This is a genomic window from Gilliamella sp. B14448G11, from assembly GCF_016101765.1.
Taxonomy (GTDB): Bacteria; Pseudomonadota; Gammaproteobacteria; order Enterobacterales; family Orbaceae; genus Gilliamella; species Gilliamella apicola_N.
In genome coordinates, this window is record NZ_JACFPX010000002.1 from 57,672 (window position 1) to 288,357 (window position 230,686).

Below are 230,686 nucleotides of genomic sequence, written 5' to 3' on the forward strand. Positions count from 1 at the left end.
GGATGGCTAACACTTTACCTGTCTTAGCAATTTGGCGCATCCCTTCCCACAATGCATAATCATTTACATTAGCAAAATCACCGTCAAGATTTGGATCGCCACAGGTCGCCATAAAACATTTAAAGGCTGCAACCCCTTGTGCCATTTGTTCGGCAATACCATTATTGGTTAAATTATAAGGAACCAAGCCACCATAAGAAGCAACATCGACATAAAGTTTTCCGTCTCCAGCAGCATATTTTTGACGAAGTGTTTCACCGCTCGTTGTGGCAGGAAGTTGATTAAGTGGCATTTCAACAAAGGTGGTAACCCCCCCTTTTGCACATGCTTTGGTTCCTGTGACATAGCCTTCCCATTCATGACGAACGCCACCAGGTTCACTAATATGCACATGAACATCGACCATACCAGGACTAACAATTAAACCTTGAGCATCAATAGTTTGATCGGCTTGCCCCAAATCAGGACCAACAGCTGCAATTTTGCCGTTTTTTATGGCAATGTCGGTATGTGTTTCACCAGATTCGAGAATGACTATTCCATTTTTTATGATTAAATCGTATTGCATAACAGTTTTCCCTAATTAAATAACAATAAATCAGAAACAGTACAATTAATACAATTATGAAAGATTAATAAGAATATGAATGCAATTAACATGCCAATGAATCAAGTATTAAGCATCACGATTACGGCTTGATAATTCCAATGAGTGATGCACTAAAATGATCCAACGACGGGGGAGCAATATTATTCTTTGCTACATTTTTGGAAATTAGAATAAGATTGGATATTAGAATAGATAAAAGTCATCAAAAACTTTTGATATGTGCGGATTAAATTAATCGCCTTACATATAACATAGCGATTTGATTATAGACTATCTCAATGTAAGGCTTAATAAATAAATTATTCAGCAACAACCGTAAAACGTTGTTTAACATGTTTAGCATTTTCAGCTTCATCAACCATAGCGATAGCATAATCAGCATAGCTAATTTGGCTCTTACCTTGGCTGTTAACCATAAACTGCTCACCACCAGCGGTATAATGACCTGTTCTTGCACCATCAGCAACAAATTCAATCGCTGGGCTTAAGTATGTCCAGTTAACATTGTCACATTTTTTAAGTTCATCTAACGCTTTTGCCATATTCGTTGCTAACGGTTTAAACTCTTCAGGGAATTCTGGAGTATCAACTAAACGAACCGAAAGTTCTGGATTGACATATAAACTACCTGCGCCACCAACAACTAATAATCGGTTAGGTTTACCACTTAAAATATCAGTAAGATGTTTTAAGCTCGTTTGATGTAAAGGTAGTGATTCAGGTGTCCAAGTAGCAAAAGCATCGACAATAACATCAAAAGGTTTTAAATCATCATAAGTTAAATCAAACAGATCTTTAACCAACACATCAGCTTTAGGATCAACTTTAGCATCGGCTTTACGGACAATTGCAGTGACTGCATGACCACGGCTAAGCGCTTCTTTAACGATTAATGAACCTGATTTACCATTTGCACCAATTACAGCTATTTTCATTATTTACTCCTGTCATATTATTTAAGCTAGTATTCAATTTGATTCTAATATTGTCTTATAAACAAAAAAGTCTTTTGCTTAGTGAATGTTTTTAGATTAATATTCAAAGTATCTATTGTAAAGTAGGTACCACTGTGTAACATAGTATCCATTAAGATACTATTATTGAATTTAAAGGAATTATTAGTAATGTCATTAAATGAAAAATTACCACCTTGCCCTGTTGAAACGACATTAATGTTAATGGGTGACAAATGGAAAGTCCTAATTGTTCGAGATTTACTGACTGGCACAAAACGCTTTGGTGAGTTAAAAAAATCACTAAACGGTATATCACAAAAAGTCCTCACTTCACATTTACGCATTATGGAAAAAAATGGCTTAATCACCCGCAAAGTGTATCCTCAAGTGCCACCTAAAGTGGAATATACCTTAACTGAGGTTGGACAGAGCCTAAAGCAAGTACATGATGCGATGTTAGATTGGGGAAGTGTCTATAAATTAAAATATAGTGCGAGAACTAGCATAGCTTAATCTAAATTAGAAAAGGGTATATTTGCCCTTTTTTAAATAAATATGATTATCTATCCAATATTTGGCACCCAAAATAAAACTGATTTGGATTTGGATTTAGCTCTGGCATTAGATTTTTATCACGACCAATAATTATCGTATTTGCAAAAGGGTCTTCTATCGTTGGCAATGCGGTTTCTTTATAATACTCACCAATTAAGGTGTCTTTTAAATTATTTGGAATAATTTTGGTATTGATAGACTTGGCAAATTCATCCATATTACCTTTAACTATAGCTAAAAAGAGTGAGCCACTACCTCCCCAATATTTAATTCATGACTTTGACTGGTTGTGTAAAGTAATACTCTAAATAAATAAGCCCATCTTCATCTAAATTTTTGACAGTGAAATTATGCCGTTTTAGCTTTTGTACTATCTGTATCTCTGGCTCTCTACCATTAATAGCATCGGCTAAAGATAATCAAGTATTTTCAAATTGAGATTCTATGGTGTGATCTTTTTCCATAGCTAACACTGATGTCGATAAATTCAAGGTAAACAGCATGCTAGCTACAAATAAAAATGGCCATTGCATTTTTTACTTTTAATAACCTAAATAACATTTATCAATAATGATTTATTGAGCAAATCTAATTTTTTAAATGATATCTATCAAGAGAATAATTAATTTTAGTATGAAAAATTCTAATGTAATAATTAAATATATTGTTAAAAACCACATTGAGTGCTTTAATTAAAAATGATATACAACAATATATTATTTTTGTTTTCTGTATGAGGGATGAAGTCGTTTTTGCAAACACTTAATAGACATCAATATCGCTATTTTCTTCAATCTATATTACTATGATTTAATTGATTTTCGTATAATGATGTGATTATGAATGAGTTTTCTAACCATTTAACCATTAAAGATATTGCCAAATTGAGTGGCGTGAGCAAGTCAACTGTTTCACGGGTTATTAATCATGATCCTATGGTTAAAGAGACCACCCGTAATAAAGTAATGGCCATCGTTGAGCAGTATCAATTTACGCCATCTAAGTCGGCAAGAGCAATGCGAGGTTATGGAAACAAAGTGATAGGCATTGTTGTTACTCGCCTTGATTCAATGTCAGAAAATCAAGCTGTCCGCACAATGTTACCTATCTTATACCAGTCTGGCTACGATCCTATTATCATTGAAAGTCAATTCAGCGTTGATAAAGTTGAAGAACATTTAACCATGTTAAAAGAGAAGCAAGCAGATGGCGTAATTATTTTTGCTTTTACCGGGCTTGAACCTTCACTATTATCATTCTGGAAAAGTAAAAGTGTCATAATGGCAAGATCGTATCCTGATTTTACCTGTGTTTGCTATGATGATATTGGAGCAGTCACAACGTTACTTGAATATTTACACCAATCAAAGCACCATCAAAAAATCGGTTTTATTGGTATTGAGCAACATGACCAAACAACCGGTGCACTACGTTATCAAGCTTATATGGATTATTGCCAGCAAAATCAAATCAACCCAAATGCCTATTTAGGCAATTTAAGTTATCGTTCTGGCTATGAACTCGCACAATCAATTTTATCACACGCCCCCACAGCCATAATTTGTGCCACTGATGCCATCGCATTGGGCTTGAACAAATATTTACACCAGAATCGATTAGAACATATTACTGTGGCGAGCATTGGCAATAGTGAGCTACTTAATTTTCTTTTTCCTAATACGCTGACGGTTGAGCTTGGTTTTGATAAAGCGGGCACCTATGCAGCTAAAGAATTACTCTGTATGTTACAAAATAGCGCCTTAGCTAAAACCATAACCGTGCCATCCAGATTAATTTTTCAAGAATAAAATAATCCGTTAAAATTCTTTAAGTTAAATAAAAATTTGTGAGTTCAATCACAAATAGGGAACGTTCCCATTTATTATTAATCAAATTCAATTTATGCTTAATAAATATTAAAAAATAGCCAAACTATTGATAGAGCAAAAGCTAATGTTCTAATAACAAGGAGACTTTTATGGCTAAAGATTCAAAAAACCTAACCGAAGCGATAACAAAACTTATCGATTTAATAGGAGGAAAAGAGAATGTTGCCAGTGTTACCCACTGTTTAACACGATTACGGTTTGCTTTGGTCGATCCCAAAGCAGCGAATGTGGATGCCATTGAAGAACTCCCTTTTGTGAAAGGTTGTTTTAACAATGCTGGGCAATTTCAAGTCATTATTGGTACCAACGTTGATAGCTATTACAAATCGTTAATTCAGCAATTAAATTTAGATGAGGCAAGCAAAGAAGAAACAAAAGCAGCAGCTAAAAAGAATATGTCTTTCTTTGAAAGATTTATTTCTAATCTTGCTGAGATATTTGTACCACTATTACCAGCGCTAATTGCTGGCGGTTTATTGCTTGGATTGCGTAACATTATTGGTGAAATGCCAACCATTGATGATAAGCCTCTTATTCAAACTTATGCTTGGTTAGTGCCTATCTATAATATTCTTTGGCTACCTTGTGAAGCTATTTTCCACTTCTTACCGGTAGCAATTTGCTGGTCTACGGTGAAAAAAATGGGTGGATCACCTATTTTAGGAATTGTATTAGGCATCACATTAGTTTCACCACAACTGATGAATGCTTATGATCTTGGTAGCAAAATACCTGAAGTCTGGGATTTTGGTTGGTTTAGCATTGAAAAGGTTGGTTATCAAGCGCAAGTGATCCCCTCTATTTTTGCTGGTTTAGCATTAGGCTGGATTGAAACCCGTTTACGCAAAATCGTACCTGATTATTTGACGTTAGTGATTGTGCCAATTGTTGCATTATTGCTTTCTGTCTTTTTAGCTCACTTCTTGTTAGGTCCTTTCGGTCGTATGTTAGGTAATGGTATTGCCTACATCGTTAAATATTTAATGACGGGTGATTATGCTTTCATTGGATCGGCTATTTTTGGATTCTTCTATTCACCACTCGTGATTACAGGCATTCATCATACCACTTTAGCTATCGATATACAGATGACTGAAAGTATAGGTGGAACACCGATTTGGCCGATTATCGCCTTATCCAATATTGCTCAAGCATCTGCTGTCGTGGGTATTATTTTAGTGAGTAAAAAACATAACGAACGGGAAGTTTCAGTTCCAGCGGCGATTTCCGCTTATTTAGGGGTAACTGAACCGGCAATGTATGGTATTAACTTACGCTATAAATTCCCGATGTTATGTGCCATGATTGGCGCGGCTTTGTCTGGATTGATTTGTGGTTTATTCGGGGTGTTATCTAATGGTATCGGTGTCGGTGGCTTACCGGGTATTTTATCAATAAAACCGATATATTGGTCAATTTATGCCTTAGCAATGCTTGTAGCGATTGTCGTGCCAATCTTGTTAACGGCAACCGTTTATAAAATAAAACTCAAAAAAGGTACATTAGATATTCGGTAATTATCCATTAAACGTTAACCGTTCTTACAACAGAACGGTTAAAAAAAATCTTAAATTAACCATGAAGAGCAGACAATGAATAAAATTGATATCCCTTGGTGGCAAAACGGCACCATTTACCAAATCTATCCAAAAAGCTTTCAAGCCAGCCAAGACAGTTCTACAGGCGATCTGTTAGGTATCATCAGCCGATTAGATTATCTAAAAAAACTCGGCATTAGCGCAATTTGGTTAACGCCAATTTACCCATCACCACAAATTGATAATGGCTATGATGTTGCCGATTATTACGATATTGATCCAGCTTATGGCTCAATGGCGGATTTTGAGTTATTAGTCAAACAGGCGCATGAGCGCGGGATCCGCATTATGATGGATATGGTGTTTAACCATACCTCGACCGAGCATCCATGGTTTAAATCAGCCTTAGATAAATCCAGCCCTTATCGCTCATTTTATATCTGGAAAGATGCTAAAGCTGACGGCAGTGAACCCAATAACTGGCGCTCCAAATTTGGCGGTAAAGCGTGGCAATGGCATGAACAATCAGGGCAGTATTATTTACACTTATTTGCCAAAGAGCAGGCTGACCTTAATTGGGAAAATCCTCAAGTTCGCTTTGAAATTAAAAAAGTGTGTCAGTTTTGGTCAGATAAAGGCGTGGATGCTTTAAGGCTAGATGTGATTAATTTAGTCTCCAAACAGCAAGATTTTGCCGATGATAAAAACGGAGATGGTCGCTGCTTCTACACAGATGGGCCTAAAATTCACGAATTCTTACAAGAAATGAGCCGTGATGCCTTTCAACCTAATGACCTTAAAACCGTGGGTGAAATGTCTTCTACCACGTTAGAAAACTGCTTAAAATATGCCTCGTTAGACGGAAAAGAGCTAACCATGACATTTAATTTTCACCATTTAAAAGTCGATTATCCAAATGGTTATAAATGGGGATTGGCCAAACCTAATTTGCTCGAGTTAAAAAATATTATGGGCGAGTGGCAAAAAGGGATGCATGATAAAGCTTGGAATGCCATTTTCTGGTGTAATCACGACCAACCGCGAATTGTGTCGCGTTTAGGCAATGAAAGCCAATATCACAGAGAATCTGCCAAAATGCTTGCCATGTTGCTATATGGATTACAAGGTACGCCGTATCTTTATCAAGGTGAAGAGATCGGCATGACCAATCCGCATTTTAATAATATTGATCAATATCGTGATGTTGAAAGTCTAAATATCTACCACGAAAAAATAGCCGAAGGTATGGATGAAGCAGAAATTTTAGCAATATTAGCGAGCAAATCACGCGACAACAGCCGAACGCCAATGCAGTGGGATAATAGCTTAAATGCCGGTTTCACTAAGGGTCAACCATGGATTGAAGTGGCAAGTAATTATCAACAAATCAATGTCAAAGCCGCACTTGAAGATCCCGATTCTATCTTTTATTGCTACCAAGCATTAATTAAATTGCGCCAAGAACACCCTATATTCATTTTTGGTGATTACCAAGATTTGACCGCAAATATTACCGATTATTGGTGCTATGTGCGTAGTTGGAATAATCAGAAATTATTGGTGATAGTGAATTTGACCGATAAACAGGTTAAATGGCCATTGCCAAAAGAGTTACTGACACTTAAATGGCAACCACTGTTAAGTAATTATGCAAATAAAACCACAGTTGCATCTGAAATAACATTAAGACCTTATGAAGCGATGTATCTATTAAAAAAGGAATGATTAACCAATCATCCAATTTTTAACAATAGAGAGTTATAAAAGCGTGATCGACAAAAGATCACGCTTTTTAATATCATTATTTTGCCAACATCCAACTGATAAAAATCAGTTCACATCTTTACCCACACTGTAAACACTCTAAAAAGTAAAATTTAGAATAGAATTCACAATGAAACGGTATAGACTCCTGAATATTTTTTACAAGCAGTATGAATCATTAACTCTATTTAAGCTAAAATGCTATCCGTCGGTTTTAACCTCTAACCATGTTTGACGGTAACGTTGGCGACGCTTGACTTGGCAGTAATTTGCCAATGCCGCAAATCCTTGATGCGCCATTAGCCAAATAAAGTAGAGTTGCCACTTAGCTGCAGTATCAACACTAATACCTAACTTCTGATGAATCGTTTTGCAAGATTCACCTTCCATCAATAGATCAATGCAAGGCAACCACAAATGACAATGAGATAACTTATTAAGATGATGTGCTTTTAATGGATTAAACGTACGTCGACATGATCGACACCGAAAATTAAGGCGGTGACCGATACGAACGGTGTTCATCGATGTACAATGGGCACAAGGCATAACAGAGGTATTAAGTAGATCCGTGATCCATGACTTAAAGGCCTGAGCTTGTCGGATCACACCTTTAGGTACAGTCTTTTCAAGATTAAGTATTGTTTGATAAAGGGATGGTTCATGTAATGCGAGCAATTGCCTAATCACATTATTTCGCCTAAGTACAACTCGGGGCGAAAGACCAAGCTCATTGGCAATTAAACTATGAGGCTGAGCAATTAACGTCCATGGTGCAATGTCAATAAACAATGAAAAAGGCTTAAGGCGTTGGCATAACGGACTACTTGCAATTAATTCTGGTAACTGCCTCAAAAATCGATTAGCGACAGAATGCTGCTTAACAGGTAAAATTTCTCGATACATCGTTACCTCCTTATAACGGTACTAAGTCCTGTATAGATTTTATAAATAATAAAATCTAAAAAATGAACAGTTGGTGTTTTTTATACTAATATTTATGGGCTAATTTACCATTATCAAGCGATGGAATTAAATTAGAACCGTTTAACCAGTTTTTTCAAATAACAATTATTATGAAAATAACCTGATTATATGAAATAGACACTTAATTATTAGTAAAGCTAACTTACTTATTTTATTAATAAATTTTCACAAATTTAAGATTGTTTTTTTAAATCTGTTTCATATAATTATAATAAAACTGTTCAAATAAGCAACAAAGGCGTAGTAATGAGTAAGCAAATAGCGATTATTGGTGATATGACCACCACTGGAGGCAGAATTATTTCAGGCTCCGAGGACAGTTTTAATGGAAATCAAAGTATAGCTTGCATTGGCGATTATGCTTCACTCGCCAGCAAGCCATTAATATTGAACAACGAGTAATTAATGGAGATTATGAAACTCTTGTGTATGGTTTCTACTGTGCATGGGCTGTTTCATCGGTATTAAATGAATATGGATTAGACAAGCATTATTTATTTCCTAGCTCTTTAGAAGATGCGGTTAAAGAAATTGAAGAAAAAAAAGGATTATCCAATGAAAACCATTAATCTATTTATCATAGTGTTGTTTAATTTTATCGGAGGATTACTGAGTTACTCGTGGTGTTATCGATTATTTATCAGAAAATACAGCACGCCAGAATTATATTATTTAGTATTTTATGGTGTATGTTATTTCTGCCTTATTCTTATTTCAATCTGGATATTAAATAAAATAAAAAAACCTTTTGGATTGATAAGCATCGGCGTAATTATTGGGATTGTCGTTACTTTTATCTCATGGATGGTTACACCTTTTGTTTTAGGTAATTATCAAGGATCGGCTATAAATATTGAGGCTTTTTTTGGATATTTGCTTATAACTTCACTTATGACCCTCAATTTTATTATCTATCCAGTAATTTTATTAGGTTGTCATTACTCGTTTTTATGGATTGAAAAAACAGTTAAAAAGACTTAAGAGAAAAATTAATCAATGAAAACCATTAATCTATCTATTATAGTGTTGTTTAATTTTATCGGAGGATTACTGAGTTACCAGTGGTGTTATCGATTATTTATTAGAAAATACAGCACGCCTGAATCGCTGTATTTAATATTTTATGGAGTGTGTTACTTCAGTTTTATACTTATTGCATTTTATATATTAAATAAAGTTAATCGGCCTGTTATATTATTGGTTTCAGGTGTTCTCATCGCTGTCTTAATTAGTTTTATTTCATGGATTGTTAATCCATTCATTTTATTTGTTAATGCGGATCAATATTTAGAATTCGATCTCTATGATTTATTTATGTCATCACTTATGACCCTGAATTTTATTATCTATCCAGTAACTTTATTGTGTTGCCATTACTCGTTTTTATGGATTGAAAAAATGGCTAAAAATAGAAACGTTTAGATTTGCTATAAATAACATTGAGCTAAATTTAAATGGAAACAAGGTAATGATTGATATAATCAATCATTAACCTATTATTTTTATCATGATTATCGAGGATAGACTCCTCCATATAATTTATCCTTTCACACACACCACTTGTCGTAGTTGATGCATAATTTCAACCAGTTCACTTTGAGCGGTCATCACCGCATCAATATCTTTATAGGCCATTGGGATTTCGTCGATCACATCAGCATCTTTCCGACATTCAACGTGCGCAGTGGCTTTCATTTGGTCTTCAATAGTGAACATTCTTTTGGCTGCAGATCGGCTCATCACTCGCCCTGCCCCATGAGAACAAGAGCAAAAACTCTCTTCATTCCCTAGTCCGCGAACAATGTAGCTTTTCGCCCCCATCGATCCAGGAATAATCCCTAATTCCCCTTTACGGGCTGATACAGCCCCTTTACGCGTCACAAACACATTTTGCCCAAAATGATGCTCTTTTTGCACATAGTTATGATGACAATTTACAGATTGAATATAACTGGTAAACTCAATATTTAACGTATTTCTAATCGCCATAATAGTGTTATGCATCATAATTTCACGATTTAAACGAGCAAACTCTTGCGCCCAATTTACCGCCATAAGATAATCATCAAAATGTTCAGTCCCTTCAACAAAGTAAGCTAAATCATTATTTGGTAAATATTTATCAATAAAATAAGTCTCCATATCTTTTTTGGCTAATTTAATAAAAAATTCACCGATAGCATTACCGACCCCACGTGAACCACTATGTAACATAATCCACACTTGTTGATTTTCATCTAAACACACTTCAATAAAGTGATTACCGGTTCCTAGTGTTCCTAAATGACAGTAATTATTTGTTTTTAAGAAACACGGATATTTTTCGGTTAATTTCTCAAATCCCGGTAAAAGTTGTTGCCAATATTGATCGACAATTGCTGGCGCATCTTGCCAACTTCCCTGATCTTGACCCATATTTTTAGGCGTTGAACCATGTGGCACGTTTTTTTCAATCGCTAAACGTAAAGGCGCGAGATCATCAGGTAAATCAGACGCAGTTAGTGATGTTTGCACAGCCATCATTCCACAACCAATATCCACCCCAACTGCTGCTGGAATAATAGCGCCCAGAGTAGGAATAACACTCCCAATTGTTGATCCTTTACCCACATGGACATCAGGCATAACGGCAATGTGTTTAAATATAAATGGCAATTGTGCTGTTTTTAGTAATTGTTCTTTGGCTTCTTGCTCGACTGGCACGCCTTTAGTCCACATTTTTACTGGTCTTGAATTTTCATTTTTTATTACTTCATATTGAATCATTTTTATCTTCCTTTTAAATCTGGGTAAAATGCATTGCGCCAGTGGTAATATCTTTATATTGCTTAGATTGCACTAAAGAATGTAACCGTTTATCCGTTCGTTTATGACCAAAATTCTATTGCTACATTGCGCTATGAGCTCTTTAGTGCTGCTATCTTTTATCACCACAAAGTGACTTAATTATTAAATTTAAACCATCTCAACATATCTGAATATGCTTGCTTAGGTATGATTAATATTGCGAAAAGCGTGCCAATAAATGAAAAACCATAACAATTATTTTTTAATTATCTGTTTTTAAACAAAATAAATAATTTTTTTAAATAAAGATAAAAATTATCATAGTATTTTTAATACACATTTTTTATAATTTTATATATCGATTTATAAAAATATATAAAACCATGAAAAAGAATGTCGTATTTGGATTTTTAGGGAATGTATTAGATCAACGTGGTAAAGGAAAACGGCGTTGGAAGAATTGGCGACCGACTATTGATTTATGTCATCAACCGGATATGCCAGTTACTCGATTAGAACTGCTCTATTATCCGAACGATTATGATCTACTTTGTACAATCGTTAAAGATATTAAGATTTTATCGCCTCATATTGAAGTAAACCCCATTGAGGTAAACATTAATGATCCATGGGATTTTGAACAAGTTTATACATTCCTTTTTGATATTTCGAAAAACTACACATTTAATTCAGAACAAGAAGAGTATTATTTGCATATTACAACAGGTACCCATGTTGCGCAGATTTGTTGGTTTTTACTGGCAGAATCCCGCTATTTTCCGGCTAAATTATTACAAATGTCTCCTCCGAAAAAAGAGCCACTGACCGAAAATAATGAAATTGATAAAGACGATCTGATTGCGCTTACCCCTTGCGGGATAATGAGTATTATTGATTTAAATTTAAATCGTTACGATAAAATCCTAACCCGTTTTCAGCAATATGCTCAGCAAGCGACCGAGCTGTTAAAATCGGGCATCGCAACTCGTAACCGACAATTTAATCAGCTTATTGCCGAAATCGAACAAGTGGCGAGCCGTTCTCATGCGCCTATTTTATTATGTGGACCAACGGGCGCGGGTAAATCATTTTTGGCAAAACAGATTTATTTACTCAAACAAACCAATCATCAGGTCAAAGGACAATTTGTTGAAATCAATTGCGCCACGCTACGCGGTGATAGTGCAATGTCAACCTTGTTTGGTCATGTTAAAGGCGCCTTTACGGGAGCCAATCTTGCTCGCACTGGATTACTTAAAAATGCCGATGGTGGCTTACTGTTTTTAGATGAAATTGGCGAGCTGGGACTTGATGAGCAAGCGATGTTATTAAAAGCCATTGAAGAAAAACAATTTTACCCGTTTGGTAGCGACAAACCGATACACAGTGATTTTCAATTAATCGCCGGTACCAATAAAGATCTTAAATCAGCCATTGCCAATGGTGAATTTCGTGAAGATCTGTTTGCTCGAATCAATTTGTGGAGTTATCAACTGCCGGGCTTAGTAGATAGAAAAGAGGATATTGAACCCAATATTGATTTTGAATTGGCGCGCTATGCCAAAGAATATGGCATTATGCCACGCTTTAATCAACAGTCACGCCAAGCTTATCTTAAATTCGCTACCTCACCACAAGCCTTATGGCAAGGTAACTTTCGTGAATTAAACAGCTCAATTATTCGCATGGCAACCTTAGCACCGCAAGCGAACATTACCACTGAACAGGTCGAACAAGAAATTAAACGCCTAAGTCAAAATTGGACTTCTGCACAAAATAGTTATGATGACCTGATACCTAATGAAATTGATGAATTTGACCGTTATCAACTGGAAAAAGTGATCGAAATCTGCCAAAAAAGTAGTAGTTTATCAGAAGCAGGTCGACAATTATTTGCCATATCCCGAACCAAAAAACAACGCAGTAACGATGCTGATCGCTTAAAAAAATATTTAGCTAAATTTGGTCTGAGTTGGGAAAGAATACACAGTAAGAACGGATGATCTAATAAAAAATAATTTATCCGTTTACATTTTAATAAACTTTGGTCTAGAATACGCCCACTTTCCTGAATAGTGCTGCTGCAGGAAACAGTAATTATCTTCTCAAATTGAGAGGACGGTATTTTATTGTTTTCTAGGTGGCTATTATGTCTACATTTACCCGTTTACAAAAACGTTTATCCCGATGTGGGATTGAAACTCATTTTAATAATGATATCTATACATTTAATAAACAAGATATTACAGCACAAGTACTGTTACCCAATCCGTTACCTTTAGAAGAAAAAGCGGTTGAGCAGTTACTTGATTTTGCATCGGTAACAATGCCCAATAGTGACGGCAAAGTTTGCGCTGCAAGGGCTACACCGGACTTTCATCCCGGTGCGATTGCGCCTGTTGGAAGTATCGTTGCCACTACCCCTAATTTAATTATTCCTGCAGCGATAGGCACGGATATTAATTGTGGTATGCGCCTGTTTACGACAGGTTTAAGCCTTAATGAGGTGACTGAACAAAAATCAAAACTCATTGAGCAATTAAAACAGGTGTTATTGCATGATGAGCGCGATGTACCGGTTACACCCACATCTTTTCAAGCGCTCTTTGATGAAGGCCTTACCGCTTGGTTAGAAGCTTTACCGCAACAAGGTTTATGGAATAGTGTCAATTTTGATCGGCTAACGCATGAGATTAGTAAAATTTCTGGCAATGATCTACTTTCAGCCGATAGCCAGTATGCTCCCGAAGCCTTTTTTGAAAAACGAGCAATTATTCGTCCGTCAAGTTTAGGTACAGTAGGTTCAGGTAACCATTTTGTTGAATTACAAATTGTTGATGAAATTATTGATCGCCATGTCGCTTATCAATTAGGTTTAAAGAAAGATGCTATTGTGGTTATGATCCATACTGGATCACGTGATGTCGGTTTTTATATTGGCAAGCGTTGGCAAGATAAAGCCAAAGCATTATGGCCTGCTGATCAAAAATATCCTAAATCAGGTTTATTTGCTTTGACTGACAATCATGCTCAAGAGTATTTGCAAGCGATGGGTGTTGCTGCTCGTTATGCTTGGATAAATCGCATTGTGATCACAGAGCTGGTGCGTAAAACCTTTAACACACTCTTTAAGCAGGATGCGAGTCAATTATTGGTCGATATATCACACAATGTCATTTTTCCTGAAAATGGTATGAATATTCATCGTAAAGGCGCAACACCCGCACATTTAGGTGAAATCGCTTTAATACCCGGATCTATGGGGGATTATTCTTATGTTGCAATCGGAAAAGGTCATCCTGATTGGTTATGGTCTTGCTCGCATGGTGCTGGACGAGCAGAAAAAAGGCAGACGATGCGCAGTAAGAAATTGGCTTCAGATAACTCTTTATTGCCATGGCAATGCGTAACTTTAAAACAAGAGCGACTATTTGAAGAAGCGCCTGCTGCATATAAACCTATTACCCCCGTCATTCAAGCGCAAGAAAACGCTGGTTTGATTCAAACCGCCGTTAAACTTAAACCTTGGATAACGTTTAAAGTATGATATAAAAAAGATTTCAGTTTCTTTAAAAAATTGGGATCTCTATAGAGCATAAATAAAGATAATGGCTGATGTCATTATCTTTATTATTTTAGTTCTAGCATTTCTGATTTGATCTACTATTTTAATCAATCATTAATAACCCGCAGCCAAACCATCACCACGAGGATCGGTTGCCCCCATTAATCGATGATTATCGGCATCCATTAAGATTGCACCGGCATGCCCCATGGTATCGGTATAATCCTCAACGACTTTCACATTATGTCCACGCGATTTAAGAGTATCAATAATATTCTTAGCGACTCGCCCTTCTATTTTAAGATCATTGGATGATGCTCCCCAAGTTCGCCCATGTAACCATCTTGGTGCATTAATGGCATCTTGAGGAGACAAATTAAAATCGACAATTCGCGTGACGATGGCCGCTTGAGTTTGTGGTTGCCCTTCTCCTCCCATAGTGCCATAAACCAGATACGGTGCACCCTCTTTAAATAACATGGCTGGATTTAAGGTATGAAAGGTTCGTTTATTCGGCTCTAAACGATTAATATGATTAGGATCGAGTGAAAAAAAGCTCCCTCTGTTTTGCAGTAAAATTCCGGTATCTTTGGCGACAATTCCTGAACCAAAATCATGATAAATACTCTGAATGATAGAAACCGCATTCCCTTGTGCATCAACAACGCCAAACCAAACCGTATCCCCTTTTGGATCTAATGGTTTAATATCGATACGTGCAGTTTGCATATCAATTTGTTTAGCTTGCTCTTGGCCATGCTGAGAGGATAATAAGAACTCAAGCGGGATAGGGTTAAAATCAGGATCCGTCAAATAGTTATCACGATCGGCAAACGCTTGCTTGGTCGCCTCAATGATTAAATGATAATAATCAGCACTGCCTTCGCCTAATGATTTAACATCAAAATTATTTAATATATTAAGAATCTCTAAAGAAGCCATCCCTTGTGTATTAGGAGGCAAATTATAAGCCGTATACTGCCGATAGTTAACATGAATAGGAGAAACCCATGTTGCTTTATGGTTAGCAAAATCCTCTAAGGTCAACACTCCGCCATGACGCTTTAAATCATCAACAATTTTGTGAGCAATATTGCCACGATAAAATACCGTTGCACCGTCATTGGCAATAGACTTTAATGAAGTTGCTAAATCAGGTTGTTTGAGAATTTCGCCGATTTGATAGACTTCACCATCGTTTTTTAAAAATACTTTTTTAAACTCATCAAAACGCTTAAGATCGCGAAACTCTTTATCCTTAGTATCAATATTGACTGTAGACCAATAATTCAAACTCGGTGAAACGGCAAATCCATGTTCAGCATAATTGATTGCTGAATCAAACAACTTATTCCACGGTAAAGAGTTATTCATACTTTTTGATGCATATTGATAAGCTTCATCCCAACCAGAAACCACGCCAGGGACGGTATTAGCAGCCAAATAACCACGCGACGGAATTTTATCTAACCCTTGTTGCTTATAAAATGCAATCGTCGCCAGACTACCCGATCGCCCGCTGGCGTTTAATCCCTTAATTTCTTTGGTTTTTGAATTATAAATTATCCAAAAATTATCACCGCCAATAGTATTCATTTGTGGATAAACAACCGCTAATGTCGATGCAACCGCAATAGCAGCATCAACCGCATTACCACCTTGATGTAACACATCCAGACCTGCTTGAGTTGCTAAATAATTTGGCGAAGTCACCATAACATTAGTTGTGATCGGATTAAGACATCGAGAAGGCGTCTCACAATATTTACCTGTTTCTGAAAAAGGCAACGGTTCCGCCTGACACAAGCCACTCACGAGCAACATACCTAATAACAGCTTAACTTTATATTTCTTTTCCATTTTAACCATTCCTCATCTATTAATGATAACTAAGGAATGCATTTTTTATGCCAAAAATGATAAACCCAAAATTATTTAAAAAATTACCATGACATATCAATTCATCACCAAAGACGTGAGATCTATCTTCAAGGACAATAAATATTAATTAACTTAATTAAAACAGTCCAATAACACGGAGATTATTAAAAAAATCACAATGAAATGATATAGACTCCTGAATAATTTTTACATGAAATTTCAGGGTACAGCAGAATTTAGTGGAAAATTGAAAATAAAAATCATTTATTGATAATTTTATTGCTGGAATATTAGAAAATATAGTGTTCTAAAATTAATTTATCTAATATTTTATAATTTGTGTTAATTTACTAAAAAAATCATAAAGGTGTGTATTTTACTTTATCACTGTGTAGATTAATAATTTTTATTTAGATCATTCTAAGATTAGAGTATATTTAAGTATACATAAAACTAAGTAAAAATATTTCATAAAATATGTTTATAAACAAAGTAAAAATTAATAATTATAGAAATTTTAGGAATTTTGAGGCCATTTTAAAAAAAATAACTGTAGTAATTGGTGAAAATTGTACAGGTAAGTCTAATTTCTTTTCTGCTTTATCTCTCCCATTAGCGAATAATAGTATTGATTATAACCAAAAAAAACTAAATATATCTGATATTAACAGAGAAAGTATAGTAGAGTTTTTTAATTCAGTTCTTGATAAAGAACCTGAATCTCATCAAATAACGAAGATACCAAAAGTATCAGTCATGCTTCAGTTTGTAGATCCCAAAGACAGTTATGAGAAAGCTATTTTATCAAATTGGCTGATAAAAGATGATAACGAGGATTGTTTTCAAATTCGGTATGATTTTAAACCTAAAGATGATAAAGAATTCCTAAGAGCAGTACATAGTTTATTAAAAGATACAGATAGGAAAAATATAAATTGGTTTACTTTACCTTTAGAATTTTATGATTATCAAATAGTATCAGTAAATAATGAAAGGATTATAAGTTTTAGTGACCTGAAAAATATACAAATTAATCATATTAATGCTGAACGAGATGATTTCTCCGATAAAAATACTATGAAATCAAATAGTATTCTTACTAAATTATTAATCAATAATTTAAATGAAGAAGAAAAAAAACTAATTAATAAAGCATATATAAGTTTTTTTTCTGAAATTGAAAGTACTAAAACATTTGAAAAAATTATTCAACTTGATGAAAATTTTGAAAATATTAAGAACTATTTAAAGCAATTAGAATGTATTCCAAATCTTCCTAATTTAAAAAATATTTTATCAAATATAACATTGAAATATGGAGAAGAATTTCTATATCAAAAAGGTTTAGGTCAAAGAAATTTGATTTATATTTTTATTTTATTTGCTTATTATAAAATAAATCAATCTACTTTTAATTTGTGCTGTATTGAAGAACCAGAAGCCCATTTAAGTGTTAACAATCTTAGGCTTGTTACTGATTTTATTTATAAAAGTGCTGAGAATAATAGCAATTCAAAATTACAAACAATCCTATCTACGCATAATCCAGTTTTAATTAATAAGTTAAAGTTATCAAATGTATTGACTCTTACTGGTGAAAAAGCGATTAATTTATCAAATTCACCTCAAGAGTTATTGAATTATCTAAGAAAGCGTCCAAATTTTGATATTCTTAAATTACTTTTTGCAGATAAGGTTATATTAGTTGAAGGAGTAACTGAAGAAATGTTAATTAATACTTTTTTGACTGCTAAATATTCTCAGTTGAATAATATAGAAGTAATTGCAATCAATCAAAAAGGATTTAAAACTTTTTTGGATATGTGGTTACAACTTAACCATAAAAATAACAGTAAAAAAATTGGTGTTATAAGAGATTTTGATAATCAGCCAAATGCTAAGGAAGAACATCAAAAATATGATACAAATCATGAAAATATTATAGTAAGGACAACACAAAAATATACATTAGAAGATGATTTTGTTGCCACAGATAATAATCTTAACGTATTAAACAAATTTTTTAATAAAAATTTCAATCAGGAAGAAATGTCTGACTTTCTTAAATCAAAAAAAGCAAATTACATACTTGAAATTTGTGATGCTTTACTTCGAGAAAAAGATCAAATAAATCTAAGTTTACCATCTCATATTGACGAAGTAATAAAGGAAATATTATGTTAGAAATTCAAATAGCAGGAGCTGGAGCAGGGAAGACATATAATTTAGCAAAAAATATAATTAACTATCAGAATGATATAAAAGATCATAAAATTATTTATGCTTTAACCTATACAAATGCAGCAGCTGAAAAAATTAATTATGCGATACTAAAAGATCTAGGCTACATTCCAAATAATATAGTTATTGAAACTATTCATAGTTTTTTATTAAATGAGATAATTTATCCATTTTCTCTTTATATTTTAAACCATTATTATAATAATTGTTCGACTATTCCATTAAGTAGAGTGGTTAATTTTAGAGCGCAAACAATTAAAAAATTAGAATCAAAAAATGTTATTCATTCTGAAAAAGTATATCAAATTTCCAAACAAATTATTGATGAAAATAACCATAAAAATAACAGCTCAACAAAGAAAGCTAATGTTAAATATATTCACTCTCTGTTAGCAGCAAAGATCGCAAAAATTTTTATTGATGAAGTACAAGATCTTGATGATGACGCTCTAAAAGTATTCAAAATTATTGCTCAAAAATGTTCTGATGTATATATGATAGGCGATCCCAAACAGGCTATTAAGTATAGTGATGCTTTAAATAATTTTATTTCTGACCTTAATGAAGAAAATTATGTAAAATTTCACCCAGTAAATAATGTAACAATGAGAGTTCCTTCTGAAATATTAAATATTTCTAATCGTTTTTGTTATTCAGATCAAAAACAAATTTCTAATAATAAAAATAAGGGAACATTGAAATATTTAGAATCAAATCATCCGCAATTTAATGAAATTATTAGCAAATATATAAAGAACCATATAGTCTGTATTGATAAAAAACAAGGAAAATATTCAACAAGTAAAAATATAGAGAGATCATTTCCTGATTTTGTTGCTGAAAAAATCAAAGCTCAACCAACTAATTTAAATAAAGACTTATTAGTAAAAGCTGCTTATATTGATTTTTTAGAAAATATATATCAAGGGGATATAAAAAGTGTTATTCGAAACTTAACAAATAAATATCATTTTCAATTAGAAACAAGAGAATATGCAGAATTTGCAAAACTAATATCTCAATTTCAAGAAATTCCTAGGAATATATTTAATATATCAAGTATAGACTCCATAAAAGGACTAGATTCTGACTCATGTGTTATCATTCTTTCTCCAAATATTTATAATTATCTGATACAAAAAAACTTATCCGAAGAAAAAAGATTTAATAAAGAATGGAAAAAAGTTTATGTAGCCTTAACTAGAGCTAAAAGAGAATTAGTAATTGTTTTGGATCACAATTTATTTAAATCTAAACCACTTGAAAAAGTGAGAGCTGAACTTGAAAATTTAGGTTTTATTCCTTATTAACTTTACAATTCAACAATAAAATCATATATATTATTTTTCCCTATTAGTAATTATGGTGAAATAAAAATAATACAATTACCTATAAGGGTTTTAAATCAACAAACAAGCACCATTATCATATTATTTATAAAAATAATTCTTTTTATCAATTCTCAACCAGTAAAAATAAACACCCTCCCCCAACGTTACTGATACACCAATATAAAAAACACAAAAATAACTATCGGTGTATTTGTTTCCAGTAAGAATAGAGAAAGAGTTATTTCTGCAATCATACCGATATATTGAAAGAGTCTTAATAATACAACAATGACTGATTCTAATATTGATTCATTACTATCTACATAAATACACTTTGCAATAGCCCACCACCGATACCACAAAGTAAGAAACTTGTTTATTTATGGATTTAGATTAATTAGTCATAAGATTATTAATAATAGTTAACAAAAAAAGTGGATGTTTGTTCAAACGTATTCTTAAAAAACTTTAATTTTAAACTGTATTAACAATTTAAAATGAAACGGTATAGACTCCTGAATAATTTTTACAAGAATGTAGATTAAAAGATAGATATTTAATGTATGTAATTAGAATCTTATTCTTTTCATCTTAAATAAAGAGTTATCCTGATATTAGTATAATTTTAAACTATTCTTGAAAATGATCATTGTTAAAGCAATCTATTGAGGTTATCTCATTACTTTTGTCTTCAGACATTAACGCCCGTTTAAGTTCTGATGGTCTTAATCCAAAACTTGATAAGCAAGTTCGGCTGAAATGTGCAACGTCGGCAAACCCCTTATCATTAGCCAATGTTGTTAGGTTTGATTTTGACTCAAGACTATTAGTGGCATCTCGTAGCCTTTTCCATAAAAGATAACCCCGAAAATTAATACCTAACTTAGCGCGAAATATGTGTAAAAAATGACTTTCGGAAAGATTAACTTTTGCAGCCAGTTCTTTTGAAGAAATAAGTTTAATCGGTAGTGTGGAAATTATCGATGTTGCCTTAACAATTCGATTATCTTGTTGATAACGACAATCCGTTTTAGAGCCGTGCAACAAATTAGCAATATGCTGAATATCGAATAAGCACTTATTTTTGACAGAATGAATAAAATATTGTGCAAGAATTAAAGATTGTTTTTTAGATATCAGATAAACAGGGTTAACTTTAGTAAAGTCAGATAATAAATTAAAAAATGGTGCTTCAGGCTCAACTAAAAAATTGAGAACGCAAGTTTTGTTGGTATTCAATTTATGAGGAATATTAGATCGAATAATAAAACCAAATCCATGATGATTTTCATCATCGGTTTCAAGGGTGATTAGAATATCATGTAATGATATGGTCAATTGTAAAGAAGGATGGCTATGTTTATCAGTTACGATGTTATAAAAGAAATACAAATTTGCTGTACTTTGCTCATATAATTTAATCAATGAATTATCAGGTAACAAATTAAATACTCCCTTAAATAACTTGACTTAAATACTGTTTATAAAAAATTCACTCATTGTAAATTTGACGTATATTTATCAATATTTTGTATAAATTACCAACACAATACCAGAAAAAATCGTTTAAGTTAATTTAATTATTTTTAATTGATGAACTCACAAACCACACAAGCCTGATTAAACATACAAAGATGATACCGTATAACCAAATGCTCGTTGTAATAACTGAGGTTGAATAACTAGCGTATCAATATGCAGTATAAAGGCTAAACTAATGCAAATTGAAAAAACATTATAAATAATATAGAAGTGCAGAGATAATTACGGGATATATCTCAATTTTAGGAGGATTTAGATTTTTAAATGTGAAAAAAGTATTACAAAATATGAAACAAAAATTGCTTTAAATAAGTTATATCGTGACTATAACCTAAATGCTGGAAAAACGAGTTATATCGATATCTATTTAAGAGTAATCTTTAATCATGTCATACTTAAAGCAATTTCCCTTGTCACCTTACCTTCACCAGCACAGAACTCGCAATCATTAGAGGTTATTCCGCCACATTTTCCGCAAGTAAAAATTTCAAATTCAGATAGTTCTATTTTTTGATTCTCAGGAGTGCTCCCCATATTATGGCATATAGGGCAATCTTGAAAGTTTAAACGTCCAATACCATTACAAAGTTGGCATGTCGTTAATGTTGGGATATCTTCAAGAGAATTAACATACGATAACGTTTTAGATTGAACTTCATCAATAATAGAAATTTTTCTATCAAAAAAACTAAAAATTGCTTTTTCTATTTCAATAAAAGATTCTGTCACAATATCTTTTGTTATCCGTAATAAATTAACATGCTCTTTAATTAATATTTGAATATCTCTTTTTCTATCAGAAAGTAGTCTATCTGGCGTGAAATGAGAAGGATGTCCATCATATTCAATTCCCAATGAGTCTATAAATATTTCCTTATTATTAATAATTCGGTGAATCGTTAATACAAAATCAATAGACCAATCTTGACTTTTAGGATTTATATTTTCAACTTTATAGTGAGGCCTTATATAAACAGCATGACCTTTATAAAAAGTTTTAAACCTAATATCATTCCTAGTGTTTCCTTTTTCCTCAACTAAGCTTATATAGTCAAAAATCGTCATTATACGAACTAAAAAATACACTTCTTCAAATGAAGCTTTCTTCGTTTTTTTTAAGTTAATTACCGCTTCTGTACATCGTCCAGGAATTTTTTTCATAAAAGTATTAAGATACTTTTGTTCATTATTACTCAAATAGTGTTTAGTCATAAATATCAATCTAAAATTTAATTTATATTGATAATGAAATATACGCCGAAAAATTTTAGTTATAAAATGTTAAAAAATCAACAACATAAATTGTAGTAAATAACATATAGAAATTAATTATTAATTTCATCTTCTATTGCCATTAAATTTTCGTAAGCTGATTGATTTCTGTTATTTATTTTATTATCAATATAAACGCTAAGTTTTCAGAAAAATTGTAGTGAAGTATCTTATATCACCTATTTCAAGGACAAGGTCATTTTCTATTTGTTTTAATTCAAATTGTTGAAAATGATCCATGATATCTCGCATTTTATTTAATTAACGGATAAATGGTATATAGGTGTTTTTATTAATATCAACATACAATCCTAAGCTTTCAATCTGTTTTTTAATTTATAGATAGCTTGTTGAACGCTGGGTTGTTCAAGTAGTGGAGTTTCTATAAGCAATGCATTGTTAATGCCAATTTATTCTTAACAATATCTAAATCATTTGTTGTTGCAATGGCAACGTCTTACCGTGCATGGTCAATTTCTTCTTGTGAAATCATTTTGTGTGACCAACGACCTTCTCTACGTTGCAAATCTTGTTTTAGCTAAACAATTGTTTGTATAGCTAAAATTATTTCCCGCATCAACAGATTCCAAGTTAGCAATCACATCATTTTACAGAAAAATTTCCAATACCAAATAAATACACATGTTAAAAATAGTAATTTCTTTTGACGTATTGATTGATACAAAATCAAATCAAAGTCCACAGTATAAAACGGAAAAATAAGAAAGTCTTGTATAAACTAGCTGAATTAGTGCTGAATATTCTATTTAGTTAATAATATTTAAATGAGCAAAATTTATTAAAATTGGATCGAGGCTTGATAAGACAAATAATTGAATAATAAACAATAAAATCAAATATAAAAATTTTTTGTTTTAAATTATGTTAACGATTTAAGATGAAACGGTATAGACTCCTGAATAATTTTTACAAAAATTAGAGAAATCCATCCACTTTAAATATAAGAAAAACATAGTACCCAAAAATCATACTATTTTTATTAATAGATAAATTTCTAATCAAAGAAAATAAAAGTATTAGACATTGTTTTGTAGATGATGACAGGATATATGACTTATATATTAATAAAAAAGTATATTATTGCATTATTGCTTTATGCTATTTTAAAGGATAGGAATTGAATCACTAAAATTGTTATTAGCTTAATCAATTAGATGACTTTTCCAATCAAACCTTTAAACAATTAGTGTTACAGCGGATTAATGTTTTACCAAAAGAAGATAAATTAATATGGGGCATCATAAAGAACTTATTGATGTAATACTAGGAATAGTAAATAGCTTTAACAGCCGAAATAATGATTTACAGGGATACTGGGCATTAGGTGTATTATATCGATTTGCAAAATATAACAATATTCAATCATTAAAATTTGATTTATTAAATCAGATTATTGAACCTGAAAAAGCAAGTTTTCATCAAATTATATCTGAGTACCATTCAAAACTTACCCACTTGTTAAATAAGAAAAAAATGAATTTAAATTGTTTGCAAAGTGCAATAATTACAATTGATTTTGGTCTTTATACAACGCATCACAAAAAGATTAAATATCCTATTGGTGATCCTTATGTGATTATAGGTAGACTAATTGATGATCGAGGAAAGATATTTGAATCAATAACATACGGAAAATGTAGGTCACATAATCCAACACAAGAACAACAAAGTGGGCGAATTGATCAATAATAGATTAGAGTTTATGTTATTGATTCCCTTAACACATAGATCTAATAAAGCTGGTCAACCCAAATTATCGGCTTAATTAACTACAGCTAAATGTTATTAAAATATGCTAAATAATTTTCCGATTTTATAAAACGATAAGATAATTATCAAACTGACTAAGCATAACAAACACTATTGAAGATACTTAAATTCAAAGCATTTAAAATTAAAAAACCAGATTTATTTTACCTTTTGCAATTCACTCGTACTACAGATAAGTTTGGCTTTTATGGCTTGGTTTTTATCATTTGAATAATCCGCCCAGCAGCTTTTCATCGATGAATCGATTTTTTTGACCAATTGGACTTCATTACCATTATAGCTGCAACTAACGTAGCTACCACCTTCATCATAGACCGAGTTGACTTGCCAAGTGATATCATGTTTTTTGTCATCTATAATTCCAATTTCAGGCTTTAACTGAAATAATTTAACCGGTTCATCAGAATAAACACCAAGACTACTGAGCGCAAGGCTACGATCTTTTTTATCCGAAACTTGCCAGCCCTCAGGAATATTTTCAAGCTCAGAATGATCAAATTTGATGTTGACTTTAGCTGGGCAATCAATTTCGTAGCCATTGGCGGTATTGACCGCTCCTAACTAAGTGATTGCAATTAAACTTATACTGACTATTTTGCCTTTCATATTATCAACCCTTCTTAAATCATAATTAATATATTTTTTAATTTTCAATTAATTATATTGATGACTTAAATATAATTTTAATTGGAAGTTGTTTTTTATAACATTATTGCACGGTACTGTAAATCGGGCTGTTTAATCCACTCTTGAGCATCAATGATTGCCAGTTCTCGTGCATCTTTTTGTTTTGTCACAGCTAATACATGATTTGCAGCGTTAGCGGCCAATTCAAAGGCGTCTAGTTGTGATTTGCCATTAACTAAATGGGCAGTGAACAAACTGCAAATTAAATCCCCAACGCCTAATGGACGATAAGGAAAATCATATAATGGTCTGGCAAGATGATAGTTTTGCGATGGTGTAGCTAAAATCATTTCAAACAATTCTGTAGTTTTGCCTGCATGAACTAAGTTTTTGACTAATACGGCTTGGATAGGTTTGTTTTGTAGCTTTTTGATTGCCATTTGTACATCTTCAAACGTCTTAATTTCGATATTCGACAATAATTGCAATTCTAATAAATTGGGTGTGATATAGTCTGCGTGTTTGATAGCCTGCTTAGTAAAAAAATCAATTATATTTTGCGGTAGCGAACTGCCTTTATTAATGTCTCCTCCCATTACGGGATCGCACACATAGATGGCATTTGGGTTATAGTATTTTATTTTTTTTACCGCTTCGAGGATCTCTTCACCCTGTTCGGCAAGGCCGATATATCCTGATATGATGGCATCAATTGAGTTTAGAACGCCGATTTTTTCTAAACTGTTTACTATTCGAGTAATTTGCTGAGCACCCAGTACAATACCATCATAATCAGGATAAACTGTATTACTCGATAGTTGCACTGTGTGGATGGGCATGACTTCAACGCCTTGTAATTGCATGGCTAATGTAGCAACTTTGTTACCCGCATAACCATACACGACATTAGATTGAATTGATAAAACGGTTTTCATAGATAGTTGCCTTTTACTCATCATAATAGTGATATTTGCTTAAAAGATAGATGCTTATAATCGATAGCAATGCTAAACAACAATAAAATAAGGCGAGTGGTAACCAATAAGTCTTGTAGGTATAAATAATGTATGCCCCTATCATTGGGATTAGACTACCAAATATGGCAGCACAACCTTGATAGCTCATCGATAGACCAGTATAGCGAATTCTGGCAGGAAAAATTCGGCTTAAATAACCTGCTATCACACCATAAAAGCCACTGTAGCAAATCACATTTAACGAAATACCAATAATAAAGCTAACTTTAGTTCCTGATTGAATAATCGGGAATAACAAAAAGACTGATGCCATGGCCAAAATGGCTGAAACAATTAAAAAGCGCGTTGCCGAAAACTTTTCTGAAAAATAAGAGATAAACGGCTGAGCAATAAAGTGCACGACTGCTATCCAAAATAACGCATCAACGATAGTCTTTTTTTCAACGCCGAGAGCCATAGTTGTATAACCAATCATTAGCGTATTAGAAAATATGCCACTAAATGACAGCACATTGGCACAAATGGCTAATACCAATATTGGAGTTGCTTGTTTAAACACATCAATAATTGGCGCGGATTCTTTTTCTTTTAGGCTTGCTTGTTTTTTGCATGATTCGATAAATACCGGTGATTCCGTTAAGGTAACCCTAGCGATAAGACCAACAATTAACAAAATAAAACTGGCTAAAAAAGGAATGCGCCAATAGCCATTATTAATTAGCTGATCAATCGGTAAACCAATAATATAAGAAAAAACCAATAATGCTAAAATATTACCCGCAGGGCTACCCCACTGGGCAAACGATGAAAAAAAGTTTTTTAGCCCTTTTGGCGCATGTTCATTCGCCATTAATACGGCTCCGCCCCATTCACCCCCAACAGCAACACCTTGTAAAATTCGTAATGCAACTAACAGTATCGGCGCAATGATTCCCGCTTCTTGATAAGACGGTAATAAACCAACGCACGTTGTCGCAATTCCCATTAACAGTAAAGTAATAATTAACGATTTTTTGCGCCCTAAACGATCACCAATATGACCAAAAAGAATTGCACCTAAAGGGCGTGATAAAAAACCAACTGCAAAGGTGGCAAATGTCCCTAAAACTTGCACAAATTGATTATCAGACGGAAAAAAAAGCTGACCAAAAATTAATACTGATGCTAACGCATAGATATAAAAATCATACCACTCAATTGTGGTACCAATAAAAGCAGCAAAAGCGACTTTTTTAGCAGATGAATTGGGCATAAACAGACCTTGGATAAGTCAATGACTAAAGATAAGTAGGTAATGACAAAGAAACTAACACAAAACCATCAATATCACAATTTGTTATCAGATAAAGGAGAAAACTTATCTAAAAAAGAGAGGTATTAAGACGTAATATAAATCTTATAAAAATATTTCGGTAAAACAGTAATATTTTATATTTTACGATTCCAAATACAAAAGGGTATTAAACTTTATTAATTACAACTTTTAGGCTAGTTATTAATAGCAATGGCTATGTTTTATTAATTAAAAATTAGCTCATTACTATTAATTTACTTGTTCATTATATTTGTTCAATAATAAATTCTTCTAAAGGTGGATATTCTATAATAACACCATCTAACGCCTTATTGTTACTTCGGATAAGTTGGTTTTTTTCCAATAATTCAATAGCTGGTTTAAATAATATATCTTCAATATTCTTGGAATTGATTTTCATAAGCTCAACACTATAAGTCCAACAATTGTTAGGAAGCTCATCGTAAAGAAGAGATAAGACACATTTATTTTCATCATCAATAAAAATAAATTTACCATGATCTTCTTCAAAATATTCACTTTCACTTACTGGGTATCTAAAATATGAATCTCGATGTACCATACTTTCCCAAAAAATAATATGAATTAATGGAAAAGGCTTTTCACTTATTGATTTATCAAAAACCGTTTCGCCACTAAAACATAATTGAAAGTTCAAATAGCCATAAGGTTCTGTTCCTGTTTTGGCATTTATCTTTGAAATCGGAACACTTAAGCTAGTCCACTCACAAAACCAACCGTTGTTAGACTTTTTTGTTGTGTATTTTGTCGAATCTATTTTGTATTGCTTAGCATTTTTGTCAAAATAGGCTTTGATTTTATCTGAAATAGTACTTTTTAACACCTCGACTTCTTCAGTGAATTTTTTGTACTCATTTAATGCATTCGTAATTGCTATACCTTGTGTGCGCGTAATATTATTTTCCATTGTTGACCACTCCAATTAAATGTTAGATGAAGATACATCAGTTCCAATATTTCGAAAATGATAATTAATTTTTAAGTCAGGATCTATTTTGAGGTTTAGATTGGTGAAAGCGTTAAATGTTGTGAGATCTAAACAATCCAAAAAGCTGATTAAATCATCCCCAATATTTCGAAAATGATAATTAATTTTTAAGTCAGAATTTATTTTGAGGTTTAGATGAGTGAAAGAATTAAATGCTCTAAAATCTAAACAATCCAAAAAGCTGATTAAATCATCTAAATAATACTGTAATTTTTGATTATTACTTTGATCCTTAATTTCTTTTATTTTATGTAAAAAATTTAACCACGTTAAACTTTTCCAATTCTTATTTTTACTGGCTTTAATAGCATTAAACGTATCGACATAATTAGCTAAATAGATTAAATAAGATGTTCCACCCTCTTGTGGCGATTTAAAAAACTGCCACTCTCTTTCAATTTGATCTTCTGAAAAAGAATAAGTGCCCCATTTTAACTCAAATATATAAGTTTCCTTTTTGTCATTCACGTCGAAATTGAACACAATATCAGGTTCAGTTCTTCTACGCTCATTATTAAAAGTATCTATTTTAGATGGCCAAAAATCAATATTAGCTTTTATCTGTAAATTGCTATCATCAATTAAATTAGTTTTAATGCCAGCGATAGATGTAATGAAAAAATAAATTTCTTTAGCTTCAAAATAACGTAGTGGACCAAATATTGTGGAGGTAATGATGTCTTCTCGAGGTATTCTAATATTATTTTGCTCTTTTAAAAGATAATGGCATTTTTTCTTAATAACTGCATGTAACACTTTCCAACTCCTTAATATTATCAAACTATCAATAATAGTCTTTCCTTAAATTAATTAGTAACACCGTTAGATAAATTAATGTTAAATATCAGAGTATTAATAATATCAATTTTAATTAAAACGATTATACATTGTATTATGTAGAATAATAATATTAAAAGATTGATTTGTTTAATTTAGATTTATATAAATGATTTTACGGGGGAACTTGAGCTAGGGTTGATCTAACTGTATCCATGACTAATAATGACTTTAGAGGAATCAATGCATCTTAACTGTTTACATTTTTTAATAACGTTATTTCATTAAGATAACTACCTTATTTAGATGGCAATTTATGAATATATCCTGTTTTAAAATCACCTATCCATATCGATAAAGCTAATATAGCAAAAGCAACTTTTTAGTAAAAAAATTAGATCTCAACCTTACGTAACTAAATGATATATATTATTTGGTATTGCGTATTAGTCTATTAATATGAATCCCCAAATAGACCACCTCATCATCGGATATTGAGCTATGATAAGTTTGATCGATGTATTGTTTTGCTTTCTCTGCAATATGCATTGCATAAGGATAAAGCGAGGATATTTGTTCATAAAGATCGTTATTATCTTCTTGTAATTGATTATTGGCATAAAATCGTTCTACAAAAAATTTAATATGGGTAATAAAACGGGTATAGTGAATTGATGAGGTATCTATTGGCACGCCAACGGAATATTTCACCAATTTCACTATTGAATTTATCATTTTGGCATATTGAAACGTATTAAGATTTTGTGTGGTCGTGGTTTGAGCGTTAATGAGATGAAATGCAATATTACTCGCTTCTTCTTCAGGAAAAGTGAGATTATATCTTGCGTTGAGTAACTCAATAGCTTGCTTGGCGATATTAAACTCTTGCGGATAATAATTTTTTATTTCCCAATATAATTTATTGGGTATAAACAGACCTTTTTTAACTCGTTCAACCGCAAAGTAAATATGATCTGTCAGTGTTAAATAAATATTATTATTCAGTTTTCTGTTTAAGTTGTTTTCAGCTAATGTGATTATTTTTCTTGTTAGTAGTAAAAAAAGCAAGACCTAGATAAACAGTAAAATGCAGCTATGCATATACAATTTATTTAAGTCCTGCCTGCTTTACCAGTCACATGCCTGTTTAATTAGCATACAAACATACAATAGATACTGAGTCAATTTTGATTTAGAAGAATTGTGAACTAGATCTCAATCACCATTACAGAATAATTGTTAAGTTAACTAATTGTTTTAATGTATTAAGATATGAAGTAAATAAATTCTAAAAGAATCAATTATGAAGTTAAAAATAAAGGACAGAATATTCAAAATAGAATCTGTCCATTTTACGTTTTGATTGGAGTAGAGGATCTTGGTTATTTAGATATTAATATACTGGTTTGGGTAGAGGATATTCAACACCATTATAATGTAATGTGTATTTTCTTTTTGGTGATTTAGTTATCTGTTCAACACATTCCCCTTCGCTATTTTTTTTACCAATTTCTTTTTGTTCATTATATGAAACAATCAGATCTTTATAATTATTGGTCGTATTGTTTCCTAATAATAAAACAGCATTACGGCTATTGTATTCACCGTCACAATCATTCCATTCACCACTAAAGTTTTTTAACACCAACTTATTAACAACACGATTCAATTTTTCCTTTTGTTGCACATAAAGATTAATTACTTGTTGAGAAATGGGAACATAAGGAGAACCATTTGCAGAATTGGCACGAACACCAAAAGCTCGAGATTCATTATTAAGTTGATAACGAGCCGTATCGATTTCAAAATTATTTAATTCAATAGCATCACTAACAAACGCATTCTGTTGCCAATTATGAGCAATTAATTCACCACTTTGCGTATCCACAAGCAACACATCAAGATCATAAAAAATTGTCCCTTCGATCTCATGAGGAAACGGTAAAACCACAATTGTTTTACTTTCATCAGCAGGCCAGATCTTACAAATTGCCTTATCACTCTCGCGAGAAGAATGGTATTTTTCAAGTAAATAATCAATCCATTTTTCACAGTCAGCACTACTCACCATAGGAAAGCTAAGCGTGATAAGTAGTAGTAATTTTTGGGTGTTTTTCATTGAAACCTTACTTAATTTTATTTATATCATTATTATTTATAATATATTTCGTTCTAATTCTTGATGCTAATTTTAGAATAAATATTTAAGTAAAACCTAACTATACTTATTTTTAACCTCTTTCATCCAACGAGGTAATTCATCTGTTAGTTTCAAATTATGAATAAATAAGTTATCTTTGGTTTCACTTTCTATTTGCGTGATATTTACACTTTTGATTAATTCTTCAAGATAAGGAATAATCTGTGGTTGTGATAAATCAAAATTATTCATTGATTTTTGTAATAATTGCGTATCAAGCCCCCATTTTTTAGCAAATTCACATACCAGAATCATGATTTTATCTGCTTTCCAATTATTAAATGCTTCATCAAAATGAGTTTGATTAGAAAGATTACCTGTTATTAGTTCATTATCAACAAACTCTTTTAGTATTTCTGCTTGCTGATTTTCCCCCATATTACTCAACTCTTGAATTTGTTCATAAATAATACGTAAAGTTTCATTATCAACTTTTTGAATGCCAGATGCATTAGATACTTTTTCTCCAATTAAGTTCAATATATGTGCAGCATCAATTATTTGTGTTCTTGCTAATTTAGTTTTACCAATTAAAGCAGGCACAACAATTGGAGCTATTGGTTTATCTGATTTTTCGGCTAAGTTTCTATATGCACCAACATAATTTAACCAAGTATTTTCTGTCATACCAAAAGCAATATCATCCCATTTAAATTCATAATATTGTTGAACGGTATTAAGTTGATCAGAAGCAATTTTGAAAGCCACTAAAAATGCATTTAACTTTTTACTATCTCGCAATAAACTCTGCCAATCGGTTGGATTGGGTAATGTCAACGAGAGCTCTGCAAAATCATTTGCCAATTTCTCTACCGCAACTTGATAAGTGTCCACAATAGCTTTGCTAGTTTTACCGCCACTGCCATATAATTCTAATGCTCGGTTAACTATCTCTTCAGTAATTCTTGGTAACTGAAAATTGATAATTGTGCCAAATTCTTTACTTGAGTTAAATACACGATTAGTACGTGAATAAGCTTGAATTAATCCTTGTAGTTCTAATGCTCGATCTACATAGAGGGTATTTAATCGTTTTGAGTCGTAACCGGTTAATAGCTGATCTGCCACAATCACTAAATCAATATTTTTAGCATTGCGACCACTTCCTCCCAAAGTTGCTCTCTCGACAATGTCTTCAAAATAAGCTTTTTCACCATGTTTTTTATCGCCAGCAATAAACTTAATTTCGGTAAATTTTGCATAATCCGCAAACATGGTTTTAATTACTTCGGGATCAACATTATCTGGATCATTTTCATTACCAAAGCTAAATGTCATTGCTATATTGATTTTTTGCTGATTATCTTTCAGCTGTTTTTTAAATTCATTATAGTAAGCAATCACTCGTTCTTTATAGGCAACAGTTAAAATAGCATTAAATTGCTGTTGTTGTGATTGAGTTTGCCAATTAGCAATAATTTCTTCAACAACGCGAGGAATATGAGTTTCATCATAATATGCCAAAATATCTTTTTTTACCGCTTGCTTTTCGACTTCTAACTCGCTCCAGCTTTGTACCAAGCGATCAATATCTCGGTCAGACATATCTGGTTTTTCTATTTTTATCCTTTCAATAAGTTTTTCACGGAGATCATCATAACTTTTAAATTCCCCAGTATTAATATAATCGACATGGAAACCGAGCACATTACCATCAGCAATAGCTTCATCTATAGTATATTGATGAAGTTTTGGTCCAAATAATTTTTCAGTGGTATTAATCAATTCACTTTTTTCATTAATTTTGCCTTTGATTTTATTTTCATCAAATAGAGGCGTACCAGTGAAGCCAAAAAATAATCCATTACTTTTAAAGTAACTTATTATATTACCCATCATTTGCCCCATTGTGGTTCGATGGGCTTCGTCGACAATAAAAATTATTTTTTTATTAGTAAGAGTATTATCTTTAGATTCTTCTAGCTCTTTAATTAAACTATTTAATTTAAATGTGGTGGTTACTACAATACCGTTCTTGGCTGATTTAAGATGTTTATGTAATTGGGCGGTATATTTGGTATCATCAACCGAAACGGGTTCATAAGCGGCATAAGCTTTAAAATTGGCACTTGTGCGACTGTCTAATTCACGTCGATCAACTAAAAAAACCACTTTATCAAATCCTGCTCGGGTAGATAAAAATAGTGCCGTTTTAAAACTAGTAATGGTTTTACCAGAGCCAGTAGTATGCCAAACAAATCCGCCATGAGGTTTTTTTTCAGGATTATCTGCCCCAAATGCAGCTTTTTCAACAGCTTGTAAAGCACATACTTGATAAGGTCGCATTAACATATGTCGACGGTTTTCTTCTTCTTTTGCTTCATCAATCACCAAATAATCACCGACCATTTGATGCGCCATTGGAATCACTAAAAATTTTTTCGCTATCTGTTGCCAATGGTTAATGGGTTTATTAAACTCATCCGCCCAATGGAAAACAAACTTCGGATTGAAATCTGCAATAGTTTTTGGTGTTGCAAAATAGCGTGTTTCGATCTCGGATGTGATAACCATCATCTGCGAAAAAGCCATAAAGTTATTGCAATATTCACCATCGCGATAATAACGCTTAAATTGTTCAAATGCTTCGTCTAAATTTTTGTCCGAACGTTTTTGTTCAATATTGATAAGTGGTAATCCATTAATTAATAAAACTATATCAAAACGGTTACCGTTTGGGGTTTGTACTTCGCGGGCAATGTGATAACTAGAATCTCCACCACGTACTTCTGCTTTTTTAAAAATAGTTAAGGTTATTTGTTTGCGTGTAATGTTAGGATGATCGTCGCGGTAGATGCCATCAATTTTACCTTTTGACTCTTCCATGGCTAAAATTTTGGCAGCTTCATAGCTATTATTAATTTGTTGTACTTTTGCCATTACTTGCTTGAATTCATTATCACTTAATTCAATACCTTCAAGCTGGTCAGCATTAAGACGATTAAGTTCTTGGCGCCAATGATTAATTAAATCATCAACTGTAACTTTGTGTTTATTACCATCTAAATAGTCAGGTGCATGCCATTTATTTTTTTCTAGTTCTCTAACAAATTTTTCTTGGAAGACTTTTTCTGACGCGTCTTTACTCACCTGACTCATAACCTAACTCCTTTTATACAAACATTTCATTTAAATAAGCTTGTTTTATATTGTTTAATTTTTCTAATTTACGTTGTTCTAAGGCGATCTTTTGGTCTAACTTCACAAAAAAAGAACTGACTTTATTTTGTTCCTGTAGTGTAGGTTGCTTTAATCTATAATTAGTCAACATAGGTAAACGTAAAGAATCTACTGTTGCTTTTACTGTATATTTTAGAGCATGTTCTTTAAAATCTTTTTGCATTAAATAATAAATAAACTTGCCATCAATATTATTTGAAAAGTTAGATATTTTATATACACGTTGATGGTAATCAAATTTACCATTAATATAGTGGAAAATTTCTCCTAGACGCCCTTCGCCTGGAATTAGTATTGCCTCACCATCAAATAAATATCTATTACTTCTTTCAATATTTTCTGATCTAACAAAAAATGGATATTTACCATATGCTACTGAATCTTGTGCATCACTTTCACCGGTTTTAATTTGGGATATCAGTCCTAAAAAGGTGCTACTCCAGATTTTATCAAAGTTTTTAAATCGTAGTTTAGGCTTTGATTCACCATCACAAGGAAACACGGTTACCACCAATTCTTGCATCATGGCTTGTAGCTCATCTTCAAGTTGCTTTATTTCATCATCAATTGAAGTTAAGGTATCTTGATAACGTTCGTTTAACATTTGTAAGATTTTTAATTCAGCTTTTATCGGTTTTTCAATAAGTTCACTCAATAATGTGGTTGTATTGGCAAACCATTTTTTATACATTAGGGAATCGATTTCTTGATCGGTTAAGTTTATAATCCGTTCTTGTATTTCATCTTTTAGTGCTAATTCATCTGCTTTTACTTTTTTGTTTAAAGAGGCTTTTTCACTGATCAATTTATCGACTTTTTTAAGTAACTTATATTGCTCACTGTTTTTTGGCGTATTTTTTAGCTCTTCTTTTAGCTTTTTATTATCGAATGCATCAAGTGGTTCATCGTCATCATTTTTTTTCAATGATTCATAAAGCGCTTCGTACTCGGCGCTATCTTCTTCCTTACTGGCTTCAATTAGTTCGTTAAGCTCACCTTCAAACATTTGAATTTGATTTTTATTGTGTTCAATTTTTGCTAATTCTTCGGCATAAAGTTCAGAGGCAATTAATTCATTTGGAACAATGCTACCAATAAAACCATCTTGTACTTCACGTTTTTTATCTCCGCTGCCTTTAGTTACCATATTAGGTAGTCGGCTACGACCGGCGGTGTAAAAATCACTTAAAGCTATAATTTCGCTATCATGAAGTAGTGAATTCTGCCAGATTTCGGCAATAATCTGGTAACCATCATAAATATCAATATTATTAAAACTTGTTAATAAAATTTTAATTTCTGCTAACATCTCTTCCATTAAATCATGAATTTTATCTTGATCATTGATAGCAATAATTTGAGGCCAATATTTATCAATGTAAGCTTGTGCTTGCTGGGCTAATTTAGCTGATAGATTGACTAACCGCGAATCATTTAAAATCTTGTCTGTTAATTCAGAAATTTCACAATTTAATTTAACATAGTTAGGTCGTAATGGTTGTAAGGCTGCCTGTAATAAATCGGGGGTTATAGACTGTATCACTGTTAAATTATCAATATTATGTTGTGGAATACCACCGAGCAAATGGCCATCAACATCATGAGCAATTTCATTATCAATCGCTTCGATATAACGAGGAATATTGAGATTATATTCATTTTCAATAATCTCTTGGCGGTCCGCTAAATGGCTATAACCTTTTTCTTCACTACGATTTACATAGGTATCAACAATTTTGGCAATATCTTTTTCTTGAAGAACATTTTGCTTACCAACTTTAATAAATTGGTTTGATGCATCAATAATTAAAATCGGTTCACCTAGTTGCCGATTTTTCTTTAATACCAATATAACAACAGGGATACCCGTATTGGTGAATAAGTTGCTTGGTAGACCAATAACAGTATCAATATAATTTTTCTCAAGTAGTCGTTTGCGGATTTCCCCTTCTGCTGCACCTCGGAATAGAACACCGTGCGGCAATACAATGGTCATTGTACCTGTTTGCCCAAGGTGGAATAGTCCATGTAATAAAAAAGCAAAATCACCTTTTGAATCAGGGGGTAATACACCGGCCACAACGAAACGTGGATCACTTACTTTCAGTCCCGCTCGATTCCAATTTTTGGCAGAGTAGGGAGGGTTCATTACCACGGCATCAAATAGTACGCCTTCATTTGGGCGAGATGGATCTTCTGGCCAGTCATGGGATAATGTATCACCATTTTTGATGGTCATTTTATTTGGTTTAACTTCATGCAGTAATAAATTCATACGAGCAAGATTATAGGTAGCTGTATTTTTTTCTTGACCATAATAGGTGAGTGCTTCTTGTACTTCTCTAGTTAAATGTTTTTTTACTGTTAGTAGTAGAGAACCAGAACCAACGGTTGGATCATAAATAGAGCGAATATTAGATGTTTTAGCTGCTATTTGTGCCATAATTTCGCTAACTTGGCGAGGCGTATAGAACTCGCCAGCTTTTTTGCCTGACTCCATAGCAAACTGACCAATTAGATATTCGTATGCATCCCCGAGTACGTCACCTTTCTGTAATGCGATCATATCTAGATCAGCAAATAATAAAATCAGGGCTTTAATATTTTTGCTTCGTTCATTTAAATTGCTACCCAGTGCTGTATCAGTAAGATCTAATGTGGAGCCAGAAAATAGGTTTTTAAAATCATCTGCATCTGGTGATGTGGAAATTGAACGTTCGAAATAGTTTAAACTGTCGATTACTTTTTGGACTTCAAAATCACCATTATTAATATCTTTTATCCATTTTTGGTAAAGATATTGTGGTAATACATAATAACCAAGTAGTTTTTGGAAAGATGCTTCAAGTAGATCGCCGTTACTTCTCATTGCATCTTCAAAAGCAGTAATTAAATCTGATTCACTTATTTCATCTTTGGTATACATGCCTTTGAATGTGGCTAATGTTTTATCACTTAAAAACTTATAAAACATCAAACCTAACATATAATCTTTATATCGACTAGCATCCATTGATCCACGAAGTTCATTGGCACCATCCCATAATCTATTTTTTATCTCTTCCGACGTTATCACTGCTTACTACCTCTTCAATCGATTTTTGGCATTAAAAATTAATAAATAATTGTTGCCATAACGTTATGTTATATTTTTAGCTATGTTAAGTTATAAAGCATTGTTAATAATCAGTTACTTAATGAAAGGTTTTTCAATTTTAGTGTTATAAAAAGTAATTTATGTTTTTTAATAATTTTAGAATTTATAATAAAGATTTATTCTGCATAAATCATACTTAACCTTATTTTGGTACTTACATCGGTTCTCTTATAAAATAAGATCATCCATAACATCTTTAGTTGAAAAATATGAAGTTTTCCGTTGTGTAATCAAGAAAACTATTCAATCATTTCTAATTCTTCTGTGCTGCAAATAAGTTTAAATTGTGGATATCCAAATTCATTTTTAGATTCGATACTCCAACAGCTTTCCATGGAAGGGTCGATTTTTTTTATTAAGTAGATTCCAGAATAAGAGCAACTAACATAACTATCTTTCTTATCATAGATCGAACCAAGCGTCCATTTGGATTCATATCTATTGCCGTTAATGATTCCTGGCTCTGGCTTTAAAATACCTAAATAAATAGGTTTATCATAATAAACGCCCATACTATCAAGAAAATGAATGAGGTTTTTTTTGTAAGACATTTCCCATCCATCTGGTATATCTTTAATTTCTGGTTGATTGTATTTAACTTCAATTTCAGACGGGCAAACAATTTCATATGCACTGGCAGTGCTAATCATACTTAAACAAATGGAAGCGATGATACATGCGATATTCTTTTTCATTTTCTTATTCCTTATCGTACATCTGTAATATTATTTTATATACTAAACAATTATGCCTTTACTTTATGCGAAATCAAGTATGATATGTTAATTATGGTCTAATAAGTTATTTATAATTTGATGTTTTTAGAATATTGAATAGAGAACATTGAAGCTGATAACTATTTGATTATATTGATTATGTTTTGCAGGCAACCGAGTGATTTGTTTTTTTACTCTATTTTTTTATTATGGGAGTGTTAGAGGGGATTAGTTGTAGTTAATTTTAGATGTTTTTCATTGGTGGTGTTCCTAAATTTTATCCGGTTAATAAACTGTTAAAACGTATTATCTTTTCTATAAAATATTACTTTGAAGCAATTCTGCATAATCATCAAGCACCGCATCCGTCATTCGATCTAAATGTTTTTGTTTACTGAGTTCTTTCAAATTACTATAAGAAATATAGCTACAACTTTCAGATAAAGGACCTTTTTCTAAAAGAGAAAATACTGGCCTTTGAATTTCTTGAAATACTTTTTCTTGTCGATTATCCGGCGCAACAATATGCAAATTAATATTCATATTCGGTTGAAGAGCAAGCAAATCGGCCATTCGTAATAAACCTGAATAAACGGATGTTGTATGTTCAACTTCAAATGCACGAACAATTGAGCGTCCTTTTAACCAAATAACATCAATTTGCTCAATCGTACTTAATGTTGTTTCATCGTAATTAAGAGGCAATCTATCTAACATAGCATCTGTTCCCGTTTCCCATTTTTTGAGAACTCTACTACGATCAGCTTTCGGTAACCAAACTTTAAGTCCCATACGAGCACCCATTTCGGCAAGTAAAGCTTGCATTTTTATAGATTCACGAACATCTTGATTTGGTTGATTGTCCTCTAAACTATCATCATTTTCAGGAACAGAAACTTCTATAATTTTGTCAGTACGATTAACCGTATGAATTTTTAATTTCTTTTGCTCGGTTTCATTTAAAGGGTAAGAGGTGGAATTATTAAATTGCTTTAACAAAATAGTTTTTAGTAATTTACCATCTTTTTCATTAAATTTATTTAAACTATTACGCAGCAAACCTGTCCAAGCACTACTATTTTTATCGTGTGATTTTGTAAAAGAGAGATTTTGCCAAATATCATCAATATGAATAGGGATTGTAGTTGATAATGGTAACCAAATTTTAATTCGAACATGAAAACGTACTATATAAGGATCATCTTTATCTAAAAAGACAGGTGAGCTATCTTGATATGGACCATCAGCAATTTCAAGTAACCCACACCATCGAGATAAACGAGTAATATAACAAATTAAAATATCTCCAGGTTTGAGTTTCTTTGCTAAACCTTCTTGCCGAATTCGAAAACCTGCTATAGTTTTATCTGAATTGGTAAAAGCTTGGTACGTTTCTGGTGAAAATATATTGGTATAGTAAGCCATAACTTCGATCCTATCATATCCCTATTCAAATATTATAATATAACACCAACATTCAAACTATCACTATGTCATTCTGGCTTCAGTATAGTTATTTCACAATACAATTCAGCGGCAATACGTCTGGACATGGTGACTATCATCCCTTTGCCGCTATTTGCATCGGCTTTTAGGCGTTAATTCAAAGTGTTGAACAATGTCAGCAGCAATAGCTTTGATTCGCTCTTTACTACCAATAAGACCTTCTATCCTTACCCATTTAGAACGTTCTTTTTGTGTTTCCAGTAATTGCTCGTCGCTAAATTCATCATCAAATTCTTTAATTAATTGTCGACTATCTTCACTTACGGCAATTTGTGCTAAACGACTTTCATAGAATATTCTTACTGTGGCGCAATCTTCTACAGCTTGTGAAATATCGTAGATATCAACATAATTTGCAAAAACTGCTGGCGTGTTAACATCGACCTTTTCAATAGATGTTCCAGTAAAACCTAAATAGATTGCATTAGGTAACTCATTTCGCATATATTTGGCAAAACCATAAACAGTCCACTTACCGATTATATTTTTTATCATCTTTGACATTGATTTCTTTAGAAGTAAAACCATATTGCTAAAAGTATGCTTTATCGGCAATAACAATGATATATTAATCATTCATAGTTCATTTAAATCTTTTTCCATTTTCTGCAAATATGAAACAATCGGTAAATCAGCCTGCGCCCAATCTAGATCGTTTAATTCATTACTATCTAACCAACAAATCTTATTATGTTCTAAACATATTGGATCATTATCAATTAACTGACAAAGAAAAGCGTTGATTTTAACTGTGCCAAAATCATAATTATGTTCTGTTGTTAATAAATATTTTTTGATCGAGATATTACAACCTAATTCTTCTTTTATTTCACGAATGAGAGCATCTTCTAATTGTTCGCCAGATTCAACTTTTCCACCAGGAAATTCCCATTTATACGCTAAATATTTAGTGTGACCTCGTTGAGTACAAAGAATTTTATTGTTTTTAATAATTACTGCAGCAACAACATTAATAATTTTATTCATTCTTTAAAGCGATTTCTCGCCCTCTTAAATTTGCAATTTTTTTCAATTTATTTATATCATCTATATCTTTAACAATATGCATTTTTCGATGGCAATTAGGACATAGTGCTACTGTATTATCAATTGCATCCTCACCACCTTCAGACAACCAAATAATATGATGGCATTCTAAGTAAGGAATTTTGTCTTTTGTTGTAAATGGTGCCGGATTTTCACAAAGATCACATTTACCGTTAGCTTTACGTTTAATAAATTCTGCTAGTTCAGGACTTCTTATATATTGAGGGGTAAGAACTTCTCGCTTTCCAGGCCTTTTATTTTGATTAATAACTTTATTTAACAATTTATCAATCTTATATTTATGAACCTGATGTTCTTTAGCTTTCGTATAATTAGATAATACTGTTATAGGTAATTTGTTTTCGACAAGCTTGAGTGGAAATATCCATACATTACGTAAAGTTTGATTTACATCTAATTGCTGTGTTTGATAAGGCTCAGCAGCTTTCGTTAGACGACCTAAATAGGTATATTCTTTATCTTTAAATACTTCAAAATAATGTACACTAACATCATTTGATTCAATTTCATTTAGTGTTTTATTTTGCATAAAGTCTAAGCTTTGATCTCCTTTTTGTCCCATTCCAGTATAGTGGAGTATGTCTCCATTCCAACTATCAGAGTATACCGATTCAATATGATTAGTAATAAGAACTAATGTGTTTGTTTTATTAGATTTTCTCATTCCTCCTTGAGGACTACATTTAAATATTTCACATAATTGTTTATTATTTAGGATAACGCCAGGCGTTAGATTTTTTATTTTGTCCATTAGTGTTCTTTCCCTTAGTCCCTAAACACTTCTCTAACATGCCATTCAATAAATCTGTCATGTAAATAATCGCTTTTCATTCGAGGTAGTAAGATGTTTTTGCCGTCGAAATCCCAAAAGAGTTTTTCAACTATGTGGTTTCCATTTACCCCACTTGATACTTTGATTTTTAGATTACAATCAAGCCCGATAGCGCCCATATCGAAAGCGGAATGATGTAATGAACAAAGTGCTAAACCATTATTTACAATGCATGGTCCGCCGTGTTGTTTCCATTTTACGTGAGCAGCTTCAAGGCCGATTGATACTGAGTCATGCCTTAAATCGTAACCGCAGATGGCACATTGATAGTTGTATGCACGTAATACGATTTGTCTGAATTTAGGATCTCGGTATTTATTGGATTCCATTAAATTAAACCCAAATCGATTAATTAAGTTTTCTTGCACACTTTCAGTAAAATGCTGACTTAAAATTTGTCCTGCTAATTGATCAATAATGGTAGGGTTTGTTTTTATCAGTTTATACGTTTGTTCATCAAAACCACCGAGTACTTGGTGTGAAGCAAGGGTTTTACTTGTTGGTTCTTTACTTGGCAAAATTGGATTAGTGCAATTTTCAAAATTAATCAGTTGCCAAAAACCGTCATTTTTCAAACGCCAAAAAGGCATATTGGGATAATAGTGTTTACGTTGAGGACCAAACTGAGCGAGTAAATCATGTAAAGGTTCTTTAATTTCTTTTTCATAATCAAACAAGCGAGCATGGCCTTGCTTATATTGTGCTAATACATAAAGTAATAATAAAGGTTTATGTGGAGCTCGCTGATCGCCTTTTTTCCAGATGGTGATATCGGTAATTTTTTGTTGTAATTGTTTAATATCCATTAATACTCAAAATAAACGTAATAAGTAGAAAAATATTACAAATATTGTATTGTTTTTGTGATCTGCCTCACAAAATTCTGAGTTAGTATGTAAAAATGAATCAATATTTGATAGTTAGATCTAAAAATTATTTTTATCCATTACAAACCTAAACCAATTTATGAATATGCGTAAATCGCATAATGGTATGTAAAATTGATATTTCCTTATTTGTCGATAATCGTTTTTAATTAAGATTAATAAAAATTAGATAGGTAAGGAAACATTATGGCTTTGATCCCTCCTCACGCCAGTGACCAGTTACAACCGCTTCTTGTTAAAGACGATGATCGATTGGCATTACAGCATTATGCAAAAAATCTTCCCGCAATTACGCTATCAAGTCGTGAAGCTGGGGATTTAGTGATGTTAGGAATTGGTGGTTTTACACCGCTGTATGGTTTTATGCGGGAAGAAGATTGGCGCAGTGTTTGCGATAATATGCATTTAGCAAATGGTGTTTTTTGGCCAATTCCTATCACAGTATCCGTGACCGATGCTCAAGCTGATACTTTAAAATTGGGTGATGATATTGCCCTTAAAACACCCGATGGGCAGATAATTGGTATTTTAAATGTTGATAGTATTTATCGACCAGATAAGCAATTTGAAGCGATGCAGGTGTTTACAACAACCGATCAAAATCATCCTGGCGTTGCGATGCTTATGGCTCAGCCACCTGTTAATTTAGGTGGTAAAGTGCGTGTTTTCCATGATAATGGTTTTAAAAAACAATTTGGTCAATATGCATTAACACCACAAGAGACACGAGAACGTTTTAATCAATTAGGTTGGCATAAAATCGCGGCTTTTCAAACTCGTAACCCGATGCATCGTTCACATGAATATTTAGTCAAAACAGTATTAGAGCTTTTTGATGGGGTACTTATCCACTCTCTATTTGGTAATTTGAAAGCAGGTGATGTACCGGCAAATATTCGTCTTAAAGCTATTAATACGCTAATTTATAATTACTTTGTTCCTGATTCTGTTGTTCATTCTGGGTATCCTTTAGATATGCGTTACGCTGGTCCCAAAGAAGCGTTACTGCATGCTCTTTTTAGACAAAACTATGGTTGTAGCCATCTTATTGTCGGTCGCGATCATGCCGGTGTCGGTAATTATTATTCGCCGTTTGCTGCACAAGATATTTTTACCCAATTACGAGATGAAGATTTACTCATTAAACCAATCAAAATTGACTGGACATTTTATTGCCATAAATGTGCAGGTATGGCATCAAGCAAAACTTGCCCACATGACAGTGATGAGCGTGTTCTTATTTCAGGTACCGAGGTAAGACGGCGTTTGCAAACAAAAGAGCCCATACCTGAAACATTTAGTCGACCTGAAGTTGTTGCTGAATTATATCAATGGGCAAACCAGTAATATGCAAAATAAATAATTACTCATCGATAAGTTGATAAGGGGGAAAACCATGCTAGATTTATCCAAAGTGAACCAGAAATTACAAAATCAGTCACCGTTAACCATTATTGAGTGGGCATTAAAGAAGCAACAAGATATTCCAGTCAAAAGTATTATTAGTACCCATTTTGGACCATATGAAGCTGTGTTACTTCATCTTGTTACCCAAGTTGACCCAAATATTCAGGTTGTTTGGGTTGATAATGGTTATGCAACAAATGCGACCTATCGTGTTGCCAATAAAATTACAAAGCAACTTAATCTTAATCTACATATTTTTGTACCGCAACGAACGACAGCTTATTTAAATGTGCGATACGGTGGTTTACCTGAATTAGATACGCCAGAGCATACCGAGTTTACCCAAATTGTCAAAATTGAGCCGTTTAATCGTGCTTTAGCCACACTCAAACCAACGCTGTGGTTTACTGCGCTACGTCGTGAACAATCTGCCTTAAGACAGGAGTTAAATATTGTGACAAAAGCGGGAGATAATTTATTTAAGATTGCCCCACTCCTCGACTGGACAAGTCAAGATATGCAGAACTACATCGAAAAACTTAATTTACCTAATGAGATGGATTATGTCGATCCGACTAAAGGACCACAAGGCAGAGAGTGTGGCTTACATAAAATAACTTTCTGATTTTAGAAATAGATACACATTGGACTTTGCTGATAATCGTTGAGTAAAACAATATTATTAGGATTTAACAGAACATTTTAAGGTTGCTAGGCACTAGCAATTTACCGATAGCTCAAAAGCTATCAGATAAGGGAATCACATGAGCACACAACATTTTCCTTTTAATTGTGATGAATTAAAGAAAATTATTGAAAAATCCAGCGATAAACAGCTTGCTTGGTTGTCTGGATATTTATGGGGAATTGCGGAAAAAAGTTCAAACGAACAAGCGTTACCGAATATCACAACTACCACCAACGTAACGCAAGCTGAGCAAGCGAAAAAAGTTACGATTTTATCAGCATCACAAACAGGTAATGCTCGTCGAGTTGCAAATGAGTTAACTCAAGATATTGAGCGTTTAGGTATTGAAGTGACTCATCTGCCTGCTGGCGAATACAAAGCCAAAAAACTGAGTCAGGAAGAAATTTTAATCTTAATTACTTCAACACAAGGCGAGGGCGAACCACCAGAAGAAGCACTACCACTCTATAAATATCTTTTTGCTGCCAAAGCCCCTAAATTGGCAAATCTACAATTTGCGGTAATGGGTTTAGGTGACTCTTCTTATCCAAAATTCTGTCAAGCTGCTAAAGATTTTGATCAACGATTAGCTGAATTAGATGCTCAGCGTATGTTATTACGCGTTGATGCTGATACGGATTTTCAAACTGTAAGTACCAATTGGCGACAAGCTGTAATTGATAAACTTAGCAGTCTACAACAATCGACTTCAAAATCACTAACAGAAAATAATACTTCAAGCAGTGTCGTTGTTAACAGTAGCCTTTATCACCGCGATAATCCCTTTATTGCACCTGTTAATGTCAATCAAAAAATTACTTCTCGCGATTCGGATCGCGATATCCGTCATATTGAATTCGACCTTACTGGTTCTGATATTAGCTATCAACCGGGCGATGCGTTAGGGGTCTGGTATCAAAATAGCGATGAGCTTGTCGATGAAATTCTTAATATTACCCAGCTTACCGGTGATGAGCTGGTCGAACACAATGGTCAACAAATTACTTTAAAAACAGCTCTGATTGAGCATGTTGAATTGACTCAAAATACACCTGTCATTATTGAGAAATATGCTCAAGCAATTCAAAATCCTGAACTGCTTACCTTAAGCAAAGACAGAGAAACTTTGATTGAAATGAGTCAAACATTACCACTGGTTAATATGCTTAATCGTTATCGAGGCAACCTTACCGCACAAACATTAGTTGGATTGCTTCGACCTCTTACACCTCGTTTTTACTCCATTGCATCAGCGCAAGATGAAGTTGGAGACGAAGTTCATCTTACCGTAAATGTGGTGCGTTATCAGATCGAAGGTAAAACCCGTACTGGCGGTGCATCAAACTTTTTAGCCAATCAAATTGCTGACCAAGATCAGGTCAAAATTTTTGTTGAATATAATGATAACTTTAGATTACCTAATGATACCAATACGCCAATCATCATGATTGCTGCCGGTACTGGCATTGCACCATTTAGAGCTTTTTTACAACAACGTAGTGCTCAATGCGCTACGGGTAAAAATTGGTTATTTTTTGGCAACCCGCATTTTATTTCTGATTTTCTGTATCAAGTGGAGTGGCAAAATTATGTTAAAGAAGGTTTGTTAACGAATATCGATCTTGCGTGGTCACGAGATCAAGCCGAGAAAATATATGTACAAGATAAATTAATTGCTCAAGGCAGTGAGATTTGGCAATGGTTACAACAAGGTGCCTATATCTATGTTTGTGGGGATGCGAAGCGCATGGCAAAAGCAGTTGATTTAGCATTACAACAAATTCTGATGACTCAAGCACAATACAGTCAAGAGCTGGCCATCAACTATCTGGATGAGTTAAGAAGTCAAAAACGCTATCAACGAGATGTTTATTAATACCTAACAACTAATTTTAATTTATTGAGTGATGTAATATGAGCAATGATAAACCTAAAACAGTTACCCTAACTCAAGTGGTAAATTTAACACCTCCGCAAAATGATGTCTCAGATCTACCATTATCAGATTCTGAACGATTTAAACGAGAGAGTAATTATTTGCGCGGCACCATCGTTGACGATTTGAATAATGGTTTAACGGGTGGCTTTAATAGTGATAATTCTCAGCTCATCCGCTTACATGGCATGTATCAGCAAGATGATAGAGATATTCGTAAGGAACGCCAAGAACAAAAACTTGAGCCATTGATCAACATGATGCTACGCTGCCGCCTACCAGGTGGCATTATCACCCCCAAACAGTGGTTAACGATTGATAAATTTGCCACCGAGGCAACAAAGTATGGCAGTATTCGGCTGACTACCCGACAAACATTTCAGTTTCATGGACTGTTTAAACGCAGCCTTAAATCAGCTCATCAACTATTACATAATATAGGACTTGATTCGATTGCCACCGCTGGCGATGTTAATCGTAATGTCTTATGTACTTCAAATCCAGTAGAATCAAAAGTTCATCAACAAGCTTACTACTGGGCAAGCAAAATTTCAGAACATCTTTTACCAAAAACCCATGCTTATATTGAAATCTGGCTAGATGGTGAAAAACTACCTACACCCGACAGTGAACCTATTTTAAGTTCAACTTATTTACCGCGTAAATTTAAAACTACGGTGGTTATTCCGCCGATTAATGATGTTGATGTTCATGCCAATGATCTTAGTTTTGTCGCTATCGCCGAAAAAGGTGAATTGATAGGTTTTAATGTGTTAGTTGGCGGTGGTTTGGCAATGACTCATGGAGATAAAACAACCTATCCTCGCAAAGCAGATGATTTTGGTTTTATTCCAGTAGAAAAAGTGCTGACTTTTGCAGAAGCCGTTGTTACCACACAGCGCGATTGGGGCAATCGTCATAATCGCAAAAATGCCAAAACCAAATATACACTTGAGCGAGTCGGTGTGGAAAACTTTAAAAAAGAGGTGGAACTACGCGCAGGCAGTACCTTTTTGACCAGTAAACCTTATAAATTCACTCAAAGAGGTGATCAATTTGGTTGGTATAAAGGTATTGATGATAACTGGCATTTAACACTGTTTATTGAAAATGGACGATTGCTTGATTATCCAAACAAACCATTAAAAACGGGTGTTGCTGAGATTGCTAAAATTCATCAAGGTGATTTACGCATTACCGCTAATCAAAATCTGATTATTGCTAATGTGCCGGAACAACAAAAAGAAGCCATTGAAAAAATTGCCAGAGAGTATGGACTGCTTGACGATACAGTCACATTACAACGTAAGTATTCCATGGCATGTGTTTCTTACCCAACTTGTCCTCTTGCTATGGCCGAAGCCGAACGTTTTTTGCCGACGTTTGTCACTCAAATCGAGCAGATGTTAACTCAGCATCACTTATCCGATGATTATATTATTTTACGAGTGACAGGTTGTCCTAATGGGTGTGCAAGAGCGATGTTGGCCGAAGTAGGCATGGTGGGTAAGGCGCCCGGTCGCTATAATTTATATCTTGGTGGTAATCGAGAAGGGACACGAATTCCACGTTTATATAAAGAAAACGTAAGTGTTGATGAAATTTTATTAGCGCTTGAACCATTAATTGAAGCTTGGTCAATTCATCGCAATAAAGACGAAGGTTTTGGCGATTTTGTTATCCGTCATGAAATTGTCAAACCAGTAATAAATTCAGCAATTGATTTTTATCAGGTCGTTAATTAAAGATCATCTACAGGTTTGTAGAACCTTATGACGTGCTTATTTGCTGATAAAAAACATATATAGCAATAAGGCATATGGTTATTACTTAATCATATTTGTCTTTTTTATATGTTCTTTTATACTTAAGTGAGTTATTAAACTATCTAATTTTATCAATAAAATTAATAACAAACATAATTAATAAATTAGATAACCTGCCTATAACCAGTTTGATAACAGTGTTTATGCTGGGTGGCGATCCGTTGTTTTAAATAATTCACTTTTTAGTACATGTTATTAATTATATACAGCAAATTATTTTAAATTAATGCAATACAATTATATCGATGGGAATAAAGTAATTTTTTCTTGGAAGATCGCTATCATGAACATACAACAATTAAGAATTATTCGAGAAGCAGCGCGTTGTAATTATAATCTAACCGAAGTAGCAAATACTTTATACACCTCCCAATCTGGAGTAAGTCGACATATTAAAGAGTTAGAAGAAGAACTCAATATTGATCTTTTTATCCGCCAAGGAAAACGCCTAATTAACATGACTGAACCAGGATTAGAACTGGTTGTGATTGCAGAACGAATTTTAAATGAAATTAATAATATACACCGTTTATCGACCATTTTTTCAAATGCGGATGAAGGATCTTTAGTAATCGCAACAACCCACTCACAAGCTCGTTATATCCTCCCTAACATTATAAAATCATTTAGAGTACTTTTCCCGAAAGTCCATATTATTATCAATCAAGGCTCATCAAGTGAGATTATTGCCCAGCTTCTTTCTGGCGAGGCTGATATTGGTATTGATAATGAAAGAGTTGATAACAGCTCTCTTGCTACCTACCCTTTTTATCGTTGGCATTATTCGATTGTAACACCGAAAGATCATCCTTTAACCAAAGCCGACAAAGTAACATTAGATATGTTGCAACCCTTACCCATAATTACTTATCGACAAGGGATCTTTCCTCGCAAAAGCATCGATAAAGCATTTTCAGCGATAGGATTGGCACCTAATATATCATTGAACGTTCAAGAGCCTGATGTTATAAAAACCTACGTTGAATTAGGTTTAGGAATTGGTATTTTAGGCAATAAAATGTATAACCCTGAATATGATGTAAACTTGGTTCAACTTGATGCAAAACATCTGTTTGAATCACATGTTACTTGGCTTGGCTTAAAGCGTCATAAATTACAACGTAATTATATTTGGCGTTTTATTCAATTATGCAATCAGGAGCTTTCATTGGAAGATATTAAAAATCATGCTCTGTTTGATCAGACTCATTCCAAAATGCCTGATTATCAAATTTAATTTATATGAATAAAACGATACGCATTAAATCATAAACTCAAACAATTCATCTTGTACAAAGATATTTACAAGTATCGGTTGCCAATAGATATTGTCGCCCAATTCAACTTGCTGTTGTTCATATTGACGATAACTTACCGAAACATCAATATGCTTTGGTTGTCCTGCTACCGCAATTTCTAAAAAAACCGTTGGCCCAGCGGTGTGGATGCGCACGACTTGTCCTTGGATATCATTCTTTCTGGCCGTTTTAGCAATACTGATTTCATGAGGTCGAACATAAGCGATAGCTGACTGATCAGCCCAGTTCCCTTGCTCTTTCATATCTTTTCGGAAATCACCAATAATTAAGGTATTATTTTCAATGTAACCATGTAATAGATTGACGTCCCCTAAAAAATGCGCAACAAATGCTGTTTTTGGTTGTTTATAGACTTCTGCTGGTGTGCCTATTTGCTCTATTTGACCTTGGTTCATTAAAATTATTTTATCGGCAACTTCTAACGCCTCTTCTTGATCATGCGTAACAAAGAGACTAGTGACATTCAGTTCATGATGAAAATCACGCAACCAGCGTCTTAAATCTTTACGAACTTTGGCATCTAAGGCACTAAAAGGTTCATCAAGCAACAAAACATTAGGTTTTGATGCCAACGCTCGTGCTAAAGCAACTCGCTGTCGTTGTCCTCCAGATAGCTGGTCAGGATAACGTTTAGCAAAATTTTCTAGCTGAACTAATCCAAGTAACTGATTAACCCGCTCATTAATCGCGGTTTTGCTCAGTCGTATTGATCTTGGTTTCATTTTCAATCCAAATGCCACATTTTCTGCCACATTCATATGGCGAAAAAGTGCGTAATTTTGGAACACAAATCCAATATCTCGTTGTTTAGCGCTCAGCGGTGTTACATCAGTATCGGCAAAATAGATTTTACCTGAGCTAGCTGTTTCTAAACCCGCTATAATGCGTAGTAATGTGGTTTTGCCACAACCTGAAGGACCTAAGAGTGCAACTAATTGGCCTTGTTTTATACTAAAGTTAATATTTTTTAAGGCATCGAAGTTTTTAAAACTTTTATTAATATTCTGTAGTGTAATACCCATAGCTACCCCTTAGTGACCTATATAAAGTTCATTAACTAAGCGTCGTTCAATCCATTGACGAATCAATAGTAAAGTAAGCGACATAATTAATAGCAAAATCGCAACACTAAATGCGGCAACAATATTGTATTCATTGTATAAAATCTCTACATGTAAGGGTAACGTATTGGTGTAACCACGAATATGTCCAGAAACAACAGATACCGCGCCAAACTCACCGAGTGAGCGAGCAGTGCAAAGAACAACACCATGCATCAATGCCCATTTGATATTTGGTAATGTGATATGGAAAAAAATTTGCCAACCATTTGCGCCAAGAACACTGGCGGCCTCTTCTTCATGGGCTCCTTGCGCCATCATTATTGGAATCAATTCCCTTGCGACAAAAGGAACAGAAACAAAAATGGTTGCTAAGATAATACCGGGAATGGCATAAATTATTTGGATATTCCATGCCTGTAAAAAGGGATAAAATGCACTTTGTGCACCAAATAGCAATACATAGATTAAACCCGCAACAATGGGAGAGATAGAGAACGGTAAATCAATTAAGGTCATTAATATCTGTTTACCTTTAAACTGATATTTAGTGATGACCCAAACAGCACACACACCAAATATGACATTTAAAGGCACCGCCACTCCAACAGCAATAAGTGTCAATTTAAAAGCCGCTAAGGTATCTGATTCAGTGATCACCTGCCAAAAAGCCGTTATCCCATTGGCAAGCCCCTGTGCCAACACTATCAAGAGCGGTAAAAATAACAAAATTAAAAACAATAATATCGCTAGTAGTATTAAGAATAACTGCACACTGGTCAGTGCTTGTTTTTTATCGGTTATTGGGTTTGTTGGCAATATTGGCATAAATTTACCTATAGTCAGTTATTTTTATTAATATTACGGTTAAGTCTTCGCTGTAATGTGTTCATTAAAAATAATAGTATAAAAGCGATCAATAACATGGTTATGCCTATGGCGGCAGCAGCATCATAAGCATATTGATCAAGCTTCGAGACAATCAATAACGGCAAGATTTCTGTTTTAAATGGAATATTTCCAGCAATAAAGACTACCGAACCATACTCACCAATAGCACGAGCAAAAGCGAGCGTAAATCCAGTTAGCCAAGCAGGTAAAATAGCGGGTAAAATAATATGCATAAAAATTTGCCTTGGTGATGCGCCAAGCAGACTGGCAGCCTCTTCCTGTTCGCGTGGCAAGTCAGCCATTACAGGTTGTAAAGTGCGGACAACAAACGGCAGCGTGACAAATAAGAGTGCTAAGGTAATACCAATTGGCGTATAAGCGATCTTAAAACTAAACCAATAGCCAATAGGGCCGTTTTGAGCATAAATTGCGGTTAAAGCAATACCCGCTACCGCAGTTGGCAAAGCAAATGGGATATCGATACAGATATCCATTATTTTGCGTCCTGAAAAACGATAACGTACCAGCACCCAAGCTAACAATAAACCAATAAAACTGTTTAAACCCGCACTTATCAATGCGGTACTTAATGAAAGCATTAGCGCTAATAAAAATTGTTTACTGATTAATAACTTTTCCCATTCATGAAAAGATAATTTAGTTGAATAGATGAACAAGCCTAATAGCGGAATAAGAACAATCAAACTAAGAAAGGTTAAAGTATAACCCAACGTTAAGTTAAATCCGGGTATATTCCGTTGTTGTTTAAAGCTTGCCACTTTCATAACTTATACCTTTAGAACTTATACTTTTAGAATTTGCACCTTTATAAGGTAGGGTTAAGTGATAGCAACACATAACCATAATAAGCAATGCCTAGTTTATCTCAGCATAAATTGCATCAAAGATTGCACCATCACTAAAAAAGGCTTTTTGTACTTTCTGCCAACCACCAAAAAAATCATTAACGGTTACTAATTTAATTTCAGGAAACTGCTTAGCATATTGTTTAAGGATTTCAGGATTTACCGGTCGATAGAAATGCTGAGCAATAATATGTTGTGCAGGTTCACTATATAAGTACTCTAAATAGGCTTGCGCTTGCTTACGTGTACCTTTGCTGTCTACTACTTTATCCACTAAGGCGACGGTTGGCTCAGCTAAAATCGATAATGACGGCATGATGATTTCTAACTGATCACCACCTTGCTCTTTTAACGCTAAATAAGCTTCATTTTCCCAAGCAATCAATACATCACCTAAACCTCGCTGCACAAAACTAATGGTTGCCCCTCTAGCGCCAGTGTCTAATACCGGTACATGTTGATATAATTTAGTTACAAATGTTCGTGCTTGTTCATCATTACCGTAAGTACTTCGAGCATAAGCCCAAGCAGCTAAAAAATTCCAACGCGCCCCGCCTGATGTTTTGGGATTGGGTGTTATTACTTCAATATCATCTTTAATTAAATCACTCCAATCATGAATCTGTTTTGGGTTACCTTTGCGGACTAGAAATACAATCGTTGAATTATAAGGCGCACTATTATTTGGCAATCGACTTTGCCATTCAGGTGATATATTAGTCTGATAACGATTTAACGCATCAATATCACTCGCTAAAGCAAGAGTCACAACATCCGCTTGCAAACCATCAATCACTGAACGCGCTTGCTTACCAGAGCCTCCGTGCGAATTTTTTATAGTCAGCGTTTCACCTGTCTGCTGTTGCCAGTACTCAATAAAGGTCTGATTATAGGTTTTATAAAACTCACGAGTTGGATCATAAGAGACATTAAGCAATTCAACACTATAGGCTTGCCTCATAAAAGTACATATTGCGAATAAAATTAAGCTAATACTTAACCAATATTGTTTGCGAACGATAGGTGATTTTTTCACTTGATACCTCATACTATTAAAGACATTAGCTTTTTTAATAGGAATACTAAGATTAGACCAAATTATCGAAAGATGCGAAAACGATTATTTTGCATTAGGTTATAACAAAAATAGATATACTAAGTAAGAAGATTTAAATTTAGGGTTGGGTCTTATTCAAGATTATATAATATGTGGATTTTATGGATGAGTGGTTTTATCTTTGCATTACATCAATAATTTATTTTAATAAAAGAAACCACGGATGGAATTTACTGATGGCTAAAAATTAGTTGTGTTTGTTTTTTTAACATTTTAAGTAAGAATGGTAGTTTTAATACAGAAAGCCCATTAAAATGTAATCCCCCCAACGATGGCATAACCTCTTTTATCCTCAGTTATTTTAATAGCTTTATTTATATGTTTCTTTTTTTGAACTATACAAAATAATGTCATAACTATTAATTTTATTTTAAAAAATTATATTAAAATGTGATCGATATCGCTTAAGATCAGGCTCAATACCACCATATTTTGTTTTTGGTAAGAAAGTATTATTACCATCTAAATCGCAATACAGTCAGTCAATTATTTGATTACTATTTTCTCCATTTAAAGTAATGTTTATACCCCAATTTAAATTCTGCCATTATCTGTCCACTTTGATATCAATATTATTTTTTCCTAGGGTTGTTCGTAAGGGAAAGATTTGCCGACTAAGTCATACTCCTGCTCTATTTTGGCAAGCTCTTCAAGTGATTCAGCTCGTGAGGCTTTATCAATACCCTCTGGCCAGTTAAACTCAGGCGCAAAGCAGTTAAATAATCGACCCAGCCAAAAGCGCCGCCTGATTTTGCCTTTGTAATTCATCCCCTCCATACCATTCATATAACACAGTAACCAGCGCCATTCGCTTTTATGAACGTAATTGGCATTATCCCATAAGCTAAAGTAATCTATCAGGGTATCGGTTTGTCGGTCGATCACTGCCGCAAAAATCTCCTGCTGAAAAAAGAAGCCGTGACGCGAAACCATTCCGTCAATTGATTGCCAGTCATAGATTTTTATAACAGGTTTATAAAGCTTTCTTATTTCCCTTAAAGGAAAATAATAAAGTCGTTTACTTAACATTGGCTCGTACACATAAACTTTGCCGGTTTTACGGTTAAAACGTACCGGGTAGTCGGCTGGCCAAATAATGACTTTTGTTAGTTGTGATAAGAATAACCAGAATGTGAGTAGAGAAAGAATAATCAATCCTAAAGAACATGAAATACCACTATATATACGATAAGGATTAATATTTTGAAATAACGATAGTCCAGAATAAAAAATTAATCCCCCTCCCACACATCCAACTAACTTTACTACCATATCTAAAGTACGATCAAATTGGTCATCAGTGCGTCCTATTTCGATAAGCGTATCATTGCCAAAACGAAGATTGGTTAAGTCATCGTCTTTATCTATTGGTTTAAATTTTGCTAAGTCTTTCGGATAATATTTATACCCTAATTTAAATTCTGCCATTATCTGTCCACTTTGATATCAATATTATTTTTTCCTAGGGTTGTTCGTAAGGGTAATGTTTGCCGACTAAATCATACTCCTGCTCTATTTTGGCAAGCTCTTCAAGTGATTCAGCTCGTGAAGCTTTATCAATACCCTCTGGCCAGTTAAATTCAGGCGTAAAGCAGTTAAATAATCGACCCAGCCAAAAGCGCCCCCTGATTTTGCCTTTATAATTCATCCCCTCCATACCATTCATATAACACAGTAACCAGCGCCATTCGCTTTTATGGACGTAATTGGCATTAAACCATAAACTAAAGTAATCTATCAGGGTATCGGTTTGTCGGTCGATCACTGCCGCAAAAATCTCCTGCTGAAAGAAGCCGTGACGTGAAACCATTCAGTCAATTGATTGCCAGTCATAAACTTTTATAACGGGTTTATAAAGCTTTCTTATTTCCCTTAAAGGAAAATAATAAAGTCGTTTACTTAACATTGGCTCGTACACATAGACTTTGCCGGTTTTACGGTTAAAACGTACCGGATATTCGGTAGGCCAAATAATGACTTTTGCCAATTGCATTAAACATAGAAATAATGCAAGCAAAGAAAATAGAATAAATCCTAATGAAAATGCTAATCCACTATATATATGATAAGGATTAATATCGAGAAAAAGCTGTATTCCAATATAAAGGGCTAAAATAAACACTCCACATCCACTTAGTTTTACAATCATCTCTAAGGTACGACCAAATTGGTCATCAGTGCGTCCTATTTCGATAAGCGTATTATTGCCAAAACGAAGATTGGTTAAGTCATCGTCTTTATCTACTGGTTTAAATTTTGCTAAGTCTTTAGGATAATGTTTATACCCCAATTTAAATTCTGCCATTATTTGTCCACTTTGATATCAATATTATTTTTTCCTAGGGTTGTTCGTAAGGATAAGATTTGCCGACTAAATCATACTCCTGCTCTATTTTGGCAAGCTCTTCAAGGGATTCAGCTCGTGAGGCTTTATCAATACCCTCTGGCCAGTTAAATTCAGGCGCAAAGCAGTTAAATAATCGACCCAGCCAAAAGCGTCCCCTGATTTTGCCTTTATAATTCATCCCCTCCATACCATTCATATAACACAATAACCAGCGCCATTCGCTTTTATGGACGTAATTGGCATTATCCCATAAACTAAAGTAATCTATCAGGGTATCGGTTTGTCGGTCGATCACTGCCGCAAAAATCTCCTGCCGCAAAAAGAAGCCATTACGCGTTACCATTCCGTCAATTGATTGCCAGTCATAAACTTTTATAACGGGTTTATAAAGCTTTCTTATCTCCCTTAAGGGAAAATAATAAAGTCGTTTACTTAACATTGGCTCAAACACATAGACTTTGCCGGTTTTACGGTTAAAACGTACCGGGTAGTCGGCTGGCCAAATAATAACTTTTGCTAATTGCATTAGAAATAAAAATAATGCAAACAAAGAAACAATAATCAATCCTAAAGGAAAGGCTCCATAACCATATATAGAATAAAGTCTAATATCGAGAAAAAGCTGTATTCCAATATAAAGGGCGAAAAGAAATGCCCCACATCCACTTAGCTTTTCAATCATCTCTAAAGTACGACCAAATTGGTCATCAGTGCGTCCTATTTCAATAAAAGTATTATTGCCAAAACGAAGATTGGTTAAGTCATCGTCTTTATCTACTGGTTTAAATTTTGCTAAGTCTTTAGGATAATGTTTATACCCTAATTTAAATTCTGCCATTATTTGTCCACTTTGATATCAATATAATTTTTTCCTAGGGTTGTTCGTAAGGGTAAGGTTTGCCGACTAAATCATACTCCTGCTCTATTTTGGCAAGCTCTTCAAGTGATTCTGCCCGTGAGGCTTTATCAATACCCTCTGGCCAGTTAAATTCAGGCGCAAAGCAGTTAAATAATCGCCCCAGCCAAAAACGCCCCCTGATTTTGCCTTTGTAATTCATACCTTCCATACCATTCATATAACACAATAACCAGCGCCATTCGCTTTTATGAACGTAATTGGCATTATCCCATAAGCTAAAGTAATCCATCAGGGTATCGGTTTGTCGGTCGATCACTGCCGCAAAAATCTCCTGCTGCAAAAAAAAGCCGTTACGCGTTACCATTCCTTCAATTGATTGCCAGTCATAGACTTTTATAACCGGTTTATAAAGCTTTCTTATTTCCCTTAAAGGAAAATAATAAAGGCGTTTACTTAACATTGGCTCGTACACATAAACTTTGCCGGTTTTACGGTTAAAACGTACCGGGTAGTCGGCAGGCCAAATAATGACTTTTGCTAATTGCATTAGACATAAAAATAATGCAAGCAAGGAAAATAGAATAAATCCTAATGAAAATGCTAATCCACTATATATATAATAAGGATTAATATCGAGAAAAAGCTGTATTCCAACATAAATGGCGAAAAGAAATGCCCCACATCCAGTTAGTTTTACAATCATCTCTAAAGTACGATTAATTTGACCAAGAGTGCGTCCTATTTCAATAAGGGTATCATTACCAAAACGAAGATTGGTTAAGTCATCGTCTTTATCTACTGGTTTAAATTTTGCTAAGTCTTTAGGATAATGTTTATACCCCAATTTAAATTCTGCCATTATTTGTTCCTACTCAAATGTAATGTAATCTTCTAATTCAATGGTGAATGGTTCTTCGCTGCCATTTTGCTCTTCAATAAAACCTAGCACACTTATTTTTGTATCGATATTATCATCAGCCACATAGACCACTGGACAGATGATTAATGAGCCTTGTTCATCAAGCTTATAGGTCACCAGCTGATTTTCTGCTGATAATTGATTTGCTTGGTTTGTAAAATCAACTTTCATCTCTAACGTTGAGAGCGAGCCAGCAGAGCTATCACGAGAGGTCGTTGATTTAAAAGTCGTTCCTGTCAAGTTATGACCAATTAGCTCGTTTTGACTGCTCTCTTTTTTTTCAACAACCAATGATCCATAATAGCGAATACTGTCCGGTTTATAATTAGGTAAAATTACATTCAGATAAATATCCTGTTTATCACCATAATCCAGAATAAAACTTTTTTGCGATTTTTTGGTTAGAAAAAGTTCGTAACCACGAGAAGCACCATAAAAGCCATGAATCAGCTTTTTAACACCGTCTTCGGTTAAAGGATAAGGAGATAAATTGCCCGTTAGCTGATTTAAACCAAAATAGCAGCGGTCAAACCAACGCTCCATAGACGTTAATGAGGTCAGTTCGCTCATAAACGCACAAAATATCGATAATACAATACAGACAACCGATAATGCGATACCAATACCAGAGCTACCAAAAAACATTGATATAGCTAAAAAAGCTCCAGATGCAGCTTGCCATGTTCCAGAAACTTTAAAACCTGCATTTATTTTGTTCAAACCAAAATACATTTCTTTTATTCCTTCAGCAGCCCCCCATAATCTTGCTATTACTGTCAGTTGTCGGGTGATACCAATTAATACTTTCATTACGGTTTTTTCGGATAGTGCCACAGCTTTATTAGTAACGCTTATCATTATTTTACTTTTAAAGTTACCTGACATCTTTGCAAGCTTATCGACCGAGTTAGTAATAAAAGTTATGGTATTAATCGAGATAGATACGCTAGCAAATATAAGTCCTGCCATTGCTTCACTCCGCTGTTCTTCTGTTAAATTAGTTTTTTGCAGAGTTTTATTATTATCTAGCAATAATTTTGCTTGCCATGCTAATAAAAGGAATTCAAATAGAATTGAGGTGCTACTTGCTGCATAAGCCACCCGTAATTTAGGATTGGAAGGATGATTAACCGGCGTATTACTTAGATGGGGTGAAGGTTCGTTAGCGGTAATAGAGGGTACGCTTTCTTTAATCACATTTCCCATCTCTTGGGCGCCTTCGGTCATAGTATTAGCATGAATTGAAATATCAATATGGTTATTGGTGATTTTATTTATTAGTGTTTTTACGGATGCAAATTGATTTTTTGTGGTATCTGAGGCATATCTTTGCAGGTAGGCTTTTAATTCATTAATACCCTCTTGTGTTCCTCGACCTTTAAATGTTGCGGTTATCAGTCCATCTTTACTGTCAATAATCTCAAAACCACTAAAATTAGAACCATGTTTGGTTTTGAGCTGAGCCTCAAGTTGATTATATCGATCTTCCGGTAAGGTTAGACGAAACTCATCGGTAATTAAATCAGGATTTACTGTTTTTGAGTCAGTATTATTTATGACAACATTATTATCAATTACCGTTGCCAGCTTATTCACATCATTGACAGCACGATTGCCTCTATTAGTCCGTTTCACATAATCTTCAATATTTTTAAAACCATCATCATCACAAAATATTGTTAAGGTGATAGTGGTTTTTTTGGTGTCTTCAATGGTGGTTTGCGAAGTAATTGAAACATTTTTATTACTCTCCAAAGCACTTATTTTGCCAGTGTTGATATTAAATGTAATAGTTCTACTTTTAGCATTCGTGTGCCCTGCTTCTGATAACGCTTTTTTTACACCTTGTGCATTAGTGATTTTTTCTAATTGTTTACCAGAACTCTCAGGTTGAATTGCCTGTGATTGTGCTAAAGCCATAATCGGATTAATAAGGCAATGTTCAATTAAAAAATTGTTGAGCTCGTTGCCTTTATCCGCTAGTGATTTGATATCACCCTCTTTCCAAAAAGAAGGATTTTTTCCTGCAATGACTTTATGAAAATAAGTCTCATCACTGGATAGGAGTTCATCCCATAATCCCATATCATAATAACTGTTACCTTGCGTTCTAAATATCTGAATTGAATCATTTAATATATCATTATGGATATCTTGGTTATCATAATTGAACTCCTGCTCCCAAAATTTAACAGTATTAAAACTGGATATTTTTTGCTCAGGAAAGGTTATCTCTTCCTTATTTTCAAATTGATGTTTTCTACCCGAAAAAAAATCAGAGGCAGACAACTTATCGCAAAATAACCAGCGACAATAAAGGGTGTAATCTCGACCATTATTCTTTTTAATTTTCTCATACTGTTTTACTTTATCAGCAAAGCGATTGTACTCTTCAAGTTTTAATTGATTATTAAACTTTGCCCAATATTGGTCGAAATCATAATGTGCTTTTTCTGCTTGGGATAAGTCGTAGCGCAAATTACCTGTTTCATCGACGATTTCCGGCGAGCCACCATATTGCCATTTATCACTACTAAAAAGATTTTCTAAACTAGAGACAAAAACGGTACCAGCTGTACTATTTTCATCAAAATATTTTCTCATAGCAATTTTATATTGCTCAATTAAGTCATAATTTAATTTTTTATATTGACCCTCTGGGGTGTGAAGTTCATGATACTCATAAGGAATATCGCTTTTATCATCAATTTTATTATGTAATTTAGCATCCCCTGTATAATTGACTTCGGCTAAGCGTTGAAAATTTAAGTCCTCAACCATACCTAGGGGATCTTCTAAAATAACCGCCCCAACTGGTTTTTTATATTGAGACTTTCGGGCATTGATAAAATTAATAAAAGGATCACGTTGTTGACTCTTATCTTGATAATTCGGTAAATAACTCAATTTATCAGTCATATAGGGTATAAATTCTAAAATTTTACCAAAAATATGTTGGCCAGCTAAATCTATGCCTCTTGGGTGGTTATCTGGCGCTTGAATAAATGAAGTTAAATCAATTTTAGTAAACCGAGCTAAATTTTGGCTATTTTTATAATAATCAAGAGTTTGTTTATTCCAAGGGTAACGGCTATAGGCAATCCATAAAAAAGGTTTGTCGCTTAATTCGTCATTGCTAATATCAACCGAGATAAATGAAGCTGGGACATAATGATTGTCAGCTAGACATCGTGTTGGAAAGGGATCCTTGTTATCGATTTCAAGATCTTCTGGTGCTTTTTCCCTTAATATACCGCCCTCTAAAACTTCATAATACCGAATATAGTCTTTTTTATTATCGGTTCCTGCAAGGACATAAATATAGCCTTCTCGTAACACTCTTAATACTTCATTATGATCTTGTAACGGTTCTTGTGGCTCTCGGTCATCAAGAGAGTATTGTGATGAATCGAAGAATGAAAAGAGCTGCGAATATGGTGAAGACCAAACCTTATTTACCGCAGACTTTCTTAAGAGTAAAATCGGATATCCTTCCCTTACACATGCATGCCCATTGTCTGTTAATGATACAATTGCCGATAAGCTAGAAGTATCAACGTGTTGTGTATTTTCACTAACCATAGTTTTTCCTATCCAAATCTATCTATCGAGTAATATTAATTATTATTTTGATTTATACTTGCTTTAATATCATTTTCCAATTGTTCTAAACGTTTCTTTAATGAACCTGGTGCTAAAATCGCTGATAAAATATGCGGTGAAATCGTTTCGATAGTAATTAAATCAACCTGATAAATCAGGCAATACAGTGCATAAACTAATCTATCTTCAAGGTTGGTAAATCCAATATTTTTTGCATCAAGCAGTTTTTTAGCGGATAAAAATAACGCATTAGGTGGCAATGTTTGAATATTATCTTGCCACATTTTGACCAACCCAAAAGTGGCTTTGGGTTCATTTTGATACTGTAATGCATTTTGTAAAAATATCTGACTGGATAAGAGAAAGTCTTTCGTCAGTAAATTATCGGCTGCTTTAATTTGAATTAATTGGCCATAATAATTCATATAAGTATAGCGATGAATAAAATTAAATAATCCTGATAATAAACTTTCAACCGAGAGGCTTTCTTTTAATAATTGCAATCGAATATGTTCATAGAAAGGTAAGAAAGTAGGCTGTTTAGGCGAGAGTAAACGACCTAGCTGTAGACCTAAATCAATCATCTTTTCGGCTAAATTCTGTATATCAAGTTCACTACTTATCCACGCACAAATGTAATGTTTGTAATGGGAGCGCTCTTTTTCGATTCGAGTTATCGTTAAATCCAATAATTCAGGCTCTAATACTTCGCCCGGTTTCGCCAGCAATATAAGATGGGGACAAATAGTAGGTTCATAGGATAAATCAGGGCGTAAGATAACTTTAAGCTCATCGCTAGAAAAGACATCTTTAATATTTTCCAGCGCGAGTGGCTCAACAATTTTAACTGGTTTTAATGGGTCTACAAGTAAATAACGGTAACAGTTAGCTTGATCTTCGTTTAAAGCATTTGATAATTGATGTACTAACAAAACTAAAACCTCAACAAACAAATCAATAACAATTATTTATGTGGTTTAGTTTATCTGTTTGACTATTATAATGCAAAGAACATTATCAACTTTACTGATAATAAAGATGTCTTCAAAAACGTGTTGTTGTCTTTCTAATTTAAGTATGAAGCACCTGACATACGCATTGTAAATGAATAAATAATAAACTCATATATAACCAGAATTATATTATTAATCATTGCGTCATAGTTTAGACACTTTTATCCTAATCTGGATTGATTTCAGTTGAAGCCAGTTGATAAAAAATAGGAAAAGTAATTCTAATAATTGCTTTGGACATAAAAAACCAGCTTTGGGCTGGTGTATTTTTTGGAATTGGTGTGGGAATGCAGAATTGAAAAGATAGTTCTAAATATTGTAATTATTAGGATTAGATAGTTAAGTTGAGTAATTTATCTTTAATTAGATCTATAATAGGATTAAGTATCATTATTAAAGTAATCATAGTTATTATATTTGCTATTTTATTTATAAAAATGACTATTAAAAATTTTCACTTGAAATAAGCTTAAGATATTTTAATTCAAATATTTAAAAAATAACTGTATGTTTATACATGTAATGTGATATATTTACTTTAGCTTAATAATATACGTAAAATTTTTACGTAAAAATATATTTACGTATTAAAATAACGTATTATAGAAATCAAACTTTTTTAAATTAAGTAAAATGACTATGAATAATCCTCTTGACTCTAATTATTGCTATTCATTCCCTGCTGTGCGCGGAATACAAGCTGGTAGGTTTTACTATATTGCCACATGTCCTCTACGAATTATTCCAAAAATATTTAGTTTCGATGAAGATGAAGTTCCTCCTGAACTAAGAGCACAAAGAAAGTTAAATAAATCCCGTATTCCTGAAATGGTTAGATATTTATTGGATAACCCTAAAGATTATGTATTCTCTGCATTAACTGCATCAATTGCTGTTGATATAGAATTTACAGAATATTCTGGTTCACCAAATTTGGGAGTGTTGCGAGTGCCAATGGATGCTCAAATTTTAATTAATGATGGTCAGCACCGACGAAAAGCAATCGAAGAGGCTATAAGGGAAAAACCAGAACTTGGACAAGATAATATTCCTGTTTTATTTTTTGTAGATGAAGGATTAGAAAAAAGCCAGCAGATGTTTGCCGATTTAAATAAATACGCAGTAAAACCAAGTCCATCATTAGCAACGCTTTATGATCACCGTGATCAAGCATCAGACCTTGCTCGGAGCTTAGCCTCCGAAACAAAACCATTCATTGGTTTAACTGAAATGGAAAGATCCAGTATTTCAACACTATCTAATAAATTATTTACACTAAGTAGTATTAAACAAGCTACACGAGCTCTTTTAGCCAAAGGCCCAAAAGATAGTTATTCTGATAAAGAAAAAAAATTAGCGATTGAATATTGGTATCAGGTATATCTTAATATGCCTGATTGGAAAATGGCAATAGAAAAAGAAGTGTCTGCTTCACAGCTCCGTCAAGAATTTATTCATTCTCATGGTGTTGGACTTCAAGCTTTAGGAATGCTTGGGCAATGTTTATTACAGAATAACACTTTAAATTGGAAGGAAGAATTGACAAAATTAAAATTAATTAATTGGCGTAAAACAAATCCAGAATGGATTCGTAGAACGATGTCACATGGAAAATTGAGTAAATCGACATCTTCAATTCAATTAACCACAAACTTTTTAAAAATAACGTTTAAATTACCTCTTACTGAAGAGGAAAAAAAACTAGAGCAACAAGTGAATTAGCAATGACAAATTTAAAGCAATGTTATGATTTAGATGATTATAAAGATTTTATTAATCAAGAAATATTCTCTGGTCGAGTTTTAGCTGAATATGTAGCAGAAGTTCAGAGAATTTATTGCTCAGATAAACGACCTTGGGTTATAGGTTATAGTGGGGGAAAAGATTCTTCAGCAGTCGTTACGCTTGTCTATTTAGCTTTATTAGGTTTAGAGCCTAAATACAGAACTAAATCAGTTTTTGTTGTTTCATCTGATACGTTAGTAGAAACACCTGTTGTTGTTGATTTAATTAGCCGAACATTGGGACAGATTGAGAAAGGAGCCAAAAGAGATAATTTACCTTTAACGTCTCATGCAGTAGTGCCTAAAACGCACGAAACATTCTGGGTAAATCTTTTAGGAAAAGGTTATCCTGCACCAACAAGAAGCTTCCGTTGGTGCACAGAAAGAATGAAAATTAATCCTGTAAGTGATTTTATTAAAGATAAAATTAGTCAATTTGATGAGGTTATTGTTGTTCTTGGTTCTCGTAGTAGTGAAAGTGCTTCTCGAGCACAGGTTATAGCCAAACATAAGATCGATGGTTCTCGTTTAGCAAGACATACGACCTTAGCAAATGCTTTTATTTATACACCTATTGATACGTGGGATGTAGAAGATGTTTGGAAACTATTAAGAGGTGCGTTTAAATATACTCCTGATGATATTGATGAATGGGAAACTCCATGGGGGGGTAATAATCGTCCTCTTTGGACTCTGTATATGGACTCGTCAGATCAGGGGGAATGTCCTTTAGTCATTGATGAAAGCACACCATCTTGTGGTAATTCTCGTTTTGGTTGTTGGACATGTACAGTTGTGAAAAAAGATAGAGCCATGGAGAGTTTAATCAAAAATGGTGAAGAATGGATGTCTCCGTTACTAGAATTTCGTGATCTTTTATCAGAAACTACAGAGCCAGAAAAGAAAGATATTTATCGAAATTATAAACGACGAACAGGTAAAGTGAGCTATCAATATGCAAAAGAAGGCGAAGATATTGCTATCGCTAGAAAAATTGTGCCTGGTCCTTATTGGTTAGATTATAGAAAAAAGTGGTTAAAACAGCTTTTAGAAATAGAGTTGAAATTCAACCAAGAAGGTCACAAAATTCAGTTAATTACAGAACCTGAATTACATGCAATTCGGCAAGAGTGGTTAAGAGATCCTAATGAACCAGATTGGAGTGATTCTTTACCTAAAATTTATAAAGAAGTGTATGGAAAAGATTTAAATTGGATTATTGATGATCAATCTCATTTTGATCAATCGGATGCGCAACTTTTACAACAGCTTGCCCCAAAATATGATATTGAAGCTGAAATGGTCATGAAATTGATAGAACTTGAAGTAAGTTTAGAAGGTATTAGTCGTCGACAAGGTATTTTTAATAAAATTGAAAATATCCTGAAACAAGATTGGGGTAAAAACCTAGCAGAAATTGAAAAAAAACAAGCTGAATTACAAAAACGCCACGAAAAAGACATACATCAAGAAGAGATAGCCAGCATTGAAAATGAGCTAAAGAATTTACATAGCGAATTTATAAAAATAGATAGTTCAATTTCATTATTGGGGAAAGGTCATTAGTATGATTATTAAAAAATTAGTTTTACGAAACTTTCGAGTTTTTCAAGGTATACATGAAATTGAATTATACCCTAATAATAATAAACCAATAATTTTATTTGGAGGTTTAAATGGCTCTGGGAAAACATCTATTCTTACAGCAATACAATTAGCACTTTATGGAAAAATGGCTTTTGATAGTGTTTTAACTAGACAGAATTATATTGACCAACTTTCAAGCCTTATTTATAAAAACTCAGAAACCAATGAATCAGAAAAATTTGCCTCTATTGAACTAACCTTTACTTATAATCAAGCTGGGTACACATCGGATTTTACTGTTACGCGTAGCTGGTCATTGGGGCATCAAGATGAATTATTCCTATCACAAAATGGTAAACTATTAAAAGAATTGAATTATGAACAATGTCAGGGATTTCTCAATGAGTTAATCCCTAATGGAGTGGCGGATCTTTTCTTTTTTGATGGTGAGAAAATTGCTTCCTTAGCCGAAGATGAGTCTGGAAAAATTTTACAAACAGCTGTTCGACGATTATTTGGATTGGATCTAATAGAAAAATTACGAAATGATTTAATTATTTATTTAAAACGGCATACAACCAATACACTAGATATAAAATATCAAGAAATATTAAATCAATTAGAACAGGAAAAAAATACCTACCTAAAAGAAGCTGAGCATTTGAGAACATCTGCCCATGCAATTTATGTGCAAATATTGGGGATTACAGAAAATATTCAAAAAAAAGAACGGTTATTTTCAGCTGAAGGAGGAGCTTTTGCCCTAACTAAATCACAAGAAAAAGAAAAGGTAAATACACTTGTCAAAGAAAAAGAGACTCTAGAAAGAGTAATTCGCCAAGAATTTGATAATTCTTTCCCTTTATCATTAGCCCCTAAAGCATTAACTAGTTTATTTAAACAATTACAACAAGAAGTAGAATTGAAGCGAACTCGGAGTTTCATTACTGAACTAAACCAATTTTTAAGCAAATTACAGGCGGATATGTCTTTTCGCTCAACAACGACGGCTAAAATAGCTAGTGAAGCAATTAAAGATCAATTAGAAAATTATTTAGCCGATAAACCTTCTGGTGAAATATTACTTGATATTTCCGAGCGTGAATTGGGTCATTACCAAAAAATGATTCAAATTGATGCTGAAAAATCAAAAAAGAGCTTTCAAGAATTACTGACTAAATTGAACATGGTTGAAAATGATTTAGAACAAGCTTCATTAAATATTCAACGAGCACCAGAAGATGAGCAATGGCTGGAGCTTTTCTCTCAAATCAGGCAGTTAGATCATGAGAGAATTAATAAAATTAATGAACACAATTATCTTATTGAAGAAGCAAAAAAAATGTTAGCTTTAGCATTGGATAAAGCGAAACAAATCCAGAAACTTCATGATCAAGTACGTTTGCAATATAATTCCAATAATTCAATACAGTATGCAAAAAATAGTCTTGATCTTTTAGATGAATATACAGTCTTACTTACGCAGTCTAGAATTAAAGTATTGGAATCAAAATTCTTAACGGCATATAAACGTTTAAATCGTAAAGAACATGATCACTTAACAGTTAAGGTGAATCCAAACACTTTTGATATTGAACTTATTGACAATAAAGGTCAATTTATAAATCGTAAATCTTTATCGGCAGGTGAAAAACAGATTTATGCTATTGCTATTCTTGAAGCACTAGGTAAAACATCAGGTCGTCAACTACCTGTTATTATTGACACTCCTCTTGGACGATTAGATTCTAAACATCGCGATAAGCTAGTTAAATACTATTTCCCATTAGCAAGCGAACAAGTCATTATTTTATCAACAGATACTGAGATTGATGAAAATTATTTCTTTGATTACTTGAAGAATGATATTTCTCATAGTTATCAGATACACTTCAATAATGAATCTTATTCTTCAGAAATAACCAAGGGTTATTTTTGGAAAGAATTAAATAAAAATAAAGAGGTATACTAATGTTACCAAATAGAATGCAACTTACACGTCAAACGGAAGAGCAATTAAAACGTTTAAAAACAATGACGGGGATTACACCAAATATTTCTGCTCGTTTAGCTTTTTACCGTTCTATTGAATCTGGATTTCGTTATCAAATTGATGAACGAAAACTAGATGGTTTGTTAGTACTTGAAAAATCTGTTTGGCTTGGAGAATTAGAAGGTATTACTGAATTACTACTCAAATTCACTTATCCAGAACTAAATAGTAAAGAAATGATGAAAGCATGGGCTGCTCATGTTGAGGATGGTGTAGCTGCTTTGAGAAATCATAAGAATTTAATAAGTTTTTCAACATCTCTTTAATTATTATTAATATAAATTAGGGTGTTGTGTAGAACTAGATTTAGTCATTGATCTAGCAAAAAAATAATATACTTTTTTGGAAATTAAATGCTAATGATATGGCGTATTTAGCTTCAATTTTTGGCAGCACCGTTTCTTTCTTTTACTTTAATTTTCACATTTACCAAATATGGAAAAGATAGAAAAAACTTAATATAGGTACTTTCAATCAGGTGATCTTTAAATCATGTTAATAATTAGCATTTTTAATTCGCTATTTACCTAAATCATAGTCTTTTAACACTTTATCAATAAAAAGGTTTTATATAATTCAAACTATTTTTCCTTTAGGGGTTCCCATTATGAGCACAGTATGGTCTGAATCAATTATAAAAGTTTTGTATTCGGCTAGTTGACTATCCAATGATTTATATCAATCATAGCATAAAATTCAGTTTTACTATTTGTTATGAATACTAAAATTTCCATTTAAATAAGGTAATGCGGAATTATTTGGGGTAAATTTAATTCAGAATTGTATCTGTTTCTTTTTACTTTTTAGCAAAAAATTCATGGTCTATATCTGTTTGAATACGTTGAATTGAAAATGGTATTTCTTCAATTACACAATCAATAAATTTAATGTATCACCAACTGTAAGCAGCTTATAATATCACAAATACAATTATTAATTGATGTATATTGATAAAGATATATTATAATTTATTTTTAAATCGTCTATTACCTAAATTTCGACTCTTACATATGTCTAAAATGATGTTTTCAATATCCCTGTTTTGGCATTAGATGAATTATATGGTCGTTTAATTTAGCTATTCAAACCTTCCACGCAATTTTTTTGATAATTTTGCAACCATTTACAAAGAGTTAATATTTAATGTCACAGCAACAACTCACCAAACTAAAATCATTTATTTTTTCATAAAATTTTATCTTTGTTAGTTTTTGTTGAATTTTTCGTTTCATAATCTAATTATCAATTGATAACGGGTTATATAAACCCGATACTATATACCTAATTTAAACAAGATATAGCTTTTGTTTGAATAAAGTTTAAGTAATATCAAAAACTGAAGATATCCAAGATATACTTTTCGATAAGTTTAGTCCTTAAATTGTAACTATTTATTTCCCACTTGGTAAAATGATTACTTAAATAAATATTCATTTTATAACTTGAATTCTCATAAATATTTCTCTTGTTTGGAAAAGATTTGTTGCCTAGATATGAATTATTATCTCGAGATAATAAGGTCAAATTTCCTAATTTATTTTTTTCTTTTTCCAATAAATCATCTTTATCTTTATCCAGTGGCTTTTGGGGGTAAATATGTTCGATACTTATTTGTGAAAAATCAAAAGTCTTAGATTTATCTATACACTTATGCTTTACTTTTTCTCCTTTTTCTTCTCGTTTTTCAATCCAATTCCAATTTTCTTCTAATTTAATTAATAAATACTTAATAATTTTATTACCATTTTCTATTTCTTTTTCTTCATATTCTTTATATTCCAATTCCATAATGTTATTAATAAAATCACTATCTTTTGTTCCCTCCAGTAATTTATTTAGTTCCTTTCTCAAAAATTTGACTTGATAAGTTTTAGGATTACTATTAATTTTAGCAATTTGTTCATGGTATATTTTTACTGCAGGTTCAAATCTACAACGACAAATAGTTTTGTATCTAAAAAAGAATTTCTCTAAACAATCAAGAATTTCAATAAACTTTCCTTCATCTAATAATTGATGAGCGACTAATAATAATGGTAAGCAATCAGTATGTAATAACCTAATGATTAAATTTTTTAATTTATTTTTATCCCATTGGCTAGCCTGACTTCTTGGATAAGGCCAAAGACCTAACTCTAAATTTTTAAGAGTAATAATACTTTCATGTAAATGTTTTATTCGATTATATAATTCACTACTAGAGATATTTTCAAAAAAAGCAATGTTAAATTTTTCATATAAATTTATTCTTCTTACTTTTTTATATTCATGTGCAGAATAATAATATAAGAAGTAGCTTTCAAGATCCTTTGTGGAATCTTTAGTTATTAGATCCCAAATCTTTGCTGTTTTTTCTTGCAATTCAAACTCCCTACTATCAGCCCCATTAAATAGTCCTAATGAATTAGCTCTTAATAGATCAATTGCAGATAATGCCCTTCCTCTATCATTAAGTATTTGAAAAAGTTTATAAGCTTGGGCGTTATTGTTAGTAGTGATTTTTAATATAAAACAGCAACTATTAAAAATACCTTCTAAATTTTGTAAATAACTAATTTTTTCTACTAGGTCTTTTTTTCTAAGATTATTTTTAATCTTACGCAAGATAGTATCTCTTGCGTTCAAAAGTAATCGATTTGATTCAATATCAGTCCCTGATGATTCTTCGAATATAATCAATTTTTTAAAATAGTTATTATCTTTATTACTTAAAGATAACTTGTCATGCTTAATTTCTTTTAAACTTTTATACTCAGCATAATAAATATATTTATTTTCAAGTGATGAAATAGATCTTCGTATTGATTCTTGCGTTTCTTGTTCATTTAATTCTTCACAATAGTCTTTTAACAATTTAATCACTATCGACATGAATAATACGAAGGTTGAAATTCGTTGCTGACCATCAACCAATATATTAATTTTTTTAGTTATACCCACTTCTTCGAATGCTTTCTCTATACAGACAATACTACCAAAAAAATGTTCAGCACTCTTTTGTTGAGATATATCATCGAGACATGTGAAAATATCATCACAAAATTCAATTACTTGCTCTCTTTCCCATGAATAACCTCGTTGGTATATAGGAACTTCAAAAAGTATAGGTGATCCAAACAAGCTACCGACTTCAGTGTAATTAGAATCAATGGTTTTTTTTGTGGACATTTATTACTCCAATTGGCATTTCTTAGTTATTAATACTTTTCTTCATAAGAATTATCATCATAATGACATTCTGATTCTAAACTTAAAACATCTTGAAAATTAACATTAAAATCTTTACAGTTAGGCACAAATTCTTTATATGACTCTGGAATATTAATTATTCCATTATCATTTTCAAACGGTATAGACCAACGTTCTATCGCAAAGTGAATCATATCTAATTCTCTTTTTAAAATATTACTTTCCTTCCATGTCGAACCATCGGTATAATTTTTGATTTCTTTCTCTGAATTTGTAGCATTTTTGTAGTTGAACGAATAAGAACCATTAGGATCATCTAATTTTAATTTTATGGGTTTTCTGCCCAATTCTTGATTACCTTTGGTTATAACTAAATTACCCAAACGATGAACATATTGCTCAGCCTTTAATCCATCAGGCCAATGACTTTCCCACCAACCAGCATCTCTATGTGATTGTGGTAAAATATGCTCTATTGATTCCTTTTTATCTTCATCTGCCCTTGCCCAAGGAATCGGCGTAACAGATCGAGAGGACAGGCCAATTTCTAATTCATATAAAAAGTAATATACTAAATTGATACCAGATTTATAATTTAATTCACCCGATAGTAATTTAGAAACTGAATCAGGAAGATTTGCACTTTCATTTAGTAAATAACCGATTTGAGAAATAATATAAGTAGTGCTTTTGTTGTTTTTCAGAATTTGATTAGCTAACTCTAAAATCGCTTTTGAATTTTTATCTACTCTATATCGGAGCAAACCGTGCATTCTAAACGTATATATTTCACAAGCACGACAAATATTTTCAAAATCATTTTTGCTTAATGTATTAGCATATAATAGATAAGCAGTTGTAATAATCTTTCTTGTAATACCTTGTAAGCCTATATTATCTAAGCGATCTAACCAAACACCAGCTTCCTTTGAACATAATTGTCCGTAAAATTTCTCTTTATATTTAGAATTAATAAAACCAAAAGCCTCCGAATAATTAACCCAATGTTCTATAAAACCTTTGAAACTGATTTCCTTTTGTGTGTTCTCTCCTTCTAAAAGGATCCGATATTCATTCACAAAATTGTTATGAGCTTCATTTGTTGGAATGCTATAACCATGATAAATAGAGAATAACTCTGAAATGAAAGAGTTTTCATTATTTCTTGAACTAACGCCAAACTTTTCCAAGTTAGATATAGCACGAAACCAATTCTCATCAGGAGATAAATGGATATTCCGTTTTTCGCAAATTAAGATGCAAAAGTTTTTTATTTTATCAAATTCAGATAAAGGTAATCCTCTTGAATTTATAGCATCAAATGTTAAGTATCTATCAATACTGGCGTCAGCAAGATCGACACTAATGATTTGAATTTGATGGCATACTTTATTTCTTAATTTTATTAATTCTTCTCTTGTTTGAATTGAATCTACTATTTCAGCTATTTGATTTTTTGCATTTTCTAAACAACGCATCGGAGAAATTTTTTCTGCAGGAAGTGAGGGATAACCTAATAAATAGTGGCTAAAACATTCATTTAAAATTCTATTTTCATTTTCAATTCTTAGCTTTTCCGAGCCGTCGCTATAAATAATTAAACTTTTTAATTTTTCTGATTCAACGGTTTCTCGTTGATCTAATTCAAGGAATCTTCTCCTTAATTCATTAATTATTAATAGAAAAGTAGTTAATCTTTGCTGACCATCTTCTAATATATAACGAAATGTGGGCATGTGAGTTATTTCGTCAGAAAAGGCACCATCTTTGGAATTTATTTTTGTATATATTACCGTACCTAAATAATGAGCTTTATTTCCCATTAATTCCAGATCACTAAAAAGATCTTGTATTTCCTTTTTCGTCCAGCTATAGCCTCTCTGGTTTTTGGGAATTTTGTATACTCTTCCACTAAACATAGTTTCTAAACTATTCATCTATTAACCTCTTCCATTACCACTTTTCATTTGCCCACAAATATAAATAGCATCAAATTAGTGTTTTATTTGATCCTCTATTTTTATATTATATCGGTTAACAAAAAAAATACAGTTTGAATACATAATATTATTAAAATAATATTAATAATAATCTTTACTATTATCGATGATAAAATAAAAAATCATTTATAAATTATTCAAATAAAACTCTAAGCGAGCTTTATTTGGATATAAACTAAAACATCTAAGTCATTTTTCTTTGTCAAAACAAAATACTTTTTTGGGACGAATTTCCATCATAATTGTTACTAAATCTTTCATCTATATGATTCAAATAATTACTAGATTAGGTGATATACCTTTCTATGCGTTGGCGGTGAAATAGTTTCCTTGAGCAGAACAAATGTGTATCGGAAGTATCCATTCCAAGGTTACGTTTATCGGTGTGATTAGTAGCAATAGTTGGATATTAATCATTCAAGAGCATTGAGGAGCGATAATGGTCATTAGCCTATTATTTGGTTTATAACTTATATTTTTACTAAAAGAAGATAAATATAATAATGAATTGTTGCATTAGTCTTATAAATGCTCGGTAATAACGGATTTGGTCAGTTATTTTCGACAACCAAAATCAAAATTTTGGATTTGTTTGCAGATGAGTAGTTTTCATTTAATTGGTGCTATCTGGTTATATCTTAAACTCATACTCATCGATTTAGGCGTAGAGGCACAAAACGTAGCTTGGATTGTTAGTGACAGAGTAGAATAATTAGGTCTTTTTCGGTTTTTTAAGTGGAAAAGCTTGCTTAATATTTAGGTATAGATAACTCTATTCCTGCTTATTTATTTTATACATTATTGATACTTATTACTTTAACATTAATGAGGTTAGTTAAGCTAAATATAATATGGATTATTGCTAATATTTTCTTAGTTGCTATAGCAATCAAAGGGGAAATGTCTTCTCTTATGTTTAGCTTAATAATGTATTTTGCTCGATATAAGCATCGAGCTTCAGATTATAGCTTGCAATTAAGCCTTTTTGTTATGACTTGTCTGACTAGTCCTATTTTTGCCGAAATAATACTTGATGCAGACGGCGCTTTCTTTTTGTGTATTGTTGATATCTATTTATAAATTAATATTCAGAGCTCACATTAAATATATGATACAAAAATACGCATCTGGATTAATTTAGTTTGTCACTTTACAGATTGTTATATTCAACCATACGCTTGATTTATCTTGTAATTATTTAATATTTTTTAATAGTTGAAATAAAAAATGAGCAATTCTCTATAAATTATTGTAAATAAAAACTCTAAAGTCATTTTATGAATACACGTCATTATTGAACTGAATGTATTCTTTTTTCTCTTGATTTAGGGTGATTTTAGTTGAACTAGGGAAAGTAGTGAAATAAGTTTAAAGAATTATCTAAAAAACCTTAGACATAAAAAAACCAGCTTTAAGCTGGTGTCTTTTTTCGGAATTGGTACCCGTACCCGAAATCGAAATAAAATTCTAATTTATTGATATTAAATAACTTTAATTCAAATAAAAACTATTTGTATCCACTTTTATATCCATAAGTCAACTTGCTTGAGTTTAAATATTTTTAACGGCTAAACATACAAATGAATCACTATCTTTTCAAAGTGTTATTATATAAATAAAAGTATTAAATCAATTAATGTCTAAAATAATATAATAAGTAAAAAACTCTAATTTTGAAATGATTTAATATTTCTATCCTGCTCTAGCGAGCTAGGATAAAAATATTAAATTAATTAGATTAGATAGTTAGAAGAAATATTTAAATCTTACGTGCGCACCATAACGATTATCAGAGCCACCACCTTGATTCTCATCACGAGATAAATGCGACCAGTATGTACCTCCTAGATAGATATTAAAGTTATCCATATCCATTACATTGGGAATCAAATATGATACATTAACAGTATGAATCTTATATTTATATTTATATTTATATTTATCTTTACCTAAACTATCTGCACTGTCTAAATTATCGGTTGAAGTCGTTGGTTTGTATTGTTTAATATCATTCGCTGCAAAAATATAACCTAAACCAATTCGTTGCCATACTGCATTAACGCCTGCTGAAAAATCTTTTTCTTGATTAGCATCAAGGTAAGCTGTGCTCACGTTAATTACTAGATTATCTGGTGATTGATTCCAATTGCCCGCGGTATTAAAACTCATTGTTGCTCCATAGCCCCATCTAAACCGATGAGTACGCGACCATTAATGTCCCAACGTTTATCACGATTAGCATTACTATCTGCCGTTGTTTTTAATGAAGTTAAACTATGTTTTTTACTTGCTGCATCGATATTGAATTCGACATCACCATATAATTTCAAATCACCTTGGCTAGTTTGCTACTCAATTTGTGCAAACGTAGGAAAACTGGATAAACAGCATAAAGCGACAAATAGTTTATAATATTCCATTACTCGATCTCCGATTAAAGTATTATGTAATCACATAAATAAACTACAATTTTTTTAAATTACGATTAAATATAATGTGTGTACATTTAAAAAATAATGTTGATTTAAGAAAGTAATTTTTTGGCCAGTAAAAAATTACCAATTGTTGCACTACCATTATTTTCTATAGATGGTGTTTTTATATATTCATCCAAATTTTCAATTGTAATATAATTATTCATGAGCAGTTTAAAGTGTGCTTTAACTCTACCTAGCATATGATCTTGATACATTACACCACCACCAAGAATAATCATTTTAGGTCGTATTATTAATGTTGCATTGAAAATTGCTTGAGCTATATAAAAAGCTTGCACATCCCATACATATGAATCACTGGTTATATTTTCACCCTTAATACCTGTTCTAGCTTCAATACTTGGTCCTGATGCCAATCCCTCTAAGCAATCATGGTGAAATGGGCAAACTCCATTAAAATCCTGATCTAACAGATGTTTTTTTACCATTTGATGTCCCATTTCTAGGTGCCCTACGCCACCTATAAATTGGCCATTTTGAATAACACTACCCCCAACTCCCGTCCCTATTGTGTAATAAATCAAATTATCACATGAATTTAAATACATTTCTCCGTAAGCACTTGAATTAACATCTGTTGTAAAAAATACAGGAATATCTAATTCTTTTTGAATAGGAGAAACTAAATCAACATTAGACCATCCTTGTTTAGGTGTATTTAAAATATATCCGTATTTATCACTATTCTTATTATTATCAATAGGACCGAAACTGCCGATTGCAATTGATGAAACTCTACTCACACTGAAAAAGTGATTAACTTGTTTAATTGTTTGTTCATATGTTGTGGTTGGGATAACTTCACTCGTAATTATCTCATTTTTCTCATTTCCTACTGCGCAGAGGAATTTCGTTCCACCAGCCTCAATACTACCAAATAAATTCATTTTTGAACCTCTTCAAAATAAATTCAATATCATAAATAAACTTATTATGATTCATATTATTTTAGATAATATATCTATAAATAATTTAGCCAACATCATCCGTGTTGGCTAAATTTTATTCGCTTTATTAATTAGTTAATTCATTTTCAAATTCGATATAAATCGTAACAAACTTAGCGTGCTCAATACCTTTAATATCAATACTATTATTAAATATATCTATATTATCTAAGCAATGTTCTTGAAGATTAACTTTTTCAGCTAGTTTAATTTTATGCTTAAACTTAATTGTTGAATGACTAATCTGTTTATATTTACCATTATAAAACCTTAAAATATAACCCGGTCTCTCTTCAGCTTTCTTTATAACACTTAAAATTAAATCTCCGCTGGTTTCCAGCATACTAAAAGTAACAGGAAGTGTTTTATCTACATCTGATAATGTAAATATTAATCTTGAGTTTAAAAAATCTGCTATTTGGTAAACTTGAACTGGTGATAATATCTGTTTTGCTAATTCCGCAACATTTGAAGAGTTAAATGATTCAGAATAATAAAAAACCGAAAACGAATATGTCATATATTTATGGCATTGGGCATTAGGAGTTTTAATAGTTGTTTCACCAGAAGCTCGTCCTGGTCTGTACATTAAATTCTCTTTTCCCATAAAACCATATGTTCTAAATATAGTTAATCGGATAATACTGTAATTATCGCCAATGATTTCATATTCTCGAACACCTTTGGGTACGACTGCAACCCCTTTATTTTCATCAGATAAAGTTACAAAAGTTTGACAAGTTTCGATTGCTATAGGTTGCTCACTCCAAGAGTTTTTATTTTGCTCCCATAAGCTCATTTCTTTTTCAAATAGAACCGGTCTTTTTATTACGCCAAATTGATGATCTGCCGTTGAAAATTTAGATGCAATACTTGTATCAAAAGATACACATACTCGATGGCTATCAACTAATGTATTATCTACTTGTAATGAAAAATCAATTACAGGAGAATCTTTTTTAATGGTTAAATTTAATGTGATTGGTAATAAAGTTGTACATTTTCTTTGTGATCTTTCTTGTAGATTTTTAGGTACTAACATTTCAAAATCTATACAAACCATACTAACGATATCTGATTCTTTTATCGTTATCGTAGGTGAAAAATCTGTAGAATAAACAACTAAATCGTTAACCGGAGGTGAATAATTAAAAGAATCCCCATCATCACCATTATCTTCTATAATAGCTTGATTTTTATAGGTTACATTTGATTTTTTATCTAATATGTCTAAAGAACCATTCTTATTAACAGTAATTGTATAGTAAGTATTTTCAATTACATTAGTAGATTTTTGTTTGATTTTTTTATGTGTACTGCCATTCAAATCTAGCGTTAGTTGGTTATAACCTAAGCCAGGTAGATTAGATGATTCTAACGCAATTTTTGCTTTATATACTTTCTCAGGAATATATATTTTTTTACTTGGGTTAAGAATATTTCCTTGATTAAGAACATATTGTGTCTGATCTACTAATTCTAAAATTGTATAGGGAATCTCCATACCTTGCTGATCTAATATTCTAAAATCTTCTTGTGGTAAATAAACATCTGCTTCAATAATTCCACTTCTAGATTTATTAAAAGTATTAAATACAGTTAGAGTGATTTCTTTACCAGAAAAATTATCAATTCTCATCGATATATTTCTCATTGTAAGCTCTATCAAATTCTCCGAAATATCCCTAATTTGTTTGTAGCGCATATAAATATCTTCATTAGCAGAATCAGATACACACGAACCTATCGAATCATGCGCAGCATTTTCAAACATCAATTTCCATATTTCACGAACTGTTTCTACTGGATATTCGAAACCTAATGACATAGAAATACTTAAAATAGGTTCCATTATATTAACAAGATAGTTTTGAGTTTGTGTATTTAACTGTTTTAAATCTGATCTCGAAGAAAAAATAGTTTTATGAATTCTCATTAATTTTCCATTAATTAACTCACCACTAATTTCTTCTAAGTCCGGGTTTTCTTTTTTTATAGCATTTATATAGTTTTCTATAGTAGATATTTCTAATTCAAACTCATCTTTATATAATTCATTCATTCTAGCTATTAATTCTAATAGATTTTCTCTTGGTGGAGCTTGATCAAATCCATTAGGGAAAAAAACATGATTAGTTGAACTTCTTGCCCATGTTTTTCTAAAAGGATCTTGTTTCAAATAAGTTGCTAGTTCTTGCGAATCCTCAGGAATAGCTCCGCCAATGTAATAACCACTAGGAATTTGGAATACATTTACAATTGAACCATCTTCTCCTTTCCATCTATATTCTGTTTTTTTGACTTCATCATCACTAACTCCGCGCCAAAACATTGTATCTTTAATGCCGAATTCTAAGTAAATTTGAGGCATGCTTGATGATTGACCAAATGAATCTGGAACATAACCAACTGGCATATATCCACCAAATTCACTACAAATTCTTATACCATATTGCATATTTCTGATAATACTTTCACCAGATATCACTAACTGATCTGTTTGAGTATACCAAGGACCTATAATTAACTTACCTTTTTTTACTAGTGATTCTATTCTATGTTTATCTTGCGGTCTCCATTTGAGATAATCATCTAAAAGAGATGCTTGACCATCTAATAAAAATGAATCATATCCATTTTCATCTTCTAATAATTCAATGACTCTTTTAAAATCATGCATCAAATATACTTTAGAGCGACTAGTTGTGAAATACCACTCTCTATCCCAATGAGTATGCGGAACTACATGTACTTTTTTCATTATCTTGGCCTATTTAATTTAAATTAAGTTTAATTTTCAATGCTGATCTCAATATCATCAATATCTATTAATTCTTGCTCATCATCTCTTTTAAAGTTAACAAACAATGGCGCAAAAAAACCGATGAAAGCAGCACCAACAAATAGACCTACTAAATATGCCCAGCCATTTCCGACAGTAAAGAAACCATAAACACCGCCAACAGGTGGCATCTTATCAAACATCCCTAATAAAACACCTAAACCAGATGCTATAGATCCACCAATAATATTAATTGGTACTAACTTTAATGGCTGTACTAAAGTAAATGGTATTGCACCTTCGGTAATACCAATAAATCCCATCACAAAATTATTCCGGCCTGCATCTAATAATTCATCATTAAATTTTTTCTTATGGAATAACGTTGCAAAAGCATATCCCATAGGAACAGCACAAATAGCAATATTAACCATGATTGCTGGCATATAAATCTGTTCAATTAATAACACATTTCCTGCCATCCATGCAGCTTTATTAATTGGGCCACCTAAATCAGAAGCGATCATTCCCCCAAGAATAATAGCTAATAATAATTGGCTGACATCATTCGCTATCATACTTCTGATCCAATTAACTAATCCTGTGTTAATTAAAGCTAGTGGTTCAGATAAAACAGCTCCCATAATGATAGCTACAGATAAAGTAGCAATTAAAGGTAGAATAACCAGTGGCATTACGCCTGAAAATGATGCTGGTAGATGAATTTTATTTTTTGCCCATTTAACTAAATAGCCAGCTAAAAATCCAGCAATCACCGCACCTAAAAATCCAGCATTAGTTGAACTAGCAACAGCTCCACCAATAAATCCAGCGCCAATTGCAGCCTTATCACCAATAGAATATGCAATAAAACCAGCTAATACTGTATTTATTAATGCTATACCTACCCAACCCACTTGTTCTATCAAATAAAGAGAGTGCTCAAAACCAGAACTATCTTTAAAAATATCTAGACTAGTAATACCCATAGATAATGCTATCATTTTGGGAATAGCAATTACTAAAGAAGATCCGATAATTAATGGTAGAACAAAACTAATGCCACTCATCAAATGTCCTTTCAACTCAAACATTATTTTTTTCATATTAATTTTCTCTTATTTAGTTATTTTCTACTTTCTATGATATTCACACATTTTTTTAAAACTGCTTCAGGAGCCTTAATACAAGTGGCAATACTAACTTTTAATTGAGGCTTATCTTTAAATCTATCCATATCTATTACTTTTTGATCTGTTGCTAATAAAACAAAATCAGCTTCATCAACTTCAGCTTGTGAAATTTTATTAACTTGCCCTAAAGATCCTTGTTGCTCAATTTTTACATCATAACCTAATTTTTTACCTGCATTCTCTAATGCTTTAGCAGCCATAGGTGTGTGCGCAAGTCCTGCTGGGCAGGCTGAAATACCAACAATTTTCATACTAATACCCCTCTTGTCATTTCCTTACTGATTAGTGATATAATTTTATTTATATCTGTTGAAGCTTTTATTTCATTTTTAAAATCATCTTCCATTAAAGCAGTAGCTAGTTTACTTATCATCATAATATGGGTAGTGCCAGCCTCATTTTTAGGTACGAATAAAGCAAAAACATATTGAACATTACTCTCATCAAATGTTTCCCATTCTATTGGTTTAGCTAATTTTGCAAAAAATACAGTTGGAGTAATGACAGAGTCATCTTTTGCATGAGGAATTGCAAACCCATCAATCAATCCTGTCGATGATTCTTTTTCTCTATCGATAAATGCTTCCATAGTTTTTTTAATATCATTGACGTAATTATGCTTAAAAGCATTACTTGATAAAAAATCAAATAACTCATCTCTACTTTCTACGTTTAAATTTAAAAAAATATTATTTTCTGAAAGATTCATTACTTTAGTACCTTTAATTAAATAAAATGGATTAATTAATATAATAAGAGATGTTATAAAAAAGCATATCCATACATTTTCATTTTATTTTGGAAAATTAATGTACTATCTTTTTTTCTAGAAGTAATATCATATTGGTAGTGATTTTTTAAATGAGGCCTCTTATTACTATGAGTAAATTTTCGTACCAACGGTTAGATGATTTATTTGATTTTTTTTTACTTAAAAAAGAGCCCATATTAATTAAAGATATTGCGTCCACAATTAATGTGTCTGAACGAACTATTCGCACGGACATTTCCAACCTAAATGATTATTTAATTGATAAAAATGCCAAAATAAAATTAATAAGGCAAAAAGGTTATATCTTAGATTGTGAAGATGAAAAAAAAATCATCGACTGGTGGGGTAATTTTAATAAAACTGAAGGCTATAGTTTATTAGGCTCTTTAAAAGAACGTCAGAATTATTTATTCGCTTTATTATTGAATGAGCAAAAATATTATTCCGTTTATGAATTAATGGAACATTTATGTATAAGCAAAAATACATTATATATGTACTTGAAAAATATACGTAAAACATTATCAAACTATAATTTAAAACTAATTAATAATACAAATACTGGATTTAAAGTTATTGGCACAGAATACGATAAACGAAAAGCTATATTAGATTTATTTTTGATTAACGATTTACAATCTTATTTGGTTGGATTCACGGACTTAGAAAAGTTGTTTTTGACAAATATTGATTTAGATTTATTAAAAACATTAGAATCAAAACACTTATATTCTCTACAATTATTAGACTCTGATTTTTATCATAAAAATATAATATCGACTATTGCATTGGCGATAGCTAGAGTAAAAGAAGGATTAACAATTAATGAAATATCCATTGAAGTTCCAAAGTTAATGGATCATGCATTAGATGCAATATATTTATTTCTTAAGGAAATAGAAAACTCATTCTCAATCACATTACCCATTAATGAAATCAACTATTTTATTCTAACTTTATCCATTAATGTACCTAGATTAATCAAAAACCCTAAAAATCACCCATCTGAATCGTCGATCATCGTTGATGAATTATTAACATCAATATATGAGACATCTAATCTTAATTGGACTAAAGATAAGATCTTATTTGAAGATTTAGTTAACCATATTGAGAATTTTATTAAAATTAGTTCAATAGATAAAGAAAGAAAAAATCCAATACTCAGTACAATAATAAATTCTTTCCCATTTGCCTATAGTTTAAGTTTAACCCATCTAGGCGTAATTGGTAAAAAATACAATATCTTTTTTTCTGAAGATGAAGTCGGATATATAGCACTACACATAGCTGGCGCTATTGAAAGACATAAAGCAAAAACTCAACAGCTTAATGTGATTATCGTCTGTGGTGGTGGCTTTGCGATGAGTAAAATTATAGAATCAAAAATAAATAAAAAATTCCCAAATAAATTTAATATAAAAAAAACATACTCCTATGCTGAATTTCAATTATCAAAGATAAGTGACATAGATCTAACAATTACCACACTTCCATTTACTCAAGAAAATACTCCCACTATTTACATTGATATGTCAAATATAGATAAAGCAATTGATGATTTAAAATATTATCTAACCGATGATCAAATTAATAATAACGTTATGCAACTTTTTAATCCTGAAAATTTTTATTACTTTGACACTGATAAATTATCTAAAAAAGACTTATTAGTAAAAATGGCAGTTGATCTAGAAAAACAAAATATTGTCTCAGCGGATTTTGTGTCTAGTGTGTTAGAAAGAGAGAGCTTACAGACAACATTGATTAATGATGTCATTGCTATACCTCATTCTATGACAATGATTGCAAACAGATCAAGAGTATCAGTAGCTATATTTCCGAATGGGATACAATGGGAGAAAGATAAAAAATGTAATTTTATATTTTTACTTGCAATATCGAAAACTGATAATGAAATTACAGATAATTTATATGATCTAATATTAAATTTAATTGATGATAAAGCCATGACAAAACAATTATTAAAAGCTTATACATTCCATGAATTTAAAAATTTACTAAGTATTTTATAGGTTAATTATAATTCATTGTAAATGGACTTTATTGTAACCATCAACATTTTATTACGATGGGTAAACACGTTGGACTAGATGAAAATCTGGTCAGAGAAATGTTTATTGAGTTTAAATCGCTCATGCCTAGTGTTATTTCTCAGATCAAATCTCAATTACCAAACCATAACCCTTTACATATCAGTGATGCAATTTTTAATGGTCTTGCAAAACAAGCTGAAAAGATCCCTGATTTTTAAAAGAAGTTTTCTATATTAAGAGATACTTTATTTTATCTATTCCCGTATACGGTATAGATAATAAATTTTAACCTATTGTTATAAAATAATTTATCATGACTCAATAAGATATTTGTATCTGGGTTTGTATCCGATTTTGCACTTGATATAGAGTAATCTCAGCTGACATCGGTTAACAAAGAAAACTCTTTGAAAAAGCTTTAGACATAAAAAAACAGCTTTAAGCTGGTGTCTTTTTTTGGAATTGGTGCCCGGACGCGGAATCGAAGATACTGCTTAAAACATTGGTATTATTGGGTTGGAGGAATTGAGGTTGGGGAATGTATCCGTGTTTGTATCCGTAGTGGGGATAGGGAATATTTAAGTTTTATTTTTTATTGAGTTTGTTAATTGAACTTAAAATTAATACTTAGATTATCTAGGAAAATTTATTTTATGTAATTATAAAAAATTTCTTCATTCTATGAACATAGGATTGTAATATGTTATTCTAATATGAATTTTGTTTATAAACAGAGAAAGAGTTTTCTTGTTGATGTGAGTACTGACATAATGAATTGAAGGTGTTTTTTTAGAACCGATTCAATTTTTCGACAGTCAAAATCCTTTCATAATTTTCATATTCGTTTAAATAAAAACTACGATAAAATTATCAGAATATACAATAAAAGGCTATCTTTTAATAAAATTAACAAACGATATATTGTCGATTACATAACAGCTATCTTGATTATAAAAAATATTCCTAATATTGATGCAGTAATTATAATCTCATTAATTTTTTTAGTTTTCTATATTTTAGATAAATTAGATTATTATTTATTTCAAAATTTATGACAAGTAAAAAAATAATGGAAGAACAGTTAGAATATATAACATATAAAAACCGCATTAAGCATTAAATAATATAATAATAATTGAATTTAGAAACACGAAACAAATGGCATGCTTTTCTACTTGGTTTATGTACTAACAATGGGATAATTATAACTGGTTTGCCCACCAATCACATGTTGTTCATACATATCAATAATCATACACAGATATAACCAACCTTCACTGGTTTAAATATAAGTGATATCGGTTACGCAAGCAATATTAGTTCTGTTTGGCTTGCATTGTCTGGTTAACCGAATTATGTTGAGTCTTTATAACAGTTTTATACTTGATGAGGTTATGTGCTGCTTTATTTAGTTACTTCCGAAATACTTGGATTACTATTCTTTTTGAAACTTGATACAGACATCGTGCACTAAGCTTAGGAGCACCTAAAGCACCTAAACGAGCTTTATGCAATCAATATCGCTTTTTAATATATTTGTTGAGCTAGTATGATCTATTTAGCTAAGTATAATTTGCCTACTTCCTTGGTAAGAATTATTATTCTGTTGAAGGCTGGGTTTTTATCAAATCAAATATTGGTTTAAATAAGCTAATATATAATTACCCAGCTAAAAACTGGGATTATTTATTATTACGATTTATTATTAAACAATTAGCAACGAGGAAAACATTGTAATTATTCAAATTCTATATCTTCATTCAATATTTGATGAATATCCATTTTAACATCAATATTAAGTTTATTGACAAACCAGCCATTTAATTCACAATTTCTAATAAATTCTTCAATTCGGTTTATGCCATTAATCTCTTTTAGTGTAACAACTACACCAAAGCGAATGTACTCACCATCTTTAGGATCTAAACGGTTATTTGTTTTAATTTCCATTCCCCAATTTTTATTGTTTTTGTATGATATTTTAGGTTTATTATTTTCTTTGGGCACTTCAGCAATATATTTTACATTATCCCATTTTCTAAAATTATTTCTGGCCTCTGATTCGAACAGGTAGCTTTTATCGTCTGTATCTCGGTTTTGTGTATCGCCATTGATCTCGTAAATTTTACCTTTATCATTCATTCTGCCAAAATGGAGGTTTAATTCTGTATTGGTATAATCAACACCTTGTGTTCGATTGCACTTAGGGAAATAGCACATTGTTGCTCGTGCAATATAGGGATATTTGTCATTTACTATTGGTACTGGAAAACGATAATTGTAAGTATTCCATTTTTCACTTACGTCAGAAATTAAAAATTTAATTTCATCTTCATTTGTTTTGATAATGTCATCAATTTTGATAGGAACAATACCGTGTCCATATAAGGAGATTTCATGTGGTGTCGGGTTACGATTCCAACCTTTTGCTGCATCAATAATGAGCGCTTTGGCTATCTCTCTCTTGAGTTGTAAAATATTAATAAGGTAGGCGAGTTTACGAGCAATCCAAGGAGCAGCATAAGATGTTCCTGCGACTTCGGCCCCACCTAGTGGCTCACAAACATGAATAAATTGTTCACGGCTCCCGCCATAATAACTAACATCGGGTTTAGCGAAAAAGGAGAGCGCAATTCCTTTTCGGGTATAGCTCGCTGATATTCTTTCCCGAGTAACAGAATTAACCACTATGCTATTAATCGAATCAGCAGGAGATCCGATTTTATTAATATTGTTGTTAGGTTTATTGGTGCCTGCTATAACAAAAATCACATCATTTTCATATTGAATTTGGTCTAATATTGCCGCTTCTGCTGAAATAAAGTTATCATTGATCTCTTGATTACTACCTAATGAAAGATTCCATACTTTAATATCTTTGTTTTTAGCAACGATTTCTTTAATTTGCTTAATAATAGTAAATGAAGAAAATTGTGATTTGGTGGCAACTCCAAAATGTCTCACTTTAAATCGACCACATCCGTCATCTAACCATGGATTGAGAGCTGGCCCATCAACAATAATTGAGGATACCGCTGTTCCATGCTTATAATCCTCATTATTCCTATGAATATTAGGATCTACCATATCGTAATATTCAACCCAATTTTGAAAGTAAACGGAACTAGCAAATAATGTATCTATAACGCCAATAGTCGGTTCTATCGTTGGTTCTGGAAGTCTAGTTATATTTTTTTGATGTAGTTGAATAAATTCTTCAGGCGATAGCTGTGATAAATCTGCTGTTGCCATTGAAACAAGATAAGGTGCTTTTTTGAGTAAAATGTCTAATTGATTTTCATCTAGAAATACCGTGTGATTATCTAAAATCCGACTGGATAAAATAGAGATCCCTAATTTGTTGAGAAGTTCCTTTGTGTCTGTTTTTGTATCGTAGAGTGTAACAAGGCTTTGCGTTATCTGTTCTGATGCCTCTTCTATGTCAAAATCATCAATATAAGATATATCTGCAATCACTTGTTTGAAAAGAGATTTACTGATTTTATATTTTTCGTATGTGATACTGTCTATTGTTTTTTTATGTTCAAAAATAGCTTTATTAATTACTCCTTGTAGTTCTTCGTTTAGAACTTCTCCTGTTTTGCTTAGTAATTTAATACTTTTTTCTAAATCTTGAATAGTTAAAAAATAGGTAATAATATGTTTGGTTTTATTTTTATTAAATTTAGCTCCAACAATAGCAAAATTGGATTTTTTCCCTTGAAATAATCCTGCAATTCGATTACTTTTAGCTACGATTTTATTATAGTGCACACTAATCAGAATACCATCAAATGGTGTTGTTTCATGTACCCAAAAATCTCTGATTTGTTCAATTTTATTTTTTAATCTACATATATGGCTGTAAGTAACCTGAATGTGACCATTCATGCTTATTCCTTGAAAGCTTTTTAATTTTGGAGATTGCCCAAATTGATTTCCATGTAATTCCAAAACATTATTCACCATTACTTATTTTCCTCATTGAGCTTTCTTGCCACAGAACTTTTAGCTTCACCTGTAAGCTTTTCAATTTCTCTTACAGTAAATCCTTGTTCATACAATTGTTCAAGTGATGTTTGTTCAATATTTCCATTGATACTATTATATAGTCGCCTTAAATATTCATAGCTGTTATTTTCATCACTAAATGCTATAGCTGTTTTGATGATATTTTTTAGTTCACCTGCAGAAGGAAGCTTATTTGTAATATTCAGTATTTTTTTAAATAAACGTGCATCTCTTCCAATATGTTTAAAATTTTTGGCAAAGTCAGATAAGTAGTATTCTGCAACTTCAATTAAATCATCTTTGCTATATCGATTAAAGTTAATGATAGCATCAAAGCGTCGAGACAGTGCTTTATCGAAGTTCTTATATAAGTTAGTAGTTGCTATAATGACAATTTCTTTATTTAAATCTGTTAATCGATCCAATTCTCTTAAAATAGCCGAAGTTACTCGACCCATTTCACGAACATCATTGCTATTTATGCGATCTAGAGCAATAACATCAATTTCATCAAATAAAATAATAGTTTTTTCTGGATAAGGAATATTATTAATTTCAATAAATAAATTAGTAATATTTTTATTCGTTTGTCCCAATTTACTATCAATTAAATTATCAAAATCGACATAATAAAGAGTTCTATTTAATAGTCTGGCTATTTGTTTTGTTGCTTCAGTTTTACCAGTACCAGGGAGACCTTCAAATAAAAATTTATTAATGCCAACTCGATGGTTAATAGCATTAATAATACCTTTAATATCATTTGTAACTTCTATCGGTAAATGTAATGGTTCAACCGTTTTGAGATTAATTAATTTTAACAGTTTACTTTCAAAATCATTTGCTTGTGGTACATAAAGATTGGTGGCAGCAATTAGCCCCATAATATATTCAGCAAGTTGATGATCATTGATATTATCAAAGTAACGCGCAATCTCTATCGCTTCGTTTCTAAAGGAATTCTCATTTTTTTCCACATGATATTTGATCAAATTTAATACATTTTTCTTTTTCACTGCGACCATCCCCAAGATTTTTAATTTGGCTGTGTTTAGTATACCAAAAAAATAGGACAAAAAATAAAATATTGGGACAATTTTGTGAAATATAATTGTAGCTTCTAAAACTTTATTCTTTATCAATGTATTATAATGGATGTTTGGTTGAATATATATTAGAACCTGTATTGAGATATTTTTTATCTTTCAAACCCACTAATTAAGCAAATAGTAACAAACAGGATTAACTAATATTTAATTATCTTACTCTATCAATTCATGAATACTTGAATTCCCTTCTACACTTGTTGCTTTTTATCTGAATAAGTTACATAAAGGATAGCCTGAAAACAGTACAAGATACCTAAGTATGTAACTCATTTATCAAAGCTATATTTGGTGGGTTCATGGGGAAAAATACTGAAATTCAGCTCTGATCTATCTGAAAAATTTCTTCAAGTTTCTTCACTAATTCTTTGTGTTTAGTCATTGTTATCTCTTGTAATTTTATTACTTTCCACTTAAAAGTATTGTTTTGCTCTATTACCAAAGTAAATTAGTTATCGATTTACCAATTTTTGAGTAAGAGCAAAATTGGCCAATATATTCACCCTTGTAGAAATACTTTTTAGATCATGAGATGTTGGTTGCCGCGACATAACTAAGACCATATAAAAAGTGAGTGATTCTAACAGATTACGTTTTTTATAATAAAAACTGTAACATAATTTTATTGTGTTCAGTATTAACACAAAATTTAAATTTTATTCATTTGATTTTAAAAATAAAAATACATATACATATAACATCCCAATATAGCTTGTTTTATCTTATTGGAATATAACTAATTACTCAGAATAAATTTGTTAAAACACAATACTCTTCAGGAATACTTTTACCATCGTAATCGGAACTAAAAGTTTCACCTGTATAATAGATGTAATTACCAGAATAAAATGTGCCACTTTGTTCAAATGCAATATCATGGCCATATCGTTCATAATCAAAGTAGTTACTTAAATTTCCTAATTCTTAACTATAACAGCCACTTTCTGCAATCCAATAAAAACCTAAATCATATTCATCAGAAATATTGGACAAGGATTGAAAGCAATCTAAGTTATCAGATAAACTAATTAAGTCAGTAATAAAATTAACATAGTCTCCAACATCAATAACTGCTTCATAGATTTCTGTTTCAGCATTACTCAATTCTTCAAGCTTTTATGTCTAATAATTTTATTCTTTAAAGGAAATAAAAACCAAAATAAATTATGGTTTACTTTATTATCAGGCTGATAATACATGGACTTTGAATATTAATTTATAGTACGAGTTAAAAATATTGTCCAAAAATCCATGTGGTTAAATCTATTTTTTAGTTAATTTGCAATAATTTAGTTAAGTAAAAAAATAACATGATAGGTTTATTTGAAAAGGCTTTAGACATAAAAAAACCAGCTTTAAGCTGGTGTCTTTTTTGGAATTGGTGCCCGGACGCGGAATCGAACCACGGACACGGGGATTTTCAATCCCCTGCTCTACCGACTGAGCTATCCGGGCAACAATGGAGCTGTATTAAACACGATTCTCGATTATCCGTCAATCCCTTTTATAAGATATTTTTAAAAATACATACTGATTGGTTGAAATTTAACTAATTGCCACTATATTAATAGTTTAGTTAGAATAATATCACTCTATATTTAGAGGAATTTTTATATGCGAGTTTTTGGTTTTATTATTTTTTTTATTTATGCTTATTTTGAAGTAAGTTTTTTTATAACAGTTGCTGATTCAATTGGTGTTTTTCTTGCTTTGATTGGGATTATTGCCACTTCAATTATTGGGCTTTCATTAATAAAAAAACAAGGTTTAAGAAATCTAAGTATTATGCAACAAAAAATTGCTAATCAACAAAGTCCTAAAGATGAAATTATTAAGAGCGTATCTTTATTATTTGCCGGGTTTTTATTACTTATTCCAGGTTTTTTAACTGACATTCTTGGCGCTATTATGTTAATTCCGCGGGTTCAAGAATATATTGTTCGCTTTATTATTGGGAAATTACCCTCTAAATTTTATTCATTTTATTCTAACAGCAATACACAAATGAATGATGTTATTGAAGGGAAATTTGAACGTAAAAATGATGAATAAATAATCAATTGGATTTTTTTTTATTTTATTCTCTTGAAGAATTTAAAATAATCCCCATGTATTGTGCACTATATAATACATATCATATTTTTATGATTTATTGTTAATAATTATTTAAGTAAAAATTAGTGCTAGGAGATAACTAATGAAAATTCGTCCATTGCATGATCGTGTGATCATTAAACGCAAAGAAGTAGAATCAAAATCAGCTGGCGGTATTGTTTTAACTGGTTCAGCTGCTGGTAAATCAACACGTGGTGAAGTTTTAGCTGTTGGTAATGGTCGCATTTTGGAAAATGGTCAAGTTCAGCCATTAGATGTTAAAGTTGGTGATATCGTAATTTTCAATGAAGGATATGGCGTTAAAACAGAAAAAATCGATAACGAAGAAGTGCTTATCCTATCAGAAACCGATATTTTAGCCATTGTTGAAGCATAACTGGCAAATAATTTAACTTATATACAGAATTTAGGAGAAATACGAAGATGGCAGCTAAAGATGTAAAATTTGGAAATGACGCTCGTGCTAAAATGCTCAAAGGTGTGAATGTATTAGCTGATGCAGTTAAAGTAACTTTAGGTCCAAAAGGACGTAATGTTGTATTAGATAAATCATTTGGTGCCCCAACTATTACTAAAGATGGTGTTTCAGTTGCTCGTGAAATCGAATTAGAAGATAAATTCGAAAACATGGGTGCACAAATGGTTAAAGAAGTCGCTTCAAAAGCAAATGATGCAGCGGGTGACGGTACAACAACAGCAACAGTACTTGCTCAAGCTATCGTTAATGAAGGTTTGAAAGCTGTTGCTGCGGGCATGAATCCAATGGATTTAAAACGTGGTATTGATAAAGCTGTGGTTGCTGCAGTTGAAGAGCTTAAAAAATTATCTTCACCATGTGCTGATTCTAAAGCGATTGCGCAAGTTGGAACTATTTCAGCAAACTCTGATGAAACGGTTGGTACTTTAATTGCTCAAGCAATGGAAAGAGTAGGTAAAGAAGGTGTTATCACTGTTGAAGATGGTACTGGTTTACAAGACGAGCTTGATGTTGTTGAAGGTATGCAGTTTGATCGTGGTTATTTATCACCATATTTCATCAATAAACCAGAAACAGCTACTGTTGAATTAGACAGCCCATATATTTTATTAGCTGATAAAAAAATCTCTAACATCCGTGAATTATTACCAGTATTAGAAGCGGTTGCTAAAGCAGGTAAATCACTATTAATTATCGCTGAAGATGTTGAAGGCGAAGCATTAGCGACTTTAGTTGTGAATACTATGCGTGGTATTGTTAAAGTTGCCGCGGTTAAAGCGCCTGGTTTTGGTGATCGTCGTAAAGCAATGTTACAAGATATTGCTATCTTAACTTCAGGTACAGTTATTTCAGAAGAAATCGGTTTAGAACTTGAAAAAGCAACGCTTGAAGATTTAGGTCAAGCAAAACGCGTTGTAATCAACAAAGATAATACAACTATTATCGATGGCGTTGGTGAAGAATCGTTAATTAATGCACGTGTTGAACAAATTCGTAAACAAATTGAAGAATCAACTTCTGACTACGATAAAGAAAAACTTCAAGAACGTGTTGCTAAATTAGCTGGTGGTGTTGCAGTAATTAAAGTTGGTGCAGCAACTGAAGTTGAAATGAAAGAGAAAAAAGCACGTGTAGAAGATGCATTACATGCGACTCGTGCAGCCGTTGAAGAAGGTGTTGTTGCGGGTGGTGGTGTTGCATTAGTTAGAGCTGCTTCTGCGATTTTAGATCTTAAAGGTGCAAACGAAGATCAAAACGTTGGTATTAAAGTAGCTCTTCGCGCGATGGAAGCACCATTACGTCAAATCGTTACTAACTGTGGTGAAGAAGCTTCTGTTGTTGTTAATGCTGTTAAAGGTGGTAAAGGTAACTATGGCTACAATGCATCAACTGAAGAGTATGGTGATATGATTGCCATGGGTATTTTAGATCCAACTAAAGTAACTCGTAGCGCATTACAATATGCTGCATCAGTAGCAGGTCTTATGATCACAACTGAATGTATGGTTACTGATTTACCTAAAGATGATAAAGCTGATTTAGGTGCTGCTGGTGGTATGGGCGGCATGGGAGGAATGGGCGGAATGATGTAATTTCCCCCTATTATTTATCCAATAAAAAACCACTCCAATATGTGAGTGGTTTTTTTATATCTAAAGCAGTTTTTATAAAATATTGGAATTAGGTTGTTAAATGCTGATAAAGCGTGATTACACCGATTGCGATCAGCACTAATCCTCCTAATATCTCAGCTTTTTTTCCTACAACACACCCTATTTTCTTACCTAATAACAGACCTGTTGTCACCATCACACAAGTTGCCAGCCCAATCATTGACGCAGTAAAATAGATATTAACATTTGCCATTGCTAAACCTACCCCAACGGCAAATGCATCAATGCTCGTTGATATAGCGGTAAAGATTAACATGAAAAAGGATTTTCTATTTGATGATATAGGTTCTTCTTGACCGTCTTCATCTGATGATTTTAGGCTGCTATAAATCATGTTAATACCTAAAAACAACATGATAGCAAACACTACCCAATGATCCCATTTTTCGATATATTGCAAGGCAATATAACCAATTAACCAACCAAGTAGTGGAGTCATCGCCTCAATAATGCCAAATAAGACACCAATTTTTAACGCACCTAAAAATGGGGTGGATTTTAGAGATATACCACGACACAAAGCGACAGCAAAGGCATCGCTCGACATTGCCAGCGCTAATAACATAATAGTCAATAAACTCATGACACTTACTCTTGCTTCTAAAATATTTATTTTAATTTTTATGATTTATTTTTTTGATACTAAAAATAGATAGTTTGCGATATTTTGATCACCTTTATTTTCATAAATTTCAGCTGTTTTTATTACACTACTTCGACGACTAGAATCATATTCAAAAAGTTGTTTGAACATAAGATCTGCTATTTTTTTATCTCCATTTTGGATAGCGCAATAACCATATTGTTCATAGGCATCAGCTTTCCAACGGTGTCTGTCTAGCTCAAGGCTTTGTTCAAATTGTTTTTGAGCTTCTTGATAACGATCTCTACCACACAGAAAAGAGCCGTAATGAACACGATATAAACCGTTACCTGGCTGCATTAGTGTGATACGTTTGTAAATCATTTCAGCTTCATCATATTCGCCAACATGTTGATCAAACATTGCCATTGCTAACATCACTTGTGGATTGTTAGGCGAATATTGAGACGCTAATTTTAGATTATAATGTGCAGCTTTAACATTTTCTTCCGATTCGTTCGCTTTAGCTAAATAGCCTAGTCCTAATCGCATTCTTGCTAATGCCGCGGTCTCTGGGTCAAACTCTTCTCTGTTACTAGTTTGACAACCTGCTAACATTAGCATGGCAAAACAGCTTAATACTATTAGCGATTTTTTCATTTATCCTTCCTTTTTATATTAGAAGATTATGCTGTTTTCTGAACAAGATTTTGCTTTTTATAAAGGGTTCGTTTCGTGCGATCAACTACTTCACCAGCAAGTTGCCCGCAAGCTGCATCAATATCATCTCCGCGTGTTTTACGAACAATTACTGTGAAACCATAACCCATTAATGTTTTCATAAATCTATCAATTCTTGTATTTGAACAACGAGAATAAGGTGCTCCAGGGAATGGATTCCATGGAATTAAATTGATTTTACTTGGCACATTTTTCAAGAACTTCGCCAGTTCATGGGCATGCTCAACACTATCATTAATTTGATTCAGTAAAACATATTCAATAGTTACTTTACCGTGATTGGCATTTGATGTTGAAAGGTAACGTAAAATTGAATCACGTAGCATTGCCATATTATATTTTTGGTTGATTGGCATAATTTCACTGCGGATCTCATCATTGGGAGCATGAAGTGAAATCGCTAATGCAACATCAATCATTCCTGCCAATTTATCTAAAGCGGGTACTACACCAGAGGTTGAAAGTGTTACTCGTCTTTTTGATAAACCATAGCCAAAATCATCTAACATAATTTCCATTGCAGGCGCTACGTTAGATAAATTTAATAAAGGTTCGCCCATCCCCATCATAACAACATTAGTGATAGGTCTGTCAGCTAATTTACCTGTGACACCAATAGCATTGGATGCTCGCCAAACTTGGCCAATAATTTCAGAAACGGTTAAATTGCGATTAAAACCTTGTTGAGCGGTTGAACAGAATTTACATTCCAGCGCACAGCCCACCTGTGATGAAACACATAATGTAGCACGGTCTCGCTCAGGAATATACACAGATTCAATCATCTGATTATTTCCCACATCTAACGCCCATTTAATGGTACCATCAGATGAACGCTGTTCAATAGCAATTTTAGGCGCTTTAATTTCAGCCAAGGTTTTTAACTGTTCACGTAGTTTTTTATTAATATCAGTCATTTGATCGAAGTCATCGATACCAAAATGGTAGATCCATTTCATAACTTGATCGGCTCTAAAGGGTTTTTCCCCAAGCGATATAAAAAAATCACGCAATTGCTGACGCGTAAAATTAAGTAGATTTATTTTTTCTTGTGTTGAATTAACATTGATTGTATTTGCAGCATCTGAATTAGTTACAGACGTGCTGGATGTAGCTGGTTTTAACATAAGGCCTCGTTTTTACACATTATGGCTATTTCAATTTTTAGGGAAAGGATTATACTGGTTTTCACATTATCTGGCTAATAGAATATTATAGAAACTCAAAATGATAATAAAAACAGTAAAATTAAAAGTAATTCTCAATTTTGCATTGATATCAACTCTATTTTTATACTCGACAATTACTATGGCACATTCAATTCCATTAAGTAAACTTACAGGTCAATTTGACGAAAAAAAAGACAGTGATTTTATAGCATTAGATTTGACAGTGTTACCTGTTAATAAAAAAGGAATGTATCTACAAAAAGAGCCAACAGAACAACTGATCAAAGCTTATAATGATTTTAAAAAGATACATCCAGATATTCCTTTTATTGTAGTCAGTGCAACTCGTAATTACACTTATCAAAATGGCATTTGGCAACGCAAATGGGATGCATTGTTGCAAAAAATGGATGATCCACAAAACATTGCTGCGGAAATTTTAAAATTTTCATCCATGCCTGGCACGTCAAGGCATCATTGGGGAACAGACATTGATATTACTAGCTTGTCATCTGAATTTTTTAAGCAAGATAAAAAAGGCATTATTCTTTATAAATGGTTACAAGAAAATATGCCTAAGTATGGTTTTTGTCAGGCTTTTAACGAAGGTCGTAAAGGTGGATATCTTCCTGAAGAGTGGCATTGGTCATACAAACCTATTGCCAGTCAATATATTGCGAAGTATAAAGCGATATTAGACAGTGATCCTAATAAAGTTATACAAACCCTGAACTTTACAGGGCATGATAAAATTAAATTAACAGAATTAGTTAAAGAGTATGTATTATCTGTTAATAGTGATTGTTACTAGGTGCAAGTGTTTGATATTTACGCCAATAAGGTAAATATATAGTAACAACAAGTCCACCACCTTCTCGATTTGCTGCCTTAATAGTACCGTTGTGCATAACAACGGTCTTTCGAGCAATCGCTAATCCCAGTCCATAACCTTTGCCAAGTTGTGGTGACTGAATACGGACAAATGGTTCAAAAATGCTGGATAATTTATTCCATTCAACACCCGGTCCGCGATCTTTAACTTCTATTTGTAAGTATTTGTTGGTTTCTTTTAATGAGACCTCAATAGCCTGCCCTGCTTCAGAAAAACGAATCGCATTACGAATAATGTTTTCAATTGCACGACGTATCTGTTCCGAATTGCCTTTGACAATCGAATGATTAATTGTTGAAGGGATAAAATGTACATCAATCTGTTGGTGATTTGCTTCATAATTAGCATCACTGATCACCACACTTAATAAATCTTTCAAGTCAAAATATTCTTCATCATTACGATTGTTCATTTCAGAACGAGAATATTTTAATATTTCGCCAATTAGCTGATCTAATCGTTCAGATTCCAGTTCTATTCTTGCTAAACAAGTATCGATATTTTGTTTATTTTGCTGGGCAAGCCCAATAGCTAACTGTAAACGTGCCAATGGTGTTCTAAGTTCGTGTGATACGTCATGCAGCAATGATTGACGATCTGAGATCAAGATATTGAGTTGTTCAACCATCATATCAAAATCTTTACCCACTTCACTTATTTCATCATGCCGATATTCTAGCTTATCAAACAATCGAACCGAAAGATTACCTTGTGATACTTGAAAAAAGGCCTGCCTTAATAATCGCATTGGTTTAGTTAAATTCCAAGCTAAAGTAAGACTTAACGTAAGCCCAACAAAAATTCCCGCTAGTGTAATAGGCATCGGCATATTAAACAGTATATTTTGGAACTGAGTATTTATTTCTTCTTTTTTAAACGAAACAGAATACAGTGTTCCATCAGGGGCAACGGCTGAACGTTGGTACATATAATTCGGAGATTCTAATTCATCGTTTAGAATATTAACTTGATCATTTTGAGGAGAGACCAATTTTATTGACAACAATATACGCTCACGTTCGGGTAAATGTGCAATAAAATTAAGCGTATCTTCTTCACCTGCTACATGCAATAATTGCGCAATCATATCGACTTTAGTCGGCATATGATTGAGAATTTTTTTATTTTTTCCTTCTACATAGACAGAAAATGCAATCCATGTCAATTGAAAGGTAAGAAAAAACATCACACAAAATACAACAAGTATTTTCCAAAATAATCGACGATTCATAGCAAACCTATTGTTATTAACGAATGCGGTAACCTACAGCTCTAATGGTTTCAATTGTCACGTCATTTTGGGCAACTTGAAATAATTTCTGACGAATATTACTAATATGTACATCAACACTACGATCATAAAGTTCTCGAGCGCGGCCAAGTCCAACTTCAGATAATTCTTCTTTAGTCACAACACGTTCGCTATTTTTTACCAATAAGACTAATAAATTGAATTCGGTCGATGTTAAGTCAATAACCTGCCCATTCCATGTACATAACCGTTGTGGTAAATCTAATGTTAAACCATTAAAATGGTATTTTTTATCATCCACCAATTCAACTGGTCGTTCATCAAAACGGCGTAGAACTGCACGTAATCGGGCTAATAATTCACGAGGATAACATGGTTTAGGGATGTAATCATCAGCACCTAATTCTAAACCTAACACACGATCGATATTGTCACCTTTAGCGGTTAACATAATAACGGGCATATTACAGTGTTGACGTATACTTTTAAGAACGTCAATACCATTAATATCTGGTAACATTACATCTAGAATTGCAGCACGATATTTTCCCGATAATGCTTCATCAATAGCATCTTTACCCAAATAAACACTTTTAATATTAAAACCTTCATTGGTTAGATATTCACTAAGCATTTGTGATAATTCGACATCATCATCAATTAACAAAATATTTATCATACATAGCCATTATTATTTAATTTTATAGTAATTACATTATTACAATAATAAAAAAAAGTCAGGTAATTTTACTAAAATATTACATATTTTGAACAATTCCTGATTATTTAATTCACGGTTTAACCAAATAAAAAGTTTAGATTAACATTAAATTGCAACATATTTAATTATTTACTTTGCAATCTTAACATTAAAATTTAAACTAAATATTATGGTTATCTTTTATTAAATGTTTCACCATCTAGCACTATTTATTATAGGCACTAATATGGAGATAAAAAATGGAACAACAAGTAGTGTGGCAAGAGTTAATTCAATTGGTGAAACATGAAGTTTTACCTGCATTAGGCTGTACAGAGCCTATATCTCTTGCTTTAGCGTCAGCTGTTGCGACTAAATATATTGATAAAAATAGTATCAGCCACATTGATGCTTATGTCTCACCAAACTTAATGAAAAATGGTATGGCAGTTACTGTTCCAGGGACCGGGATGGTGGGATTACCAATTGCAGCAGCGATTGGCGCAATAGGCGGTGATGCCGAAGCAGGTCTTGAAGTACTAAAAAAAATTACACCGAAACAAATTAACCAAGCTAAAGATCTACTTAAAGAACAAAAAGTGAATGTACAAATTGCTAATAATAATACGGCAATTTATTCTGAAGCCAATATTTATGCTAAAGACGATCATGTTAGAGTATGTATTGAAAGCTCACACACCAACATAATATTAATAGAAAAAAATGGTGAAGTAATTTTCAAAGCAGATAATAAAACACAAAAGGAGTCTAAAAAAGAATCAGTCATAACTCGTATGTCAGTTAAACAGATATATGAGTTTGCAACACAATCTAATTTTGATGATATCAAATTTATTTTACATTCTGCTGAATTAAACGATGCATTATCTCAAGAAGGATTAAGGCGAGAATATGGCTTAAGTATTGCGGCTACCCTACATGAACAAACAAAAACTGGTTTGTTAGCTGATGATCTATTATCTAAAATAATTATTCGCACAACAGCAGCATCAGATGCCAGAATGGGTGGTGCAACTTTACCTGCGATGAGTAATTCAGGTTCGGGCAATCAAGGTATTACCGCAACGATGCCTGTGGTCGTAGTTGCCGATCACTTAAAATCAACAACAGAGCAACTAGCTAGAGCACTCATTTTATCTCATACTATTGCAATTTATATACATAGTAAATTTCCGCCATTATCAGCACTTTGTGCTGCATCCACAGCCGCAATGGGATCTGCGGCGGGTATGGCATGGTTACTTGGTGAAGGCCAATATGAACCTGTTGATATGGCTATTTGTAGTATGATTGGTGATTTATCGGGCATTATTTGTGATGGGGCTTCAAACAGCTGCGCTATGAAAGTATCAACTTCGGTCTCTTCGAGTTTTAAAGCTGTTTTAATGGCATTAAATCGTATTCGAGTGACTGGTAAAGAAGGTATAGTTGGTGATAGCGTTGAAATTTCAATTAATAATCTTGGAGCCATTGTTAGCAATAGTATGAAAGCAACTGACACGCAAATTATTGATATTATGTCACATAAAGCTTAAAAATATCATCTAATGGTAAAATATTGAGCTTTTAACGCTTTTAATATAAGCAATCAGCACATTTTTGAAAAAATATGCTGGACAATGTTATTTTTTATGCGTAATATTTCGTCCTACTTCTATGGTGGCTATAGCTCAGTTGGTAGAGCCCTGGATTGTGATTCCAGTTGTCGTGGGTTCGAATCCCATTAGCCACCCCATTTTATAGAGCAGAAATCTAACGGCGAGTAGCGCAGCTTGGTAGCGCAACTGGTTTGGGACCAGTGGGTCGGAGGTTCGAATCCTCTCTCGCCGACCAATTTTAAATAAAAGAAAAAGAGCTTACTCATTGAGTGGGCTTTTTTATTATCTGCATTTTGAGAGGATGAGAACCGACTGGAGGTTCGAGCCGAGCGTAGCGAGACAACGTTGCTTTAGCAACGACCCGTAGGGCGAGCATGAAATGCGAGTAATCCTCTCTCGCCGACCAATTTTAAATAAAATAGCCTACTCAATTAGTGGGCTTTTTTATTATCTGCATTTTGAGAGGGTGAGAATACCCTGCCATATTTAGGGCTCTTTAAGCACAATATCGTCCGGCCAAAAACTCAGAATACGTTTTACTTTTACAAATATCTCACCTAGAATAAAAAAAGCACAGTAATAGCCATGCTTTTCAGCCTTCATAACATAAGTTGAATATACAGTTATGCCATTATAAGTTAAAATCACACTTTATCATTAGTGTCTCTATTACACAGAACCATACGAACCAGTTGTTGCTTATCCACTTTACCAATTTTCGTAAGTGGAAATTGTGCAATATATTCAACCCGATCTGGCCATTTGTATCGTGCAATACCTTGCAATTTAAAATGTTGATGCAGCTCTGCCAAAGTTAATCTTTGATCAGCGATTAACATCGCGCAGCTTTGCTCTCCCAATATGTCATCAGGAAGAGCCAGTAATGCGGCATCATGAACATGAGGAACCTTGCATAAGATATCTTCAATTTCCGCTGTAGCAATTTTTTCACCAGCACGATTGATTTGCTCTTTTATTCGTCCCTCTACCACCAGATAGCCCTGTGGTGTTAATCGGACTAAATCACCGGAACAGTAATAACCATCATCGGTAAAACTATGCAGTGTATGCTCTGGCGCCTGATAATACTGTCTAATGGTATAAGGACCTCTGACTAACAATTCTCCAATTTCTCCCATTGCTACATTTTGTCCTTGAGGATCAACGATCTTAATTTCATCATGTATAGATAAGGGATAACCTTGTGATTGATAAATCACCTCATCAGTATCATCAAGCGATGTGAGGCAAACTAAGCCTTCCGCCATACCAAACACCTGCTGTAATTTACAATTAAATGCTCGTGGAATTTGCTCTGCAACTAAGGGATTTAGCCTTGCTCCACCAATCTGAAGGACTGAAAGTGAAGTAAAATGATGGGGGTGGTAATTAAGCTCAGTTAACCAAAAACTAACAATGGCAGGAACTAAGGATGTGATAGTTACTCGATGTTTTTCAATCTGATCAAAACAGAGCACGCTATCCGGCGTTTCTGCCAATACGACACAACCACCAACAGAAAGCGTCCCTAATATCCCCGGACAACCTAATGTAAAATTATGTGAAGCCGGTAATACGGCAAGATACACACTGTCTTCATTTAACCGGCATACTGTTGCAGCGGTCATCGAAAAATAAGCATAATCAGTATGTGTTCGGGGAATTAATTTTGGCGCTCCCGTCGTGCCACCTGATAATAATAAAAATGCGATATCGCGATAGTTAGGTGCTGAATAAGCCGTAGCGGATATGGGCTCTGCGATCGAATCTAAACTGTTCCCAGAAGGCAATACTCTATCAATAATGAGAAATTGAATAGATTGATGTTTCTCCGCTAAATCCTGCGCCATTTTGGCATGATTAAATCCCATAAATGTTTTGGTTGTAATAATGCCTTGAGGTTGTCCCTGTTGACATATTGACTCTAAATCATGTTGTCGATGTGCCATAGTTGTTAAAATAGGAATCACGCCAAGGCGAAATAAGGCGAAGCAAATTACAATAAAGGTTCTGTTATTAGGTAGTTGAACTAAAACACGATCTCCTTTGCGAAGACCTAAGTGATATAAATGACTTACATAGTTATCTACATTCTGATTAAACTCATGATAAGTTAACACCCCTTGTTTATCGATTATAGCTTTATTGTGACTAAACCGAGTGGCCCATTGTCTTAACCGGTCGCCAAAATTATAGGGTTGCCAATATCCTAATTCTTCATATTTTTGTTCTCTTGCCTCTTGATTGTTCATAAATGATCCTCTTTTCATGTTTTAAATAACATTTAAGTAAAAATGATAATCACTATCTGTCAGTGTTTTATCAAAATTGTTCTAATAATTTCATTCAGTTTTGACTTCCGAGTATTACCAATAGCAACGATCTACCCTATAAGGAGGGACTCATGAAACAAAAAAACTCATTTTTAACGATCCTATTGCCGACACATTACTCATACCATTGTTTATGAGGGCTGAAGAAAGCCAAAGATCAGACCGTTTATTCGAAGACAAAGATGCTAAAAATGTTATTAAGCAGCTTCCTTTTGATTTTTCTCCTTTCAAAAATAAAAGAATTAGCCAAACGGATACGGCTATTCGGGTCAGTTTATTCGACAACATTGCCCGTCAATGTCTCAATCAGGCAGAAAACCCGGTCTTAGTTCATCTTGGTTGCGGCCTAGATAATCGATTTAACAGAACCGATACAGGTAATGGAATACACATTAAAATTGATTTGCCAGAAGTTATCGAATGGCGGAATCAACTATATTCTTCACAAAATGAGCGTAATATTTCATTTTCTGGCTCAATACTAGAGACAGATTGGATATATAAACTCCTTGAAAAATACCCCGATCACGCATTTTCATTTTTTATTGAAGGTGTCCTTATCTATTTTCCAGAAACACAAGTTAAACAGTTTTTTAATAATCTAATGTCTCACTTTAGCAATGTGTTGGTCTGTTTTGACAGTTGTACTAACTGGATTGTTAAACATTGTGACCAACACGACACTGTTCGCATGATGAGAGCTAACTTTAAATGGGGCATCGATAATCCCAAACTATTGGAGAGTTGGAGTCCTCGCTTAAAGCACATTAAAACAATCTCATTATTAAAACAGCATCCCAAAAGATGGGGATTTCGCTCTGTATTTCGTCTATTTCCTCCTGTTGCCAAAGGTTGCAATATTTTGATTTATCAGATTACTGATTAATTTATTGTTAATTGTGCAAACAGAAAATTTTGTATAACGGCTAAAAATTGCTGCGGTCTCAGAGTGACGTGGAAATGATCTCCAGAGACCACAATATGTTCTTTGACACCACCTAACCATGATTTCCAAGCCAGAATATCGTCAAGGGACACTTCTTTATCTTGATCTGCATGAATAAGTAATGTAGGAGTCATGATTTTAAACGCATTTGCCTGCTGTCGTTGGTACAGTTCCGTGGCCATAAAATCCGCTCTTAACATTGGCATAAACAGAGCAAGTAAGTCTTTATCTTGTAAAACTTCTGGGCTCCCCCCACCAATTTCCATTAATTGCTGAACAAATTGCTCATCATTAAGATGGGTTAAATGACGTAATCCAGTTAAGTGAGGGGCATGACATCCCGACAAAATGAGTGCTGAAACTGTTACACCTTGTTGTTCCAGTACTCGGCATGTTTCAAATGCGACCTGAGAGCCCATACTATGCCCACCAAGTATTATCTTTTTTTGTGACCATTCGGTAGATTGAATCGTCTCAGCTAATTCATTAGCTAATGATGCGATATCCGTTTTATACGCCTCTTTCATTCGCAAATCATGTCCAGGATAAAGATAACAATACATATTCATCCATTTATTTTCGATGTTGTTCCATGAGTGAAATACATGGCTGACAGCACCAGCAAAAGGGCAAAAAATAAAGATATAATCATTGTGTTCAAAAATAGGCTGTAGAGGATATAGATTATTCTTTTTCATAAGCCCTCCTGTTGTAGAAGCTGGTTACTGACTCGTTTTGGTGCAACGCCAGTGATACTTTTTTCTCGTCCCACTGCCTGTAATATTCGTTGCCATAGTTCAGCCACTTTCAATTGATGTTCTGGTTGTAAATCAACAGGTATTTTTTCTCCGGTGATAACAGAGCGTAGTGATTGCAACACATAAATAATTCCTTGCACTCCCTCTTGCTCAAAAGTATCACGCCAATTTTGCGGTGCAGTAATCAATACCTGAGAAATGGGTTCGTTAATATCAATTTCGTCACGACGCTGTGATAGGCTTTTCTCATTATTGTGTTCAAAATAAAATGTCGGTTGCCAAGTTATTGCTCCATAACTGGATTCCAAACACAATGTTCCGTCCGGCCAAACAATAATTTGTTTATGCATGATAAAACTATGGAGATCCGGTTGCTGTTGATCCAGAGTACTTTGCAGAAAAATAATGGCGGTCTCACTTTGCCACTTGAGTAATACCATATTGAAGTTTTGATCAGTAGAGGGTAAAACACTGACATGAATATCTATTGCTCGACTAGATAATAAAAAAAGCGCTAAAGAAGAGTAAAGTAATTGACGACTAGTATACATATGATAGAGAACAGGGGAGCGTTGCAATAACTGTTCACGAAGGAGGCGCACATTCTGTATCCAACACTGCCCAGCAGCCGTATAGGGATAAAAGCTATTAACCCAATAATGAACACCTTGTTGTAATGCTAAATGCTGTAGAGCAGAAATATCATCGGGATGAACGGGATGCTCTTGTATAACATGACATCCTCGCTGCAAAAAGTGTTTAGCTAAGTGAGTCCCTGCACCGCCAACCACAGTAGAACGAACAATAATACAGACAATATCAATATCCGCTGGTACTTGCTTAATATCGGTATACAGAGGTACAGCAAAATCATGTGCTAAATGCTGTGAACTTACACTTCCGGTTGATAGAATACCGGCCAGAGTCAAACCTTCCTGATGTTCAAAAAAAGCATTTAAATAGACTTCACCGAATCGACTCCCTACAATCAAAACTTTCATATATTTTCCTTATTCGTTAAATATTGGTTTATTTTATTGGCGATCAGTGAACAAACAGGAGCATCATTAATCCATTCCCAGTGATCAGAATCAAACTGACAACAATCAGCTTCTTTCAGCCAGCCTTGCCACTCTTCATCGAGAGAGTGCCATTGTACAGGTCGATATTTTGCTTCGAACAATAAACAGTTAATCTCTGTTATCGGTTGAATAAGTGAGTAATCAGATAAAAATGAAAGTAGTCGTTCGGCTTTAAGTTTTTGAGTGTGATTAGTCTCAGCGATATTATCAGCAAGCTCGACCAGCAAGTCATCCATAGGACGATCGGCGAAATCAATACGACAAACTGGATCAATCAATATTAACGTAACATCCTCTCCAGACTGACTTAACAGTGTCGCGGCATGTGCAGCTAAGAATGTCCCATAAGACCAGCCAATAAGATGATAAGGACCTGCTGGTCTAAACTGCCTGATTACCCTCACATAATGCCCAACTAAATCTGGTAAAGAACAGATGCCTTCTTCCATGAAATCATAATTGAGTCCATAAGCAGGAACATTATTTAGCATTTTCAATAGCGGTAGATAAACACTGCAATCACCATCAGATACGGGAAAGACAAACAAAGGAGTATGCTGTGATGAAGTTATTGTCAATGGAACTAAATGCGATAATTCAGCTTTTGGCGAGGTTATTCCCTTGCAAAAATTTTGTAATACAGGGTTTTCAAAAAGCTTTTGTAGGCTAACACCTCGATAACCCATTTTATGTAGACGAGAGACCATTCGTGTTGCAATTAAACTATCTCCTCCCGACTGGAAAAAGTGACTATTAAGAGTAATGCCATCACCTAAAAAAGTTTTCCAACATTGCCAAACAGCATCAATAACTGATTGATCCGCTAATATTTCAGTAGTAGGGAGACTTTGGTTCAATAAAGATGTTTGTAATTTTGGCTTTTCCAGTAAATGCTCGGTTTGTTGCCAATCTATAGATATTTGAGCCAACTCAGGAGATATCTGTAAAAGATGGTTAGCCAACAGTTGTGGATCGGTTCTCACCATTAATGTTGGTGTTGCAATAAATAGATGTTGCCGTAAAGTTGTTTGATCATTAGGCCATTGTATTAAGGTGGTAAACCCGGCTTCACTCAGCACTTCATGCCATCTATTCGTATCTAACATCGGTTTATCATCAAATAGACGAAAATCGCGGTAGCCATTCAGACTCTCGATAAAACTGATCGTTGCAGCTTGTAATGCGCTATGACGTTCAGTGGCTTCGATCAAAAGCAATTTCCCCGTAGGTGAAAGAAGCCTGCGCAAACGAATAAGTGACTGAACAATATGATTGGCATCATGTAATACATTAGTTGCGACAATAAGATCATAACCTGATGCATGATGTTGCTGAAAATCAACTGGTAAATTAATATCTAATAACCCAGTACTGAAACAAGCGTAATGGGAAAATTGTTCTTTTGCCCGCGATAAAAATAGAGGCGATACATCTGTAAAACGATATTCGGCTAGGGAGTCAGATAACTCTGGTAATAAATATTCAGTCGTTGATCCAGTACCGGCACCGACTTCAAGTATTCTAAAGTCAGAACGCCCTTGAGATAACTGTTTTGCCAGATGTAGCGCTTGTTGATGCAGGCTGAACATCATTGGATTATCACGATAAAGAGCCTGAGTGATGCGTTCATCTTCAGTAAAGAGCAGCGAAAGCGCATTACATCTGCCGGTTAATAGCTCGGTGTGATGCTGAACACTAGTATCTAAATAGTAGTCAAGAATGTGACACCATTCAAAATGCGGTTTGATTAATTGGGTTTTGCTGTGAACAAACGCATTTAGCGCGGTATAAACGTGATCTTGTAGTTTTAACCAACCTCTTTCACACAGTAAGTTCAACCACTGTTTAAGCGCTATTTTAGCACTGTCTACCACTTGTAATTGTTGCTGTATCGCAGTTAATGATAGGCAGTCACCAACGTGTTGAAAAAGTTGATACTGAGATAATGTACTGACAATTCCCATTAGCGCCTTATCATCTAAATAAGACCAACACTGTTCAACTTCATCAAGTAACTGCGTTTCGTTATCCAATATCTTATAAGTTAATGTCGGCGTATCGGGTACAACGGGCAAGTTATCTTCAGCAACCCAACGAACAACATAACGACCATCAATAGAGTCACTGGCTTCAACCATACGTACCGCTGGGTGCTGATATAAAACGCTTTCTATTAAACGGCTATCATTATCATTGACTGTTAACTTAAGATCTTTGAATATAGGTATATTATTTGTCGGCCAGACTGCTAATTTTTCTGGTTCACTAGCCACGGTATGTAATAGGGTTTGATAAGCATCAAAACAGCGTTGAGCTATATTGGGTCCTAAGACATCATCCATACAATACCAGTGCCAAATGAGTTCACCATCTATTTCCATGACTTGATGATCCAACCAAACTTGTGGCGTTTGAGTGAAAACATAAGCGGGATCGCCAAAAAAGCGTGACATTGCTTGATCAATCTCTAAGCCATTCAGTGACATCCCTAACATACTGGTAAAAACAACCGGCATTAATGGAGTGTGAGGGAGCCCCAATAATCGTCCCCAATCACGGAGTAATTCGACACCATTAACCTGACTATGTGCTAACCGTTGCCAAAGCAACGTTTGTGTTTTTTCAATAAACTGACGCAATAAAACAGGTTTTTTCAGATCAACATCTATCAAAAGTACTGAGGTAAAATCACCAATAATTTTTTGTACGTCATCATGGTAAGAACGGCGGTCAAAAAAAGTTAAATTTAACGTAAATGCTGGATGGCGACAAAATGACGCTAAACTCACTGCATACAATGCTAATAATGCGGCGGAAGGAGTCACCCCCCATGATTGCCATTGGATTTTAAGATTTTGCCATTCCTCCTTATTTAATCGCCCTTGACGAGTCACCACTTGATGAGCCGATTTATCATGTACAGTGGCTAAAGGTAAATTGGGGGCTGGGGGAAGTGTTGGTAAGATATTTTGCCAGTAGAGCCAGCTTGTTTGCCAATTTTTATCAGATCTTTCACCTAGCTCAGTTATTACATAATCACGAAATGTAATGCTTGGACTAATAATATTATTACCATAATAGGCCGCCATAAAATCATCGAACATGATCTTGAAACTCTGTACATCAAACATGAGTAAATCAAGATCCATATGTAAACGGAACTGCCGTTCGCTAAGTCGGCTAACTTCTATGGTAAATAATGGCCATTTATCCGTTTTTGCCACCCGTTCAGATAAATCCTTTCGGAGTTTAGTTAATGCCACCTCCTGTTCATCCATTGTATAATGACGTAAATCGTGATCAACAAAATGATAGAAAGGAGTTTGGGGTAATACAATTTGTAGCCCTTCATCATTAACAACCATTCTTAACATATCATGATTTTTTACTACTTTATCCCACGCTTGTTCTAATTTCTGCACATCAAAGTTATCTGTTAATAAATCCCACTCAAATAGTACATGGCAGGCAACCCCGCCATAATCAATCATATCAGTACGGCCAAGCCAATAAGCATGTTGAATAGCGGTTAAAGGAAAAGCATCATAACGATGGACAGCATCGTGTGTTATAAACGGTAAGGCCGATTGTTGTTGGTACTGTTCGTAAATCTGCGAGGCCAATCCAGATAAAGTTAAATCCTGATAAGCTTTTTGTACATCGAGGCGAATAGCAAATTGTTTATTGATCTCGCTGCTTAACTCAAGGAATAGAAGTGAATCCAGACCCAGACGTAATAAATCTTGCGTTGATGTAACGATTTCGGGGTTTTCTATACGCAATTGTGTAATCACTAGCGCTTTTAACCATTGAATTAAATGTTCTATATCTTGTCGCATATCCCCAGTTAATATAGGGGCTTGAATAAATTCCGATGGCCTAATTTTATCAGTGACAGAAAGAGGATTAGTTGATATTAATTGTTCTTGTAATCGTCTTTGAATTAACAGTTGTGGCTCGACTCTCATTGCCACGTAGTTTGTATTACCCCGCATTAGTGCTTGCTCTAAATGCCAACGACCTTCACGAGGATTAATCGTTGCCATGCCTCCTGCTTTAAGTTGTTGTTGTACGGTTTTTGATGCAGCAAGCCCAATCTCTGACCAAGCTCCCCAATTGATAGACACAGTAACTGGACATGATTGTTTTTGGCTTGCCGCTAGCCCATCAATGTAGCCACAGGCAAAGGCGTGGGCAGATTGTCCTGATGTACCTAGCACTGAAGCTGCAGAAGAAAATAACAACAGATAATCAGCATGAAATGTTCTTAATTGTGAGAGTAATGTCGCAGCAGCCTCTGCTTTTACTGCGAATGTTTCAATTAATGTATTTTCGGAAAGTTGCGTGATTAGTTCATCTTTCAAAACGCCAGCAACATGAATTGCTCCACTAATAGGTCGTTCTTTTTGTAATTGAATTAAACAGTCAGTTAATAATTCATTATCACTACAATCCAGTTCTACCCATCGTAAATCAGCAGAATAAATTTCTTCCAGTTGTTTTAGCTCATTAAATTTTTCCTCACTTAATCTTGGAGCAAGTAATGCTATATAACGAACCCCTTGTGATAACAGCCATTGCACACTAAACCAGCCTAATCCACCAAAGGCTCCGGTAATAATATGCCAGCCTGACCGATTAAAAGTTGAGAGTGGTAGCGGCGAGGCTTCGCCATTTGACAAAATAAGTCGCTGGGTCAACAATTTATTTTCTCGCCATGCAAACCACCGTTCTCCCATTTGGCAGCCTGAAATTACCTGAGAGAGCATATCTGATGTAAGATCGTCCAAATGAACAAGGTCAATTACAGCTATATGTTGTTGAGACTGCTCAACAGCAATCACTTTAATCATTCCCCAAATAGCACGTTGTTCCGGGGTGACCATTTCATTTCCACTAATGGACCAAGCATTCAAAGTGACAAACAATATGTCTTCATCTGGATGTGAGTGCAGGATTTTTTTGAGCCAGATCGCTTGTTGTACAGGGCTTAAATTAGGTATACAAACTAATAGAGAGGAAGTGCTCATTTCATTTAATCGGGTCGATAACCTCATAACGCCGGGTTCATCCGTATCCGTATATTTACCAAATGAGCTATCTTGTTCAACCACAGAACAGGGTTGCCATTGCCAATAATATTGGCTATCTATAGCACTCAATGGCTCAATAAACTGTTTTATCCGATCGGAAGAGAAATAAGGTGAGCCATGAAAAAGTGTTAACCATTGCTCTTGTTGTTGTACTTCTATTAAAACATAGGCTTCAGCAATCCGGTACGCAGACCAATATATCCTGATATGACTTAAATCAGCAGGTATATCTCCGTTAAAGGTATGTAGGTATGGCGATGCTCCTTCACACCCATGTCTTTGAATAAGATTAGAAATAGTCTGATTAATGTATTCCTGTAACCGAGCTTTATCATTCTGACACATTGACCAGTTGGCCTGATATACTCCTCGAGTATCTGAACAAACGCCCAAAATTGGGTGACTAATTGGATTAGGTTCAACAACAGAGACTGTTCGCCTAATGCCTTTATCATGGCAACTGGCTAAAAGAATATGCTCGCTAATGGTAGATGTTTCAGTATTTGGTCCTGGTAACCAATGAAACTGTTTAAAATTATTATCTCGGCAGACTCTTTCCCAGCCTTCGACCGTCAAAAAGAGTTCCCCCTGTCTCAGTTCTTCATCATGAAATGGTAGCACCAGTGGACCAAACACAAAATCAAACAAAGACATAGGCTGTGTGATCTCTCGTAGTAATAAGTGGCCATCTGCTTTCAATACACGACGAATATTCTGTAATGTTTGCGCGATATTTTGAGTTGCATGAATGACATTCGCTGCAATCACTAAATCAAAGCTTTCAGGCTCTATGTTTTGGGATAGAAGATCGCGTTGTAAATCTAATTCCTGATAACGCACAAACGGATAAGCGGCAAATTTTTGCATAGCTCGACGCGTGAAGAGTGGTGTGATATCAGAAAAAACATATTCAACCGGTGTGCCCATTTGCACCAGAACAGGCAATAACCAAGCAGTTGTTCCGCCAGTTCCGCCTCCAACTTCCAGAATTCTTAATGTTCGTCCCTGCTGCTGATAAACCCTAATTAGATCTCTTAAAATGCCCGCTGCAATCAGGTTAAAATAACGACCAAAACTAAACTCCTGGTATAATACTTCAACCCCACTTGAGCTTCCTTGTGGGAAAATTACCTCCACGGGATCAATACTACCTTGTAACATTTCAGTAAGGTGTTGACTTGCTCTACCGATTGTTTCTGCTATAGCATCATGTCCTTCGCAATACTCGGTTAACTCTTCAAGTAAAACAACCTCCCGATCACTAGAAACTTCGTCTATTCGCTGATAAAGATCATCTTTTTTAACTAAATACCCCTGTTTCACTCCAGTATTTAACAAACGTTGTAGCAACTGCCGGTAACGAGGTAAAATTTTCCCTTGACGGAGGATTTGCGCGATTGTTAATCCCTTATCAATCTTAGAACCAACACATTGATTAAGTAATCGATTAACCGCAATAGTATGTAGTTGATTTGTGCAATCATAGAATGACTCTAATCGCTCAAGTTCTAATCTCTGAGCCTCTTCTCTGGCAACTTTATCACCTTCGATCAATTTTAATGGTATCGTTGATAAAAGCGGTACTTCGTGTACCGGTTCTCGCCAGTAATGCTGCTCATCAAAAGGATAAAGTGGAGCAGGTATACATCGACCATGTGGATTAAGTTGTTTAAGGTAAGGTAAATCAATACCTGCTGTATAAAGTCGTAGGATAGTGGTGAGCAAAGCATTGGGCTCTAGCTCCGGCCTTGTAACACAAGCAATCCATGTAGCTGAATTATCAGCGATAGGTTTACCTAATGAAGTTAACTGAGCATCGGCCCCCATTTCAATAAACAAAGTACCGCCTTGATTTAATGCTTCTAGTATTGCTTGATAATACTTAACTGGTTGCCGTAAATGCCGACACCAATAGTCACTCTGTTGTTCTTGCGTGAAAGTAATGGTTTGCGCCGTTAGGGTTGAAATAAATTTAAAATAACCGGTATGACAAGGCAGGTTTGCCATCTTTTCAGCAAAAGACGCGAGAATTGGCTCCATCATAATAGAGTGAGCTGCACCATAAACATTTAATCGACGGTAAGGAATATTCTTGCCATCCAGACAAGTAATAAGCTGAGCAATACTGCTTTCTGCACCTGAAAGAACATGACGTTGCTCATTGTTATAGGCAGCAATATCTAAATGATACTCATGAGCGTACATTTCAGTTTGTTCTGCATCAATCATCACAGCAAGCATAGCTCCGCCAGAAGCTTGCTGCTGCATTAGTTTTCCGCGCCAATAAATTAAGGGTAATAAATCTTCTGGCGTATAGTATCCGGCAACCAATGCCGCGGTATATTCACCGATGGAATGACCAATCACACATTCGGGTTGTAATCCTTGAGCTAGCCAATGACTGGCTAAGGCAAATTCATAACTAACAATAGCTGGCTGAACATATTCCATTTGCTGTAATAACGGATGATCATCACTAAACATAACCGTTAACAGCGGTTCTTCCAGTAGCTTGGATAAAATTTTCTGGCAACGTTTTAAGGTATCAGCAAAGACCGTTGACTGTTCAAATAGAGATTTACCCATCCCAGACCACTGACTACCTTGCCCCGTAAATAACCAGACCTGTTTTTGACGAGCAGTATTGTTGCCATAATATCCACTGTGGAGTGGTTGATTTTCTGCAAATTCCGTCAGGGAAGTCACTGTTTGATGATCTAATGGAATTGCTAAACGATGGGATAAGTCCACCTGTCGACCATGTAAGGCTGTATAGGCTAGATCAGAAGCAGTTTTATTTGTCCAAACCTGTGCATAATTTCTAGCAAGTTGACGTAATGAAAACAACGAATTTGCACTGAGTAATAGCGCCCGATTGTTAGCATAAGGTGTATCTGACAAGCTACGTTGAGGCAATTCAGGCATTGATGAAACAATCATATGGCAGTTTGTCCCACCAAAACCAAAGGCTGATATACCGGCATTGCGCGTTGTCTCTGACCAAATCGTCATTTGAGTCGGAATATAAAATGGTGAATCAGCGAGTTTAATCGCCTGATTGGCTTTTTTAAAATGCAGGTTCGGAGGGATATAACCATGATAAACGGATAGTACTGTTTTTATCAGACTGGCAATTCCAGCTGCGGTATCCGTATGACCTATATTCCCTTTGACAGAGCCCAATGCGCAATATTGTTTATTACTACTATGACCAAAAGCTTCACATAATGATTGAAACTCAATCGGATCCCCAAGAGGGGTTCCTGTTCCATGGGCCTCAATCATACCGATATCCTGTGGTGTGATATCGGCCATATTTAATGCGTCCTGAATAACGTTTCGCTGTCCTTGTACCGATGGGGCCGTATAGCCCACTTTATGCCGACCGTCGTTATTAATTGCACTGCCTCGAATAACTGCCAAAATAGTGTCATTATCATCTAATGCATCTTGCAAACGACGTAACACGACAATACCAACCCCATTGCCAGGAAAAGTACCCTGAGCATCATCATCAAATGGGCGACAATGGCCATCGGGAGAAAAAATCATGCCGGGCTGATAGAGATACCCTGCCAATTGAGGAAACGAGATCGCAGCGCCCCCTGCTAAAGCAATATTACACTCTCCTGCACGCAGGCTTTCACACGCTAAATGTACTGCCACAAGTGAACTTGAACAAGCGGTTTGTACTGTGATTGCTGGTCCAGTCAAACCCATTTTATAAGCTGTTCGTGTCGCAATGTAATCTTTATCATTACCGAGAAGGGATTGAATCTTGTTAACTTGTGCTAGTTCAGTTATCTTGATAGCTTCCTGACCAGGATAGCTACTAATTCTTGCTGCGCCAAATACTGCTGTTTTATTATCGCTACTTAGTGGGGGATAACCCGCATCTTCTAAAGCGTGCCAAGCTGTTTGTAAGAATAAACGTTGTTGCGGATCAATTAACTCGGCTTCTTGACGCGAATAACCAAATAGCGCAGCATCAAACTGTGTCGCCCCTTCTATCACCGCAGAACGGTTAACATAATTAGGAGCATCAAGGGTCTCAATAGGAATACCAGCAGCAATTAATTCATCACGAGAAAAAGGACCAGAACAGCCCTCTTGCCCAGCTAATAAGTTCTGCCAAAATTCGTGTGCATTTTTTGCATTCGGGAAACGGCAAGCAAGCCCAATGACAGCTATTGGATCACTATTGCCAAAAATATCTTCAATATTAAACATTATTTTCTCCTTAGTTGCCATTCTCAGTATGTGTTTTTTGTAAGCGACGTTGTTGACGTCGTTTAGATAGTGTTAAGCGGGATTGTTGTTGATTACTCTGGGTTTGTGGCGAAAATACTAACTTCTCAGCTAATTTTTGCGGTGACGGATACACAAACAGATCCGTAACAACCAGATCCATATCATGATGAGAAGTCAGTTCAATATGTAATTTAACCAGTTGTAATGATGAAGCACCGGCATCAAAAAAGTTTTGTTTAGCAGTGATAGAAGATCCTACAACTTGCTTAAATGTCTGGATAATTAATTCAATTAGTGCCCCATCACCGTTAGTGGTCTTGTTGGGTAAGAATAATCGCTCAGCAATAGGCGTAACCAAAGGAATTTGCCTAACAAGCAAAGATTCTAAAGGTAATGACCAAGCATTTGGATCGTCGCTCAATTTTTCTAATATACCAACGTATTGATCAAACATCAGTTGTAATTGTTGAGGCTGAAAGAGTGCTTCGACGGCATCCCAATGAATGCGTAAACAATTTTCAGACTCATAGACTTGATTATCAAGCCATATTTGTGGTGTTTGTGATATCCCTCTTTCATAATGTAACCAGCCCTCACTTGCCAGAAAATTACCTTTCCCTGAACCTATTGCACTGGTAAATACGATAGGCATGGATACAGGATATCCTTTCATTTCAGAAAGTTGATGCAACAACGTTATTGCAGAGACATCACGATGATCTAAATCATTTGCCATACGATATTGTAAGGTTTTAGCACTCTCTAACCAGGTTTTATCTGGATACCAAGCCAGTAATAATAGGGTAGTAAAATCGCCAATAACCCGATCAATATCATCATGAATAGGTAAGCGATCAAACAATGTCAAATTAATCGTAAGTTCAGCTTGTCGACTCCACATTGATAGAACTAAGGCATAAGAATTAAGTAAAACAATGGACGGCGTAAGGTTATTATTCATGGCATAAGTTTTAAGATTTTGCCAACGTTCAGCCGTCAGCATTGCATGACGGCGGGTAAACCGAGGTTCAGTAATTGTTTGTGGCGATTGAACAAGTTCAAGCTGCGGAGCTAGAGGCAGTGACGGCAAAGATTTTCGCCAATATTCTACAGACTCAGGTAAACAACTATTTTGTGCAGTTTGGCTAAGATAACGTTGAAATGTTATATTAAGCGATGATAATGGTTTATCGGGATATTTATAAAGTTTTTCCAGATCAACAAAGAACGTCTGCATACTCATCCCATCCAAAAATAGGTTATCTAAACTGAACCAAAGTAACGTTTTATGACTACCATCTTGAATGGCAATGATAGAAAAAACAGGGTATTGAGTTGGTATTGGAACACGATTAGATATTAAATCACGTAATACCTGCACCTGTTCTGTGTCATATGACGTTACTAAATGCGTTTCTAATGTAAAGTTAGGTACCGAGGATAAGGTTCTTTGTTGTTCCTCTTCGATGATAGTACGTAGCATCGGATGATGCTCTACCAGTTGATCAACCGCATTTTCAAACCGAGAAACATCTAAATCATATACAGTAAACTCTGCAAAAAAATGAGAACCAACGCCACCAAGGATCAAAGCTTTTTCTCGTCCCAAAAGGTAAGCTCGTTGGACGGGAGTGAGCGCAAAAGGTTGTCCTTCCTGAGCGTCTTGGGAAGGAAATATAATATTGCTTGCGATATCATCAGAATTTATAACGCTCAGTGTAGCGGCAAATTCAGATAGTTTAGGTGAAATAAATAAGTTACTGAGACTAGCGGTATAACCATGATTTGCTAATAAACTGATAAGTCGAGTGGCCAGTAAGCTATCACCCCCTAACTGGAAAAAATCACTCTGACGATGAAAGTTTCTTTCCGGTAATAACTCTTGCCAACATTGAGCGACAAGACGCTCAGCATCCGTCGATAATGGAGAATACTCCGGTTTTACTTTCTCTTCTGTTATCAGGCCTAGCAAGGCTTTATGATCAATTTTTCCGTTTGCACTTAACGGGAAGCAATTTACCAAAAATAATCGGGAAGGCACCATATAGTATGGTAACTGCTTGCCAAGCAATTCTTTTAGCTGGTTGGTATCAACGCTTTGTTGTAAATAATTAGATTGAGAGAGGATAAATCGTTGCATTACACCAAATTGTTCGTGACTTTGGCAAAGTAAACCCTGTTTTTTAAATGTAGAGAGCCAAAACTCTTCCGAGGCTAATCGATGTGATAACGGTATTTTTTCTAGCACCGCAGCAGACAATAAAGATAGGCAAGGTGCTTGCGCTAACTCATAAACAATGATAATTGACTGTTTAGAAATACCCTGACAAATTGCGCTCAAACTATTATTAATAGATGTTTGCTGATGCAATTGATTATTGATGAGAACTAAATCAGCATTAAAATCTTGTTGTGATAAATGCTCCAGCCGTTGCCAATCAACTGTAGCATGAGAATAATTTTTTAAATATTGCTGAGCGTGAAGAACCCGATCTTTAAGATTATCAATCCCCAGATAGTGAACTTTTGTGCTACTTAGCTTTGCCAATATTTTATTGGCAAAAATCCCTATACCAACGCCGATCTCCAGCATATTAACGGGTCGATTAAATTTAGCCGCAAGCTTTTCCACCATCTCAACCACTTGATCTACCATTGCGTCTGATTCAGGTAAGTATGCAAGTAACATTTCCGGTGCTAACTCAGGATCAAGTAGTAGTGTGATCGCATCATCTTGTCCAGAAATAATCTGTTTTAACCGACTAGAGTGATTAACTAATGCCGTTGAAAGAGGCCGCAGCTTAGGTGAAAAAGTATGAGAAACAGAATATAAAGGCCCCTGAACATATTGACCACACTGATAATCCAGCACTTGCCTATCAACTAAAACATCTAACCATTGTTGTAATAATTGCTGATAATCATTTTTTGCACCATATTGACTAATTATTTGTTCCAGACTAAGTGGTGTGACGAATTCGATGCCACTATCAGCAAAATGTTTTCTCAAAAACTGAGACACCAAGGTGAGGGCATCATCCTCGAACCCAGTTTCTATTTTACCCAGTATATCAATCATAAAGTCAGAACTATCGTTGCTCTGCAAACTAGCGTTAGCTTTATCCTCAACTTCAAGTTTGATGAAGGCTATCAATGTTTTTTCTTTATCACCAATTGTCATCGCAATAGATTGATTAACGAAAGGAAGATGATTAATAATCGATTCCACTTCACCTAATTCAATCCTAAAACCATTAATTTTAACCTGTCGGTCCTGTCGTCCTAGAAATTCTAAACGTCCGTCAGGCCAATAACGTCCCATATCGCCGGTGCGGTACCAACGTTGCCCCAAATTATCAGTGATAAATTGTTTAGCAGTTCTTTCTGAATCAGCAAAATATCCTTGTGCGACACCGACACCACCAATCCAGAGTTCTCCAGCCACCCAATCGGGGCAATCCAGTCCTCGCGAATCGACAACACGATAACATTGATTAGTGAGTGGATAACCATAAGGAATTGAGTGCCAGTGAGGCTCTATTTTGCTAACTTCATAAGCATTAGACCAAATTGCCGCTTCCGTAGCTCCCCCCATGGCAATAAAACGCCCATCTTGGCGCCTGGTGTGATAACGCTCGGGTAGATCCAAACCAATCCAGTCGCCAGATAACAACACTAGTCTTAATTGTGCTGGAGCGGTCAGTTCAAATCCTTCACTATAAGTTAATAGCATATCGAGCAGGGCTGGTACACTATTCCAAATGGTCACATTGTACCGCTCAATGGCCTGACACCAAGCTTCAGGATCTCGCGCCTGTTTTTCTGTCAAAAGAACCAAACTACCACCCGCATTGAGTAAGCCGAAAATATCATATACCGATAAGTCAAAATAAAGAGCAGCCAATGCAAGTACTCTGTCCGCAGGCTTTACTTGATAACGCTGATTGATATCCAGACATGTATTCAACGCCGAACGATGGCTAACAACAACACCTTTAGGAACCCCAGTCGAACCAGATGTATAAATGATATAAGCCGGCTGGTCAGGATGGACATCAATGATTATTGGTAGTGATGTTTCTTTTGCCGTGTACCATGAAATAAAGGGTATTTCACCAGATAGAATATCGTAATCATTCAGTTCTTCTCTGTGATTAATAATCACTGCGGCAACCTCGGCATTACGTAATATTGTTTGAATACGTTCAGTAGGTTGTTCGGGCGCTATTGGTACATAAACACCACCGAGACGTAAAATGGCCAATACGGCAACAATTTGTCCTAATCCTTTTCGCATACAAATTGCGATCCGTTGCCCCGGTTCGCGAATATGTTTACTAAGTACACCCGCCAAACTATCGGCCGATGAACATAATTCTGCATAGGTTATTGTTCGATCGTCAGCAATTACCGCAATAGCGTCCGGGTTCGTTGCCGCTTGTATGAAGATCCCATGATGTAATAGGCTAGCAGTGACAGGGGCACTGGTGTTGTTAACCAACTCCCGATGATGCCGTTGTGATTCAGATAATTTGATAACTGGTGATATTTGCCATTGTACTTCCTCTTCAATTAGGTTTTCTACCAAAGAGCAATATGCACTAAACATCTCTTCAACAACATCCTCATTAAATAGGGCATCATGAGAATCCCACTGCAAAATAACCTGCTCTTGTTGCTCAAAAACTACTGAGTCAATCCAAACCTGCGGTGTTTGCGATATCCCCCAGCCGGGTTCACCTAAAATATTGTTATTACCATACTGTTTTCTACCTAAGTTGCTAGTAAATACCAAGGGAGCACCATAAGGATGCTGATGCTGCTTTTTTAGCTCTCGCAGGATTTCTACACCAGAAAATCCTCGGTGATCAAATGCGTCTGTAAATAGCATTTGGTTACGTTGAGCCTGTTGCGCAAATGTTGACTCATCAACGTTTAGATTGAGTAAGAGAATATTCGTAAAATCGGCAATCATAGATTCAACAGCAGGATGAAGCGGTTGCCGATCAAACAGTGTCAAATTGATCAGTAAATTAGGCTGATTACTCCATCGAGCACAAACAGCAGCAAAACAGGTTACAAGTGCCATTGTAGCCGTAATACCAAATTGACTGGCATATTGCTGAAAAATAGCCCAACGAACGGCAGAAATAGTATGGCTACGCCGATGCATTCTAACAGAAGTTATTTGTTCCGGTAGAATGGCTAATGGTAGTGCAGGTGCAGCAGGAAACGTATGAAGCAGAGACAACCAATACTCTCTATCTGTTTGATAACTTTGTGCAGTCTCTTGCGCTTTCTGACTTAAATAACTACAAAAATCGTAATGAGGGTCAAGTTCTGGTAGTAAAGAACCTTGTAATATCAAACTTAATTCATCAAAAATCAGAGTAAAACTAGCAGCGTCAGCAATCAGTAAATCTAAATTAATATGAATCCGGCACATTTTATTAGATAATAAACTGACTTGTACATCAAACGTTTCCCCTTCCTCAACATTAAGTCGTCGGTGACTAAGTTGTTGCCTTATCATAAACAATTCATGTTGTTGCGAGTAGGTATCTAAATTTTGTAAGTCATGAACAGTAATCCCTCGCCAACGATCTTCCTCGTGCCAGCACTGTTGTGCATTATCAGTAAAATGAACATGAAACATACGATGACGGGAGGTTAACTGCCGCCAAGCACTTTCCAGTTGTTCTACATTTATGTTAGAACAGTTGAACTCCTGATAAAGATGGCAACCTACTCCGCCTAAAATTTGATGAGACTGACGACCAATAAAGTAGGCATGTTGCACAGGAGTCAACGGAAATGGCCGTTGATCAACCATAACAGGATAATCCGATCTGGTCTGATCAAGCTGCTGATTCTGGGGTACAGAAGATAATAACTGGCTCCAGCCCCTGATTGTTGGGTTTTCATAAAGTTGGCTTAATGCAACAATATACCCTTGTTGCCGAAATTCGCTTAACCACAACATGATTTGCATTGAATCTAATCCGGCATCAAGTAAAGGGCTATCGACAGAGAAGTGTTCAGGAATATCAGACAGCTTCTCAATCACCGCCTGATATAACACATCACATTGTGTAAAATCGTTTAATTTTGTCTGTGTTGAAGTAGTCATCGCGTTATCATTCCTCGTTTGATGGGGTAAGCTGCCATGAGAGCGATTGCTGTTGACGCTGCCACAATTGAGCATAAAGACCATTTTGGCGAAGCAGGGCGTCATGATCCCCTTGTTCCACCAAACATCCAGCGTCCATAACAAGTATTTTCTGGGCCTTTTGTATTGTGTTTAAACGATGAGCAACAATCACCACAGTACAATGCTGAGATAAGTTTTCTAATGCTCGATGTATTGCCAGTTCAGTGGAAGCATCAATACTGGCTGTCGCTTCATCCAATAAAATGATAGGGGCTTTTTTTAATAATGCCCTAGCAATTGAAAGTCGTTGACGTTCTCCGCCTGATAATGAGTAACCGTTATCACCAAGAATTGTTTGATAACCATCGGGCAACTGCTGAATAAATTCATCCGCTTGAGCTAATTTAGCTGCCTGAATAACTTGCTCAGCTGTAGCGGTATGATTACCCATCAAAATGTTGTCAAATACTGATGCAGAAAACAAAACAACATCTTGAAATACCATGGCAATATTGCGATGTAAGATCTCACTAGAAATTATCTTAGTATCATGTTCACCCCAAAGAATCTGACCGGAGCTTGGTATCCACATTTGACCAATCAGTTGCAACAAAGTGCTTTTCCCTGAACCACTTGGACCAACAATAGCCGTTATCGCATTACTCTGAATGTGGCAGTGAATATTTTGTAAGGCCGGACAGGATTGCTCAGGATAGGTAAAACTGACCTGTTGCACAGTAATTTCATTGGATTCAGGGATTACAGAGGAATTCCCATCATTATATGGTGCAACTGGTGTTTCACTCAGTAGTTTTTTGATACGTTCCATGGCTCGTGAACTAAATCGAAGTTTTATTAATCCATCGCCAAGTGTTTGTAACTGCCGATAGACAATCAGTGAAAAAAAATTGATCAGGATAAAGTGCTGAATATCTAAATGTTCCTGAAACAACAAATATCCACCTGATACGAGCAATAATAGAAAACTGAACTCACTGACAAAACCAAACAGTGCGACTAATGTTGAGGGTTTAGTTTCCAACATAAGCTGCGCTTGATATTGTTGAAACAATGCATTAGAAAGACGCTTCCAGGCTGTACCAAACTGGCCAAAGCAGCGAATAACGTTAATACCTTGTATATAATCATATAACTCTGCTTGTGCATCACTGGCAGTATCCAACATTTTTTCATCATAACGACTAATGACTCGCTGCGTTAATGTCATAACCCAAAAGGAAAAGGGAATCGTTATAATGACAAGCAAAGCTAAAAAGATATCAATCCAACATAGAAATGCCAATAGTAATAACATCGTGACTATTGTACTGGTAAAGACAGCTAAAAAATGCGTCCAAAGCCATTCGATTAGCTCAAGATCGGATGTTAAACGAACACTTAAATCACCTGTTCGTTTGGCTGAAAACCAACCTAGTGGTAAAGCGTGTAGATGGTTAATAATTCGAATTCTAGCTTCAGCCATCATGGCATAAGTACCACCAAAAACGTGGCTTAACGCCAAATTACTTAAATAAATTCGCCCCAGCAGGCAGGACAATAAACCGACCGTGCTTAGCAGGATTATCTGTAATGAAATGGTTGTATTGAAAACGGATAAGATAAGTTGTGCAACAATGTAATAACTTACAGTCAATAAACAACCATCAAGTGCCGCCAGAAATAATCCTTTCGTTAACCGACGATCTTGATAACCAACCAACTGATAACCGGCGCGAATAAATTTAATGATCATCTATTTTCTCTCCATCCAACTCGATATCTTGCCAGAGTTGGTAATAACAGGGACAATTCAGAAGCAGTTCGTCATGGCGTCCCTGACCAACCAATTTTCCTTGATCGACAACGATTATTTGATCTGCATGGATAATCGTTTTGAGGCGATGGGCAATCATTAGAACACTTCGCCCATTGCAAAGATTAGAGATAGCCTGTTGAATAAGCCATTCGTTCTCACTATCTGCATAAGCAGTTGCTTCATCCAGAATTAAAAGAGGGGCATCCTTTAATAATGCTCTGGCAATAGAAAGGCGTTGGCGTTCGCCTCCCGATAAGCGGGCGCCATTTTCACCAATTTGGGTGTCATATCCTTGTGGTAGAGAGAGAATAAATTCATGAGCACAAGCTGCCTGTGTTGCTGCAATTACCTGCTCATTATTAGCATCCGGTCGGCCGAGTAATAAATTTTCTATAACTGTACCATTAAAAAGATATACATTCTGAGATACCATTGATATCTGTTTAAACAACTCTTCCACAGGCCAATGCTGGATATTGAGCCCACCTAAAGTGATTTCACCGTTATCACAGTCAAGTAATCGTGTTGCTAAACGTGCAATCGTTGTTTTCCCTGACCCACTGGGTCCAACAATAGCGGTTAATCCATATGGCAATGTATTAAAGGTTACTTCTTGAAGGGCTGTTTTTTGATGATCGTAACGGTAAGAAACGAGAGAGAACGACAGCACAAGGTTTCCCGTTGGTAAACTCACTTTATCAATCTTTTGAGATACTGTCATCTGTGATGCATTTACTATCTGGTTAAGACGATCTAACGAACCCTGCCGCTGGGCTTGTTCCGATGACGCAAATACAAGCCGTAAAAATGGCTGAAGTATCACAGGAGTAACCAATAAACACAGCAACCAATCAACTGGTGCTAAATTCCCTTGAAAACAGCGCCAAGCTCCAATAGGAGCCACCAAGACTAAATTGCTTGAAAGTAAACAACTAAAACAATTCCAGCCGAACATATTCTTTTTACAATAGTTTTCTATCCAAGGTGCGACATCACGAATTGTCTGACTGAGTTGACGAAACGAATCAGCCCTCAGCCCAAAGCTTTTAATCACGGCAATGCCACGGATATATTCACTCACCTTTTGGGCTATATTGATCTGTAATTCTCCCCACTGACGCGCTTGTTCGTTACTATCTCGCATAGATAACCACTGGCACCAAACCGCCACTGGCAATAATAGAATCGCAGCAAACGCCATCGACACATCTACGTAAATTAACAATGATAATCCAACGATCGGCAGAGTGAGCGCTGAAGCTACATCAGGCAAAAAATGAGCTAGAAAACTTTCTAATGCGGCGATATCATCATTAATTACTTTACGTAAATCACTTGCTGTATGAGTGCTAAAAAATGATAAGGGAACTAATCCCAGCTTGTGAGTTAAATGCAACTTTAAATTATAAGCTAGTTTTAATGCGCCATGATGAGCACTAACATGGCTAATCACAATTAATCCCCAGCGAAGCAACATTGCAATGAATGCCGCAACCAGGCATGAATAGATAAGTTCAACAGACATTGTGGCAATAGTCAGTTTTCTCACCATAATGTAAAGTATCCAAATGGGTACCAGCGTCATAATGGTTGAGATGATTGCTGTCAGTATTGATATCCAAAAAGCCTTACCCATTAACTTTACTAATAGGATAAAACTCAGTGGTTCAGAAATGTTCATAACTTTCCCCGAACTTATATGAACCAAACTTAAAATAACTCAACTTTTATGTTAACACCCGCAGTTAAGCCTTCGTTGAATTGAGCAAAAGCTCTATTACCTCGTGCGTAACCGTATGTGCGGTAGCGTTTATCAAAAATATTGTTGATATAACCGGACATAGTAATTCTTTCATTGATTTGCCAGCCAAGACTAATATCAGTTGTACTATAACTACCTTGACGTAGTTGATTACTACCATCAAAGTAAAGAGGGCCAGTCACATTCACAGCTATTCTAGGCATTACAGCGCCTATTGACGTTGCAACTAAGCCATCTACACTAAACCCAGCACCATACCTAGGAATAAAAGGAACTCGATTATTAGCATAATCATCAGCAGTCACATTACTAGCAAACTTAGAGTGGGCTAAATTGCCATTTAGTGTTGCCACCCATCCGGTAGTAAATAACCATTTTGCATCAGCTTCAATACCAAAGGCATTTGCACTACCTGCATTTTTCAATGTTTGAGAACCCATCGGACCAGAGTAAAGCTGCATATTCCGAGTATGGGTATAGTAGACGGCGCTTTGAAGCTGAAAATCATCTATTTCATAGCGTGAGCCAATCTCATAGTTAATCGATTTTTCAGCAACAAAAGGCTCTGCGTGAGTACCAGCTTGTGGCGTAATAGTAAAGCCGGCAGACTTATATCCTTGTGCGACGCGCGTATAAATACGCCAGTTCGGCGTTAAAAGATAACCAGCAGAAAACTGACCTAATACTTGATTATCACTATTATTCCCGGCGGACCAGAAGCTATTTTTACCATAATGCGTCTTCGCTTTATCATGAGAAGCGCGTAAACCGGCCCCCAAATCAAATAGGGAAACATGCCAAGTTCCATCCATATAAATGGCTAATGATTGCGAGGAGACTGAAGAATCTGTTGAACTGGATTTGCGAGTTTCATCAATATCCAGTCGGTATAACCCCAATACACCATCCCATAAGCGGTTATCACCTTGTGTTGCTGCGCGAATTTCCTGTGTATTTTGATTCCAATGCTCCGAGGATTGCGCTGAGAAAGGACCATAAGGAAAACGACGTTCATATTTCAGTTGTTGCCAAGCACTATTAGCCGTCAGTAACCAATCGCCGAAATCATAACTTCCACTTAGAGTCTGACTATGTGTACGACGATGCATACGCGGATCTAAACTACCCGCAGACGTTAATAGTTTGCGACTGTGTGTATTTTTAAAGTCTAAATATGTATCCTGAGTTGAGTGAGTTCTATCTTCTGTTGCACTAAAATTGATTTCCCAGGGTGCGGCTATTGGAGCTAACCTGAATTTAATATTACCCGTATTTTCATCTGATCCACCCAATCTTTGTGAACCAGTGGATGGGTTATTGAATGCGCCTGGTTGTGACTGACGCAACAATGTGACGCTTCCATAGAATAAATCCTCTACCAAAGGGCCACTGAGATTAAAACGGCTATGATAACCTTTTCGGCTAGCAACACCACCATCAATGTAACCACGAAATAGGTTATTAGGCTTTGCAGTGCTAATATTAACTATACCGCCCTGTGCGCTGCGGCCATAAAGAGTGGCTTGTGGGCCTTTCATCATGGAGACATGATCTACGTCTATCAAAGACTGAACTAAATTAGTCGACAATTGTGGTACGCCATCAACATAAAATGTGATTGCAGGCGTATATAGATCCTGAGCAGAAGAGATACCTCTTAGTGATATCGCAGGAAATAGTAAATTACCACTGTTTTGTATATTCAAGCCGGGCAATACCCGAGAGAGTTTTTTAGTATCATCTACCCCCGCGGCTTCGAGTTCCGCCTGAGAAATAGTATTAGAAGATACATTCAGTGAAGAGGCTGCATTATTAGATTGTTTACTTGCAGTTACAATAATAGTATCAAAGTTAGTTTCTCGATCGCTTTGTTTAGATATTTGTTCTGCTAGCAATTCCTCATTATATAACAAACCTAAACCACACAAATATATAAGGTTTTTTTTCATCGATTATTATCCACTGTTACTTTCTTTTTGAGAAAAAACTCATTGTAAAATAGAAATTGGATAATGCTGGTGTACAAAATCTTCAAAAAAAGTATAATTAAGGATAATGATAATTATTATCATTTAATAATAATGGAGAGGTGAGAGATGAAAACCATTCGCTATAGTAAAAATACCCCTAAACTGGTAACAAAAGACAAGCAACTCTCTGAAAGCATTGAATGGTTTAATATACAAGGATTACTTAATGCTGGCTTTGTAGAAATGGCTCCGTTACAAGATATTCGAAATGATACAAAGGTTGATAAGCATTTATCATTAGTGTTTATGCTCAATGGATCAGTGCATCATCATATACATGGTTCTCAATCAGTCGTGTCTTATCAACCCAATAGAGTCTATCTCTCTTACTCACACGATACTATATATGGCACCGATTTTTTCCCTGCTAATTACTGCTATAACATAATATTGTTACAATTCTGTCCTGACAATCTATTAGAGATATTCAATGAGCGCTCACTAAATAGCTATCGTGCTAATATGCAATTTTCTTCACCAAATTTCTGTATTTGGCGGTTAACACTTACACCTATGCTCAAAGATATAGCACAACGATTGCAAGCAGCCAGAAGATCTTCTGATGCTTTATCACAACTCAATATACAAAGATTAAGCCTTAACGCACTGTGGTTAACATTAGAGCAATTAAATTACTCCTCATCGACAGATGGAGAACCGTTCAGGAGCAGCTTAACTGGTCGAGATCGCAAAAATGTAATTAATGCACAATTAGTTATACACGAGCAATTTCACACTCATTTAATCATAAAGGATATTGCTAAAGTTATTGGAGTGAGTGAGTCTAAATTAAATAGAGACTTTAAAAAGATGTTCGATATTGGTATACACCGCTACATTATCAACTATCGTTTGCAACAGGTGACAAAATTACTGAATGAAAGCACATTAACCGTCAGTGATATTGCAACTCGATGCGGCTTTACGTGTGCCGGTCATCTCTCCAGACGATTTGTTGAGGTGTTTGGTATCACACCTCATGCTTATCGTTGCAATTAATACAAAATCTATACTGCTTTTAGAATTGAGCTTCGATACAAAAAAATAAGTACGAATAAAGCACAGCCTAAAGTGAGATTGAAGAGTGTAACGTAACCCATATAATGAGCAACTATACCACCGATATAACCAGAACATCCGGCAGCAAGCGCTGCTCCGCATTGAAATAATGTAAAATCTAATCCAGCTTGCTTCAACGACGCTTGTGTGGTTAGGAACGAGTAAAGACAAACTAAGCCCACGGAAAAAGTGTAGTTAAAAAACAGATAGCTAATAATAAGCCATATTGGATTTATATCAGGTTGAAGACTTAATATGATAAAGCAGCTGATTGACAAGCATTTAAATAGGGTCGCCAATAAGAGTGCCCAGCGATAGCCTATAATCCGGATAAAGAGCATACCTGATAAAGTACCTAGCATCCCGCAAGCAGCACCGCCAAAACTGGTTACTTTGCCTAAATTCTCTAGAGAAAGTCCGGCGTCAATCGCAAAAGGAGATAGCATAGATGAAATTAAACGACCACTAATCTCAAAGAAAAAGACTAAAACGATCGCCTTTAGCATCATTGGTTGCTTTAGTGTTTTAATGAGAGATGGTCTCTGATAGCTTTTTTCTGTAACAGGAAGCTGATTGATACTCGGCGCTAATAACAAAGGTAGCAATAAAAAGAGTAGTAATGCACTATAGACAAGTAAGGAGGATTGCCATCCCCATTTATCACATAGATAGATTAACCCGCCACCGCCTACTGCCATTCCTAAATAACCACATCCAATCCGTAATCCATTGCCGATACCGTATGATTTTGAATTTAAATTCTCAATCATATAAGCATCACAAGCAATCTCACTCGTGCAACAAACTAATGATAATAAAATTAATAGTGAGATTAGTGTGATGAACATATTTTCATGTATAAATGATAGGCCAATTAATATCACCGCCAGAGCCACTTGTCCTGCAATGACAATTTGTTTGCTTCGAACTTTCCCTGATGCAGTAACTCTATAACGCTCAACCCCCCCCGCCCAAAGGACCCGAAGTGTCCAAGGAATCATAGCAAGTGACACTAAACCAATCGTGTACAAATCCACATTATGACTCCGTAGCCAGGCAGGTATCGCTTGAAAAACAATACCACCGATTAATGTTTGAACAAAATAAAATGAGCCAATTGCAAATATAAGTTTCAAAAGAACGCCACCATTAAATATAAAAATATCCACAAAAGTACAAAGTTTTTTTCATCAATTATTATCCACTGTTACTTTTTGGAGCCAAAAACTCATTCTAAAATAGATATTGGATAATGCTGGTGTACAAAATCTTCAAAAAAAGTACAATCAAGTTTAATGATAACTATTATCATTTGGTTGTGATAAGCATTACTTTGTTTTTAGTCGTTATTTTTATAATAGTAATGATTAAAATGGTAAGACTTTATTGTGATGAGTGTAGCAATTTTCGAATTGATCAGGCTCAGCAATATATTTTTCGAATAACTTCATTTTTTTATTTCACTTTTATTTGTCATCAAACCTCCAATAGATTATTCATTTCTATTTATTAGAAATTGAAATAAGAAAGTAAGTAAAAAAAGTAATAAAAGGTATATTTCATCGGAAAGAGCACCATTCATATGGCACTTGACATTATTATTCTTCATATTGTAAGAAATCCCCAAAATATTAATTAATATCTCGCTGTCATCTTTTATTATCTCGATTCCTATCTAGGTTTGGATCGGAAATATGCCATTGAAGCACAAAGGAGCCTATTTTTTGCTAGTAGGTTTCTGGCTTTGCAAATCTGTCGTTAGCTATGCGAGTAATCCTCTCTCGCCGACCAATTTTAAATAAAAAAGCTTACTCATTTGAGTGAGCTTTTTTATTATCTGTCCATTGTTTCTTATATTTAATCACTTTCATTAATTAAAACTAATCATCTGAATTAAATAGATTAATCACCATTATTAATTTTATCTGAATAATTTTAAGAGATTACGATAAAAATTGTGATCTCTATATCAATTTTGGTTCTCAAAATTGACAACATGTATTTTTTTTATTATTTTTTAAAACATCTTATATGGATTAAGATATATCTAATGGATAAAAAAGCCCACAAATGGAGTGTGACCTTTGGAATATCGTGATATCGCTGTAAAAACAGATGTTGAAGAAAAAATTAGAGCTAATCTCAACATAATTAAAGATAAATCGACAGAAAGAGGACTTGCCGAATACTTTGGTGTCAGTCGAACCACGGTACGCAACGCCTTGAATGATTTAGCGATGGAAGGATATGTTTTTCAAAATGATAAAAACTTACCATGCCATAAAGTTTTTGAAATTAATATGCTAAAAATGTCTTCATTTAGTGAAGAATTCCAAAAAGAAGATGATATTCCAATCAAAATAAAAGTGCTTTCCAACCAAATAATTAAAATGCCTGCTGAGTTGAGAGCATTCTTTGGTTCAAATGATCCGTTAATTAGAATAATTCGACAACGCTTTTTAGACCAAGATCCCCTTTCTTATGAAATTACTTATTTATCATCACCAAAATTTAAAGATTTAGATAAAATAGATTTAAACGGTATTTCTCTTTATGAATTTTTAAAAGAACACTACCATCTTACACCAAGTCACGGTAGAGAAGAGATTACTTATGAAGCAGCAACTGATGATAAAGCCAAATATTTACATGTTGCTCGAGGCACACCAATTTATAAAGTATCAAGTTATAGTTTTGATAATAATTTTCAACCATTTGAACACACCGATCAGTATTTAGTTGGCAATCGATTTCGATATCATTTATCGGCTAAAAATATCTTCAATTATGAGGTAACACATCAATGAAGTTATTTGAAAAAATAGCCACTCATTTAATGGATGAGATAAATACTGGACATTATAGAGTTGGCGCTGAATTACCCCCTGAAGGACAGTTACAAAAGGATTATGATGTCAGTAGAACAACCGTTCGAAAAGCAATTGATTTGCTGGTTGATAAAAATATGGTGGTTAGGAAAAAAGGCGTTGGTTTATTTGTTGCACCAACCTTATCTACCCAAAATATTTTAGAAATGACAGGGATTATCAAACCACATATTTACCAGAATCATAAAAAAATTATTAAAGAGGCCTATTTAAGGCAAGCCGGAAGTTACTATAGCCAGTTATTAAAGATAAAACCCTCCGAGCTTATCTATTACATCAGTTTTTTAGAAGTTGCAAAAAACAGTGTAGTTAAAGAAATTTTTCTCTTACCTCTTAATAATTTTCCCGATTTCCAAATATCTATAATTAAAGTTTTATCAGCGCTCGAAATCACTAACTCAGGCAAAAAAAAGGTCGATAAATTAGAGCAAGATTTACAGCTAATTGTGGCAAATGCTGAATTAGCAAAACAGCTACGATGCAAAATTAACGATCCATTATTTAAAATTTCTAATCACTATTTTGATATTAATAGAGAACCGATAGCCATTGAATATAAGTTTGCTAGTAATACTAAATATGTGGTCGATTTCACCTAGGAGGTAACCAAATGATTAAATTATTACGTGTTGATCACCGTTTAGTTCACGGTCAGGTCGTTGTTTCATGGTTTGAAAATGTTGGCGCTAATACTATTTTAGTTGCCAATGATGCTGTAGCGAGTGATGAACTTCGTAAATCAGCAATTCGATTAGCTAAACCAGAAAACGCAAAATTAGTAATGAAGTCTGTTGATGACAGTATTGAAGCAATTAACTCGGGCGTAACGGATAAATATCAAATGCTAATCGTCGTTGAATCCGTTGCAGATGCAGAAAAATTAATCCGAGGTACGCAAGGAAAAATAACTAGTCTTAACTTAGGAGGAACTAAACCTCGTGATGGAACTAAGAATTACTCTAAAACAATCAATTTAACAGAATTAGAAGCAGATCTATTAGCTGGATTACAACAAGATGGTGTTGAAGTTTACATACAACAAATACCAAATGAATCTAAGCAAAAATTTGAAAAATAGACAAAAAGGAACACAAAATGAGTATTGTTATTACAGCAATTATTTTGGCCTTGATTGCTATGTTAGCTAATGGTGAATACTTTTTAGGTTCATCAATGTTATCAAGACCTCTCGTTACCTGTACTTTAGCAGGATTAGTAATGGGAGATATCACCCAAGGTATTATTATTGGTGCAACCTTAGAATTAGCCTTTGTTGGTTCATTTTCCATTGGAGCATCTATCCCGCCAGAAATTATATCAGGGAGTGTACTCGGAACGGCTTTTGCAATTGGAGCCGGTAAAAGTACGGCTGTTGCTCTAACTTTAGGAATTCCTATTGCTTCTCTGGTACTAATTGTTAAAAACTTATGTTTCTTATTTATTTTACCTTACTTTGTTCATAAAGCAGATAGGTATGCGAGCGAAGGAAACGGTAAAGGAGTTGATCGGATGAATATCTTCGGTGGTTTTTTTTCCATCAACCTCCCAATTGGATTAGTGGTCGGACTTTCTTATCTATTTGGTAGTGAAGCAATTAAAGGCTTGCTTGACGTTATTCCGGATTTTGTCATTAATGGTTTAGGAATCGCAACGGGCTTATTACCTGCATTTGGTTTTGCTATGTTAATGAAAATTATGATCAAAAAAACCAATGCAACATTCTTTATTCTTGGTTTTGCTGTAGCAGTATATATGAAAGTACCTGTCACTGGTGTTGCTATTTTTGGCGCATGTATGGCGTTAATTCTTACTGGTTACTCTTCATTTACCGGCAAAAAATTAACAACCTCAAACAATCAAGAAGTTAATAATTATTCAGGCAATGCTTTAGTAGGACAGGAGATCGACTATGAAAATGAAGAATTCTAAACTTTTAACTAAAAATGATTTAATGAAAACCTTTTGGCGTTCTTTTACTGCGGAGTGGTCATGGAATTATGAACGACAAATGAATTTAGGTTATTCTTTTGCGATCCGTCCCGCTTTAGAAAAAATTTATAGTCAAAAACCAGAACAATTAACTAGTGCTTATCAAAGACATTTAGAGTTTTATAACGTTACGCCTTGGCTAGTTACTTTCCCGTTAGGTATTTCCATTGCTATGGAAGAGCAAAATGCCCTGAATGATGAGTTTGATGAAAGTTCAATTAATGATGTCAAAGTTGCATTAATGGGGCCATTAAGTGGTTTGGGTGATTCATTCTTCTGGGGAACCTTACGAGTTATTGCCACAGGTATTGGTACTTCATTAGCAATGCAAGGCAATATTTTAGGACCACTTCTGTTTCTATTAATTTTCAATGTCCCTGCTATTTTAGCTCGTTATTATGGTCTATTCGTTGGTTATAACATTGGTGCATCTTTTATTGAAAAAGTTCAAAAGACTGGCTTGATGGATAAATTATCTTATGGGGCCTCTATCTTGGGGTTATCGGTTGTTGGCGCTATGGTAGCGACGATGGTGACACTCAATATGCCATTAACAATAGGATCTGGCGACGATGCCACATCATTACAGGATATTTTTAATGGTATTGTGCCACAAATATTACCTTTGTTATTTACCTTATTTATCTTTTTATTAGATAAAAAAGGCCTTAAAGCACCTTGGATTTTATTACTTATAGCTTGTATCGGTATTTTTGGCGCTTGGAGTGGATTATTAGGATAATAAGGGGAAAAAATGAAAAGTATCGCTGATTATGTTGCATTAGAGCCTGAATATTATCAGAACATCTTGGATAATTATCAAACACTGTTCACCCAACATATTGACTTAGGTAAAATTAAACAACTTAACTCAATTGTCATATTTGCAACAGGTTCAAGTTCTAATGCAGCTTATGGTGCAAGATCTTTAATGAGTAAGATCTTAAAGGTACCTGTTTATATTGAGGATCCATCAATCGCTGCTAATTATTTACACTACAGTGATCCTAATACTTTGTATTTTGCTATTTCACAAGGTGGTGAAAGTTATTCAACTATTCATTTAGTTGAAGAATTTATAAAAAATAACCAAACCATCTATACGCTCACAAGCAATCCCAATAGCCCATTGTATAAAATTAGTAATCATGTGTTATCTATGGGAATTCCAGTTGAGGAAATGCCTTATGTAAGTGCGGGTTATAGCGTAACCATTCTTGATTTAATATTGATTTCCTTAGTGATTGCTCAAAAAAAGGGTAGTTTGAATGATCAACAATTTAATAGTTATCTGGATCAACTTCAGAAAGTAACCCATTTACTTCCTAAAGTCATTGAACAATCCCAAATGTGGGTTAATCAATACCAACATCAGTTTTATCACGCTAAAAGAGTAATATTTATTGGTTATGGTGCAACCTACGGAGTTGCTAGAGAAGGCGAAACAAAATTTACCGAAACCGTACGTAATACCGCTTTTGGTAAGGAACTCGAAGAATACATGCATGGCCCATATTTAGGATTACATGAGGATGATCATATCGTGTTTCTTGAGCCCCACGGCCAGTTAGCTCAACGAGCGAACTTACTGAAAGTTTTTTTAGACAAATATGTTAAAAATGTCTCAACCATTTACGCCAACAGCAGTAACAATCTTAAAGAAGAGGACTTGTGCCTTAATGTCGATATAGATGAATTATATGCATCATTGTTTATGACTGTCCCTATTCATCTATTAAGTTACCAAGTTTCAAGATTAAAAGGTCATAACCTTGAAAAATCAACCTATCCAGAATTTGATGAAATAACTAGCTCGAAAATTAAGAGGATCTAAAAATGAGAAAATATGATGAAAAGAAAGAATTAGACAGCATGAATGGTGCTTTAGCATTAAGACCACAAATTAATGAATTTATCGATAAAATCCACGAGCGTGGTTATAGCAATGTTTGTTGGTTAGGTATTGGTGGTACTTATGCATCATCAATGCAAGCGGTTATCCATATGAAAGAAAAAACAGCCATTGAAACTTTCGTTCAACATGCTGCTGAATATTTAGTCACAGGCAACAAACGTATCACTAAAGACACATTGATTATTATTTCTTCTGTAACAGGTACAACACAAGAAGTTGTTGCTGCTATTGATAAAATTAAAAAAGAAGTTGGTTCAACTGTATTCGCTTTCATGGATAAAGCAGATACTCCATTAGGAAATATGTCAGATCATGTAGTTGTTTACCCAATGAATGAACAATTAAAATTCTTTATGACAGCGGATCGTTTAATGTTTTTAGCAGGTGAATTCCCTGATTATGATGAGTTTTATCAAGAAATGGATCAACATTTTGCCAAAAATATCGTTGCTGTTGCGAAAAAAGCCGATAAATTTGGTCAAGAAGTTGCTGAAAAACACCATAACGACTCAATGCACTATTTTGTTGGTGCGGGTAATCAATGGGGTGCAACGTACTCTCATGCCATGTGTTATTGGGAAGAACAACATTGGTTACGCTCAAAATCAATTGAATCAGCCGAATTTTTCCATGGTACGTTAGAAGTTATCGACCGTGACACTGCAGTCACGGTTTATGTTGGTGAAGATACTCAGCGCCCATTAAGTGAAAGAGTGGCTAAATTCTTACCTCAGATCTGTGGTAATTACACCATTATCGATACCAAAGATTATGAGTTACCAGGCATATCAGAAAAATATCGAGGAAACCTTTCACCATTTGTTTTCCGTGCTATTAATAACCGTATTGATGCTTATGTTGAACATTTAAATCGTCATCCAATGTCAATCCGTCGTTATTATCGTTGTTTAGATTACTAAAATAGGAACTTAAATCGATGATTTCTGTATTAGTCAGTACACATGGTTCAACAGCGAAAGGTTTAATTGAAACAACTGAAATGATTTGTGGTAAACAATCTCAGTGTGAAGCAGTTTCGTTTGCAATGGGACAATCAACAGATGATTTTCAACAACAACTGCAACAAAAGCTAGAAGAGTTACAAGGTTTTGGCTCAGAAATTGTATGTTTTGTTGATTTAAAAGGTGGGACACCATTTAATACTTTAGTTAGATTGATGGCTGATTTTCCTAATATAGAAATAGTCACTGGTGTAAATGTCCCCATGTTGTTAGAAACTTTTATGCAACGTGATGAAGTAAATCTGCCAACATTGTTACCCGATATTATACAAGCCGGAACTCAAGGTATTGAGCGGTATAATATGGCCTCAATGAGTGTAGATGAATCAAGTGATGAAGATTTCTAAAATCGACAACTCGCCAAACTTAAATAAGCCCGAATTATCGGGCTTTTTTTATCAAAATAAATTATTTAAATAGCAATAATAATCTATAAGTATTGGTAAATTGTGAGTCAATACGAATAAATAATAATAACCGTTTGATATATCATGATATAAATGATAGAAATAGGTGATTATTTAAGCTTCATTTTTTATAAATATGATAAAGGGAAACGGTAATGTTCTTATTCAAAAAATATTTTTATATCATTATCATCTTTTTATCATTAATGAATTGCATTAGTTGTGTATCTAAAAACTCTTATTCATCAGTCGACAACTATGGTTGGATGGAAACCGATCAAGCACGAACCAATGAATGGTTATTAACAAAGTCACATGAAACCCAAAAAATACTTAATGCTCTACCTTGGAAAGCTTCTGTAGTAAAACGATTTAATACCTTAACAGCCTATGATTCCCAACCAGTCATATGGAATATTCAATATGTTGGCGATAATTGCTTTTATCTAAAAGAAACGGAGAACCATCCTTATAACCGTTTGTTTGTTAAAGATCGACTTGGCAAAGAAAAATTATTAGTCGATCCGCCAGTAGGATATGGTATATATAATTTCTACCCATCAAATGATGGTAAGTATGTTGCTTATGCTATTTCTTAAAATGGCTCTGAAGTTTCAGATATCAATGTGATTAATGTAAAAAATAGCTCACATCTATCCGATAGCATATCCGGTATTACTGAACCCAATTTAGTATGGACGAATGATAATGCATCTTTTTTCTATCATCGTAATGATTTTGCTGATTCTGATAATCGGAAGTCGGGAACGGAAGAACTTTATCTTCATCGTTTAGGCACCAATATTGAAAAGGATATGGCTATTTTTGGCAAAGCCAATATTGTGAATTATCAAGCTAATACTGACCAATATACCGACTTATCTCTATCTGCCAATTGGGCAGTTGCTTCAGTGGAATCTTCAATATCTGGTGATACCATAGATTTGTATTTAACCAACTATACTTCTAATAGGGAAAACAAACATTGGAAAAAGATCATCGATAGAAAACAAAATGTAGCGAATTTTTTGTTGCGAGATAATTGGCTTTATTTGGCTAAATATAACAACTTTTCAGGTTATACTCTTTCTCGATTAGACCTTAATCATATTCAATCTCGAGAAGAAAAAATAATTGAATGGAAAAAAGGTCAATTGACTCGGTTTGCAGCCAGTAAAGATGCTATTTATCTGCTTATTATGAATCTGGAAAGTATAAATTCGTGACTATTCCTTTTTCCGATCTGCATAACATAAAACCGATTCCTATTAGTGATGATAATAAGGTAACGGCTATTTTTTCTAGTTCAGATCACAAAGAGATTTTATTTACCCAACAAAATTGGAATATACCACCAAAAATATGGCAATATGATCCTGATAGTCAGTTAATTGAAGATTCTAAAATAATAAAGACTGATGCATCACTATTTGCAGATTATGAATCAGAGCAAAAATGGGTTAAATCCAATGATGGCGAACTCATTCCACTTACCCTTATTCATCGAAAAGGAATCAAACTTGATGGCAATAATCCAACTTGGTTAACGGTTTATGGAGCTTATGGCGAAAGTAATTATCCTAATAATTATGATACCACCCGTTTAATTTGGCTTGAGAAAGGTGGAATTATTGCTATTGCCCACGTTCGTGGTGGTGGAGAACTCGGACCTAAATGGCATCATGATGGAAAAGGAAAAAATAAAATAAATTCAGTCAATGATTTTATCAAATGCGCAAAATACCTTATTGATCATCATTACACAAACTCATCCAAGCTAGTCATTAGTGGCGCCAGTGCTGGTGGCATTGTAATTGGCATGGCATTAGCAACACATCCGGAACTTTTTGCCGCCGCATCAATCACTTCAGGTATGTTGAATATGAGCCGTTTAGATCAAATACCAATTGGTCGTGTAAATTTTCCGGAATTTGGTTCACCTTTTAATAAGCAGGAATTTAATAATCTGCAAACAATCGATGCTTATCTTAATCTACGTGAAGATGTTAACTACCCACCAGTTATGCTTTCGGTCGGATTGAAAGATGAGCGTGTATTTCCTTGGCAGAGTGCAAAATTTTCAGCTCGACTTAATGAGATTAATCACACCTCTTTAGACGAACAGGTCTTGGTAATTGCTAATGAAGATGCTGGCCATTTTGTTAATAATTTTGTCAATATAGTGGTGTTTTTTATGTGGAAAACCAATATTACTGACTAGCTTATGATATGCTAGTTCTCGTATAACATTCAGTTTTGCCTATAAAATCATATATAACACCACGTTATCATATCCGCTACTACAAAAATAATTCTTATCTTACTTGTTTTATTACAATATTTTGTTTTAATAGTAGATAATCTTTACCTATAACATCTACTTATTGGAAATAAACTATGAAAAATGTTGGTTTTGTCGGTTGGCGAGGAATGGTTGGTTCTGTTCTTATGCAACGAATGGTTGAAGAACATGATTTTGATTATATCAACCCTGTTTTCTTTTCTACATCACAAGCTGGTCAAGCTGCGCCTACTTTTGGCGGTAAAACAGGAACATTACAAAGTGCAGATAATATTGATGCGTTAAAAGCATTAGATATTATTGTGACCTGCCAAGGTGGTGATTACACGTCTGAAATTTATAAAAAATTACGTGCAACAGGCTGGCAAGGTTACTGGATTGATGCCGCATCAACTCTACGAATGGAAGATGATGCTATTATTGTTCTTGATCCTGTAAATAAAGCTAACATCCATGCCGCTTTAGACAAAGGAATAAAGACCTTTGTTGGTGGTAACTGTACGGTAAGTTTGATGTTAATGTCACTCGGTGGATTGTTCGCAGAAAATTTAGTTGATTGGATATCTGTTTCTACTTACCAAGCGGCTTCTGGTGGTGGTGCTCGTCATATGCGCGAGTTATTAACACAAATGGGAATGCTTAATGCTGAAGTAGCTAAAGAACTACAGGATCCTAATTCTTCTATCTTAGATATAGAACGCAAAGTTACCCAAAAAATGCGAGATGGTAGCTTACCAACGGATAATTTTGGTGTTCCATTAGCTGGTAGTTTAATTCCTTGGATCGATAAAGCTTTAGATAATGGTCAAAGTAGAGAAGAATGGAAAGGTCAAGCTGAAACGAATAAAATTTTAGGTACTAGCGAAATTATCCCTGTTGATGGACTTTGTGTGCGTATCGGTGCATTACGCTGTCATAGCCAATCATTCACAATTAAGTTGAAAAAAGACATCAGTGTTCCAGAAGTTGAAAAATTACTTGCTGCGCATAACGATTGGGTTAAAGTTGTTCCAAATGATCGTGAACTTTCAATGCGAGAACTCACTCCTGCTGCTGTTACAGGTACATTAACTACACCTGTTGGACGTTTACGCAAACTTAATATGGGTAAAGACTATTTATCTGCCTTTACTGTTGGCGATCAGTTATTATGGGGTGCAGCCGAACCATTAAGAAGAATGCTTCGTATCTTAGCTTAATCAACAAAAAAGCCCGGTTAACGGGCTTTTTACGCTATAAATAAATGCCATTATACAGTTATATCGTTTTCGAGTAATATCATTAATAATGAACCATTAAATAAAGCTTGTTGCACCAATGCAAATGCACCAATTGCCGAACGGTCATTGAGTGATGAACAATTGATAGTAAGATTTTTTCTTAACTCTTCTAAGCTTTGTGCATTTAACGCGCAGTTTACCGCATTTAACAATATTTCTGATGATTTAGTTAATTCACCCGCTAACACGATTTGTTGTGGATTAAAGATATTGACCATAATAGCAACTGCACGACCTAGATTTTCACCCGCATCTTTGATTAACTTGATGGAAAGTTCATCACCTTGATTTGCATAATGACAAATATTAGCAATACTGCATTCATCCAGAGATAATTGAGTTGGGTAGCCTTGTTCAATCATCTGTTTGGCTCGATGCTCAATCGCATTATTAACCACTCGATTTTCTAAACAACCAAAATTGCCACAATGGCAGCGTTCACCTAACGCATCGACTTGAATATGACCAACTTCACATGCACTTTGATTATGATTAGTTAGTAATTGTTGATTAATAATAACACCAGAACCGACTCCTCGATGGACACGTATTAAAATAGAATCATCCACATTCTGTGTCGTACCAAAATAGCTTTCAGCCAATGCCAAACTTTGAATATCATTACCTAAAAAAATTGAAACATTAAATTGTTTTTGTAACTCTTTAGCTAATGGCCATTCTTTAACTTGAATGTGAGGCATATAACGAATCATACCATGTAAAGAATCAATCAATCCAGGAAGTACGACTGATATAGCAATAAGATTTTTTATTCTTTTATTATTTTCTTGAATAAATTGCTCAATTAATTTAATCAGATATTTTTGCGCAAGCTCCTGCATAAAATGCGTTAATGGATATACATTCGATGCTAAACAGCGACCACCAATATCATAAAGTTCAATTGTTACATGTGAACGACTGAGCTGAACAGCAATAGTCTGATAATTGTTAAATTTAGCTTCAATTGAAACAGCAGGACGCCCTCCCGTTGACTGTTGTGCATCAACTTCTCTAATCAGTTTTTTTTTAATTAGTTGGCGAGTAATCTTAGTAATGCTGGCTGGTGCTAAATGGCTAATTTCAGCTAATTGAATACGAGAAATAGGAGCATGCTGAACGATCAAACGATAAATCATAGCGTAATTTAGCTGTTTGATCAGATCAGCATTTCCAACTAAGTTTAGATAATTAAAGGTCATACGATATCTCAATATTTCATTAATTATCTTACATTCTAGCCGTTGATCTCTCCATTAACAACCGTTTTAGTAATAGTAAAGTTACGATCAAAGATAACTAAGTTGGCTATTTTACCTTCACTAACGCTACCAAGGGTTTTATCAACACCGATTGCTTTCGCTGGATAAAGGGTTGCCATTCTTAATGCTTCGTCCAATGCAATACCAACATATTCGACTGCATTTTTTACTGCATCAATCATGGTTAAAGCTGAACCGCCTAATGTACCTTTTTCATCTACACAACGACCATCTTTATAATAAATGGTTTTACCTGCAAATACCGCTGATGTTAAATTTGACCCAGCCAGCAACATAGCATCAGTAATTAATATCAAGTGATCTTGTTTGATTTTATGGCTGTTTCGGATATTTGCCCAGCTAACATGTTGTCCATCGGCAATAATACCAACATAAACGTCAGGTTCATCATAAATTGCACCAACTACACCTGGTTCGCGCCCAGTAATATATGGCATAGCATTAAATAAATGTGTACCTAAACGAATACCAGCATTAAAACCTCGACGGCAATCATCGTAATGACCGTTGGAATGGCCAACTGAAACATGAATACCAGCATTAACCAATTGTTTAATAAAATGAGCTTCAACTTTTTCTGGTGCTAAAGTAATAATTTTAATAACATCGGCATTATCACAAAGGAAGTCGATCATTTCTTGAGATGGTAGACGGATGATATTTTCATCATGGATACCTTTCTTCTCAGGATTGATATAAGGCCCTTCAAGATGTAAACCCAATGCTTGGTTAGGATGTTTAACTAAGTATTCACGCATCACTTTTACCGCTTTTATCATAAATTCATCTGTTGATGTGATTAAAGTCGGTAAATAGCTAGTACACCCATAAGCAAGATTAGTCTCTTGCATTTTTTCTAATGTTTCAACGCTTAACGCATCAAGTGTTTCATTAAATTGCACACCACCACAACCATTTACTTGGATATCAATAAACCCAGGCGCAACAATAGCACCTTGTAAATCTTCAATAGTGATATTTGCAGATAGTTCGTCTTGTTTACAGATCTTAGCAATCTTATCGCCGTCGATAATAACGGCGTGATTTTCAAGAATTTCATAACCTGTATAGATACGACAATTTGTTAATGCGTACATTGGTTTATCCTTTATAAAACGGTCACTTTTAGATTATCAGCTTCCATTTGTTTAAAATATTTTAAGGTTTTTACTTTAAGATCATCAGTACTTGGCTCATCACAAACAATAAGCGATGCTGGATGCATTTGTAATGCAGTCACAGTCCAAAGATGATTAACCGAACCTTCAACTCCTGCTTGCAGTGCTAAACTCTTATTATGACCACAAACTAATAAAATGACTTCTTGTGCATCCATTAAAGTTGCAACACCAATAGTCAATGCATGTTTTGGCACTTGGTTAACATCATTATTAAAAAAACGGGAGTTAGCAATTCGTGTATCTTCGGTTAATGTTTTAATGCGAGTACGAGAGCAAAGCGAAGAGCCTGGTTCGTTAAAAGCAATATGTCCATCTTGCCCAACACCGCCAACAAACACATTGATCTTACCATAACTTTTAATTTTTTCTTCATACTGACGGCATTCTTCGTCAATATCTGCTGCATTACCATTTAATATATGGATGTTGTTTTTATCAATATCAATATGGTTAAAGAAATTTTCATACATAAATGTGTGATAACTTTCTGGATGATCCTCTGGAAGTCCTACATATTCATCCATATTAAACGTAACCACATGTTTAAAACTTACCTTGCCTGCTTGATATTGTTTAATAAGTTGTTCATACATGACCAATGGTGAACTTCCTGTTGGTAATCCCAAAACAAACGGACGATCAGCTGTCGGTTTGAAATCATTGATTTTTTTTACAATGCGCTGCGCCACCCAGGCCCCAACTTCTTGTGCATTTTGTAAAGGAATAAGCCTCATGCGATAATACCTCTTTTGATATAATTAAATAACTTTTTTTTATAAATAAAATATGTTGACTGTATTTTACTATATTAACTAAATTAATCAAAAAAAATCGTGACATAAATCACATAAAATGCATAATTAATTTGCGAAGTAAAATAATATAAGGTGAAATAGGATCGATCGTTTACTACTATTTGAAAATGTATAATAAAAGATCATTTTTAAATATAGTTTTAATAAATATATGAGGTTAAACTAATGGGAATTTTAGCTTATATGCAACGTATTGGGCGCTCGCTTATGGTGCCAGTTGCTGTATTGCCTGCTGCTGCAATACTTATAGGAATAGGGAATTGGATTAATGGTATGCCATGGGGCTCCGGTAGCATTGTTGCAACATTTTTAACTCAATCTGGTGGTGCTATTATCGGTAATATGGCAATATTGTTTGCAATTGGTGTGGCTTACGGTATGTCTAAAGACAAAGATGGCGCGGCAGCGTTATCGGGATTAGTCGGATTTTTAATTATTACCACACTTTTATCAACTAAGTCATATGCCCTTTTTAATGGGATTGATATTGAACAAGCTGGTTGGGAAAAATTAGTACCACTTGCATATGACAAAATTAATAATCAATTTATTGGGATATTAGTTGGGGTTATTTCTGCGGAAATTTACAATCGATTTAATTCGGTCGAATTACATAAAACGTTAGCTTTTTTCAGTGGTAAACGTTTAGTCCCGATTATTGTATCTATTGTAATGCTCTTGGTTTCCTTTATTTTATATTTTATCTGGCCAATGGTTTTTAGTATTTTGACTTCATTTGGTGAACAAATCAAAGATTTAGGTTCAGCTGGAGCAGGTATTTATGGTTTCTTTAACCGTCTACTAATTCCTGTTGGTTTACACCATGCGCTAAATTCAGTATTTTGGTTTGACGTAGCAGGTATTAATGATATTGGTAATTTCTTGCAACCGGAAAAAAGTCTTGCGGCGGGTACGGCAACGATAGGGATTACTGGCCGTTATCAAGCAGGTTTCTTCCCAATTATGATGTTTGGTTTACCTGGCGCAGCATTAGCTATGTATCATACAGCGAAAAAAAGGAATAAAGATAAAACGGCTTCAATTATGTTAGCAGCTTCTTTCGCCGCTTTCTTTACTGGTATTACTGAACCGTTAGAATTTGCCTTTATGTTTGTAGCGCCAGTGCTTTATTTAATTCATGCTATTTTAACTGGTATTTCTCTATTTATTGCTGCAACTATGCAATGGATATCTGGATTTGCATTCAGTGCTGGTTTAATCGACATGTTACTGCAATCAGGCAACCCATTAGCTGTTCATTGGTACATGCTAATCCTTCAAGGTTTAGTGTTCTTTGTTGTTTACTATGTAGTTTTCCGTTTTGTGATTGTTAAATTCAATTTAAAAACACCTGGACGTGAGGATGATGATAGTGCGGACACCACAGTAGAAGAAACACAACAAAAAGCAACAACAAGTGATTTATCAACACTTGCTCAGCAATATTTAGCAATCGTTGGTGGTAAAGAAAATCTAACCAATATTGATTCTTGTATCACACGTTTACGTTTAAGTGTAAAAGACACAGATCTAATTGATGAACAAGCGGCAAAAGCTCTTGGCGCTATGGCAGTAATTAAATTAGGGAAAACAGGTGTACAAATTGTAGTTGGTCAGCAAGCAGAAAAAATCGCCAATCATATGAAAGAATTAGTATAGTAAAAAGTTAATAAAATTATATTAATAAAATAATCCACAATATTTATACAGTATAAAAAATAGCGTGGATTATTTATTTTGCCTCATCCAATCTCATAAAAATTACGTTAATCCTAATCCATTAGCTGTCTCTTTTTATAAATCTTGTTTGTAAAAAAGTTTCAGATTATCTATACGTTTCAGTATAAAAATTAGAATGTTAAGATTACATCTTGGATATTTAATAATTGATTTAATGATTGGTTATTAATAACTTTACAAGCAATATTCTGTGTTACCTTAGCAAGGTTTCGTGTATTAAGTGAAGATTCGCATACATAAACATCTTCAATATCATAAAGTTCAAGCATATTAAATGTCGCAATATAATCACGCATTAAAATGTGTTCTGGAGATTGATTAGGCAACAGATGGAATACACCATCATCAATAAAAAAAACAGAAATATGATTAAATGCGGATGCAGCTAAGGCTATATCCAATGCTTCTCGACCTTTAGCACTGCCATGAGGTGGTGAACTAATAATAATTGCGACTTTTTTCATTTACCAGCCTTAATACTAAAATTTTAATACTAAAATTGAATAGTTCGATCTGTTTCTGCAATAGATGCACTTAATTCACCAAGCCCAGTTAACTGAAAACAATCAGCAAGATTCGTTTCAATAACACCTCGTCTTTGAGCGGCAGCGACACAAATAGTTAACGTTAAACAATACTCTTTTGCCAACGCCTGCCATGCCGATACTAAATCAAATTCATCACTAGCGGGATCGGTAAACTTATTACCATTATAGATACCATCTGCATAAAAAAAGATATTTTTAATTGTATGGGAAGTTTTGGATAGCAAAGTTTGTGCAAATTGATAGGCACAATAAGCAGATTGGGTCCCATATGCGGGACCCATAACAACAAGTGTATAACTTAATGAATCAGTCAAAATTAGTCAGCTAAATCTTATTTAGCACTATTGTTGTTTTTATTTTGATCAGATGTTGATTGTTCAGTTTTATCATTGTTATCACCATCAATACCAAGTAATTCAACTTCAAAGACTAATGTTGATGCTGGTTGAATACCTGCTTTATCATCTTGACCAGGAAAACTTTGATCACCATATGCTAAATCTGGTGGTACCACAAGTTTGATTTTACCGCCCACACCAACTAATTGAATTCCTTCAGTCCAACCTTTAATTACCGCATTAAGAGGGAAAGTTGCAGTTTCACCTCGGTCATAAGAACTATCGAATTTACGACCATCTGTTAAAGTACCTGTGTAATGAACAATAACGGTGTCATCAGCTTTTGGATGGCGATCTGAACCTTCATTGATGATTTGATAAAGTAATCCAGATTTCGTTTGTTTAACACCTTCTTGTTTAGCAAATTCTTCCCGGAATTTATCACCAGCAGCAGTATTTTCCGTTTTTTCTTTTTCAAAACGAGCTTTACTTTCTTCTTGAATTCGTTTACCAAATGCTTCTAAAACATCTTTGACTTCATCTTTTGAAAGTTGAGAAGCATCACGGAATGTTTCATTAAAACCACTAATTAGATATTCTTTATCTGGACTAATTTCATTTTGCTCCAAATTTGTTGCCATGTATGAAGCAAATGAAGAGCCTAATGCATAAGCTTCTTTTTGTGCATCAGTTGATATGGTCACTTTATTGGTACTGGCGTTGTTATCGGTTGTATTTTTTTTATCATCACACCCAACCAATGCTAATACGATTGCACTACTTACTAATGTCATTTTAATCAATGATTTCATACTACCTCTCCGAGTTAGAAACTTTTATAGCTCAATTTTACTATTTAAATTATTATAAATGATTTAATGTAAGATAATATAGTTTTTACAAATCATTTATGTAAATAAATTATAATAACATAGCATAAGCAGATTCATATAAAAGAAAAGTACTATTCAAATCATTCTTGAGTGAAAGCCACATCCTCAGTTATAATAGGTGCAATTTATAGCAAATAATATAAAGGATAGCTATTTTGACTACCGAACTTAATACCCTTGATATTGAAGAAATCATCTGTTTATTGCCTCATCGTTATCCATTTTTGATGGTTGATCGTGTACTTAGCTATGAAAAAGGCAAAACATTAAAAGCCATTAAAAATGTCACTTTTAATGAACCATTTTTCCAAGGCCACTTTCCAAATAAACCGATTTTTCCTGGCGTTTTAATTCTAGAAGCGATGGCTCAAGCAACTGGAATTTTAGCTTTCAAAAGTATTGAAGAGTTATCTCCGGGACAACTTTATTATTTTGCGTCAATTGATAAAGCTCGCTTTAAACGCCCTGTAGTGCCTGGTGATCAACTCGTATTAGACGTTGAATATATTAAAGAACGTCGTGGTATTGCATTGTTCCATGGTGTTGCAACCGTTGATGGTAATCTGGTTTGTGAAGCCGAAATGATGTGTGCACGTAAATAATATTGATTTTGAAATATCCCAAAAGTATTAAGGAAATGCTATGTCAACGGAAATACATCCAAGTTCAGTAATAGAAAAAGGGGCTAAGATTGGCAATAATGTCAAAATTGGACCTTTTTGCTTTGTTGGTGAAAATGTTGAAATTGGTGATGGGACTTTTTTAAAATCACATGTAGTCATCAACGGTCACACTAAAATTGGTAAAGATAATCAAATTTATCAATTTACTTCAATTGGTGAAGTTAACCAAGATTTAAAATATCGTGGTGAACCAACGCGCACTGAAATTGGTGATCGCAACATGATTCGCGAAAGCGTAACCATTCACCGTGGCACCGTGCAGGGTGGTGAATTAACGCGTATTGGCAATGATAATCTATTTATGATTAATGCGCATGTTGCTCATGATTGTGTTATTGGTGATCACTGTATTTTAGCTAATAATGCAACTTTAGGCGGGCATGTCCAATTAGATGATTATGTAATTATAGGCGGCATGACAGCCGTACATCAATTTTGTGTTATTGGTTCACATGTTATGGTGGGTGGGTGCTCTGGAGTTGCTCAAGATGTACCACCTTATGTTATTGCCCAAGGTAATCATGCAACGCCTCACGGTGTAAATTATGAAGGTTTAAAACGCCGTGGATTTAGTAAAGAGGCTTTGCAAGCGATTCGCAATAGTTATAAAGTTCTTTATCGAAATGGCTTAACATTAGACGATGCCAAAGTAGAGATTGAAACCATAGCTAAACAGTATCCTGAAGTCCAATTATTTATTGATTTCTTTTCACGTTCAACACGTGGCATCATCCGTTAATGATAAATAAACCATTAACCATTGCGTTAGTCGCAGGGGAAACCTCGGGCGACATTCTTGGTGCTGGTTTAATTCGTGCACTCAAAAATCATCATCCCAATATTGAGTTTATCGGTATTGCTGGGCCAAAAATGCAAGCTGAAGGCTGTAAAGCTTGGTATGAAATGGATGAACTTTCGGTTATGGGCATCGTTGAGGTGTTAGGTCGATTACGTCGTATTTTAGCTATTCGTCGCGACATCACTAAACGCCTCATTGAATTAAAACCTGATATTTTTATTGGTATTGACGCCCCTGATTTTAATCTTTCGTTAGAAGGCAAACTTAAACAAGCAGGCATTAAAACCATTCACTATGTGAGTCCTTCGGTTTGGGCGTGGAAGCAAAAACGAGTATTTAAAATAAAACGCAATACTAATCTTATCTTAGCGTTTTTACCTTTTGAAAAAGCGTTTTATGATAAGTTTGATGTTCCTTGCCGTTTTATCGGTCATAAGATGGCAGATGATATCCCACTAAATCCAGATCAAAAAGCAATGCGTCAGCAATTAGGTATCCCTCTTGATTGTCTTTGTTTGGCTTTATTGCCTGGTAGCCGTCACGCAGAAGTCTCTTTACTGTCAGAACCATTTCTAAAAGCCGCACAATTATTACGCCAGCGTTACTCTGATTTGCATATTGTGGTACCGTTAGTTAATGCCAAAAGACGTAAAGAGTTTGAACAGATCAAAGCCCAAATCGCCCCTAATCTTGAAGTGCAGCTATTAGATGGTCAAGCGCGTGAAGCAATGATTTCAAGTAATGCCGCTATTTTGGCATCTGGCACAGCAGCATTGGAATGTATGTTAGCCAAATGCCCAATGGTGGTGGGATATAAAATGAAAGCCTTTACTTTTTGGTTAGCTAAAAAAATAATCAAAACGCCTTATGTTTCTTTACCCAATATTTTAGCGGGAAAAGAACTTGTACCCGAACTATTACAACAAGATTGCACACCAGAAAATATCGCCAATCATATTATCCCTTTTTTAGAAGGAGATAATACCGAAGTTAAAAATACCTTTCTCACTTTACATAAACAAATTCGTTGTAATGCTGATGAACAAGCTGCACAAGCAGTATTAGATGTTTTAAAGGATTAGTGTTTTAAAAAATACGCTGTTAGAGGATTTATATAGTTGTTAGAATTTACTTACCCTGATGCTACATTAATAGCGGGTGTCGATGAAGTTGGAAGAGGACCGCTATGTGGCGATGTTGTTACTGCAGCAGTTATTTTAGATCCAACTAAACCTATCGTTGGTTTAACCGACTCAAAGAAACTTACTGAAAAAAAACGTGAACAGTTATTTGAAGTGATAAAAGACAATGCATTAGCTTGGTGTGTCGCCAGAGCATCGGTGGATGAAATTGATGAGCTAAATATTTTACATGCTACTATGCTGGCGATGCAGCGAGCAGTATCTGGCTTAAAAATCAAACCCAATTATGTCTTAGTTGATGGCAATCGTTGCCCCAATTTTGGCATTCAAACCCAATCCGTTGTTAAAGGTGATCTATTAGTGGCAGAAATCAGTGCTGCATCGATTTTAGCTAAAGTCACACGAGATCGCGAGATGGTCGAGTTAGATAAACTTTATCCCCAATATGGTCTTGCTAAACATAAAGGTTACCCAACCAAAGATCATTTAATTGCAATAGAAAAACATGGCATTAACCATTTATATCGTAAAAGCTTTGCACCAATAAAAAAATTACTGCAATGCTAAAGTCAACTACCAGCGCTTATCAACAGTGATTAATAGTGGTGAATTAAACATCGCAACAGGTGAAATTACAGTTTCTTGATAAGGTATCTTATTACCATAGCGTTCTTTTAATTTTTGTTTAACCGCTGGTGATGACAGATTAAAATCTTTAATGGTTTGTAATTGACCAATTTTCAGTTTAAGTCCCCGATTATAAATTTTCCAAACTAATTCTGAACAATAAATATAGTTATCATCCCAACCAAACCAAATATCGTAAGGTTTGTTTTCAAATGTTTTGGCGACCTGTTTTAAATTGGTAATTTCTTTTTGTGATAACGTATGATCTTTTAAACGTTTTATCACATATTTTTTATTTTTTCCGCGATTTATCCAATTATCTAAAGGTGTATAAACCACTTTACTTGCTGCTTCAAAAACATAAGGTTTGCCATTTTTAGTAAAAATGATACCCATATGACTATAAGGCGACTTAGTTGCCTGCTCAACGGCTTTACTTTGGTTTGATTGAGAAGATTGGAAAATAATATCACCATCTTGTGGTTGATAATTTGCTAAAGCTGTATAGCTAGCGAAAAGTAAACCAAAAATGAAAATAAAACGCATTAACCACTACCTATAAAATCGAATCAATTAAAGTAGTAGTATAATCTAATAAAGCTACTTAAAAAACTTTTAAGTAGCTGTTATTTTAATAATTAATTACGATTACAAAAAATGGAAGTCGATTTGGTTTTGTACATAAATTTACTAGCACGAGCAAAACGAATCGTTTTAAAGATACCCAATAAACTGGCTTGATGCATTCGATACAATAATCGATGAATAATTAATGCAAACCAACCTTTAACACTCATTTCACTCTTTCCAGCTATTTTGACCACACCTTGTGCAGTATCATGTAAAGAAATGATTGTTCCATTATCGGTATATTTAAATGATTTCAATGGATTGTTATTCAGTATATTGATAATATTTTCATAACATATTTTTGCCATTTGATGTGCAGCTTGAGCGGTAGGTGGTGAGGCATGACCATTCTCTTGCATTGCATAAGCACAATCACCAATAACAAAAATACTGTCATCACGGGAAGTTTGCAATGTCGGTTTTACCACCAATTGATTGGAACGACTAGACTCTAAGCCTGAAATTTCTTTTAAATAATCAGGTGCTTTAACACCCGCAGTCCAAATCATAATATCAGCTTTGATGATACCGCCATCTTTTGGATAAAATCCATCATTTTCCGCTTTTGTAATCATGGTTTTTGTTAATACATGAATACCTTGTTTTTCAAGCGTTTTAGTAATACTTATCGCCGTTTTTTCTGGCAAAGCAGGTAAAATACGATCAGTTGCTTCAATAACTGACACATCTAGAAGATCCGAACACATTTTGTTACGACCACAGGCGCCAAATTTTTCTACCATATTTGGTAATTCAGAAGCTAATTCAACACCGGTTGCTCCACCACCAACGATTGCAATTCGGATTTTATCTTCATCAGTGCTTTGATGATCATCAATGATTGAACAAAAACTAGTGAATTTATTGATCAAGGTTTCTCGCAAACGAATAGCCGCATTTTGATCATCTAAGAAGATACAATGTTCTTTAACACCAGGTGTACCAAAATCGTTAGAGGTACTACCAATGGCAATAACCAGAATATTGTAATCAATAGAAATAGATTCATCATTATGGTTGATAACCGTAATTCGCTTGCTATCTCGATCAAGATCGGTAAATGTACCTTGGGTAAACTCAAAATTATGCTGTTGACCTTGAGATGCATAATAAATATTATCAACTTGCTCATCAAGGACACCCGTTGCTACTTCATGTAATAATGGTTTCCATAAATGATAACTATTTTTATCAACTAAGGTAATTTGAGCTTTGTCCGTTTTGCCTAATTTATCACCTAGATCAGTAGCGAGCTCTAAACCGCCAGCACCACCACCTATAATAATTATTTTTTGCATAATTAAAGCCTTATTAATTTAATTAAAAATATCTTACTAAATAAGTAGGTTTTTATCTATTTCTTTTGACTGATGATATTCATAAATAAAATCTATTAAAATGGTGGTTTAGAATTATTGAAATTTATTTAAGGGTGAAATAGAATGTAAACAATCAAGTTATAAATTATTCCATGTAATCTTTATTTTGGTTTAAAAATATAGCTTTGTTTGTTTAAGTAAAACACTATATCGTGTGATATAGTAATCATTAATGACGTATGTTAATTCTTGATTGCGTACAATTATCCTAGTTCTTTAGGCCTTTTCTTACAATTGTCATTCAAAACAAATTTATGAATAAAAAAATTTTTATTGTTATAGCATTGATTGTTATATTAATTTCGATGACGATCTTAATTCGTGCTCATCATAGCGAACTTATCTTACAAGGCGAAGTTGATGCGCCTAATGTTAGCATTTCCTCTAAAGCAAAGGGGCGAGTGCAAGTTATTCATGTGAATCGTGGTGATGATGTCAAACTAAATGATGTCTTAATTACGCTTGATAGTCCAGAACTTTTAGCACAAGTTAAAGCGGCCGAAGCAGCACGAGATCAAGCACAAGCACAAGTATCACTTTCTGAACATGGCACACGTGAAGAAAGTATTCGTTATTATGAAGCATTACTCGAACAAGCTAAAGTAGCTTATGACAATGCCTCAAAAGAGTACAATCGTAATAAAGCAATTTCAGCAAAAGGCTTTGTATCACAATCAATATTAGATAATGCGCTGAAAACGCGTGATGCTGCTTATCAACAAGTTTTATCAGCACAGGCTAATTTAGATCAAGCACGAAATGGTGATCGTGTTGAACAACGACAAATTTATGATGCCAAATTAAAAGAAGCTGAAGAACAACTTAAGCAATTACAGATCCAATTTGATGACTTGCAAGTTAAAGCCCCAGTAGATGGAGAAGTAGGTTCGATTCCTGCTGAAGTAGGCGAATTATTTAATGCCAATAGTCCACTATTAACCGTTATTCGATTACCACAAGCTTATTTTGTGTTTAATATTCGTGAAAATATTATGCCTCATATTCATAAAGGTGATCATATTAAGCTAGAAGTTCCCGCACTTGGTAACAAAGAAGTTGAAGCGGAAGTTCGTTTTATTTCACCAATGGGTGATTATGCAACCAAACGTGCCACTCGTGCAACCGGTGATTTTGATTTAAAAACGTTTGAAATTAGACTTTATCCAACTAAACCTGTAGAAGGCTTACGCGCAGGTATGAGTACATTATGGAAAATAGACAACTAGTTTTAGACTTCTGGCATCGCTTTAAAGACGCTTTTAACGATGAAATACCAGTTATATTTAAGCGATTTACTTTCCATTGGTTAATGTGGATTTTACCGCTAATTATCTTTGTGTTAATTAGCAGTATCTTTCACAAAGGTGTACTGTTTGATCTACCGGTAGGCTATGTTGATCAAGATAAAAGCTCTTTATCTCGTGAAATAATACGGGATCTTAACGCTGGCGCACATGCCAATTTGATTAATTATGATAATCAGCTAAAAATGGCTGAGCATGATTTAGAAAAAGCCAAGATTTATGCCGTTCTTTATATACCACCTAATTTTGAAGCAGATGTGTTAGCTGGTCGTCAACCAACACCAATGCTTTATTATAATGCTCTATATTATAGTGCTGGTTTATATTCAATAATGGATTATTCAGGGTTAATTGCATCATTAAACACCCAATATCGGACTACCATGGCAACCAGTATTGGTTTACCCGTTCCAAAACTTGCTCAAGTTAATTTCAATTATGATGGGCTATTTAATGCAAGCGGTAACTCGATGTACTTCCAACAATTTTCGGCAGTAGTACATTTGTTGCAATTATTTGTGGTTACGACAACTATTTATATTTTGTCGCAATTACCCAAACGCACTCGACCTAATTATCCATTTGTATTAGGTAAATTAGCCCCTTATACCATTTGGTATACCATGTTATTGATGTTTGAAATAGCAATGCTGGTTTTATTTTCTGATGCTCGAGTATCCGGTTCGCCATTTGCTATGATGATGGTGGTTTTCTTTTATGTAATTGCGGCACAAAGTATTGGTATTTTGCTTTACACGTTTACCAAAACAACATTAGATGCATATACTTATATTGGGGTTTTAGTAGGGCTTGCATTAACCTATTCAGGCGTGGTTGTACCAGAGTTATCTATGCCTTGGATAGCTAGGTTTATCTCATCACTTGAGCCTTTAACTTATGCGCTCAATAAATTGTTTGATCTATTTTTACGGCATTCTAGTTATCTATCCGTATTAAAAACCTGTAGTATTTTGATGATCTATCCAATAATTATTACAGTGTTAGTTAGAAAACGTTTAGTCAAGCGTTTACATTCACAGTAAGAGGCAATATTTGGATGCTTAAGCTATTTTTTTCTTCAGCTGTAAAAATGTTTTTCTTTATGCTAATGCGACCAATGTGGTTATTGATGCTATTATCTGTCTCATTAATGAGTCTTGTTTATCTTAATGGTACTATCACTAATTTACCCGTTGCTATTGTCGATCAAGATCATACCGCGACGAGCCGCAGTTTGATTCGTTCTTTAACTACCAGTTCTAAAATCAATGTCCTAACCTATGAAAATTCATTACAAGCTTATGATGATATAAACAATCGTAAATTGTTTGCAGTTTTTACCATTCCAAGGGATTTTGAAAAACGCTTATTAAATGGTCAAGATGTAACCATTCCTGCTTATGGCGATGCTTCTAGCCGTTTAGCTAATGGTTTGATACAAGTTGATATTAAGGGAATATATCAACAAATATTGACCGAATATAATATGCGAGTAATGCGTAATGGCGGGTTTTCTGATCAGCAGATTAATATCATTTTATCGCCAATAAAAGGGCAAACGATGCCACTTTATAATGCTGGTATCAGCTTTGCAGCAATAACCTTTCCTGGACTATTAGTCATGTTGTTGCAACACTCCTTTTTAATTGCCTCAACGCGAATCAATATTACCCTACACTCCTTGCCACAAGGTAAGCCACCAAGGATTGTTATATTCGGAAGTCTATTCGGTATTATTCCAATATGGTTATTTTTATCTATAGTCCTATTTGGATTATGGCCATGGCTACTCGGTTATCGGCAATTAGCCAGTATACCTGAAATTATTATTATGACATTTCCTCTATTATTAGGAATTTTGGGCTTAAGTAAATTGCTTACAGAGTGTTTACGCCGAGCGGAGATGATCTATTTAACTTTAGCTTTTTTAACCACGCCCGTATTTTACCTATCTGGTACCATATGGCCACTTGATGCGATGCCTTTATGGGTACAAACAGTATCGAGAATGCTGCCATCAACATGGGCAACGAATATGATTGCCGGCGTAAATCAGATGGGATTAGGTCTGTCAGACAATTTATTTAATATATTTATGATTCTTTTTCTCGGTGTAATGTATGGTTCATTAGGCTTTTTTATTGCTGCACTACGAGAAGGAAAAGTCAGAGGATATTTCAAAAAATTAAAGAAATTTTTACGGCCTAAAAATCCAAAAATTCATAATAAACCGTCAATTAGTTAGTACTAAAACGTGAATATATTATTGATTACTGATATGATGAATGCATGATTTTTTAAATAAATAATATGTTGTATGCCCAATAAATATTATCCATGGATTATTAGTTTACGCCCTAAAACATTAGTATTATCACTTTGTGCCATTTTGATGGGTAATACGCTTGCGTATTGGGATCGGTCTTTTGATCCACTGATTATGCTCTTCTCAATTATCACCGCATCATTACTACAAATTTTATCGAATCTAGCCAATGATTATGGTGATGCGATTAAAGGCAGTGATGATCAAAACTTAACTGGGCATAAACGGGGTTTGCAGTTAGGTTTAATTACGCTTAATCAATTAAAAAAAGCATTATGGATTAATACTTGTTTATGTATTTTATTTGGACTGGCTTTAATTTATTTAGCTTGTAATAATATTTATGAAATTTTAAGTTTTATACTATTAGGAATATTATCTATTATTGCAGCAATAACTTACACGGTAGGTAAAAAACCTTATGGTTATATAGGTCTTGGAGATCTATCTGTTCTTATCTTTTTTGGTCTAATTAGTGTAATAGGAAGCTATTACTTACAAACCAAAACATTACCAATACCAATTATTTTACCAGCTTTAGGCTGTGGATTATTGTCCGTTGCAGTACTTAATATTAATAATCTTCGTGATATAGACAGTGACAGAATGAATCACAAACGAACACTGGTAGTTTTAATGGGCAAAGATCGTGGGCGAGTTTATCACCTTCTATTATTGGTGAGCTCATTATGCTCATTTAGCATATTCTCCTATAGTTATCTAAATCCTCGTTGGGGTTGGCTATTTATGCTCGGTCTACCTTTGTTAATTGAACATGTCTATGCCGTTTTTCATTTTAAAACAGCAAAAGATGCGTTCCCTTTACTATTACAAATGGTCAAACTTGCTTTATTGATTAATTTACTTTATTGTTTGGGGATAATTTTGAGCTAGCTCACGATTATTTAATTTTAATATCGTTTTACTTGATGTTAGCGTTATACTATATAGTATTAAAATACGACAGCAAAAGGAGACCTGATGATGGAGTTTGATACTTCAATTCTTTGCGATTACTACCCAGAAGATGTTAACGTAGTGGAACCCATATTTAGTAATTTTGGTGGTGTGACATCATTTTCTGGACAAATTGTGACAGTTAAATGTTTCGAGGACAATGGTTTACTTTTTGAAACTCTGCAAACTGACGGCACAGGAAAAATTTTAGTAATTGATGGCGGTGGTTCAGTGCGTCGTGCGTTGATTGATGCAGAACTAATTGATATTGCACTGCAAAATCAATGGGAAGGTATTATTGTTTATGGTGCCGTTCGCCAAGTTGACTATTTAGCTGAAGCTGAAATTGGTATTCAAGCACTTACCGCAATTCCTGTAGGCGCTGAAAATCAAGGCGTTGGTGAAGTTGATATTCGTGTTAACTTTGGTGGCGTAACATTCTTCTCAGGTGATTTTGTCTATGCAGATAATACAGGTATTATTCTGTCTGAAATTGCCTTAGAAATAGAAGAATAAGATATCATTCTTGCCGCCGATAAATATCGGCGGTTTTTTACTGAAACACAGTCATCACCTCAAACTTTTTGATAATAGTTTATCTATTATTTGATCGTTCGCTTGCGAATATATCCCCCTGTTACCGTCATAATTAATCCAGCGATTTCCATATCTAATAATTTACTGGTAAGTTCAGGAATCGATAAATTAACCAATGATGCAATTGTATCAACTGCAATAGGTTGATGATGAATGACAGCAAAAATTTCAGGATACAAAATATGATTATTGAGGTCATCCTCGTTTTTTGTTTGTCGATTTATTGTTGATAAATAACGACTATAATGCTCTAAAATATCAATTGGCTCAGTAACTAAATAGGCACCCTGCTTAATTAAAGAATGTGTTCCAACACAGTTTTGATTATCAATATCTCCTGGCAATGCAAACACATCACGATTTTGCTCAAGTGCATAACGGGCCGTTATTAGCGAACCACTTTTTTCTGATGCTTCAATAACAAAAGTCCCTAAACTTAGCCCACTGATAATTCGATTACGCCGAGGAAAATATTCGGTTCTTGCTTTTTCAAAAGGTAAAAATTCTGATACTATCGCACCATGTTGCGCTAAAATATCATTCACTAAATTTAGGTTTGACCTTGGTGCTATATTAGCTAATCCGCTACCGAGTACGGCAATAGTATTACCGCCTACCTCAAGTGCACCACGATGGCAAATCGCATCTAAACCCAGTGCCAAACCACTGGTAATGGTTAACCCATTAATGGCTAATTCACCAGCGAAATATCGTCCCCATTGAGCGCCATATTCACTAAATTCACGGCTGCCAACCATGGCAATTTGTGGAGAGTGTAGTAGCTGACAATTTCCCATAACAAATAAAAATATTGGTGGTGAATTAATTTGCTTAAGCAAAATCGGATAATCTGAATCACAATACGCAATCAAATGCTTTTGAGGATAAGGGGTATCGAGCCATTCAAGTATCGGTTCAAAATGAAAATAAGAAGTAGCTAAAAACTTTTCTTGTTGCTCTTGAGTCAATGCTAATTTCTCAAGTAAAAACGATACATTATTAATTATATTAGGCAGATCTGTACCAAAAATTTGGCTAATTTTTTTAAAAATTGCAAGTTTTCCTTGTCCAAGCATTGAAATTCGTAATAAGAATTCATATTTACTCATCATAACTTTTTGCACTCATGTTAAATAAATTTAATTTTTTGAATAGATAAGATAAATACTACCAATAGCCAATAAGGGCTATTCAATGACATGATAAATGTTTACAATGAGTAATAAACTGAACTAATCTGATTTTTGAGGAGTAGATCGAAGAATTTATGGCTATTTTACCGGTATTACGTTTCCCTGATGAGCGACTCCGCAAAGTTGCTAAACCCGTCACCCAATTTACGCCAGAGTTACAAACCATTATCGATAACATGATTGAAACCATGTATGCAGAAAAAGGCATTGGCCTTGCGTCAACACAAGTGGATATACATGAGCAGATCATTGTAATTGATGTAACCGAAGACAAAAGTCAACCTTATGTGATTATTAATCCTGAAGTGATCAGTAAAGAAGGCGAGACAGGAATTGAAGAAGGTTGCTTATCAATACCTGATTGTCGAGGGTTTGTACCAAGAGCGGAAAAAATTAAAATCAAAGCACTAGATCGTGATGGAAATCCTTATGAAATTGATGCCGACGACCTACTTGCTATTTGTATACAACACGAAATGGATCATTTAAAAGGTAAATTATTTATCGATTACCTTTCACCATTAAAACGTCAGCGAATTGAACAAAAGATGAAAAAACTGACGCGTGAAGAGCAACGTAAAAAATAAAATTAACCGCCATTTATAGATGGCGGTTAAACCATCTACTATTTACGACGATACTATTATTTAGCCACAATAACCATCGCTGGACGAATTAATCGACCATTTAAAGTGTAACCTTTTTGGATTGTATTAACGATTTGTCCTGATTGATGTTCTGGTGATTCAACCATACTAATTGCTTGGTGCACATCAGGGTTTAATTGGGAATCTTCCGTGCTAACAACTTCAATACCAAATTTTTTGACCGTATCTAGGAACGATTTTAATGTCAGTTCTAAACCTTCAACGGTTGCTTGATGTTCCGGATTATTTTTATCAGTAGATAATAGAGCACGTTCTAAGTTATCAATGACGGGCAATAATTCATTTGAAAACTTTTCTAACGCAAATTTACGTGCTTTATCAACATCTTGTTCAACACGTTTACGAACATTATCAATTTCAGCACGCGCACGAATCATCGCTTCGCTTTCATTCTTTTTAGCTAATTGTAAAGCTTGTTCAAGCTCGGCAATACGAGTATCTTTTGCTTTCAATTGCTCTTCTAAATCCGGCTGCGCTGCCGCTGGTTGTTCTGTTGTTTCTTCTGCTGGGGTGTCAATGTTAGCTTCATTTTCTGACATATTTTTATCTTGTTCTGTCATAAGGTACTCCAAATGTAGTCGAAAACTTAATGAATAACGGTTATTATGGGGACAATTTTTATTATTACAAGCTTATCGAGACATTGATATGTATTTTTTTTAATTTATACCGAAAAAATACAGATGTTTATGAAAAAATAAGGTAAGGATATTTTATGGTGACTCCATTTAAATGCATTGGTCTAATTGGACTTCCACGTAAATTAGAAGCAATTGAAACCCATCAAGTGCTTTATGATTGGCTTGTTAAACTTGGTATTCGTGTATTAGTAGAAGATAGATTAGCCGAATATATTCAATTTCCAGTTAGCCATTATGCCTCGTTGGAAACAATTGGCGAGCAAGCTGATTTAGCTATTGTGGTTGGTGGAGATGGCAATATGTTACGCTCAGCACGATACTTATCTCACTATAAAATCAGAGTGATTGGGGTTAATCGAGGTAATCTAGGTTTTTTGACTGATATTTCGCATGAACAGGTAATTGAACAATTAAGCCCCGTTATTGCAGGTGAATATGTCGATGATCCGCGTTTTTTATTAGAAGTATCCATATTTGATAACGGTAAAATGGTTAACTCAGGCTTTGCCGTAAACGAAATTGTGATAACCCCAAATACAGTTGCGCATATGATTGATTATGATGTCTATATTAATGAACGCAATGCATTTTCGCAGCGTGCTGACGGGTTAATTATTGCTACTCCGACTGGCTCAACAGCGTATTCACTATCGGCTGGTGGACCTATTTTAGCGCCCCATTTAGATGCCTTGATTATTACACCAATGTTTCCGCATTCTTTAGCGGTTAGACCATTAGTGATTAAAGGGGATAATCCTATTCATCTTAAATTCCCAACAACAGCCTTGGATTTGAATATTGCCTGTGACAGCCAAATCATTTTACCCGTAAAACCATCACACGATGTCATTATTCGCCGTTCTTCATATGAATTTAATTTAATTCACTCAAAGGATTACGACTATTTTAATAATCTTTCAAGTAAATTAGGCTGGTCACAAAAAATGTTTTAATTAATGCATCGTTTCTGTCTTAAGACAAATCGCTTTTACTCTTCTGTTTTAATGCGGTTGATTACAATCAATTTCTATTTATGTTAGCAATAAAAGTTGTTACTTAATTAGCAAAGCTATCACATAAACAGTAACTGAAGAGAAGATAGCCGCAATGACATCATCAACCATAATACCAAAACCCCCTGGCACTCGTTTATCAAACCAACGAATCGGCCAAGGTTTTGCCATATCAAAGACTCTAAAAGCAAAAAAAGCCATAGCAATCCATAAAACAGAGATTTGTGGAATAAAAAATAGGGTGATCCACATACCAACAAATTCATCCCATACTATATGTCCTGAATCATGAGTATGAGTATCATCCGACGTTTTTTGACATAAAAAACAACCAAAAATAAAAGCGACAACAATTAACACCCAATATAAATACGGTTGCAAACCATTAAATAGCAGCCAAAGTGGTATTGCCATTGCCGATCCCATCGTACCGGGCATAATAGGTGACATACCAGACCCTAAACCCACCGCAAGTAAATGGATAGGATTGGTTAATTGCACATATTTTTTAAAGTCTTTATTTCGCTCTTGTTTTGTCATTATGTTAAAGGTCTTTTAGATAAAATAATGCCGACTTTAAGTCGGCAAAAAAGTTGCTTAGCAAAGCTAAGTATTTATGATTATCAACTATATTATTCGTCTTTCGCTAACGTTGCAACCATTACCGCTTTAATCGTATGGAGGCGGTTTTCAGCTTCATCAAATACGATACTGTGTTTCGATTCAAATACGTCATCAGTCACTTCTAAGCCATTTTTTAAACCGTATTGTGCTGCCATTTGTTTGCCAACCGTGGTATTCATATCATGGAAAGCAGGTAAACAGTGCATAAATTTCACATTTGGGTTATGAGTCAAATTAATGACATTTTGATTGACTTGATAGGGCGTTAATAATTTTACACGCTCATCCCACACTTCTTTCGGTTCACCCATTGATACCCATACATCGGTATAAAGAAAATCAACATCTTTAACACCTGAAGCAACATCTTCAGTTAAAATAATTTTAGCGCCTGTCGTTTTGGCTATCTCCTGACACTTCTGTACCAATTGAGCTTCGGGTTGACAGGCTTTTGGCGCAACTAAACGAATTTCCATACCCATTAATGCCGCCCCTTCCATTAACGAATTTCCCATATTATTTCGTGCATCACCTAAATAGGCAAATTTAACACTGCTTAATGCTCTATCGCCAATATGTTCTTTCATGGTCATAAAATCAGCTAAAATTTGGGTTGGATGGGCTTCAGTAGTTAAACCATTCCATACAGGTACACCCGCGTATTTTGCTAAAGTTTCAACAATTTCTTGCCCATAACCACGATATTCAATGCCATCATACATACGACCAAGCACACGTGCAGTATCAGCAATTGACTCTTTATGCCCAATTTGGCTACCACTCGGCCCTAAATAGGTAACGTTTGCGCCTTGATCAAAAGCACCAACTTCAAATGCACAGCGCGTACGTGTTGAATCTTTTTCAAAGATAAGAGCAATATTTTTACCGAGTAAATACTTTTGTTCCAGCCCTTGCCGCTTAGCTTGTTTTAATTCAATAGCCAGATTAATTAATTGATTGATTTCGGCAGGGGTAAAATCGAGTAGGCGTAAAAAGTGACGTTGATAAAAACCGTGCATAATGTGGCTCCTAATAACCGTAAATATTCACACGATTCTATTTGAATAATTATGCAAATTCAAGTTAAACATCAAAATAACCTTTATATTTTATTAACTCGTCAAAAAGTCTCAAAAATTAGATTTAATTATTAAAATAATTTTTATAATATTGCTTTTTTTGTATAAAAAAGTGTAATAAAATGCCAATCACTGTAACTTAACAGATAAGTAAATTTGAATTTTTATTCAAAAATAATGACAACTTATTCAAAAGGCCTTTTTAATCATGCAAACTTATGCCCTCCTTATGTTACAAGATGGTTCGCAATTTATTGGCAAATCAATTGGTGCTAATGGACAGACTGTTGGGGAAGTAGTATTTAATACTTCAATGACAGGTTATCAAGAAATCCTAACCGATCCTTCTTATTCGGAACAATTAGTTACTCTCACTTATCCCCACATTGGTAATGTAGGAACAAATGATGCGGATGCCGAATCTAACCAAATTTATGCAAAAGGACTGATTATTCGCGATCTGCCGTTAATGGCGAGCAACTACCGAAGTGAAATGGATCTTTCCAGTTATTTAAAAAAGCATAACGTAATTGCAATTGCGGATATTGATACGCGTCGTTTAACCCGTATTTTACGCGAAAAAGGGGCACAACATGGTGTGATCATTACGGCTAATGATAAACAGACCTTATTAGATAAAGCCGAAAATGCCAAACAAGAGGCACTAAATTATAAAGGGTTAAGTGGATTAGATTTGGCTAAAGAAGTGACTTGCAAGGAAAGTTACACATGGACTTGCGGTATTTGGACAAGGCAACAAGAGCATCCTACATCAAAAGCGGATAGCGAATTGCCTTATCATGTGGTTGCTTATGATTTTGGCGTTAAACAAAATATATTACGGATGTTAGTTGAACGAGGATGTAAATTAACAGTTGTACCCGCTAAAACACCTGCAAATGATGTATTGTCATTAAACCCAGATGGAATATTTTTATCAAATGGTCCTGGTGATCCCGCTCCTTGCACTTATGCCATTGAGGCAATTAAGCAGTTTTTAACCACCAATATTCCAGTTTTTGGTATCTGTTTAGGACATCAGCTTTTAGCGCTCGCTTGCGGTGCAAAAACCGTCAAAATGAAATTTGGTCATCATGGTGGTAATCATCCTGTTAAGGATCTAGAAAATAATCGTGTCATGATTACCGCACAAAATCACGGATTTGCTGTCGATGAGAGCACCTTGCCAGCACATTTACGCGCTACACATAAATCCTTATTTGATGGTTCATTACAAGGGATTCATCATAATCAAAAACCTGCATTTAGTTTTCAAGGACACCCTGAAGCCAGTCCGGGTCCACACGATGCTGCGCCACTTTTTGATCACTTTATCGAATTAATTAAAATTTATAAGCAGGAGCAATAATATGGCTAAGCGAACAGATATTAAAAGTATTCTAATTATTGGCGCAGGCCCAATTGTTATTGGTCAAGCTTGTGAATTTGATTATTCAGGCGCTCAGGCATGTAAAGCATTACGTGAAGAAGGATACCGAGTAATTTTAGTTAACTCTAATCCAGCAACCATTATGACCGATCCTGAAATGGCGGATGCCACCTATATTGAGCCAATTCATTGGGCATGTGTGCGCAAAATTATTGAAAAAGAGCGACCCGATGCCATTTTACCAACAATGGGCGGACAAACGGCATTAAATTGCGCATTAGAACTTGAAAAACAGAGTGTATTAAAAGAGTTTAATGTTGAAATGATCGGCGCTACCGCAGATGCGATTGATAAAGCTGAAGATCGCAAACGTTTTGATCAGGCAATGAAAAAAATTGGGCTGGATACCGCACGTTCAGGCATTGCTCACTCATTACAAGAAGCTTATGCGGTACTGGAACAAGTGGGCTTTCCTTGTATTATTCGTCCATCATTCACGATGGGCGGAACAGGCGGTGGCATCGCTTATAATCAAGAAGAGTTTGAAGAAATCTGTACTCGTGGACTTGATTTATCCCCAACCAATGAACTATTGATCGATGAGTCACTGATTGGCTGGAAAGAGTATGAAATGGAAGTTGTGCGTGATAAAAACGATAATTGTATTATTGTTTGTTCAATTGAAAACTTTGACGCAATGGGCATTCATACCGGTGATTCAATAACGGTTGCACCGGCACAAACTTTGACAGATAAAGAGTATCAAATCATGCGTAATGCCTCAATTGCAGTATTGCGCGAAATTGGTGTTGAAACTGGTGGTTCGAACGTGCAATTTTCGGTTGATCCACAAACGGGACGTTTAATTGTCATTGAGATGAATCCTAGGGTATCACGCTCTTCGGCGTTAGCCTCTAAAGCAACCGGCTTTCCAATTGCCAAGATTGCAGCTAAATTAGCCGTCGGTTATACACTTGATGAGCTTTCCAATGATATTACTGGTGGTAAAACTCCTGCTTCTTTCGAACCGTCTATTGATTATGTCGTTACTAAAATCCCACGTTTTAATTTTGAAAAATTTGCTGGTTGCAATGATCGTTTAACCACACAAATGAAATCAGTGGGTGAAGTGATGGCAATTGGCCGAACGTTCCAAGAATCGATGCAAAAAGCACTTCGTGGTTTAGAAGTCGGTGCGTGCGGATTGGATGAAAAAATCGATGATACTAGCGATGAAAAGAATCTTGCTAAAATTCGTTACGAACTACAAGAGGCAGGTAGCGATCGCATTTGGTATATAGCCGATGCTTTTCGAGCGGGTTTTACCGTTGATGAAGTGTTTTTATTAACTCATATTGATCGCTGGTTCTTAGTGCAAATAGAAGAATTAGTGCAAATAGAAAACCGCTTAAAGCAACAAACCATTAATGATCTTGATCAAGAGACATTATGGCAACTTAAACGTAAAGGCTTTTCGGATCTTCGTATTGCTAAACTACTTAATACTCAAGAACAAGCCGTGCGAGATCTGCGCGTACAATATGATATTCACCCAGTTTATAAACGTGTGGATACCTGTGCAGCCGAGTTTTCAACCGATACCGCCTATCTTTACTCAACCTATGAACAAGAGTGTGAGGCCAATCCACAATTTAATCGTAAAAAGATTATGATTTTAGGAGGAGGGCCTAATCGTATTGGACAAGGGATCGAATTTGATTACTGCTGTGTACATGCTGCTTTAGCTTTACGCGAAGATGGCTTTGAAACCATTATGGTAAATTGCAATCCCGAAACAGTTTCAACCGATTATGATACTTCCGATCGACTCTATTTTGAGCCAGTTACCCTTGAAGATGTGCTTGAAATTGCCCACGTTGAAAAACCTGATGGCGTGATAGTGCAGTATGGTGGACAAACTCCGCTGAAATTGGCGCGAGCCCTTGAAGCTGCTGGAATTCCTATTATTGGCACTTCACCTGATGCCATAGATAGAGCTGAAGATCGCAAACGCTTTCAAGAAGTAGTTGATAAATTAAATTTAAAACAGCCCGTTAATGCCACCGTAACCGATATTGATGAAGCAGTGATCAAGGCAGAGCAAATCGGTTATCCACTCGTGGTGCGTCCATCTTATGTATTAGGCGGACGAGCAATGGAAATTGTATACAATGAACAAGATTTACGACGCTACTTTAAAACCGCAGTAAGTGAATCCAATAATGCGCCAGTACTGCTTGACCACTTTTTAGATGATGCCATTGAGGTGGATATTGATGTGATTGCAGATGGCGAACAAATCGTTATTGGTGGCATTATGGAACATATTGAACAAGCCGGTATCCACTCGGGCGATTCAGCTTGTTCACTGCCAACTCATACCTTAAGCCCTGAAATTTTAGCTGAACTACGAAAACAAGCGAAACAATTGGCGTTTGAACTTAATGTAAAAGGTTTAATGAATGGGCAATTTGCGGTCAAAGATAATCAAGTTTATCTGATTGAAATTAATCCACGTGCAGCCCGTACGGTGCCGTTTGTCTCGAAAGCGACTGGCTTACCACTGGCTAAAATTGCTGCCCGTGTCATGACAGGGCAATCGCTAGCCAAGCAAAATGTCACTCAAGAAGTCATTCCGCCTTATTATTCCGTTAAAGAGGTAGTATTACCATTTAATAAATTTAGCGGTGTTGACCCAATTTTAGGGCCAGAAATGCGCTCAACCGGCGAAGTCATGGGAATTGGTAAAACATTTGCAGAAGCCTTTGCCAAAGCACAGCTTGGCAGCTTGTCGAATATGAAAAAATCCGGCAAAGCATTACTTTCTATTCGTGAACAAGATAAACCACGTCTATTAGAAGTTGCTAAACGATTAATCGCTCATGGATTTAGTATTGATGCCACACTTGGCACAGCAAAAGCATTGCAACAAGCAGGAATTGCCTGTCAAATTGTCAAGAAAGAAAATGAAGGTCGGCCAAATATTCATGATCATATCAAAAATGGTGAATACAGTTATATTCTTAACACAACCTCAGGGCGAGCTGCTATTGAAGCCTCTAAAATACTGCGCCGTAGTGCTATCCAATATAAAGTCCATTACGATACCACTATGAATGCTGCTTATGCCACAACATCGGCACTGGATTACGATCCTGCTCACAGTGTGATACCATTACAGGCACTTTATCAATAACCAAAAAGACGAGCAATGCTCGTCTTTTTTTATAAATACATCAAGTTATAATTTATTTTTTAAGCCTTTCCTTCCGCCATGGCTAAAATATCTGCTTCGGTTAATTTGTGAGTCTGATTAGCAAACGCATAGCAAGTTGGTTTTTTATCGATAAAGACTTCAGCCGTGAATTTTAAATCCTTAATATCGTCAAAGATCCAAGCAGCAATATAATAATTTTGCGTACCTTTTAAATGATAATAAAGATGAGAGCCACACTCTTTACAAAATGCTCTTTCCGCCCATTGCGATGAGTTAAAATGGGTAACGTTCTCTTGTCCTTCTATTGTTAAATCACCACTGTGCGCTAAAGTCATTAAAGGTCCAGCACTCCATTTACGACAAGTTTGGCAATGGCATGCACTAAAATCCGTATTGGCAAATGGAACAGATAATTTAACTTTTCCACACAAACAAGATCCATGATATTGAGTTGACATATTTTTTTCCTTTTCCAATTAAATAAACATTATGTAATTTTAATGATGTTAGCATAATAGTAGTTAAACCATAAAATAGAATTTTGTTAAAATATTCATACTAATAAAACGGTAAAATAAAAAATAAGTGTAATCTAATGAGTTTAATAAAATGTTATCATTGGTTATTTTTTATAATTAATTCCAAAAAATGAAAAAAATATTTAAGGTTTGTTTATTCGCTATCGTGCAACTTATTTTGTTCTTGTTACCACTCATTGCTGTTTATTCTTTCTTCAAAGGATTTAGGCAAAAAGTGAGCCTAAAAGACAACTTGAGGCATATCGGTCAGCACTATTTTCTAGGATTCCTATTTTCTAAACCTAAGGTAATCGGTAAGCTCATTTAAGCAGAATGTTTGTAAAAATTATTCAGGAGTGTATACCATTTCAGCATTTAAATTACTTTTATTTATAAATAATGCCTTATTAATCGTTTTAATCACACCCAACCTAAACTAATCGGTAAACTTATTTAAGCAGAATGTTTGTAAAAATTATTCAGGAGTGTATACCGTTTCAGCATTTAAATTACTTTTATTTATAAATAATACCTTATTAATCGTTTTAATCACACCCAACCTAAGCTAATCAGTGAACTTATTTAAGTAGCATTTTGTAAAAAACATTCAGGAGCGCATACCATTTAGTATATAAATTACGCTTATTTGTTAAGAAACGTGTAAAAATGATACGTTCAGTAAAGAATGGTATTGCTTTATTATTTTATTACTATAATATAACTCACCTCTTTGACGCGGGGTGGAGCAGCTTGGTAGCTCGTCGGGCTCATAACCCGAAGGTCGTTGGTTCAAATCCAGCCCCCGCAACCAATTCCTCCCAACCCTATTCTAAATTTTCTTAATGATAAAACTATTTTGATTTTGGAACGGCAAGTAACGTTGATACTGCTTCACTAATTCTTCGAGCGATATAGCTATTATTCATCGTATATAAATGGATACCGTCAACATTTTGCGAAACGAGGTCAACAATCTGATCGATAGCATAAGCAATACCTGCATCACGGAATGCATCTGGATGATGTTCATATTTTTCCATCATTTGCTTAAATTTCTTAGGTAGATTAACACCACACATTGAAACCATACGTTCAATTTGGTTTTTATTCGTTACCGGCATAATTCCTGCTTCAATGGGTACATCAATGCCCATATCACGCGCTTTATCTAAAAAGGCATAAAAATAATCATTATCAAAAAACAATTGGGAAATCAGTTGATCGGTACCTGCGTTCACTTTTTCTTTCAAATGAATTAAATCTTGTTTAATGGTTGTCGCTTCAAGGTGTCCTTCAGGATAACATGCACCAATTACGTTAAAATCGCCATTTTCTTTAATAAAAGAGACAAGTTCACTTGCAAAACGAAAATCATCTTTCGGTTTTACATTTGGATTGATATCACCTCGTAACGCAAGCACATTATCAATACCTGCACATTTAAGATCGTGAAGGATTTTTTTCATCTCGGTTTTATCAAAATTGATACCCGGTAAATGAGCGACACTTTCGATACCATAGGTATGCTTAACTGAGTGAGCAATATCGATAGTCGTTTGGCCATTCAAGCTACCACCTGCACCATAGGTAACACTAATAAAATCAGGTTTAAAATAACCCAGTTCGCGCAAAGTACTGTAAATTGTTTCTAAAGGGGATGTTTTTTTAGGAGGAAAAACCTCAAAGGAGAACACCGTTTTTTGATTAAAAAGTAGATTTGTTTTCATCTGCATTATCCATTGGTTATCATTACTATTTTTCCTTATTGACGTTTCCGCCGCCTAATGAGGCGGCGGCAATATCAGATTTAACAAAGTTAAATTATTTTGAAAAACAGTATTATTTGAGTGTTTTTCTTACTTCTAATGTGGCTTGAACTAAGTGTTGTAAGCTTTCAACCACCTCTTTTTCACCACGCGTTTTTAAACCACAATCTGGATTAATCCATAATTTTTGTTTATCGATCTTCGCAAGCAATTTCTCAATAGTTCCTTTAATTTCAGCCACAGGCGGTACACGCGGTGAATGGATATCATAAACACCTGGTCCCACTTCGGTTTTAAAATTATTGGCTTTAAGCACATCAATCAACTGTAAATTAGAACGTGATGCTTCAAACGAAATAACATCCGCATCCATCGCATCAATGTCTTTGATGATGTCAGCAAATTCGCTATAACACATATGGGTGTGAATTTGCGTATCTGCTTGAACTTTACTATGTACTAATCTAAATGCTGGAATTGCCCAATCTAGATATTCGCTGTTCCAATCTGCCTTACGCAATGGTAATTTTTCTTTAAGTGCTGCTTCATCAATCTGAATGACTTTAATGCCAGCAGCTTCAAGATCGAGTACCTCATCGCCGATAGCTAAACCAATTTGGAATACAGATTCTTTTTGTGAAATGTCTTCACGAGGGAATGACCAGTTAAGAATCGTTACTGGACCTGTTAACATGCCTTTAACAGGTTTATCTGTTAAACTTTGCGCATATTTTGAATATTCAACCGTAATTGGTTTTGAACGTGAAATATCACCCCATACAATTGGTGGCTTAACGCAACGAGTACCATAAGATTGCACCCATGCTTTTTCAGTAAAGACAAAACCATTTAAGCTTTCACCAAAATATTCAACCATATCATTTCGTTCAAACTCACCATGCACCAACACATCAATACCGATCTCTTCTTGCAATTTGATACATTCGGCAATTTTTTTCTTATTGAATTCAGTGTATTCATTCAAACAAATTTCACCTTTTTTGAATTTAGCACGATTTAAGCGCACATCTGGCGTTTGTGGGAATGAACCAATCGTTGTAGTTGGTAACAATGGTAAATTAAATGCTTTTTTCTGCTCTGCTTCACGTACTGAAAATTCAGGTAAACGAGTAAAGTCAGATGCACTTAATGCCGCAACTTTTTGACGAACATCTTGATTTGCCCCTTCACGCTCACGAGTAAACAGGGTTTGGTTAGCTTTATAAGTCTCACTATTTTCTGGATTAGCTTCATTAAATAACTGGCCAAGCTCCGCTAATTCTTGCAGTTTTTCTTGTGCAAAAGCAAAGTAAGCACGTTGTTGAATGGTTAATTTAGTCTCATTTTGTAATGTATAAGGTACATGCAACAATGAACACGAAGTATTAATTACAACTTTAGCTGCTTTTTGCTTAATTTTACCGAGTAATGCTAAAGTTTTTTGGTAGTTATTTTTCCAAATATTTTTACCATTCACTACACCAGCAAATAATACTTTATCCGAAGGGAAACCATTATTATCAAGTAATGCTAATGACTGTTTACCTTCGACAAAGTCAAGACCAATACCATCGAACGGCAGAGCCACTAACTCTTTGTAGCAGTCACGTACATCACCAAAATAGGTTTGTAGAACCACTTTAGTAGTAGCTTTAACAGATAAGATTGCTTGATAGAGCTCTGTAAATAAAGCGATATCATCTTGATTAAGATCCGTCACTAAAATTGGTTCATCAATTTGAATCCAATCAGCGCCAAGAGCTGTGAATTTTTGAATAATTTCTTGGTAGGCTTTAATAATATCAGCTTTAAAGTCAACAAACTGTTTATTACCTAAATATTGTGCTAATTTGAAAAACGTTAACGGACCAACAACAACAGGTTTAGTTTGTATACCTAACGCTTTGGCCTCTTGATATTCGTCAAATGGTTTGCTACCAGCTACTTTGATCTGCACTGAATCTTCTATTTCAGGTACTAAATAATGATAATTGGTGTTAAACCATTTTTTCATTGCTAGCGCACGCACATCGCCTTTTTCACCTTGATAACCACGAGCCATAGCAAAATAACGATCAAGTTCTGGTAATCCCAAATCTTGGTAACGTTTAGGAATAACATTAAGCAAGCAGGCGGTATCTAATACTGCATCATAAAATGAAAAGTCATTAGACGAAATAAATGCAATTTTTTGCGAAGCTTGTTGTTGTAAATGCTCGGCACGTAGTGCTTTAGCTTCACTTAATAATTCGGTTTGGGTTTTATTACCTTTAAAGTAGGCTTCAGTTGCAAATTTCAATTCACGAAGTTTACCAACACGAGGATATCCAATAACTGCTGTATTCATTTTATTTTCCTTTAATCACGGTTCTTGCGTGGTTAAAAAGATAGCAAAAAAAAATGTTATTGAATAATTCTAGTTTTTTATTAATTGATATAGTTTTTAACTATATCAAATTGCTTTTTTATCGTTATAACGAATAATCATTAGAAGATTTTAAGGATAACAGTATAATGTAAAACTAGTTTTTTAAAGGAATGACAAAAATGAAATTTTTATATTACCTTTATATTTTAGAAGTCATTTTAATTTTGCCTATGTTGGGTGATAACAATAATGTCGTTTTATCTTCAAAAATAATTCACAACATTATTATTACCATTATTTTTGGTTTTAACTGTATTGTGAATTTATGTTTCTGGGCATTCAAACCCAACAAGCAACGCATTGATTATATTGTGATTGCATTATTATTTTCAGTTATTCTTTTTGTACCCATTAACAATATTATTATTGCAATTAAATAAAAAGAACGTTGATCAGCGAGAGTTAAACAAAAAATTAATGTCCTAAATGCTGATAGAATAGTTAAAGTTAATCCAACCGTTTTATAAAAATAAATTTTAAAAAATAATTAATATGGTTAAGATTAACAATCCTCCTATTTTTTAGGATAGAAGGATTGCAAAATAAGTCAATTATTTACGCCACTGACCATAAATTGGTCTTGAAAAATGGGCAAGTACAGCAATCATACAGATTTCAATGGAGACGCCCCAATAAATATGACCCAAAATTTCACTCCATAATTCATAGCCATTTAAATTCCATAACCAGCCAACGGTACCTTCTGGATCATAAGCGGGATGACGGAAGCCTAACAATGGAATAAAAAAGCCATGCATAACAACTGTAATAATCAACCCATAAAAGGCGCCATACCAAAGTCGAATTTTATTCCAAAAATAGGCAATAAATGCATAAACAAATGCAAAAGCAAAACTAAATAGCCAGTGATAAAGTGTCACAGCACCTAAAACATTTGCTCCTTGATAAATATAATCAAGGGAATGGGAATTAATACCTAACCAACCAAGCCAAGCATCAATATGTGCTGCTGGTGGCGAAATTTCACCGGGAACACGAGGCGGCATATTCACTTCCGATCCCCACTTAACTAATGAACTAATAAAACCACCAATGAGTGTAGTCCAAATGATAATTTTACGATTTATTTTATTTCCAAACATTTGAGTGATTCCTTACTATTTTTAATAGATATTTAATGGATATTTAAATGAGAATGCACAATAAATTAGTTAAAATAAGTTTTACTTAAGACTTGCAGGATACATTTTAGAAATTTTTTTATTTAAAACAGATGATTGCTTTTTGTTGTCATTTTTGAGAAATCAAACAATATCTATTTAATCAATCATAACTGGTATAGCCATACCAATATATAAACTCAATTAGAATAAATAATATACGCTTTTAAGTCTAAAGAATACACATTACCGCAATTATAATTTTATAAAAAAAGTTAAAATAACTATTTTTAATTGATAATGATTCTTATTATCAAATATAATACCACTATATTAATTTAGAGGTTTAATTATGTTAAAAATATCCACAGTAAGTTTAGAAGAAATCAATAATACGGTTCATATTCCCGATTCTAATGCGAGTTTTCTTCGAAAACTGTGGGCTTTTTCTGGTCCGGGTGCTTTAGTTGCTGTTGGTTATATGGATCCAGGAAACTGGATCACGTCCATTCAAGGTGGTGCGCTTTATAGCTATTTATTACTATCAGTAATACTCATTTCTAGCTTAATTGCAATGCTTCTTCAGGCAATGTGTGTGAAAATAGGCGTAGTAACGGGTATGGATCTTGCCCAAGCCACAAAATCAATGGTCGGTAAAAAAATAGCTTTTTGTTTATGGATATCGACTGAATTAGCCATTATTGCCACAGAAATTGCTGAAGTCATTGGTAGTGCAGTAGCTTTAAATCTATTATTTGATATTCCATTATTAATTGGTGTGTTATTAACCGTTTTTGACGTTGTTATCCTTTTAATTTTGATGAAGTTTGGTTTTAGAAAAATAGAAGCCATTGTCTTTTGTTTAATTGCGACAATATTTATTATCTTCGCTTATGAAGTTTTAAGAGCCTCTCCTGAACTTAGTGATATTTTAAATGGGTTTATACCTAGAACTGATATTTTTACTGCCTCAATCAAAGGACATGATTCCGCATTAGTGATTGCTCTTGGTATTGTGGGTGCAACCGTTATGCCGCATAACTTGTATCTTCATTCGTCTATCGTTCAAACTAGAAAATATGATAGACAAAACAGAACAAGCTTAAAAGATGCAATTAAATATGCAACGATTGATTCCAATATACAATTGTCGTTTTCATTTATCATAAACTGTTTATTATTAATTCTTGGGGCTGCGCTTTTTTATGGTAATGATCCCGACAACCTTGGTCGATTTACCCAACTTTATGATGCACTGAAAGATCCACATATGGTTGGTCCTGTGGCAAGTTCAATTATGGCAACTTTATTTGCCGTTGCTTTACTCGCATCGGGTCAAAACGCAACAATTACAGGCACATTGACTGGGCAAATAGTCATGGAAGGATTTATTCATTTATCGATTCCGCTCTGGGCTAGACGAATAATCAGTCGAGGATTAGCGGTTACACCTGTGATTTTATGTATTTATATCTGGGGTGATAAAGAAAATATTGTTGAAAATTTATTAATCTATACTCAAGTCTTTTTAAGCATTGCTTTACCAATTTCAATGATTCCTTTAATTTTAGTCACCTCAAATAAAAAAATCATGAAAGAGTTTGTGAATTGCAAGTTAACCATTATTTTAGGTTGGATAGCGACGATTTCGCTTATTATTTTAAATCTACAATTAATCTATGAAGTGATTAGTTCATTGTATTAGTTAACTACCTTACCAGCCATTGAGATTTTTCTGATCAATGGCTTGTTTAATTTTTTTCTCCTTGATTATCATACATTGTTATCTACTTGCTTATTTATTAAATGAGATAAATAAACGTTGAAAACAAGATAAAATCTAGGTAACACAACCATTCCATCTGGTAGAACAAAACAAAATCATTATTTTATTTAAAAAACTGTATTTATTTACAGTGTTTTTGTTGATATACTCGTTTCAATTTTAATCAGCTGCATGTATTTATTTAATTATTATGATAACTCAACTTACTATTAATAATTTTGCCATTGTCGATCAGTTGTTAGTTGATTTTACAACAGGGATGACCGCAATTACCGGAGAAACAGGAGCAGGAAAATCCATTGCGATTGATGCTCTAGGACTATGTTTAGGAAATCGTTCTGATGCCTCAGCGATTCGCAATGGGGCAAATCGGGTAGACATATCAGCAAGTTTTATACTGGATGACACCCCCGCGGCATATGAGTGGTTAATAGAAAATCAACTTGATGAGGGTAATGAATGCATCTTACGCCGCGTGATTAATCAAGATGGTCGTTCTAAAGCGTTTATTAATGGTCGAGCCGTGCCCATATCCCAACTTAAAGATGTAGGGCAAATGCTCATTCAAATTCATGGACAACATGAACCTCAACGGCTTTTACGCAGTGACTATCAGCAACTGCTCTTGAATCATTATATGAATGAACCAACGCTACTTGCACAAATGCACCAAGCTCATAAGGATTGGAAAACGGCCTGCCAAGCTTATCAGCAATATGAAACCACACGACAAGACCGTGAAGCACATCTGCAACTTTTACAATATCAATTAAAAGAATTAAATGAATTTTCGCCGATTGAAGGTGAGTACCAACAGATTGATGAAGAATATAAACGACTATCAAACAGTGAACAGTTAATTAACCTTAGTCAACAGTCAATCATGGTATTAGATGAAGCTGATGAATACAATGTTAGCAATTTACTTAGCAGTGTCAAAAACAGTGTACAACAGTTATCCGAGCTCGATCCAACCTTAAATAATATTCTTAACATGCTGGAAGAAGCAGCCATTCAAATAAAAGAAGCCAGTTATGAACTTCGTCACTACAGTGAAAGTTTAGAGATTGATCCGGCGCGCGTCATGCAACTTGAACAACGCTTATCGAAACAAATTGCATTAGCACGTAAACATCATATTGCACCAGAGGCTTTACCTGAATTACATCATAATTTACTTAATGAATTTAAACAGATTAATCAACAAGATGAACAAGGCGAACAGTTAAAAGCTGACATTAGCAAATATCATCAAATTGCCCTAGAATTTGCCACTAAATTACACCAAAAACGGGTAACGGTAAGTAAAACATTAGCTAAGAAAGTAACAACAATTATGCATGAACTTTCTATGCCAAATGGGCAATTGAGTATCGATATCACTTTTGACGAAAATCGATTAAATGAAAGTGGAGCGGATCAAGTCACCTTTTTAGTTAGCACTAATGCAGGACAAATTTTACAACCGCTCGCTAAAGTTGCATCCGGTGGTGAATTATCACGTATTGCCTTAGCAATTCAAGTACTAACAGCGCAAAAAATGGATACTCCAGCGTTAATTTTTGATGAAATTGATGTGGGTATCAGTGGACCGACGGCAGCTAAAGTTGGACAGCTATTAAGGCAACTTGGAGAATCGACACAAGTTATTACCGTAACACATTTACCGCAAGTTGCTGGACAAGCTAATCAGCATTACTTTGTCAGTAAACAAACGAGTGGTAAACAAACCACCACAGATATGCAAAAATTAGATAAAAATGGACGTTTAAATGAGCTTGCTCGGTTATTAGGTGGAGATAAAATTACCGATGCAACACTTGCCAATGCGAAAGAGTTACTTATTATCTAATTTAATTATGGTAATATAACGCCTTTAATTTTGGATGGGAGAATAGCAAGATCATGAGTCTATCTGGTAAACATATTTTATTAGGAATAACAGGTGGCATTGCTGCTTATAAATGTCCTGATCTTGTCCGTCATTTAAAAAAAGCAGGGGCACAAGTACATGTCGTACTGACTGATTCGGCAAGTCACTTTGTTACGCCAATGACACTGCAAGCGGTTTCTGGGAATCGGGTATCCAATGATCTATTTGATCCATCGGCAGAACTGTCTATGAGTCATATTGAATTGGCAAAATGGGCTGATTTAGTATTAATTGCTCCCGCAACAGCAAATATTATTGCTAAAATGGCTAACGGCATTGCAGATGATTTATTATCAACGCTCTGTTTAGCAACCCCCGCCCCAATAGTCATCGCGCCAGCCATGAATCAGCAAATGTATAAAGCGGCTGCGACACAGCATAATTTATCAGTACTAAAATCTAGAAATACCTTAATTTTAGGGCCTGATAGTGGCTTTCAGGCTTGTGGTGATGTTGGCCCGGGCCGTATGCTTGAACCACAAACGATTGTGGAAAAAATTGAGAATTATTTTTCCACAACATCAACACTTACTGGGATCTCAATAACGGTTACTGCGGGTCCAACCATTGAAGAAATCGATCCTGTACGTTATATTAGCAACTATAGCTCAGGTAAAATGGGCTTTGCTATTGCCAAAGCTGCAGCTCAAATGGGTGCAAAAGTGACCTTAATTAGTGGTCCTGTTCATCTAGATACACCAAATAATGTCAATCGTATTGATGTAAAAAGTGCTAAACAGATGTATGAAGCAGCATTAAGTCATGCCCAAGAATCAACAATTTTTATCGCTTGTGCCGCGGTTGCTGACTATCATGCTAAAACAATTGCCCCTCAAAAAATCAAAAAAACTGATGATAATGATGAATTAGTTATAAAGTTAGTTAAAAATCCTGATATTGTTGCAAGTGTAGCGGCATTAAAGAATCATCGACCTTTTGTCGTTGGATTTGCCGCTGAAACCAATAATATCAAAGATTATGCACTGAAAAAATTAACGACAAAAAACTTAGATTTGATCTGTGCTAATGATGTTTCAGACCAAACAATCGGGTTTAATTCTGAACAAAATGCATTAACTCTTTATTGGCAAAATGGAGAGCAAACATTACCATTAAGCAGTAAACAACAACTAGCATCACAGCTACTTGAAGCTGTGATAACACGATATAAAGCGAGTCATGATGAAAAGAAAAATTGATATTAAAGTATTAGACAAACGTTTAGGTAATGAATTTCCACTACCAACGTATGCAACTGAAGGATCCGCTGGTATTGATTTACGTGCCATGTTTGATAAAACGACTGAAATTAAACCAGGTGAAACCATTTTAACCCCAACCGGTTTATCAATGCATATTGCCGATCCGAACTTGGCTGCTTTGGTACTGCCTCGTTCTGGCTTAGGATCAAAAAATGGTATTGTGCTTGGTAATCTAGTTGGTTTAATCGATTCGGATTATCAAGGCCAATTGTTTGTTCCTGTTTGGAACCGCAGCCAAACACCTTTTGTTATTGAAGCAGGTGATCGTATTGCTCAACTAATTATCGTACCTGTTGTGCAAGCAGAATTTAATATTGTTGATGAATTTACGGAATCAGCTCGTGGTGAAGGTGGATTTGGGCATTCGGGTAAAAAATGATTGTGAATAACAAAAATAAAAATCGCAAAGAAGATATCTTACAAGCATTAGCAACAATGCTTGAATCTAATGAAGGGACTCAGCGAATTACTACCGCCAAATTAGCAGCCACAGTAGGCGTTTCTGAAGCGGCGCTGTATAGGCATTTTCCGAGTAAAACAAAAATGTTTGAAAGTTTAATTGTCTATATTGAAGATATCTTACTGTCCCGCATTAATATCATCATGCAAGATGAGCCAAATACCTTGACTCGATTAAAACTTATCCTTGCATTAATTCTAGGTTTTTCTGAAAAAAATCCAGGATTAACTAGAATTATGACAGGCCACGCATTGATGTTTGAGCAAGAACAGTTGCAAGAACGCATTAGTCAACTCTTTGAGCGAATCGAAACACAAATAAAACAAGTTATACGAGAAAGGAAGATTCGTGAAGGTGTTGCTTTTACTACAGATGAACGCATTTTATCTAGCCAATTACTTGCATTTTGTGAAGGTATGATGGTGCGTTATTCTCGTTCGGGTTTTAAATATCTACCTACAACTAATTTTGATACTCGCTGGACATTATTATCTAAACAGCTCGTTTAATTTGTTTTGTAACTAGATATTTTCCCGTAATGTCTATTACCGATTGATAAGGATAATTAAATGAATTTTGAAGATCTAATCAATAATGCCATTTCTATTATTGAAAAATATGATGGTGTAGTACTCAGTTATATTGCTCATTTTTGCTTTGCCATTCTTATTTTTATCATTGGACGAGCCATTGCTAGATTTGTCGCTCGTCAACTTAGAAAAATATTAACCAATCGTCATGTTGATCCAACAGTAGTTAAATTTGTAAGTTCCCTATCCTATTATGCCATTATTGTAATGACTCTGGTGGCGGTGTTGGGGCAACTTGGTGTACAAACCGCATCAATTGTTGCCATTATTGGTGCAGCTGGTTTAGCCGTTGGTTTAGCACTACAAGGTTCACTGTCTAATTTTGCTGCTGGGGTTATTTTAATTATTTTTCGTCCGTTCAAAGTGGGTGAAACCGTGATTATTAATAACCAAAAAGGGGTTATTGATTCGATTCAAATTTTTTCAACATCCATCGTTACGCCAACCAACGAATTAGTAGTAATACCCAATAGTCAGGTAGTGGGTGCCAATATTATTAACTATACAAGATTACCAGAAAGACGTTTAGATTTAGTTGTAAATGTTGGGTATGATTCTGACATTCGAAAAGTTTATCAGGTGTTAAAACAAGCTGTTGATAAAACCAGCAACATTTTAACAAAGAAAGAGCCAACTATTCGCTTGGATCAATTAGATGCTTCATCAATGAATTTCAATGTGTTAGTTTGGACAACAAATACCAATTATGGGCCAGTTAAGGCTGAATTGCTTGAAAATATTAAAAATGGATTAACCGAAAATGGTATTAATATTCCATATCCTACAATGGATGTAAATCTAAACACCCAGTCATAATTTTCAATTAATGTATTCCGTTGTTAATCAGCAACGGAATACAAATCCCCTTATAAAACTAAATATCTTGATCCATATTTAATGCAGGTTTATCGCAGTCAGGGCAACCAACAATTTTAGCAGGAACGCCCGCAACTGTGGTATGTTTCGGTACAGATTCCAAAACAACTGAACCTGCGCCAATTTTAGCCCCTTTTCCAATTTCAATATTACCTAAAATAGTCGAATGGGCACCAATCATCACCCCTTCACGAATTTTTGGATGGCGATCACCATTTTCTTTGCCCGTACCGCCTAACGTCACTGATTGTAAAATAGAGACATCATTTTCAATAACAACAGTTTCACCAATGACAATACCCGTTGCATGATCAAACATTACCCCACAGCCAATCTTAGCCGCAGGGTGAATATCAACGCCAAACACTATTGCAATCTGACTTTGTAAAAAAATCGCCAAAGACTTGCGATTTTGCCGCCAAAGCCAATGTGCGATTCGATAAGCTTGTAATGATAAAAAACCTTTATAATACAGAAGTGGGGTTGAATAATGATTGGTCGCGGGATCACGAATATAAACGGCTATAATATCACTTATCGCCGACTTAATAATATTCTCATCCGCTTGATAGGCTTGCCGAGCAATTTCACGAATTTCAATAGCGGGCATAACCTGCGTCGAAAGTTTATTCGCTAAAATATAACTTAAAGCACTGCCTAGGTTTTCATGATTGAGTAAAGTAGCATGGAAATAACTAGCAAGCATCGGTTCACTTTCAACCAATTTGGATGCTTCTTGTCGGATGGTTTGCCATAATAATTCAGGCTTAACAACTATTTTTGTATTGTTCACAACAAGTCCCTATATTAAACAGTATTGCTAACATTGTTTCGCAAACTCATGTAGGAAGCAAGTTTTGTATTCATTTATCCTAATTTAATAATCAAAATGGAAAGCAACTGTTCCCATTTTGATACTAAATAACACCGCATTGCATACGTTTTAATATTATGGTTGTTTGGTTTTTTTATCATCACTCAAGGTAAATATCGCGATTATCAAAATAAATAGCACAATGCTTGCCAATACATAAAATGTAGTTGAATAGCCTGTTTTATCAAATAATTTACCCACTAACCATGATAAAACAATCACACCAACATTTGATGAAATATTAAAGCCGACTAAATACAAAGTAGATGATAATCTTTCATCAAAATTACCTACCACGTATTTGAACACAGCTAAGATAAATAGTGGTGTTTCAATTGCATGAAAGAGTTTAACTAACGAAATCAGATAAACATTGTCTAAGGTTGCTGATAATGAAATTCGGCAAATCATCACCATAGCCGCCACTAATAATGATTTTTTTGCCCCTATTTTATTAATAAAGAAAGGTGCTAAAATCATACAAGCTGCTTCTAAAAATACCTGGAGCGAATTTAAATAACCATAGACTTGATAGCCTTCCTCTGGTTTATCAAAGAAACTGGTATAAAAATTTGGAAACAGTTGCTGATCATAAATAGTATAAAAGCTATTGGTACCAATGATAAAAAAGACAAATAACCAAAACTTTTTCATACCAAATAGAGAAAGAATTTCACTCAGAGTTGGAATGGTTGGCTTTTGTATGACTGCTTGTGTTTCACTGTTTGCGGAAAACTCTTGGTTAGGTTTATAAACTAAATTGATTATAAAATAGATAGCCGCAATGCCAGATGCCATCCAAAAGTTAATATGGGGATCGATACCAAATAAAATACCCGCTACAAAAGTTGCAGCAGCATAACCAAACGATCCCCAAAATCTTGCAGGACCAAATTCAAAACCAAACAATCGACTAATTCGCTCAATAAAAGAGTCAATCAAAGCGCATCCAGAAATAAAACCCGCACTTAACACTGGTGCACCAATACAGACACCTAACAAAAAATCATTTCGTAGTAACGGTTCATACACATAAATTAAAAACGGCCCAATAAGTATCATAACGATACTTTGAAAGGTAATTACCGCTTTACCTATCTGTAATTTATCTTGAATAATGCCATAAAAAATCATAAAAAACATAGCAGCAGCAGAGTTAGCTGCATAAACAATACCAAGTTGTTCACCGGATAAACCTATTTTACTTTTTAACCAAATAGCATAAAAAGACCACCAGAGTGACCAAGCGGCATAGAAGGTAATAAGATAACCTGACGAGAACCAATAATTTCTATTTTGCATCATATTCATGTTTATTACTCTTTTATTGTTGAAGTTTAACGTTAACATGTTAATGTTAACATTATTGTCATATTTGGCACGAAATAGATACAATCGATTATCATAATTGTTACTTAGCTCACACTTTTTATCATTAATTTTTGTGGTATCATCACATTTAAGCAATGATTGATAATAATTTTTAGTATATTGAGCAAAAGGATCTAACTATGGCTTCACTTAAGGATGTTGCAAAATTGGCATCAGTATCACTGATGACAGTTTCTCGTGCAATTAATAATCCTGAAAAATTAAATAAACAGACATATCAACGCGTAAAACAAGCCATTGAGCAACTTAATTATGTCCCAGATCTCTCAGCCAGAAAAATTCGTGGTGATAACTCAGGCCCTTATGCTATTGGTGTTTTAGCTTTAGAAACAGCAATGACACCATTTTCCGTAGAATTATTACAAGCTATAGAAAAAACTGCCCAAAATCATGGTTGGAATACTTTTATTGTTAATTTATTTGATGATAAAGATCCTGATCATGCAATTAATACTCTTTTATCCTATCGTCCTAACGGTATTATTTACACTACGATGGGACTTAGGAAAGTTGATCTTCCAGAAAAGCTGCTTGGCAAAAATATTGTTTTGGCAAATTGTGTTACTGATAGTGAAAAACTGGCTTGCTATATTCCCGATGACTACACTGGTCAATACCAAGCGATGCAACAAGTGATACAAAAAGGCTATAAAAAACCGTTATGCATCTATTTATCAGAAAAAACATTAGCTGGTAAAACCCGTCGTAAGGGTGCAGAACAAGCTTGGCTTGATGCAGGTAGAAATTTGAAAAAAATGACCAGTTATCATATGCCGATATTGGAAAATAATATCGCCCAAGAATATATGATGACAATTGATATATTGAAACAACATTGTAATAACACACCGGATTTTGATGTATTGATTTGTGGTAATGATCGCATTGCTTTTGTTGCCTACCAATACTTACTTGGTCAAGGGTATCATATACCCAAAGATGTGGCCATATTAGGTTACGACAACATGGTCGGCACTGGCGAACTATTTTTCCCACCGTTGACGACGGTTCAATTACCGCATTATGAAATAGGCGAGCAAGCAGCGCTACATATCATCAATGGTCAAACAGAAACAGAAATCAGCTATGTGGCTTCGCCTTACTTAGAAAGGAATTCTTTGTAATAAACATAAATGAATTGACCGCTATCAAGCGGTCAATTTAAATACACATTAAGCATAAATAGATTTTAGTTGCCAACTGTCAAGTTGAGTAATTTTGGCACTACCATTTTCCGAAAATAAATTTATTTGACGTTCTGCTGGTAATTTAGGATAAATACGGCTAGAAAGACTATACAAATCATCATTAACAAAAACTTCAACCGATGATGCATCAATAAAAACATGTAATGATAGTTTTTTCGTTTTTGGTAATGGCACACTACGATAGCCTTTTAACTCAAGTCCAGAAAGACTACGATCAAGAACAATACGTTTTGATTGTAAATCCACATATAACAATGTTGCTTGTTCACCATTTTTGGTTGCCGATAGCTGCAAACCAAATCGTTCTGCGGTACTTTGTGATAAATCAAACTCAACATTGAGTTCACAACTAATCGATTGAATATGGGTATTTTTCAGTTCATTATTAAGGATTATTTCACTTAATGATTGTGGTTGTTGACGTAGCGCTACCAGCTCTTTAATTGGGCGATTACGTACATTATTGTTGTTATCCAATATTAATTCACGAGGAAGCGTAAATGAACCCATCCATTTATCTTGTTTACTTGGCATACTCGATTCCCACATATCCATCCAAGCAAACACAATGCGTCGCCCATCAGCAGCTAGAAACGATTGTGGTGCATAAAAATCATGACCAAAATCCATTTCTTGAAATGGTTTGATTATTGAAAACTTTTTACCTGGTTGCCAATCACCAACAATATAACCAGATTGAAAACGATTTCGATACTGATAGCCTTTAGCTTTCATACCTTGTGGTGAAAACATTAAAATCCATTTATCACCAAGCTTGAAAAAGTCAGGACATTCAAGCATATAAACATTAGGATCGATATCACTTACAACAACATGGTCGAATGTCCAACTTTCAAGATCTTTTGAATGATAAAGTAAAATTTGTCCAACATCATTTGTATCACGTTGTCCAACAACCATCCACCATGTATCATCCTGTAGCCAAACCTTAGGATCTCGAAAATGCATAATACCGCTTTCTGGCACAAGTATGGTTCCATGTTTTTTAAAATGAATACCATCTTTACTGGTTGCTAAACATTGAGATTGAGAAATTTTTTCATCATTACCCTGTCCTGCTAACCAAATATGACCAGTATAGATCAAGTATAACTCGCCATTATTGTCGACAGCCGAACCAGAAAAACAGCCATTTTTATCCCAATCATCACCCGGTGCGATAGCAATAGGTAACCTTCGCCATGTCACAAGATCATCGCTAACAGCATGACCCCAATGCATGGGTCCCCAATTTTCATCATAAGGATGATGTTGGTAAAAAGCGTGATATTGACCTTTAAAATAGATCAAACCATTGGGATCATTCATCCAGCCAGATTGTGGCGCTAAATGAAAATGTGGATAATATTGTTTGTTCATCACTTTCTCTAGTTTTTTCACAGCTAAATTAGCTTTATCAACGGCTGTAGACATAAAACCCCTCTCTTATCCAGTATTACATATCATGATTAATAATACTACTCCAAATAAATTGTTAACGTTAACTGTTAATGAAAAAATAGATAAAATTTGTGATGAAAGTCACACATTTTTAACGTTAACAATGAATTTTTCAGCAAATGATTTAGTCTATAGCTAATTTTAAAGAAGATTTTTATTAATTATCATAATAAACTGCACATCAACTATTTTGTTAACAAGATAAAAGATGGCTAATTTCACGGAATTTGGCAAAAACCTATATTTATACTAAGCTAAATTACCGTAGCAACTAACTATAATCGAGTAAAAAAATGAATAATACTAAAGTTTGGTCTCTTGGAGATGCTGTTATCGATTTGTTGCCATTTGGTGATATGAATTATCAAGCTTGCGCTGGCGGCGCACCAGCTAACGTTGCCATTGGTGTGTCAAAATTGGGGCTACCTTCCGCTTTTATTGGTCGTGTGGGTAACGATCCATTTGGTCACTTTATGGAAAAGACGTTCCGTGAATATAATGTTGATTGTCAGAGTCTTGAAAAAGATGATCATCATAGAACCAGTACAGTGGTCGTAGATTTAGGGCATAATGGTGAGCGAAGTTTTACCTTTTTAGTTTCTCCCTCTGCTGACCAATTTCTATCAGAACAAGCAATTCCTAGTTTCAATCAAGATATATTACATTTTTGCTCTTTAGCGTTAGTTGGTCATACCTGTCGAAAAACATTAAAAACAGCTATTGAAAATCTCACTGCTAAAAATGGTTTAATCAGTTTTGATATTAATCTTCGTGAACAAATGTGGGAAAATAAAGATGAAATGCGCACAACTATCACTCAATTTTGCCATGATGCCGATATCCTCAAATTATCAGACGAGGAACTTTTTTGGCTAACTGAAAGCGATGATTGGCATATTGCCTTAAATAAATTACAACAACACTATAATGCACCACTAAAACTGGTCACTAAAGGCAAAGATGGGAGCATTGTGTTATGGCAAGGCAAAATATTCTCTTTTGATTCATATCATGTTAATAGCGTTGATACAACAGGTGCGGGAGATGCTTTTGTTGCGGGTTTACTTAGTAGTATCGCTTCATCAGGAATGCCAGAAGATAAATTAATGTTAGAAAGTATGATGACCATTGCCAGTGCCTGTGGTGCGTTAGCCACTACCAAAAAAGGGGCATTAACAGCACTACCTGATAGCGCATTTTTGCAATCATTTATAAGCGATAACCCTGCTTTATGTGCTAAACAAATGGCATAACAAAATGACAGAAAAGGAAAAAATGTTAGCAGGTTTGTTGTACGATCCTTGTATCAATTTACTCGCTAAGGAACGCCTTTATGCACAAGATATCTGTTTTCAACTAAATCAATTATCGCCATTGGTCGAAAACCAACGGCAACGTCTTTTTGAAAAACTACTAGGAAAAACAGGGCAGCAATTTACCATCATGCCAGGGTTTCAATGTGATTATGGCTATAATATCGAAATTGGCGAAAATTTTTTCGCTAATTTTAACTGCATTATGTTAGATGCAGCCAAAATTTCATTTGGTGATAATGTGCTGGTAGCGCCCAATTGTGGTTTTTATACCTCAGGACATCCAATTGACAGCCAAACTCGAAACAGTGGCTTAGAATTTGCTAAGCCAATTACGGTTGGCAATAATGTTTGGATTGGTGGCAATGTAATTGTATTACCTAATGTAACAATCGGTGATAACAGTGTTATTGCAGCAGGGAGCATTGTTGATCGTGACATACCCAGTAATGTGGTTGCAATGGGCAGCCCTTGCCGTGTACATAAAACATTAAAAGAGTATTAACACTAAACTTTTTGACGTGTTACTATAATTTTGAGCAGATTTCTCTTGCCCATAGATCAATAGCAAATACGTCTTCAATCGTTGTTGGCTCTGGAAAAGTAAGCTTTTCTAAAACCTTTGATACCTGCTTAGCAATGTCCATAAAACCGATTTTATTTTCTAAAAATGCAGCTACGGCAATTTCATTAGCGGCATTCAATGCTGTTGTTGCTGCTTGACCTTGATTAGAAGCATCAATCGCTAATTTTAAGCATGGATAACGATCAAAATCAGGCTGATTAAAAGTAAGTGATGCTATTTTAGTAAAATCTAACGCTGGAACAGTCGAATTAATACGTTTAGGATAAGACATTGAATAAGCAATCGGCGTACACATATCAGGTACACCTAATTCAGCAATCACACTACCATCTTGATAACGAACCATTGAATGAATAATCGATTGAGGATGAACAATAATCTCCATTTCTTCAGGATTTGCATTAAATAACCAGCGTGCTTCAATGTATTCAAGTCCTTTATTCATCATGGTTGCAGAATCAACCGAAATCTTTTTACCCATTGACCAGTTCGGATGTGCAACCGCTTGTTCTGGAGTGACAGATGCCAACTTATCAATAGGAAAATCTCGAAATGGACCACCCGAACCGGTTAATACAATTTTAGTAATACCATGATCGGTTAAATTGGCAAAACCTAGATCTTGTTGAACTGATGCAGGTAAACTTTGAAAAATGGCATTATGTTCACTATCAACAGGTAATAACTGAGCACCATAACGTTTAACAGCCTGCATAAATAAATGACCGCAAGTGACTAATGATTCTTTATTGGCTAGTAAAATACACTTACCTTTTTTTATAGCAGCAAGCGTCGGTTTTAGCCCCGCAGCACCAACAATTGCAGCCATAACCTGATCAACTTCAGGTAATTGAGCTAAATCACAAATCGCTTCATCGCCAGAAAAAACATCAATATCTAAATTTAAGTTAATTAGATTAGCTTTAAGTTCATTTGCAGCATGTTGATCAGCCATAGCCACATATTTTGGTTTAAATTCTTGGCATTGCTGTGTCATTTTGACAACATTTTTACCGCCGACTAACGCATAAGCCTTATATAAAGTCGGATTTTGTCGAATAACAGCTAAAGTACTGCAACCAATTGATCCCGTTGAACCTAAAATTGTGATATTTTTCATAATTAATACATTAACCCAATGTTATTTTCTTTAAAATAAGAGATATATTGCGATTTTGGCGCTCTATCAGTGATAACTAAATTAAATAAACTAAGATCGCCAATTAAAGCGGGTTTAACTTGATTAAATTTAGTATGGTCGGCGATCAAAATATTCGTAGAAGATTTTTGTATTGCTTTGTGCTTCATGCTAAGTTCATCAAAATTATAACAAGTAACACCTTGTGTAAAATCAATGCCAGCAGCTGAAATAAAGGCTTTATTAGGGCAGATAGTATCTAATTGGTTATGCTGATTGATACTGGTAAATATGGCATTATTAATATGATAATTGCCCCCACATAAAATAATTTTGCAGTTAGGCTTATGTTGTAATGCTAAAAAAGCATTGAAAGAATAACAAATGGCGGTAAACGATATTTGATCATCAATTGCATCAATGATAAATGGCATAGTCGTGCCACAATCGAAAAAGATTGTATCATTTTCGCTTACTAATTGGCTCACCAGTTTTGCAATATGAAGCTTTTCTTTCACCTGTTTATCTTGCTGATCGGATACAAAATATGTGGCGATAGAATGGCGAGCTTGATTAACAATATAACCACCAAGAACCGTCAATGAGGTTGATAAATGATTAAGATCACGACGAATTGTCATTTCAGATACAGCGAGTAATTGCGCAGCATCTTTTAAGTGAATTTTATCCATCGTTTTTAAGAGTTCAATAAGTGCATTTACTCTTTTTTGTGGTTGTGATTGCATTGCTATTCCATAAACAGCAATAAGCTACCTAATAAAGGTAGCTTAAAGGTAAATTAATAGTTACCTGACGATGTTCCGTTACCTGATACGATAGCGATGCCTGCGCTTGCACCTAATCGTGTTGCGCCAGCTTCAACCATTTTTTCAGCGGTTGCACGATCGCGAATACCGCCAGAAGCTTTAACGCCCATTTTATCACCGACGGTTTCACGCATCAATTTAACATCTTCAACCGTTGCACCCGACACACTAAAACCTGTTGAGGTTTTAACGAAAGCAACACCGATCTCTTTACAGATATTGCAAACTTTTACAATTTCGTCTTTGCTTAATAAGCAGGTTTCTAAAATCACTTTCAATGGTACATCACCACATGCGTTAAACACAGCTTCAATATCATTTTTAACGGCTTGCCAATCGTTGCTTTTTAACCAACCAACATTGATAACCATATCAATTTCTTGTGCACCCGCTTTAACCGCCATTTCAGTTTCAAACGCTTTAGCTGAAGTTAACATTGCGCCAAGTGGAAAACCAACCACTGAACACACTTTTACATCACTGCCTTTTAATAAGCTTGCAGCTAAAGGTACATAGCCTGAATTAACGCAAACAGAATAAAAATGATATTCTTTCGCTTCATCACAAAGTTTACGAATTTGATCTTCTGTCGCATTCATCGCCAGTAAAGTATGATCAATATACTTTGCATAACTCATAATGGGATCCTTAAATTATGTTAATAATGATGTCTAATATAAATATTGTTGTATGTAAATGAATAACAATGTTATAAAAATAACAAACATGGGCAAATATTGTTATTTTAGTAACATTATATACTTAAATTATGATAATTTAAAATCAAGATAATGGTTAAAGATGATCAATTTAGTTGAAAAATACCAAAAAAAACGCCCAGTTAAAAACTGAGCGTCTTAGCAATAAAATTATAATTTGAGATTAAAATTCCATTAGCTCTTTTTCTTTATCAGCAAGTACTGAATCTAATTTCTTAATTGCCGCATCGGTTGCTTTTTGAATTAAATCTTGTGATTTGCGTTCATCATCTTCAGAAATTTCTTTGTCTTTTAACAATGCTTTAATTTGATCATTGGCATCACGACGAATATTACGAATTGATACACGACCTTGTTCAGCTTCATTACGCACAATTTTAGTTAAATCACGACGGCGTTCTTCAGTCAATGGAGGCAATGGTACACGAATTACCGTACCTGCTGATGCTGGATTAAGTCCTAAGTCTGAAGTTAAAATTGCTTTCTCAATTAGAGGTGTTAATGATTTATCAAAAACAGTAATTGCTAACGTTCTGGCATCTTCAGCAACCACATTAGCTAACTGACGAAGTGGTGTTGGGCTACCATAATATTCAACCATAATGCCATCTAATAAACTTGGCGATGCACGGCCTGTTCTAACTTTAGAAATATGAGTTTGAAACGCATCAATACTTTTTTCCATGCGCGTTTGCGCTTCTTTTAAAATCTCATTTAACATAATAAAAACCTTATATTGAAATAAAAAAGACTAACAGCTAACTGTTGCCTGATTATTAATTAATGTCCCTTCTTGTTCACCTAAAATGACTCGACGTAATGCACCTGGCTTGTTCATATTAAATACACAAATAGGTAAATTATGATCGCGCGCTAGGGTAAAGGCTGCTAAGTCCATTACTTTTAATTCGTCATCTAACACTTTTTCATAATTTAATGTTTTATACAATGTCGCCGTTGGATCTTTAACAGGATCGGCTGAGTAAACACCGTCAACTTTAGTCGCTTTTAAAACTACGTCAGCTTCAATTTCAATACCACGTAAACATGCAGCAGAATCAGTTGTAAAAAATGGATTACCAGTACCTGCAGAAAGAATAACCACTTTACCATGACGAAGCAAGCTAATCGCTTCAGTCCAACGATAATCATCACATACACCATTTAAAGGAATGGCTGACATTAAACGCGCATTAACTTCAATTCTGTGCAATGCATCACGCATAGCAAGACCATTCATTACCGTTGCCAACATCCCCATATGATCGCCAACAACACGGTTCATTCCCGCTTTAGCAAGACCCGCACCTCGGAATAGATTTCCCCCTCCGATAACGACCGCAACTTGAACATTCATTTCAATCAGTTCTTTAATTTCTCGTGCCATACGATCAAGAACGGTTGGATCGATACCAAAACCTTCGTCGCCTTGTAGTGCTTCACCACTGAGTTTAAGTAAAATTCGTTTGTAGAAAGGGGTTGCCATATGAAGTCTCACTATTCGTTATTTCGATACTTAATTACCTGACAAGCTATACTTGTTAACAGTAATTTTAAAATATTTTGTAGATAAACAAAACCGCCTTAACGGCGGTTTTTATGAAACAATTAAGATTGTTTCGACATCGCAGCAACTTCGGCTGCAAAATCAACTTCGACTTTCTCGATGCCTTCACCCACTTCAAAGCGGATAAATTTAGCAACTGTCGCTTTTTTCTCTGCTAATAAATCACCAACTGTTTTGCTTGGATCCATAACGAATGGTTGACCAGTAAGTGAAACTTCACCAGTGAATTTACGCATACGGCCTTCAACCATTTTTTCAGCGATTTCACGTGGTTTACCAGATTGCATAGCGATATCAATTTGGATATTACGTTCATGTTCAACCACATCAGCTGGAACATCGCTTGGGCTAACATATTCTGGTTTGCTTGCCGCAATGTGCATAGCAATATGTTTAACTAATTCTTCATCACAGCCACTGCTTGCAGCAACTAAAACACCAATACGGGCACCATGTTGATAACTACCAACAACGTCACCAGCAATTTCTTGAACACGACGAATACCGATGTTTTCACCGATTTTAGCAACTAAAGCTGTACGTTCTTCTTCAAATTTTGCTTGTAATGCAGCAAGATCAGTTAAGCCATCATTTAATGCTGCTGTAGCAACTTTTTCACTAAATTCTAAGAAACCAGCGTCTTTAGCAACAAAGTCAGTTTCACAGTTGATTTCTAAGATTACACCTGATTTTTTATCAGCAGCAATTTTAGAAATAATTACACCTTCAGCCGCAACACGACCTGCTTTTTTAGCCGCTTTTGCTTGACCAGATTTACGCATATTGTCGATAGCAAGATCGATATCGCCATTCGCTTCAACTAATGCTTTTTTACATTCCATCATACCTGCGCCAGTTCTTTCGCGCAGTTCTTTTACCATAGAAGCGGTAATTTCAGCCATTTTTAAATCCTCTAGTTAACCATTGTGATGATTGTCATTAGAATGGGTCGATATTTATTATCGACCCTGAAAATATTTGAGTTTATTACTCAGCTGCTGGAGCTTCTTCAACGAAGCTTTCTTCAGATACTGGAGATTGGTTTTGCTCACGACCAGAACGTACTGCTTCAGCTACTGCATTTGCATATAATTGAATTGCACGAATCGCATCATCATTACCAGGAACGATGTAATCAACACCATCAGGATCTGAGTTAGTATCAACAACAGCAATGACTGGAATACCTAAATTGTTAGCTTCTTTGATAGCGATATGTTCGTGGTCTGCACCAATAACAAAAATCACATCGGGTAAGCCACCCATATTTTTAATTCCACCCAAGCTATTTTCTAATTTAGCCATTTCACGAGCACGCATTAATGCTTCTTTTTTGGTTAATTTGTCAAATGTACCATCACTAGCTTGTGTTTCTAAATCTTTTAGACGTTTAATTGATTGACGTACTGTTTTCCAGTTAGTCAACATACCACCTAACCAACGGTGATTTACATAGTATTGCCCACAGCTTTCAGCCGCTTGTTTGATCGCTTCGCTAGCTGCACGCTTTGTACCAACAAATAAAATTTTACCTTTACGAGCGGCAATCTTGTTTAATTCAGCTAATGCTTCGTTGAATAAAGGAACTGTTTTTTCAAGATTGATGATGTGAACTTTGTTACGAGCACCAAAAATAAATGGTTTCATTTTTGGGTTCCAATAACGAGTTTGGTGTCCAAAGTGTACACCCGCTTGTAACATATCGCGCATTGATACTGTAGTCATGATTTCCTCATTTTGACGTTGGGGTTATGCCTCCACATATCCGCTTTATCCGACCTATTTGTACTTAGCAAAAGGCACCCCGGCAAAGAGTAATGATATGTGTGTGTTATAACGTTAATTAATAATTAAATTTAATGCCACTTATTCGCACTAACTTTTCAAAAAGATAATGCAAAAAGTAGCGCGCGTTTTATACCACATTTAGGTAAATATTACTAGCTTTATTTAAAGCTAATGTTGATTAGATTACATTCTGGCTATCCACTTTCTATTCTTGTCATTAATTTACCTTTTGAAAGGTTTGAAAATTAATTGTACAAAAAAGAATTTAGAAAGTTTTGTAAAAATTATTCAGGAGTCTATACCGTTTCAACTTTTATTTATGTTTTAAGTCAATATTAAAGAAAGTAAAGTGTTTATCTGCTATCAACTAAATTTAAAATAACATCTAAAAATATCAATAAGTTACCTATAAAAAGATATCTGATTGCTAACCTAATAAATGAGTTTTAGAAAAATAATCATTCGAATATTAACAAGATATTTATCGTTCTCTCATTATAAGCTCAAAGATAACTAAACAGCTCGGTTATGGCTATCTATCCCAGTTAAACTTATCTATTACCTAGTGAGAAGATAATGGCAGGTAATTTATGTAACAGAAATCTACTTGAATTTCGCTAGATAGGTTGAATTAAAGTAAGTAAGAAAAAGCAAGTATATATGAAAATAGATGATTAAAAATTTATAAAAATACAAATTAGCATCATAAAAAAGGGCTTTAATAAGCCCTTTTTTAAATAACAATCAGAATTAACTAAATAGTTTATTGAATTGAAGAGCGATCCAATCACAGATTGTGCCAAAAAAGCCGCTTTCTTGTACATCTTGTAAAGCAACTAGTGGTTGTTCATTAATTACCTTGTCATCTAATATAAATTGCATTTTACCAACACGGGTACCTTTAGTGATTGGCGCATAAATATAATTATCAATGGTATATTGTACTTGTACATCAGCAGCACGTCCTTTTGGTACAGAAACGTAAGCACCATCAATTGATCCTAATGAAATTTTATTTTGATCACCATACCAAATGGTTTGATTCACTAATGAACTATCTGCTTTAACAGGATTGGCCGTTTCGAAAAAACGGAATCCCCAAACTAATAATTTTTTACTCTCTTCTTCACGACCTTTAAAAGTACGCCCCCCTAATACCGCTGAAATTAAACGGGTATTTCCATCTACAGCAGAAGCCACTAAATTATAACCGGCCGCATTAGTATGCCCTGTTTTAATTCCATCAACATTTAATGTCGTATCCCAAAGTAAACCGTTACGATTTAATTGCGGTTTAGAGAGATTATAAGTAAATTCTTTTTCTTTATAGATGGCGTATTCATTGGGTAGATCACGAATTAATGCTTGCCCTAAAAATGCCATATCTTTGGCCGTTGTATATTGTCCAGGCGCATCAAGCCCATGTACGGTTTCAAAATGGGTATGCTCTAATCCAATTTTTTTAGCATATTCATTCATTAAATTAACAAAAGCACCTTGACTACCAGCAACATGTTCAGCCATGGCAATACAAGCATCATTACCAGATTGAATGATAATGCCTTTATTTAGATTATCGACTGAAACGGTTTTCCCCACTTCTAAAAACATGAGTGATGACCCTTTTAGTACAGGATTGCCCGTTGCCCAAGCATCTTTGCTTACAACAACCATATCATCATTTTTTATACGACCTGATTGTAATGCTTGACCAATAACGTAACTGGTCATCATTTTAGTTAAACTGGCAGGATCGCGTTGTTGTTCCGCATTATATTGTGCTAAAATTTCACCCGATTTGGCATCAATTAAAATATATGCCTCTGCATTTAGTTGTGGAATAGCAGGAATAGGAAAAGCCATTTCAGCTGACGCAGTTGAACAAATCGCGAGTGCTAAAAACGCGAAAGATAATTTAAATTTCTTTTTCATTATTTGAATTCCGTTAAATGTTTTTAGATAACATGTATCGATGTGTATGAATAGACATCATAATGCCAAAACTTGCCATTAAAACGACTAAAGAAGAGCCACCATAACTTATTAGCGGTAATGGTACACCAACTACTGGTAAGATGCCACTGACCATACCAATATTAATAAACACATACACAAAAAAGACTAAAATTAGCCCACCCGATAAGATTCTGCCAAAGGTTGTTTGAGCTTGTGAAGCAATAATCAATCCACGAATAATTAAACATAAAAATAGAATAAGTAGAACGATTGTGCCAACAAAACCAAATTCTTCTGCAATAACCGAAAAAATAAAATCGGTATGTCTTTCAGGTAAAAATTCTAATTGTGATTGAGTGCCACTAAGCCAACCTTTACCCCAGATCCCTCCCGAACCAATCGCTATTTTCGATTGGATGATATGATAACCAGCGCCACTAGGATCGAGTTCAGGATTAAATAACATTAAAACCCGAAGTCGCTGATAGTCATGCATTAAGAAAAACCACATAATCGGTAAAAAAGCAGCAATTAAAACAACAGCAACCAGAATAAAACGCCAATCGATTCCAGCTAAAAAAATAATAAAAATACCAGACATGACAATTAAAATAGCCGTACCTAAGTCAGGTTGCATCGCTACAAGTAAGGTAGGTACACCAATGATAGCCAATGTCTGTAAAGTTGTTTTTAGTGGTGGTGGGCAACCATCACGATGAATGAATTTTGCCACCATTAATGGCACGGCTATTTTAGCTATTTCTGAAGGTTGAAAGCGTAAAATCCCCAAATCTAACCAACGCTGTGCCCCTTTACTGGTATACCCAAAAATATCCACTAAGAGTAATATGATAATACAAATTACATACAGTGTTGGCGCCCATGTTTCATATGTTCTAGGTGAAAACTGTGCAAAGACAATCATCACAATAAAACCTAATACGATTTGGATGACGCGTTTTTCAATCATATTGATATCTTGGCCAGTTGCACTCCAAAGAATATAGAGGCTGTAACCAAGTAATAAGGTAATAAATAGAAAAAATAGCGGATCAATATGTATCTTTTGCCAAAAAGATTTTTTGATATTACTCATAATTAATCTTCAGTTCCTGTATTTGGTGATGATTCATCTAACTCGGTTGAATTATTACCAAGAAGGTAAAAATCTAAAATTTTACGCGCCACGGCACCGCCGTTTGAGCTTCCGCCGCCACCATTTTCTAAAACAATAGCCAAAGCAATTTTGGGTTTGTCATAAGGTGCATAGGCAACAAACAAGGCGTGGTCACGTAAATGTTCAGGAACATTTTGGGCATTGTAAACTTCATCTACTTTTAACCCATAAACTTGTGCAGTTCCCGATTTACCTGCTGCTTGATATTTGGCATCAGCATAAATTTTACGTGCCGTTCCTCTCGAACCAAACATAACACGATACATACCTTCTTTAGCAAGTGCCCAATAGCTTGGATTAACATCTGATAAACTATTATTTTCTAGATATTTTTCTGGATTAATTATTGGTTGCTGCTCATTGGAGTTTATAATGTCGCTCTTTTTATATAATAAAAAGTGTGGGGTATAGGTTTTACCATTGTTGATTAATATCGTTAATGCTTTTGCCATCTGTATTGGGGTTGCGGTCCAATAACCTTGACCAATACCAACAGGAATAGTATCTCCTTGTAGCCAAGATTTTTTATGGCGTTGTATTTTCCATTCTCGACTTGGCATAACAGCACGACTCTCTTCATTGGTTGAAATATCAATCCCCGTTCTTTCACCAAAGCCAAATTTAGTCATCCATGCATTTAAACGATCAATACCCATATCATAAGCAACCTGATAAAAATAGGTATCAACGGATTCTTCAATTGCTCTTAATACATCAACTTTCCCATGCCCCCATTTTAACCAATCTCGATAACGTCTTTCGGTTCCTGGTAATTGCCACCATCCGGGATCGTTTACTACGCTTTTTGATGTAACAACACCTTCGCTTAAAGCGGCAATGGCAATATAAGGTTTCACGGTAGAAGCTGGTGGGTATGAACCAAGTAATGCTCGGTTATAAAGAGGTTTATTAGGATCATTAAGTAATGCTTTATATTTATCACTCGATATTCCTCCTACAAATGGATTAGAATCGTAAGTAGGGCTTGAAACCAAGGCTAAAATTTCACCATTATTAGGATCAATGGCAACTACGGCAGCTTTACGACCTGCTAACAATTTTTCTATATAAAGTTGCAACTTAAGATTGATAGATAAATAGATATCCTCACCTGCTTGGGGTGGGAATTGATTAAGTTGACTTACGATTCGTCCTCGACTGTTAACCTCTACTTTTTCATAACCTGGGATGCCATGTAATACATCTTCATAATATTTTTCAATCCCCATTTTACCGATATTAAATGTAGCGACATAATTACTACTTTTGTTTTCCTCCTCTAAACGTTGTTTATCTTGGCTATTAATTTTCGAAATATAGCCAATAATATGAGTCAATGATGCTTCATATGGATAATAACGATGCTGTATCCCAACAATAGAAACATAAGGAAAGCGATGCTGATCAACAACAAAATGCGCTATCTGTTGTTGAGTTAAATTATCTTTTAATGGGACAGGACGATGCGCTTTATAATTTCGGCGTTCCTTTTGAAAATTTTCAATATCTTCATCAGTTAAATCAACAATGGCTTTTAACTGATTAAATTGTTCATTCAGATTTTTGATTTTATCAGGAATAATATTAAGTTGATAAGTGATATTGTTAATGGCTAATGGTGTACCATTACGATCATAAATCATACCACGACTAGGTGGAATAGGAATAATTTCAATACGATTATTATTAGATTTAGTACTGTAATAACTAAAATTAGCAATCTGAAGATCAGCTAAGTTAACAAGTAAAACTAATAATAATAAAATAATTACAATAAAAGCAAACAGTGCTCGCCGCAAAAACAAATTGGTTTCTGCTGAGTGATCACGAATATTGCCTTTCTTTTTGTTACTTGAGATAGGGATAGTAATACTCCTTTAAACACTTTTAGCAGCCTGCTGCTGTTCTTCTTCCCATTTTTGATAAGCATTAACAATTCTGGCAACGACTGGATGACGAACTACATCATCACTATTAAAAAAGTTGAAACTAATTTCGTCAACTTTACTTAATACTTCTATAGCATGACGTAAGCCAGACTTTTGATTGCGAGGGAGATCTATTTGAGTAACATCACCCGTTATTACCGCTTTGGAATTAAAACCGATACGGGTTAAAAACATCTTCATTTGCTCGATAGTCGTATTTTGACTTTCATCAAGAATAATGAAAGCATCATTAAGTGTGCGTCCACGCATATAAGCAAGTGGTGCAATTTCAATAATGCTTTTCTCAATGAGTTTTTCAACTTTTTCAAAACCGAGCATTTCAAATAAGGCATCATAAAGAGGTCGTAAGTAAGGATCAACTTTTTGACTTAGATCGCCAGGTAAAAAGCCAAGTTTTTCACCAGCTTCAACGGCCGGACGAGTTAATACAATTCGACGAACTTGTTGTTTTTCTAACGCATCAACAGCCGCAGCCACAGCTAAATAAGTTTTACCCGTTCCTGCTGGACCAATACCAAAAGTAATATCATAATCCAATATATGGGCAACATATTGTGCTTGATTAGGGGTTCGCGGTTTTATAACACCACGTTTAGTTTTTATCATAACCAATTTAACTGCTTGATTATGGATGTATATTTGTTGTAGATGTTCACTTATTTTTTGAAGTATACCTGACTCTTTTATGGCTAAATGAACCTGCTCAGATTCAATTTCTACAATTTTATTTTTGCTTATGGTATGCCTATAAAGAGACAGCAAAATATCCTCTGCAGCTTTAACACAGGCAGCATTACCGATTATGGCAAATAGATTACCTCGATGATTAATTTCAATACCTAATCGACTTTCAAGTTGTTTAATATTGTCATTATAAGGACCACAAAGGCTATTAAGCCTATTATTATCGGCTGGTTCAAGTACAATTTCATGTGTAATAATATCCAAAGTTAAGTCCCTCTTAATAGTAATTTAATCACTAAGGCGCTATTCACATAAATAGCACTTTTCCACCCCTTTTAAACATCCATTTTTAACGGTTACAGCCAACAATATTGCCTAATATAATATTATTAAAGACTTTTTTTAGATTGCTGTTTATTAAACCTTGCACTTTTATTTTATTAACTAACATTATAATTGGCATTTCGCTTTTTTTATTCTTTTTCAACATAACATACTGTTTGTTGTTCAAATGTTAGCTACATATTATAGTACTTTTTCATTATAATCAGAATTACAGTGATTATATTTTATATGTTTTATATGTTTTATATGTTTTATTAATATTTCATAACTAAAAATAGGGATAAAAAAGGTAAAATATTTGGTTACTTTTATTTAAGTATATTGTTGTTCTCATCACCAATAATTTTTTCGTTGCACAGCTACTGGGATAATGACATTTCCGCTGTAATCATTAATTTTCTATCCAAAAGTCCACAATATAACAAACTAATTATTTTCCTTTCATCCCTATTTATATAATCATTTTTATATTAATAAGTTAATTAAATATCTACTTTTTACTATGGATGATAAATTCCCACCCCTAAATCATTTTCTTTACGAGTTCGAGATATCACAGACATTGGTGATTGACTCACTCGTAAATCCATTTCATCTTCGGTTCGAACCACTTTACCACGTAAAGAATTTGGATAAACATCGGTAATTTCAACATCAACAAATTTTCCAATCATATCAGGATAACCTTCAAAATTAACAATACGATTGTTTTCAGTTCTACCAGTTAATTCCATCAAATCTTTTTTAGATGGACCTTCAACTAAAATACGTTGTACTGTATTTAACATACGACGGCTAAATTGCATTGCTTGTTGATTAATACGTTCTTGAAGAATATACAGACGCTGTTTTTTCTCTTCTTCTGATACGTTATCTTCCATTTCTGCAGCAGGCGTACCTGGACGAGCAGAATAAACAAAACTATAACTTAAATCGAAATTAACATCAGCAATGAGTTTCATGGTTTGCTCAAAATCTTCTTGCGTTTCACCAGGAAAACCGACAATAAAATCCGAACTTATTTGAATATCAGGACGTACTTTACGTAATTTACGAATAATGGATTTGTATTCAATTGCCGTATGGGTTCGTTTCATTAAATTTAATACTCGATCAGAACCACTTTGTACTGGTAAATGTAAAAAATTAACCAGTTCAGGCGTATCACGGTATACATCAATAATGTCATCAGTAAATTCAATTGGATGGCTGGTGGTAAAACGAATACGATCAATACCATCAATGGCAGCCACTAAACGTAATAACTCAGCGAATGAACAAATATCACCATCAAAAGTTGGTCCACGATAAGCATTAACATTTTGACCCAGTAAATTTACTTCACGCACACCTTGTTCAGCCAGTTGTGCGATTTCATAAATAACATCATCACAAGGTCGACTTACTTCTTCACCACGAGTATAAGGTACCACGCAATAAGTACAATATTTGTTACATCCTTCCATAATAGAGACAAATGCTGTTGGACCTTCACTGCGAGGTTCAGGCAAACGGTCAAATTTTTCAATTTCAGGAAAACTAACATCAACAACATGCTGACCTTTACCACTACGAACTTGCTCTATCATCTCAGGTAAACGATGAAACGTTTGTGGTCCAAAAATAATATCGACAAAAGGGGCTCGTTTACGAATATGAGCACCTTCTTGAGAAGCCACGCAACCACCAACTCCAATAATAATATTAGGATTATGCTGTTTAAGATTTTTCCAACGTCCTAATTGGTGAAATACTTTTTCTTGGGCTTTTTCTCTAATAGAGCAAGTATTAAGTAATAGAATATCTGCTTCTTCAGCATTTTCAGTCAATGTTAAACCATGGGTGGATTCAAGGAGATCAGCCATTTTGGTTGAGTCATACTCATTCATTTGGCATCCCCATGTTTTTATATGTAATTTTTTGCTCATCAATAACTCAGCTATAATTAATTGTTAAAATGAAAACGGGTTTAAATCCGCGATTTTAGCGCCTTATATTGTAATCCTTTGTGATTGTAGGGTCTATAATAAAATAAAAAACGGTAAAACAAGGTAATACTTTATATTTTTTAATAAAATTTACGGCTATATTGCAGATTATAAATTAACCCCAGTTAAAATTTTCATAATTTCGACAGAAACGCTAATATTTGGTTAACTATCTATTTCTGATTAATTCGATATATAGAAAAGAGATAACTAAAACAATGTTTAATTTAAAATACTAAGAGCAAATCACATAAAAATTAACTTCATGTTGAATTTAAAGCATTTTTTTTGCATTATTATATTTATTAAAGTGGATCTATTAATAAAAAAATAATAATAAATTAATCATTTATTAAGAATAACAATTCATCTAAAATAGCAAATATAGATAAATCTTCTATCAAAAAAGTAGGTGAAGATGATAATCATTCTTTTTAAAAAATAAATATTTTATGTTATTATTTGCGGTCAATTGTCTCAGTAAATAAATAGTTTAGATATGCCCAATACACACAGTCCAACAAAGCGCCTATTAATTAAAGGCATCATTGCGACATGTTTATTATCTGTCACTCGTGTTGGCTTTGCTGCTACATTAGCGAAAGTGGTTGCAGTACGTGTTTGGCCTTCATCAACCTATACAAGAATTACAATAGAGACCAATACGCGTCTAAAATATAAATATTCTTTACTAAATAACCCAATAAGACTAGCTATTGATATTAATGATATTAATTTAGATGCGACTTTAAAAAAGATATCATCAAAAGTGTTAAGTCACGATCCTTATATTAAATCGATAGATGTTGTTAAGCTAAATAACGAAACTGTAAGAATAATGGTCAATTTAAAACAGGATGTTAATCCAAATTCTTTTACACTTCCACCTATTGAAAAATATAAGAATCGTTTAGTTATCGATCTTTATCCATCCAAAGTAGCTTCAACTGAAGATGATGATCCTTTACTTGCTCTATTAGAAGAGTATAAAGATGGTGAGCTTATTAAAAAACAGTCTGAAATCAAAGTTGATAACAATAAAAAGAAACCACCACAGAAGAAAAACACACAAAATAAAACACCACCAGTAATAGTAGTGCTTGATCCTGGTCATGGTGGTGAAGATCCGGGCGCTATTGGTTTGAAAAAAACACGAGAAAAAGATATCGTATTGCAAATAGCTCGACGCACTTATGATCTACTTAAGAAAGAACCCAATATAAAAGTCTATATGACTCGTAATGAAGATGTATTTATACCTTTAAATGTGCGAGTAGCGAAAGCTCGATCTTTACAAGCGGATCTTTTTATTTCGATTCATGCTGATGCCTTTGTTGATCGATCCGTAAAAGGATCAACTGTTTTTGCCCTATCTACTAAAGGAGCGAGTAGTTCAGCTGCAAGCTATCTAGCACAAACGCAAAATGAAGCCGACCAAATAGGTGGAGTAAGTCGCAGTGGCGATAAGTACTTAGATAACACTATTTTAGATTTAGTACAAAAAACTACGCTTAGCAATGGTGTAATTTTAGGTAGTTCAATTTTGAATCGCATGAAGAGTGTCAACAAATTACATAAACCATCAATTGAAAAAGCCGGTTTTGCAGTATTAAAAGCACCTGATATTCCATCTGTTTTAGTTGAAACAGGCTTCATTAGTAATGCCGATGAAGAAAAGAAATTAAATACAGCTGCATTCCAGATCCAAATATCTACCGCTATTGTTAATGGTATTAAAGATTACCTGAAAAAACGTAAAAAATAAGTTTGTTAAGAAGTTTCAGGTAAACTATACGTTTGAGTAATAAAACTATTGAATAATAACTAAACTTCTCTCCGCATCTAATTGTGGAACGGTAAGCTTAATATGTTGTTTAAGTGTAAAACCGACAGGAATAGCATCAATATCACTGCCTTTTAGAGCATAAAAAGCGCCTTGTTGATTAGGCAGATGTTTACACCAACTAAGCATATCTTGCAAAGAAGCAAAAGCACGACTAATAACACCATCAAATTTTTTATCGGTATACTCTTCAATCCGGCTTTGCACTGGATTGATATTGGTAAGTTTTAATTCAAATTGTACCTGTTTTAAAAAACGAATACGTTTACCTAAACTATCAACCAGATCAAATTGCTTATCAGGATTAATAATGGCTAATGGGACACCTGGCAGTCCAGGACCTGTTCCCACATCTATAAAAGATTGACCCATTAAATAAGGCGACACAACTAAGCTATCCATAATATGTTTAATGAGCATCTCGTTTGGATCGCGCACCGCAGTTAAATTATAAGCCTTATTCCATTTATTAAGCATTTCAACATAGTTAACCAGCTGATCAATTTGTAGATCAGAGATCGAAAGATCCGTTTGATCAATAAGATTAGTGAGTTTCTTTTTTAACATAATTCTTCTTTTTTAAATAAACTAATAGCATGGAGATCGCTGCCGGCGTAATACCTGATATACGTGAAGCTTGTCCAATTGATACAGGTTTATGTTGCTTTAATTTGGCAACAACTTCGTTTGATAAACCTGAAATTTCCGCATAATCTATATGATCAGGAATAAGTGTTTCTTCATTACGTTTTTGGCGTTCAATCTCTTCTATCTGTAATTTGATATAGCCGTCATATTTGACCTGAATTTCAACTTGTTCAGCAGCTTGCTCATCAGACAGTCCAGGCGCAAAAAGTGACAGTGATTTTAAGGTTTGATAGCTCATTTCAGGACGTTTAAGCAACTCTTCACCATTGGCTTCTTTGGTTAGATTAGCACTTAATACCGCATTTACTTCATCGATTGTTTCAATATGCGGGTGTACCCATATATCACGTAAACGCGCTCTTTCTTGCTCAATAGCTTCAAATTTTTCATTAAAACGTTGCCAACGATAATCATCAACCATACCTAATTTACGGCCAATTTCCGTTAAGCGAATATCTGCATTATCTTCACGAAGCATTAAACGATATTCAGCACGTGAAGTAAACATACGATAAGGTTCATTGGTACCAAGTGTACAAAGATCGTCAACTAATACTCCTAAATAAGCTTGATCACGAGTTGGATACCATTGATCTTGATCATAAACAAAGCGTGCGGCATTTAATCCTGCCAACATACCTTGAGCTGCGGCTTCTTCATAACCTGTAGTACCGTTGATCTGTCCAGCTAAAAACAATCCTTTGATCACTTTACTTTCAAGCGTTGGTTTGAGATCTCGAGGATCAAAATAATCATATTCGATCGCATAACCTGGTCTGACAATATTCGCATTCTCTAATCCTTTCATACTTCGAACAAAAGCAAGTTGAGTATCAAACGGTAAACTTGTTGAGATCCCATTTGGATAGATCTCATTACTGTCTAATCCTTCTGGTTCTAAATAGATCTGATGCGAATTACGATCCGCAAAACGCATAATTTTATCTTCTATTGATGGGCAATATCGTGGCCCAACACCCTCAATAACGCCTGTATACATAGGGCTGCGATCCAAACTATTACGAATGATCTCGTGTGTCGTTTCATTGGTGCTGGTGATATAGCACGGGATCTGTCTAGGATGTTCACTTGCTTTACCTAAGAATGAAAATACCGGCACAGGATCATCACCATATTGTGTACCTAATTGTGAAAAATCAATTGTTCTGGCATCAATTCTTGGTGGAGTACCGGTTTTTAAACGCCCCATTCTAAATGGATATTGATGCAATGCTTTAGATAGACCGATAGCAGCAGGATCGCCTGTTCGTCCACCACTATAATTATCAAGTCCTATATGGATCTTACCGTCTAAAAAGGTACCTGTGGTTAATACTACTGCTTTTGCTTTAAAAGAAACACCCATTTGCGTGACAACACCTGTGATCTGATCGTTTTCAATGATCACATCTTCAACTGATTGTTGAAATAACATCAAATTTTCTTGGTTTTCAAGTGTCGTTCTAATTACCTTTCGATATAAAGATCGATCTGCTTGCGCGCGTGTTGCTCTTACCGCGGGTCCTTTACTGCTGTTTAATATTCGAAATTGGATCCCTGCTAGATCAATAGCATGTGCCATTAATCCTCCCATAGCATCAATTTCTTTTACCAAATGACCTTTACCTATACCACCGATGGCTGGATTACAAGACATTTGTCCTAATGTATTGATATTATGGGTTAAAAGTAGTGTTTTCCGCCCCATTCTTGCTGATGCCATAGCGGCTTCGGTTCCAGCATGTCCACCACCAACGATAATGACATCAAAAAGATCTGGATAAAACATAAAAAAGCCTCGTTTGTTATTTTATATATAGGTGATCAATTTTTTTGATCAAGTGATTTGGTTTTATTTAGCGTAAGGAATTTTACTCATCTTTTTTATTACGTCAAATGATCTATTTTGATCGCGATCTAAATTAAATAAGATCTTTTATATGATCTTTTTATTTTTATTACTATTAGTGTGGATCCTTTATGTTGATAACTTTTATTTCTAATTATTTTATAAGATCTTATTGAAGAATAAACTCTGTTAATTGATCGGATCTTTTCCTGTTTAAGATTGTTTATAAATATATTACTTATCCACAACGAATTTATTTTTTTAGGTTGTTAATATGCTTATCACAGCTTATGATCCGGTTTTACCACAGAGTTATCCACAAAAAATAAGTTTGTTTGCTTAATTTTTAGCTTTTTATTGGGTTATTTTTACACTTGGTAATATGATCTATTTTTATAATATTGATTAAGGGATCAAATTAATAAGAGGATCTTTGAAAATATTTTTAAATTTTTAACTTAACGGAACTACTTTTAGATCAGAAAATATAGCTCAGGTTAATTCAATGATTTTATGATATATTAAAGTTCGTTTATAATAATATATAACAGTATTTGTGCTTAAATTATTTATTATAAAAAAACAAAATTAGCGTGATGAAAATTGTGTAATGATATTTGAACGACTCAAAGTATTTTTATGTAATTGAACATAAGTTATTTTGTTCTTGATAAATAATGATAATGTGATTAGTTTCATACCAATACAAATTGTATATTTAATTATTTGAAGTTATAACTTAGAAAGTTTACAAAGTATTTTGTTGCTTTAAAATTAAATATTTTATAGACATTTATAGGATCTAATTTACTTTTCCATAAAAGTGATTGATTTTTATAAAAGCAAATTTATACTTAATACGATTCGTTTTTTTATTGTGAGGTTTCTTTATTACTCTTTCACAGCTACCTTTACCTTTTTCATTACCTAATAATGAAACTTTTGATAGTTTTTATGTAGGTGATAATCAATTATTGTTTGATTCTTTGCAAACCTTATTGGGTAAAGAGAGTTTTAATGCCTTTTATATATGGTCAGCAACGGTTTCTGGCCGTACTCATCTATTACATGCATCAAGTCAAAATAAGTTAGCCAGTTATATTCCTTTAAAACAGTATTATCATTTAGTACCAGAAATTTTACAGGGATTAGATAATTATGATTTAGTATGTTTAGATGATATTGATGCTATAGCGGGCCATAGGGATTGGGAAGAGGCTATTTTCGATTTATTTAATCGATTAACAGAAAAGAACATTACTAAGTTATTAATTACTGCAAGTGCTCCACCTAAACAGATCTCTTTTATCTTACCAGATTTGGTTTCTAGATTGTCTTGGGGGCAAGTTTATCAATTAAAAGAATTAAGTGATGATGATAAACTTAAAGCTTTACAGCTAAGAGCTCAATTAAGTGGGTTTGAATTATCAACAGAAGTTGGGTTATTTTTATTAAAACGTGTAAATCGTGATATGCGAACCTTATTTTCGTTATTAGAGAAATTTGAGGTAGCAACATTAGCTCAACAACGTAAGTTAACTATTCCTTTTATTAAAAATATCTTGGATTTGTAATATGACTAAAAAACCTGAAGCTATCGTATTTTTTGACTTAGATGGTACTTTATTTAATAGCAATATAGATCTATTGCCGAGTTCTTATGATGCAATAAAAAAACTTAAGCAAAATAATATGATACCTATGATTGCAACAGGAAGAACTCCGCTTGAAGTTGTTAATTTGATGAAAGAAACCAACATAGACTCGATTATAGGGATGAATGGACAAGTTGTTGTTTATGAAAAAGAGGTGATATTTACCAATAATATTGATAAAAACGTTATCACTCGGTTATATGAATTTTCTAGAGAAAAGAAAAATATTCCTTTGTCTTTTTATAATTACAAAACAATGCGAATTAGTGAAAATAGTCAATCAGCACAAAAATTTTATCACTATTTAAAACAAGATGTTCCTCCTGTTGATGATGAAATCTATTTAAAAGAACCTATTCAGATGTTGCTATTACTTTGTGAACAAGGTGAATCGGCTTATCGTCAGTTGTTTCCTGAACTCACTTTTATTCGTAATACTCCTTATTGTGTTGATGTCTTTAATCATGGTGGTTCAAAAGGCAGAGGTATTAAGGAACTTTTAAAAATGAAAGGGTTTGATGATGTGCCAACTTATGCCTTTGGTGATGGTATGAATGATTTAGAAATGTTTCTTACTGTTGATCATCCAATCGCTATGGGAAATGCGGTTGATGGGTTAAAAGACCAAGCTGAATATATAACAGATACCAATAATAATGATGGTATTGCTAAAGCATTAGAAAAATTTGGTTTAATCTAGAATATAAAAAAAATCATCTAATTGGTTAGATTAGATGATTTATAATTGATTATATTATTATTATTTATTTTTATTAGTGTTGTTTAAAACCAACGTTATTGTTACCAAAACAGTTATCATAATCAAAACCAGTTAACTCTTTAACTAAGCTTCTTATTTCTGGTGTTGCATCTTCTTTTTTACCACCATTTTTCAATCTATCAAGCTCTTGAATAATAAGTGCATGAGTTGATTTGTCTAATTTCATACGATATGTGAAGAAAATACCTAATAATGCCATTCCACACACACCTATGACTAATACTAAGTTAATTGCAGTAATTGCACTTTGTGGTTGAACTGCATCTACACCAGATACAAAACCAGAGTATTTCAATACAATACCTAAGACAAAGACAATTGTTGCACGCATTAATTTACCCGCCATGGTCATTGCTCCAGCATAAATACCTTCACGGCGTCTGCCTGTTAGTACTTCATCGATATCTGCTAAGAATGTGTATACGCTCCAAGGAATATAATAGACACCGCCTGTTCCTAAACCGAACCAAATAGTAATACCAATAACAATCCAAGTAACATGAGGCATGTTAAGGTAGTAGACACCGATATAACCGACTACTGAAGAAATTACGATTAATATAGCAATGACAAATGGTCTTTTAAATCCGCGTTTTACACACCAAGCCATAAAGAAAGCGGTTGAAATTAATTGGCAAATACTACTTAAACTGTTCATTTGCGAAACAAAAGTTCTTGGTTGACCTAAGTTAAATACAACGAAATAAGTAAACGTTGCAGCAAATAACCATTCTGCACCAAAGCCAAATAGATACATACCTAAGTGGTTTCTAAAGGTTTTTAAACGGAAAGTTGAAAAGACATCTGAAAATAATTTAACAATGCTTTCTCCAAGACCAGAAGTTGTTTCATCTTCAATTTCATCAACTGATTTTTCCCAACTGTTTAAGTAAAGTAAAATGAGTGCAATTGCCATGATAGATGCGTAAGTTATACCCGTTAATAAAAATGGTAATGGAGAGTCTTTTCCATCAAATAAATAGAAAAATACGCCAGGGATAGCAGCAGCTAAGAAGTTAGCAACTTTACCAAACATTGCTTTTGAACCCGCTAAGTAAGTACGTTGATCAAAGTTTTTAGTCATCTCTACTGGTAATGTATTATAGGGGATCATAATCATGGTATAGATGAATTCAAATAAAATATAGGTCGTTAAGTAGTACCAGAAATTCATTCCATCAAGCCAAAGTAATGGGTAAATAATCATACATGGAATGGCAAATAAGATGAAAAATCGACGACGGCCAAATCGACGTCCAAGCTTAGTATGGTTAAAATTGTCAGTAATAAATCCCATTAATGGATTTAAAATCACATCTAAATAAGTCGCAATTGAAAAAATTAACGTTGCTTGAAATGCCGAAAGTCCACAAAAGGTTGTATAAAAGTATAATAACCAAGCAGCACTGATTGCTAATGCACCACTTCCTATTAAATTACCACTACCATACGAAAATCGAGTTAGTAAGGTTATTTTTTTCTGATTATAAGCCATAAATCTATTTTCCTTAACAATTATGAAATACTGTTTTAAAAATATTATTAAAATAATATTTAATTTATACAAGTTTATTCCAAATTTTTTTTTAGAAATGTGATTTTGGTAACAATTTGGTTAATGTGAAAATTACTATATGTGTAGTATTAAAAAGTAACATTATAAATATCATGTTTTTATTATTTTTTTAGAACTGTTTTTTTAAATTGTGATCTTATTAACAGAAAACATTAATAAAATGTTAAAAAATATAAAACAGCATTTTAAAAAATAGGAAAACAATAATGAGTAATTATAAATTAAAAAAAATACCGCTTTTAATGTTTCTATCTACCTTTCCTATCTATAGCTTTGCTGGTTCTGGTCAAACCGTTTTTCAATATGAACATAACTGGAAATCAATGGATAGAATTCATGGAGACACGATTAAACTAATACATAAAACAGATAATAATTGGCAATATGAATTCAAATTTGGTGTTACTGAAGGTGGAGGAAACAAACGTGATGTTTTATATGATGATATGCACGGTGGATCAGGTGGTGTTGTTATTCAAAAAAATATCACTCTTGATAATGGATGGGGATCGATAATTCCAGCATTAGAATTAGGATTTAGTAAAGATTTAGTTCTATATCAGCCGGGTTTAAAATACAGTTATAAATTTAATAGCGATTGGTCAAGCAGTATACGTTATCGCTATGAATGGAAAAAAATATCCCAAGCTGAACGCTACAAAACAGCAAAAGTATCTGGCCAGCAAGTTAAATATAAAGCCACAAGTAATAGTGGTAGACACCGCTTTGATTGGGCATTGAACTATTCTGGATTTAAAGCATTCAATCTTGCTTATACCTTTAATTATTACCTTGGTGATTTTACTAATAATTCTTATAAATTTTCTAAAGGGACATTTGATAAAAATAAATATATCGCTTATAACAACAAAAAAAATGATTATGAACAAGAATTTAAAATAACCTACAATTATTCAAAATTATTTCGTCCTTATTTTTCTATTTCTGATGTATCAAAAAATAAAACAACCGATACAAGGCAAGCTAAGTTTAAAGTTGGTTTCAATTATGCTTTTGGTCAATCAAATAGTAAAGATTCCGATTTTTCCTACAAAACCTATTTTAAATATGCACACCATTATGGTTTAAGTTCTCATTATCATGGCGATAGTTTTGGTTTATATGTAGATTTTAATAAAAAAGGCTATATAGGTCTTAGTGTAAATACCTATAACCAAATAAAAAATAGAATTTTATTTGATGATCTTGTTTCAAGCCATTATCAAATCTATGGCGGTTACAACTTCTATTTAGCTGATCAATGGGTTCTAACACCAAATATCGAAGTTAGATTCTATTCTGGCGGTGGTTATAAAGCGAAAAGTGTCGAAAACTTACCTCATTATCAGTTGGGTGATGTAAGTGATTCACAACGCCCAGGTGTTCGATATTCTCCAGCATTAAAATTGACTTGGTTACAAAGCGATGATTTATCGTTTTATAGTCAATATCGTTTTGAATATCGTAAAGTTTCAAGAAGCAAACGCGAAGATAGTGTTCAAGGTTATGTCGATAATCGCTCCCGTAATCGCTTTGATGTTGGAACCGATATTAACCTATCTCCTGATTGGAACATTGGTTATCGCTTTTCATACTTAAAAGGGAACTATGTATTACAAAATGATAAACGACATGATTATCAGCAAGAGTTAGATATAAATTGGCAAGTAACGAAAGCTTGGCAAGTGAATTTTGCTGCAGAAGATGTGGCTAAAAGTGTCCATTCTGACTCAAGGGAAACTAAATTAGCCCTAGGATTATCATATTTATTCTAATTTTAGTGAGTTAATAAAAAGTTAGGAAAAACAAGTTAGTGGTGAAAAGATGATGAAGAAAACCCTTTTTGGACTTTTATTAGTTGGCGTTTCAATTAATCAAGTATCAGCAAATACAATCATACAAGGTTATGCTTATGCAAATAAACCCATAGACGCATCCGTGATTATTCGTGATGCTGATAATAAAGTTTTACAAACAACTACCAACAATGATGGGTTTTATCGGCAAGATGTATCAAATCTTACACCGCCACTGATTGTTTTTACGAACAAAAATTCGCTAGAACGTAAAGTACATGATGATCAATTTTGTAATGGTAATTGTCTGTTTTCATATGTTTATACCTTACAACAAGATGAAAAAAATACGGTTAATATTAATCCGTTAACTGATTATTTAACCAGTGAGCTGGCTAAGCAAGTTAATCTTATTGGGCCTGAAAAATTTGTTGATAATCCGTTACCTTCTCTTGTGGAAGATGATTTATTAAAGAAAACGTATAATAAATTTCATCTATTATTTGATAAAGCATTGCTTCAAGTAGGTATTGAGGATAACTCTTTTGATCCAATTACGACGAATAGTCCAAAAATAAAAGACTTACTTGATGTTATGTTATTTAATCGAGGATATCATTCCGCAACAGGTCAAATAAGTGAAACGGTATTGCTTGATATGCGTTTTAAACCAATAAGCCAAGATTCACCTTTTGATTATCAACAATCGGTTAAACAAAAAAAAGAAAATATAAACGCTAAAAAACGTATTTTCATTTTGGGAGATTCAACCGCCTCGAATTACGATAAAAAAGTTTATCCAAGAATGGGGTGGGGACAAGTTTTTGATCAGTTCATCAATGATAAAGCAGATACGATTGTCATTAATGGCGCACAATCTGGTCGTTCAAGCCGTAGTTTTAAAACAGAAGGTTGGTTTCACTTGATGAAGCCTTTTATGAAAAAAGGCGATTATATGATCATTGCTTTTGGACATAATGATGAAAAATGTGATGGTAACAATCCGAAACGAGGTAAAGTAGATGTTGCTAATTTATGTACTTACCCTAATGACGATAACAATCAAAAACAACATCCATTAAAACAAGAGAGTATGTCATTTCAATCTTCTCTGGAAAATTACCTTGTTGTGGCAAAAGAGTTAGAGATGACACCTATTTTAATGACGCCAGTTACTCGTTTTAAAGATAAAAATAATAAAATTGCTTATCAAAATAAGAGTAACGATCCTGTTAGTCATATGCATTATACCGCCAATAAACCCGGTTTTGCTTATTGGGGGGATTATTCCAGTACCATTAAACATACCGCTAAAGTCAATCAAGTAACTTTAATTGATTTAGAATCATTAAGTATTGACTTTGCTAATCAACATAAAAATGACTGGCAGTCTTACTGGTTAGTTATTGATCCTAATGATCCTAAATACCCCTACTATAAAAATCAAACTTCTGGCGTGATTAGTAATCCTGATGCTACCCATTTTCAAGAAAAAGGTGCACAAGCGATAGCTAAAATTATCGCGACAGCTATCAACAACGATCCTCAGTTAAAACAAGATTTGGTTGTTGATCTTAATAAAATTCATCAATAAAAATTAAGGTATCAATTAAAATGAAAAAACGACTTATCGCTGTGTTAATTCCATTAGCAATTAACTCATATAGCTTTAACAGTTACGCATTATCACCCGCACCCATAAAAGTTAAACAAGCACTTGATGTTGCACCTGACAATGGCTTTGGTGGATTCAATTCCGCAACAAAGCGTGGAACAACAGGTGGTTCTAAAGCGAAAAAAGAGATGATCTTCCTAGTGAATAATAAGAAAGATCTTCTTGATGCTATTAAGATCAACAAAAATCAACCGCGGATTATTCAAATTTCAGGAGTGATTGATGTTAGTGAAAATAAACCTTATAAAAATTTTGAAGATCAAAAATCACGTTCCCTGATCAAAATTCCTAGTAATACGACGTTAATTGGTGTGGGTGACGATGCGGGTTTTATCAATGGCTCAATTATTTTATCTAATGTAGAGAATATTATTATTCGTAATTTAAAAATTGAAGCACCAATTGATGTTGAACCAAAATTTGAAGAGGGTGATGGTTGGAATGCTGAATGGGACGGCATTAATATTATTTCTTCAAGTTATGTTTGGGTTGATCATGTCACTTTTACTGACGGTAAATTTACTGATGATATGTATCAAGAAAAAGATGGCTGGAAATATGTACAACATGATGGTTTATTAGATATTAAGAGCGGTAGCGATTTGATTACTATTTCTTATTGTTTATTTGAAAATCATGATAAAACCATGTTAATTGGGCACAGTGATAAAAATGCTCAACAAGATGAAAATAAATTAAATATCACACTTCATCATAATGTTTTTTCTGATATTACTCAGCGAGCTCCACGAGTTAGGTTTGGCAAAATCCACATGTATAACAACCTTTTTAAAGGGTCAGTTAATAAATCAAAAACGATCTATCCTTACCAATATTCAATTGGTCTAGGCTATAGAGGTAGTGTTATTTCTGAAAATAACCAATTTATGATTGATGGTTTGAAAGATCACTGCAAAGTAGCTAAACAATTTAAAGGTAATAATCTACTAGATAGAAAATCTTTATTTAACGAATCTAAATTGAAATTATCTTCTTGTGATTTTGATGATAATTTGAATTGGTCTGTGCCTTATCAATATAACTTGGATGATATCAAACAGTTTAGCAATAACTACAATCAATTAGTCGGTAATGGAAAGCTTTAAAATTTGTAATAAAAAATGTTAGGACCCATAATGAAAAAAATATTAACTTCAATACTTTGTCTATCTACGCTTTATGCTAATGTTGCTTCTGCACAAGAATGGAAAACGATAGCCTTTGGTCAATCGACAGACTTAAACTTTGCATCGCTTATAAAACCAGAAAAAGTGGGAACCAATAATGCTTGGATAGCTGGTCAAAACGATTATTTAGTTCCAAATCAATCTTATCAGTTACCTGCTGATTTTTATTTAGAAAGTCGTGGAGGTAAAATTGCTAACTCACATGATGGAATGGTGGTGTTTTATACCCAATTACCGGCTAACCAAACTTTTATATTAGAAAGTGATGTTACCTTAGAGCAAATCGGACCTGAAGTGGATGGTAAAACTCCTGCTGCTCAAGAAGCGGTTGGTTTATTTGCTCGTGATACCATTGGCGTTGCTAGAAGTGAACCGCAACCAGCGGGTTACGAAGAGTTTCCTAATGCTTCAAATGTAATTATGAATGCATTAATTACTCAAAATCAAAAAAATGATAATTTAGTAAAAGTAACTGGCTTAGTACGTGATGGCGTAAAAAAAGCATGGGGTAATGAAGGCATATCAATTGAGAAAGTTGGTTATGTTGAAAATGTTAACTATGTTAATGTGAAAAGTATGCATTTAACAATGACAAGAACAGACAATCAATTTATCTTATCGATGAAAAATAATGCGACAGGTGAAGAGAAACAGTGGGCAACCAATGATTATTCAGGATTTTTAAATCAACAAGATAATAAAAATATTTATGTTGGTTTTTTTGCGTCTAGAAATGCAAAAGTTGAATTTAAAAATTCTAAATTAACGCTTAATGATGAAAAAGTTAACTATGATAAATTACCGGCTAAACCAGAAGTTATTGTGGATATTAAGCCAACTTTAACCTTATCATCACCACAAAATGTATTTAGTAAAAATTATACATTACAGTTTTTCCCAAATACTTCAGGTACTGTAACCGTTAAAGAAATTAATAAAAAATTAAAGGCGCAAACGGGTAAATTATTACAGTTCCCAACTCAGCTAAAAGAGGGTAGCAATGTCTTTACTGTAGAGTTTAAAGATAAAAGAAAAACTAATACACAAACTTTTACAGTAGATTTAAATCAATCATCAATTGAAGATTTATCTAATATTATTGTTTCACCGGAAGGTAAAAAAGATAATAAAGGTACCGAGCAATCACCAGTGGATTTTAAAACCGCCGTTAATAGCGTTGTCCCTGGTGGTGTTATTCATTTGATGGATGGCTATTACGACGGTATCACTCTTCCAGCTCAATTAAGCGGATTGCCAGATAAATTAAAAACGATACAAGCAATTAATAAACATAAAGCCATTTTTATCAATAACACATTTAAGTTAGACAGCAACTATTGGTCTATTAAACACGTTATCTTTGATGGAAATATTGATGATAAAGATAATAAGCCAGCCTATTTAAGAATTTCGGGTAGTCATAATGTCATTGATCAAGTTATTACCCGTAATAACAGTGATACAGGACTTGCAATATCAGCCAAAAATAAAAACGAAAATAGAATTTATTGGCCATCTTATAACTTAATTCTTAACTCTGATTCTTATAATAATATGGATAAATCAGGTAAAAATGCGGATGGCTTTGCCGCTAAATTAGGTGTTGGTAAAGGGAATGTCTTTAGAGGATGTATTGCACATAATAATACCGATGATGGGTTTGATCTTTATAATAAAATTGAAGATGGTCCAAATGAACCAGTATTAATTGATAGTTCAGTCACTTATTCAAATGGTTTTCCTTTCTCTAAACCGAACATTGCTAAAGGAAGTATTGGTAATGGCTTTAAATTAGGTGCTGAAGGACAACCAGTAAATCATAAAATTATCAATTCTATTTCATTAAACAATAATATGGATGGATTTACAGATAACTTTAATACTGGTTCTTATATAATGAATAATAATATTTCGATTAATAGCGCAAGATATAATTATATTTTACGAGCTAATCCGTATGAGTTTTTAAAACCAAAGGTAACGTTTGAACATAATTACTCTATTCGTGATAGCTGGGAATCAGCAATAAAAGATTCATTTGGACCACAGATTAAAAGTAAACATTTTAAATCAGTGACCAGTGATGAATTATGGCAACGTGATGTTGAATTTAAAATAACTCGAGATGAAAAGGGTAATATTGTATTACCAAAAGAGTTAAAAACCTTAATCGAAAAAAATAAAGCAAAATAATCAAACAATATAATTAAAAAATAGTGCGCTAAGTCTAATAATCAGGCTTAGCGCTTTTTTTATCTTCAAATTTTCCTTTTCCAATCTAATTCTTCAATTTTTATTACATGATAATTAATTGTGTTTAAGATTTGTTGCTAAAAAATAATTAAATTTAATAGTGATATTTAATATCACTCTATTTGAATCTATTAAATAAAGAGATTATAAGAAGTAATGAGAAATGTGCCATTTCATCAATTAAGTTGAAATGACACAAATTTTTAGGATGCAATAAGTAATTAATTCTAAATTAAGCTAGTAAACTTTTGATAAAATCTGTAATCTCAGGATCTTGACTGTTTTCAAATAAACATTTTTGGAAACGTTCGCCTCTGATTGCATCTTTAAGTAATGATTGATCAATCGATTTCAAGGCTTCAATTAAACTTTTTCCAGCTGCATTTTTCATATCATTTAAAATTACGGCATTAGCATTTTGAGATTCGCGACGCTCAGGCGGATAACCTAACCCTTTTTCGCCATCGAATGCTTTTTCAAAAATATAACGAGCATTCAGTTCTGCGCCCCAACCAAAGCCTTTAGCAAAAGCAAGCGATAAAGCATTACCATTATTCACTTGTGCAAATAAGTAAGCATCAGTAGGCTCAATACAATAACCACAGTTAACACCTGGAAATGCATTTAATGCCATTAATGCGCCTTGTCCCGTTCCACAGCCTGTGATAACAAAATCAACAGCTTTGCTGTTTAATAAAATAGCGCTAATAATACCTAAATGAACATAAGTTAATTTTTTATCGTTGTCGCCATCCATACCAACATTAAAAACCGTATGTCCATGTTTCTCAGTTGCGTTTTTTAATTCATTTAAAATAATTGGATTTTTAGCTGCTTGGCTAAATTCGTTCATTAGTGCTATTTTCATAATTTCCCTCTATTTTGATTGAGATAATAACTTATTACATAACAAAGTGTTGTAATTGGTTATTAGTACATTTTACTTTCATTATAAACTTGAAAAAAAATATATCAATTTTTTTAAGTAAAATAAAACGATGTTTTAATAAATTTATTGCAATGTGATGAAAGTCACAAAATCATCAATCTTTTTATATTACTATATTTATAAATGAATATCTTTTAAACATTTGTGTATTTCTATTCAGGGAGTTTATATGGCTAAGGGGAATATCGTAAAGCTATCATATTCATCATTTACTGATGAAGATTCAAAAAATGAAATTATTCGGTTAACACCAGAAGGTATTTTATGCCATCGCAATTATTTCTATCAAAAGTGCTTTACTAATGATGGCCAAAAGCTACTTTTTGCTGGTGAGTTTGATACTAATCGTAACTATTATTTACTTGATATTGAAAACCAAACAGCAAAACAACTAACCGAAGGGCCTGGTGATAATACCTTTGGTGGTTTTTTATCGCCAGATGATAAATTTTTATACTATGTAAAAAACGAACGCAATTTACAACAAGTTAATCTTGAAACTTTAGAAGAAAAAAATGTTTATACTGTACCCGATGAATGGGTAGGTTATGGTACATGGGTTGCCAATAGTGATTGTAATGAAATTGTCGGTATTGAAATTGATAAAAAAGATTGGACACCACTTACCGACTGGACAATATTTAAAGCATTTTATGATAAAAATCCACACTGCCGTTTAATCAAGATTGATATTGAAACGGGTGTAGCTAAAACAGTAATTGATCAAAATGTATGGTTAGGGCATCCAATTTTTAGACCTTTTGATGATAATACTATCGCATTTTGCCATGAAGGACCTCATGATTTAGTTGATGCAAGAATTTGGTTGGTCGATCGTGATGGTAAAAATGAACGAAAAGCCCATGATAATTTACCTGGTGAGAGTTGTACTCATGAATTTTGGGTTCCAGATGGATCAGGACTTGCTTATGTGTCTTATATGAAAGGACAACAAGAACGATATATCCGTCTTTATAATCCTGTGACGAATGAAGATAAAGAAATTATGGAGATGCCAGCTTGTTCACACTTAATGAGTAATTTTGATGGTACGCTGTATATTGGAGATGGAACTGGCAGCCCAGTTGACGTAATTGATACCAGTGGTTACAAAATTGAAAATGATCCATGGCTTTATATTTTAGCACCTAAAACAAAAACAGCACATAAATTGGTTAAGCATAATAGTACATGGCGAGTTTTAGATGGTGATCGTCAAGTGACTCATCCTCATCCATCATTTTCACCTGATAATAAATACGTTTTATACTCATGTGATGCACAAGATGAACCCGCACTTTATTTAACCAAAGTGCCAGCTAACATATTAGAAGAAATGTGATAGACCCTTTTTGTCTATCATAACGATAACGGAGAATATAATTATGTCGATTTTAAATAAATTTTCACTCACCAATAAAATAGCGCTGGTAACGGGTGCGTCTTATGGCATCGGTTTTGAGATAGCAAAATCATTAGCGAGTGCTGGAGCGAAAATCGTATTTAATGATGTGGTACCTGAAAATTTACAAAAAGGCCTTGATGCTTATAAAGAGGCTGGTATTGATGCACATGGCTATCTATTTGATATTACAGATGAAGCGGTTGTTGAAAAATCCATTGCCCAAATTGAAAAAGAACATGGTGTGATTGATATTTTAGTGAATAATGCTGGCATTATTCAACGCAAATCAATGCTTGAAACAAGTGCTGCTGATTATCGAAAAATTATTGATATCGACCTTACCGGTCAATTTATTATGGCAAAAGCGGTTCTTCCTTCAATGATCAAAAAAGGCAGTGGTAAAATTATTAACATCTGTTCAATGATGAGTGAGCTTGGCCGTGAAACGGTTGTTGGTTATGCCTCCGCTAAAGGTGGTTTAAAAATGTTAACTAAAAACATCTGTTCTGAATTTGGTCATGCCAATATTCAATGTAATGGTATTGGTCCGGGTTATATTGCCACGCCTCAAACTGCACCATTACGTGAAAAACAAGCAGATGGTTCTCGTCACCCATTTGATCAGTTTATTATTGCTAAAACACCTGCAGGACGATGGGGTACTCCTGATGATTTAGCCGGTGCAGCCGTATTTTTAGCATCTGAAGCTTCAAATTTTGTCAACGGTCATATTCTTTATGTTGATGGTGGTATTTTGGCTTATATTGGTAAACAACCTTAATTAAATAAGCTTAAAAATTAGTTAATTTAAGAGATAATAAAATAAAGATATATTTTTATTATCTCTTGTTTATTTTATGAATTTAGGAGTGATGTCATGTTTTGTTTTAATTCGGATATTGAATTAATTGATTTAGGAAATGGCGTTAAACGTAAAGTTTTAGCGCATGATGGTAATATGATGGCGGTTGAAGTTCATTTTGAAACAGGCGCTATTGGTGCAATGCATCATCATCCACACGAACAACTCACTTATGTTTTATCGGGTGAATTCGAATTTACTATTGGTGATGAAACCAAAATTGTTCGTACTGGCGATACGTTATATAAAAAGCCTAATATTGAGCATGGTTGCGTTTGCAAACAAGCGGGTGTGTTGCTTGATATGTTTACTCCGCAGAGATTAGATTTTTTATAAAATAGCTAGTAACGACTCATTATTAATTATGATATACTTTCGATAGTTTTTATTTGTTCTAGTTGATCGTTTAATAATAGAATAATGACTAATTTTTAGTAAGGAGATGTGCTAATAATGAATGATAGCTCACCAGAATCGGTTGCTTCGGTTTTAAAAGTTTTCGGAATTTTAGAAGCTTTATCTGAATCTAAAGACATCGCTATATCAGAATTATCGCAAAAAGTAATGATGCCAAAAAGCACAGCTTATCGATTTTTACAAACCATGAAATCATTAGGTTATGTTAATCAAGAAGAAGATTCAGATAAATATTCTCTTAATTTGAAATTACTTGATTTAGGTAACCGTGTGCTTTATCACCAAAACTTTTTAGCTATTGCTGATTTAGAGATGAGAAAGTTAAGGGATAAAACAAAAGAAACGATTCATTTAGCCGTTCGTGAAGGTGACCAAATTATCTACATTAATAAAGTGGCATCAGAACAATATAGTCTGTGTTTAACGTCTAAAATAGGTAATCAAGCGACGGTGCATGCTAGTGGATTAGGTAAAGTGTTATTAGCTTGGTTAGATGATGAAAGCAAAAAAAGCTTAGTTGATAGTATAGATTTTGTTCAATACACACCTAAAACTATTACAAGTAAAGAGGCATTTTTTGCTGAACTTGATGAAGTTAAACGTTTAGGCTACGGCAAAGATGATGAAGAATCTGAGCTTGGTTTACGTTGTTTTGCGGTACCCATTTATAATCGTTTAGGCAATATTATTGCTGCCTTAAGTCTATCAACCTCAATTTTTAGATGCAGTACTGAGGAAGATGAAGCTAAACTAGTGAGTGAAATTAGTCAAGCTGCAGCAAAAATATCTGAATTAATTGGTTATAATAAGCAGTCAAAATCATCAGATTAACGATAATTATTGATAAATAACCCCTAAACTTACTGCTTGGCTTGCTCCTGTTACTTCTGGAATATTTGATGGAAGATTATTGATTTTACAATAAGCAAGCCAAGCAAAAGCAATCGCTTCCATATCATCACCATTTATGCCTTTTGTATCTGTTGTTAATACTGTCCATGACGGAAGCAATCGAGATAAACGCGCCATAAGAAGAGGGTTTTTTGCGCCACCTCCACAGACTAACAGCTCACAAGATAATCTATTTTCTATCGGTAATTTCTTTATTTCATTGGAAATAGATAAAGCTGTCAACTCAACTAAAGTTGCTTGGATATCGTGCGCAGCTAAATTGAAGCCTGCTAATTTATTGTGTAACCAAGGTAAATTAAATAGTTCTCGACCCGTACTTTTAGGTGCAGGCATTTGAAAATAATTTTCCTTATAAAGATAATCTAATAAATCTTGGTTAATGTTCCCCGTTTTTGCCCATAATCCATCTTGATCATAGTTTTTACCTAACTGCTCTTTGATCCATCCATCGAGTAATACATTACCAGGACCTGTGTCATAACCTATTACAGGGTATTGAGGTATTAAAACAGTGATATTACTTATTCCTCCAATATTAAGTATCACACGATTGATATGTGGATCTTGTAATACTGCTTTATGAAAAGCCGGCACCAGTGGTGCACCTTGACCACCATAAGCCATATCTTTACGGCGAAAATCTGCAATAGTGGTTATGCCTGTTTTGGCTGCAATAATATTGGCATCTCCAATTTGCATGGTAAACGGATTTGCGCCACTTGGTGCATGGTAAATGGTTTGCCCATGACATCCAATAGCTGTAATTTGGTGTTTTTTTATCTGATTATCTTTTAAAAATTGATTTATACTATCAGCAAAAAGCTGCCCAAGTATGTGATCAATTTCACCTAAATTTTGCAATGAAGTTTGTTTGGTTTCGCATAACGTCAGTAGAAGTTGTTTTAAATGGGCTGGCATTGGATAACAATCACTAGCGATTGATGTAACTTTTTTTTCTGTTATATTCACTAAAGCAATATCAATACCATCCATACTGGTACCAGACATTACACCAATATATAAATTTTGCATAATGTTATCCTTGTCGAATGATTTTACCCGTTCTTATGTCTCTAATTTCAGAAGGTTGTAAGCGATGGCCGGTTTCACCGTTTAATACAGGAAAATCGTCCCCAAATTGTCTTTTGACTTCCAAAACAGTTCGACAGGGATTATGACCTGAAAGATTAGCACTTGATGAAACGAGTGGTTTACCAAATAGATCACAAAGCTGACAAACTAAAGGATGATCAGTGACTCGCACCGCGATAGAATCAAATTTACCCGTTAAAAAATAGGGCGTTGTTCTATTTTTGGGAAAAATCCAAGTGACTGGTCCGGGCCAGCTCGTAAATGCTAACTGCTTTTGTTCTTTATTAAGGGATGAATCATCAATATAAGGGAGTAATTGTTGATAATGACTTGCAATTAAAATTAGCCCTTTATCAATTGAGCGCTGCTTTAACTTTAGTAGGGTTAGTACAGCAGCTTCACTGTTAGGATCACAACCTAATCCAAAAACCGCTTCGGTCGGGTAAGCAATAACATCACCCTTTTTTAAACGATCATTACATTCTGATAGTGTTAATAAATTTGTCATTAAGATTTAAATGTTAATTAAAACGATTGAAAATTATATTAAACCTAGGGATTTAGATTTGCAAATTAGCTGAGATTAATTTAAAACATCACAATTATCGATAATAAAACACAATGATTAAGAATTAAAACTGACAGTTTGGGCTGGTTTACAAATAACCTTATTATTGCCAATTCATTTGTGGGTAATTGATTGCTGTTAATTCAACTGCTTGCTGCATATTGATAATTTTGACTCTTGGATCAATAAATGGCTGTAAACCACGTGCTTGAATATCATTATCAATAATGTAGCAATGTGCAGTTTTCTTGATAATTTCATCCAATAATGGATTATCTTGTAGCGCAATAATCACACCGTTTTGCCAAAATAAAACGGCATCTTGTTGCGATATTAATTGTGTATCTACGATTGATTGGTTAGCGGTTGAAATAGTATGTAACATAATTCTCACTTTTTATACTGAAACGTATAGTTAACCTGAAACTTTTTGACAGAAAAGCAAGTTAATCTTGTTTGGTACATCTTTAATGGTTATTAGTATATAATAAGGACTATTTATTGAGCAAAGAATTCATCATGAAACCTATTATTTTAGCCGATGAGCAAGCAACTATTTCATTGGGTGGCAAACTTGCTAAGCAATGTTTAAACTATTTATCCACACATGATGATACGATAGTTATCTATTTAATGGGTGACCTTGGTGCAGGTAAAACCACATTTAGTCGTGGATTTTTACAACAATTAGGTCATATAGGTAATGTCAAAAGTCCAACATATACTTTAGTTGAACCTTATCAGTTTAGTGATTTCTCTGTTTATCATTTTGATTTATACAGGTTAATTGATTCTGAAGAACTTGAGTTTATGGGTATTCGTGAATATTTTTCTTCGCGTTCGATCTGTTTAGTTGAATGGCCTGAACAAGCACAAGGTATATTACCAAGTGCTGATCTCGAAATTCATTTGGCTTATTTAGCCTGTGAGCGAACGGCTTGTGTGCAAGCAAAAAGCGAAAAGGGTCGAACTATTATTAATCTTTAACAATAAACATTAACGGTAAAAGATCATGAAAAAATTACTTACTTTCTTAATGTTATTAGTGTTTTGTAGTTCAGCTTATGCAACTAAAGTAGTGATCGCCGTTGATGCAGGGCATGGTGGTAAAGATTCTGGTGCAATAGGTCAAAGTAATTTATATGAAAAGACTGTTACGTTTTCAATTGCCAAAAAATTGACTAATTTGTTAAATAAAGATCCTAGTTTTAAAGGAGTATTAACCCGGAGCAGTGATACTTTTATCTCGGTTCCCCAGCGTTCAGACATTGCTCGAAAAAATAAAGCTAATTTATTAGTTTCAATTCATGCTGATGCAGCGCCAAATCGTAATGCAACTGGCGCATCAGTTTGGGTTTTATCGACCAAACGAGCCGATACTGAGCTTGGTCGATGGCTTGAACAAGATGAAAAAAAATCTCAATTATTAGGCGGGGCTGGTGATGTTCTCGCTGACGATAATAATCGTCACTTAAATCAAGCGGTGTTAGATTTACAATTTTCTTATTCTCAGCGAGTAGGTTATGAATTAGCAACGCAAGTTTTAAAATCAATCAAAAGTGTAACTAATCTTCATAAAAATCTGCCGGAACATGCAAGTTTAGGTGTTTTACGTTCACCTGATATCCCATCGATTTTAATTGAAGTTGGTTTTATTTCTAACCAAGAAGAAGAGCGTCTGTTAAGCAGTAATGCCCATCAAGATAAGATTGCTAAAGCCATTTATCAAGGTATAAAAAACTACGTAAAACAGAACCCTAAATTTGGAGAACAACATTAATGGCAATCCACATTCTATCTCCCCAATTAGCAAATCAAATTGCAGCAGGTGAGGTAGTAGAGCGCCCCGCATCGGTTATTAAAGAATTAGTTGAAAACAGCCTTGATGCGGGCAGTACTCAAATTGATATAGATCTTGAGCAAGGCGGCTGTAAATTAATTCGTATTCGTGATAATGGTTGTGGAATTAATAAAGATGAATTAGCCCTTGCTTTAGCTCGTCATGCAACCAGTAAAATCAGTACGTTAGATGATTTAGATGCAATTATTAGTCTTGGATTTCGTGGCGAGGCATTAGCAAGTATTAGTTCTGTTTCTAGATTAACATTAACATCGAGAACCGCTGAACAGTCTGAAGCATGGCAAGTTTATGCGGAAGGTCGAGATATGACGCCAACTATTAAACCAGCGGCTCATCCCATTGGCTCAACAGTTGAAGTTCTTGACCTATTTTATAATACTCCAGCAAGGCGCCGTTTTTTAAAAACAGAAAAAACCGAATTTATGCATATCGAGGAATTTGTACGTCGCATTGCACTGGCTCGTCCTGATGTCTCTTTTAATTTGCAACATAACGGTAAATTGGTTAAACAGTATCGAGCATCAAAATTAGAAAAAAGGGTGGAATTAGTTTGCGGCCGAGCGTTTATGCAAAAAGCGGTAAAACTGGATTGGCAACACGATGATTTAGTGATTCAAGGCTGGGTTACTAGTAGTGAAAGTAGCGAACTGCAATACTTTTATGTTAATGGTCGTGTCATAAAAGACAAATTGCTCAATCATGCATTGCGACAAGCTTACAATAGCCGTACTCATGAACAACAGAGTTATGTTGTATTTTTACAAATTGATCCTAAGCAAGTCGATGTTAATGTACATCCAGCAAAACACGAAGTTCGTTTCCATGAAGCGAGATTAGTACATGATTTTGTTTATCAAGCAATTGTCATGGCACTTGAATCAAATCAACAGCTCGCATATAACGAAAAAATGGTAATGGCTCCAAATCGACAAGCTGCTGGTGAAAACATCTTTAATCAAAAAATCGAAACTGAGCAGAAAAATTATCCAACAATTGGCTCGTTACCTAAAAAACCAATTAATCATATTAAAGAAAATGCAATTTATGGTCAGTTAGTCGAAACGAAACCAAAAGTTGAATTAGAAAAAACTCAGCCACAATCCTTTCAATCGACAGAAGATAAGGATGCAATAACCGCACCACAACAGGCAGTTATTGAGGCACTATTTCCTAAACGAAATGTGCCATTACAATCATTACAACAGCAACTTGACAGTTCATCGTTAGTGCAATTTGGCCGAGTATTAACGGTCATTCAATCTGATGTGGCATTGCTTGAAAAGTATGAAGATAATCAGCAAAAATTAATGTTGATGAAATTACCGGTTGCCCAACAAAAAGTAACGGCAATTAAATTATTATCTCAAGAATCTGAAAAATTATTAATTCCTTTAACGATATTAATTGATCATAAAGAACAGCAAGTTTTTACGAGTTATCAAAAACAATTAAATTTTTTAGGTTTTGATTTTTATGTAGATAAAGCAAAATTACATTTACAAAGTGTGCCAAAAATGTTGCGGACTATGAATTGGCAACAAATCTTGCCAGCATTAATTAGTTTTTTATCAGAATCAGAACAAGTAGTATTAGATCCAACACAAATAGCTAATTGGTTAGCCAATCAATATGATGACGGCCATGCAGTATGTTGGAGCGTAGCGAAAGTGATTCAGTTATTAGCTCAGTTAGAACAGATAGATATTAATCTGTTACAGCAACAAACATTTTTATATCCAGTTAATATACAATTATTTACTCAATCGATTTTATCATGAACAAACCAAAAATTATTTCTTTAATGGGGCCGACTGCATCTGGTAAAACGGCATTTGCTATGGCTCTTTATGAGCGTTATCCTATTGATATTATAAGTGTTGATTCAGCGCTCATTTATCGTGGCATGGATATTGGAACAGCAAAACCAACAAAAGCAGAGCTACAGAAATATCCACATAAATTGATTGATATTTGCGATCCTGCACAAAGCTATTCGGCAGCTAATTTTCGGCATGATGCGATTGTCGAAATCGAAAAGACTCTAAGTAAAGGACGCATTCCATTGTTAGTCGGTGGCACCATGTTATATTTTAAAGCGTTAATTGAGGGGTTGTCACCGCTTCCTGTTGCTAACACGGAAATACGTAAACAAATAGAGGAAAAAGCCAATAAAATGGGGTGGCAAGCGATTCATGAAGAATTGCAAAAAGTTGATCCAGTATCGGCTGAGCGTATCCATCCTAATGATCCACAGCGCCTAAATCGTGCTTTGGAAGTTTATCTTATTACTGGTAAAAGTTTAACTGAGCTAACCCAAGAAAGTGGTGAAGCTTTGCCATATGATGTTATGCAATTTGCTATCATGCCAGATGATAGGGCTGAACTTCATCAGCGTATTGAGCAGCGTTTTTTACAGATGTTAGATCAAGGTTTTGAAAATGAGGTCAAGACGCTTATGCAACGATCTGATTTACATTTAAACTTACCCTCTATACGCTGTGTTGGTTATCGCCAAATGTGGGAATACTTAAATGGAGATACCAGTTATGATGAAATGGTATTCAAAGGAATTTGCGCGACTCGTCAATTAGCAAAACGGCAAATTACCTGGCTTCGTGGTTGGAAGCAGCCTATAACGTGGTTAAATAAAAATAATATGGAAAATATTTTCAATCATCTCTTTTAATTTCAAATAGATATTTTTGTTGCTTATTCCTTGGTCTTTTTATTTATTGATAGTTTATTTAGTTTTGTTAAAATATTTTAAGTTAATGAGGCGGTTTCGTATATTTTTTTGTCTAGTTAATGTAAATTTATTAAAATTTTAGTTATTTGTGCATAAATTGCTATTGATCGGTTCAAGTGCCGTCTTTTTTATGTTATTTTGGTATTTACTTACGTAAATATTCTATAATTGCAATTACAGTAGATATTTATTTTTGAAAATATAATTTCAATCTTCATATTATTTCATTTTAAAGGATAATCTCATGTCAAAAGGGCAGTCATTACAAGATCCTTATTTGAATTTGCTTCGTCGCGAGCATATTCCTGTATCAATTTATTTGGTTAATGGTATTAAATTACAAGGTCAAATCGAATCATTCGATCAATTTGTTATATTACTAAAAAATACTGTAAGCCAAATGGTTTATAAACATGCTATCTCAACAGTTGTACCATCAAGATCAATTTCTGGATTAGTATCTCAGCCAGAAGAGGAAAATGGAAACTGATTAAATCAGCGGAGAATCTGATTGTTTGAGCGATATAAGGGCGGAGAATCTGCCTTATTAGTCCATGTTTTCCTTCCTCAAGAAAGCGATATCGAGGATCTAAAAGAGTTTGAAGTATTGGTTACTTCTGCTCAAATAGAGATTCTCGATATTGTGACAACATCAAGAAAAACCCCTCAAGCCAAATATTTTATTGGTGAGGGTAAAGCCCTAGAAATTGCAGAAAAAGTTAAAGAACTACAAGCTTCAGTTATTTTAGTTAATCATACATTGACGCCTACTCAAGAACGGAATCTAGAAAAACTATGTGAATGTCGCGTTGTTGATCGAACAGGTTTGATTTTAGATATTTTTGCTCAACGAGCAAGAACGCATGAAGGTAAATTACAAGTTGAATTAGCACAATTGCAATATTTATCTACTCGTTTAGTTCGCGGATGGACACATTTAGAACGACAAAAAGGTGGTATTGGTTTACGAGGACCAGGTGAAACACAGTTAGAAACCGATAGACGATTGATTCGTAATAGAATTCAATTAATTTTATCAAGATTGGCTAAAGTAGAAAAACAGCGTAATCAAAATCGTCAATCAAGAAATAAAGCCGATTTATCTACAGCATCTTTAGTTGGATATACCAATGCAGGTAAATCAACACTATTTAATATTCTAACGAATGCCGATGTTTATGCGGCTGATCAGTTATTTGCTACACTTGATCCTACCTTAAGAAGGATTACAGTCGATGATGTAGGCGAAGTTGTATTGGCTGATACAGTAGGTTTTATTCGTCACTTACCTCATGATCTGATTGCGGCTTTTAAAGCAACATTGTTAGAAACGCAAGAAGCCGCTTTATTGCTGCATGTTATAGATGCGGCGGATCCTAATATGTTGGATAATATACATGCAGTAGAAGAAGTACTATTTGAAATTGATGCACATGATATTCCAACATTGTTAGTAATGAATAAAATTGATTTAATTGAAGGTAGACAGCCAAGTATTGATCGTGATGAAGAAGGAGTCCCAATTCGTGTTTGGATTTCTGCTCAAAATGGTTTAGGATTAGATATCTTATTTATAGCATTAAAAGAAAGGCTTGCTAAACAGATTCAAGTTTGCCAGTTGAATTTACCAGCTCATTTGGCAAAACTCAGAAGTCGTTTTTATCAGTTAAATGCAGTAGAACGTGAATTTATTAATGATGATGGTAGTTTTCGACTAGATGTGAGAATGCCTTCTATTGAATGGAATCGTCTCTGTAAACAGGAGCCAGATCTGTTATACTTAATTAATACGCAAAATAACAACTAATCGTTAAATGGAGCATATAAAATATGGCGTGGAATCAGCCCGGAAATAACGGACAAGATAACGATCCATGGGGAAGTAACAACAAAAAACCTTCCAATTCAACAAATGATATATTGGATAAAATTAAAGATTTTCTAAAAAAAGGTAATTTAGGCAATAACAATGGTGGTTCATCAAAAACTAAATTACCGATGAGTCCGTCAAAAATTATTGCTATAGCATTTATTGCTATAATTTTTATCTGGGGTCTAAGTGGGTTTTATACCATTAATCAAAGTCAGAGAGGCGTTATTACCCGCTTTGGTCAAGTTCAACCTGAAATTGTTCAACCAGGACTAAATTGGAAACCTACCTTAATCGATAAAGTCTATGTTGTTGACACCCAAGGTACTCGAAATTTCAATGTTCAAGGCTTTATTGTTACTACAGGTGAAAACCTTGTCTTTGTTGAGATGAATGTACAGTATCGTATCAGCAACCCATTAAAATATTTATTCAATGTTACTAATGTTGAAGATAGCCTACGCCAAGCTGCAGATAGTGCACTTCGAACCGCTGTGGGTAGCTCTAATATTGATGCTATCATTTCCGATGGTCGTTCAATTCTTGAAAGTAGCACCAGAGATGAACTCGTTAATGTAATAACCCATTATGATATGGGAATTAATATTGTTGATTTAAACTTCCAAGTGGCTCGTCCACCGGATGAGGTTCAAGATGCTTATGATGATGCAATTCGTGCTCAGGGCGATAGTGAACGTGAAATCAAACAAGCAGAAGCTGATAAAGTCCAATTAGTTCAGCAAGCTGAAGGTAAATCGGCAAGAATTTTAGCTGATGCTAATGCCTATAAAGTTCGAGTAGAACTTGAAGCGGCAGGTGATGTTGCACGTTTTGAACAAATTTTACCGCAATATAAAGCAGCTCCTGAAATAACTAAAGAGCGTTTATATATTGAAACGATGGAAAAAATATTAGAGAAAACGAATAAAGTCATCGTTAGTGATAAAAGCGGTAATTTAATGGTGTTACCATTAGAACAATTATTAAAAAATAAAAGCGAAAAAGTATCTACACCAACTGTAAATCAAAATAGTGACTATAATTTTAATATGCCAAGTTCTTCTGAAGCGATAAAAAGTATACCTCAAACAGCAAGTGAATCACAAAAAAGTGCCACAACAAGTAACAGTAGTTCTACTGGTAACACAGCAAGAACTATGCGAACTATGGGACAATAATAAGGAGAAAGATGAATATGCGTAAATTATTGATTCCTGTTGTTTTAATTTTAATTGGTATGTTCTTTTCCAGCGCTTATGTGATAGAAGAAGGGACACGTGGTGTTGTTTTAAGATTTAACAAAATTATTGGATTATCTAATCCAGGATTACATTTTAAAGTTCCGGGTATGGATAGCATCAAAGTTATTGATGCAAAAATTCAAACAACTAATAGTTCTAATAACAGCAAAGAACAACGATTTTTTAACGTACAAAAGAAAGAATTGATTGTTGATTATTTTGTTCAGTGGAAAATTGTTGATTTTAACCGTTATTATGAAACAGTTGCTGGTGGTAATAATGTTGAAGATTTACTTTTAGCGCGTTTAAATGGTCGCCTAAGAGCTGAAATCGGTAAATTAAGCAATAAAGACATTATTAATGATTCTAACGCTGATACTAAATCACGAAATTCTTTGATGATTCGAGTTAAGGATGCTTTAAATGGCAATCATCAGGACTCTGTTGACTCAGCACCAATTGACAAATTGGTTGCTGACACCCAAAAAGATCCTGAAAGCAATAAAACCAGCTTAAGAGCATTTGGTGTTGAAGTGATTGATGTGCGAATTAAACAGATTAACTTCCCTGCTGAGGTTTCTGGTTCCATTTATGCAAGAATGCGAGCAGAACGTGAAGTTATTGCACGTGATAAACGTTTTGAAGGTGTTAGAAAAGCTGAGGAAACAAGAGCAACAGCTACACTTGAAGCAACCAAAATATTATCAGAAGCAGAGCGTCAATCTCGTATTATCCGCGGTGAAGGTGATGCTAATGCGGCAAAACTATACGCTGATGCCTTTGGCAAAGATATGGCGTTTTTTAGTTTTATTCGTAGTTTAAAAGCGTATGAACAAAGCTTTACAGGCAATGATGTGATGGTCATTAGTCCGGATAGTGAGTTTTTCCAGTATATGAAATTGAAATCAAATAAATAACAGAATGAGTAAACAGTCTATGAGTAATAATGTTGTTGTGTTAGGTACACAATGGGGTGATGAAGGCAAAGGTAAAGTTGTCGATTTACTTACTGAAAAAGCAAAATATGTTGTTCGTTATCAAGGCGGACATAATGCAGGTCACACATTAGTTATTAATGGTGAAAAAACTGTACTACACTTAATTCCATCAGGAATTTTGCATAATAATGTTATTAGTATTATTGCTAATGGCGTAGTGCTTTGCCCTGATGCTTTAATGAAAGAGATGAAAGAACTTGAAACTAGAGGTATCCCCGTTAAAGAAAGACTACTCATCTCTGAATCGTGCCCATTAATTTTGCCTTATCATATTGCATTAGATCAAGCTCGAGAAAAAGCTCGTGGTAATAAAGCTATTGGTACTACCGGTCGCGGCATTGGACCTGCTTATGAAGATAAGGTTGCGCGTCGTGGACTTCGTGTCGGGGATTTACTTGATAGAGCGGTATTTGCTGAAAAATTAAAAGAAGTGATGGAATACCATAACTTTCAATTAGTTAATTACTATAAAGCCGATACTGTTGATTATCAGAAAGTTCTTGATGACACATTAGCGATTGCCGATACTTTAGTGTCTATGATTGCCGATATTCCTGCTCTTTTAGAAGATGCACGAAAAAAAGGCGAAAAAATTATGTTCGAAGGAGCGCAAGGTACATTACTTG

Annotated in this window: 177 protein-coding genes, 4 tRNA genes, 1 other RNA gene and 6 pseudogenes (2 of these 188 only partly in view); 89 read left to right on the forward strand and 99 right to left on the reverse strand. The window is 34.2% G+C overall.

Annotated elements, in window-relative coordinates; genetic code table 11:
- Both allB and H3S88_RS01615 read right to left on the reverse strand, forming a co-directional pair.
- Positions 1 to 568, reverse strand: the beginning of a protein-coding gene (gene allB / locus H3S88_RS01610; RefSeq protein WP_198227193.1) for an allantoinase AllB. Its footprint begins 800 nt before the window's first position; the window shows 568 of its 1,368 coding nt (coding positions 1-568); the start codon lies at positions 566 to 568; its stop codon lies beyond the left edge, outside the window.
- Positions 569 to 909: 341 nt separating this feature from the next.
- A complete protein-coding gene (locus H3S88_RS01615; RefSeq protein WP_198227195.1) occupies positions 910 to 1,545 on the reverse strand; it encodes an NAD(P)-dependent oxidoreductase in 636 nt (211 codons plus the stop codon).
- Positions 1,546 to 1,734: 189 nt separating this feature from the next.
- Between H3S88_RS01615 and H3S88_RS01620 the strand changes: the two genes are divergently transcribed.
- Entirely contained in the window at positions 1,735 to 2,079 is a 345-nt protein-coding gene (locus H3S88_RS01620) for a helix-turn-helix domain-containing protein (RefSeq protein WP_086325988.1), read from the forward strand.
- A 46-nt stretch (positions 2,080 to 2,125) separates the two neighbouring features.
- Here the strand turns inward: H3S88_RS01620 and H3S88_RS01625 are convergent, their stop codons facing one another.
- On the reverse strand, positions 2,126 to 2,338 hold the full coding sequence (locus H3S88_RS01625; RefSeq protein WP_198227197.1) for a hypothetical protein: 213 nt from the start codon (positions 2,336 to 2,338) through the stop codon (positions 2,126 to 2,128).
- A gap of 622 nt (positions 2,339 to 2,960) precedes the next feature.
- Between H3S88_RS01625 and treR the strand changes: the two genes are divergently transcribed.
- The 3 genes from treR to treC all read left to right on the forward strand — a co-directional run bounded on the left by treR (position 2,961) and on the right by treC (position 7,273).
- Positions 2,961 to 3,929, forward strand: a complete 969-nt coding sequence (gene treR, locus H3S88_RS01630; protein WP_198227199.1) for a trehalose operon repressor TreR — start codon at positions 2,961 to 2,963, stop codon at positions 3,927 to 3,929.
- Positions 3,930 to 4,099: 170 nt separating this feature from the next.
- The gene (treB, locus tag H3S88_RS01635) at positions 4,100 to 5,527 is read left to right on the forward strand and encodes a PTS trehalose transporter subunit IIBC (RefSeq protein ID WP_198227201.1); all 1,428 of its coding nucleotides are present in this window, start codon (positions 4,100 to 4,102) and stop codon (positions 5,525 to 5,527) included.
- Positions 5,528 to 5,602: 75 nt separating this feature from the next.
- Positions 5,603 to 7,273, forward strand: a complete 1,671-nt coding sequence (gene treC / locus H3S88_RS01640; protein WP_198227203.1) for an alpha,alpha-phosphotrehalase — start codon at positions 5,603 to 5,605, stop codon at positions 7,271 to 7,273.
- A gap of 240 nt (positions 7,274 to 7,513) precedes the next feature.
- On the opposite strand, the gene H3S88_RS01645 is transcribed toward treC, so the two are convergent.
- Positions 7,514 to 8,218 carry a hypothetical protein gene (locus H3S88_RS01645; RefSeq protein WP_039126532.1) on the reverse strand — a complete coding sequence of 235 codons (705 nt, stop codon included), beginning with the start codon at positions 8,216 to 8,218 and terminating at the stop codon, positions 7,514 to 7,516.
- Between the two features lie 425 nt (positions 8,219 to 8,643).
- Here H3S88_RS01645 and H3S88_RS01650 point away from each other — a divergent pair, with 425 nt between their 5' ends.
- Complete coding sequence (locus H3S88_RS01650; RefSeq protein WP_198227205.1) at positions 8,644 to 8,868, forward strand: hypothetical protein; 225 nt, start codon at positions 8,644 to 8,646, stop codon at positions 8,866 to 8,868.
- Positions 8,855 to 9,280, forward strand: a complete 426-nt coding sequence (locus H3S88_RS01655; protein WP_198227207.1) for a hypothetical protein — start codon at positions 8,855 to 8,857, stop codon at positions 9,278 to 9,280. Before H3S88_RS01650 ends, H3S88_RS01655 begins: the two co-directional genes overlap by 14 nt.
- 558 nt (positions 9,281 to 9,838) lie before the next feature.
- Here the strand turns inward: H3S88_RS01655 and H3S88_RS01660 are convergent.
- Positions 9,839 to 11,071, reverse strand: a complete 1,233-nt coding sequence (locus tag H3S88_RS01660; protein WP_370528575.1) for an RtcB family protein — start codon at positions 11,069 to 11,071, stop codon at positions 9,839 to 9,841.
- 398 nt (positions 11,072 to 11,469) lie between these two features.
- On the opposite strand from H3S88_RS01660, the gene rtcR reads away from it, so the two are divergent.
- Positions 11,470 to 13,089 (forward strand): RNA repair transcriptional activator RtcR, encoded by a 1,620-nt coding sequence (gene rtcR / locus H3S88_RS01665; RefSeq protein ID WP_198227209.1) that lies wholly within the window; start codon positions 11,470 to 11,472, stop codon positions 13,087 to 13,089.
- A 146-nt stretch (positions 13,090 to 13,235) separates the two neighbouring features.
- Entirely contained in the window at positions 13,236 to 14,633 is a 1,398-nt protein-coding gene (locus tag H3S88_RS01670; protein WP_198227211.1) for an RtcB family protein, read from the forward strand.
- 132 nt (positions 14,634 to 14,765) lie between these two features.
- Here the strand turns inward: H3S88_RS01670 and ggt are convergent, their stop codons facing one another.
- Positions 14,766 to 16,511, reverse strand: coding sequence for a gamma-glutamyltransferase (gene ggt / locus H3S88_RS01675; protein WP_198227213.1), 1,746 nt, complete (start codon positions 16,509 to 16,511; stop codon positions 14,766 to 14,768).
- Between the two features lie 498 nt (positions 16,512 to 17,009).
- Between ggt and H3S88_RS01680 the strand changes: the two genes are divergently transcribed.
- Both H3S88_RS01680 and H3S88_RS01685 read left to right on the forward strand, forming a co-directional pair.
- Positions 17,010 to 18,716 (forward strand): ATP-dependent endonuclease, encoded by a 1,707-nt coding sequence (locus H3S88_RS01680; RefSeq protein ID WP_198227215.1) that lies wholly within the window; start codon positions 17,010 to 17,012, stop codon positions 18,714 to 18,716.
- On the forward strand, positions 18,710 to 20,083 hold the full coding sequence (locus H3S88_RS01685; RefSeq protein ID WP_198227217.1) for a UvrD-helicase domain-containing protein: 1,374 nt from the start codon (positions 18,710 to 18,712) through the stop codon (positions 20,081 to 20,083). Before H3S88_RS01680 ends, H3S88_RS01685 begins: the two co-directional genes overlap by 7 nt.
- Positions 20,084 to 20,734: 651 nt before the next feature.
- Here H3S88_RS01685 and H3S88_RS01690 read toward each other — a convergent pair.
- Both H3S88_RS01690 and H3S88_RS01695 read right to left on the reverse strand, forming a co-directional pair.
- Complete coding sequence (locus tag H3S88_RS01690; protein ID WP_198227219.1) at positions 20,735 to 21,547, reverse strand: helix-turn-helix domain-containing protein; 813 nt, start codon at positions 21,545 to 21,547, stop codon at positions 20,735 to 20,737.
- 483 nt (positions 21,548 to 22,030) lie between these two features.
- Positions 22,031 to 22,807 carry a hypothetical protein gene (locus H3S88_RS01695; protein WP_198227221.1) on the reverse strand — a complete coding sequence of 259 codons (777 nt, stop codon included), beginning with the start codon at positions 22,805 to 22,807 and terminating at the stop codon, positions 22,031 to 22,033.
- A gap of 1,362 nt (positions 22,808 to 24,169) precedes the next feature.
- Here H3S88_RS01695 and H3S88_RS01700 point away from each other — a divergent pair.
- The gene (locus H3S88_RS01700) at positions 24,170 to 24,628 is read left to right on the forward strand and encodes a hypothetical protein (protein ID WP_198227223.1); all 459 of its coding nucleotides are present in this window, start codon (positions 24,170 to 24,172) and stop codon (positions 24,626 to 24,628) included.
- A gap of 219 nt (positions 24,629 to 24,847) precedes the next feature.
- On the opposite strand, the pseudogene H3S88_RS13475 reads toward H3S88_RS01700, so the two are convergent.
- From H3S88_RS13475 to H3S88_RS01770, 16 genes and pseudogenes are all read right to left on the reverse strand, one after another.
- Positions 24,848 to 25,252 (reverse strand): annotated as a pseudogene (locus H3S88_RS13475) (STY0301 family protein); the annotation flags it as partial.
- Between the two features lie 158 nt (positions 25,253 to 25,410).
- Positions 25,411 to 26,271: a pyridoxal kinase PdxY gene (gene pdxY / locus H3S88_RS01705; protein ID WP_198227225.1), complete on the reverse strand. Its 861-nt coding sequence runs from the start codon at positions 26,269 to 26,271 to the stop codon at positions 25,411 to 25,413.
- A 13-nt stretch (positions 26,272 to 26,284) separates the two neighbouring features.
- A complete protein-coding gene (locus H3S88_RS01710; RefSeq protein WP_198227227.1) occupies positions 26,285 to 27,565 on the reverse strand; it encodes an MFS transporter in 1,281 nt (426 codons plus the stop codon).
- Positions 27,566 to 27,872: 307 nt separating this feature from the next.
- A complete protein-coding gene (locus H3S88_RS01715) occupies positions 27,873 to 28,556 on the reverse strand; it encodes a hypothetical protein (RefSeq protein WP_198227229.1) in 684 nt (227 codons plus the stop codon).
- 15 nt (positions 28,557 to 28,571) lie between these two features.
- Positions 28,572 to 29,393: a hypothetical protein gene (locus H3S88_RS01720; RefSeq protein WP_198227231.1), complete on the reverse strand. Its 822-nt coding sequence runs from the start codon at positions 29,391 to 29,393 to the stop codon at positions 28,572 to 28,574.
- Positions 29,394 to 29,843: 450 nt separating this feature from the next.
- Entirely contained in the window at positions 29,844 to 30,482 is a 639-nt protein-coding gene (locus H3S88_RS01725) for a PRD domain-containing protein (RefSeq protein ID WP_198227233.1), read from the reverse strand.
- Positions 30,483 to 30,807: 325 nt separating this feature from the next.
- Positions 30,808 to 31,533: a hypothetical protein gene (locus H3S88_RS01730; protein ID WP_198227235.1), complete on the reverse strand. Its 726-nt coding sequence runs from the start codon at positions 31,531 to 31,533 to the stop codon at positions 30,808 to 30,810.
- A 96-nt stretch (positions 31,534 to 31,629) separates the two neighbouring features.
- Positions 31,630 to 34,713, reverse strand: a complete 3,084-nt coding sequence (locus H3S88_RS01735; RefSeq protein WP_198227237.1) for a type I restriction endonuclease subunit R — start codon at positions 34,711 to 34,713, stop codon at positions 31,630 to 31,632.
- Between the two features lie 13 nt (positions 34,714 to 34,726).
- Positions 34,727 to 35,320 (reverse strand): restriction endonuclease subunit S, encoded by a 594-nt coding sequence (locus tag H3S88_RS13480; protein WP_370545749.1) that lies wholly within the window; start codon positions 35,318 to 35,320, stop codon positions 34,727 to 34,729.
- Positions 35,300 to 37,870: pseudogene (locus tag H3S88_RS13440) on the reverse strand (type I restriction-modification system subunit M); the annotation flags it as partial. The gene H3S88_RS13480 and the pseudogene H3S88_RS13440, both read right to left, overlap by 21 nt.
- Positions 37,871 to 38,190: 320 nt before the next feature.
- Positions 38,191 to 38,646, reverse strand: a complete 456-nt coding sequence (locus H3S88_RS01745) for an STY0301 family protein (RefSeq protein ID WP_198227241.1) — start codon at positions 38,644 to 38,646, stop codon at positions 38,191 to 38,193.
- Positions 38,647 to 38,982: 336 nt separating this feature from the next.
- On the reverse strand, positions 38,983 to 40,092 hold the full coding sequence (locus tag H3S88_RS01750) for a hypothetical protein (RefSeq protein ID WP_198227243.1): 1,110 nt from the start codon (positions 40,090 to 40,092) through the stop codon (positions 38,983 to 38,985).
- Between the two features lie 71 nt (positions 40,093 to 40,163).
- Positions 40,164 to 40,738 (reverse strand): annotated as a pseudogene (locus H3S88_RS01755) (type I restriction endonuclease subunit R); the annotation flags it as partial.
- 11 nt (positions 40,739 to 40,749) lie between these two features.
- Complete coding sequence (locus tag H3S88_RS01760; RefSeq protein WP_198227246.1) at positions 40,750 to 41,160, reverse strand: (deoxy)nucleoside triphosphate pyrophosphohydrolase; 411 nt, start codon at positions 41,158 to 41,160, stop codon at positions 40,750 to 40,752.
- Entirely contained in the window at positions 41,153 to 41,992 is an 840-nt protein-coding gene (locus tag H3S88_RS01765; RefSeq protein WP_198227248.1) for an HNH endonuclease signature motif containing protein, read from the reverse strand. Before H3S88_RS01765 ends, H3S88_RS01760 begins: the two co-directional genes overlap by 8 nt.
- Before the next feature lie 14 nt (positions 41,993 to 42,006).
- Positions 42,007 to 42,879, reverse strand: a complete 873-nt coding sequence (locus tag H3S88_RS01770; RefSeq protein ID WP_198227250.1) for a phosphorothioated DNA-binding restriction endonuclease — start codon at positions 42,877 to 42,879, stop codon at positions 42,007 to 42,009.
- Positions 42,880 to 43,146: 267 nt separating this feature from the next.
- Here H3S88_RS01770 and sat point away from each other — a divergent pair, with 267 nt between their 5' ends.
- The 5 genes from sat (at position 43,147) to H3S88_RS01795 (ending at position 50,054) form a co-directional block, all read left to right on the forward strand.
- Positions 43,147 to 44,307, forward strand: a complete 1,161-nt coding sequence (gene sat, locus H3S88_RS01775; RefSeq protein WP_198227252.1) for a sulfate adenylyltransferase — start codon at positions 43,147 to 43,149, stop codon at positions 44,305 to 44,307.
- Positions 44,308 to 44,356: 49 nt separating this feature from the next.
- Positions 44,357 to 44,992, forward strand: coding sequence for a phosphoadenosine phosphosulfate reductase family protein (locus H3S88_RS01780; RefSeq protein WP_065738039.1), 636 nt, complete (start codon positions 44,357 to 44,359; stop codon positions 44,990 to 44,992).
- 139 nt (positions 44,993 to 45,131) lie between these two features.
- On the forward strand, positions 45,132 to 46,931 hold the full coding sequence (locus H3S88_RS01785) for an assimilatory sulfite reductase (NADPH) flavoprotein subunit (RefSeq protein WP_198227254.1): 1,800 nt from the start codon (positions 45,132 to 45,134) through the stop codon (positions 46,929 to 46,931).
- A 38-nt stretch (positions 46,932 to 46,969) separates the two neighbouring features.
- On the forward strand, positions 46,970 to 48,736 hold the full coding sequence (gene cysI / locus H3S88_RS01790) for an assimilatory sulfite reductase (NADPH) hemoprotein subunit (RefSeq protein ID WP_198227256.1): 1,767 nt from the start codon (positions 46,970 to 46,972) through the stop codon (positions 48,734 to 48,736).
- 364 nt (positions 48,737 to 49,100) lie between these two features.
- A complete protein-coding gene (locus H3S88_RS01795) occupies positions 49,101 to 50,054 on the forward strand; it encodes a LysR substrate-binding domain-containing protein (protein ID WP_025316708.1) in 954 nt (317 codons plus the stop codon).
- Positions 50,055 to 50,078: 24 nt separating this feature from the next.
- On the opposite strand, the gene H3S88_RS01800 is transcribed toward H3S88_RS01795, so the two are convergent.
- The 10 genes and pseudogenes from H3S88_RS01800 to H3S88_RS01850 form a co-directional block, all read right to left on the reverse strand.
- Entirely contained in the window at positions 50,079 to 51,158 is a 1,080-nt protein-coding gene (locus tag H3S88_RS01800) for a sulfate/molybdate ABC transporter ATP-binding protein (RefSeq protein ID WP_198227258.1), read from the reverse strand.
- 9 nt (positions 51,159 to 51,167) lie between these two features.
- Positions 51,168 to 52,025 (reverse strand): sulfate ABC transporter permease subunit CysW, encoded by an 858-nt coding sequence (gene cysW / locus H3S88_RS01805; RefSeq protein WP_198227260.1) that lies wholly within the window; start codon positions 52,023 to 52,025, stop codon positions 51,168 to 51,170.
- Between the two features lie 14 nt (positions 52,026 to 52,039).
- The gene (gene cysT / locus H3S88_RS01810) at positions 52,040 to 52,873 is read right to left on the reverse strand and encodes a sulfate ABC transporter permease subunit CysT (RefSeq protein WP_198227262.1); all 834 of its coding nucleotides are present in this window, start codon (positions 52,871 to 52,873) and stop codon (positions 52,040 to 52,042) included.
- Positions 52,874 to 52,964: 91 nt separating this feature from the next.
- On the reverse strand, positions 52,965 to 54,002 hold the full coding sequence (locus H3S88_RS01815) for a sulfate ABC transporter substrate-binding protein (protein ID WP_198227264.1): 1,038 nt from the start codon (positions 54,000 to 54,002) through the stop codon (positions 52,965 to 52,967).
- A 651-nt stretch (positions 54,003 to 54,653) separates the two neighbouring features.
- Positions 54,654 to 55,499: a DUF6708 domain-containing protein gene (locus tag H3S88_RS01820; protein ID WP_198227266.1), complete on the reverse strand. Its 846-nt coding sequence runs from the start codon at positions 55,497 to 55,499 to the stop codon at positions 54,654 to 54,656.
- Positions 55,500 to 55,533: 34 nt separating this feature from the next.
- Positions 55,534 to 56,376, reverse strand: a pseudogene (locus tag H3S88_RS13445) (DUF6708 domain-containing protein).
- 34 nt (positions 56,377 to 56,410) lie between these two features.
- Positions 56,411 to 57,256, reverse strand: a complete 846-nt coding sequence (locus H3S88_RS01835; RefSeq protein ID WP_198227272.1) for a DUF6708 domain-containing protein — start codon at positions 57,254 to 57,256, stop codon at positions 56,411 to 56,413.
- A 34-nt stretch (positions 57,257 to 57,290) separates the two neighbouring features.
- Positions 57,291 to 58,136 carry a DUF6708 domain-containing protein gene (locus H3S88_RS01840; RefSeq protein ID WP_198227274.1) on the reverse strand — a complete coding sequence of 282 codons (846 nt, stop codon included), beginning with the start codon at positions 58,134 to 58,136 and terminating at the stop codon, positions 57,291 to 57,293.
- Positions 58,137 to 58,145: 9 nt separating this feature from the next.
- Positions 58,146 to 61,778, reverse strand: coding sequence for a toxin VasX (locus H3S88_RS01845; RefSeq protein WP_198227276.1), 3,633 nt, complete (start codon positions 61,776 to 61,778; stop codon positions 58,146 to 58,148).
- A 35-nt stretch (positions 61,779 to 61,813) separates the two neighbouring features.
- Positions 61,814 to 62,731 carry a hypothetical protein gene (locus H3S88_RS01850; protein WP_198227278.1) on the reverse strand — a complete coding sequence of 306 codons (918 nt, stop codon included), beginning with the start codon at positions 62,729 to 62,731 and terminating at the stop codon, positions 61,814 to 61,816.
- Positions 62,732 to 63,451: 720 nt separating this feature from the next.
- Between H3S88_RS01850 and dndB the strand changes: the two genes are divergently transcribed.
- From dndB to dndE, 4 genes are read left to right on the forward strand one after another with little or no spacing between them, the layout of a single operon-like run.
- Complete coding sequence (gene dndB, locus H3S88_RS01855) at positions 63,452 to 64,534, forward strand: DNA sulfur modification protein DndB (protein ID WP_198227280.1); 1,083 nt, start codon at positions 63,452 to 63,454, stop codon at positions 64,532 to 64,534.
- A gap of 2 nt (positions 64,535 to 64,536) precedes the next feature.
- The gene (dndC, locus tag H3S88_RS01860) at positions 64,537 to 66,162 is read left to right on the forward strand and encodes a DNA phosphorothioation system sulfurtransferase DndC (RefSeq protein ID WP_198227282.1); all 1,626 of its coding nucleotides are present in this window, start codon (positions 64,537 to 64,539) and stop codon (positions 66,160 to 66,162) included.
- A gap of 1 nt (position 66,163) precedes the next feature.
- On the forward strand, positions 66,164 to 68,155 hold the full coding sequence (dndD, locus tag H3S88_RS01865; RefSeq protein ID WP_198227284.1) for a DNA sulfur modification protein DndD: 1,992 nt from the start codon (positions 66,164 to 66,166) through the stop codon (positions 68,153 to 68,155).
- Positions 68,155 to 68,502, forward strand: a complete 348-nt coding sequence (dndE, locus tag H3S88_RS01870; RefSeq protein WP_198227286.1) for a DNA sulfur modification protein DndE — start codon at positions 68,155 to 68,157, stop codon at positions 68,500 to 68,502. Before dndD ends, dndE begins: the two co-directional genes overlap by 1 nt.
- 1,063 nt (positions 68,503 to 69,565) lie before the next feature.
- Here the strand turns inward: dndE and H3S88_RS01875 are convergent.
- The gene (locus H3S88_RS01875; RefSeq protein ID WP_198227288.1) at positions 69,566 to 71,404 is read right to left on the reverse strand and encodes a DUF262 domain-containing protein; all 1,839 of its coding nucleotides are present in this window, start codon (positions 71,402 to 71,404) and stop codon (positions 69,566 to 69,568) included.
- Between the two features lie 29 nt (positions 71,405 to 71,433).
- Positions 71,434 to 73,362, reverse strand: a complete 1,929-nt coding sequence (locus tag H3S88_RS01880) for a DUF262 domain-containing protein (RefSeq protein ID WP_198227290.1) — start codon at positions 73,360 to 73,362, stop codon at positions 71,434 to 71,436.
- Between the two features lie 975 nt (positions 73,363 to 74,337).
- Between H3S88_RS01880 and H3S88_RS01885 the strand changes: the two genes are divergently transcribed.
- Positions 74,338 to 74,505, forward strand: coding sequence for a hypothetical protein (locus H3S88_RS01885; protein WP_198227292.1), 168 nt, complete (start codon positions 74,338 to 74,340; stop codon positions 74,503 to 74,505).
- Between the two features lie 666 nt (positions 74,506 to 75,171).
- On the opposite strand, the gene H3S88_RS01890 is transcribed toward H3S88_RS01885, so the two are convergent.
- The 7 genes from H3S88_RS01890 to H3S88_RS01920 form a co-directional block, all read right to left on the reverse strand.
- A complete protein-coding gene (locus tag H3S88_RS01890; RefSeq protein ID WP_198227294.1) occupies positions 75,172 to 75,594 on the reverse strand; it encodes a carbohydrate porin in 423 nt (140 codons plus the stop codon).
- Positions 75,591 to 75,755 (reverse strand): carbohydrate porin, encoded by a 165-nt coding sequence (locus H3S88_RS01895; RefSeq protein WP_198227296.1) that lies wholly within the window; start codon positions 75,753 to 75,755, stop codon positions 75,591 to 75,593. The genes H3S88_RS01890 and H3S88_RS01895 overlap by 4 nt, the downstream gene beginning before the upstream one ends.
- A 194-nt stretch (positions 75,756 to 75,949) precedes the next feature.
- Entirely contained in the window at positions 75,950 to 76,810 is an 861-nt protein-coding gene (gene scrK / locus H3S88_RS01900; RefSeq protein ID WP_198227298.1) for a fructokinase ScrK, read from the reverse strand.
- Between the two features lie 127 nt (positions 76,811 to 76,937).
- Positions 76,938 to 79,634, reverse strand: coding sequence for a mannosylglycerate hydrolase (gene mngB / locus H3S88_RS01905; RefSeq protein WP_370528574.1), 2,697 nt, complete (start codon positions 79,632 to 79,634; stop codon positions 76,938 to 76,940).
- A gap of 26 nt (positions 79,635 to 79,660) precedes the next feature.
- Positions 79,661 to 80,758 (reverse strand): PTS fructose transporter subunit IIC, encoded by a 1,098-nt coding sequence (locus tag H3S88_RS01910; protein WP_065738063.1) that lies wholly within the window; start codon positions 80,756 to 80,758, stop codon positions 79,661 to 79,663.
- A gap of 20 nt (positions 80,759 to 80,778) precedes the next feature.
- Positions 80,779 to 81,096 carry a PTS fructose transporter subunit IIB gene (locus H3S88_RS01915; protein ID WP_025316764.1) on the reverse strand — a complete coding sequence of 106 codons (318 nt, stop codon included), beginning with the start codon at positions 81,094 to 81,096 and terminating at the stop codon, positions 80,779 to 80,781.
- Positions 81,093 to 81,554, reverse strand: coding sequence for a PTS sugar transporter subunit IIA (locus tag H3S88_RS01920; RefSeq protein ID WP_110455303.1), 462 nt, complete (start codon positions 81,552 to 81,554; stop codon positions 81,093 to 81,095). The genes H3S88_RS01915 and H3S88_RS01920 overlap by 4 nt, the downstream gene beginning before the upstream one ends.
- 170 nt (positions 81,555 to 81,724) lie before the next feature.
- Here H3S88_RS01920 and H3S88_RS01925 point away from each other — a divergent pair, with 170 nt between their 5' ends.
- Both H3S88_RS01925 and H3S88_RS01930 read left to right on the forward strand, forming a co-directional pair.
- Positions 81,725 to 83,653 carry a BglG family transcription antiterminator gene (locus H3S88_RS01925; RefSeq protein ID WP_198227302.1) on the forward strand — a complete coding sequence of 643 codons (1,929 nt, stop codon included), beginning with the start codon at positions 81,725 to 81,727 and terminating at the stop codon, positions 83,651 to 83,653.
- A 56-nt stretch (positions 83,654 to 83,709) separates the two neighbouring features.
- Positions 83,710 to 83,892: a hypothetical protein gene (locus tag H3S88_RS01930; protein ID WP_198227304.1), complete on the forward strand. Its 183-nt coding sequence runs from the start codon at positions 83,710 to 83,712 to the stop codon at positions 83,890 to 83,892.
- 1,519 nt (positions 83,893 to 85,411) lie between these two features.
- Here the strand turns inward: H3S88_RS01930 and H3S88_RS01935 are convergent.
- From H3S88_RS01935 to H3S88_RS01950, 4 genes are all read right to left on the reverse strand, one after another.
- Positions 85,412 to 87,640, reverse strand: coding sequence for a S8 family peptidase (locus H3S88_RS01935; RefSeq protein WP_366940428.1), 2,229 nt, complete (start codon positions 87,638 to 87,640; stop codon positions 85,412 to 85,414).
- A 2-nt stretch (positions 87,641 to 87,642) separates the two neighbouring features.
- Positions 87,643 to 88,701, reverse strand: coding sequence for an ATP-binding protein (locus H3S88_RS01940; protein WP_198227308.1), 1,059 nt, complete (start codon positions 88,699 to 88,701; stop codon positions 87,643 to 87,645).
- A 1,014-nt stretch (positions 88,702 to 89,715) separates the two neighbouring features.
- Positions 89,716 to 89,895 carry a hypothetical protein gene (locus tag H3S88_RS01945; protein WP_198227310.1) on the reverse strand — a complete coding sequence of 60 codons (180 nt, stop codon included), beginning with the start codon at positions 89,893 to 89,895 and terminating at the stop codon, positions 89,716 to 89,718.
- A gap of 275 nt (positions 89,896 to 90,170) precedes the next feature.
- Positions 90,171 to 90,246: transfer RNA gene (locus H3S88_RS01950), tRNA-Phe, on the reverse strand.
- Between the two features lie 159 nt (positions 90,247 to 90,405).
- Here H3S88_RS01950 and H3S88_RS01955 point away from each other — a divergent pair.
- From H3S88_RS01955 to groL, 3 genes are all read left to right on the forward strand, one after another.
- Positions 90,406 to 90,843: an FxsA family protein gene (locus tag H3S88_RS01955; RefSeq protein ID WP_198227312.1), complete on the forward strand. Its 438-nt coding sequence runs from the start codon at positions 90,406 to 90,408 to the stop codon at positions 90,841 to 90,843.
- Positions 90,844 to 90,988: 145 nt separating this feature from the next.
- The gene (locus H3S88_RS01960; protein WP_034884480.1) at positions 90,989 to 91,282 is read left to right on the forward strand and encodes a co-chaperone GroES; all 294 of its coding nucleotides are present in this window, start codon (positions 90,989 to 90,991) and stop codon (positions 91,280 to 91,282) included.
- Between the two features lie 47 nt (positions 91,283 to 91,329).
- The gene (gene groL / locus H3S88_RS01965) at positions 91,330 to 92,976 is read left to right on the forward strand and encodes a chaperonin GroEL (RefSeq protein ID WP_039129166.1); all 1,647 of its coding nucleotides are present in this window, start codon (positions 91,330 to 91,332) and stop codon (positions 92,974 to 92,976) included.
- 88 nt (positions 92,977 to 93,064) lie between these two features.
- On the opposite strand, the gene H3S88_RS01970 is transcribed toward groL, so the two are convergent.
- The 3 genes from H3S88_RS01970 to H3S88_RS01980 are packed head-to-tail and all read right to left on the reverse strand — an operon-like array spanning position 93,065 to position 95,508.
- Positions 93,065 to 93,640 (reverse strand): manganese efflux pump MntP family protein, encoded by a 576-nt coding sequence (locus tag H3S88_RS01970; RefSeq protein ID WP_198227314.1) that lies wholly within the window; start codon positions 93,638 to 93,640, stop codon positions 93,065 to 93,067.
- A gap of 45 nt (positions 93,641 to 93,685) precedes the next feature.
- Positions 93,686 to 94,300, reverse strand: coding sequence for a tetratricopeptide repeat protein (locus H3S88_RS01975; RefSeq protein ID WP_198227316.1), 615 nt, complete (start codon positions 94,298 to 94,300; stop codon positions 93,686 to 93,688).
- A 26-nt stretch (positions 94,301 to 94,326) separates the two neighbouring features.
- The gene (locus H3S88_RS01980) at positions 94,327 to 95,508 is read right to left on the reverse strand and encodes a bifunctional tRNA (adenosine(37)-C2)-methyltransferase TrmG/ribosomal RNA large subunit methyltransferase RlmN (RefSeq protein WP_039129178.1); all 1,182 of its coding nucleotides are present in this window, start codon (positions 95,506 to 95,508) and stop codon (positions 94,327 to 94,329) included.
- Between the two features lie 181 nt (positions 95,509 to 95,689).
- Here H3S88_RS01980 and H3S88_RS01985 point away from each other — a divergent pair, with 181 nt between their 5' ends.
- Positions 95,690 to 96,361: a M15 family metallopeptidase gene (locus H3S88_RS01985; protein ID WP_198227318.1), complete on the forward strand. Its 672-nt coding sequence runs from the start codon at positions 95,690 to 95,692 to the stop codon at positions 96,359 to 96,361.
- On the opposite strand, the gene H3S88_RS01990 is transcribed toward H3S88_RS01985, so the two are convergent.
- Both H3S88_RS01990 and H3S88_RS01995 read right to left on the reverse strand, forming a co-directional pair.
- The gene (locus H3S88_RS01990; RefSeq protein ID WP_198227320.1) at positions 96,342 to 97,673 is read right to left on the reverse strand and encodes an ATP-binding protein; all 1,332 of its coding nucleotides are present in this window, start codon (positions 97,671 to 97,673) and stop codon (positions 96,342 to 96,344) included. The two genes, H3S88_RS01985 and H3S88_RS01990, sit on opposite strands and share 20 nt — an antisense overlap.
- Positions 97,674 to 97,689: 16 nt before the next feature.
- Complete coding sequence (locus H3S88_RS01995) at positions 97,690 to 98,370, reverse strand: response regulator transcription factor (RefSeq protein ID WP_370528573.1); 681 nt, start codon at positions 98,368 to 98,370, stop codon at positions 97,690 to 97,692.
- A 284-nt stretch (positions 98,371 to 98,654) separates the two neighbouring features.
- Here H3S88_RS01995 and H3S88_RS02000 point away from each other — a divergent pair, with 284 nt between their 5' ends.
- The 4 genes from H3S88_RS02000 (at position 98,655) to H3S88_RS02015 (ending at position 100,419) form a co-directional block, all read left to right on the forward strand.
- The gene (locus H3S88_RS02000; protein WP_198227324.1) at positions 98,655 to 99,950 is read left to right on the forward strand and encodes a serine dehydratase subunit alpha family protein; all 1,296 of its coding nucleotides are present in this window, start codon (positions 98,655 to 98,657) and stop codon (positions 99,948 to 99,950) included.
- A 124-nt stretch (positions 99,951 to 100,074) separates the two neighbouring features.
- Positions 100,075 to 100,150: transfer RNA gene (locus H3S88_RS02005), tRNA-His, on the forward strand.
- A gap of 21 nt (positions 100,151 to 100,171) precedes the next feature.
- Positions 100,172 to 100,248: transfer RNA gene (locus H3S88_RS02010), tRNA-Pro, on the forward strand.
- A gap of 46 nt (positions 100,249 to 100,294) precedes the next feature.
- Positions 100,295 to 100,419: non-coding RNA, RtT sRNA (locus H3S88_RS02015), on the forward strand.
- 238 nt (positions 100,420 to 100,657) lie between these two features.
- Here H3S88_RS02015 and H3S88_RS02020 read toward each other — a convergent pair.
- Complete coding sequence (locus tag H3S88_RS02020; protein WP_198227326.1) at positions 100,658 to 102,265, reverse strand: (2,3-dihydroxybenzoyl)adenylate synthase; 1,608 nt, start codon at positions 102,263 to 102,265, stop codon at positions 100,658 to 100,660.
- Positions 102,266 to 102,479: 214 nt separating this feature from the next.
- Between H3S88_RS02020 and H3S88_RS02025 the strand changes: the two genes are divergently transcribed.
- Positions 102,480 to 103,232 (forward strand): class I SAM-dependent methyltransferase, encoded by a 753-nt coding sequence (locus H3S88_RS02025; RefSeq protein WP_232352459.1) that lies wholly within the window; start codon positions 102,480 to 102,482, stop codon positions 103,230 to 103,232.
- Here the strand turns inward: H3S88_RS02025 and H3S88_RS02030 are convergent.
- Genes H3S88_RS02030 through H3S88_RS02060 form a run of 7 tightly spaced genes read right to left on the reverse strand, consistent with a single transcriptional unit; the run spans position 103,229 to position 126,154 of the window.
- Positions 103,229 to 103,990 (reverse strand): thioesterase II family protein, encoded by a 762-nt coding sequence (locus tag H3S88_RS02030; RefSeq protein WP_198227327.1) that lies wholly within the window; start codon positions 103,988 to 103,990, stop codon positions 103,229 to 103,231. The two genes, H3S88_RS02025 and H3S88_RS02030, sit on opposite strands and share 4 nt — an antisense overlap.
- Positions 103,987 to 105,051 carry a Gfo/Idh/MocA family oxidoreductase gene (locus tag H3S88_RS02035; RefSeq protein WP_198227329.1) on the reverse strand — a complete coding sequence of 355 codons (1,065 nt, stop codon included), beginning with the start codon at positions 105,049 to 105,051 and terminating at the stop codon, positions 103,987 to 103,989. Before H3S88_RS02035 ends, H3S88_RS02030 begins: the two co-directional genes overlap by 4 nt.
- On the reverse strand, positions 105,048 to 114,455 hold the full coding sequence (locus H3S88_RS02040) for a type I polyketide synthase (protein WP_198227331.1): 9,408 nt from the start codon (positions 114,453 to 114,455) through the stop codon (positions 105,048 to 105,050). The genes H3S88_RS02035 and H3S88_RS02040 overlap by 4 nt, the downstream gene beginning before the upstream one ends.
- A gap of 10 nt (positions 114,456 to 114,465) precedes the next feature.
- Complete coding sequence (locus tag H3S88_RS02045; RefSeq protein WP_198227333.1) at positions 114,466 to 120,606, reverse strand: non-ribosomal peptide synthetase; 6,141 nt, start codon at positions 120,604 to 120,606, stop codon at positions 114,466 to 114,468.
- Positions 120,607 to 120,613: 7 nt separating this feature from the next.
- Positions 120,614 to 122,380 carry an ABC transporter ATP-binding protein gene (locus H3S88_RS02050; RefSeq protein ID WP_198227335.1) on the reverse strand — a complete coding sequence of 589 codons (1,767 nt, stop codon included), beginning with the start codon at positions 122,378 to 122,380 and terminating at the stop codon, positions 120,614 to 120,616.
- On the reverse strand, positions 122,370 to 124,124 hold the full coding sequence (locus tag H3S88_RS02055; RefSeq protein ID WP_198227337.1) for an ABC transporter ATP-binding protein: 1,755 nt from the start codon (positions 124,122 to 124,124) through the stop codon (positions 122,370 to 122,372). The genes H3S88_RS02050 and H3S88_RS02055 overlap by 11 nt, the downstream gene beginning before the upstream one ends.
- Before the next feature lie 29 nt (positions 124,125 to 124,153).
- A complete protein-coding gene (locus H3S88_RS02060; RefSeq protein WP_198227339.1) occupies positions 124,154 to 126,154 on the reverse strand; it encodes a TonB-dependent receptor domain-containing protein in 2,001 nt (666 codons plus the stop codon).
- 147 nt (positions 126,155 to 126,301) lie between these two features.
- On the opposite strand from H3S88_RS02060, the gene H3S88_RS02065 reads away from it, so the two are divergent.
- Positions 126,302 to 127,234: an AraC family transcriptional regulator gene (locus tag H3S88_RS02065; protein WP_198227341.1), complete on the forward strand. Its 933-nt coding sequence runs from the start codon at positions 126,302 to 126,304 to the stop codon at positions 127,232 to 127,234.
- 8 nt (positions 127,235 to 127,242) lie between these two features.
- Here the strand turns inward: H3S88_RS02065 and H3S88_RS02070 are convergent, their stop codons facing one another.
- Positions 127,243 to 128,430, reverse strand: a complete 1,188-nt coding sequence (locus H3S88_RS02070) for an MFS transporter (protein ID WP_198231904.1) — start codon at positions 128,428 to 128,430, stop codon at positions 127,243 to 127,245.
- Between the two features lie 948 nt (positions 128,431 to 129,378).
- Here H3S88_RS02070 and H3S88_RS02075 point away from each other — a divergent pair.
- From H3S88_RS02075 to asd, 11 genes and pseudogenes are all read left to right on the forward strand, one after another.
- Entirely contained in the window at positions 129,379 to 130,101 is a 723-nt protein-coding gene (locus H3S88_RS02075) for a GntR family transcriptional regulator (RefSeq protein WP_198227345.1), read from the forward strand.
- Positions 130,098 to 130,781 carry a GntR family transcriptional regulator gene (locus tag H3S88_RS02080; RefSeq protein ID WP_198227347.1) on the forward strand — a complete coding sequence of 228 codons (684 nt, stop codon included), beginning with the start codon at positions 130,098 to 130,100 and terminating at the stop codon, positions 130,779 to 130,781. Before H3S88_RS02075 ends, H3S88_RS02080 begins: the two co-directional genes overlap by 4 nt.
- Before the next feature lie 11 nt (positions 130,782 to 130,792).
- Positions 130,793 to 131,260 carry a PTS sugar transporter subunit IIB gene (locus tag H3S88_RS02085; RefSeq protein ID WP_086308201.1) on the forward strand — a complete coding sequence of 156 codons (468 nt, stop codon included), beginning with the start codon at positions 130,793 to 130,795 and terminating at the stop codon, positions 131,258 to 131,260.
- Positions 131,261 to 131,277: 17 nt separating this feature from the next.
- Complete coding sequence (locus H3S88_RS02090; protein WP_198227349.1) at positions 131,278 to 132,111, forward strand: PTS sugar transporter subunit IIC; 834 nt, start codon at positions 131,278 to 131,280, stop codon at positions 132,109 to 132,111.
- Positions 132,092 to 132,913 (forward strand): PTS system mannose/fructose/sorbose family transporter subunit IID, encoded by an 822-nt coding sequence (locus H3S88_RS02095; RefSeq protein ID WP_198227351.1) that lies wholly within the window; start codon positions 132,092 to 132,094, stop codon positions 132,911 to 132,913. Before H3S88_RS02090 ends, H3S88_RS02095 begins: the two co-directional genes overlap by 20 nt.
- Positions 132,914 to 132,925: 12 nt before the next feature.
- Complete coding sequence (locus tag H3S88_RS02100; RefSeq protein WP_065738078.1) at positions 132,926 to 134,005, forward strand: SIS domain-containing protein; 1,080 nt, start codon at positions 132,926 to 132,928, stop codon at positions 134,003 to 134,005.
- Positions 134,006 to 134,007: 2 nt separating this feature from the next.
- On the forward strand, positions 134,008 to 135,006 hold the full coding sequence (locus H3S88_RS02105; RefSeq protein ID WP_198227353.1) for an SIS domain-containing protein: 999 nt from the start codon (positions 134,008 to 134,010) through the stop codon (positions 135,004 to 135,006).
- Between the two features lie 17 nt (positions 135,007 to 135,023).
- A complete protein-coding gene (locus H3S88_RS02110; protein WP_065738080.1) occupies positions 135,024 to 135,455 on the forward strand; it encodes a PTS sugar transporter subunit IIA in 432 nt (143 codons plus the stop codon).
- Between the two features lie 266 nt (positions 135,456 to 135,721).
- Positions 135,722 to 136,741 (forward strand): annotated as a pseudogene (locus H3S88_RS13230) (hypothetical protein).
- Positions 136,738 to 137,736 carry a prolyl oligopeptidase family serine peptidase gene (locus H3S88_RS02125; RefSeq protein WP_198227359.1) on the forward strand — a complete coding sequence of 333 codons (999 nt, stop codon included), beginning with the start codon at positions 136,738 to 136,740 and terminating at the stop codon, positions 137,734 to 137,736. Before H3S88_RS13230 ends, H3S88_RS02125 begins: the two are co-directional and overlap by 4 nt.
- Positions 137,737 to 137,912: 176 nt before the next feature.
- Positions 137,913 to 139,016, forward strand: coding sequence for an aspartate-semialdehyde dehydrogenase (asd, locus tag H3S88_RS02130; RefSeq protein ID WP_025316790.1), 1,104 nt, complete (start codon positions 137,913 to 137,915; stop codon positions 139,014 to 139,016).
- 50 nt (positions 139,017 to 139,066) lie between these two features.
- On the opposite strand, the gene H3S88_RS02135 is transcribed toward asd, so the two are convergent.
- Genes H3S88_RS02135 through nagB form a run of 3 tightly spaced genes read right to left on the reverse strand, consistent with a single transcriptional unit; the run spans position 139,067 to position 142,295 of the window.
- Positions 139,067 to 140,299: an ROK family protein gene (locus H3S88_RS02135; protein WP_198227361.1), complete on the reverse strand. Its 1,233-nt coding sequence runs from the start codon at positions 140,297 to 140,299 to the stop codon at positions 139,067 to 139,069.
- A gap of 35 nt (positions 140,300 to 140,334) precedes the next feature.
- Entirely contained in the window at positions 140,335 to 141,477 is a 1,143-nt protein-coding gene (gene nagA, locus H3S88_RS02140; protein ID WP_198227363.1) for an N-acetylglucosamine-6-phosphate deacetylase, read from the reverse strand.
- An 11-nt stretch (positions 141,478 to 141,488) separates the two neighbouring features.
- Positions 141,489 to 142,295 (reverse strand): glucosamine-6-phosphate deaminase, encoded by an 807-nt coding sequence (gene nagB, locus H3S88_RS02145; RefSeq protein ID WP_198227365.1) that lies wholly within the window; start codon positions 142,293 to 142,295, stop codon positions 141,489 to 141,491.
- Positions 142,296 to 142,541: 246 nt separating this feature from the next.
- Between nagB and nagE the strand changes: the two genes are divergently transcribed.
- Positions 142,542 to 144,035, forward strand: a complete 1,494-nt coding sequence (gene nagE / locus H3S88_RS02150) for an N-acetylglucosamine-specific PTS transporter subunit IIBC (RefSeq protein ID WP_198227367.1) — start codon at positions 142,542 to 142,544, stop codon at positions 144,033 to 144,035.
- Between the two features lie 191 nt (positions 144,036 to 144,226).
- On the opposite strand, the gene tusC is transcribed toward nagE, so the two are convergent.
- From tusC to fkpA, 3 genes are read right to left on the reverse strand one after another with little or no spacing between them, the layout of a single operon-like run.
- Positions 144,227 to 144,580, reverse strand: coding sequence for a sulfurtransferase complex subunit TusC (gene tusC / locus H3S88_RS02155; protein WP_198227369.1), 354 nt, complete (start codon positions 144,578 to 144,580; stop codon positions 144,227 to 144,229).
- A gap of 29 nt (positions 144,581 to 144,609) precedes the next feature.
- The gene (gene tusD, locus H3S88_RS02160) at positions 144,610 to 144,978 is read right to left on the reverse strand and encodes a sulfurtransferase complex subunit TusD (protein WP_232352458.1); all 369 of its coding nucleotides are present in this window, start codon (positions 144,976 to 144,978) and stop codon (positions 144,610 to 144,612) included.
- Between the two features lie 17 nt (positions 144,979 to 144,995).
- Positions 144,996 to 145,814, reverse strand: a complete 819-nt coding sequence (gene fkpA, locus H3S88_RS02165; RefSeq protein ID WP_198227371.1) for an FKBP-type peptidyl-prolyl cis-trans isomerase — start codon at positions 145,812 to 145,814, stop codon at positions 144,996 to 144,998.
- A 236-nt stretch (positions 145,815 to 146,050) separates the two neighbouring features.
- On the opposite strand from fkpA, the gene fabZ reads away from it, so the two are divergent.
- From fabZ to rnhB, 4 genes are read left to right on the forward strand one after another with little or no spacing between them, the layout of a single operon-like run.
- Positions 146,051 to 146,497, forward strand: coding sequence for a 3-hydroxyacyl-ACP dehydratase FabZ (gene fabZ / locus H3S88_RS02170; RefSeq protein ID WP_198227373.1), 447 nt, complete (start codon positions 146,051 to 146,053; stop codon positions 146,495 to 146,497).
- 40 nt (positions 146,498 to 146,537) lie between these two features.
- On the forward strand, positions 146,538 to 147,317 hold the full coding sequence (gene lpxA / locus H3S88_RS02175) for an acyl-ACP--UDP-N-acetylglucosamine O-acyltransferase (RefSeq protein WP_198227375.1): 780 nt from the start codon (positions 146,538 to 146,540) through the stop codon (positions 147,315 to 147,317).
- Positions 147,317 to 148,459, forward strand: a complete 1,143-nt coding sequence (lpxB, locus tag H3S88_RS02180; RefSeq protein WP_198227377.1) for a lipid-A-disaccharide synthase — start codon at positions 147,317 to 147,319, stop codon at positions 148,457 to 148,459. The genes lpxA and lpxB overlap by 1 nt, the downstream gene beginning before the upstream one ends.
- Before the next feature lie 36 nt (positions 148,460 to 148,495).
- Positions 148,496 to 149,086, forward strand: coding sequence for a ribonuclease HII (gene rnhB / locus H3S88_RS02185; protein WP_198227379.1), 591 nt, complete (start codon positions 148,496 to 148,498; stop codon positions 149,084 to 149,086).
- 6 nt (positions 149,087 to 149,092) lie between these two features.
- Here the strand turns inward: rnhB and H3S88_RS02190 are convergent, their stop codons facing one another.
- On the reverse strand, positions 149,093 to 149,692 hold the full coding sequence (locus H3S88_RS02190) for a YiiX family permuted papain-like enzyme (RefSeq protein WP_198227381.1): 600 nt from the start codon (positions 149,690 to 149,692) through the stop codon (positions 149,093 to 149,095).
- Between the two features lie 92 nt (positions 149,693 to 149,784).
- Positions 149,785 to 151,074, reverse strand: a complete 1,290-nt coding sequence (locus H3S88_RS02195; protein ID WP_198227383.1) for an NAD(P)/FAD-dependent oxidoreductase — start codon at positions 151,072 to 151,074, stop codon at positions 149,785 to 149,787.
- 335 nt (positions 151,075 to 151,409) lie between these two features.
- On the opposite strand from H3S88_RS02195, the gene H3S88_RS02200 reads away from it, so the two are divergent.
- The 5 genes from H3S88_RS02200 (at position 151,410) to rraA (ending at position 156,258) form a co-directional block, all read left to right on the forward strand.
- Entirely contained in the window at positions 151,410 to 152,381 is a 972-nt protein-coding gene (locus H3S88_RS02200; protein WP_144092639.1) for an HlyD family secretion protein, read from the forward strand.
- Entirely contained in the window at positions 152,363 to 153,502 is a 1,140-nt protein-coding gene (locus tag H3S88_RS02205) for an ABC transporter permease (protein WP_065738095.1), read from the forward strand. Before H3S88_RS02200 ends, H3S88_RS02205 begins: the two co-directional genes overlap by 19 nt.
- 14 nt (positions 153,503 to 153,516) lie before the next feature.
- Positions 153,517 to 154,704, forward strand: coding sequence for an ABC transporter permease (locus H3S88_RS02210; protein WP_086325875.1), 1,188 nt, complete (start codon positions 153,517 to 153,519; stop codon positions 154,702 to 154,704).
- Positions 154,705 to 154,776: 72 nt separating this feature from the next.
- Positions 154,777 to 155,679, forward strand: a complete 903-nt coding sequence (locus tag H3S88_RS02215) for a 1,4-dihydroxy-2-naphthoate polyprenyltransferase (protein ID WP_198227385.1) — start codon at positions 154,777 to 154,779, stop codon at positions 155,677 to 155,679.
- Positions 155,680 to 155,769: 90 nt separating this feature from the next.
- Complete coding sequence (gene rraA / locus H3S88_RS02220) at positions 155,770 to 156,258, forward strand: ribonuclease E activity regulator RraA (RefSeq protein WP_086308241.1); 489 nt, start codon at positions 155,770 to 155,772, stop codon at positions 156,256 to 156,258.
- 86 nt (positions 156,259 to 156,344) lie between these two features.
- Here rraA and dprA read toward each other — a convergent pair whose 3' ends face one another.
- The gene (gene dprA / locus H3S88_RS02225; protein WP_198227387.1) at positions 156,345 to 157,451 is read right to left on the reverse strand and encodes a DNA-processing protein DprA; all 1,107 of its coding nucleotides are present in this window, start codon (positions 157,449 to 157,451) and stop codon (positions 156,345 to 156,347) included.
- Positions 157,452 to 157,606: 155 nt separating this feature from the next.
- On the opposite strand from dprA, the gene def reads away from it, so the two are divergent.
- Positions 157,607 to 158,119 carry a peptide deformylase gene (gene def / locus H3S88_RS02230; protein WP_198227389.1) on the forward strand — a complete coding sequence of 171 codons (513 nt, stop codon included), beginning with the start codon at positions 157,607 to 157,609 and terminating at the stop codon, positions 158,117 to 158,119.
- A 56-nt stretch (positions 158,120 to 158,175) separates the two neighbouring features.
- Here def and grpE read toward each other — a convergent pair whose 3' ends face one another.
- Positions 158,176 to 158,760: a nucleotide exchange factor GrpE gene (gene grpE / locus H3S88_RS02235; protein ID WP_086308186.1), complete on the reverse strand. Its 585-nt coding sequence runs from the start codon at positions 158,758 to 158,760 to the stop codon at positions 158,176 to 158,178.
- 155 nt (positions 158,761 to 158,915) lie between these two features.
- Here grpE and nadK point away from each other — a divergent pair, with 155 nt between their 5' ends.
- Complete coding sequence (gene nadK / locus H3S88_RS02240; RefSeq protein ID WP_198227391.1) at positions 158,916 to 159,794, forward strand: NAD(+) kinase; 879 nt, start codon at positions 158,916 to 158,918, stop codon at positions 159,792 to 159,794.
- Between the two features lie 99 nt (positions 159,795 to 159,893).
- On the opposite strand, the gene H3S88_RS02245 is transcribed toward nadK, so the two are convergent.
- On the reverse strand, positions 159,894 to 160,394 hold the full coding sequence (locus H3S88_RS02245) for a phosphatidylglycerophosphatase A (protein ID WP_198227393.1): 501 nt from the start codon (positions 160,392 to 160,394) through the stop codon (positions 159,894 to 159,896).
- A 92-nt stretch (positions 160,395 to 160,486) separates the two neighbouring features.
- The gene (gene argF, locus H3S88_RS02250; RefSeq protein ID WP_198227395.1) at positions 160,487 to 161,497 is read right to left on the reverse strand and encodes an ornithine carbamoyltransferase; all 1,011 of its coding nucleotides are present in this window, start codon (positions 161,495 to 161,497) and stop codon (positions 160,487 to 160,489) included.
- 268 nt (positions 161,498 to 161,765) lie between these two features.
- Between argF and carA the strand changes: the two genes are divergently transcribed.
- On the forward strand, positions 161,766 to 162,926 hold the full coding sequence (gene carA / locus H3S88_RS02255) for a glutamine-hydrolyzing carbamoyl-phosphate synthase small subunit (protein WP_198227397.1): 1,161 nt from the start codon (positions 161,766 to 161,768) through the stop codon (positions 162,924 to 162,926).
- A gap of 1 nt (position 162,927) precedes the next feature.
- Positions 162,928 to 166,143 (forward strand): carbamoyl-phosphate synthase large subunit, encoded by a 3,216-nt coding sequence (gene carB / locus H3S88_RS02260; protein ID WP_198227399.1) that lies wholly within the window; start codon positions 162,928 to 162,930, stop codon positions 166,141 to 166,143.
- Between the two features lie 59 nt (positions 166,144 to 166,202).
- On the opposite strand, the gene H3S88_RS02265 is transcribed toward carB, so the two are convergent.
- A complete protein-coding gene (locus H3S88_RS02265; protein ID WP_025316813.1) occupies positions 166,203 to 166,622 on the reverse strand; it encodes a GFA family protein in 420 nt (139 codons plus the stop codon).
- A gap of 794 nt (positions 166,623 to 167,416) precedes the next feature.
- On the opposite strand from H3S88_RS02265, the gene H3S88_RS02270 reads away from it, so the two are divergent.
- A tRNA-Met gene (locus H3S88_RS02270) sits at positions 167,417 to 167,493 on the forward strand.
- Positions 167,494 to 167,533: 40 nt separating this feature from the next.
- Here the strand turns inward: H3S88_RS02270 and metF are convergent.
- On the reverse strand, positions 167,534 to 168,409 hold the full coding sequence (gene metF / locus H3S88_RS02275; protein WP_198227401.1) for a methylenetetrahydrofolate reductase [NAD(P)H]: 876 nt from the start codon (positions 168,407 to 168,409) through the stop codon (positions 167,534 to 167,536).
- Between the two features lie 112 nt (positions 168,410 to 168,521).
- The gene (gene metE, locus H3S88_RS02280; RefSeq protein WP_198227403.1) at positions 168,522 to 170,795 is read right to left on the reverse strand and encodes a 5-methyltetrahydropteroyltriglutamate--homocysteine S-methyltransferase; all 2,274 of its coding nucleotides are present in this window, start codon (positions 170,793 to 170,795) and stop codon (positions 168,522 to 168,524) included.
- Between the two features lie 200 nt (positions 170,796 to 170,995).
- Here metE and H3S88_RS02285 point away from each other — a divergent pair, with 200 nt between their 5' ends.
- Entirely contained in the window at positions 170,996 to 171,256 is a 261-nt protein-coding gene (locus tag H3S88_RS02285; RefSeq protein ID WP_198227405.1) for a hypothetical protein, read from the forward strand.
- Positions 171,257 to 171,427: 171 nt separating this feature from the next.
- On the opposite strand, the gene H3S88_RS02290 is transcribed toward H3S88_RS02285, so the two are convergent.
- A complete protein-coding gene (locus H3S88_RS02290) occupies positions 171,428 to 171,979 on the reverse strand; it encodes a DUF1440 domain-containing protein (RefSeq protein ID WP_198227407.1) in 552 nt (183 codons plus the stop codon).
- A gap of 370 nt (positions 171,980 to 172,349) precedes the next feature.
- Between H3S88_RS02290 and H3S88_RS02295 the strand changes: the two genes are divergently transcribed.
- The 6 genes from H3S88_RS02295 to H3S88_RS02320 all read left to right on the forward strand — a co-directional run bounded on the left by H3S88_RS02295 (position 172,350) and on the right by H3S88_RS02320 (position 178,844).
- Positions 172,350 to 173,702 (forward strand): Nramp family divalent metal transporter, encoded by a 1,353-nt coding sequence (locus H3S88_RS02295; RefSeq protein ID WP_198227409.1) that lies wholly within the window; start codon positions 172,350 to 172,352, stop codon positions 173,700 to 173,702.
- 271 nt (positions 173,703 to 173,973) lie between these two features.
- Positions 173,974 to 175,635: a DNA repair protein RecN gene (gene recN, locus H3S88_RS02300; protein ID WP_198227411.1), complete on the forward strand. Its 1,662-nt coding sequence runs from the start codon at positions 173,974 to 173,976 to the stop codon at positions 175,633 to 175,635.
- A 53-nt stretch (positions 175,636 to 175,688) separates the two neighbouring features.
- Positions 175,689 to 176,915 (forward strand): bifunctional phosphopantothenoylcysteine decarboxylase/phosphopantothenate--cysteine ligase CoaBC, encoded by a 1,227-nt coding sequence (coaBC, locus tag H3S88_RS02305; protein WP_198227413.1) that lies wholly within the window; start codon positions 175,689 to 175,691, stop codon positions 176,913 to 176,915.
- A complete protein-coding gene (gene dut, locus H3S88_RS02310) occupies positions 176,899 to 177,357 on the forward strand; it encodes a dUTP diphosphatase (protein ID WP_025316822.1) in 459 nt (152 codons plus the stop codon). The genes coaBC and dut overlap by 17 nt, the downstream gene beginning before the upstream one ends.
- A 2-nt stretch (positions 177,358 to 177,359) precedes the next feature.
- Entirely contained in the window at positions 177,360 to 177,947 is a 588-nt protein-coding gene (slmA, locus tag H3S88_RS02315) for a nucleoid occlusion factor SlmA (RefSeq protein ID WP_307785753.1), read from the forward strand.
- 60 nt (positions 177,948 to 178,007) lie between these two features.
- Entirely contained in the window at positions 178,008 to 178,844 is an 837-nt protein-coding gene (locus H3S88_RS02320) for a mechanosensitive ion channel domain-containing protein (RefSeq protein ID WP_198227417.1), read from the forward strand.
- Positions 178,845 to 178,902: 58 nt separating this feature from the next.
- On the opposite strand, the gene cysE is transcribed toward H3S88_RS02320, so the two are convergent.
- Complete coding sequence (gene cysE, locus H3S88_RS02325; RefSeq protein WP_198227479.1) at positions 178,903 to 179,682, reverse strand: serine O-acetyltransferase; 780 nt, start codon at positions 179,680 to 179,682, stop codon at positions 178,903 to 178,905.
- A gap of 171 nt (positions 179,683 to 179,853) precedes the next feature.
- Positions 179,854 to 181,089 (reverse strand): oligosaccharide MFS transporter, encoded by a 1,236-nt coding sequence (locus H3S88_RS02330; protein ID WP_198227419.1) that lies wholly within the window; start codon positions 181,087 to 181,089, stop codon positions 179,854 to 179,856.
- A 200-nt stretch (positions 181,090 to 181,289) separates the two neighbouring features.
- On the opposite strand from H3S88_RS02330, the gene H3S88_RS02335 reads away from it, so the two are divergent.
- Complete coding sequence (locus H3S88_RS02335) at positions 181,290 to 182,294, forward strand: LacI family DNA-binding transcriptional regulator (protein ID WP_198227421.1); 1,005 nt, start codon at positions 181,290 to 181,292, stop codon at positions 182,292 to 182,294.
- Positions 182,295 to 182,342: 48 nt separating this feature from the next.
- On the opposite strand, the gene H3S88_RS02340 is transcribed toward H3S88_RS02335, so the two are convergent.
- Positions 182,343 to 183,812, reverse strand: coding sequence for a glycoside hydrolase family 32 protein (locus tag H3S88_RS02340; protein ID WP_198227423.1), 1,470 nt, complete (start codon positions 183,810 to 183,812; stop codon positions 182,343 to 182,345).
- 320 nt (positions 183,813 to 184,132) lie between these two features.
- Between H3S88_RS02340 and H3S88_RS02345 the strand changes: the two genes are divergently transcribed.
- Positions 184,133 to 185,092 carry an aminoimidazole riboside kinase gene (locus H3S88_RS02345; protein ID WP_198227425.1) on the forward strand — a complete coding sequence of 320 codons (960 nt, stop codon included), beginning with the start codon at positions 184,133 to 184,135 and terminating at the stop codon, positions 185,090 to 185,092.
- 4 nt (positions 185,093 to 185,096) lie between these two features.
- Positions 185,097 to 185,657 carry a sugar O-acetyltransferase gene (locus H3S88_RS02350; protein ID WP_198227427.1) on the forward strand — a complete coding sequence of 187 codons (561 nt, stop codon included), beginning with the start codon at positions 185,097 to 185,099 and terminating at the stop codon, positions 185,655 to 185,657.
- A 22-nt stretch (positions 185,658 to 185,679) separates the two neighbouring features.
- On the opposite strand, the gene ispC is transcribed toward H3S88_RS02350, so the two are convergent.
- The 12 genes from ispC to miaB all read right to left on the reverse strand — a co-directional run bounded on the left by ispC (position 185,680) and on the right by miaB (position 199,816).
- Positions 185,680 to 186,858: a 1-deoxy-D-xylulose-5-phosphate reductoisomerase gene (gene ispC / locus H3S88_RS02355; RefSeq protein WP_198227429.1), complete on the reverse strand. Its 1,179-nt coding sequence runs from the start codon at positions 186,856 to 186,858 to the stop codon at positions 185,680 to 185,682.
- 2 nt (positions 186,859 to 186,860) lie between these two features.
- Positions 186,861 to 187,622 (reverse strand): DNA-binding transcriptional repressor DeoR, encoded by a 762-nt coding sequence (gene deoR / locus H3S88_RS02360; RefSeq protein ID WP_198227431.1) that lies wholly within the window; start codon positions 187,620 to 187,622, stop codon positions 186,861 to 186,863.
- 53 nt (positions 187,623 to 187,675) lie between these two features.
- A complete protein-coding gene (deoC, locus tag H3S88_RS02365; RefSeq protein ID WP_065738126.1) occupies positions 187,676 to 188,341 on the reverse strand; it encodes a deoxyribose-phosphate aldolase in 666 nt (221 codons plus the stop codon).
- A 244-nt stretch (positions 188,342 to 188,585) separates the two neighbouring features.
- Positions 188,586 to 189,143: a ribosome recycling factor gene (gene frr, locus H3S88_RS02370; RefSeq protein WP_086308174.1), complete on the reverse strand. Its 558-nt coding sequence runs from the start codon at positions 189,141 to 189,143 to the stop codon at positions 188,586 to 188,588.
- 30 nt (positions 189,144 to 189,173) lie between these two features.
- A complete protein-coding gene (gene pyrH, locus H3S88_RS02375; RefSeq protein WP_086326127.1) occupies positions 189,174 to 189,908 on the reverse strand; it encodes a UMP kinase in 735 nt (244 codons plus the stop codon).
- Between the two features lie 122 nt (positions 189,909 to 190,030).
- Positions 190,031 to 190,891, reverse strand: coding sequence for a translation elongation factor Ts (tsf, locus tag H3S88_RS02380; protein WP_086326128.1), 861 nt, complete (start codon positions 190,889 to 190,891; stop codon positions 190,031 to 190,033).
- 85 nt (positions 190,892 to 190,976) lie between these two features.
- The gene (gene rpsB, locus H3S88_RS02385; protein ID WP_065738129.1) at positions 190,977 to 191,714 is read right to left on the reverse strand and encodes a 30S ribosomal protein S2; all 738 of its coding nucleotides are present in this window, start codon (positions 191,712 to 191,714) and stop codon (positions 190,977 to 190,979) included.
- Between the two features lie 813 nt (positions 191,715 to 192,527).
- Complete coding sequence (locus tag H3S88_RS02390) at positions 192,528 to 193,709, reverse strand: serine hydrolase (RefSeq protein WP_198227433.1); 1,182 nt, start codon at positions 193,707 to 193,709, stop codon at positions 192,528 to 192,530.
- A gap of 13 nt (positions 193,710 to 193,722) precedes the next feature.
- Positions 193,723 to 194,829 carry a peptidoglycan glycosyltransferase MrdB gene (gene mrdB, locus H3S88_RS02395; RefSeq protein ID WP_198227435.1) on the reverse strand — a complete coding sequence of 369 codons (1,107 nt, stop codon included), beginning with the start codon at positions 194,827 to 194,829 and terminating at the stop codon, positions 193,723 to 193,725.
- Positions 194,830 to 194,831: 2 nt separating this feature from the next.
- Complete coding sequence (mrdA, locus tag H3S88_RS02400; RefSeq protein ID WP_198227480.1) at positions 194,832 to 196,769, reverse strand: penicillin-binding protein 2; 1,938 nt, start codon at positions 196,767 to 196,769, stop codon at positions 194,832 to 194,834.
- A gap of 18 nt (positions 196,770 to 196,787) precedes the next feature.
- Positions 196,788 to 197,807 (reverse strand): PhoH family protein, encoded by a 1,020-nt coding sequence (locus H3S88_RS02405; protein WP_232352456.1) that lies wholly within the window; start codon positions 197,805 to 197,807, stop codon positions 196,788 to 196,790.
- Between the two features lie 581 nt (positions 197,808 to 198,388).
- The gene (gene miaB / locus H3S88_RS02410; RefSeq protein WP_065738134.1) at positions 198,389 to 199,816 is read right to left on the reverse strand and encodes a tRNA (N6-isopentenyl adenosine(37)-C2)-methylthiotransferase MiaB; all 1,428 of its coding nucleotides are present in this window, start codon (positions 199,814 to 199,816) and stop codon (positions 198,389 to 198,391) included.
- 559 nt (positions 199,817 to 200,375) lie between these two features.
- Between miaB and H3S88_RS02415 the strand changes: the two genes are divergently transcribed.
- A complete protein-coding gene (locus H3S88_RS02415; RefSeq protein ID WP_198227437.1) occupies positions 200,376 to 201,641 on the forward strand; it encodes an N-acetylmuramoyl-L-alanine amidase in 1,266 nt (421 codons plus the stop codon).
- Between the two features lie 45 nt (positions 201,642 to 201,686).
- Here the strand turns inward: H3S88_RS02415 and rsmG are convergent, their stop codons facing one another.
- Entirely contained in the window at positions 201,687 to 202,286 is a 600-nt protein-coding gene (gene rsmG / locus H3S88_RS02420; protein ID WP_198227439.1) for a 16S rRNA (guanine(527)-N(7))-methyltransferase RsmG, read from the reverse strand.
- Positions 202,264 to 204,156 (reverse strand): tRNA uridine-5-carboxymethylaminomethyl(34) synthesis enzyme MnmG, encoded by a 1,893-nt coding sequence (mnmG, locus tag H3S88_RS02425; RefSeq protein ID WP_086326516.1) that lies wholly within the window; start codon positions 204,154 to 204,156, stop codon positions 202,264 to 202,266. The genes rsmG and mnmG overlap by 23 nt, the downstream gene beginning before the upstream one ends.
- Positions 204,157 to 205,106: 950 nt before the next feature.
- Between mnmG and hda the strand changes: the two genes are divergently transcribed.
- Positions 205,107 to 205,790, forward strand: coding sequence for a DnaA inactivator Hda (gene hda / locus H3S88_RS02430; RefSeq protein ID WP_065738138.1), 684 nt, complete (start codon positions 205,107 to 205,109; stop codon positions 205,788 to 205,790).
- A 1-nt stretch (position 205,791) separates the two neighbouring features.
- Positions 205,792 to 206,571 carry a Cof-type HAD-IIB family hydrolase gene (locus tag H3S88_RS02435; protein ID WP_198227441.1) on the forward strand — a complete coding sequence of 260 codons (780 nt, stop codon included), beginning with the start codon at positions 205,792 to 205,794 and terminating at the stop codon, positions 206,569 to 206,571.
- 73 nt (positions 206,572 to 206,644) lie between these two features.
- Here the strand turns inward: H3S88_RS02435 and H3S88_RS02440 are convergent, their stop codons facing one another.
- Positions 206,645 to 208,147 (reverse strand): MFS transporter, encoded by a 1,503-nt coding sequence (locus tag H3S88_RS02440; protein ID WP_198227443.1) that lies wholly within the window; start codon positions 208,145 to 208,147, stop codon positions 206,645 to 206,647.
- Positions 208,148 to 208,434: 287 nt separating this feature from the next.
- Here H3S88_RS02440 and H3S88_RS02445 point away from each other — a divergent pair, with 287 nt between their 5' ends.
- The 4 genes from H3S88_RS02445 to H3S88_RS02460 are packed head-to-tail and all read left to right on the forward strand — an operon-like array spanning position 208,435 to position 215,079.
- Complete coding sequence (locus tag H3S88_RS02445; RefSeq protein ID WP_198227445.1) at positions 208,435 to 210,003, forward strand: oligogalacturonate-specific porin KdgM family protein; 1,569 nt, start codon at positions 208,435 to 208,437, stop codon at positions 210,001 to 210,003.
- A 49-nt stretch (positions 210,004 to 210,052) separates the two neighbouring features.
- Positions 210,053 to 211,618: an SGNH/GDSL hydrolase family protein gene (locus H3S88_RS02450; protein ID WP_198227447.1), complete on the forward strand. Its 1,566-nt coding sequence runs from the start codon at positions 210,053 to 210,055 to the stop codon at positions 211,616 to 211,618.
- A gap of 20 nt (positions 211,619 to 211,638) precedes the next feature.
- Positions 211,639 to 212,805 (forward strand): polysaccharide lyase family 1 protein, encoded by a 1,167-nt coding sequence (locus H3S88_RS02455; protein WP_198227449.1) that lies wholly within the window; start codon positions 211,639 to 211,641, stop codon positions 212,803 to 212,805.
- A 30-nt stretch (positions 212,806 to 212,835) separates the two neighbouring features.
- Entirely contained in the window at positions 212,836 to 215,079 is a 2,244-nt protein-coding gene (locus H3S88_RS02460; protein WP_198227451.1) for a hypothetical protein, read from the forward strand.
- A gap of 292 nt (positions 215,080 to 215,371) precedes the next feature.
- Here the strand turns inward: H3S88_RS02460 and H3S88_RS02465 are convergent, their stop codons facing one another.
- Positions 215,372 to 216,007, reverse strand: coding sequence for an RpiB/LacA/LacB family sugar-phosphate isomerase (locus tag H3S88_RS02465; RefSeq protein WP_065738144.1), 636 nt, complete (start codon positions 216,005 to 216,007; stop codon positions 215,372 to 215,374).
- A gap of 250 nt (positions 216,008 to 216,257) precedes the next feature.
- Here H3S88_RS02465 and H3S88_RS02470 point away from each other — a divergent pair, with 250 nt between their 5' ends.
- From H3S88_RS02470 to kdgR, 4 genes are all read left to right on the forward strand, one after another.
- Entirely contained in the window at positions 216,258 to 217,430 is a 1,173-nt protein-coding gene (locus H3S88_RS02470) for an oligogalacturonate lyase family protein (protein WP_086326199.1), read from the forward strand.
- Positions 217,431 to 217,479: 49 nt separating this feature from the next.
- The gene (locus tag H3S88_RS02475; RefSeq protein ID WP_065739115.1) at positions 217,480 to 218,274 is read left to right on the forward strand and encodes a gluconate 5-dehydrogenase; all 795 of its coding nucleotides are present in this window, start codon (positions 217,480 to 217,482) and stop codon (positions 218,272 to 218,274) included.
- Positions 218,275 to 218,370: 96 nt separating this feature from the next.
- On the forward strand, positions 218,371 to 218,691 hold the full coding sequence (locus H3S88_RS02480) for a cupin domain-containing protein (protein WP_065601995.1): 321 nt from the start codon (positions 218,371 to 218,373) through the stop codon (positions 218,689 to 218,691).
- Positions 218,692 to 218,808: 117 nt separating this feature from the next.
- A complete protein-coding gene (gene kdgR, locus H3S88_RS02485) occupies positions 218,809 to 219,603 on the forward strand; it encodes a DNA-binding transcriptional regulator KdgR (protein ID WP_086309374.1) in 795 nt (264 codons plus the stop codon).
- Between the two features lie 6 nt (positions 219,604 to 219,609).
- On the opposite strand, the gene H3S88_RS02490 is transcribed toward kdgR, so the two are convergent.
- The 3 genes from H3S88_RS02490 to tusB all read right to left on the reverse strand — a co-directional run bounded on the left by H3S88_RS02490 (position 219,610) and on the right by tusB (position 221,729).
- The gene (locus tag H3S88_RS02490; RefSeq protein ID WP_144092586.1) at positions 219,610 to 220,716 is read right to left on the reverse strand and encodes an anhydro-N-acetylmuramic acid kinase; all 1,107 of its coding nucleotides are present in this window, start codon (positions 220,714 to 220,716) and stop codon (positions 219,610 to 219,612) included.
- 4 nt (positions 220,717 to 220,720) lie between these two features.
- Entirely contained in the window at positions 220,721 to 221,284 is a 564-nt protein-coding gene (gene tsaC, locus H3S88_RS02495) for an L-threonylcarbamoyladenylate synthase type 1 TsaC (RefSeq protein ID WP_144092584.1), read from the reverse strand.
- Positions 221,285 to 221,447: 163 nt separating this feature from the next.
- Positions 221,448 to 221,729: a sulfurtransferase complex subunit TusB gene (gene tusB / locus H3S88_RS02500; protein WP_086271722.1), complete on the reverse strand. Its 282-nt coding sequence runs from the start codon at positions 221,727 to 221,729 to the stop codon at positions 221,448 to 221,450.
- A 134-nt stretch (positions 221,730 to 221,863) separates the two neighbouring features.
- Here tusB and tsaE point away from each other — a divergent pair, with 134 nt between their 5' ends.
- The 9 genes and pseudogenes from tsaE to H3S88_RS02545 form a co-directional block, all read left to right on the forward strand.
- Positions 221,864 to 222,331 carry a tRNA (adenosine(37)-N6)-threonylcarbamoyltransferase complex ATPase subunit type 1 TsaE gene (gene tsaE / locus H3S88_RS02505; protein ID WP_065738149.1) on the forward strand — a complete coding sequence of 156 codons (468 nt, stop codon included), beginning with the start codon at positions 221,864 to 221,866 and terminating at the stop codon, positions 222,329 to 222,331.
- A 67-nt stretch (positions 222,332 to 222,398) separates the two neighbouring features.
- Positions 222,399 to 223,103 (forward strand): annotated as a pseudogene (locus tag H3S88_RS02510) (N-acetylmuramoyl-L-alanine amidase); the annotation flags it as partial.
- A 20-nt stretch (positions 223,104 to 223,123) separates the two neighbouring features.
- Positions 223,124 to 224,983 carry a DNA mismatch repair endonuclease MutL gene (gene mutL / locus H3S88_RS02515; protein ID WP_198227453.1) on the forward strand — a complete coding sequence of 620 codons (1,860 nt, stop codon included), beginning with the start codon at positions 223,124 to 223,126 and terminating at the stop codon, positions 224,981 to 224,983.
- Positions 224,980 to 225,891: a tRNA (adenosine(37)-N6)-dimethylallyltransferase MiaA gene (gene miaA, locus H3S88_RS02520; RefSeq protein ID WP_086326193.1), complete on the forward strand. Its 912-nt coding sequence runs from the start codon at positions 224,980 to 224,982 to the stop codon at positions 225,889 to 225,891. Before mutL ends, miaA begins: the two co-directional genes overlap by 4 nt.
- A 304-nt stretch (positions 225,892 to 226,195) precedes the next feature.
- Entirely contained in the window at positions 226,196 to 226,441 is a 246-nt protein-coding gene (hfq, locus tag H3S88_RS02525) for an RNA chaperone Hfq (protein ID WP_065738153.1), read from the forward strand.
- A gap of 21 nt (positions 226,442 to 226,462) precedes the next feature.
- The gene (gene hflX, locus H3S88_RS02530) at positions 226,463 to 227,758 is read left to right on the forward strand and encodes a ribosome rescue GTPase HflX (protein WP_198227455.1); all 1,296 of its coding nucleotides are present in this window, start codon (positions 226,463 to 226,465) and stop codon (positions 227,756 to 227,758) included.
- A 23-nt stretch (positions 227,759 to 227,781) separates the two neighbouring features.
- Positions 227,782 to 228,999: an FtsH protease activity modulator HflK gene (hflK, locus tag H3S88_RS02535; RefSeq protein ID WP_086326191.1), complete on the forward strand. Its 1,218-nt coding sequence runs from the start codon at positions 227,782 to 227,784 to the stop codon at positions 228,997 to 228,999.
- Between the two features lie 17 nt (positions 229,000 to 229,016).
- Positions 229,017 to 229,979 carry a protease modulator HflC gene (gene hflC / locus H3S88_RS02540; RefSeq protein WP_198227482.1) on the forward strand — a complete coding sequence of 321 codons (963 nt, stop codon included), beginning with the start codon at positions 229,017 to 229,019 and terminating at the stop codon, positions 229,977 to 229,979.
- Between the two features lie 19 nt (positions 229,980 to 229,998).
- Positions 229,999 to 230,686: the 5' portion of an adenylosuccinate synthase gene (locus tag H3S88_RS02545; protein ID WP_198227457.1), read on the forward strand. It continues 611 nt past the right edge of the window; the window shows 688 of its 1,299 coding nt (coding positions 1-688); it begins with the start codon at positions 229,999 to 230,001; its stop codon lies off the right edge, out of view.

Excerpts from the sequence above, each read along its gene's own strand:
- H3S88_RS01615 (WP_198227195.1), bottom strand. The coding sequence starts at position 1,545 with ATGAAAATAGCTGTAATTGGTGCAAATGGTAAATCAGGTTCATTAATC.
- H3S88_RS01620 (WP_086325988.1), top strand. The coding sequence starts at position 1,735 with ATGTCATTAAATGAAAAATTACCACCTTGCCCTGTTGAAACGACATTA.
- H3S88_RS01625 (WP_198227197.1), bottom strand. The coding sequence starts at position 2,338 with ATGGATGAATTTGCCAAGTCTATCAATACCAAAATTATTCCAAATAAT.
- treR (WP_198227199.1), top strand. The coding sequence starts at position 2,961 with ATGAATGAGTTTTCTAACCATTTAACCATTAAAGATATTGCCAAATTG.
- treB (WP_198227201.1), top strand. The coding sequence starts at position 4,100 with ATGGCTAAAGATTCAAAAAACCTAACCGAAGCGATAACAAAACTTATC.
- treC (WP_198227203.1), top strand. The coding sequence starts at position 5,603 with ATGAATAAAATTGATATCCCTTGGTGGCAAAACGGCACCATTTACCAA.
- H3S88_RS01645 (WP_039126532.1), bottom strand. The coding sequence starts at position 8,218 with ATGTATCGAGAAATTTTACCTGTTAAGCAGCATTCTGTCGCTAATCGA.
- H3S88_RS01655 (WP_198227207.1), top strand. The coding sequence starts at position 8,855 with ATGAAAACCATTAATCTATTTATCATAGTGTTGTTTAATTTTATCGGA.
- rtcR (WP_198227209.1), top strand. The coding sequence starts at position 11,470 with ATGAAAAAGAATGTCGTATTTGGATTTTTAGGGAATGTATTAGATCAA.
- H3S88_RS01670 (WP_198227211.1), top strand. The coding sequence starts at position 13,236 with ATGTCTACATTTACCCGTTTACAAAAACGTTTATCCCGATGTGGGATT.
- ggt (WP_198227213.1), bottom strand. The coding sequence starts at position 16,511 with ATGGAAAAGAAATATAAAGTTAAGCTGTTATTAGGTATGTTGCTCGTG.
- H3S88_RS01680 (WP_198227215.1), top strand. The coding sequence starts at position 17,010 with ATGTTTATAAACAAAGTAAAAATTAATAATTATAGAAATTTTAGGAAT.
- H3S88_RS01685 (WP_198227217.1), top strand. The coding sequence starts at position 18,710 with ATGTTAGAAATTCAAATAGCAGGAGCTGGAGCAGGGAAGACATATAAT.
- H3S88_RS01695 (WP_198227221.1), bottom strand. The coding sequence starts at position 22,807 with ATGAAAAAAATTCCTGGACGATGTACAGAAGCGGTAATTAACTTAAAA.
- H3S88_RS01700 (WP_198227223.1), top strand. The coding sequence starts at position 24,170 with ATGGGGCATCATAAAGAACTTATTGATGTAATACTAGGAATAGTAAAT.
- pdxY (WP_198227225.1), bottom strand. The coding sequence starts at position 26,271 with ATGAAAACCGTTTTATCAATTCAATCTAATGTCGTGTATGGTTATGCG.
- H3S88_RS01710 (WP_198227227.1), bottom strand. The coding sequence starts at position 27,565 with ATGCCCAATTCATCTGCTAAAAAAGTCGCTTTTGCTGCTTTTATTGGT.
- H3S88_RS01715 (WP_198227229.1), bottom strand. The coding sequence starts at position 28,556 with ATGGAAAATAATATTACGCGCACACAAGGTATAGCAATTACGAATGCA.
- H3S88_RS01730 (WP_198227235.1), bottom strand. The coding sequence starts at position 31,533 with ATGAAAAACACCCAAAAATTACTACTACTTATCACGCTTAGCTTTCCT.
- H3S88_RS01735 (WP_198227237.1), bottom strand. The coding sequence starts at position 34,713 with ATGAGTCAGGTGAGTAAAGACGCGTCAGAAAAAGTCTTCCAAGAAAAA.
- H3S88_RS13480 (WP_370545749.1), bottom strand. The coding sequence starts at position 35,320 with ATGATGCAAGAATTGGTGGTAACCGTGTTTCCTTGTGATGGTGAATCA.
- H3S88_RS01745 (WP_198227241.1), bottom strand. The coding sequence starts at position 38,646 with ATGAAAAAGAATATCGCATGTATCATCGCTTCCATTTGTTTAAGTATG.
- H3S88_RS01750 (WP_198227243.1), bottom strand. The coding sequence starts at position 40,092 with ATGGCTTACTATACCAATATATTTTCACCAGAAACGTACCAAGCTTTT.
- H3S88_RS01760 (WP_198227246.1), bottom strand. The coding sequence starts at position 41,160 with ATGAATAAAATTATTAATGTTGTTGCTGCAGTAATTATTAAAAACAAT.
- H3S88_RS01765 (WP_198227248.1), bottom strand. The coding sequence starts at position 41,992 with ATGGACAAAATAAAAAATCTAACGCCTGGCGTTATCCTAAATAATAAA.
- H3S88_RS01770 (WP_198227250.1), bottom strand. The coding sequence starts at position 42,879 with ATGGATATTAAACAATTACAACAAAAAATTACCGATATCACCATCTGG.
- sat (WP_198227252.1), top strand. The coding sequence starts at position 43,147 with ATGGCTTTGATCCCTCCTCACGCCAGTGACCAGTTACAACCGCTTCTT.
- H3S88_RS01780 (WP_065738039.1), top strand. The coding sequence starts at position 44,357 with ATGCTAGATTTATCCAAAGTGAACCAGAAATTACAAAATCAGTCACCG.
- H3S88_RS01785 (WP_198227254.1), top strand. The coding sequence starts at position 45,132 with ATGAGCACACAACATTTTCCTTTTAATTGTGATGAATTAAAGAAAATT.
- cysI (WP_198227256.1), top strand. The coding sequence starts at position 46,970 with ATGAGCAATGATAAACCTAAAACAGTTACCCTAACTCAAGTGGTAAAT.
- H3S88_RS01795 (WP_025316708.1), top strand. The coding sequence starts at position 49,101 with ATGAACATACAACAATTAAGAATTATTCGAGAAGCAGCGCGTTGTAAT.
- H3S88_RS01800 (WP_198227258.1), bottom strand. The coding sequence starts at position 51,158 with ATGGGTATTACACTACAGAATATTAATAAAAGTTTTAAAAACTTCGAT.
- cysW (WP_198227260.1), bottom strand. The coding sequence starts at position 52,025 with ATGCCAATATTGCCAACAAACCCAATAACCGATAAAAAACAAGCACTG.
- cysT (WP_198227262.1), bottom strand. The coding sequence starts at position 52,873 with ATGAAAGTGGCAAGCTTTAAACAACAACGGAATATACCCGGATTTAAC.
- H3S88_RS01815 (WP_198227264.1), bottom strand. The coding sequence starts at position 54,002 with ATGAGGTATCAAGTGAAAAAATCACCTATCGTTCGCAAACAATATTGG.
- H3S88_RS01820 (WP_198227266.1), bottom strand. The coding sequence starts at position 55,499 with ATGGCAGAATTTAAATTAGGGTATAAATATTATCCGAAAGACTTAGCA.
- H3S88_RS01835 (WP_198227272.1), bottom strand. The coding sequence starts at position 57,256 with ATGGCAGAATTTAAATTAGGGTATAAACATTATCCTAAAGACTTAGCA.
- H3S88_RS01840 (WP_198227274.1), bottom strand. The coding sequence starts at position 58,136 with ATGGCAGAATTTAAATTGGGGTATAAACATTATCCTAAAGACTTAGCA.
- H3S88_RS01845 (WP_198227276.1), bottom strand. The coding sequence starts at position 61,778 with ATGGTTAGTGAAAATACACAACACGTTGATACTTCTAGCTTATCGGCA.
- dndB (WP_198227280.1), top strand. The coding sequence starts at position 63,452 with ATGAATAATCCTCTTGACTCTAATTATTGCTATTCATTCCCTGCTGTG.
- dndC (WP_198227282.1), top strand. The coding sequence starts at position 64,537 with ATGACAAATTTAAAGCAATGTTATGATTTAGATGATTATAAAGATTTT.
- dndD (WP_198227284.1), top strand. The coding sequence starts at position 66,164 with ATGATTATTAAAAAATTAGTTTTACGAAACTTTCGAGTTTTTCAAGGT.
- dndE (WP_198227286.1), top strand. The coding sequence starts at position 68,155 with ATGTTACCAAATAGAATGCAACTTACACGTCAAACGGAAGAGCAATTA.
- H3S88_RS01875 (WP_198227288.1), bottom strand. The coding sequence starts at position 71,404 with ATGTCCACAAAAAAAACCATTGATTCTAATTACACTGAAGTCGGTAGC.
- H3S88_RS01880 (WP_198227290.1), bottom strand. The coding sequence starts at position 73,362 with ATGAATAGTTTAGAAACTATGTTTAGTGGAAGAGTATACAAAATTCCC.
- H3S88_RS01885 (WP_198227292.1), top strand. The coding sequence starts at position 74,338 with ATGTTTAGCTTAATAATGTATTTTGCTCGATATAAGCATCGAGCTTCA.
- H3S88_RS01890 (WP_198227294.1), bottom strand. The coding sequence starts at position 75,594 with ATGAGTTTTAATACCGCGGGCAATTGGAATCAATCACCAGATAATCTA.
- scrK (WP_198227298.1), bottom strand. The coding sequence starts at position 76,810 with ATGAATTTATTTGGTAGTATTGAGGCTGGTGGAACGAAATTCCTCTGC.
- H3S88_RS01910 (WP_065738063.1), bottom strand. The coding sequence starts at position 80,758 with ATGAAAAAAATAATGTTTGAGTTGAAAGGACATTTGATGAGTGGCATT.
- H3S88_RS01915 (WP_025316764.1), bottom strand. The coding sequence starts at position 81,096 with ATGAAAATTGTTGGTATTTCAGCCTGCCCAGCAGGACTTGCGCACACA.
- H3S88_RS01920 (WP_110455303.1), bottom strand. The coding sequence starts at position 81,554 with ATGAATCTTTCAGAAAATAATATTTTTTTAAATTTAAACGTAGAAAGT.
- H3S88_RS01925 (WP_198227302.1), top strand. The coding sequence starts at position 81,725 with ATGAGTAAATTTTCGTACCAACGGTTAGATGATTTATTTGATTTTTTT.
- H3S88_RS01930 (WP_198227304.1), top strand. The coding sequence starts at position 83,710 with ATGGGTAAACACGTTGGACTAGATGAAAATCTGGTCAGAGAAATGTTT.
- H3S88_RS01955 (WP_198227312.1), top strand. The coding sequence starts at position 90,406 with ATGCGAGTTTTTGGTTTTATTATTTTTTTTATTTATGCTTATTTTGAA.
- H3S88_RS01960 (WP_034884480.1), top strand. The coding sequence starts at position 90,989 with ATGAAAATTCGTCCATTGCATGATCGTGTGATCATTAAACGCAAAGAA.
- groL (WP_039129166.1), top strand. The coding sequence starts at position 91,330 with ATGGCAGCTAAAGATGTAAAATTTGGAAATGACGCTCGTGCTAAAATG.
- H3S88_RS01970 (WP_198227314.1), bottom strand. The coding sequence starts at position 93,640 with ATGAGTTTATTGACTATTATGTTATTAGCGCTGGCAATGTCGAGCGAT.
- H3S88_RS01975 (WP_198227316.1), bottom strand. The coding sequence starts at position 94,300 with ATGAAAAAATCGCTAATAGTATTAAGCTGTTTTGCCATGCTAATGTTA.
- H3S88_RS01980 (WP_039129178.1), bottom strand. The coding sequence starts at position 95,508 with ATGTTAAAACCAGCTACATCCAGCACGTCTGTAACTAATTCAGATGCT.
- H3S88_RS01985 (WP_198227318.1), top strand. The coding sequence starts at position 95,690 with ATGGCACATTCAATTCCATTAAGTAAACTTACAGGTCAATTTGACGAA.
- H3S88_RS01990 (WP_198227320.1), bottom strand. The coding sequence starts at position 97,673 with ATGAATCGTCGATTATTTTGGAAAATACTTGTTGTATTTTGTGTGATG.
- H3S88_RS02000 (WP_198227324.1), top strand. The coding sequence starts at position 98,655 with ATGGAACAACAAGTAGTGTGGCAAGAGTTAATTCAATTGGTGAAACAT.
- H3S88_RS02020 (WP_198227326.1), bottom strand. The coding sequence starts at position 102,265 with ATGAACAATCAAGAGGCAAGAGAACAAAAATATGAAGAATTAGGATAT.
- H3S88_RS02025 (WP_232352459.1), top strand. The coding sequence starts at position 102,480 with ATGAGGGCTGAAGAAAGCCAAAGATCAGACCGTTTATTCGAAGACAAA.
- H3S88_RS02030 (WP_198227327.1), bottom strand. The coding sequence starts at position 103,990 with ATGAAAAAGAATAATCTATATCCTCTACAGCCTATTTTTGAACACAAT.
- H3S88_RS02035 (WP_198227329.1), bottom strand. The coding sequence starts at position 105,051 with ATGAAAGTTTTGATTGTAGGGAGTCGATTCGGTGAAGTCTATTTAAAT.
- H3S88_RS02040 (WP_198227331.1), bottom strand. The coding sequence starts at position 114,455 with ATGTTTAATATTGAAGATATTTTTGGCAATAGTGATCCAATAGCTGTC.
- H3S88_RS02045 (WP_198227333.1), bottom strand. The coding sequence starts at position 120,606 with ATGACTACTTCAACACAGACAAAATTAAACGATTTTACACAATGTGAT.
- H3S88_RS02050 (WP_198227335.1), bottom strand. The coding sequence starts at position 122,380 with ATGATCATTAAATTTATTCGCGCCGGTTATCAGTTGGTTGGTTATCAA.
- H3S88_RS02055 (WP_198227337.1), bottom strand. The coding sequence starts at position 124,124 with ATGAACATTTCTGAACCACTGAGTTTTATCCTATTAGTAAAGTTAATG.
- H3S88_RS02060 (WP_198227339.1), bottom strand. The coding sequence starts at position 126,154 with ATGAAAAAAAACCTTATATATTTGTGTGGTTTAGGTTTGTTATATAAT.
- H3S88_RS02065 (WP_198227341.1), top strand. The coding sequence starts at position 126,302 with ATGAAAACCATTCGCTATAGTAAAAATACCCCTAAACTGGTAACAAAA.
- H3S88_RS02080 (WP_198227347.1), top strand. The coding sequence starts at position 130,098 with ATGAAGTTATTTGAAAAAATAGCCACTCATTTAATGGATGAGATAAAT.
- H3S88_RS02085 (WP_086308201.1), top strand. The coding sequence starts at position 130,793 with ATGATTAAATTATTACGTGTTGATCACCGTTTAGTTCACGGTCAGGTC.
- H3S88_RS02090 (WP_198227349.1), top strand. The coding sequence starts at position 131,278 with ATGAGTATTGTTATTACAGCAATTATTTTGGCCTTGATTGCTATGTTA.
- H3S88_RS02095 (WP_198227351.1), top strand. The coding sequence starts at position 132,092 with ATGAAAATGAAGAATTCTAAACTTTTAACTAAAAATGATTTAATGAAA.
- H3S88_RS02100 (WP_065738078.1), top strand. The coding sequence starts at position 132,926 with ATGAAAAGTATCGCTGATTATGTTGCATTAGAGCCTGAATATTATCAG.
- H3S88_RS02105 (WP_198227353.1), top strand. The coding sequence starts at position 134,008 with ATGAGAAAATATGATGAAAAGAAAGAATTAGACAGCATGAATGGTGCT.
- H3S88_RS02110 (WP_065738080.1), top strand. The coding sequence starts at position 135,024 with ATGATTTCTGTATTAGTCAGTACACATGGTTCAACAGCGAAAGGTTTA.
- asd (WP_025316790.1), top strand. The coding sequence starts at position 137,913 with ATGAAAAATGTTGGTTTTGTCGGTTGGCGAGGAATGGTTGGTTCTGTT.
- H3S88_RS02135 (WP_198227361.1), bottom strand. The coding sequence starts at position 140,299 with ATGACCTTTAATTATCTAAACTTAGTTGGAAATGCTGATCTGATCAAA.
- nagA (WP_198227363.1), bottom strand. The coding sequence starts at position 141,477 with ATGTACGCATTAACAAATTGTCGTATCTATACAGGTTATGAAATTCTT.
- nagB (WP_198227365.1), bottom strand. The coding sequence starts at position 142,295 with ATGAGGCTTATTCCTTTACAAAATGCACAAGAAGTTGGGGCCTGGGTG.
- nagE (WP_198227367.1), top strand. The coding sequence starts at position 142,542 with ATGGGAATTTTAGCTTATATGCAACGTATTGGGCGCTCGCTTATGGTG.
- tusC (WP_198227369.1), bottom strand. The coding sequence starts at position 144,580 with ATGAAAAAAGTCGCAATTATTATTAGTTCACCACCTCATGGCAGTGCT.
- fkpA (WP_198227371.1), bottom strand. The coding sequence starts at position 145,814 with ATGAAATCATTGATTAAAATGACATTAGTAAGTAGTGCAATCGTATTA.
- lpxA (WP_198227375.1), top strand. The coding sequence starts at position 146,538 with ATGTCAACGGAAATACATCCAAGTTCAGTAATAGAAAAAGGGGCTAAG.
- lpxB (WP_198227377.1), top strand. The coding sequence starts at position 147,317 with ATGATAAATAAACCATTAACCATTGCGTTAGTCGCAGGGGAAACCTCG.
- H3S88_RS02190 (WP_198227381.1), bottom strand. The coding sequence starts at position 149,692 with ATGCGTTTTATTTTCATTTTTGGTTTACTTTTCGCTAGCTATACAGCT.
- H3S88_RS02195 (WP_198227383.1), bottom strand. The coding sequence starts at position 151,074 with ATGCAAAAAATAATTATTATAGGTGGTGGTGCTGGCGGTTTAGAGCTC.
- H3S88_RS02200 (WP_144092639.1), top strand. The coding sequence starts at position 151,410 with ATGAATAAAAAAATTTTTATTGTTATAGCATTGATTGTTATATTAATT.
- H3S88_RS02205 (WP_065738095.1), top strand. The coding sequence starts at position 152,363 with ATGGAAAATAGACAACTAGTTTTAGACTTCTGGCATCGCTTTAAAGAC.
- H3S88_RS02210 (WP_086325875.1), top strand. The coding sequence starts at position 153,517 with ATGCTTAAGCTATTTTTTTCTTCAGCTGTAAAAATGTTTTTCTTTATG.
- H3S88_RS02215 (WP_198227385.1), top strand. The coding sequence starts at position 154,777 with ATGCCCAATAAATATTATCCATGGATTATTAGTTTACGCCCTAAAACA.
- rraA (WP_086308241.1), top strand. The coding sequence starts at position 155,770 with ATGGAGTTTGATACTTCAATTCTTTGCGATTACTACCCAGAAGATGTT.
- dprA (WP_198227387.1), bottom strand. The coding sequence starts at position 157,451 with ATGATGAGTAAATATGAATTCTTATTACGAATTTCAATGCTTGGACAA.
- def (WP_198227389.1), top strand. The coding sequence starts at position 157,607 with ATGGCTATTTTACCGGTATTACGTTTCCCTGATGAGCGACTCCGCAAA.
- grpE (WP_086308186.1), bottom strand. The coding sequence starts at position 158,760 with ATGACAGAACAAGATAAAAATATGTCAGAAAATGAAGCTAACATTGAC.
- nadK (WP_198227391.1), top strand. The coding sequence starts at position 158,916 with ATGGTGACTCCATTTAAATGCATTGGTCTAATTGGACTTCCACGTAAA.
- H3S88_RS02245 (WP_198227393.1), bottom strand. The coding sequence starts at position 160,394 with ATGACAAAACAAGAGCGAAATAAAGACTTTAAAAAATATGTGCAATTA.
- argF (WP_198227395.1), bottom strand. The coding sequence starts at position 161,497 with ATGCACGGTTTTTATCAACGTCACTTTTTACGCCTACTCGATTTTACC.
- carA (WP_198227397.1), top strand. The coding sequence starts at position 161,766 with ATGCAAACTTATGCCCTCCTTATGTTACAAGATGGTTCGCAATTTATT.
- carB (WP_198227399.1), top strand. The coding sequence starts at position 162,928 with ATGGCTAAGCGAACAGATATTAAAAGTATTCTAATTATTGGCGCAGGC.
- H3S88_RS02265 (WP_025316813.1), bottom strand. The coding sequence starts at position 166,622 with ATGTCAACTCAATATCATGGATCTTGTTTGTGTGGAAAAGTTAAATTA.
- metF (WP_198227401.1), bottom strand. The coding sequence starts at position 168,409 with ATGAAAACAAATCTACTTTTTAATCAAAAAACGGTGTTCTCCTTTGAG.
- metE (WP_198227403.1), bottom strand. The coding sequence starts at position 170,795 with ATGAATACAGCAGTTATTGGATATCCTCGTGTTGGTAAACTTCGTGAA.
- H3S88_RS02285 (WP_198227405.1), top strand. The coding sequence starts at position 170,996 with ATGAAATTTTTATATTACCTTTATATTTTAGAAGTCATTTTAATTTTG.
- H3S88_RS02290 (WP_198227407.1), bottom strand. The coding sequence starts at position 171,979 with ATGTTTGGAAATAAAATAAATCGTAAAATTATCATTTGGACTACACTC.
- H3S88_RS02295 (WP_198227409.1), top strand. The coding sequence starts at position 172,350 with ATGTTAAAAATATCCACAGTAAGTTTAGAAGAAATCAATAATACGGTT.
- recN (WP_198227411.1), top strand. The coding sequence starts at position 173,974 with ATGATAACTCAACTTACTATTAATAATTTTGCCATTGTCGATCAGTTG.
- coaBC (WP_198227413.1), top strand. The coding sequence starts at position 175,689 with ATGAGTCTATCTGGTAAACATATTTTATTAGGAATAACAGGTGGCATT.
- dut (WP_025316822.1), top strand. The coding sequence starts at position 176,899 with ATGAAAAGAAAAATTGATATTAAAGTATTAGACAAACGTTTAGGTAAT.
- H3S88_RS02320 (WP_198227417.1), top strand. The coding sequence starts at position 178,008 with ATGAATTTTGAAGATCTAATCAATAATGCCATTTCTATTATTGAAAAA.
- H3S88_RS02330 (WP_198227419.1), bottom strand. The coding sequence starts at position 181,089 with ATGAATATGATGCAAAATAGAAATTATTGGTTCTCGTCAGGTTATCTT.
- H3S88_RS02335 (WP_198227421.1), top strand. The coding sequence starts at position 181,290 with ATGGCTTCACTTAAGGATGTTGCAAAATTGGCATCAGTATCACTGATG.
- H3S88_RS02340 (WP_198227423.1), bottom strand. The coding sequence starts at position 183,812 with ATGTCTACAGCCGTTGATAAAGCTAATTTAGCTGTGAAAAAACTAGAG.
- H3S88_RS02345 (WP_198227425.1), top strand. The coding sequence starts at position 184,133 with ATGAATAATACTAAAGTTTGGTCTCTTGGAGATGCTGTTATCGATTTG.
- H3S88_RS02350 (WP_198227427.1), top strand. The coding sequence starts at position 185,097 with ATGACAGAAAAGGAAAAAATGTTAGCAGGTTTGTTGTACGATCCTTGT.
- ispC (WP_198227429.1), bottom strand. The coding sequence starts at position 186,858 with ATGAAAAATATCACAATTTTAGGTTCAACGGGATCAATTGGTTGCAGT.
- deoR (WP_198227431.1), bottom strand. The coding sequence starts at position 187,622 with ATGCAATCACAACCACAAAAAAGAGTAAATGCACTTATTGAACTCTTA.
- deoC (WP_065738126.1), bottom strand. The coding sequence starts at position 188,341 with ATGAGTTATGCAAAGTATATTGATCATACTTTACTGGCGATGAATGCG.
- frr (WP_086308174.1), bottom strand. The coding sequence starts at position 189,143 with ATGTTAAATGAGATTTTAAAAGAAGCGCAAACGCGCATGGAAAAAAGT.
- pyrH (WP_086326127.1), bottom strand. The coding sequence starts at position 189,908 with ATGGCAACCCCTTTCTACAAACGAATTTTACTTAAACTCAGTGGTGAA.
- tsf (WP_086326128.1), bottom strand. The coding sequence starts at position 190,891 with ATGGCTGAAATTACCGCTTCTATGGTAAAAGAACTGCGCGAAAGAACT.
- rpsB (WP_065738129.1), bottom strand. The coding sequence starts at position 191,714 with ATGACTACAGTATCAATGCGCGATATGTTACAAGCGGGTGTACACTTT.
- H3S88_RS02390 (WP_198227433.1), bottom strand. The coding sequence starts at position 193,709 with ATGAAAAAGAAATTTAAATTATCTTTCGCGTTTTTAGCACTCGCGATT.
- mrdB (WP_198227435.1), bottom strand. The coding sequence starts at position 194,829 with ATGAGTAATATCAAAAAATCTTTTTGGCAAAAGATACATATTGATCCG.
- miaB (WP_065738134.1), bottom strand. The coding sequence starts at position 199,816 with ATGAGCAAAAAATTACATATAAAAACATGGGGATGCCAAATGAATGAG.
- H3S88_RS02415 (WP_198227437.1), top strand. The coding sequence starts at position 200,376 with ATGCCCAATACACACAGTCCAACAAAGCGCCTATTAATTAAAGGCATC.
- rsmG (WP_198227439.1), bottom strand. The coding sequence starts at position 202,286 with ATGTTAAAAAAGAAACTCACTAATCTTATTGATCAAACGGATCTTTCG.
- mnmG (WP_086326516.1), bottom strand. The coding sequence starts at position 204,156 with ATGTTTTATCCAGATCTTTTTGATGTCATTATCGTTGGTGGTGGACAT.
- H3S88_RS02435 (WP_198227441.1), top strand. The coding sequence starts at position 205,792 with ATGACTAAAAAACCTGAAGCTATCGTATTTTTTGACTTAGATGGTACT.
- H3S88_RS02440 (WP_198227443.1), bottom strand. The coding sequence starts at position 208,147 with ATGGCTTATAATCAGAAAAAAATAACCTTACTAACTCGATTTTCGTAT.
- H3S88_RS02445 (WP_198227445.1), top strand. The coding sequence starts at position 208,435 with ATGAGTAATTATAAATTAAAAAAAATACCGCTTTTAATGTTTCTATCT.
- H3S88_RS02450 (WP_198227447.1), top strand. The coding sequence starts at position 210,053 with ATGATGAAGAAAACCCTTTTTGGACTTTTATTAGTTGGCGTTTCAATT.
- H3S88_RS02455 (WP_198227449.1), top strand. The coding sequence starts at position 211,639 with ATGAAAAAACGACTTATCGCTGTGTTAATTCCATTAGCAATTAACTCA.
- H3S88_RS02460 (WP_198227451.1), top strand. The coding sequence starts at position 212,836 with ATGAAAAAAATATTAACTTCAATACTTTGTCTATCTACGCTTTATGCT.
- H3S88_RS02465 (WP_065738144.1), bottom strand. The coding sequence starts at position 216,007 with ATGAAAATAGCACTAATGAACGAATTTAGCCAAGCAGCTAAAAATCCA.
- H3S88_RS02470 (WP_086326199.1), top strand. The coding sequence starts at position 216,258 with ATGGCTAAGGGGAATATCGTAAAGCTATCATATTCATCATTTACTGAT.
- H3S88_RS02480 (WP_065601995.1), top strand. The coding sequence starts at position 218,371 with ATGTTTTGTTTTAATTCGGATATTGAATTAATTGATTTAGGAAATGGC.
- kdgR (WP_086309374.1), top strand. The coding sequence starts at position 218,809 with ATGAATGATAGCTCACCAGAATCGGTTGCTTCGGTTTTAAAAGTTTTC.
- H3S88_RS02490 (WP_144092586.1), bottom strand. The coding sequence starts at position 220,716 with ATGCAAAATTTATATATTGGTGTAATGTCTGGTACCAGTATGGATGGT.
- tsaC (WP_144092584.1), bottom strand. The coding sequence starts at position 221,284 with ATGACAAATTTATTAACACTATCAGAATGTAATGATCGTTTAAAAAAG.
- tusB (WP_086271722.1), bottom strand. The coding sequence starts at position 221,729 with ATGTTACATACTATTTCAACCGCTAACCAATCAATCGTAGATACACAA.
- tsaE (WP_065738149.1), top strand. The coding sequence starts at position 221,864 with ATGAAACCTATTATTTTAGCCGATGAGCAAGCAACTATTTCATTGGGT.
- mutL (WP_198227453.1), top strand. The coding sequence starts at position 223,124 with ATGGCAATCCACATTCTATCTCCCCAATTAGCAAATCAAATTGCAGCA.
- miaA (WP_086326193.1), top strand. The coding sequence starts at position 224,980 with ATGAACAAACCAAAAATTATTTCTTTAATGGGGCCGACTGCATCTGGT.
- hfq (WP_065738153.1), top strand. The coding sequence starts at position 226,196 with ATGTCAAAAGGGCAGTCATTACAAGATCCTTATTTGAATTTGCTTCGT.
- hflK (WP_086326191.1), top strand. The coding sequence starts at position 227,782 with ATGGCGTGGAATCAGCCCGGAAATAACGGACAAGATAACGATCCATGG.
- hflC (WP_198227482.1), top strand. The coding sequence starts at position 229,017 with ATGCGTAAATTATTGATTCCTGTTGTTTTAATTTTAATTGGTATGTTC.